General features: G+C 53.6%; 224 protein-coding genes, 2 tRNA genes, 1 other RNA gene, 4 pseudogenes and 1 riboswitch (1 of these 232 running past the window's edge). Of the genes and pseudogenes, 126 read left to right on the forward strand and 105 right to left on the reverse strand.

Features of this window, described 5'->3' with window-relative positions; all coding sequences use genetic code 11:
* Positions 1-177 precede the first annotated feature (177 nt).
* The gene (ubiT, locus tag OGX80_RS13280) at positions 178-702 is read left to right on the forward strand and encodes a ubiquinone anaerobic biosynthesis accessory factor UbiT (protein ID WP_024130981.1); all 525 of its coding nucleotides are present in this window, start codon (positions 178-180) and stop codon (positions 700-702) included.
* Positions 696-1199: a GNAT family N-acetyltransferase gene (locus OGX80_RS13285; RefSeq protein WP_012135286.1), complete on the forward strand. Its 504-nt coding sequence runs from the start codon at positions 696-698 to the stop codon at positions 1197-1199. The genes ubiT and OGX80_RS13285 overlap by 7 nt, the downstream gene beginning before the upstream one ends.
* Here OGX80_RS13285 and OGX80_RS13290 read toward each other — a convergent pair.
* Positions 1186-1488 carry a GIY-YIG nuclease family protein gene (locus OGX80_RS13290; protein WP_024130980.1) on the reverse strand — a complete coding sequence of 101 codons (303 nt, stop codon included), beginning with the start codon at positions 1486-1488 and terminating at the stop codon, positions 1186-1188. The two genes, OGX80_RS13285 and OGX80_RS13290, sit on opposite strands and share 14 nt — an antisense overlap.
* 52 nt (positions 1489-1540) lie before the next feature.
* Here OGX80_RS13290 and OGX80_RS13295 point away from each other — a divergent pair, with 52 nt between their 5' ends.
* The 3 genes from OGX80_RS13295 to OGX80_RS13305 all read left to right on the forward strand — a co-directional run bounded on the left by OGX80_RS13295 (position 1541) and on the right by OGX80_RS13305 (position 3877).
* Positions 1541-1981, forward strand: a complete 441-nt coding sequence (locus tag OGX80_RS13295; RefSeq protein ID WP_012135284.1) for a YhbP family protein — start codon at positions 1541-1543, stop codon at positions 1979-1981.
* Between the two features lie 32 nt (positions 1982-2013).
* Positions 2014-2649, forward strand: coding sequence for an NAD(P)H-binding protein (locus tag OGX80_RS13300; protein ID WP_058668149.1), 636 nt, complete (start codon positions 2014-2016; stop codon positions 2647-2649).
* A gap of 190 nt (positions 2650-2839) precedes the next feature.
* The gene (locus OGX80_RS13305; protein WP_115181070.1) at positions 2840-3877 is read left to right on the forward strand and encodes a permease; all 1038 of its coding nucleotides are present in this window, start codon (positions 2840-2842) and stop codon (positions 3875-3877) included.
* Between the two features lie 178 nt (positions 3878-4055).
* On the opposite strand, the gene dolP is transcribed toward OGX80_RS13305, so the two are convergent.
* From dolP to OGX80_RS13325, 4 genes are read right to left on the reverse strand one after another with little or no spacing between them, the layout of a single operon-like run.
* Positions 4056-4631 (reverse strand): division/outer membrane stress-associated lipid-binding lipoprotein, encoded by a 576-nt coding sequence (gene dolP, locus OGX80_RS13310; RefSeq protein WP_012135280.1) that lies wholly within the window; start codon positions 4629-4631, stop codon positions 4056-4058.
* 9 nt (positions 4632-4640) lie between these two features.
* Positions 4641-5231, reverse strand: coding sequence for a DnaA initiator-associating protein DiaA (gene diaA / locus OGX80_RS13315; protein WP_012135279.1), 591 nt, complete (start codon positions 5229-5231; stop codon positions 4641-4643).
* A 20-nt stretch (positions 5232-5251) separates the two neighbouring features.
* The gene (locus OGX80_RS13320; RefSeq protein ID WP_047461029.1) at positions 5252-5647 is read right to left on the reverse strand and encodes a YraN family protein; all 396 of its coding nucleotides are present in this window, start codon (positions 5645-5647) and stop codon (positions 5252-5254) included.
* Positions 5605-7650 carry a penicillin-binding protein activator gene (locus tag OGX80_RS13325; RefSeq protein ID WP_115181071.1) on the reverse strand — a complete coding sequence of 682 codons (2046 nt, stop codon included), beginning with the start codon at positions 7648-7650 and terminating at the stop codon, positions 5605-5607. Before OGX80_RS13325 ends, OGX80_RS13320 begins: the two co-directional genes overlap by 43 nt.
* A 62-nt stretch (positions 7651-7712) precedes the next feature.
* On the opposite strand from OGX80_RS13325, the gene rsmI reads away from it, so the two are divergent.
* The gene (rsmI, locus tag OGX80_RS13330; protein WP_115181072.1) at positions 7713-8576 is read left to right on the forward strand and encodes a 16S rRNA (cytidine(1402)-2'-O)-methyltransferase; all 864 of its coding nucleotides are present in this window, start codon (positions 7713-7715) and stop codon (positions 8574-8576) included.
* 96 nt (positions 8577-8672) lie between these two features.
* Here rsmI and OGX80_RS13335 read toward each other — a convergent pair whose 3' ends face one another.
* The 10 genes from OGX80_RS13335 to kbaZ all read right to left on the reverse strand — a co-directional run bounded on the left by OGX80_RS13335 (position 8673) and on the right by kbaZ (position 18905).
* Positions 8673-9845 (reverse strand): MalY/PatB family protein, encoded by a 1173-nt coding sequence (locus OGX80_RS13335; RefSeq protein ID WP_115181073.1) that lies wholly within the window; start codon positions 9843-9845, stop codon positions 8673-8675.
* A gap of 12 nt (positions 9846-9857) precedes the next feature.
* Positions 9858-11426, reverse strand: a complete 1569-nt coding sequence (gene malX / locus OGX80_RS13340; RefSeq protein WP_115181074.1) for a maltose/glucose-specific PTS transporter subunit IIBC — start codon at positions 11424-11426, stop codon at positions 9858-9860.
* Between the two features lie 121 nt (positions 11427-11547).
* Positions 11548-12420, reverse strand: coding sequence for a tagatose-bisphosphate aldolase subunit KbaY (gene kbaY / locus OGX80_RS13345; RefSeq protein WP_115181075.1), 873 nt, complete (start codon positions 12418-12420; stop codon positions 11548-11550).
* Between the two features lie 12 nt (positions 12421-12432).
* The gene (locus OGX80_RS13350; RefSeq protein WP_115181076.1) at positions 12433-13578 is read right to left on the reverse strand and encodes an AgaS family sugar isomerase; all 1146 of its coding nucleotides are present in this window, start codon (positions 13576-13578) and stop codon (positions 12433-12435) included.
* A 299-nt stretch (positions 13579-13877) separates the two neighbouring features.
* Positions 13878-15011 (reverse strand): N-acetylglucosamine-6-phosphate deacetylase, encoded by a 1134-nt coding sequence (gene nagA, locus OGX80_RS13355; protein ID WP_115181077.1) that lies wholly within the window; start codon positions 15009-15011, stop codon positions 13878-13880.
* A complete protein-coding gene (gene agaF / locus OGX80_RS13360) occupies positions 15008-15442 on the reverse strand; it encodes a PTS galactosamine/N-acetylgalactosamine transporter subunit IIA (RefSeq protein ID WP_049008851.1) in 435 nt (144 codons plus the stop codon). The genes nagA and agaF overlap by 4 nt, the downstream gene beginning before the upstream one ends.
* A gap of 17 nt (positions 15443-15459) precedes the next feature.
* Positions 15460-16338 (reverse strand): PTS N-acetylgalactosamine transporter subunit IID, encoded by an 879-nt coding sequence (gene agaE / locus OGX80_RS13365; RefSeq protein ID WP_049008850.1) that lies wholly within the window; start codon positions 16336-16338, stop codon positions 15460-15462.
* Positions 16328-17107 carry a PTS N-acetylgalactosamine transporter subunit IIC gene (gene agaW, locus OGX80_RS13370; RefSeq protein ID WP_115181078.1) on the reverse strand — a complete coding sequence of 260 codons (780 nt, stop codon included), beginning with the start codon at positions 17105-17107 and terminating at the stop codon, positions 16328-16330. The genes agaE and agaW overlap by 11 nt, the downstream gene beginning before the upstream one ends.
* Positions 17108-17117: 10 nt before the next feature.
* Entirely contained in the window at positions 17118-17591 is a 474-nt protein-coding gene (gene agaV / locus OGX80_RS13375) for a PTS N-acetylgalactosamine transporter subunit IIB (RefSeq protein ID WP_012135267.1), read from the reverse strand.
* 18 nt (positions 17592-17609) lie between these two features.
* On the reverse strand, positions 17610-18905 hold the full coding sequence (gene kbaZ / locus OGX80_RS13380) for a tagatose-bisphosphate aldolase subunit KbaZ (protein ID WP_115181079.1): 1296 nt from the start codon (positions 18903-18905) through the stop codon (positions 17610-17612).
* A 249-nt stretch (positions 18906-19154) separates the two neighbouring features.
* Here kbaZ and OGX80_RS13385 point away from each other — a divergent pair, with 249 nt between their 5' ends.
* Positions 19155-19964 (forward strand): DeoR family transcriptional regulator, encoded by an 810-nt coding sequence (locus OGX80_RS13385; RefSeq protein ID WP_012135265.1) that lies wholly within the window; start codon positions 19155-19157, stop codon positions 19962-19964.
* A 59-nt stretch (positions 19965-20023) separates the two neighbouring features.
* Here the strand turns inward: OGX80_RS13385 and garD are convergent, their stop codons facing one another.
* Positions 20024-21595, reverse strand: a complete 1572-nt coding sequence (gene garD / locus OGX80_RS13390) for a galactarate dehydratase (RefSeq protein WP_012135264.1) — start codon at positions 21593-21595, stop codon at positions 20024-20026.
* Between the two features lie 409 nt (positions 21596-22004).
* Here garD and garL point away from each other — a divergent pair, with 409 nt between their 5' ends.
* The 14 genes and pseudogenes from garL to OGX80_RS22420 all read left to right on the forward strand — a co-directional run.
* The gene (gene garL, locus OGX80_RS13395; protein WP_024130976.1) at positions 22005-22775 is read left to right on the forward strand and encodes a 2-dehydro-3-deoxyglucarate aldolase; all 771 of its coding nucleotides are present in this window, start codon (positions 22005-22007) and stop codon (positions 22773-22775) included.
* 28 nt (positions 22776-22803) lie between these two features.
* Entirely contained in the window at positions 22804-23694 is an 891-nt protein-coding gene (garR, locus tag OGX80_RS13400; protein WP_012135258.1) for a 2-hydroxy-3-oxopropionate reductase, read from the forward strand.
* A gap of 96 nt (positions 23695-23790) precedes the next feature.
* Positions 23791-24936, forward strand: coding sequence for a glycerate 2-kinase (gene garK, locus OGX80_RS13405; protein ID WP_047461065.1), 1146 nt, complete (start codon positions 23791-23793; stop codon positions 24934-24936).
* A 32-nt stretch (positions 24937-24968) separates the two neighbouring features.
* Positions 24969-25347: RNase P RNA component class A (gene rnpB / locus OGX80_RS13410), an RNA gene on the forward strand.
* 795 nt (positions 25348-26142) lie between these two features.
* Positions 26143-27081 (forward strand): transcriptional regulator TdcA, encoded by a 939-nt coding sequence (gene tdcA / locus OGX80_RS13415; RefSeq protein ID WP_047461068.1) that lies wholly within the window; start codon positions 26143-26145, stop codon positions 27079-27081.
* A 103-nt stretch (positions 27082-27184) separates the two neighbouring features.
* Entirely contained in the window at positions 27185-28174 is a 990-nt protein-coding gene (gene tdcB / locus OGX80_RS13420; RefSeq protein ID WP_012135254.1) for a bifunctional threonine ammonia-lyase/L-serine ammonia-lyase TdcB, read from the forward strand.
* A gap of 34 nt (positions 28175-28208) precedes the next feature.
* The gene (tdcC, locus tag OGX80_RS13425) at positions 28209-29540 is read left to right on the forward strand and encodes a threonine/serine transporter TdcC (protein WP_012135253.1); all 1332 of its coding nucleotides are present in this window, start codon (positions 28209-28211) and stop codon (positions 29538-29540) included.
* Positions 29541-29571: 31 nt separating this feature from the next.
* A complete protein-coding gene (gene tdcD, locus OGX80_RS13430) occupies positions 29572-30780 on the forward strand; it encodes a propionate kinase (protein WP_024130974.1) in 1209 nt (402 codons plus the stop codon).
* 32 nt (positions 30781-30812) lie between these two features.
* Positions 30813-33107 (forward strand): formate C-acetyltransferase, encoded by a 2295-nt coding sequence (gene pflB, locus OGX80_RS13435; protein WP_058668139.1) that lies wholly within the window; start codon positions 30813-30815, stop codon positions 33105-33107.
* A gap of 13 nt (positions 33108-33120) precedes the next feature.
* The gene (locus OGX80_RS13440) at positions 33121-33516 is read left to right on the forward strand and encodes an enamine/imine deaminase (protein WP_012135250.1); all 396 of its coding nucleotides are present in this window, start codon (positions 33121-33123) and stop codon (positions 33514-33516) included.
* Between the two features lie 100 nt (positions 33517-33616).
* Positions 33617-34981 carry an L-serine ammonia-lyase gene (gene tdcG, locus OGX80_RS13445; RefSeq protein WP_115181080.1) on the forward strand — a complete coding sequence of 455 codons (1365 nt, stop codon included), beginning with the start codon at positions 33617-33619 and terminating at the stop codon, positions 34979-34981.
* Between the two features lie 380 nt (positions 34982-35361).
* Positions 35362-36693, forward strand: a complete 1332-nt coding sequence (locus tag OGX80_RS13450) for an SLC5/6 family protein (protein WP_024130973.1) — start codon at positions 35362-35364, stop codon at positions 36691-36693.
* Between the two features lie 25 nt (positions 36694-36718).
* Entirely contained in the window at positions 36719-38029 is a 1311-nt protein-coding gene (locus tag OGX80_RS13455) for an L-cysteine desulfidase family protein (RefSeq protein ID WP_286471248.1), read from the forward strand.
* Between the two features lie 76 nt (positions 38030-38105).
* Positions 38106-38288 (forward strand): annotated as a pseudogene (locus OGX80_RS22420) (hypothetical protein); the annotation flags it as partial.
* A gap of 57 nt (positions 38289-38345) precedes the next feature.
* Here OGX80_RS22420 and OGX80_RS13460 read toward each other — a convergent pair.
* Complete coding sequence (locus tag OGX80_RS13460; protein WP_047463896.1) at positions 38346-38510, reverse strand: protein YhaL; 165 nt, start codon at positions 38508-38510, stop codon at positions 38346-38348.
* A 26-nt stretch (positions 38511-38536) separates the two neighbouring features.
* Positions 38537-39238: a pirin family protein gene (locus OGX80_RS13465; RefSeq protein WP_047461083.1), complete on the reverse strand. Its 702-nt coding sequence runs from the start codon at positions 39236-39238 to the stop codon at positions 38537-38539.
* Between the two features lie 104 nt (positions 39239-39342).
* Between OGX80_RS13465 and yhaJ the strand changes: the two genes are divergently transcribed.
* Positions 39343-40239, forward strand: coding sequence for a DNA-binding transcriptional regulator YhaJ (gene yhaJ / locus OGX80_RS13470; protein ID WP_071257776.1), 897 nt, complete (start codon positions 39343-39345; stop codon positions 40237-40239).
* An 89-nt stretch (positions 40240-40328) separates the two neighbouring features.
* Here yhaJ and OGX80_RS13475 read toward each other — a convergent pair whose 3' ends face one another.
* From OGX80_RS13475 to OGX80_RS13525, 11 genes and pseudogenes are all read right to left on the reverse strand, one after another.
* Positions 40329-40694: a DUF805 domain-containing protein gene (locus OGX80_RS13475; RefSeq protein ID WP_012135242.1), complete on the reverse strand. Its 366-nt coding sequence runs from the start codon at positions 40692-40694 to the stop codon at positions 40329-40331.
* Positions 40695-40850: 156 nt separating this feature from the next.
* The gene (locus tag OGX80_RS13480) at positions 40851-41846 is read right to left on the reverse strand and encodes a glutathione S-transferase family protein (RefSeq protein ID WP_049010352.1); all 996 of its coding nucleotides are present in this window, start codon (positions 41844-41846) and stop codon (positions 40851-40853) included.
* A gap of 68 nt (positions 41847-41914) precedes the next feature.
* A complete protein-coding gene (locus OGX80_RS13485) occupies positions 41915-42307 on the reverse strand; it encodes a DoxX family protein (protein WP_012135240.1) in 393 nt (130 codons plus the stop codon).
* Between the two features lie 277 nt (positions 42308-42584).
* Complete coding sequence (locus tag OGX80_RS13490) at positions 42585-42884, reverse strand: YqjK-like family protein (protein WP_012135239.1); 300 nt, start codon at positions 42882-42884, stop codon at positions 42585-42587.
* A pseudogene (locus OGX80_RS13495) lies at positions 42874-43279 on the reverse strand (phage holin family protein). The gene OGX80_RS13490 and the pseudogene OGX80_RS13495 overlap by 11 nt, the downstream one beginning before the upstream one ends.
* A 2-nt stretch (positions 43280-43281) precedes the next feature.
* Complete coding sequence (locus tag OGX80_RS13500) at positions 43282-43587, reverse strand: ElaB/YgaM/YqjD family protein (protein ID WP_012135237.1); 306 nt, start codon at positions 43585-43587, stop codon at positions 43282-43284.
* A gap of 41 nt (positions 43588-43628) precedes the next feature.
* Positions 43629-43997 (reverse strand): DUF1090 domain-containing protein, encoded by a 369-nt coding sequence (locus OGX80_RS13505; protein ID WP_049010354.1) that lies wholly within the window; start codon positions 43995-43997, stop codon positions 43629-43631.
* Between the two features lie 147 nt (positions 43998-44144).
* On the reverse strand, positions 44145-44528 hold the full coding sequence (gene mzrA / locus OGX80_RS13510) for an EnvZ/OmpR regulon moderator MzrA (protein ID WP_047461090.1): 384 nt from the start codon (positions 44526-44528) through the stop codon (positions 44145-44147).
* Positions 44529-44531: 3 nt separating this feature from the next.
* The gene (gene yqjA / locus OGX80_RS13515; RefSeq protein WP_012135234.1) at positions 44532-45194 is read right to left on the reverse strand and encodes a DedA family general envelope maintenance protein YqjA; all 663 of its coding nucleotides are present in this window, start codon (positions 45192-45194) and stop codon (positions 44532-44534) included.
* Between the two features lie 349 nt (positions 45195-45543).
* Positions 45544-46320 (reverse strand): transcriptional regulator ExuR, encoded by a 777-nt coding sequence (gene exuR, locus OGX80_RS13520; protein WP_012135233.1) that lies wholly within the window; start codon positions 46318-46320, stop codon positions 45544-45546.
* A gap of 142 nt (positions 46321-46462) precedes the next feature.
* Positions 46463-47764, reverse strand: coding sequence for an MFS transporter (locus tag OGX80_RS13525; protein WP_024130972.1), 1302 nt, complete (start codon positions 47762-47764; stop codon positions 46463-46465).
* Between the two features lie 472 nt (positions 47765-48236).
* Here OGX80_RS13525 and uxaC point away from each other — a divergent pair, with 472 nt between their 5' ends.
* The gene (uxaC, locus tag OGX80_RS13530; RefSeq protein ID WP_115181082.1) at positions 48237-49649 is read left to right on the forward strand and encodes a glucuronate isomerase; all 1413 of its coding nucleotides are present in this window, start codon (positions 48237-48239) and stop codon (positions 49647-49649) included.
* 14 nt (positions 49650-49663) lie between these two features.
* Entirely contained in the window at positions 49664-51151 is a 1488-nt protein-coding gene (locus OGX80_RS13535) for a UxaA family hydrolase (protein ID WP_012135230.1), read from the forward strand.
* A gap of 184 nt (positions 51152-51335) precedes the next feature.
* Here OGX80_RS13535 and sstT read toward each other — a convergent pair whose 3' ends face one another.
* From sstT to OGX80_RS13555, 4 genes are all read right to left on the reverse strand, one after another.
* Complete coding sequence (sstT, locus tag OGX80_RS13540) at positions 51336-52580, reverse strand: serine/threonine transporter SstT (protein ID WP_047461096.1); 1245 nt, start codon at positions 52578-52580, stop codon at positions 51336-51338.
* Between the two features lie 254 nt (positions 52581-52834).
* Positions 52835-53803, reverse strand: coding sequence for a TerC family protein (locus OGX80_RS13545; RefSeq protein ID WP_012135228.1), 969 nt, complete (start codon positions 53801-53803; stop codon positions 52835-52837).
* 324 nt (positions 53804-54127) lie between these two features.
* Positions 54128-55114 carry a Gfo/Idh/MocA family protein gene (locus OGX80_RS13550; protein ID WP_012135227.1) on the reverse strand — a complete coding sequence of 329 codons (987 nt, stop codon included), beginning with the start codon at positions 55112-55114 and terminating at the stop codon, positions 54128-54130.
* Between the two features lie 69 nt (positions 55115-55183).
* Positions 55184-55687, reverse strand: coding sequence for a M48 metallopeptidase family protein (locus OGX80_RS13555; protein WP_012135226.1), 504 nt, complete (start codon positions 55685-55687; stop codon positions 55184-55186).
* Between the two features lie 86 nt (positions 55688-55773).
* Here OGX80_RS13555 and rlmG point away from each other — a divergent pair, with 86 nt between their 5' ends.
* On the forward strand, positions 55774-56910 hold the full coding sequence (gene rlmG / locus OGX80_RS13560; protein ID WP_115181083.1) for a 23S rRNA (guanine(1835)-N(2))-methyltransferase RlmG: 1137 nt from the start codon (positions 55774-55776) through the stop codon (positions 56908-56910).
* 91 nt (positions 56911-57001) lie between these two features.
* Here the strand turns inward: rlmG and OGX80_RS13565 are convergent, their stop codons facing one another.
* A complete protein-coding gene (locus tag OGX80_RS13565) occupies positions 57002-59020 on the reverse strand; it encodes an NADPH-dependent 2,4-dienoyl-CoA reductase (protein WP_115181084.1) in 2019 nt (672 codons plus the stop codon).
* A gap of 89 nt (positions 59021-59109) precedes the next feature.
* On the opposite strand from OGX80_RS13565, the gene OGX80_RS13570 reads away from it, so the two are divergent.
* The gene (locus OGX80_RS13570) at positions 59110-59274 is read left to right on the forward strand and encodes a hypothetical protein (protein WP_160117713.1); all 165 of its coding nucleotides are present in this window, start codon (positions 59110-59112) and stop codon (positions 59272-59274) included.
* Positions 59275-59372: 98 nt separating this feature from the next.
* On the opposite strand, the gene ygjK is transcribed toward OGX80_RS13570, so the two are convergent.
* From ygjK to ebgR, 6 genes are all read right to left on the reverse strand, one after another.
* A complete protein-coding gene (ygjK, locus tag OGX80_RS13575) occupies positions 59373-61724 on the reverse strand; it encodes an alpha-glucosidase (protein ID WP_115182304.1) in 2352 nt (783 codons plus the stop codon).
* 16 nt (positions 61725-61740) lie between these two features.
* Positions 61741-62796, reverse strand: coding sequence for a protein YgjJ (gene ygjJ, locus OGX80_RS13580; RefSeq protein ID WP_369701091.1), 1056 nt, complete (start codon positions 62794-62796; stop codon positions 61741-61743).
* Between the two features lie 88 nt (positions 62797-62884).
* Positions 62885-64318, reverse strand: coding sequence for an amino acid permease (locus OGX80_RS13585; RefSeq protein WP_115181086.1), 1434 nt, complete (start codon positions 64316-64318; stop codon positions 62885-62887).
* A gap of 67 nt (positions 64319-64385) precedes the next feature.
* Entirely contained in the window at positions 64386-64835 is a 450-nt protein-coding gene (locus tag OGX80_RS13590) for a beta-galactosidase subunit beta (RefSeq protein ID WP_115181087.1), read from the reverse strand.
* Complete coding sequence (gene ebgA, locus OGX80_RS13595) at positions 64832-67924, reverse strand: beta-galactosidase subunit alpha (protein ID WP_115181088.1); 3093 nt, start codon at positions 67922-67924, stop codon at positions 64832-64834. Before ebgA ends, OGX80_RS13590 begins: the two co-directional genes overlap by 4 nt.
* 207 nt (positions 67925-68131) lie before the next feature.
* Positions 68132-69115, reverse strand: a complete 984-nt coding sequence (gene ebgR / locus OGX80_RS13600; RefSeq protein WP_049009429.1) for a transcriptional regulator EbgR — start codon at positions 69113-69115, stop codon at positions 68132-68134.
* 215 nt (positions 69116-69330) lie between these two features.
* On the opposite strand from ebgR, the gene OGX80_RS13605 reads away from it, so the two are divergent.
* Positions 69331-69663, forward strand: coding sequence for a tRNA-binding protein (locus OGX80_RS13605; RefSeq protein WP_049009430.1), 333 nt, complete (start codon positions 69331-69333; stop codon positions 69661-69663).
* Positions 69664-69877: 214 nt separating this feature from the next.
* On the opposite strand, the gene ygjG is transcribed toward OGX80_RS13605, so the two are convergent.
* Entirely contained in the window at positions 69878-71257 is a 1380-nt protein-coding gene (gene ygjG / locus OGX80_RS13610) for a putrescine aminotransferase (RefSeq protein WP_199972210.1), read from the reverse strand.
* A gap of 431 nt (positions 71258-71688) precedes the next feature.
* On the opposite strand from ygjG, the gene OGX80_RS13615 reads away from it, so the two are divergent.
* Together OGX80_RS13615 and OGX80_RS13620 are read left to right on the forward strand one after the other, a co-directional pair.
* The gene (locus OGX80_RS13615; protein ID WP_049010696.1) at positions 71689-73209 is read left to right on the forward strand and encodes a methyl-accepting chemotaxis protein; all 1521 of its coding nucleotides are present in this window, start codon (positions 71689-71691) and stop codon (positions 73207-73209) included.
* Positions 73210-73536: 327 nt separating this feature from the next.
* Positions 73537-75102 (forward strand): methyl-accepting chemotaxis protein, encoded by a 1566-nt coding sequence (locus tag OGX80_RS13620; RefSeq protein ID WP_115181090.1) that lies wholly within the window; start codon positions 73537-73539, stop codon positions 75100-75102.
* Here the strand turns inward: OGX80_RS13620 and OGX80_RS13625 are convergent.
* Positions 75099-75659 (reverse strand): PadR family transcriptional regulator, encoded by a 561-nt coding sequence (locus OGX80_RS13625; protein ID WP_110493781.1) that lies wholly within the window; start codon positions 75657-75659, stop codon positions 75099-75101. The two genes, OGX80_RS13620 and OGX80_RS13625, sit on opposite strands and share 4 nt — an antisense overlap.
* 239 nt (positions 75660-75898) lie before the next feature.
* Between OGX80_RS13625 and OGX80_RS13630 the strand changes: the two genes are divergently transcribed.
* Positions 75899-76675, forward strand: coding sequence for a siderophore-interacting protein (locus tag OGX80_RS13630; protein WP_115591150.1), 777 nt, complete (start codon positions 75899-75901; stop codon positions 76673-76675).
* A 59-nt stretch (positions 76676-76734) separates the two neighbouring features.
* Here the strand turns inward: OGX80_RS13630 and OGX80_RS13635 are convergent, their stop codons facing one another.
* Complete coding sequence (locus OGX80_RS13635; protein WP_115181091.1) at positions 76735-78393, reverse strand: glycerone kinase; 1659 nt, start codon at positions 78391-78393, stop codon at positions 76735-76737.
* Positions 78394-78987: 594 nt separating this feature from the next.
* Between OGX80_RS13635 and OGX80_RS13640 the strand changes: the two genes are divergently transcribed.
* Both OGX80_RS13640 and dhaR read left to right on the forward strand, forming a co-directional pair.
* The gene (locus tag OGX80_RS13640) at positions 78988-80085 is read left to right on the forward strand and encodes a glycerol dehydrogenase (protein WP_024130968.1); all 1098 of its coding nucleotides are present in this window, start codon (positions 78988-78990) and stop codon (positions 80083-80085) included.
* A gap of 105 nt (positions 80086-80190) precedes the next feature.
* Positions 80191-82116, forward strand: coding sequence for a dihydroxyacetone kinase operon transcriptional regulator DhaR (dhaR, locus tag OGX80_RS13645; RefSeq protein ID WP_012135209.1), 1926 nt, complete (start codon positions 80191-80193; stop codon positions 82114-82116).
* A gap of 54 nt (positions 82117-82170) precedes the next feature.
* On the opposite strand, the pseudogene OGX80_RS13650 reads toward dhaR, so the two are convergent.
* Positions 82171-82268, reverse strand: a pseudogene (locus OGX80_RS13650) (hypothetical protein); the annotation flags it as partial.
* Positions 82269-82832: 564 nt separating this feature from the next.
* Here OGX80_RS13650 and OGX80_RS13655 point away from each other — a divergent pair.
* Positions 82833-83156 carry a DUF1889 family protein gene (locus tag OGX80_RS13655; RefSeq protein ID WP_115181093.1) on the forward strand — a complete coding sequence of 108 codons (324 nt, stop codon included), beginning with the start codon at positions 82833-82835 and terminating at the stop codon, positions 83154-83156.
* A 321-nt stretch (positions 83157-83477) separates the two neighbouring features.
* Here OGX80_RS13655 and OGX80_RS13660 read toward each other — a convergent pair whose 3' ends face one another.
* From OGX80_RS13660 to OGX80_RS13670, 3 genes are read right to left on the reverse strand one after another with little or no spacing between them, the layout of a single operon-like run.
* Complete coding sequence (locus OGX80_RS13660) at positions 83478-84281, reverse strand: HNH endonuclease (protein WP_286471254.1); 804 nt, start codon at positions 84279-84281, stop codon at positions 83478-83480.
* A 10-nt stretch (positions 84282-84291) separates the two neighbouring features.
* A complete protein-coding gene (locus tag OGX80_RS13665; protein WP_286471255.1) occupies positions 84292-85314 on the reverse strand; it encodes a phage integrase in 1023 nt (340 codons plus the stop codon).
* A complete protein-coding gene (locus OGX80_RS13670; RefSeq protein WP_286471256.1) occupies positions 85314-85904 on the reverse strand; it encodes a phage repressor protein CI in 591 nt (196 codons plus the stop codon). The genes OGX80_RS13665 and OGX80_RS13670 overlap by 1 nt, the downstream gene beginning before the upstream one ends.
* A gap of 117 nt (positions 85905-86021) precedes the next feature.
* On the opposite strand from OGX80_RS13670, the gene OGX80_RS13675 reads away from it, so the two are divergent.
* The 10 genes from OGX80_RS13675 (at position 86022) to OGX80_RS13720 (ending at position 92101) form a co-directional block, all read left to right on the forward strand.
* A complete protein-coding gene (locus OGX80_RS13675; RefSeq protein WP_029883530.1) occupies positions 86022-86285 on the forward strand; it encodes a hypothetical protein in 264 nt (87 codons plus the stop codon).
* Positions 86286-86315: 30 nt separating this feature from the next.
* Positions 86316-86825: a phage regulatory CII family protein gene (locus OGX80_RS13680; RefSeq protein WP_286471258.1), complete on the forward strand. Its 510-nt coding sequence runs from the start codon at positions 86316-86318 to the stop codon at positions 86823-86825.
* A 7-nt stretch (positions 86826-86832) separates the two neighbouring features.
* A complete protein-coding gene (locus OGX80_RS13685) occupies positions 86833-87033 on the forward strand; it encodes a phage filamentation protein Fil family protein (protein ID WP_286471259.1) in 201 nt (66 codons plus the stop codon).
* A complete protein-coding gene (locus OGX80_RS13690; protein ID WP_029883532.1) occupies positions 86997-87335 on the forward strand; it encodes a DUF5347 domain-containing protein in 339 nt (112 codons plus the stop codon). Before OGX80_RS13685 ends, OGX80_RS13690 begins: the two co-directional genes overlap by 37 nt.
* 67 nt (positions 87336-87402) lie before the next feature.
* Positions 87403-87630 (forward strand): DUF2732 domain-containing protein, encoded by a 228-nt coding sequence (locus OGX80_RS13695; protein WP_096217812.1) that lies wholly within the window; start codon positions 87403-87405, stop codon positions 87628-87630.
* Positions 87630-87851: a TraR/DksA family transcriptional regulator gene (locus OGX80_RS13700; RefSeq protein WP_286471260.1), complete on the forward strand. Its 222-nt coding sequence runs from the start codon at positions 87630-87632 to the stop codon at positions 87849-87851. The genes OGX80_RS13695 and OGX80_RS13700 overlap by 1 nt, the downstream gene beginning before the upstream one ends.
* 94 nt (positions 87852-87945) lie before the next feature.
* On the forward strand, positions 87946-90069 hold the full coding sequence (locus tag OGX80_RS13705; RefSeq protein WP_286471337.1) for a replication endonuclease: 2124 nt from the start codon (positions 87946-87948) through the stop codon (positions 90067-90069).
* Between the two features lie 118 nt (positions 90070-90187).
* Positions 90188-90628 carry a DinI family protein gene (locus OGX80_RS13710; RefSeq protein WP_286471261.1) on the forward strand — a complete coding sequence of 147 codons (441 nt, stop codon included), beginning with the start codon at positions 90188-90190 and terminating at the stop codon, positions 90626-90628.
* A gap of 82 nt (positions 90629-90710) precedes the next feature.
* The gene (locus OGX80_RS13715; protein ID WP_286471262.1) at positions 90711-91442 is read left to right on the forward strand and encodes a hypothetical protein; all 732 of its coding nucleotides are present in this window, start codon (positions 90711-90713) and stop codon (positions 91440-91442) included.
* 110 nt (positions 91443-91552) lie between these two features.
* Positions 91553-92101, forward strand: a complete 549-nt coding sequence (locus OGX80_RS13720) for a hypothetical protein (RefSeq protein WP_286471263.1) — start codon at positions 91553-91555, stop codon at positions 92099-92101.
* A 328-nt stretch (positions 92102-92429) separates the two neighbouring features.
* Here the strand turns inward: OGX80_RS13720 and OGX80_RS13725 are convergent, their stop codons facing one another.
* Together OGX80_RS13725 and OGX80_RS13730 are read right to left on the reverse strand one after the other, a co-directional pair.
* Positions 92430-93455, reverse strand: a complete 1026-nt coding sequence (locus tag OGX80_RS13725; protein WP_286471264.1) for a phage portal protein — start codon at positions 93453-93455, stop codon at positions 92430-92432.
* A gap of 1 nt (position 93456) precedes the next feature.
* Positions 93457-95226, reverse strand: coding sequence for a terminase ATPase subunit family protein (locus tag OGX80_RS13730; protein WP_286471267.1), 1770 nt, complete (start codon positions 95224-95226; stop codon positions 93457-93459).
* A 165-nt stretch (positions 95227-95391) separates the two neighbouring features.
* On the opposite strand from OGX80_RS13730, the gene OGX80_RS13735 reads away from it, so the two are divergent.
* The 26 genes from OGX80_RS13735 to OGX80_RS13860 all read left to right on the forward strand — a co-directional run bounded on the left by OGX80_RS13735 (position 95392) and on the right by OGX80_RS13860 (position 114169).
* Positions 95392-96246, forward strand: a complete 855-nt coding sequence (locus OGX80_RS13735) for a GPO family capsid scaffolding protein (RefSeq protein ID WP_248067851.1) — start codon at positions 95392-95394, stop codon at positions 96244-96246.
* 55 nt (positions 96247-96301) lie between these two features.
* On the forward strand, positions 96302-97369 hold the full coding sequence (locus tag OGX80_RS13740; protein WP_286471270.1) for a phage major capsid protein, P2 family: 1068 nt from the start codon (positions 96302-96304) through the stop codon (positions 97367-97369).
* A 3-nt stretch (positions 97370-97372) separates the two neighbouring features.
* The gene (locus tag OGX80_RS13745) at positions 97373-98128 is read left to right on the forward strand and encodes a phage terminase small subunit (RefSeq protein ID WP_286471271.1); all 756 of its coding nucleotides are present in this window, start codon (positions 97373-97375) and stop codon (positions 98126-98128) included.
* 99 nt (positions 98129-98227) lie between these two features.
* Positions 98228-98734, forward strand: a complete 507-nt coding sequence (locus OGX80_RS13750) for a head completion/stabilization protein (protein ID WP_286471273.1) — start codon at positions 98228-98230, stop codon at positions 98732-98734.
* Positions 98734-98937 (forward strand): tail protein X, encoded by a 204-nt coding sequence (locus tag OGX80_RS13755; protein ID WP_017382979.1) that lies wholly within the window; start codon positions 98734-98736, stop codon positions 98935-98937. Before OGX80_RS13750 ends, OGX80_RS13755 begins: the two co-directional genes overlap by 1 nt.
* Entirely contained in the window at positions 98928-99149 is a 222-nt protein-coding gene (locus OGX80_RS13760; RefSeq protein WP_014170137.1) for a phage holin family protein, read from the forward strand. The genes OGX80_RS13755 and OGX80_RS13760 overlap by 10 nt, the downstream gene beginning before the upstream one ends.
* Positions 99133-99642: a lysozyme gene (locus OGX80_RS13765; protein WP_286471275.1), complete on the forward strand. Its 510-nt coding sequence runs from the start codon at positions 99133-99135 to the stop codon at positions 99640-99642. Before OGX80_RS13760 ends, OGX80_RS13765 begins: the two co-directional genes overlap by 17 nt.
* Positions 99639-100064 (forward strand): Rz-like lysis system protein LysB, encoded by a 426-nt coding sequence (lysB, locus tag OGX80_RS13770; RefSeq protein ID WP_286471276.1) that lies wholly within the window; start codon positions 99639-99641, stop codon positions 100062-100064. Before OGX80_RS13765 ends, lysB begins: the two co-directional genes overlap by 4 nt.
* Positions 99952-100197, forward strand: a complete 246-nt coding sequence (gene lysC / locus OGX80_RS13775) for an Rz1-like lysis system protein LysC (protein WP_072253209.1) — start codon at positions 99952-99954, stop codon at positions 100195-100197. The genes lysB and lysC overlap by 113 nt, the downstream gene beginning before the upstream one ends.
* Entirely contained in the window at positions 100160-100627 is a 468-nt protein-coding gene (locus OGX80_RS13780) for a phage tail protein (protein ID WP_286471277.1), read from the forward strand. The genes lysC and OGX80_RS13780 overlap by 38 nt, the downstream gene beginning before the upstream one ends.
* Positions 100620-101078, forward strand: coding sequence for a phage virion morphogenesis protein (locus tag OGX80_RS13785; protein ID WP_286471278.1), 459 nt, complete (start codon positions 100620-100622; stop codon positions 101076-101078). The genes OGX80_RS13780 and OGX80_RS13785 overlap by 8 nt, the downstream gene beginning before the upstream one ends.
* Before the next feature lie 57 nt (positions 101079-101135).
* On the forward strand, positions 101136-102479 hold the full coding sequence (locus OGX80_RS13790; protein ID WP_286471279.1) for a DUF4062 domain-containing protein: 1344 nt from the start codon (positions 101136-101138) through the stop codon (positions 102477-102479).
* Positions 102480-102555: 76 nt separating this feature from the next.
* Positions 102556-103197, forward strand: coding sequence for a phage baseplate assembly protein V (locus tag OGX80_RS13795; RefSeq protein WP_286471280.1), 642 nt, complete (start codon positions 102556-102558; stop codon positions 103195-103197).
* Positions 103194-103544 carry a GPW/gp25 family protein gene (locus OGX80_RS13800; protein WP_286471281.1) on the forward strand — a complete coding sequence of 117 codons (351 nt, stop codon included), beginning with the start codon at positions 103194-103196 and terminating at the stop codon, positions 103542-103544. The genes OGX80_RS13795 and OGX80_RS13800 overlap by 4 nt, the downstream gene beginning before the upstream one ends.
* Positions 103545-103549: 5 nt before the next feature.
* Positions 103550-104458 carry a baseplate assembly protein gene (locus OGX80_RS13805; protein WP_286471283.1) on the forward strand — a complete coding sequence of 303 codons (909 nt, stop codon included), beginning with the start codon at positions 103550-103552 and terminating at the stop codon, positions 104456-104458.
* Positions 104451-104981: a phage tail protein I gene (locus OGX80_RS13810; RefSeq protein ID WP_029883553.1), complete on the forward strand. Its 531-nt coding sequence runs from the start codon at positions 104451-104453 to the stop codon at positions 104979-104981. The genes OGX80_RS13805 and OGX80_RS13810 overlap by 8 nt, the downstream gene beginning before the upstream one ends.
* 11 nt (positions 104982-104992) lie before the next feature.
* Positions 104993-107014 (forward strand): phage tail-collar fiber domain-containing protein, encoded by a 2022-nt coding sequence (locus OGX80_RS13815; protein ID WP_286471285.1) that lies wholly within the window; start codon positions 104993-104995, stop codon positions 107012-107014.
* A gap of 1 nt (position 107015) precedes the next feature.
* Positions 107016-107438, forward strand: coding sequence for a tail fiber assembly protein (locus tag OGX80_RS13820; protein ID WP_286471287.1), 423 nt, complete (start codon positions 107016-107018; stop codon positions 107436-107438).
* A gap of 122 nt (positions 107439-107560) precedes the next feature.
* A complete protein-coding gene (locus OGX80_RS13825) occupies positions 107561-108754 on the forward strand; it encodes a phage tail sheath protein (RefSeq protein WP_286471288.1) in 1194 nt (397 codons plus the stop codon).
* Between the two features lie 12 nt (positions 108755-108766).
* Positions 108767-109285, forward strand: a complete 519-nt coding sequence (locus OGX80_RS13830; protein WP_286471289.1) for a phage major tail tube protein — start codon at positions 108767-108769, stop codon at positions 109283-109285.
* Positions 109286-109341: 56 nt separating this feature from the next.
* Positions 109342-109650 (forward strand): phage tail assembly protein, encoded by a 309-nt coding sequence (locus OGX80_RS13835; protein WP_286471291.1) that lies wholly within the window; start codon positions 109342-109344, stop codon positions 109648-109650.
* Complete coding sequence (locus tag OGX80_RS13840) at positions 109647-109805, forward strand: GpE family phage tail protein (protein WP_310817351.1); 159 nt, start codon at positions 109647-109649, stop codon at positions 109803-109805. Before OGX80_RS13835 ends, OGX80_RS13840 begins: the two co-directional genes overlap by 4 nt.
* A complete protein-coding gene (locus tag OGX80_RS13845) occupies positions 109795-112242 on the forward strand; it encodes a phage tail tape measure protein (protein WP_286471292.1) in 2448 nt (815 codons plus the stop codon). The genes OGX80_RS13840 and OGX80_RS13845 overlap by 11 nt, the downstream gene beginning before the upstream one ends.
* 12 nt (positions 112243-112254) lie before the next feature.
* Positions 112255-112719: a phage tail protein gene (locus OGX80_RS13850; protein ID WP_029883057.1), complete on the forward strand. Its 465-nt coding sequence runs from the start codon at positions 112255-112257 to the stop codon at positions 112717-112719.
* Positions 112716-113888 carry a phage late control D family protein gene (locus OGX80_RS13855; protein WP_286471294.1) on the forward strand — a complete coding sequence of 391 codons (1173 nt, stop codon included), beginning with the start codon at positions 112716-112718 and terminating at the stop codon, positions 113886-113888. Before OGX80_RS13850 ends, OGX80_RS13855 begins: the two co-directional genes overlap by 4 nt.
* A gap of 62 nt (positions 113889-113950) precedes the next feature.
* On the forward strand, positions 113951-114169 hold the full coding sequence (locus tag OGX80_RS13860; RefSeq protein ID WP_032618577.1) for a DNA-binding transcriptional regulator: 219 nt from the start codon (positions 113951-113953) through the stop codon (positions 114167-114169).
* Between the two features lie 144 nt (positions 114170-114313).
* On the opposite strand, the gene OGX80_RS13865 is transcribed toward OGX80_RS13860, so the two are convergent.
* Positions 114314-114389, reverse strand: a tRNA-Ile gene (locus tag OGX80_RS13865).
* A gap of 125 nt (positions 114390-114514) precedes the next feature.
* Between OGX80_RS13865 and mug the strand changes: the two genes are divergently transcribed.
* Complete coding sequence (gene mug / locus OGX80_RS13870; RefSeq protein WP_047461125.1) at positions 114515-115021, forward strand: G/U mismatch-specific DNA glycosylase; 507 nt, start codon at positions 114515-114517, stop codon at positions 115019-115021.
* A gap of 50 nt (positions 115022-115071) precedes the next feature.
* On the opposite strand, the gene rpoD is transcribed toward mug, so the two are convergent.
* From rpoD to rpsU, 3 genes are all read right to left on the reverse strand, one after another.
* Positions 115072-116946: an RNA polymerase sigma factor RpoD gene (gene rpoD, locus OGX80_RS13875; RefSeq protein WP_256372597.1), complete on the reverse strand. Its 1875-nt coding sequence runs from the start codon at positions 116944-116946 to the stop codon at positions 115072-115074.
* 200 nt (positions 116947-117146) lie between these two features.
* On the reverse strand, positions 117147-118892 hold the full coding sequence (dnaG, locus tag OGX80_RS13880; protein ID WP_012135203.1) for a DNA primase: 1746 nt from the start codon (positions 118890-118892) through the stop codon (positions 117147-117149).
* 164 nt (positions 118893-119056) lie between these two features.
* Positions 119057-119272 (reverse strand): 30S ribosomal protein S21, encoded by a 216-nt coding sequence (gene rpsU, locus OGX80_RS13885; RefSeq protein WP_001144069.1) that lies wholly within the window; start codon positions 119270-119272, stop codon positions 119057-119059.
* Positions 119273-119509: 237 nt separating this feature from the next.
* Between rpsU and tsaD the strand changes: the two genes are divergently transcribed.
* Positions 119510-120523 (forward strand): tRNA (adenosine(37)-N6)-threonylcarbamoyltransferase complex transferase subunit TsaD, encoded by a 1014-nt coding sequence (gene tsaD / locus OGX80_RS13890; protein WP_047461129.1) that lies wholly within the window; start codon positions 119510-119512, stop codon positions 120521-120523.
* Between the two features lie 86 nt (positions 120524-120609).
* Here tsaD and ureG read toward each other — a convergent pair whose 3' ends face one another.
* From ureG to ttdA, 10 genes are all read right to left on the reverse strand, one after another.
* On the reverse strand, positions 120610-121227 hold the full coding sequence (gene ureG, locus OGX80_RS13895) for an urease accessory protein UreG (RefSeq protein WP_114848347.1): 618 nt from the start codon (positions 121225-121227) through the stop codon (positions 120610-120612).
* Between the two features lie 9 nt (positions 121228-121236).
* Positions 121237-121911 (reverse strand): urease accessory protein UreF, encoded by a 675-nt coding sequence (locus OGX80_RS13900; RefSeq protein WP_115181094.1) that lies wholly within the window; start codon positions 121909-121911, stop codon positions 121237-121239.
* Positions 121911-122369, reverse strand: a complete 459-nt coding sequence (ureE, locus tag OGX80_RS13905) for an urease accessory protein UreE (RefSeq protein WP_012135197.1) — start codon at positions 122367-122369, stop codon at positions 121911-121913. Before ureE ends, OGX80_RS13900 begins: the two co-directional genes overlap by 1 nt.
* A 9-nt stretch (positions 122370-122378) precedes the next feature.
* The gene (gene ureC, locus OGX80_RS13910) at positions 122379-124082 is read right to left on the reverse strand and encodes an urease subunit alpha (protein ID WP_047461135.1); all 1704 of its coding nucleotides are present in this window, start codon (positions 124080-124082) and stop codon (positions 122379-122381) included.
* Positions 124075-124395: an urease subunit beta gene (locus OGX80_RS13915; protein WP_012135195.1), complete on the reverse strand. Its 321-nt coding sequence runs from the start codon at positions 124393-124395 to the stop codon at positions 124075-124077. Before OGX80_RS13915 ends, ureC begins: the two co-directional genes overlap by 8 nt.
* Positions 124396-124405: 10 nt before the next feature.
* A complete protein-coding gene (locus OGX80_RS13920; protein ID WP_042289336.1) occupies positions 124406-124708 on the reverse strand; it encodes an urease subunit gamma in 303 nt (100 codons plus the stop codon).
* A gap of 10 nt (positions 124709-124718) precedes the next feature.
* A complete protein-coding gene (locus OGX80_RS13925) occupies positions 124719-125543 on the reverse strand; it encodes an urease accessory protein UreD (protein ID WP_200029912.1) in 825 nt (274 codons plus the stop codon).
* 123 nt (positions 125544-125666) lie between these two features.
* Positions 125667-127130, reverse strand: a complete 1464-nt coding sequence (locus tag OGX80_RS13930) for an anion permease (protein WP_233644158.1) — start codon at positions 127128-127130, stop codon at positions 125667-125669.
* A 48-nt stretch (positions 127131-127178) separates the two neighbouring features.
* Positions 127179-127784 carry a L(+)-tartrate dehydratase subunit beta gene (ttdB, locus tag OGX80_RS13935; protein WP_012135191.1) on the reverse strand — a complete coding sequence of 202 codons (606 nt, stop codon included), beginning with the start codon at positions 127782-127784 and terminating at the stop codon, positions 127179-127181.
* On the reverse strand, positions 127781-128692 hold the full coding sequence (gene ttdA / locus OGX80_RS13940; RefSeq protein WP_012135190.1) for a L(+)-tartrate dehydratase subunit alpha: 912 nt from the start codon (positions 128690-128692) through the stop codon (positions 127781-127783). Before ttdA ends, ttdB begins: the two co-directional genes overlap by 4 nt.
* A gap of 210 nt (positions 128693-128902) precedes the next feature.
* Between ttdA and ttdR the strand changes: the two genes are divergently transcribed.
* Complete coding sequence (gene ttdR, locus OGX80_RS13945; RefSeq protein ID WP_115181097.1) at positions 128903-129838, forward strand: L-tartrate utilization transcriptional activator TtdR; 936 nt, start codon at positions 128903-128905, stop codon at positions 129836-129838.
* Between the two features lie 103 nt (positions 129839-129941).
* Here the strand turns inward: ttdR and plsY are convergent, their stop codons facing one another.
* Complete coding sequence (plsY, locus tag OGX80_RS13950) at positions 129942-130559, reverse strand: glycerol-3-phosphate 1-O-acyltransferase PlsY (RefSeq protein ID WP_012135188.1); 618 nt, start codon at positions 130557-130559, stop codon at positions 129942-129944.
* Positions 130560-130665: 106 nt separating this feature from the next.
* On the opposite strand from plsY, the gene folB reads away from it, so the two are divergent.
* On the forward strand, positions 130666-131034 hold the full coding sequence (folB, locus tag OGX80_RS13955) for a bifunctional dihydroneopterin aldolase/7,8-dihydroneopterin epimerase (protein WP_012135187.1): 369 nt from the start codon (positions 130666-130668) through the stop codon (positions 131032-131034).
* Positions 131035-131124: 90 nt separating this feature from the next.
* Positions 131125-131943 carry an undecaprenyl-diphosphate phosphatase gene (gene bacA, locus OGX80_RS13960; protein WP_012135186.1) on the forward strand — a complete coding sequence of 273 codons (819 nt, stop codon included), beginning with the start codon at positions 131125-131127 and terminating at the stop codon, positions 131941-131943.
* Positions 131944-132034: 91 nt separating this feature from the next.
* On the opposite strand, the pseudogene OGX80_RS22425 reads toward bacA, so the two are convergent.
* From OGX80_RS22425 to OGX80_RS13970, 3 genes and pseudogenes are all read right to left on the reverse strand, one after another.
* A pseudogene (locus tag OGX80_RS22425) lies at positions 132035-132148 on the reverse strand (hypothetical protein); the annotation flags it as partial.
* Entirely contained in the window at positions 132144-133385 is a 1242-nt protein-coding gene (locus OGX80_RS13965; RefSeq protein ID WP_058668122.1) for a multifunctional CCA addition/repair protein, read from the reverse strand. The pseudogene OGX80_RS22425 and the gene OGX80_RS13965, both read right to left, overlap by 5 nt.
* Positions 133386-133449: 64 nt before the next feature.
* Entirely contained in the window at positions 133450-134070 is a 621-nt protein-coding gene (locus OGX80_RS13970) for a TIGR04211 family SH3 domain-containing protein (RefSeq protein WP_012135182.1), read from the reverse strand.
* Between the two features lie 241 nt (positions 134071-134311).
* On the opposite strand from OGX80_RS13970, the gene OGX80_RS13975 reads away from it, so the two are divergent.
* The 4 genes from OGX80_RS13975 to glgS all read left to right on the forward strand — a co-directional run bounded on the left by OGX80_RS13975 (position 134312) and on the right by glgS (position 140652).
* Complete coding sequence (locus OGX80_RS13975; protein WP_058668121.1) at positions 134312-135613, forward strand: CYTH domain-containing protein; 1302 nt, start codon at positions 134312-134314, stop codon at positions 135611-135613.
* 321 nt (positions 135614-135934) lie between these two features.
* Complete coding sequence (gene glnE, locus OGX80_RS13980) at positions 135935-138775, forward strand: bifunctional [glutamate--ammonia ligase]-adenylyl-L-tyrosine phosphorylase/[glutamate--ammonia-ligase] adenylyltransferase (protein WP_286471296.1); 2841 nt, start codon at positions 135935-135937, stop codon at positions 138773-138775.
* 59 nt (positions 138776-138834) lie between these two features.
* On the forward strand, positions 138835-140268 hold the full coding sequence (hldE, locus tag OGX80_RS13985) for a bifunctional D-glycero-beta-D-manno-heptose-7-phosphate kinase/D-glycero-beta-D-manno-heptose 1-phosphate adenylyltransferase HldE (RefSeq protein WP_012135177.1): 1434 nt from the start codon (positions 138835-138837) through the stop codon (positions 140266-140268).
* 174 nt (positions 140269-140442) lie between these two features.
* Positions 140443-140652, forward strand: coding sequence for a cell surface composition regulator GlgS (gene glgS, locus OGX80_RS13990; protein WP_012135175.1), 210 nt, complete (start codon positions 140443-140445; stop codon positions 140650-140652).
* Between the two features lie 34 nt (positions 140653-140686).
* Here the strand turns inward: glgS and ubiK are convergent, their stop codons facing one another.
* Complete coding sequence (gene ubiK / locus OGX80_RS13995; RefSeq protein WP_024130961.1) at positions 140687-140983, reverse strand: ubiquinone biosynthesis accessory factor UbiK; 297 nt, start codon at positions 140981-140983, stop codon at positions 140687-140689.
* Between the two features lie 132 nt (positions 140984-141115).
* A riboswitch (FMN riboswitch) is annotated at positions 141116-141321 on the forward strand.
* A 105-nt stretch (positions 141322-141426) separates the two neighbouring features.
* On the opposite strand from ubiK, the gene ribB reads away from it, so the two are divergent.
* Together ribB and OGX80_RS14005 are read left to right on the forward strand one after the other, a co-directional pair.
* On the forward strand, positions 141427-142080 hold the full coding sequence (ribB, locus tag OGX80_RS14000) for a 3,4-dihydroxy-2-butanone-4-phosphate synthase (protein ID WP_104868175.1): 654 nt from the start codon (positions 141427-141429) through the stop codon (positions 142078-142080).
* Between the two features lie 293 nt (positions 142081-142373).
* A complete protein-coding gene (locus tag OGX80_RS14005) occupies positions 142374-142550 on the forward strand; it encodes a hypothetical protein (protein ID WP_012135172.1) in 177 nt (58 codons plus the stop codon).
* Between the two features lie 19 nt (positions 142551-142569).
* Here OGX80_RS14005 and zupT read toward each other — a convergent pair whose 3' ends face one another.
* The gene (zupT, locus tag OGX80_RS14010) at positions 142570-143343 is read right to left on the reverse strand and encodes a zinc transporter ZupT (RefSeq protein ID WP_024130960.1); all 774 of its coding nucleotides are present in this window, start codon (positions 143341-143343) and stop codon (positions 142570-142572) included.
* A 141-nt stretch (positions 143344-143484) separates the two neighbouring features.
* On the opposite strand from zupT, the gene ygiD reads away from it, so the two are divergent.
* Complete coding sequence (gene ygiD / locus OGX80_RS14015; RefSeq protein ID WP_115181099.1) at positions 143485-144273, forward strand: 4,5-DOPA-extradiol-dioxygenase; 789 nt, start codon at positions 143485-143487, stop codon at positions 144271-144273.
* An 85-nt stretch (positions 144274-144358) separates the two neighbouring features.
* Here ygiD and OGX80_RS14020 read toward each other — a convergent pair whose 3' ends face one another.
* From OGX80_RS14020 to tolC, 3 genes are all read right to left on the reverse strand, one after another.
* Complete coding sequence (locus tag OGX80_RS14020; protein ID WP_012135169.1) at positions 144359-145519, reverse strand: glutathionylspermidine synthase family protein; 1161 nt, start codon at positions 145517-145519, stop codon at positions 144359-144361.
* 5 nt (positions 145520-145524) lie between these two features.
* The gene (locus tag OGX80_RS14025) at positions 145525-146193 is read right to left on the reverse strand and encodes a DUF1190 family protein (RefSeq protein ID WP_012135168.1); all 669 of its coding nucleotides are present in this window, start codon (positions 146191-146193) and stop codon (positions 145525-145527) included.
* A gap of 215 nt (positions 146194-146408) precedes the next feature.
* Positions 146409-147878, reverse strand: a complete 1470-nt coding sequence (gene tolC, locus OGX80_RS14030; RefSeq protein ID WP_012135166.1) for an outer membrane channel protein TolC — start codon at positions 147876-147878, stop codon at positions 146409-146411.
* 199 nt (positions 147879-148077) lie between these two features.
* On the opposite strand from tolC, the gene nudF reads away from it, so the two are divergent.
* The 5 genes from nudF to parE are packed head-to-tail and all read left to right on the forward strand — an operon-like array spanning position 148078 to position 152483.
* Positions 148078-148710 (forward strand): ADP-ribose diphosphatase, encoded by a 633-nt coding sequence (gene nudF / locus OGX80_RS14035; RefSeq protein WP_286471297.1) that lies wholly within the window; start codon positions 148078-148080, stop codon positions 148708-148710.
* Complete coding sequence (locus tag OGX80_RS14040; RefSeq protein ID WP_012135164.1) at positions 148707-149129, forward strand: DUF1249 family protein; 423 nt, start codon at positions 148707-148709, stop codon at positions 149127-149129. Before nudF ends, OGX80_RS14040 begins: the two co-directional genes overlap by 4 nt.
* 24 nt (positions 149130-149153) lie before the next feature.
* On the forward strand, positions 149154-149981 hold the full coding sequence (gene cpdA / locus OGX80_RS14045; RefSeq protein WP_012135163.1) for a 3',5'-cyclic-AMP phosphodiesterase: 828 nt from the start codon (positions 149154-149156) through the stop codon (positions 149979-149981).
* Positions 149981-150562, forward strand: coding sequence for an esterase YqiA (gene yqiA / locus OGX80_RS14050; protein ID WP_012135162.1), 582 nt, complete (start codon positions 149981-149983; stop codon positions 150560-150562). Before cpdA ends, yqiA begins: the two co-directional genes overlap by 1 nt.
* A gap of 28 nt (positions 150563-150590) precedes the next feature.
* Positions 150591-152483: a DNA topoisomerase IV subunit B gene (gene parE / locus OGX80_RS14055; protein WP_012135161.1), complete on the forward strand. Its 1893-nt coding sequence runs from the start codon at positions 150591-150593 to the stop codon at positions 152481-152483.
* A 75-nt stretch (positions 152484-152558) separates the two neighbouring features.
* Here parE and OGX80_RS14060 read toward each other — a convergent pair whose 3' ends face one another.
* On the reverse strand, positions 152559-153410 hold the full coding sequence (locus OGX80_RS14060) for a helix-turn-helix transcriptional regulator (protein ID WP_049009948.1): 852 nt from the start codon (positions 153408-153410) through the stop codon (positions 152559-152561).
* 165 nt (positions 153411-153575) lie between these two features.
* Here OGX80_RS14060 and OGX80_RS14065 point away from each other — a divergent pair, with 165 nt between their 5' ends.
* The 3 genes from OGX80_RS14065 to OGX80_RS14075 are packed head-to-tail and all read left to right on the forward strand — an operon-like array spanning position 153576 to position 157922.
* On the forward strand, positions 153576-155396 hold the full coding sequence (locus OGX80_RS14065; RefSeq protein WP_115181100.1) for a DUF2264 domain-containing protein: 1821 nt from the start codon (positions 153576-153578) through the stop codon (positions 155394-155396).
* A gap of 32 nt (positions 155397-155428) precedes the next feature.
* Positions 155429-156697, forward strand: a complete 1269-nt coding sequence (locus OGX80_RS14070) for an oligosaccharide MFS transporter (protein WP_115181101.1) — start codon at positions 155429-155431, stop codon at positions 156695-156697.
* A 34-nt stretch (positions 156698-156731) separates the two neighbouring features.
* A complete protein-coding gene (locus OGX80_RS14075; protein WP_115181102.1) occupies positions 156732-157922 on the forward strand; it encodes a glycoside hydrolase family 88 protein in 1191 nt (396 codons plus the stop codon).
* Between the two features lie 115 nt (positions 157923-158037).
* On the opposite strand, the gene OGX80_RS14080 is transcribed toward OGX80_RS14075, so the two are convergent.
* From OGX80_RS14080 to qseB, 4 genes are all read right to left on the reverse strand, one after another.
* Positions 158038-158352, reverse strand: a complete 315-nt coding sequence (locus tag OGX80_RS14080) for a putative quinol monooxygenase (protein ID WP_012135156.1) — start codon at positions 158350-158352, stop codon at positions 158038-158040.
* Between the two features lie 30 nt (positions 158353-158382).
* A complete protein-coding gene (locus tag OGX80_RS14085) occupies positions 158383-158964 on the reverse strand; it encodes an NAD(P)H-dependent oxidoreductase (protein ID WP_047461170.1) in 582 nt (193 codons plus the stop codon).
* A gap of 109 nt (positions 158965-159073) precedes the next feature.
* Positions 159074-160423, reverse strand: coding sequence for a quorum sensing histidine kinase QseC (qseC, locus tag OGX80_RS14090; RefSeq protein ID WP_115181103.1), 1350 nt, complete (start codon positions 160421-160423; stop codon positions 159074-159076).
* Positions 160420-161079: a quorum sensing response regulator transcription factor QseB gene (qseB, locus tag OGX80_RS14095; RefSeq protein WP_012135153.1), complete on the reverse strand. Its 660-nt coding sequence runs from the start codon at positions 161077-161079 to the stop codon at positions 160420-160422. Before qseB ends, qseC begins: the two co-directional genes overlap by 4 nt.
* 153 nt (positions 161080-161232) lie before the next feature.
* Here qseB and OGX80_RS14100 point away from each other — a divergent pair, with 153 nt between their 5' ends.
* The 5 genes from OGX80_RS14100 to OGX80_RS14120 all read left to right on the forward strand — a co-directional run bounded on the left by OGX80_RS14100 (position 161233) and on the right by OGX80_RS14120 (position 168752).
* Complete coding sequence (locus OGX80_RS14100; RefSeq protein ID WP_012135152.1) at positions 161233-161625, forward strand: YgiW/YdeI family stress tolerance OB fold protein; 393 nt, start codon at positions 161233-161235, stop codon at positions 161623-161625.
* 131 nt (positions 161626-161756) lie between these two features.
* Positions 161757-164015 carry a DNA topoisomerase IV subunit A gene (parC, locus tag OGX80_RS14105; protein ID WP_012135151.1) on the forward strand — a complete coding sequence of 753 codons (2259 nt, stop codon included), beginning with the start codon at positions 161757-161759 and terminating at the stop codon, positions 164013-164015.
* A 240-nt stretch (positions 164016-164255) separates the two neighbouring features.
* The gene (plsC, locus tag OGX80_RS14110) at positions 164256-164993 is read left to right on the forward strand and encodes a 1-acylglycerol-3-phosphate O-acyltransferase (RefSeq protein ID WP_047461176.1); all 738 of its coding nucleotides are present in this window, start codon (positions 164256-164258) and stop codon (positions 164991-164993) included.
* Positions 164994-165063: 70 nt separating this feature from the next.
* The gene (ftsP, locus tag OGX80_RS14115; RefSeq protein WP_012135149.1) at positions 165064-166476 is read left to right on the forward strand and encodes a cell division protein FtsP; all 1413 of its coding nucleotides are present in this window, start codon (positions 165064-165066) and stop codon (positions 166474-166476) included.
* Between the two features lie 104 nt (positions 166477-166580).
* Positions 166581-168752: a YgiQ family radical SAM protein gene (locus OGX80_RS14120; protein ID WP_047461183.1), complete on the forward strand. Its 2172-nt coding sequence runs from the start codon at positions 166581-166583 to the stop codon at positions 168750-168752.
* Between the two features lie 57 nt (positions 168753-168809).
* Here OGX80_RS14120 and OGX80_RS14125 read toward each other — a convergent pair whose 3' ends face one another.
* The 3 genes from OGX80_RS14125 to yqhD all read right to left on the reverse strand — a co-directional run bounded on the left by OGX80_RS14125 (position 168810) and on the right by yqhD (position 171478).
* Positions 168810-169271, reverse strand: a complete 462-nt coding sequence (locus tag OGX80_RS14125; protein ID WP_012135147.1) for an HIT family protein — start codon at positions 169269-169271, stop codon at positions 168810-168812.
* A gap of 112 nt (positions 169272-169383) precedes the next feature.
* Positions 169384-170211, reverse strand: a complete 828-nt coding sequence (gene dkgA, locus OGX80_RS14130; protein ID WP_012135146.1) for a 2,5-didehydrogluconate reductase DkgA — start codon at positions 170209-170211, stop codon at positions 169384-169386.
* A 103-nt stretch (positions 170212-170314) separates the two neighbouring features.
* On the reverse strand, positions 170315-171478 hold the full coding sequence (gene yqhD, locus OGX80_RS14135) for an alcohol dehydrogenase (protein ID WP_012135145.1): 1164 nt from the start codon (positions 171476-171478) through the stop codon (positions 170315-170317).
* 193 nt (positions 171479-171671) lie between these two features.
* On the opposite strand from yqhD, the gene OGX80_RS14140 reads away from it, so the two are divergent.
* Positions 171672-172571 (forward strand): AraC family transcriptional regulator, encoded by a 900-nt coding sequence (locus OGX80_RS14140; protein WP_137675730.1) that lies wholly within the window; start codon positions 171672-171674, stop codon positions 172569-172571.
* Between the two features lie 47 nt (positions 172572-172618).
* Here the strand turns inward: OGX80_RS14140 and yghB are convergent, their stop codons facing one another.
* Both yghB and metC read right to left on the reverse strand, forming a co-directional pair.
* Positions 172619-173278, reverse strand: a complete 660-nt coding sequence (yghB, locus tag OGX80_RS14145; RefSeq protein WP_012135142.1) for a DedA family general envelope maintenance protein YghB — start codon at positions 173276-173278, stop codon at positions 172619-172621.
* Between the two features lie 131 nt (positions 173279-173409).
* Positions 173410-174597 (reverse strand): cystathionine beta-lyase, encoded by a 1188-nt coding sequence (gene metC / locus OGX80_RS14150; protein WP_024130955.1) that lies wholly within the window; start codon positions 174595-174597, stop codon positions 173410-173412.
* 251 nt (positions 174598-174848) lie between these two features.
* Between metC and exbB the strand changes: the two genes are divergently transcribed.
* Together exbB and exbD are read left to right on the forward strand one after the other, a co-directional pair.
* Positions 174849-175583, forward strand: a complete 735-nt coding sequence (gene exbB / locus OGX80_RS14155; RefSeq protein WP_024130953.1) for a tol-pal system-associated acyl-CoA thioesterase — start codon at positions 174849-174851, stop codon at positions 175581-175583.
* Positions 175584-175589: 6 nt separating this feature from the next.
* Entirely contained in the window at positions 175590-176015 is a 426-nt protein-coding gene (gene exbD / locus OGX80_RS14160; RefSeq protein WP_012135139.1) for a TonB system transport protein ExbD, read from the forward strand.
* A gap of 130 nt (positions 176016-176145) precedes the next feature.
* Here the strand turns inward: exbD and OGX80_RS14165 are convergent, their stop codons facing one another.
* Positions 176146-176568: a hypothetical protein gene (locus OGX80_RS14165; RefSeq protein WP_047461188.1), complete on the reverse strand. Its 423-nt coding sequence runs from the start codon at positions 176566-176568 to the stop codon at positions 176146-176148.
* Between the two features lies 1 nt (position 176569).
* Positions 176570-176974: a hypothetical protein gene (locus tag OGX80_RS14170; RefSeq protein WP_012135137.1), complete on the reverse strand. Its 405-nt coding sequence runs from the start codon at positions 176972-176974 to the stop codon at positions 176570-176572.
* Positions 176975-177077: 103 nt separating this feature from the next.
* Between OGX80_RS14170 and OGX80_RS14175 the strand changes: the two genes are divergently transcribed.
* Positions 177078-177581, forward strand: coding sequence for an ESA_00282 family adhesion-associated protein (locus tag OGX80_RS14175; RefSeq protein ID WP_012135136.1), 504 nt, complete (start codon positions 177078-177080; stop codon positions 177579-177581).
* A gap of 63 nt (positions 177582-177644) precedes the next feature.
* On the opposite strand, the gene OGX80_RS14180 is transcribed toward OGX80_RS14175, so the two are convergent.
* Positions 177645-178685, reverse strand: coding sequence for an aldo/keto reductase (locus OGX80_RS14180; protein WP_012135135.1), 1041 nt, complete (start codon positions 178683-178685; stop codon positions 177645-177647).
* Positions 178686-178841: 156 nt separating this feature from the next.
* Here OGX80_RS14180 and yghX point away from each other — a divergent pair, with 156 nt between their 5' ends.
* The 13 genes from yghX to OGX80_RS14245 all read left to right on the forward strand — a co-directional run bounded on the left by yghX (position 178842) and on the right by OGX80_RS14245 (position 190513).
* The gene (gene yghX, locus OGX80_RS14185) at positions 178842-179729 is read left to right on the forward strand and encodes a YghX family hydrolase (RefSeq protein ID WP_049009963.1); all 888 of its coding nucleotides are present in this window, start codon (positions 178842-178844) and stop codon (positions 179727-179729) included.
* A 216-nt stretch (positions 179730-179945) separates the two neighbouring features.
* Positions 179946-181586: a methyl-accepting chemotaxis protein gene (locus OGX80_RS14190; RefSeq protein WP_115181104.1), complete on the forward strand. Its 1641-nt coding sequence runs from the start codon at positions 179946-179948 to the stop codon at positions 181584-181586.
* Positions 181587-181669: 83 nt separating this feature from the next.
* Entirely contained in the window at positions 181670-181957 is a 288-nt protein-coding gene (locus OGX80_RS14195; RefSeq protein ID WP_012135131.1) for a DUF2623 family protein, read from the forward strand.
* 187 nt (positions 181958-182144) lie between these two features.
* Positions 182145-183263 (forward strand): hydrogenase 2 small subunit, encoded by a 1119-nt coding sequence (gene hybO, locus OGX80_RS14200; RefSeq protein WP_012135130.1) that lies wholly within the window; start codon positions 182145-182147, stop codon positions 183261-183263.
* 2 nt (positions 183264-183265) lie between these two features.
* On the forward strand, positions 183266-184252 hold the full coding sequence (gene hybA, locus OGX80_RS14205) for a hydrogenase 2 operon protein HybA (protein ID WP_024130950.1): 987 nt from the start codon (positions 183266-183268) through the stop codon (positions 184250-184252).
* Positions 184242-185420 (forward strand): Ni/Fe-hydrogenase cytochrome b subunit, encoded by a 1179-nt coding sequence (hybB, locus tag OGX80_RS14210; protein ID WP_012135128.1) that lies wholly within the window; start codon positions 184242-184244, stop codon positions 185418-185420. The genes hybA and hybB overlap by 11 nt, the downstream gene beginning before the upstream one ends.
* Positions 185417-187120: a hydrogenase 2 large subunit gene (gene hybC / locus OGX80_RS14215; RefSeq protein ID WP_104868184.1), complete on the forward strand. Its 1704-nt coding sequence runs from the start codon at positions 185417-185419 to the stop codon at positions 187118-187120. Before hybB ends, hybC begins: the two co-directional genes overlap by 4 nt.
* On the forward strand, positions 187120-187614 hold the full coding sequence (locus tag OGX80_RS14220; RefSeq protein WP_047461208.1) for a HyaD/HybD family hydrogenase maturation endopeptidase: 495 nt from the start codon (positions 187120-187122) through the stop codon (positions 187612-187614). Before hybC ends, OGX80_RS14220 begins: the two co-directional genes overlap by 1 nt.
* Entirely contained in the window at positions 187607-188098 is a 492-nt protein-coding gene (gene hybE, locus OGX80_RS14225; protein WP_012135125.1) for a hydrogenase-2 assembly chaperone, read from the forward strand. The genes OGX80_RS14220 and hybE overlap by 8 nt, the downstream gene beginning before the upstream one ends.
* Positions 188091-188432, forward strand: a complete 342-nt coding sequence (gene hypA, locus OGX80_RS14230; RefSeq protein WP_012135124.1) for a hydrogenase maturation nickel metallochaperone HypA — start codon at positions 188091-188093, stop codon at positions 188430-188432. Before hybE ends, hypA begins: the two co-directional genes overlap by 8 nt.
* A 17-nt stretch (positions 188433-188449) precedes the next feature.
* Positions 188450-188698 carry a hydrogenase maturation factor HybG gene (hybG, locus tag OGX80_RS14235; RefSeq protein WP_012135123.1) on the forward strand — a complete coding sequence of 83 codons (249 nt, stop codon included), beginning with the start codon at positions 188450-188452 and terminating at the stop codon, positions 188696-188698.
* Positions 188699-188777: 79 nt separating this feature from the next.
* Positions 188778-189830 carry an ABC transporter substrate-binding protein gene (locus OGX80_RS14240; protein ID WP_049011490.1) on the forward strand — a complete coding sequence of 351 codons (1053 nt, stop codon included), beginning with the start codon at positions 188778-188780 and terminating at the stop codon, positions 189828-189830.
* A complete protein-coding gene (locus tag OGX80_RS14245) occupies positions 189830-190513 on the forward strand; it encodes a molybdate ABC transporter substrate-binding protein (RefSeq protein ID WP_115181105.1) in 684 nt (227 codons plus the stop codon). Before OGX80_RS14240 ends, OGX80_RS14245 begins: the two co-directional genes overlap by 1 nt.
* 97 nt (positions 190514-190610) lie before the next feature.
* Here OGX80_RS14245 and yghU read toward each other — a convergent pair whose 3' ends face one another.
* The gene (gene yghU, locus OGX80_RS14250) at positions 190611-191480 is read right to left on the reverse strand and encodes a glutathione-dependent disulfide-bond oxidoreductase (protein ID WP_115181106.1); all 870 of its coding nucleotides are present in this window, start codon (positions 191478-191480) and stop codon (positions 190611-190613) included.
* 221 nt (positions 191481-191701) lie between these two features.
* Between yghU and OGX80_RS14255 the strand changes: the two genes are divergently transcribed.
* The 3 genes from OGX80_RS14255 (at position 191702) to OGX80_RS14265 (ending at position 197244) form a co-directional block, all read left to right on the forward strand.
* Positions 191702-194002, forward strand: coding sequence for an FdhF/YdeP family oxidoreductase (locus OGX80_RS14255; protein ID WP_115181107.1), 2301 nt, complete (start codon positions 191702-191704; stop codon positions 194000-194002).
* 141 nt (positions 194003-194143) lie between these two features.
* A complete protein-coding gene (gene gss, locus OGX80_RS14260; RefSeq protein WP_012135118.1) occupies positions 194144-196006 on the forward strand; it encodes a bifunctional glutathionylspermidine amidase/synthase in 1863 nt (620 codons plus the stop codon).
* 182 nt (positions 196007-196188) lie between these two features.
* Positions 196189-197244 carry an NAD(P)-dependent alcohol dehydrogenase gene (locus OGX80_RS14265; RefSeq protein ID WP_012135116.1) on the forward strand — a complete coding sequence of 352 codons (1056 nt, stop codon included), beginning with the start codon at positions 196189-196191 and terminating at the stop codon, positions 197242-197244.
* Between the two features lie 51 nt (positions 197245-197295).
* Here the strand turns inward: OGX80_RS14265 and OGX80_RS14270 are convergent, their stop codons facing one another.
* Complete coding sequence (locus OGX80_RS14270; protein ID WP_233644157.1) at positions 197296-198273, reverse strand: AraC family transcriptional regulator; 978 nt, start codon at positions 198271-198273, stop codon at positions 197296-197298.
* Between the two features lie 107 nt (positions 198274-198380).
* Positions 198381-199211 (reverse strand): alpha/beta fold hydrolase, encoded by an 831-nt coding sequence (locus OGX80_RS14275; protein ID WP_012135114.1) that lies wholly within the window; start codon positions 199209-199211, stop codon positions 198381-198383.
* A gap of 188 nt (positions 199212-199399) precedes the next feature.
* On the opposite strand from OGX80_RS14275, the gene OGX80_RS14280 reads away from it, so the two are divergent.
* Positions 199400-199825, forward strand: a complete 426-nt coding sequence (locus tag OGX80_RS14280; protein WP_047461225.1) for a MerR family transcriptional regulator — start codon at positions 199400-199402, stop codon at positions 199823-199825.
* A 54-nt stretch (positions 199826-199879) separates the two neighbouring features.
* Here the strand turns inward: OGX80_RS14280 and OGX80_RS14285 are convergent, their stop codons facing one another.
* The 7 genes from OGX80_RS14285 to evgA form a co-directional block, all read right to left on the reverse strand.
* The gene (locus OGX80_RS14285) at positions 199880-200920 is read right to left on the reverse strand and encodes a fimbrial protein (protein WP_227657976.1); all 1041 of its coding nucleotides are present in this window, start codon (positions 200918-200920) and stop codon (positions 199880-199882) included.
* Complete coding sequence (locus OGX80_RS14290; protein WP_115181109.1) at positions 200911-203412, reverse strand: fimbria/pilus outer membrane usher protein; 2502 nt, start codon at positions 203410-203412, stop codon at positions 200911-200913. Before OGX80_RS14290 ends, OGX80_RS14285 begins: the two co-directional genes overlap by 10 nt.
* Positions 203413-203423: 11 nt before the next feature.
* Positions 203424-204101: a fimbrial biogenesis chaperone gene (locus OGX80_RS14295; RefSeq protein WP_115181110.1), complete on the reverse strand. Its 678-nt coding sequence runs from the start codon at positions 204099-204101 to the stop codon at positions 203424-203426.
* 46 nt (positions 204102-204147) lie between these two features.
* Entirely contained in the window at positions 204148-204666 is a 519-nt protein-coding gene (locus OGX80_RS14300; RefSeq protein WP_012135109.1) for a fimbrial protein, read from the reverse strand.
* A gap of 72 nt (positions 204667-204738) precedes the next feature.
* On the reverse strand, positions 204739-205311 hold the full coding sequence (locus OGX80_RS14305; protein WP_012135108.1) for a helix-turn-helix transcriptional regulator: 573 nt from the start codon (positions 205309-205311) through the stop codon (positions 204739-204741).
* 456 nt (positions 205312-205767) lie between these two features.
* Positions 205768-208950: a response regulator gene (locus OGX80_RS14310; RefSeq protein WP_115181112.1), complete on the reverse strand. Its 3183-nt coding sequence runs from the start codon at positions 208948-208950 to the stop codon at positions 205768-205770.
* A complete protein-coding gene (evgA, locus tag OGX80_RS14315) occupies positions 208950-209573 on the reverse strand; it encodes an acid-sensing system DNA-binding response regulator EvgA (protein ID WP_369701093.1) in 624 nt (207 codons plus the stop codon). Before evgA ends, OGX80_RS14310 begins: the two co-directional genes overlap by 1 nt.
* A 566-nt stretch (positions 209574-210139) precedes the next feature.
* Here evgA and OGX80_RS14320 point away from each other — a divergent pair.
* The 6 genes from OGX80_RS14320 (at position 210140) to OGX80_RS14345 (ending at position 217201) form a co-directional block, all read left to right on the forward strand.
* Positions 210140-210793: a DUF3313 domain-containing protein gene (locus OGX80_RS14320; protein ID WP_233644156.1), complete on the forward strand. Its 654-nt coding sequence runs from the start codon at positions 210140-210142 to the stop codon at positions 210791-210793.
* Between the two features lie 155 nt (positions 210794-210948).
* Positions 210949-211305, forward strand: coding sequence for a DUF3302 domain-containing protein (locus tag OGX80_RS14325; protein ID WP_114848329.1), 357 nt, complete (start codon positions 210949-210951; stop codon positions 211303-211305).
* 2 nt (positions 211306-211307) lie between these two features.
* On the forward strand, positions 211308-212444 hold the full coding sequence (locus OGX80_RS14330; RefSeq protein ID WP_115181114.1) for an HlyD family secretion protein: 1137 nt from the start codon (positions 211308-211310) through the stop codon (positions 212442-212444).
* Positions 212445-212634: 190 nt separating this feature from the next.
* Entirely contained in the window at positions 212635-213489 is an 855-nt protein-coding gene (locus OGX80_RS14335) for a helix-turn-helix domain-containing protein (RefSeq protein ID WP_181899075.1), read from the forward strand.
* A gap of 422 nt (positions 213490-213911) precedes the next feature.
* Positions 213912-216644: an autotransporter outer membrane beta-barrel domain-containing protein gene (locus OGX80_RS14340; protein WP_286471301.1), complete on the forward strand. Its 2733-nt coding sequence runs from the start codon at positions 213912-213914 to the stop codon at positions 216642-216644.
* 62 nt (positions 216645-216706) lie between these two features.
* Positions 216707-217201, forward strand: a complete 495-nt coding sequence (locus OGX80_RS14345) for a helix-turn-helix transcriptional regulator (RefSeq protein WP_123907424.1) — start codon at positions 216707-216709, stop codon at positions 217199-217201.
* 134 nt (positions 217202-217335) lie between these two features.
* On the opposite strand, the gene OGX80_RS14350 is transcribed toward OGX80_RS14345, so the two are convergent.
* Both OGX80_RS14350 and OGX80_RS14355 read right to left on the reverse strand, forming a co-directional pair.
* Positions 217336-217411, reverse strand: a tRNA-Phe gene (locus OGX80_RS14350).
* A 105-nt stretch (positions 217412-217516) separates the two neighbouring features.
* Positions 217517-218224, reverse strand: a complete 708-nt coding sequence (locus tag OGX80_RS14355) for a DUF554 domain-containing protein (RefSeq protein WP_012135082.1) — start codon at positions 218222-218224, stop codon at positions 217517-217519.
* Between the two features lie 427 nt (positions 218225-218651).
* Between OGX80_RS14355 and OGX80_RS14360 the strand changes: the two genes are divergently transcribed.
* Positions 218652-220787 carry an ornithine decarboxylase gene (locus OGX80_RS14360; protein ID WP_115182310.1) on the forward strand — a complete coding sequence of 712 codons (2136 nt, stop codon included), beginning with the start codon at positions 218652-218654 and terminating at the stop codon, positions 220785-220787.
* 72 nt (positions 220788-220859) lie between these two features.
* On the opposite strand, the gene OGX80_RS14365 is transcribed toward OGX80_RS14360, so the two are convergent.
* From OGX80_RS14365 to mutY, 4 genes are all read right to left on the reverse strand, one after another.
* Complete coding sequence (locus OGX80_RS14365; protein WP_115181167.1) at positions 220860-222116, reverse strand: nucleoside permease; 1257 nt, start codon at positions 222114-222116, stop codon at positions 220860-220862.
* 211 nt (positions 222117-222327) lie between these two features.
* Entirely contained in the window at positions 222328-223410 is a 1083-nt protein-coding gene (gene mltC, locus OGX80_RS14370; protein ID WP_065422798.1) for a membrane-bound lytic murein transglycosylase MltC, read from the reverse strand.
* 97 nt (positions 223411-223507) lie between these two features.
* Positions 223508-223783 carry an oxidative damage protection protein gene (locus OGX80_RS14375; RefSeq protein ID WP_012135077.1) on the reverse strand — a complete coding sequence of 92 codons (276 nt, stop codon included), beginning with the start codon at positions 223781-223783 and terminating at the stop codon, positions 223508-223510.
* Positions 223784-223811: 28 nt separating this feature from the next.
* Entirely contained in the window at positions 223812-224864 is a 1053-nt protein-coding gene (gene mutY, locus OGX80_RS14380) for an A/G-specific adenine glycosylase (RefSeq protein ID WP_115182311.1), read from the reverse strand.
* 161 nt (positions 224865-225025) lie between these two features.
* Here mutY and trmB point away from each other — a divergent pair, with 161 nt between their 5' ends.
* The 4 genes from trmB (at position 225026) to ansB (ending at position 228072) form a co-directional block, all read left to right on the forward strand.
* Entirely contained in the window at positions 225026-225745 is a 720-nt protein-coding gene (trmB, locus tag OGX80_RS14385) for a tRNA (guanosine(46)-N7)-methyltransferase TrmB (protein ID WP_115181168.1), read from the forward strand.
* On the forward strand, positions 225745-226071 hold the full coding sequence (locus OGX80_RS14390; protein WP_012135074.1) for a YggL family protein: 327 nt from the start codon (positions 225745-225747) through the stop codon (positions 226069-226071). Before trmB ends, OGX80_RS14390 begins: the two co-directional genes overlap by 1 nt.
* Before the next feature lie 52 nt (positions 226072-226123).
* Positions 226124-226843 (forward strand): YggN family protein, encoded by a 720-nt coding sequence (locus tag OGX80_RS14395; protein ID WP_012135073.1) that lies wholly within the window; start codon positions 226124-226126, stop codon positions 226841-226843.
* Positions 226844-227025: 182 nt separating this feature from the next.
* The gene (ansB, locus tag OGX80_RS14400) at positions 227026-228072 is read left to right on the forward strand and encodes an L-asparaginase 2 (protein ID WP_049010789.1); all 1047 of its coding nucleotides are present in this window, start codon (positions 227026-227028) and stop codon (positions 228070-228072) included.
* Positions 228073-228190: 118 nt separating this feature from the next.
* Here ansB and hemW read toward each other — a convergent pair whose 3' ends face one another.
* The 4 genes in view from hemW to OGX80_RS14420 are tightly spaced (at most 7 nt apart) and all read right to left on the reverse strand, a layout consistent with a single transcriptional unit that may run on beyond the window.
* Complete coding sequence (gene hemW / locus OGX80_RS14405) at positions 228191-229327, reverse strand: radical SAM family heme chaperone HemW (RefSeq protein WP_115181169.1); 1137 nt, start codon at positions 229325-229327, stop codon at positions 228191-228193.
* A complete protein-coding gene (locus OGX80_RS14410; protein ID WP_012135070.1) occupies positions 229320-229913 on the reverse strand; it encodes an XTP/dITP diphosphatase in 594 nt (197 codons plus the stop codon). Before OGX80_RS14410 ends, hemW begins: the two co-directional genes overlap by 8 nt.
* A 7-nt stretch (positions 229914-229920) precedes the next feature.
* Positions 229921-230211 carry a DUF167 family protein YggU gene (gene yggU, locus OGX80_RS14415; protein WP_012135069.1) on the reverse strand — a complete coding sequence of 97 codons (291 nt, stop codon included), beginning with the start codon at positions 230209-230211 and terminating at the stop codon, positions 229921-229923.
* Positions 230208-230686: the 3' portion of a YggT family protein gene (locus tag OGX80_RS14420; protein ID WP_012135068.1), read on the reverse strand. It continues 88 nt past the right edge of the window; 479 of the gene's 567 nt are visible here — the last part of the coding sequence; its start codon lies beyond the right edge, outside the window; the stop codon is at positions 230208-230210. The genes yggU and OGX80_RS14420 overlap by 4 nt, the downstream gene beginning before the upstream one ends.

Genomic DNA, 230686 nt, shown 5'->3' on the forward strand with positions numbered 1-230686 from the left:
ACGAAGAGAGATTTTAGTTAACCTTGCTGCGACAATTTTTGATTTAAGGCAGTTAAAGGCGTATTGGTTACACCTATAACTGGGTAACAATTTCGTATCGAATTGTTGATTTACGCCGCTATGTCGTTTATCTGATATGGCAAAATAACGGGATTATTGAAACAGGGAGTAAAGCTCGTGTTGGATAAACTGCGTTCACGCTTAGTACATTTTGGCCCGTCTCTGATGAGTGTTCCGGTTAAACTGACGCCCTTTGCGCTGAAGCGCCAGGTTCTGGAACAGGTTCTGAGCTGGCAATTTCGTCAGGCGCTGGCAGATGGGGAGCTTGAGTTCCTCGAAGGCCGTTGGTTAAGTATTACGGTGCGTGATATTAACCTCAGATGGTACACCTCTGTTGAGAACGGCAAACTGATTGTCAGTCAGAACGCTGAGGCCGACGTGAGCTTTAGCGCCGATGCCAGCGACTTGTTGATGATTGCGGCGCGTAAGCAGGACCCTGATACGCTCTTCTTCCAGCGTCGTCTGGTCATTGAAGGCGATACAGAGTTAGGGCTGTATGTGAAAAACCTGATGGACGCCATCGAACTGGAGCAGATGCCGAAAGCGTTACGCATTATGCTGCTGCAACTGGCGGATTTTGTTGAGGCGGGTATGAAAACCTCGCCAGAAACCAAACAGACCTCGGTAGGTGAACCATGCTGATTCGAGTTGAAATTCCCATTGACGCGCCCGGTATCGACGCTTTGCTGCGCCGCACGTTCGAAAGCGATGCGGAAGCGAAGCTGGTGCATGACCTGCGCGAAGATGGCTTCCTGACGCTGGGTCTGGTCGCCACTGACGACGAAGGTCAGGTGGTTGGCTATGTGGCGTTTAGTCCGGTCGATGTACAGGGTGAAGACCTGCAATGGGTGGGAATGGCGCCGTTGGCGGTAGATGAAAACTACCGTGGACAAGGGCTTGCGCGCCAACTGGTCTACGAAGGACTGGATTCACTCAACGAGTTTGGCTATGCGGCGGTCGTCACGCTGGGCGAGCCGGCATTGTACAGCCGTTTCGGTTTTGAACTGGCGGCGCATTACGATCTTCATTGCCGCTGGCCGGGCACCGAAAGCGCTTTCCAGGTACACCGCCTGGCGGAAGACGCGCTGGACGGCGTGACGGGCCTGGTGGAATACCACGACCATTTCAATCGCTTTTAAGCGTTGGGGTTTGCAGGCTGGCCAGTAACGCCTCAAACCCTTCACCTTCTGTCACGAGGCGCTCCTTCTGGCGCTTTGTGAGTCTCTTGATGCGATACTCCATGCGCAGGGCAAGCGAGCGTTCGCCGACCTGCGCCGAAAACGCCAGGGTGAGTTCCCCTTTTCCGCGCAACGCTTTTGCGCCTTTACCACTTTGATGCTGCTTATAGCGGCGCGCCACATCGGTCGTAATCCCGGTGTAGAGGGCATTGTCTGCGGTGCGGATCAGATACAGATACCAGGGTGTCATCATGACCATTAGCGTGTTAATTTTCAGATGCCCAGTATAAGAGAGAATAACGATGGAAACACTCACCGCGATAAGCCGCTGGCTGGCAAAGCAGCATGTGGTCACCTGGTGCGTTCAGCATGAGGGCGAACTCTGGTGCGCAAACGCGTTTTATCTGTTTGATGCGCAAAAGGTCGCGTTTTATGTACTCACGGAAGAGAAAACGCGCCATGCGCAGATGTCCGGCCCGCGCGCGCCCGTTGCCGGAACGGTCAACGGTCAGCCGAAAACGGTGGCGCGGATTCGCGGAATACAGTTTAAAGGGGAGATCCGCAAGCTTGAGGGAGAGGAAAGCGATGCGGCGCGTCAGGCCTATCTCCGCCGCTTTCCTGTCGCCAGAATGTTGCCAGCGCCAGTATGGGAAATCCGCCTGGATGAAATCAAATTCACTGACAACACGTTGGGATTTGGCAAAAAAATGCACTGGCTACGCAGCCCGATCCGTAGCCTATAGTTAGATGAATGGTTGAGGTTATGGAGTGCGCGATGACTCAGGTGTTAATTACAGGGGCGACGGGGCTGGTGGGAGGACACCTCCTGCGGATGTTGCTTAATGAACCCCGGATTCATTCGATAGCCGCGCCCACACGCCGCCCTCTGGCGGATATGGTCGGCGTTTATAATCCTCACGATCCTCAACTGACCGATGCGCTGGCGCAGGTGACCGATCCGGTGGACATTGTTTTTTGCTGTCTGGGAACGACTCGCCGTGAGGCCGGAAGCAAAGAGGCGTTTATTCATGCGGATTATACGCTGGTGGTGGATACCGCGCTGACGGGGCGGCGGCTGGGCGCCCGACATATGCTGGTCGTGAGCGCAATGGGCGCAAATGCGCGATCGCCGTTTTTCTATAACCGGGTCAAAGGTGAAATGGAAGAGGCGTTAATCGCCCAGCAATGGCCGCGCCTGACGATTGCGCGTCCCTCCATGTTGCTTGGCGACAGAGCTAAACACCGGATGAATGAAACGCTGTTTGCGCCGCTGTTCCGGCTGCTGCCGGGAAACTGGAAATCCATCGACGCCAGAGATGTGGCGCGTGCGATGCTGGAGGAGGCTCTGGCGCCGGAGCAAGAAGGCGTTACCATCCTGACCTCATCCCGGTTGCGGGAAAGGGCGTTATAGCATCTGTTCACTGCCGGATGGTGGCTAACGCCTTATCTGGCCTGGGATTTCGTGGCGTTCTCCAGGCCGGATAAGCGCGAGCGCCACCGGGCATTTTGTCCCCATCCAATAAAAAACGACGTTTCCAAACATTTCCCAAAGGCGTAGTATTCACGGGCTTAATTATCTCAATAACTTCCTGGGGAATGCTATGGCTGGTCAGTCTTCATCTCAGGCGGTGACGCCATTTCAATGGTGGAAACCCGCACTCTTCTTTCTCGTCGTTATCGTTGGCCTCTGGTATGTGAAATGGCAGCCTTATTACGGCAAAGCCTTCACGGCTGCGGAAACGCACAGTATCGGTAAATCTATTCTGGCGCAGGCGGATGCGAACCCGTGGCGAGCGGCCTGGGACTACGCGATGATCTATTTTATCGCGGTCTGGAAGGCGGCGGTGCTGGGGGTGATCCTCGGTTCGCTGATTCAGGTGTTGATCCCGCGCGACTGGCTGCTGCGTACGCTGGGGCAGCCGCGTTTTCGCGGCACGCTGTTTGGCACCCTGTTCTCGTTGCCAGGCATGATGTGTACCTGCTGCGCCGCGCCGGTAGCGGCGGGAATGCGTCGCCAGCAGGTTTCTATGGGCGGCGCGCTGGCGTTCTGGATGGGTAATCCGTTACTGAATCCGGCAACGCTGGTGTTTATGGGCTTTGTGCTCGGCTGGCATTTTGCGGCTATTCGTCTGGTTGCCGGGCTGGCGATGGTGCTGGTGGTGGCGACGCTGGTGCAGAAATGGGTGAAAGAGTCGCCGCAGGTAGACATTCCTCAGGAGATCACCGTATCTGAACCGCAGGGCGGATTCTTTGCTCGCTGGGGAAAAGCATTGTGGGCGCTGTTCTGGAGTACGATCCCGGTTTATATCCTGGCGGTACTGGTATTAGGCGCGGCGCGCGTCTGGCTGTTCCCGCATGCCGATGGCGCAGTTGATAATACGCTGATGTGGGTTATTGCGATGGCCGTCGCGGGATGCCTGTTTGTGATCCCTACCGCCGCAGAGATTCCGATTGTACAAACGATGATGCTGGCAGGAATGGGAACCGCGCCTGCTCTGGCGCTGCTGATGACCTTGCCGGCGGTGAGTCTGCCGTCGCTGATTATGCTGCGTAAAGCCTTCCCGGCAAAAGCGTTGTGGCTTACAGGCGTACTGGTGGCGATTTCAGGGGTGATAGTGGGAAGTATTGCGCTGGTGTGAAGTGGCAATGCCGGGGGCGCTTCGCTTGCCCGGCCTACGTAAGTGCTTCTCTGTAGGCCGGATAAGGCGAAGCCGCCATCCGGCTCAATGCCCGGTGGCGCTGGCGCTTACCGGGCCTACAAATGGTACTTCCCGTAGGCCGGATAAGGCGCAGCCGCCATCCGGCTAAAACGGCGGGTTATTTGATAAACGTAAAGGCGGTGGTGACGCGTTTCACACCGCTGACCCGGCTGGCGATGTCCGCAGCGGCTTTTGATTCACGCTCGGTGACCAGACCCAACAGGAAAACTTCGCCATTTTCGGTCGTCACTTTTACGTTGGACGATTTCACCTGATCGCTGGTCAACAGCTGCGAACGCACTTTGGTGGTGATCCAGGTATCGTTCGAAGCTGTACCAAGACCAATCGGCTGGCCCTGACGGATTTCGTTATACACTTCCGTCGCCCCATCGACACCCATCGCAATCTGTTTTGCCCGCGAGGAGAGTTCGCTATTCGGCGACTGACCCACCAGTAATACCTTGCCCTGATACGCCGTTACGTTGATGCGCGCTTCTTTCTTGATTTGTTCGTCTTTCGACAGCGCGCTGTTTACGCGCAGCTCCAGGGTTCCGTCATCCACCTGGGTGCCAACGCTACGTGGATCGGTTGCGGCTTTCGTACCCACAGCGGCGGTTCCAACCACCGCGGCAGCGACGCAACCTTGCAACAGCAACGCAGAAATAAGGACTGCGAGTGGCGAAAATGCCTTCATATGTACTCCTTAATCATCCTGGTGAGGGAAAAGCGTGTTGTCGATCAAATCGCACAAGCAGTTTACCGTCAGCATATGCATTTCCTGAATGCGCGCGCTGTGGTGCGAGGGAATACGGATTTCAACATCCTGCGGCCCTAATAACCCGGCCAGCTCGCCCCCGTCATAGCCTGTCAACGCCACAATGGTCATATCCCGAGTGACGGCGGCCTCAACGGCCTTAACGATATCGCGACTGTTGCCACGCGTAGAAATCGCCAATAAAACATCACCGGCATGGCCCAGCGCACGGACCTGTTTTGCATAGATTTCATCATGCAGGCGATCGTTGGCAATCGCTGTTAAGACCACATTATCGGTATTAAGTGCAATAGCGGGTAAACTGGGACGTTCTGTTTCAAAACGGTTGATCATGCTGGCAGCAAAATGCTGTGCGTTGGCGGCGGAAGTACCATTACCACAACAGAGAATTTTGTTGCCGTTGAGCAGGGAGTGAACCAGCGTCATGGCGGCACGGGAAATTGCATCCGGGAGAGCTTCTGCCGCAGCAATTTGCGTTTGAATGCTTTCTGTAAAGCAGACTTTAATTCTATCGAGCACGCTAATCCTTAAATCTTCAATTATGAGCGGTCGTTAAAGGCATCCTTAAACCACTCAACATCATTTCCGGTGAAGGCTAACACATCGAACCGGCAATCCACAGTATCAAAACTCCCATTGTGGCGAGCAAGCCACAAGCGGGCGGTCTGTAATAATTTGTGTTGTTTGCTCCAGGTCACACTGGCGGCCGCGCCGCCAAACTGTGCCGAGCGGCGATAACGAACCTCAACAAAGACCGTGGTTTTTCCGTCACGCATTATCAGATCGATTTCGCCGCCGCGCTCACGCACGTTGGCGGCAACAAAACGCAGTCCCTTGCTCTCCAGCCAGCGGCGTGCGGCAGCTTCCCACACGTCGCCGGTCTGTTTACTCGTTAACTGGCGGGGACGATTTGCCCTTGCTGGTATTTGAGCCATGATAACTTCCTGTTAATCACGCAATCCTGTGTGGCGGTTAACGCCCCGGTATTACCGTTAATTTCAAAACCCGGCACCTGGCGCATCTGCGAGAAGTGGTTCGCCAGCGACCACGCGTCTACGCCCATCGCGTACATACGGGCAAGGGAGTAGTCGTTGCGTACGGCGCCGAGCGCCTGCTGCATTAACGGCATGTTGCTACCGGCCAGCATAGGGATCTCGCTGTACTGCAAGCCTTCCATTTCCAGACGGAAGTCGGGGCCGGAAGTGCCCTGCGCGCTGCGCGAGCTGGCGTACAGCGTTGCGCCGCTTTGGCTGCCGTTACGCATGGCGATCATGGGTTTAATAAACCCGATCTCTTCCGGCGTCGCCAGAATGTAGACCGCGTCAACGCGACCGCCGCCGCCAGTGATCTGCGCGTCTGTCAGCGGTGCTGGAATCGTCAGGCCGCCAATGGTGACGCCCGGCTGTGAGGGCTGGCTGGCGGCGACAGGGCTGCCCGTCAGGGCAATGCCGGAGCCGCCGTTGACGCCCATTCTCAGCTCAGCGGTAGAACCGAATTTCTGCTGCAACACCGTGCCGCCGCCCAGCTTCTGCCACTCCTGAGCGAAAGCGTTCGCCACGCGATCGCCCAGCCCGCTGCGTGGAATCAGCAACAGCGGATTTTGTTTGCCCTGGTCGTGAATATGATGCGCCGCGTCGCGGGCTTCATCTTCAGGTGAGAGGGCAAAGTAGCAAATATTGGCGTGGTTCTGCACCTTCTCAGGCTGATTAAGCGCCAGGACATTCAGCGGCGTATTGCTTTTGATCAGCTCTTCAACGTTATTTTTCAGCAGCGGCCCGACAACAATGCTGGCGCCATCCTGCTGAACCTGCGTGAGGATCTGATCCAGCGGTTGAGAGGTGGTGTCGTAGATTTTCAGTTCAGCGGAAGGGTTGGCCGGCGCGCTCGCCGTAGCGGTCTGCGCCGGGGCGCTTACCGGTTGTTCGGCAGGCTGCGTTTGTTCGTCGCCGGTTAAATCGTTCACCGCCGCCTGGGAAGGGCTGGCGACGCCGTCAGCGGCTTGCGGCTGGGCAGGTTCTGCTGGCGCTGTCGGTTCCGCGACAGGCGCAGCGGCAGGCTGCGCATCCACCGGTTGCGTCCCCAGATTTTTCGCCGCTTCAAAACCTTGCTGAATGGTGCGGCCAAAAATGGCGGCCTGGCCGTTCAGCGGCAGCAGCAGGGCGATTTTGCTGGTGGAAGCCGGTTTAAAGCTTTGCACATTGACCAGTTGCGTGGGCAGCAGTTTAGCCCCTGGATTTTGCGGGTAGCGTTTTTGCCAGTCGGCAATCCCAGCTTTCATCATGTCCGGGTCGTTACGGTTATCGAACCAGACACGCTGTAAATCCAGCCAGCCTTGCAGGACGTTTTCATCGGCGTTAATGACCAGCGCCTGAGCCTGTTCCTGGGTCATAGAGGAGAGCGCTTGCCAGGTGGCATCCATGTTCTTCTGCTTGTCTTTTGCAGACAGCAGCGGCTCCTGGGCGATTAACGCGCGCAGCAGTGAAAGAGAAGGGCGGCCCTGGCTGGCATCAATTTTCGCCTGCCAGTAACGCGCCTGTTGGTTCTGATCCAAATCAGCCGGAGTGAGTTTTTCCAGCAGCGCCTGTGCGCCGGCGATATCTTTCTGCGCCAGTTTGATCTCAACCGCCAGCAGCGACTGTTCGCGACGCTGCGCATCGTTCAGGTTTTGCGGCAACTGGTTGAATAATTCGATGGCATGCTGGCTTTTGCCTTCTTTCAGCAGTGCACGAATGGCGAGTAATTGCCAGTTGGTCTTGCTATCATCTGAACTTTGCTGCATTTGTTGCAGATAAAAGCCGGAATCAGCTTGTGCCGTGCCCTGCATATGGGCAGCACTTTGATCCGGCGCCTGGGTGCCACAGCCCGCGAAAATCAATGCTGCCAGAATGACAGGCAGCGCGCGCGCGGCTTTCAAACGAGAAAATGTTGAGGGTACCATACTGTATCCAGTGATATTTTTTACGCAATGCTCAATATTAAATCGGCAATACGGACGACACAATGAAACAAAACGAATCGGCGGATAATTCTCAGGGCCAACTCTATATTGTACCTACTCCTATCGGGAATTTGGCTGATATTACCCAACGAGCGCTAGAAGTTTTGCAAGCCGTTGATTTAATTGCCGCTGAAGACACTCGTCATACTGGACTATTGTTACAACACTTCGCGATTAACGCCCGTTTGTTCGCTTTACATGACCACAATGAGCAGCAAAAAGCCGAGACGCTGGTGGCGAAGCTAAAAGAGGGGCAGAACATTGCGCTGGTTTCTGATGCCGGAACGCCATTGATCAATGACCCGGGTTACCATCTGGTGCGCACCTGTCGTGAAGCCGGCATCCGTGTGGTTCCGTTGCCGGGGCCGTGCGCCGCGATTGCCGCGCTGAGCGCCGCCGGGTTGCCGTCCGATCGTTTTTGCTATGAAGGTTTTCTGCCCGCGAAATCGAAAGGCCGCCGTGATACGCTGAAAGCGATTGAAGCAGAACCACGGACGCTGATTTTTTATGAGTCCACACACCGTTTGCTGGACAGCCTGGAGGATATGGTCGCCGTGTGGGGAGAATCTCGCTACGTGGTGCTGGCGCGTGAGCTGACCAAAACCTGGGAGACCATTTACGGCGCGCCGGTCGGCGAACTGCTGGCATGGGTGAAAGAGGACGAAAACCGCCGCAAGGGGGAAATGGTACTGATTGTCGAGGGGCACAAAGCCCAGGACGATGCGCTTCCCGCCGACGCGCTGCGAACGCTGGCGTTGTTACAGGCGGAACTGCCGCTGAAAAAGGCCGCCGCTCTTGCCGCCGAAATCCACGGCGTGAAAAAGAACGCGCTGTATAAGTATGCGCTGGAGCAGCAGGGGGAGTAAGTGTGAAAGTCGGGCGGCCGCCATTTACTGCCCTGGCTGGCCGCATCAGAGGAAAAACAGTGTTACCCGGTGGGGATAACACTGTTTGTACAAGGATTAGTAATGCTTCAGCATCCTGTCGATGGCGTGTTCCAGCCAATAGCGCTGGGTGCCGAAGTTAATCCGTAAATAGTTTTCACCGTTTTGCACGTAGTGGCTGCCATCTTCGATCACCACTCCTGCCTGCTGAGCAAAGTGCTGTGTCAGTTGCGTTGCGCTGCGCTCATCCGCACTCACGTCAATCCATGCGAGATATGACGATTCCGGTGTCATCATTTTCCAGTCGGGAAAGTGGGTCTTAATGGCGTCAGCCAGATATACGGCGTTGCCGCGCAGATATCCATTCAGCGCATCCAGCCATGCAAGCCCCTGCTGATAGGCAAGAATGATTCCCCAGACACCGAAGATATTCGGCGAGGTGATGGAGTTCTTCTCAAGCTGCTGGCGAAAACGCTGCCTCAGCGTCTCATTCGGGATGATGGAATAAGAGGTTTTTAGCCCGCCTAAGTTGAAAGCTTTGTTGGGCGAGGTCAGGACAATAACGTTATCCAGTGCGGCGCACCCCGATGACAAGCAACTGACGAACTTACCATCAAGAATGTGCTCGGCATGGACTTCGTCAACGACCAGGATCACGCCATAGCGTTTGCATAAATCAGAGACCAGACGGATCTCATCCGCACGCCAGATCCTTCCTGAAGGGTTATGCGGCGAACAGAAGAACCATAGCTTTGGACGATGCGTTTTAAGCTGGTCTTCGATCAATTCAACATCAAGATGATAGCGGTTCTCCTCCACGCGAAGCGGGCTGGCGAGAACATGCACATTCTGCCGCTGCGCCGCCATCGCAAAAGGGTCATAGACCGGCGTATTCATCATCACGCTATCGCCCGGTTGGCAGAATACCTGAACCGTGTAGTGCAGTGTAGAAACGGTGCCGTAGGTCAGCGTGATCCAGTCACGCTGAACATTTACCTGATGGCGCTCATGCTGGAAGGTAATGACCGCGTCATAAAACGCATCGAAACAGTAGGTGTAGCCAAATGTTCCGTGCTGGACGATACGCTGGAAGCCGTCAATCACCGCAGGAGGTGAGGTGAAATCCATGTCCGCAATCCATAGCGGAATAAAGTCTTTTGGTACGGCACCAAACCGCGAGCAGACAAACGGATGATCCCACTTGCGGCATTTATCACTTTGACGCTCGATGATACTGTCGAAATCGAACATTCCAGACTCCTGTTAGATTAAGGCTTCAATGCCTGTTTTCACGCTTTGCACCTGTGGCCCAATAATGACCTGAACGCTATGCGCATCCAGTACAACGACGGAGAGCGCCCCGGCGTTTTTTAATGTTTGTTGATCCACTTTGGACATATCTTTCACCACCAGGCGTAAACGGGTAATACAGTTATCTAGAGAATCGATATTTTCTTTCCCACCCAGCGCATTCAAAATAACACCGTGATCATATTTTGATTTGCCGCGTGCTTTGGTATTTGCTGCAACAGCCTGGGCTGCATCATCTGAAGAGTCCTCACGGCCAGGTGTTTTAATATCATGCTTAAGAATGTACCAGCGGAAAACAAAGAAGTAGATCCCAAACCAAACGATACCAACCGGGAATAATAAATACCATTTCGTTGATGTTCCTTGCATCACACCGAAAATTAACAAATCCAGAATGCCGCCGTCCGTATTACCAATGGTGACACCAAGAATTGCCATGACCATCAAAGCCAACCCAGACATTACAATATGGAAGACATACAGCGCTGGGGCAATAAAGAGAAATAAAAATTCAATAGGCTCGGAGATACCAGTGATAACCGAAACTAAAACACCGGAAAGTAACAGTCCTTTAATCACCGGGCGGTTTTCGGGTTTGGCCGTTCTGTAGATAGCATATGCTACGGCAGGCAAACCAAAAATAAATGTCGGCATAAAGCCCTGAGATAAGAAGGCCGTTACATGTGGGCTGAAGGGAAGGCCAGCTTTCAGCTCGGCATAAAAAATATTGAGCGCCCCGGCGACTTCATGGCTGTTAACGAACTCCGTTCCGCCAGCCGGGGTGAAACGCACCATAGCCAGGATATGATGAAGGCCGAAAGGCTTGAGCAGCAGCACGCCTACACCGTATAAGAATGGGCCAAATACGCTGGTGCTCTGAATGATATGCCCGATACCGGCAATACCCATCGCGACGTAGGTCCAGAGTAATGGAATCGCTAACCCCACCAGAGACATTGTCAGCGAGGTGATAATAGGGACGAAACGAATGCCGCTAAAGAAAGCGAAAGCGTCATGCAAGACGGTATCCTGGAAACGCTCGTGCAGGAAATAGGTGATAACGCCAGCGATGATGCCGCCCAGCACGCCCATCTCTAATGTCTGAATGCCTAATACGATGGATTGCCCGACCTGTTTCATTGTCGCGGCATCCGCAATCTGGTGTGTCGCGGTCAGGTAATAATTGATACTCATATTCATCAGCATATAGCCGACAAAACCTGAAAAAGCGCCAACGGCTTTATTCCGTTTAGCCATTCCCATTGGAATAGCAATAGCAAACATGACAGGTAAATAAGTAAAAGCAAATCCACCTACCATTGCAATAAAACCAAAAGTTAATTGGGTAAGTTCTCCTCCCAGGAATGGAAAGCTTTTTATTGTCGACGGACTAGTAATTGAACTGCCTACACCTAATAATAACCCCATAAATGCAAGCAGCGATACGGGGAACATAAATGTTTTACCTAGGCTTTGAAAAAATTCCCATAACCTCGATTTAAAGGACTTTTCCTGTGTCATGTAGAGTACTCCATGATTTTCATCAGTATAATATGAAGGTCATGAGGAATTAATCATGACCTTTTGAAATTGCGAAGTAAGTTGTTTTTATATGTTTATTGATTCAATTCGAAAACAAAGATTAACAATGCGAAGGTTGCAGTAACTTTTTGTAGGATCCGCAAACCGTTATTTTACTTCTGACCACTTCTTTCATCGCATCCATGCCCACGCGCATGTAATAACGCGGATCGTTACCCTGCGGGTTTTCCGCAAACCACTTCTTGACTGCATCGGCAAAGGCAATTTTCAGTTCGGTGGCGACGTTAACCTTGCATACGCCCAGTTCAATGGTGCGGCGGACGTATTCATCAGGTACATCGCTTGCGCCGTGCAGCACCAGTGGGATATCAACCACTTCGCGAATCTCAGCCAGACGCTGGAAATCGATTTTAGGACGTTTGGTGTAAAGGCCGTGTGCAGTACCGATTGCCACAGCGAGGCTGTCGACACCGGTGAGTTCGACAAAGCGTTTCGCTTCCTGCGGATCGGTCAGGAAGGCGCTTTCCGCATCGACGCTCATGTCGTCTTCCACGCCGCCCAGACGTCCCAGTTCAGCTTCCACGCTGCAATCGCGCGCGTGACAGAAATCCACCACCGATTTCACCAGCTTCACGTTTTCTTCAAACGGGAAGTGGCTACCGTCGATCATGGCGCTGCGTACGCCTGCATTGACCTTGCGGCGGATATCTTCCAACGACTCATGGTGATCGAGATGCAGCGCCAGCGGTATGTCATAGCTGTTGGAGTAAGCGCTGCATAGCGCGTAGATCTCTTCCAGCGCAATGTGCTTAAAGGTGCCAGGCGTACCGGCGAGGATCACGGGGGATTGCATTTCACTGCAAACTTCGAGAATCGCCTGGATCGTTTCGGCGTTATGGATGTTGAATGCAGGGACAGCGTAACCTTTCGTCTGGGCATCTTGCAGGAGGTACTTGGTGGAAATAATGCTCATGATGCGATCCTCTTAGGCATTCCAGGGATGGATAACAACACCTTGCACCACACGGTTAACCGTGCCGCTGGCGGATGGGGTGTCCGGGGTGTTTCCGACGCTGATGGATTGCATGAGTGCGAACACCTGCGCGTAGATCAGGAAGCAGAAAGCCAGTTCTGTATCAATAAAAGCGCGCGATGGCGGCAGCAGGATATGTGGGCCTGCGTCGATGACAGGATCGCTTTCAGCGGCGATTGCGACGACGCGCAGTGCCTGTTGATCGCGGCGCAGTTCCGCTAACAGATCGAGATCGTACTGACGGGTGTAGGGATGGCTGGAGATAAACACCACGACCAGCGTTTCGTTATCAACCAGCGATTTCGGGCCGTGACGGAAACCCGTCGGCGAGTCGTAAAATGCAGCCAGCTTACCGGCTGTCAGCTCCAGAACTTTGAGCGCAGATTCACGCGCAGCGCCCTGTAACCCGCCGCTACCGAGGTAAACGATCCGTTTCCAGGGCTCATTGCCAAAAACGCCTTTGCTGAAATCACCGAGCGAGGTGAGGATCGTCTGGCAGCGATCCGCAACATCGCGGAAGGTCTGGTTGTTGATCATATCGGGTGCGAACACCGCCAGACAGCTCGCCATCATGGTGGTGATGCTGCTGGTCATCGCAAAGCCGCGATCGTGCGTTTCAGCAGGCATCAACAATGCGAAGGCGTTATCGCTGTCGACGGCATTTTGATACAGATTTCCGGCTTCATTGCAGGTGATCGAAAGGTGATAGCACTCAGGCACAAACTGATTTGCCAGCTCAACGGCGGCAACGCTTTCCGGGCTGTTGCCGGAGCGGGCGAAGGAGACCAGCAGTAACGGATGTGCGGGCGTCAGGTAATCCATTGGATTTGTGACGAGGTCAGTGGTGGGTACGGCCGTGATGTTTTTCCCGGTGTGGCGTGAAAGCCAGGGGGCGATGATATCGCCGATAAACGCGGAAGTGCCTGCGCCGGTCAGTATGATCCGCAGATCGTTTTTGCACAGCAATGGCGTCAGGAAACGATCAATGGCCGATCGAATACTGCTGATGTTATTGAGTGAGCGGATCCAACTGGCCGGTTGTTGACGGATCTCTTCTTCCGTCCAGGTGCCGGTAACGGAGGTGCGAGTTTCTGGCATAACATAGTCCTTAGTCTTGTGAACTCCACTCAGCCGTTGGTATTGTGCCTTTGACTTTCGTTTCGTTTCACTTGTTCTGCTGTTCAGTTAAATAAAATCTATAGAAAAGAAATCGAAAGTTCAATAATGCAAAGTGAAATAAAACGAAAAATGTGATCGATGAAACGAAGGATGTGGTTATCTCATTGATATATAACGTGTTGGCTTTAACTTACGTTATCTAAGGATTTCCTTAGCGAAAGAAAAAGAAAGGCCTCATGACGTTACGTCTAAGGCCAATATGACAGAGAATGAAAGGTCTACAAGGCGAAGGGCTGCCCCTGAATCCAGACACGCTGGAGATGCAGGCCATTGTCCAGCGCGATGAGGCTGGCGCATTTGCCTGGCTCGATCGATCCCAACTGGCGATCGATGCCAAGCAGGCGTGCAGGATGCAGTGAGGCCATATGGATAGCTTCTTCTGGCGTCGCGCCAGCGTGTTTGACCATATTTCGCACGGCGGTATCAATCGAGAGCGTACTGCCCGCCAGCCCACCGGACGCGGTGCGTACAATGCCGCCACGCATTTCGACGTCGTAGCCGCAAATATCATATTGCCCGTCAGGCATACCTGCTGCGCGCATCGCATCGGTGATTAATACAACCCGCGTTTTCGCGTAGCCACAGCACAGACGCAGTGCCGCAGGATGGACATGATGCCCGTCGGCGATAAGCTCCAGCCACGCACGCGTATCGGTTAACCCGGCGCCCACCATTCCAGGTTCCCGATGGTGTAATCCGCTCATACCGTTAAAACAATGCACCAGCCCGTCTGCACCGGCATCAAATGCGGCGCAGGTCTGTTCGTACGTTGCCGCGCTATGGCCTAACATGACGCGTACGCCGCGTTGTTTGAGATGTTGAATCGCTTGCAGTGCGCCAGGTTTTTCCGGCGCCAGCGCGACGATGCGCAAGGTGTTCTGTGAGACGGCTATCAGGTCGTCCAGCTCGGCAAGATCCAATTCACGAAACAGTTCAGGCGGATGAGCCCCTTTGTTCTGCGGCGTGAACCAGGGGCCTTCCAGATAACTACCCAGCACCTGCGCGCCGGGGCCGCCGGACTGACAGCGTCGGGCAATACGTTCCAGCGCATTGCGGATAGCATCCAACGGTGCAGTGACCGTCGTGGGAAGCCAACCTCCCACGCCTTCGCGCGCTTTATGCAACGCCAGTTTATCGAGCGTCTCCGGCGCGTCGTCCATGACATCCAGACCTGCGCCACCGTGAACATGCGTATCAATATATGCCGGGCACAGTAGCTCTGCATCACGCACTGTGATTCCTGGGGGAACGGGCTCTATTGCCGCAATAACGCCTTTCTCGATACGGAGTTGGTGATCATCAAGCCAGCCCTGCTCGGTCAACACGCGTCGGGCGCGCAGCAACTGGCTCATATCCCTTCCTCTATGGCGTTTTCTTCGCGACAGCGCCCCAGCTCATCCACCAGACTGGTCAGGCCGCGATGCCCGCACTCCAGCGCCTGCTGGCGAAAGGCTTCGCTGGTTAATCCTTCGCGTTCCAGCACCATCTCCAGAAGGAGCTGTAAATTCGTGCCGGTGATCACTTCCCGTCCCGGTTTCTGTAACGCCAGTGTTGATGCCACCCGAAAAGGCGTACCGCCCAACAGGTCAGTCAGAAACACGATATCCTCCCGGTCGTCCAGTTCATCAACGGCCTGCTCAAGCTGTGAGGTGAGCAGCGCGGTCGTTGATGCTTCCGGGAAGTCGATGGCGATAAATTGCGACTGCTCGCCAAGGATCTGCTTCATCGCTTTTTCCATCCCGCTGGCAAATCCGCCGTGCCCCGTCAAAATAATGCCTAACATCTCAAACCTCTTTGTCTTTACAGGAAGTGACAGAATTTACCGACTACACCCAGAACGACGGTGATACCAATAAGGCGTAACGGGCTCCAGCCGCGGCGTACCAGCCAGAACATGGTCAGGGTATAGACCAGCGGTAAAAACGCGGGCATGAGCTTATCGATAACATCGGCCTGTAATTTAACAACCGCATCACCGGCCTTGATTTCAAGCGTGGTGTTCAGACGAACATAGGTTGCCACCAGCGCGCCAATCACCGTCATCCCAACGATAGACGCCGCATGACCCACTTTCCGGGTGTTCGCTTTGATAAGCGGAATGGCCGCGACCCCCATCCGATAAGCATAGTGCGCCAGGCCAAAACGCAGGCCGAGGTGAACCACATTGAACAGAACAATAAAGACGACGGCGCCGAGGATAGAACCTTGCAGTGCGAGACTGGCCCCAATACCGCCGCAAATGGGCAGCAATGTCAGCCAGAACATCGCATCGCCAATTCCGCCGAGCGGGGCGCCAACGGCAATTTTGGTACTCTGAATGCTGTTCACATCCTGCTTGGAGCGCTCCATAGCGAGGATAATGCCGATCACAAACGTCACCAGAAATGGATGGGTGTTGAAGAAACCCATATGGCCCTTCATTGCACGCGCCAGATCGCGTTTGTTGGTATGGATCTTTTTCAGGGCGGGCAGTAAACCGTACAGCCAGCCAGATGCCTGCATACGCTCGTAGTTAAAGGAAGCCTGCAACAACATGGAACGCCAGGCCACGCGGTTGATATCCTTTTTCGTCAGTTCAGCGCCGATACTCTGGTCTTCATAGACGTTTTCGTTTACGCCGGACAGCAGCGTCTCGTCAGTGTCGGAGACGTTTGGTAGCGTGGTTTGATTAGATGCCATCTTCGAATTCCTCTTTCTGTGCCGCAGGTTGAGTCGGTTCAGGAGATTTACGCAGCAGGTCAATCAATGCCATTGCGAGAGCCGCAGCGGCGATGGCCAGCACCGGAAGTTTGAGCCAGGCTGCGGCAACGAAACCGATGATGAAATAGGGGATATAGACATTTTTCATCATGATTTTCAGCAGTACGGCGAAACCGATAGCAGGCATAATGCCGCCTGCGACGCCAAGCCCGTCAATCAGACGTTCCGGTAGCACATCAATGGCGGTTTTCGCATGTTCCGCCCCAAAGTAAATCGGCAGGAAGGCGCAGAGGAAGTAGAAGATGCCTAACGCCAGCAGCGCCAGATAGTTGACTCGTTCAATGCCGCGGGCGTCAGCGTTAGCCGCCATACGGTCGCAGCGGGACATTACGCCAGACATCACTGAGAACAGGAAGGTAATCCCCATTTGTACGGCGACGGCAAACGGTACGGCGACACCCACGGCGACATCGGGTTTCACGCCGGTCGTAATCGCAAACGTCGTTCCCACGATCGTGCCGATAATCACGTTTGGCGGCTGTGCGCCAGCTAAAGGCGCCAAGCCCATCCACACCAGTTCCAGCGTACCACCCGTCAAAATACCGGTATGCAGATCGCCCAGAATCAGGCCGACCAGCGGCCCAAGCACCACCGGACGGTGCATATGCGTTAACCCGTTGAACATATCCAGGCCTGCGATAAAGGCGAGAATACCCAACGCAAAAGCCTGCAACAGACTGATTTCCATTGTGAATCCCTCAGAGTAGTTTAAAGAGATCCAAAGCGGGTTCTGTCGGAACTCCCTGTACGAAGCATTCGACACCGGCGGTTTTCAGGCCATTAAATGCCGTAATATCGTTAGCATCGACAGAAACCGTTTTGGCAATTTGTTGTTTGCCATTGGCATAGTGCATATTGCCTACATTGATACGTGTTACGGGAACGCCGCCCTCCACCAGCTTGAGGAAATCCGCTGGCGACTTGCAGACCAGCAGAATTTTCTGTCGATCGGCAGCGCGATGGATATTGTCGATCACTTTTTGCAGCGGCCAGAAACGTACGGCGATCCCCTCCGCCAGCACCATCTCCATCAGGTTTTGCTGTACCGGGTCTTCAGCCACTTCGTCATTGGCGACCAGTACCAGATTTGCCCCCGCAAACCCAACCCACTGCACGCCGACCTGGCCGTGGATTAAACGTTCGTCAATTCGACTCAATACAATGTTTGGCATAGCGTTTCCTCTTCGTTGTTATGCGTTTTGGGATGTAACGCCCTGGCAGGCGGCGTGGTACTGCTGTAGTACGTCCTGAATGTGGCTGATAATGAGCTCTCGCGGCGTTGCGTTGAGATCCCCTTCGCGCACTCTGGCGTACTGTAGCGGCAAATACTGGCTGATGAGCGGCAGTGGAATAGGGTCATCCGCCAGGTTGCGAACCAGCCGTGCAAACGCCTCATCAATCTGCTGATCCGGCCAGTAATAGCGAACGCGATCGGAATAACTATAACCACGCGCCAGGCGGCGTGCGTTGCCGTCGCCGTGGTAGTGACTCTGCCAGTATTCCGGGCGATCGAGCATCACGCTTTCCAGCACATGGCGCAGACCAGAGCTGGTTTTGGCGGGTAACAGCTCTTCTTCAATTGCGGCCAGCGAGAATAACGCTTCGCGCAGGGCAAAGGTGAGGGCCGGGCCGACTTTCAGAATCGCAAAGTGATCTTTCACCAACTGGCGCAGCGACTGTGGCGTCTGGTAATCCGTGGAGTGCGCTTCAAACACCAGCGTGTCATACGCTTCTACCATTGCACTCAACGCGATGGCTTTTTGCGTTTGGTAATCAATGATATGCGTATGGTCGAACTCAACGCCCGGTTGTACAACCAGCCCGATGATGCGAGGCCAAATGGCGCTTAGTCCCTGTTTCTCAAATGCATGACGATGCGCTTCCAGCGTGGCTCGCGCCGCGTCAGGTGTTGTTACTTCCAGTTCAGTCAATGTCTCATGCGCGCCGCCGGGAACCGGAACTTCAGTACCGATCACGTAAACCAGATCGGATTCGCCAAAATGCTCACGGCAGGTTTCTTCTGCGATCTTCGCCAGTCGCGCGGCGCGCTCAGCAACGATCTCATCGGTTAACGGTATCGGATCGTTGGCGCAGGACATGCTGCAATCGAGATGGATCTTTTTAAACCCGGCTGCCACGTAGCTCTTTATTAAATCATCCGCATTTGCCATCGCCTGGGCGGCAGGCAGATTTTGCCAACGGTTGGGGCCGAGGTGATCGCCGCCCAGAATCAACTGTGATTGTGGAAAATTAAGTGAGTCGGCCAGCTGGTAAACAAAGCCGCGAAAATCGGCGGGCGTCATGCCGGTATAACCCCCGAACTGGTCAACCTGGTTAGATGTGGCTTCAATCAGCAGTGGGGTATGGTTTGCATGGGCATAACGTATAGCGGCTTCCAGCACCAGTGGATGCGCAGAACAAACGGCATAAATCCCATTTGTGTTCCCTCGTTTATGCTGCTCCACCATTTCTGTTAGATGTTTCACTTTCCTCTCCAGGTTGAATGCTTAAGACAAGTGTCTTTCATTTTGTTTCATCTGATACTGGTGCAAGACGCTATAAAAATAAAACGAAAGATATCGGTTTTCGGATCTGTTTCACAAAAGAAACATAATGAAAGGTTTCAGCGATGCGTCGTCTTATGGCTTGCAGGTATGGGGGCTTGCATTCCAGTAAAAGAAAGGCGTTAATAGAAAAATCGAAATGAAACGAAAGATTTGATTAAAGGATTTTTTATGAGCAGTACTGATTCTTCTGCGGATAAGCGCATTACCGCTACCAGTGAAAGGCGGGAGCAAATTATCCAGCGGTTGCGACAGCAGGGAAGCGTACAGGTTAACGATCTTTCCGTCTTATTCGGCGTCTCCACCGTGACCATCCGTAACGATCTGGCTTTTCTCGAAAAACAGGGGATTGCCGTGCGTGCGTATGGCGGCGCGTTAATTTGCGACAGCAATACTCCGGGTATTGAGCCTTCGGTGGAAGATAAAAGTTCACTCAATACCGCTGTAAAGCGCAGTATCGCCCAGGCGGCGGTTTCGCTGATTAAACCCGGACACCGGGTGATCCTTGACTCAGGCACCACGACATATGAAATCGCGCGCATGATGCGCCAGCATACGGATATCATCGCCATGACCAATGGCATGAATGTCGCCAATGCATTGCTGGAAGCTGAGGGAGTGGAACTGCTGATGACTGGTGGGCATCTGCGCCGCCAGTCGCAGTCATTTTATGGTGACCAGGCAGAGCAGTCGCTACAGAATTACCATTTCGATATGTTGTTTCTGGGGGTCGATGCCATTGATTTAGAGCGTGGCGTCAGCACGCACAATGAAGATGAAGCCAGACTTAACCGCCGGATGTGTGAAGTGGCCGAGCGCATCATTGTCGTCACGGACTCCACGAAGTTTAACCGCTCCAGTCTGCATAAGATCATTGATACGCAGCGTATTCATACCATCATTGTGGATGAAGGTATTCCTGTCGACAGTCTGGAAGGTTTACGCAAGAGTGGTATTGAAGTGATTCTGGTGAACGCGTAATTCAGTTATCTGTAAAAGGCCGGATGGCGATGCGATCCCCATCCGGCCTTTTTTCGTCATCAGGTCACTGGCGCGGGGTTAAACACGGCCAGCTGGTTATGCAGCCCCCATTGGTCTGAGAAGGTTTTCTTACGACCGCTCGCGACGTCCAGAATAAAGTGGAACAGCTTCCAGCCCACGTCCTCAATGCTCTCTTCCCCTGTGGCAATGGTGCCCGCGTTGATGTCCATCAAATCAAACCAGCGATTCGCCAGCTCTGTGCGGGTCGCCATTTTGATTACCGGAACCGCCATCAGGCCATATGGCGTTCCGCGACCGGTTGTGAACACCTGCACGGTGATCCCGGAAGCGACCTGCTGCGTGCCGCAGACAAAATCACTGGCGGGCGTGGCGGCGTAAATTAAACCGCGTTTTGTCGGTCGCTGACCGGGGGACAGCACTTCCACAATTGCGCTCTGCCCGGATTTTGCGATAGAGCCCAACGCTTTTTCCACCACGTTCGCGAGACCACCTTTTTTGTTGCCCGGCGACGGGTTGGCGCTGCGGTCGGTTTTCCCCATATCAAGATAATTATCGTACCAGGCCATCTCTTCCAGCAGGCGTTTGCCGACCTCTTCGTTAATCGCGCGTGGCGTGAGAAGGTGGATCGCATCACGGACTTCGGTGACTTCCGAGAACATCACCGTCGCGCCGCAACGCACTAACAGATCCGAGGCGTAACCCACCGCCGGGTTGGCCGTCACACCGGAAAACGCATCGCTGCCGCCGCACTGCATTCCGACCACCAGTTCGGAAGCCGGGCAGGTTTCACGCTGGCGCTGGTTGAGCTTCGCCAGGTGGCGTTCGGCCACCTGCAAAATATCCTCGACCATTGACTTAAAGCCGACGTGCTGCTCATCCTGCAAACGCACAATACTGGCGCTGTCCACCGGAATCCCTTTCACATCTTCCGTGCCTTCCAGCAGACGTTCCGGCTGAAGTTTTTCACAGCCAAGGCCGATGACCATAACTTCGCCGCCGAAGTTCGGGTTCAACGAGATGTTATGAATGGTGCGGATAGGCACCACGGCCGCTGGCGCGTTGATCGCCACGCCGCAGCCGTACAAGTGGTTCAGACCGACAACGCCGTCTACATTCGGGTATCCGGGCAGCAGGTCACGCTCAATGATCTTCACGACATAATCCACGACGCCCGCCACGCAGTGTACGCTGGTGGTGATGCCGAGCAGATTTTTGGTGCCGACGCTGCCATCCGCGTTGCGGTAGCCTTCAAACGTGTAGCCTTCCAGCGGCGGCAGCGGTTCCGGCACTTTCGTCGCCAGCGGCAGGGTGTGTAACGGCGGCGCTTTCGGTAGCTCAACCAGCGACTCATCTATCCAGCTGCCGCGTGCGATGTCGCGAACGGCATAGCCGATCACCTCGCCATAACGCACGATTTCGCCGTGGGCAGGAATCGCCTCCAGCGCCACTTTATGCCCCTGAGGAATATGTTCAACCAACGCCAGACCGTCCGGGAAACGCGTTCCGGCTTGCAGACCATTGTCATTAACAATAATTGCCACGTTATCGGTGTCATGCACTTTAATATAAAACGCGGTTGGCGATTCTTGTCTAATTTCGATATCGGCCATTGTCCAGTATTCTCCAGCCAGGTGGTGATAATAAATGTGTTAAAGAGAACAACTGCTTTTTATTGTCGGAATTAAAAATACGTTGCTGCTAAATAAAGAATGCCAGGAGTTTTTGTTTAAAAATGTGATCGCGATCGGCCATTATTCCCGATGGTACGGGCGCTGGGCGAGTAATGTACAAATCTGTGCATCACCGCCCATGACGTTGTGCAAATGCTCAAAATATTATTCATTGTGAATATTAAAATTGAGCAATACAACAATGTTTAGCGGCGTAAGTATGATTATACTGATTCACGACTTTCATTATCCGCTATCGATAAAATATCAGCGTAATTCCTTAGATGAGCAAATCGAAATATCTCCCGGAATTGCGGAAATAAATAATGATTCATCCAGGGTATAAATGATGAGTAACGATATCTTCCCGAACAAATTTAAAGCTGCGCTGGCAGCGCAACGCATTCAAATCGGCTGTTGGTCCGCGCTGGCAAACCCCATCAGTACGGAAGTGTTAGGGCTGGCAGGTTTTGACTGGCTGGTGCTGGATGGCGAACATGCGCCGAACGATATCTCAACTTTTATTCCACAACTGATGGCGTTGAAAGGCAGCGCCAGCGCGCCGGTAGTACGGGTGCCGACGAACGAGCCGGTCATCATTAAACGTCTGCTGGATATCGGTTTCTATAACTTCCTGATCCCGTTTGTCGAGACGGAAGAAGAAGCCGTTCGCGCCGTGGCCTCGACGCGTTATCCGCCGGAAGGCATCCGTGGGGTCTCCGTTTCCCATCGCGCCAATATGTTTGGCACCGTGCCGGATTACTTTGCCCAGTCAAATAAGAACATCACCATTCTGGTGCAGATCGAAAGCCAGCAGGGGGTGGATAACGTTGATGCTATCGCGGCCACTGAAGGCGTTGACGGTATTTTTGTCGGCCCAAGCGATCTGGCTGCGGCGTTAGGTCATCTTGGTAACGCCTCTCACCCGGAAGTACAGAAAACCATTCAGCATATCTTTGCCCGCGCCAAAGCCCACGGTAAACCGTGCGGCATTCTGGCGCCGGTCGAAGCCGACGCGCGCCGTTATCTGGAATGGGGCGCGACGTTCGTTGCCGTAGGGAGCGATTTGGGCGTGTTCCGCTCCGCCACGCAAAAGCTGGCTGACGCCTTTAAGAAATAACCACCACTGAAACAAAAGAGAGAAGATTATGACGATGAAAGTAGGTTTCATTGGCCTGGGCATCATGGGTAAACCAATGAGCAAAAACCTCCTCAAAGCCGGTTACTCGCTGGTGGTTTCTGACCGTAACCCTGACGCGATTGCCGAAGTTATTGCCGCAGGCGCAGAAACCGCAACCACGGCAAAAGCCGTTGCCGAACAGTGCGATGTGATTATCACCATGCTGCCGAACTCGCCGCATGTGAAAGAAGTGGCGCTGGGCGAAGGCGGCATTATTGAAGGCGCGAAGCCAGGCACCGTTTTGATCGATATGAGCTCTATCGCTCCGCTGGCAAGCCGTGAAATCAGCGACGCGCTGAAAGCAAAAGGTATCGATATGCTGGATGCGCCGGTAAGCGGCGGCGAGCCGAAAGCGATCGACGGCACGCTGTCGGTGATGGTTGGCGGCGATAAAGCGATTTTCGATAAATATTACGATCTGCTAAAAGCAATGGCCGGTTCCGTGGTGCATACCGGTGATATCGGCGCGGGCAACGTGACCAAACTGGCTAACCAGGTGATTGTCGCGCTGAACATCGCAGCCATGTCTGAAGCGCTGACGCTGGCGACCAAAGCGGGGGTGAACCCGGATCTGGTGTATCAGGCGATTCGCGGCGGTCTGGCGGGTAGCACCGTGCTGGATGCGAAAGCGCCGATGGTGATGGAACGGAACTTCAAACCGGGCTTTCGCATCGATCTGCATATTAAAGATCTGGCGAATGCGCTGGACACCTCTCATGGCGTAGGCGCGCAACTGCCGCTGACCGCCGCCGTGATGGAAATGATGCAGGCGCTACGTGCCGATGGTCTGGGCACGGCCGACCATAGCGCCCTGGCCTGCTACTACGAAAAACTGGCGAAAGTGGAAATCGCTCGCTAATGACGTCATGCCCGGTCGCGCGCGGCGGTCCGGGCCTATGACCCTGGCCGGATAAGTGAAATGCCATCCGGCGTTGTGCAGTAACAGGCTACAACTATGAAAATCGTAATCGCCCCAGACTCTTATAAAGAAAGCCTTTCTGCCGCTGAAGTTGCGCAGGCGATAGAAAAAGGATTCCGGGAAATTTTTCCCGATGCGCAGTATGTTTCTATCCCGGTCGCTGACGGCGGAGAGGGAACGGTCGAAGCCATGATTGCCGCCACGCATGGAACGCAGTATACCGCTTTTGTGACGGGGCCGCTGGGGGAGACCGTCATGGCCAACTGGGGCATGTCCGGGGACGGCAGCACCGCGTTTATTGAAATGGCGGCGGCCAGCGGGCTGGCGTTAGTTCCGCCAGAAAAGCGTAATCCGTTGATTACTACGTCGCGCGGCACCGGAGAGCTGATCCTGCATGCGCTGGAGCACGGCGCCAGAAGCATTATCATCGGCATTGGCGGCAGCGCGACCAATGACGGCGGCGCGGGCATGGTGCAGGCGCTGGGCGCCCGATTAACGGATGCGAACGGTACTGAAATTGGGAACGGCGGCGGCAGCCTGAACAGCCTGAATTCGATTGATGTCTCTGGTCTCGATCCGCGTTTAAAAACGTGTGCTATCCGGGTGGCCTGCGATGTGACCAATCCACTGACGGGCGAAAATGGCGCGTCGCGAATCTTTGGGCCGCAGAAAGGCGCGACCGAAAAGCTCATTCATGAACTGGATGGCAATCTTGCTCATTATGCCGACATGATTAAAAAGTCGCTGCGCGTGGATGTGGAAAATGTCCCCGGCGCGGGCGCGGCTGGCGGGATGGGGGCGGCCTTAATGGCTTTCCTCGGCGCAGAGTTGCGCAGCGGCATTGAGATAGTCACCACGGCGCTCAATCTGGAAGAACACATCCACGACTGCGCGTTAGTCGTCACCGGCGAAGGGCGTATCGACAGCCAGAGTATTCACGGCAAAGTACCGATAGGCGTCGCCAGTGTGGCGAAAAAGTATCATAAGCCAGTGATTGGGATCGCGGGGAGTCTGACGCATGATGTGGGAGTGGTGCATCAGCATGGCATTGATGCCGTGTTCAGCGTGCTTACCCGCATTGGCACGCTGGATGAAGCCTTTCGCGGCGCGTTTGATAATATCTACCGCGCCTCGCGAAACATCGCCGCAACGCTGGCGATAGGAATGCGTAGTGCAGGGTGACAATGGCGTGCAAACCCTCTATACTGCGCGCCGAAGCTGACCAGACAGTCGCCGCTTCGTCGTCGTCCCTTTCGGGGGAGACGGGCGGAGGGGAGGAAAGTCCGGGCTCCATAGGGCAGGGTGCCAGGTAACGCCTGGGGGGCGCAAGCCCACGACCAGTGCAACAGAGAGCAAACCGCCGATGGCCCGCGCAAGCGGGATCAGGTAAGGGTGAAAGGGTGCGGTAAGAGCGCACCGCGCGGCTGGTAACAGTTCGCGGCACGGTAAACTCCACCCGGAGCAAGGCCAAATAGGGGTTCATAAGGTACGGCCCGTACTGAACCCGGGTAGGCTGCTTGAGCCAGTGAGCGATTGCTGGCCTAGATGAATGACTGTCCACGACAGAACCCGGCTTATCGGTCAGTTTCACCTCTTCATGTAAAAACCCGCTTCGGCGGGTTTTTACTTTCATAGCGTTTGGGTTTCCCGGTACTGCCTGATGGCGCTGCGCTTATCAGGCCTGTGGCAGAGCGCTTTGGTAGGCCGGATAAGACGCGTGAGCGTCGCCATCCGGCGGATTCCCCGCAGAAGGTGCCCGATCGCGCTGCGTAACATAATCTCCCCGCCAAAAGATATTTCTTGTTCTGTGACCACTAACACAAAACGCTGTGTGGTGATTTTTTAACCGGATAAAAGATTGGCAGTTGATCGCTATCACAAAATTACGCGCTACAAAAATTGACAATCACAGTGTTAATATATTGTTGGTAATGATAATGGCGTGTATTAAATGAATTAAATATTCGTGTGTGTAATGTTTTTTTACAAACAAATAAGAAGAAAAAATGTGATATGCCACAATCTTTAATCCCAATAAGGGCGTAATTGTACTTATTTTTGATTAATTGTCCGTTAAATTTAAACGTAAATCTGCGTGTTAATTATGCGATAATTGATTGAATTATCGTCTTTCCCGAATTTGTAAAATAGCGAATGAAACGCATATGTTATCGCCATAAAATATTGTTATCCCCTCATGATTTTTTGACAAAAATCATGATAAAGTGCAGTCGTGTTCTTTCAACTTGTTGATAATAAATGGTTTATTTTTTAAAAAATAAGCTTACAAAATGTAAGGTCAGTTAATTTGTGAGTAGTCGCACATAACCATGTAACCTTTATTTGGTACACTTCATGCCGTCAACAAAGTAATTAGTGCAGGTCGATATGAATACTATTCTTCTCCCTAAAACACAGCACTTGGTGGTCTTTCAGGAAGTCATTAGAAGTGGTTCTATCGGTTCTGCCGCAAAAGAGTTAGGGTTAACTCAGCCTGCTGTAAGTAAAATTATCAATGATGTTGAGGCCTATTTTGGCGTTGAGTTAATCGTTCGCAAAAATACCGGTGTCACGTTAACCAGCGCAGGTCAGGTGCTGCTTACCTGGTCTGAATCCATCACCCGTGAAATGAAAAACATGGTGAACGAGATGAACAGCATGACCTGCAACACGGTGGTCGACGTTTCGTTTGGTTTTCCTTCGTTGATTGGCTTTACCTTTATGTCTGACATGATTCATAAATTTAAAGAGGTGTTCCCAAAAGCGCAGGTGTCGATGTATGAAGCGCAGCTCTCCTCGTTCCTGCCCGCGATTCGCGACGGACGCCTGGATTTCGCTATCGGCACGCTCAGTGATGAGATGAAACTACAGGATCTACACGTGGAACCGCTTTTTGAGTCAGAGTTTGTCCTGGTGGCCAGTAAGTCCCGAACATGCACCGGCATCACCACACTGGAATCGTTGCAGAACGAACAGTGGGTGTTGCCACAAACGAATATGGGCTACTACAGCGAACTCCTCACCACGTTACAAAGAAATGGCATCAGCAGTGAAAACATCGTTAAAACAGATTCCGTTGTCACTATTTATAATCTTGTTCTCAATGCTGATTTTCTGACCGTCATTCCCTGCGATATGACATCTCCATTCGGTTCAAACCAGTTTATTACGATTCCAGTAGAGGAAGATTTACCGGTCGCGCGTTATGCCGCGATCTGGTCTAAAAACTATCGGATTAAAAAAGCAGCATCGGTTTTGGTGGAATTAGCCAAAGAATATTCATCTTATAATGGTTGCAGACGAAAGCAATTAATAGAAATTAAGTAACGGATTAAATTTAATTTAATCAAAAACTGATGCCATCTGTCTGAATATCGGACGTTGGTACTGACTATTTATTTTACCTTAATACCCAGGTTAAGAGGTTATAATGCATATTACATACGATCTCCCGGTTGCGATTGAAGATATCCTCGAAGCGAAAAAAAGACTTGCGGGGAAAATTTATAAAACAGGTATGCCGCGCTCTAACTATTTCAGCGAGCGCTGCAAAGGCGAAATATTCCTTAAGTTCGAAAATATGCAACGCACGGGCTCTTTTAAAATCCGCGGTGCGTTTAACAAACTCAGTTCATTAACGGAAGAAGAAAAACGTAAAGGCGTGGTGGCTTGCTCTGCCGGTAACCATGCGCAAGGGGTGTCTCTCTCCTGCGCGATGCTCGGTATCGACGGCAAAGTCGTGATGCCGAAAGGCGCGCCGAAGTCCAAAGTGGCGGCCACCTGCGACTACTCCGCTGAAGTGGTGCTGCACGGTGACAACTTCAACGATACCATCGCCAAAGTGAGCGAAATTGTTGAGACTGAAGGCCGCATTTTTATTCCACCTTATGACGATCCGAAAGTGATTGCCGGGCAGGGAACGATTGGCCTGGAAATTATGGAAGATCTGTATGATGTCGATAACGTCATTGTACCAATTGGCGGCGGCGGTCTGATTGCCGGTGTCGCGATTGCTATTAAATCCATTAACCCGACAATTAAAGTTATTGGCGTACAGTCCGAAAACGTACACGGCATGGCGGCATCTTATCATGCAGGAGAAATAACCACTCACCGAACGACCGGCACCCTGGCGGATGGTTGTGATGTTTCTCGCCCGGGTAATTTAACGTATGAGATTGTTCGTGAATTAGTGGATGACATTGTCCTGGTCAGCGAAGATGAAATTCGTAACAGCATGATTGCATTAATTCAGCGCAATAAAGTCGTCACTGAAGGCGCTGGCGCACTGGCATGTGCCGCATTATTAAGCGGGAAATTAGATAGCTATATCCAGAACAGAAAAACGGTCAGCATTATTTCTGGCGGCAATATCGATCTTTCTCGTGTATCGCAAATTACGGGCTTAGTTGACGCTTAAACCCGGCTATTAATCTTTTCGTTGAGGATAGGATATGAGTACTACTGATAGCATTGTATCCAGCCAGACAAAACAGTCGTCCTGGCGTAAATCGGACACCACATGGACACTGGGGTTATTTGGTACTGCCATCGGCGCCGGGGTGTTGTTCTTCCCTATTCGCGCAGGGTTTGGCGGGCTGATCCCGATTCTTTTGATGCTGGTGTTGGCCTACCCCATCGCGTTTTACTGCCACCGTGCGCTGGCGCGCCTGTGTCTTTCCGGTTCTAACCCTTCCGGCAACATCACAGAAACGGTAGAAGAGCACTTTGGTAAAACAGGCGGCGTGGTCATCACGTTCCTGTACTTCTTCGCTATCTGTCCGTTGCTGTGGATTTATGGCGTAACCATTACCAACACCTTTATGACCTTCTGGGAAAACCAGTTGCAGATGCCGGCGCTTAACCGTGGCTTTGTGGCGCTGTTCCTGCTGCTGCTGATGGCTTTCGTTATCTGGTTTGGTAAAGACCTGATGGTTAAAGTGATGAGCTACCTGGTATGGCCGTTCATTGCCAGCCTGGTGCTGATCTCTCTGTCGCTGATCCCTTACTGGAACTCTGCGGTTATCGATCAGGTGGATCTCAGTAATATCGCGTTAACCGGGCATGACGGCATTCTGGTTACCGTGTGGCTGGGTATCTCCATCATGGTGTTCTCCTTTAACTTCTCGCCTATCGTCTCTTCTTTCGTGGTTTCCAAACGTGAAGAGTATGAGAAAGACTTTGGTCGTGAATTTACCGAGCGTAAATGTTCACAGATCATCTCCCGCGCCAGCATGCTGATGGTGGCCGTGGTGATGTTCTTCGCCTTCAGCTGCCTGTTCACGCTCTCTCCGGCCAACATGGCGGATGCGAAAGCGCAGAACATTCCGGTGCTCTCATATCTGGCGAACCACTTTGCGTCGCTGTCTGGCACTAAATCAACGTTTGCTACGGTTCTGGAGTACGGGGCTTCCATCATCGCACTGGTCGCTATCTTCAAATCATTCTTCGGTCACTATCTGGGCACGCTGGAAGGCCTGAACGGTCTGGTGCTGAAGTTTGGTTACAAAGGCGATAAAACCAAAGTTTCACTGGGCAAACTCAACACCATCAGCATGATCTTCATCATGGGTTCCACTTGGGTTGTGGCATACGCCAACCCGAACATCCTGGACCTGATTGAAGCAATGGGTGCGCCGATCATTGCCTCGCTGCTCTGCCTGTTGCCGATGTACGCCATCCGTAAAGCGCCGTCACTGGCGAAATACCGTGGTCGTCTGGATAACGTGTTTGTGACCGTGATTGGTCTGCTGACCATCCTGAATATCGTGTACAAACTGTTCTAATCCTTTAGCTCAGGATGAGCGGAGTAGTGAAATGAATGAATTTCCGGTAGTTCTGGTGATTAACTGTGGATCGTCTTCCATTAAGTTTTCAGTACTGGATGCAACCCATTGCGATGTGTTAATGGCAGGAATTGCGGACGGTATTAATTCTGAAGATGCGTTTTTATCCGTAAATGGAGGAGAGCCAGCTAAGCTGGCTCACCACAGCTACGAAGGCGCATTAAAGGCGATTGCGTTTGAACTGGAAAAACGTAATTTAATCGACAGCGTGGCCTTAATTGGCCACCGTATTGCCCACGGCGGAAATATCTTTACGGCATCAGCCATTATTACGGATGAAGTTATCGAGAATATCCGCCGGGTTTCTCCTTTAGCGCCGTTACATAATTACGCCAATTTAAGCGGAATTGAATCGGCGCAGCATCTTTTCCCGGGCGTACAGCAGGTGGCGGTATTTGATACCAGCTTCCATCAAACGATGGCGCCTGAAGCGTATTTGTACGGCTTGCCGTGGAAATATTTTGAGGAGTTGGGCGTCCGGCGCTATGGCTTTCATGGCACCTCGCACCGCTATGTCTCGCAACGTGCGCATGACCTTCTTGCGCTACAGGAAGAGGACTCGGGTCTGGTTGTCGCGCATCTGGGCAATGGCGCTTCTATCTGTGCCGTTCGTAACGGTCAAAGCGTCGATACCTCTATGGGGATGACCCCGCTGGAAGGGCTGATGATGGGCACCCGCAGCGGCGATGTGGACTTCGGCGCGATGGCGTGGATTGCCAGCGAAACCAACCAGACGCTGGGCGATATGGAACGCGTGGTGAATAAAGAGTCTGGTTTGCTGGGGATTTCCGGTCTGTCATCTGACTTACGTGTATTGGAAAAAGCCTGGCATGAAGGGCATGAACGTGCGCAACTGGCGATTAAAACCTTTGTGCACCGTATTGCCCGCCACATTGCCGGGCATGCCGCATCGTTACACCGTCTGGACGGTATTATTTTTACCGGGGGGATTGGCGAAAACTCCGTGTTAATTCGCCGTCTGGTCATTGAACATTTGGCTGTTCTGGGCGTGAAATTAGATCACGAGATGAATAGCCTGCCTAATTCTCACGGTGAAAGAATTATCTCCAGCAAAGACACCAACGTTATTTGTGCCGTCATTCCAACGAATGAAGAAAAGATGATTGCCCTCGACGCTATTCATTTAGGCAAAGTTAACGCACCTGTGGAATTTGCATAATTTATTGTTGTTCTGTAGAGAGACTATTTTTCATGAAGGTAAATATCGATACCAGCGATATGCTGTATGCCGAAGCCTGGCTTGGCTTTAAAGGTACGGACTGGAAAGAAGAAATTAATGTCCGTGATTTTATTCAGCACAACTATACACCCTATGAGGGAGATGAATCCTTCCTCGCGGAAGCCACGCCTGCGACTACCGCATTGTGGGAAAAAGTTATGGCGGGTATTCGTATTGAAAACTCGACGCATGCGCCAGTCGATTTCGATACCAATATTGCGACCACCATTACTGCCCATGACGCGGGTTATATTGAGCAGGAGCTGGAAAAAATCGTCGGTTTGCAAACCGATAAGCCACTCAAGCGCGCGCTGCATCCGTTTGGCGGCATCAACATGATCAAAAGCTCATTCCAGGCGTATGGTCGTGAAATGGATGCTGATTTTGAATATCAGTTTACCGAGCTGCGTAAAACCCATAACCAGGGTGTATTCGACGCGTATTCGCCGGATATGCTGCGCTGCCGTAAATCCGGGGTGCTGACCGGCTTACCGGATGGCTACGGCCGTGGGCGCATTATCGGCGACTATCGCCGCGTTGCGCTGTACGGTATCCGTTATCTGGTGCGCGAGCGTGAATTGCAGTTTGCCGATCTCCAGTCAAATCTGGAGTGGGGGCAGAACCTTGAAGCGACGATTCGCCTGCGTGAAGAACTGGCCGAACACCGCCGTGCGCTGCTGCAAATGCAGGAAATGGCCGCCAAATACGGTTGCGATATCTCCCGTCCGGCGCGTAACGCGCAGGAAGCCGTCCAGTGGCTTTACTTCGCCTATCTGGCAGCGGTGAAATCGCAGAACGGCGGCGCAATGTCGCTGGGCCGTACCGCGTCGTTCCTCGACATCTACATTGAGCGAGACTTCAAAGCCGGGATCTTAACGGAAGAACAGGCGCAGGAACTGATCGACCACTTCATCATGAAGATCCGCATGGTGCGCTTCCTGCGCACGCCGGAATTTGACACGCTGTTCTCCGGCGACCCGATTTGGGCAACCGAAGTGATCGGCGGTATGGGGCTGGATGGCCGCACGCTGGTGACCAAAAACTCCTTCCGCTATCTGCATACCCTGCACACGATGGGGCCTGCGCCAGAGCCGAACCTGACCGTGCTGTGGTCAGAAGCGCTGCCGGTCGCTTTTAAAAAGTATGCGGCACAGGTGTCGATCGTCACTTCATCTTTGCAGTATGAAAATGACGATCTGATGCGCGCTGACTTTGACAGCGATGATTACGCCATTGCCTGCTGCGTCAGCCCAATGGTCATCGGTAAGCAGATGCAGTTCTTCGGCGCCCGCGCCAACCTCGCTAAAACGCTGCTGTATGCAATCAACGGCGGTGTGGATGAGAAGCTGAAAATCCAGGTCGGGCCGAAAACGGCGCCATTAATGGATGAAGTACTGGATTACGACACGGTGATGGAGAGCCTTGACCACTTCATGGACTGGCTGGCGGTGCAGTACATCAGCGCGCTGAATATCATCCACTACATGCACGACAAGTACAGCTACGAAGCGTCGCTGATGGCGCTGCACGATCGTGACGTTTATCGCACGATGGCATGCGGCATCGCGGGGCTGTCCGTGGCGACGGATTCGCTGTCCGCCATCAAGTACGCGAAGGTGAAACCGGTGCGTGACCATAACGGGCTGGCAGTCGATTTTGTCATCGAAGGCGAATATCCGCAGTACGGCAACAACGACGAGCGCGTGGACAGCATTGCCTGCGATCTGGTTGAACGCTTTATGAAGAAAATTAAAGTGTTGCCAACCTACCGCAACGCGGTGCCGACGCAGTCCATTCTGACCATCACCTCGAACGTGGTGTACGGCCAGAAAACCGGGAACACGCCGGATGGACGTCGTGGCGGTACGCCGTTCGCGCCGGGTGCGAACCCGATGCACGGCCGTGACCGTAAAGGCGCTGTCGCTTCGCTGACTTCCGTCGCGAAACTGCCGTTCACCTATGCCAAAGACGGGATTTCCTACACCTTCTCCATTGTGCCTGCGGCGTTGGGCAAAGATGACGGCGTGCGGAAAACCAATCTGGTCGGCCTGCTGGACGGATACTTCCATCATGAAGCGCATGTGGAAGGCGGCCAGCACCTGAACGTTAACGTGATGAACCGTGAAATGCTGCTGGACGCCATCGAGCACCCGGAAAGCTATCCGAACCTGACGATCCGCGTGTCCGGCTACGCCGTGCGCTTTAATGCGCTCACCCGCGAGCAACAGCAGGATGTGATTTCACGTACCTTTACCCAGGCGATATAACGCCGGAGGCGCTATGAGAAAGATTATTGCCACCCAACATGCACCGGGGGCCATCGGCCCCTACGTACAGGGTGTGGATTTGGGCAGTATGGTGCTGACCTCAGGTCAGATCCCGGTATGCCCGCAAACGGGCGAGGTCGCGGAAAATGTCGTCGATCAGGCGCGTCAGAGCCTGGAAAACGTCAAAGCGATTGTGGAAGCTGCGGGCCTGAAAGTGGGCGATATCGTGAAGACCACTGTGTTCATTACCGATCTGAACGATTTCACCACCATCAACGAGGTGTATCAGCAGTTCTTTGATGAGCATCAGGCGACTTACCCTACGCGCAGCTGTGTGCAGGTCGCCCGTTTGCCGAAGGATGTGAAGCTGGAGATTGAAGCTATCGCGGTGCGTGGCGATACGCTGTAACCCCCTGCGGGGCGATCGTCAGGATCGCCCCGATCCCAAAAACGAGTGTGAAACTATTTGATGTCTGGTCTCCACTGAACGGCAATCCGAGGTTCTGGATATGATTAGCGCATTCGATATTTTTAAGATTGGCATTGGACCTTCCAGCTCCCATACCGTAGGGCCGATGAATGCAGGAAAATGTTTTATCGATCAACTGACCAGCAAGGGTGATTTACTTCGCACGACGCGTATTACGGTTGATCTGTATGGATCGTTATCGCTGACCGGGAAAGGTCATGCGACGGATACCGCCATCATGATGGGGCTGGCAGGTAACAGCCCGCAAAACGTGAATATCGACGCGATTCCCACCTTTATTGAAGACGTAACGCGCAGCGGACGCCTGCCGGTGGCCGAGGGAGCGCACGTTGTTGATTTCCCGGTAGCAGACAGCATTCTCTTTCACGCCGAAACGCTACCGCGCCATGAAAACGGGATGCGTATTACGGCATGGAACGGGCAAGAGACGCTGTTGAGCAAAACTTATTACTCCATCGGCGGCGGGTTTATCGTCGAAGAGGAGCGTTTCGGGCAGGCGCATGATGTCGAAACGCCTGTGCCTTATGATTTTCACTCGGCCAGCGAACTGCTGAAACTGTGTGAGCGAAACGGGCTTTCGGTCTCTGGCCTGATGATGCAAAACGAGCTGGCGCTGCGCAGCAAAGAGGAGATTGACGCCGGATTCGCGCGCATCTGGGATGTGATGTACGCCGGGATTGAACGCGGCATGAACACCGAGGGCGTACTGCCGGGGCCGCTGAATGTGCCGCGTCGCGCGGTTGCGTTAAGGCGTTTGCTGGTCTCCAGCGACAGCCTCTCCAGCGACCCGATGAACGTTATCGACTGGATCAACATGTTTGCGCTGGCCGTCAGTGAAGAGAACGCGGCAGGAGGGCGGGTCGTAACGGCGCCAACTAACGGCGCATGCGGCATTATTCCTGCTGTACTGGCCTATTACGATAAGTTCCGCCGTCCGGTGAATGCCAACTCGATTGCCCGCTATCTGCTGGCTGCGGGCGCGATTGGCGCGCTGTATAAGATGAATGCGTCTATCTCCGGTGCGGAAGTGGGCTGTCAGGGTGAAGTTGGCGTCGCCTGCTCGATGGCGGCGGCAGGGCTGACGGAACTGCTGGGCGGTAGTCCATCGCAGGTTTGCATTGCGGCGGAAATCGCGATGGAGCACAACCTGGGATTGACCTGCGATCCGGTGGCCGGGCAGGTGCAAATTCCTTGCATTGAACGTAACGCGATTAATGCGGTAAAAGCGGTGAATGCGGCGCGAATGGCGCTGCGGCGGACGTCTGAGCCACGGGTGTCGCTCGATAAAGTGATCGAGACGATGTATGAAACCGGCAAGGATATGAACGATAAGTACCGCGAGACTTCGCGCGGTGGGCTGGCGATTAAGGTCGTTTGTACCTGAGGTGAATAGCCGTGCCTGATGGCGCTGCGCTTATCAGGCCTACGGTTTACGTACGTTTGCAGGCCGGAGAAGGCGCAAGCGCCGCCATCCGGCAATGAATTAATCAACATGGCATGATAAAAAGGTGCACTTTAGTGCACCTTTTTTGTTGTGATCTGCTTCAAAAATAGAAATTCAATTCTTTATTTTGCCGTAAAAGAGAAAATATTTCTTAACTTTTAGAAATTACAGGGGTTTGTTTGTGAAGTTTTTCTCTGATCCTGCGCGTATGATTCCCTCACTACTCCAATAACTCGCCTGCGCACGACGTACCGCGTATCGCCTTGATGCGGCACGGAAAAATAATAAAAAACTCTACCTACATATTAAGCGAGAACGTAATGGAAACGGCAACGAATAACAGCGTAATACTCGACGCATCAGCTCCGGCGCGCCGGGCAGGGATGACCGAAAGCGAATGGCGCGAAGCCATTAAATTCGACAGCACCGACACGGGCTGGGTCATCATGAGTATTGGTATGGCGATCGGCGCGGGGATTGTTTTTCTCCCGGTGCAGGTCGGTTTAATGGGGCTGTGGGTCTTTTTACTCTCCTCTATTATCGGCTATCCCGCGATGTATCTGTTCCAGCGCCTGTTCATCAACACGCTGGCGGAGTCCCCGGAATGTAAAGACTACCCGAGCGTCATCAGCGGCTATCTGGGGAAAAACTGGGGCATCCTGTTAGGCGCACTCTACTTTGTGATGCTGGTGATCTGGATGTTTGTCTACTCCACCGCCATCACTAACGACAGCGCCTCTTATCTGCACACCTTTGGCGTCACGGAAGGTTTGCTCTCCGACAGCCCGTTTTATGGACTGGTGCTGATTTGCATTCTGGTGGCGATCTCGTCACGCGGTGAGCAGCTTCTGTTCAAGATTTCGACCGGCATGGTGCTGACTAAACTGCTGGTGGTCGCGGCGCTCGGCGTCTCAATGATCGGGATGTGGCATTTGTACAACATTGGCGCGCTGCCGCCGATGGCGCTGTTGATTAAAAACGCCATCATCACCTTGCCGTTTACGCTGACCTCCATCCTGTTTATCCAGACCTTGAGTCCGATGGTGATCTCTTATCGTTCACGCGAAAAATCCATTGAGGTCGCACGGCATAAAGCGCTGCGCGCCATGAACATCGCGTTCGGCATTCTGTTTGTTACCGTCTTTTTCTACGCGGTCTCTTTCACCCTGGCGATGGGGCATGACGAAGCGGTCAAAGCCTACGAGCAGAACATCTCTGCACTGGCGATCGCCGCGCAGTTTATTAGCGGCGCGGGTGCGGGCTGGGTGAAAGTGGTCAGCGTGATCCTGAATATCTTTGCCGTTATGACCGCGTTCTTCGGCGTTTACTTAGGCTTTCGCGAAGCGACTCAGGGAATTGTGATGAACCTGCTGCGCCGCAGAATGCCTGTCGAGAAGATTAACGAACGCTTCGTGCAGCGCGGCATTATGGTTTTCGCCATCTTACTGGCCTGGAGCGCCATTGTGCTGAATGCGCCGGTGCTGAGTTTTACCTCTATCTGTAGCCCGATCTTCGGCATGGTGGGATGTTTGATCCCGGCCTGGCTGGTCTACAAAGTTCCTGCACTGCACAAATACAAGGGCGCGTCTCTGTATCTGATTATCGTCACGGGTTTGCTGCTGTGCGTTTCTCCGTTCCTGGCATTTGCTTGATCTTCCTGAAAGTAAGGTTGTTGTTATGTTTGAGTCTACAGAAAATCCGTTATGGCAGCGTTTTATCCTCGCAGTACAGGAAGAGGTAAAACCGGCACTGGGATGTACGGAACCTGTCTCTCTGGCGCTGGCGGCGGCGGTTGCCGCGGCTGAACTTGACGGCGAAGTTGAACGCGTTGACGCGTGGGTCTCGCCGAACCTGATGAAGAATGGCCTGGGCGTCACCGTGCCGGGCACCGGGATGGTTGGGCTTCCCATTGCGGCAGCGCTGGGGGCGCTTGGCGGCGATGCCAGCGCGGGGCTGGAAGTGTTGAAAAACGCCTCTTCGGGGGCGATTGCGGATGCGAAAGCGATGCTGGCTGCCGGGAAGGTGTCGGTGATGTTGCAGGAGCCATGCGACGACATCCTCTTCTCACGCGCTAAAGTGTACAGCGGCGATGCGTGGGCCTGCGTAACGATCGTCGGCGGGCACACCAATATCGTGCGCATTGAAACTCACACTGGGGTGATCTTTACGCAGACCGAAAGCGTGCAGGGGGAGGCGCAAGAATCGCCGCTGTCGGTCTTATCAAAGACCTCGCTGGAAGAGATTCTGGCGTTTGTGAATGCGGTGCCGTTTGCGACAATCCGCTTTATTCTGGAGGCCGCCAGACTGAACGGCGCGCTGTCGCAGGAAGGATTGCGCGGCACCTGGGGGCTGCATATCGGGGCGACGTTGCAAAAGCAGTGCGCACGCGGTCTGCTGGCGGACGATCTGTCAACGGCGATCCTGATTCGCACCAGCGCAGCTTCGGATGCGCGGATGGGCGGCGCGACGCTGCCAGCCATGAGTAACTCCGGCTCCGGCAATCAGGGGATCACCGCGACGGTTCCCGTAATGGTGGTGGCGGAGCATGTGGGGGCGGATGACGAACGTCTGGCGCGCGCCCTGATGCTCTCGCACCTGAGCGCGATCTACATTCACCATCAGCTTCCACGCCTGTCAGCGCTCTGTGCGGCGACCACGGCGGCAATGGGGGCGGCGGCAGGAATGGCGTGGCTGATGGATGGCCGCTATAACACGATTGCGATGGCGATCAGCAGTATGATCGGCGACGTGAGCGGGATGATATGCGACGGCGCATCGAATAGCTGTGCGATGAAGGTATCGACCAGCGCGTCTGCGGCCTGGAAAGCGGTGTTAATGGCGCTGGATGATACGGTGGTAACCGGCAACGAAGGGATTGTGGCGCATAACGTCGAGCAATCTATTTCGAATTTATGCGCGTTGGCCTGTCATGCAATGCAGCAAACCGACCGTCAGGTTATCGAAATTATGGCCAGTAAGGCGCATTAACCCTGTGGCGCGGGTTTGCCTGATGGCGCTGCGCTTATCAGGCCTACGGTAACTTGCGTTCGTAGGCCGGATAAGGCGTTTACGCCGCCATCCGGCATTACGTTTGTCGATAATCAGAAGCCGCCTTTTCAGTTTGCCTGATGGCGCTGCGCTTATCAGGCCTACGGTAACTTGCGTTTGTAGGCCGGATAAGGCGTTTACGCCGCCATCCGGCATTGCGTTTATCGGTAATCAGAAGCCGCCTTTTCAGTTTGCCTGATAAGGCGTTTACGCCGCCATCCGGCATTACGTTTATCGATAATCAGAAGCCGCCTTTTCAGGCGGCTTCATCTTCTTCCGCTAACCGGATCTCTGCATCCGCGACGATAGCTTCCAGTTCGGTTAGCATCTCCTCGTAGCCAAATTTCCCGGGCGCGTTTGCCGCATCCTGTGCTGCGGGTTGGGTTACGGATTGATGCTTTTTAGCCGATTTTTTGCTCACAGTCATAACTCCCTTATTTTTTCTGACTACACAGGCAAATCTATCAGTAAAGCGCGCAATGGCGTGTCGGCAACTAACGTTATGTTAGCTTCATCACGAATAAATGCGCCGTCGCCGCAGGTAAGCGCTTCGCGCTCCTCGTTATGCGTTACCGCATGAAACGTACCGTGAATCGACTGCAAATAGGCGCGTGGGCCATGCAGTTGAAAGCTCAGCGACTCGCCTTTTTTCAGCTCAATATGGTGCACCCAGACCTGCTGGCGTAATTGCAGGCTGTCCTGTTCTCCATCCGGGGAGGCGAGGAGTTGCTGTTTGCTCGCAGTTAGCGTGGTTTTCTGTACCAACGGGTTTTCCCGCTCAGGACAGGCGTCCAGCCACAGCTGCATCCTGGTAAGCGACTTATCTTTGCTGAGGTTATGCTCGCTATAGCTAATGCCCGGCTGCGTGGCGAGCAGCAGGGCTTCGCCCGCTTTCGCCTGGACATGATTGCCTTCGCTGTCGCGATATTCCGCTTCGCCTTCCAGAATCAGGTTTAAAATATCCACCTTCGGGTAGGTGCGCGGCTGGAAGGAGGCGCCCGGCGCCAGCACTTCCTGGTTGAGTACGCGCAGGGAGGCATAGCCCAGCAGTTTAGGGTCGAAGTAGTGTCCAAAGGAGAAGGTATAACGGGCCTGCAACCATCCGTAGTCTGCCTGTCCGCACTGTTTGGCTGTTCGGGTAGTAATCATAATTCTTGACCTCTCTTTACTTCCTTTTATGTTAAGGGGCTGGACGCTGCATTGTTAGCCAGATATTCTGCCCGGTATGTTCAAATTTCCTGAATGAGAACGATATGGCCAAAGAAAGGGCGTTAACACTGGAAGCGTTACGCGTCATGGACGCAATAGATCGACGCGGGAGCTTCGCGGCGGCGGCAGATGAGTTAGGTCGCGTACCATCCGCGCTCAGCTACACCATGCAAAAACTGGAAGAGGAGCTGGATGTGGTGCTGTTTGACCGTTCCGGCCATCGGACAAAATTCACCAACGTGGGGCGTATGCTGCTGGAACGCGGGCGCGTATTGCTGGAAGCGGCAGACAAGCTGACCACCGATGCCGAAGCGCTGGCGCGCGGTTGGGAAACGCACCTGACGCTGGTGACAGAAGCGCTGGTGCCGACCTCAGCCTTCTTCCCGCTGATTGACCGACTGGCCGCGAAAGCCAACACCCAGCTTTCGGTGATCACGGAAGTGCTGGCGGGCGCCTGGGAACGTCTGGAGCAGGGGCGGGCCGATATTGTGATTGCACCGGATATGCATTTCCGCTCGTCGTCAGAAATTAACTCCCGCAAGCTGTATACGCTGATGAACGTCTACGTGGCGGCGCCGGACCATCCGATTCATCTGGAGCCGGAGCCGCTGTCTGAAGTGACCCGCGTGAAATATCGTGGTGTGGCGGTGGCGGATACCGCCCGCGAGCGACCGGTATTGACCGTGCAGCTGCTGGACAAACAGCCGCGTCTGACGGTGAGTACCATTGAAGACAAACGTCAGGCCTTGCTGGCCGGGCTGGGCGTCGCGACCATGCCGTATCCGCTGGTCGAACAGGATATTGCACAAGGAAGACTGCGGGTCGTCAGCCCGGAATCGACCAGCGAAATTGATATTATTATGGCCTGGCGACGCGACAGCATGGGCGAGGCGAAAGCCTGGTGCCTGCGGGAAATCCCGAAACTGTTTGCCAGTAGATAAGAGCGCAAGCCCGGTTTAGCCGGATGGCGGTGCAGGCGCTCGCGTAGGCCTGATAAGCGCAGCGCCATCAGGCATCTACCGGCTTCACTTCAGGGCAGAATTTTAGGGTCCTGCCCGAAGCGGTTTTCGCCTGGCGTACCGTTCTGGCAGTTAAAGAGGATGATGACCAGCCAGCCAATAACAGGGATGAGGAGCAGTAACAGCCACCATGCGGAACGATCGGTATCATGCAACCGACGGAACTGTACTGCCCACCACGGTAAGAAAATCAGAATGCCATAAATGGTTGTCAGCACGCCTTCGCCCCCGGCGCGTTGCCAGCCGAACATCTTGTCCAGCACGCCCAGCACGAACGTAAAAATGACGTTGACCAGAATAAACATCCAGTACTCTTTACGACGCGCGCGGCCGCCAAAGCCGATATAGTTCTTCAATACTTTTAAATACCAGTCCATTTTCGCCTCAACATACGGTCAATCACTTGTTTTTAAATAAGAATAGCCGTGAATGGAATGGTGGTAAATATTCGAATGATTAATGTTTAATGCATCGGGCGGGTAAGGCGAGTTAGCGCCGCCACCAGACTGTTTCCTGGTGGCGGCGTAAGGGGATTATCCCGCTTTTGCAAAGCGGACGTCGCGTCCGTGAGGCTCATTGAGATCCTGCAACGGGCCGATGGAGATAATCCCCGTCGGGTTGATGGTTTTGTGGCTACGGAAGTAGTGGTTACGGATATGGTCGAAGTTGACGGTTTCCGCAATGCCGGGCATCTGCCAGATATCGCGCAGGAAACCATAAAGGTTCAGGTAATCGCTGATGCGGTATTTGTCGCACTTGAAGTGCGTAACGTAAACCTGGTCAAAACGCACCAGCGTGGTCCACAGGCGAATGTCCGCCTCGGTTAACTGGTCGCCGGTCAGGTAACGGTGCTGCCCCAGAATTTGCTCCAGACGCGCCAGTGACTCGAACACTTTCTCTACGGCTTCATCATAGGCCTGCTGGCTGGTGGCAAACCCGGCTTTGTACACGCCGTTGTTGACGTTGTCATAAATCCAGCTATTGAGCTCGTCAATTTTTCCGCGCAGGGCTGTCGGGTAGTAATCTCCGGCTTTGGCGCCCAGCGCATCGAATGCGGTATTGAACATGCGAATGATTTCCGCCGATTCATTACTGACGATGGTGTGATTCTTTTTATCCCACAATACCGGTACGGTGACGCGACCGCTGTAGTGCGGATCGGCATGCAGATAGAGTTGATACAGAAACTCGTGTTGATACAGCGTATCACCGGTTGCCGCCGGGAAATTATCATCAAACGTCCAGCCATTCTCCAGCATCAGCGGATTCACAACAGAAACGGAGATAAACGGTTCCAGCCCCTTGAGCTTACGCAGGATCAGCGTGCGATGCGCCCACGGGCAGGCAAGTGAAACATACAGGTGATAGCGATCTTTTTCGGCGGCAAAGCCCCCTTCGCCAGTCGGGCCCGGCGCGCCATCAGCGGTGAGCCAGTTACGGAAAGCCGATACAGAACGTTGAAATTTCCCCCCCGTAGACTTGGTGTCATACCAGGTGTCATGCCATACGCCGTCAATCAGTTGTCCCATTTTCTCTCTCCTCCAGATAGCAAAAACGAGGAGAATATCCCCTCGTTTTTTGATTCAGTATAGCGTGCTTACCACTTTTTATTCAGGACGCGGTCGATGCTGAATGCGCCCGGCCCTGTGATGGCCAGCAGCAGGAAACCGCCTGCGATGGTCAGGTTTTTCATGAACATCAGTGAGTTCACGCCTTCCGCAAAGTTGCTGTGGAAGATGAACGCGGTCAGCAGGGTAAAGCCTGCGGTAAACAGCGCCGTTGTACGGGTCAGGAAACCGAACAGAATCGCCAGACCGCCGCCAAACTCAAGCAGGATAGTCAGCGGTAACAGGAACCCCGGAACACCCATCGCTTCCATGTATTGTTGGGTACCCGCATAACCGGTGATTTTTCCCCAACCTGCGGTGATAAACAGAATGGGCATCAGAATGCGCGCTACCAGTACACCAACATCTTCTAATTTTTTCATTTTACTCTCCAGGGAACCACTCAGGCTGCTGATTTCATTTTTTGTGCAATCACGCGGAATGTCGCGTCGTTGCGGTTGATGGAGAGAATCATAAACGTGACATGTAACAATTGTTAGCAAGGAAAACTGTCAATAATTTTCAAAAATTTTGAGTGACAGGGCACAGATTGCCGAATGGCGGTGTAAACACCTTATTGGATTAACAGCAATACGTAGGCCCGATAAGCGTAGCGCCATCGGGCGTTATGCCGGATGGCGAGGAGGAAGGGGGCAGGGATCAGCCGCGCAGCTGCTGTTTTCGGATCGTGCTTTTGACCAGCCGCCAGGCGCTCCAGATGCCAAAACCGCGTTTTGCCCAGCGCACCAGCAGATTCGGGTGGCGAATTGTCCAGATAGCCATAACGCTGCTGCCGACCAGCGCCCAGGAACGCAGGCTGATCAGCGTGTTCCAGCCGCGATCCCAGCTGTCCGTCGCTTCCAGCCAGTCGCGACGACCGGCTGAAAGGTCCAGCCTTTGCTGCTGGATTTGGCTGAGCAGCAACGCCTTACGCTTTTGACGTTCGACTTTACTGCTCACGGCTTATCATCCTCCAGAATTTGCCGGTCGTTAGCCAGTTCATGACGCGTATGGCGTAACAGCGTTGACTGGCGGGCTTTGTGTAACGTCCAGAGTCCGCCGATCAGCGCCAGAACCAGCAACACAACGGTGGTGGCGATCATCGCATTGAGGCGATACTGAGGGTCAACCGCCCAGATGATAAGCACCATCAGGCTCATCAGACCGAACGCCGCGAAAAGCATGGTCAGCCCCAGCATCAGCAGAAGCTGAAAGAGATTCGCTTTTTCCTCTTCCAGTTCCACAACCGCCAGTCGCAGTCGGGTTTCTACCATCTCAACAAGGATAGTGACAATCCGCTGCCCGATGCCCAGAACGCTTTTGCCTGGCCCCTGCGCGTGATGAGAATCCGCCATAATTAACGACGCGTCAGCAGTACGCCCAGCACCACACCAACGGCTGCGCCAATGCCGACGCCCGTCCACGGGTTCTCGCGTACATAGTCGTCAGCGCGTGCTGCGGCTTCGCGAGTTTGTTTGGCAATCGCATCGCCGGTTTCGCCCAGACGGTTGCGGCTTTCTTTCAGCGCGCGCTCGGCTTTGCTACGAATCTTACTCAACTCTTCTTTCGACTTATCGCCAGAGGAGCTAAGCACCTCTTCGAGCGTATCAGCCAGGGATTTCAACTCAGCGCGCAGATGTTCCGTAGTGTTATCTTTCGACATAGTTTTCTCCAGGTGAGTGAGTCGTTAACGTTTGATTTGACTTAGTAGTCGCGTGCCTCAAGCTTTTTCAGGTCATCCTGAGCTTCAGCCAGCTTGCGTTCACGTTTCGCAATTTTATCCGCATCGCCTTTTTGTTTTGCTTCGACCAGATCACGCTGACGTTCAGCAATCTCATCTTTTTGTTTTGCGATCTTTTTCTGATGGTCAGCACGCAGTTTACTGTCGGTGCAGTTTGCTCTGAGTTCGCTGAGCGCTTTATTCAAACCATTAATGCGGTTCTGGTTGTTGTGCTTTTCGGCGTAGCTAATTTCCTTCTGTATATCCTGCTCTTTTTCCTGACAGAGGGTATTGGCATAGCTGCCTGCACTGAGCGTGAAAAGGGTAATAGCGAAAGCGATGCGGTATTTCATTCTTGAACCTTCCATTGTGATTCGAACCCGTTACCGGGGGACGATGATCCAGGTCATAACACGGCGGACAATAAGTCCGCCTTATTAATCATAGTCAGTAAACGGCGAAATCACCAAAGTGGGTGATATGATTCGGATTCCTGGACATTAACCGAAGCGATGTGGGTTATCCCGTAAGCGGGTCAACCACTGTACGGCCTGGCTGTCGCCGTTCTGTTGGGCGATGATATAGCCATGCGGCAACGTTCTGTCCAGCACGGCCTTAGCCGCCGCGCTTTGCGCGCTGGAGTCAAACGTAATAAGCAGCGCGTCATTTTGTGGCGTGATGCTTTTGAAGCGAATGCCGTTAGCGTCCAGATGATGCCAGATGGAAAAGCCGTCCGGCATACTGACGCCCTGATGGATGGCGCGAATGGCCAGCGTGGATTCCTGCTGGCGAATGGTCGACCAGACGAGAAAAAGCACGCTCATCAGCACGAGAAAAGAGGTTGTCCAGGCCAGTTGTCGAAGCGTTATGCGTGGTTTCACCATACTCTATCCCCGATTTCCGTATTTCTTTTTCCAGAGCACCACCAGCGAACCCGCCAGCCCAAAGACCAGCAGCACCACCGGCAGCAGCATCAGACATGACATCAGTTGGTCTTCATACTTCAGGAATACAGGCGTTTTGCCCAGCAAGTAACCCAGCGAGGTCAGGATCAGGACCCACAACAACCCGCTCATCCAGTTAAAGAATTGAAAGCGCGCGTTATTAAGGCCGGACAGACCCGCGATAGTGGGTAACAAGGTACGAACGAAAGCGATAAAACGGCCAATTAACAGCGCGGACAGGCCATGTTTATGGAACAAATGATGGGCGCGCTGATGATAATGCGCGGGCAGATGCGACAGCCAGTTTTGTACAATACGCGTGTTGCCCAGCCATCGCCCCTGAATATAACTGACCCAGCAGCCCAGGCTGGCGGCTACGGTTAACAGCAGGAGCGTTTGCGGAAACCCCATTGCGCCTTTGGCGATAAGTACGCCAACCAGCACCAGCAAACTGTCACCAGGTAAAAAGGCGGCAGGAAGCAACCCATTTTCCAGGAACAAAATCATAAATAGTACGAAATAAAGCATGCCAATCATGGAAGGGTTGGCGAGTGTTTCAAAATCCTGAGCCCACAGGGCATTCAGTAATTGAGTCAGTAGTTCCATTCAGTATTCCTGGAGAATCGGTTAACGTCACGCCGGTTTTTTGAGTTTGCAATACCGCAACATTATTCATTTTTTACTTGGGTTGCGGACGGGCGCAAAATCGCGGCCTGAACCATTCCTTGTTAAGTTGTGAAGTAAGCAAGCACTAACACACAAAAATTCAAAATGCATCTAATTGTAACAAAGGTCGACGTAGTCCGTTATAGAAATCGCACGTCGTTAAAATATGATTTTGCTTATCACAAAGGTGGGTGGCGAGAGGATTTACACAGGCTGACACTTTATATCTTACGCTTACTGAGCGGCGTCGCAGACAGGCGCCCTGATGCGCCTGCCAGCGTAAGATTGTCTATTTTGCCCCGTTAGCGGCGGTGTCCAGATGAACAACGGGATTTTCAGCAAAAAGATAGCGGTCGGCGTTAAATTCGAAATCGTCGCTGGTTTCGTTAAACAGCATCTGTTTGGTGTTCTCCAGATGCTGCCACATTGCCAGTTTCGCGGCATGAGGATCTTTGCGAATCAGCGCCTTGAGAATATGGTCATGATCGTCGCACCAGTTATCGACGGTGCGTGAATCAATATGATCGTGCAGTTTTTTCCAGTACGGGTTATGTACGCGCTGAGTCCACATTTTTTCGACAATGGCGGCCAGCGCGGTATTTTGCGTCGCCAGCGCGACCTGCACATGGAACTGGAGATCCCATTCGGAGTCGCGGAAACATTTTTCGTTACGCGCTTTCTCCTGGATTTCCATCAGCTTCATGATGTCCTGTTTCGTCACCTGCGTGGCGGCAAACTCGGCAATATTGCTTTCTATCAACTGGCGCGCCTGGAGAAGTTCGAACGGGCCATAATTGGCGAACTCAAGGTTTTCATCCGGGGCGACATAATATTTCGGTTGATTTGAAATGACGTGGATGCCGGAACCTTTGCGGACTTCTACGTAGCCTTCGACCTCCAGCATGATAATCGCTTCACGAACCACCGTACGGCTGACGTTTTTCTCATCGGCAATAAAGCGTTCGGCAGGGAGTTTATCGCCCACAAGGTAGACGCCCTGTTCGATGCGCTCTTTCAGGTCAGCAGCAAGTTGTTGATACAAACGTCGTGGTTCGGTGATTTCCATATGCGCTCCAGGCATAAGACGGCAGACTATATTTGTTATACCACTTTTGCGAGGCTGGCTCCACTTGTACCGTTGAAAAAGCCGCCTGTTTAACAGGCGGCTTTGGATGAGTAAACCTTGTTGGATAATGGCTCAGGTCAGGTCAACTTTGCGTTGCGGGGCGATTGACCTGCGACCCTGGCCCCGCCTCGCTGGCCGGTTTGTTTTGCAGCACCGTCCAGATAACCAGCGCGCCGAGCAGGTCGAACACCGCCAGTACCGCGAACAGTGGGCTGAAGCCGATGGTGTCAGCCAGCGCGCCGACCACCAGAGCAAACAATGTGCTCGCCAGCCAGGCGGACATCCCGGTCAGGCCATTCGCGGTTGCCACTTCATTACGGCCGAAGACGTCAGAAGAGAGCGTAATCAGCGCGCCGGACAGCGCCTGGTGAGCGAAACCGCCGATGCAAAGCAGCATGATGGCGATATACGGGCTGGTGAACAGGCCGATCATGCCTGGGCCAATCATCAGCAGCGCGCCCAGGGTAACGACCATTTTACGGGAGACGATCAGGTTTACGCCGAACCAGCGCTGGAACAGCGGCGGCAGATAACCGCCGATGATGCAGCCTAAGTCGGCAAACAGCATGGGCATCCAGGCAAACATGGCGATCTCTTTCAGGTTAAAGCCGTACACTTTAAACATGAACAGCGGGATCCAGGCGTTGAAGGTTCCCCATGCCGGTTCCGCCAGGAAACGTGGCAGGGCGATACCCCAGAACTGGCGGTTACGCAGGATCTGCGCGAGAGACATTTTCTTCGCAGTATTGTCTTTGTGCTGCGCTTCCTGACCGCCAATGATGTAGTCGCGTTCTGCATCCGTCAGCTTTTTCTGATCGCGCGGGTGTTTATAGAACACCAGCCAGGCCATTGCCCAGATGAAGCTCAGCACGCCGGAAATAATAAACGCCATCTGCCAGCTATGCATCACGATAGCCCAGACGACCAGCGGAGGCGCAATCATCGCGCCGATGGAAGAGCCGACGTTAAAGTAGCCGACCGCAATGGAGCGTTCTTTTGCCGGGAACCATTCAGAGCTGGCTTTCAGGCCCGCCGGGATCATCGCGGCTTCAGCAGCGCCGACCGCGCCGCGCGCCAGCGCCAGGCCGCCCCAGCTTCCAGCCAGTGCGGTTGCGCCGCAGAATACGGCCCACAGAACGGCGAACATGGCGTAACCCACCTTCGTACCGAGAACATCCAGTACGTAACCGGCTACGGGTTGCATGACAGTGTAAGCAGCAGAATAGGCTGCGATGATATAGGAATACTGTTGTGTGGAGATGTGTAACTCTTCCATCAGCGTTGGCGCAGCCGCCGCCACAGTGTTACGCGTCAGATAGCCCAGCACGGTGCCTAATGTCACCAGTGCAATCATATACCAACGTAACCCTTTAATTTTACGCATGTAAAACCTCATCGTTTTGTTATTTCCGCAACAATCGCGGTTATCTTCCTGCGCTGAGCGGGGAAGTTATTGACGACGGGATAACCGAAAAAAAGCCGGTACGCCCCGAACGTTGCCATGAGTCATCGTGCTAATTCGGTTTCCGTACCGGTCAATTCGATGTCTTAACCATCGATAACTTTGCATTCCGTCGGCTTATGTATCGCGACGGCCAGAAAGATAACTTGTCATACAACTTCAAAAGGTGAGTGACATCACAAATGCAGGATTCTTAGTGTGGTCATTATTTCGATTTAGAAATACCAGCAATGGCGCGGCCTGGAGCGCTGTTTACTCTTTTAGGGGTAATTTATTTGTTGGTTTTTATTGATCCAACTCACGAAAATATCTTCAGGGTCTGGAAATTGGTGTGATAACTTTGACAGCATCAAAACATAAGCAATCTGACGCACTCGTTGAGAGGAAGACGATAATGACCCCGTTTATGACTGAAGATTTTCTGCTGGATACCGAGTTTGCCCGCCGTCTGTACCATGATTACGCAAAAGATCAGCCCATCTTCGACTACCATTGCCACCTGCCGCCGCAGCAGATCGCGGAAAACTACCGTTTTAACAACCTGTATGATATCTGGCTGAAAGGCGACCACTATAAATGGCGAGCGATGCGCACCAACGGCGTTGCTGAGCGTCTGTGTACGGGCGATGCGTCCGATCGTGAGAAGTTCGACGCCTGGGCCGCCACGGTGCCGCACACGATCGGCAACCCGTTATATCACTGGACGCACCTTGAACTGCGTCGCCCATTTGGTATTACAGGTAAGCTGCTGTCGCCTGCGACGGCAGATGAGATCTGGGATCGTTGCAATGAATTGCTGGCGCAGGATGCATTCTCCGCGCGGGGAATCATGCAGCAGATGAATGTAAAAATGGTCGGCACCACCGACGATCCTGTTGATTCGCTGGAGCACCACGCCACGATCGCGAAAGACAGCGCGTTCACCGTTAAAGTGCTGCCGAGCTGGCGCCCTGATAAAGCGTTCAACATTGAGCAGGCAACCTTTGGCGATTACATGACGAAGCTGGGCGAAGTATCGGATACCGATATTCGCCGCTTCACCGATCTGCAAGCCGCGCTGACTCAGCGTCTGGATCATTTTGCCGCCCACGGCTGTAAGGTTTCTGACCACGCGCTTGACGTCGTTATGTTTGCTGAAGCCAGCGAAGCTGAACTGGACAGCATTCTGGTGCGCCGTCTGGCGGGCGAGACCCTGAGCGAGCATGAGGTCGCGCAGTTCAAAACGGCTGTACTGGTGTGGCTGGGCGCGGAATATGCGCGTCGCGGTTGGGTGCAGCAGTACCACATCGGCGCGCTGCGTAATAACAACCAGCGCCAGTTCAAACTGCTGGGGCCGGATGTCGGCTTCGATTCCATCAACGATCGTCCGCTGGCGGAAGAGCTGTCAAAATTGCTGAGCAAGCAGAATGAAGAAAATCTGCTACCGAAAACTATCCTGTACTGTCTGAACCCGCGCGATAACGAAGTGCTGGGCACCATGATCGGCAACTTCCAGGGCGAAGGGATGCCGGGCAAGATGCAGTTTGGTTCCGGCTGGTGGTTCAACGATCAGAAAGACGGGATGGAGCGTCAGATGACGCAACTGGCGCAGCTTGGCCTGCTGAGCCGCTTCGTCGGTATGCTGACCGACAGCCGCAGCTTCCTGTCTTATACCCGTCACGAATATTTCCGTCGCATCCTGTGCCAGATGATAGGCCGCTGGGTTAATGCGGGCGAAGCACCGGCGGATATCCAGTTGCTGGGTGAAATGGTACGAAACATCTGCTTCAACAATGCGCGCGACTATTTCGCCATTGAACTGAACTAAGGTCTGGGGTTGATATGCAATACATCAGGATCCATACGCTGGATAACGTTGCGGTAGCGTTGGCCGATTTAACGCAGGGCGCTGAGGTCAGCGTCGATAACCATACCGTGACGCTACGCCAGGATGTCGTACGCGGTCATAAGTTTGCCTTACGCGATATTGCGCAGGGGGAGAACGTCATCAAATATGGCCTGCCTATCGGCCATACGTTGGTGGACGTCGCGGCGGGTGAGCATATTCATGCCCACAATACCCGGACTAACCTCAGCGATTTGGATGAGTACAGCTATCAACCCGATTTTCAGGCCCCTGAAGTACAACCGGCGGATCGCGATGTACAGATTTACCGCCGTGCCAACGGAGACGTCGGTGTGCGCAATGAGCTGTGGATTCTGCCGACCGTCGGCTGTGTCAACGGCATTGCGCGGCAGATCCAGAACCGTTTCCTGAAAGAGACTTTTGATGCCGAAGGAACTGACGGTGTTTTCCTCTTCAGCCACACCTACGGCTGCTCTCAACTTGGCGACGATCACATCAACACCCGCACCATGCTGCAAAACATGGTGCGTCACCCGAATGCGGGGGCGGTGCTGGTGATTGGACTGGGTTGCGAAAACAATCAGGTGGATGCCTTTCGCGAGACGCTGGGCGAGTTCGACCCTGAACGCGTTCATTTTATGACCTGCCAACAGCAGGACGATGAAGTGGAGGCGGGCGTTGAGCATCTTCATCAGTTGTATAACGTGATGCGCCATGACAAACGCGTGCCGGGCAAACTGAGCGAACTTAAGTTTGGTCTGGAATGCGGCGGTTCAGATGGGTTGTCCGGTATTACCGCGAACCCGATGCTGGGGCGCTTCTCCGACTATGTTATCGCCAACGGCGGGACGACGGTGCTGACGGAAGTGCCGGAAATGTTCGGTGCAGAACAGCTGTTGATGAGCCATTGCCGCGATGAAGAGACGTTTGAAAAACTGGTGACAATGGTCAATGACTTCAAGCAATACTTTATCGCTCACGACCAGCCGATTTATGAGAATCCGTCGCCGGGTAACAAGGCGGGCGGGATTACGACGCTGGAAGACAAGTCTCTGGGGTGCACGCAGAAGGCGGGTTCCAGCCAGGTTGTGGATGTGCTGCGCTACGGTGAACGCCTGAAAACACGCGGTCTGAATCTGTTAAGCGCGCCAGGCAACGATGCGGTCGCCACTAGCGCGCTGGCGGGCGCGGGTTGCCACATGGTGCTGTTCAGTACCGGCCGCGGTACGCCATATGGCGGGTTTGTCCCGACGGTGAAGATTGCTACCAACAGCGAACTGGCGGCGAAGAAGAAGCACTGGATCGATTTTGACGCCGGGCAGTTGATTCACGGTAAGGCGATGCCGCAGTTGTTGAATGAATTTGTGGATACGATTGTGGCGTTTGCCAACGGCAAGCAGACCTGCAATGAGCGCAATGATTTCCGCGAGCTGGCGATTTTCAAAAGCGGTGTAACGCTGTAAAAAAATGCCGGATGGCGACGTAAACGTCTTATCCGGCCTGCGAGTGGGAGTCGTTGTAGGCCTGATAAGCGCAGCGCCATCAGGCAATGAAAAATGCCGGATGGCGACGTAAACGTCTTATCCGGCCTACGAGTGGGAGTCGTTGTAGGCCTGATACGCATAGCGCCATCAGGCTTGTGGTTATTTAGCTACGCAGCGCGCTTTTCGCTAAACGCGCGTCTTCCGCCTGACATACTGCGGCGGTAAACATAACGTCGGTAGAGGAGTTGATTGCGGTCTCGCAGGAGTCCTGCAACACGCCGATAATGAAGCCAACCGCAACCACCTGCATGGCGATTTCGTTCGGAATACCGAACATGTTGCACGCCAGCGGGATCAGCAACAGTGAACCGCCCGCCACGCCAGAAGCGCCGCATGCGCACAGCGATGCCACCACGCTCAGCAGCAGCGCCGTCGGCAGATCAACCGGAATACCCAGCGTATACACCGCCGCCAGCGTCAGCACGGTAATCGTGATTGCCGCACCGGCCATATTGACGGTTGCTCCCAGCGGGATGGAAACAGAATAGGTATCTCTGTCCAGATTCAGTTTTTCGCACAGCGACATATTCACCGGAATATTTGCAGCGGAGCTACGGGTAAAGAAGGCGGTCACGCCGCTTTCACGCAGGCAAGTGAGAACCAGCGGATACGGGTTGCGGCGGATCTGTAAAAAGACCAGCAGCGGGTTGATGACCAGCGCCACAATCGCCATACAGCCAATCAGCACCAGTAACAGTTGCGCATAGCCCCACAGCGCTGAGAAGCCCGTAGTGGCGAGCGTTGAGGCGACCAGGCCAAAGATACCGATCGGCGCGAAGCGAATCACCAGTTTCACAATAAAGGTGACGGCGTCGGACAGATCGTTCACCAGATTTTTGGTGGTTTGATTACTGTGGCGCAGCGCAAAGCCCAGGCCGATAGCCCACACCAGAATACCGATGTAGTTGGCGTTGATCAGCGCATGGATCGGGTTCGCAACGATGCTCATCAGCAGCCCGTGTATCACCTGGACAATGCCGCTCGGCGGCGTGATATCCGTGGCGCCAGTCGTCAGTTGCAGCGTGGACGGAAAGAGGAAGCTCACCACAACCGCCGTCAGCGCGGCTGAAAATGTGCCGAGCAGATACATCCACAAAATCGGGCGAATATTGGTTTTCTGACCGTGTTGATGATTGGCGATAGACGCCATCACCAGCGTCAGTACCAGAACCGGCGCGACAGCTTTCAGCGCACCAACGAACAGGGTGCCCAGCAGACCCGTTGCCTCTGCGGCAGGTTTTGAAACTAAAGCCAGTAAAATTCCCAGTACAAGCCCAATTAAAATTTGTTTAACCAGGCTCCCTTGAACCAAACGCTGGAGTAGCCCCGATGAACGTTGCGTAGTCATTTCATGATCCTTTCAGTGTGATGTTGTTCATCCTTTGCACGCTCTGTTGGCGCATCTTTCAGGATGTAACAAAGTGTTTGCCTGAGTGAGTATAAGGAAAGATGGGGATTGGGAAAGCGTAAAATGCTGGAATTTACGTACTACGTCATATTTTTTAACTAAACATTTACATGTTATCGGGTAGTGCTGCGTGTACTCAACCCACGACCGTGGTTTTTGTAAGCCCGGCAGACATGGCGCTGCCGGGCAGGGTCTTACTGTAGCTGCTGCTTTTTATCGTTCTGGCGATTTACCCACGCGTTAACAATCAGCGTGATCACCAGAATACTGAACACCACGCCCAGCGAGATGGCGATCGGAATGTGGTAGAAATCGACGATCAGCATCTTAATACCGATAAAGACCAGAATGACGGCCAGACCATATTTGAGCATCGAGAAACGCTCCGCTACCCCTGCCAGCAGGAAGTACATGGCGCGCAGACCCAGGATCGCAAACAGGTTGGAGGTCAGGACGATGAACGGGTCGGTAGTCACGGCAAAGATGGCCGGAATGCTATCGACGGCGAAAATCACATCGCTCAGTTCCACCAGAATCAGGACCAGCATCAGCGGCGTCACGAACAGCAAGCCATTCTTACGCACAAAGAAATGCTCGTTTTCGATGGTATCGGTCATGCGAAGGTGGCTACGCAGCCAGCGAACCAGCGGTTTGTCGCCGATGCCGGATTCGTCCTCTTTCACCAGCGCCATCTTCACGCCCGTAAACAGCAGGAAAGCGCCGAACAGGTACAGTATCCAGTCGAACTGGGCGATCAGCCAGCTACCGGCGAAAATCATAATCGTACGCAGAACAATGGCGCCAAGTACGCCATACACCAGAACCCGGCGTTGCAGGGCAGGCGGAACAGAGAAGTAGCTGAACAGCATCAGCCAGACAAAGACGTTATCAACGGCCAGCGATTTTTCGATCAGATAACCGGTGAGAAACGCCAGCGCCTGCGGATCGGCCACCGCCCGGCCCTGGGTCTCCGCCAGATACCACCAGAAGGCGGCGTTGAACAGCAATGAAAGTGTCACCCAGACCAGAGACCAGGCCGCCGCCTGCTTCATGGACATCGTATGTACGCCACGACGCCCCTGCAACAGAAGGTCGATAGCCAGCATAATCACCACAACGACAGCGAATCCGCCCCATAACAACGGTGTGCCGACAGTATTCATAGAATTTCCTTACACATAAAAAAACGGCCAACGTCGAAAGACGTCAGCCGCTGCTTTTTATATGCATAGACCTCGCCTTCCGGCAAGGTCTCACTTACAACAAGAAAGTGATATGTACTCACTCCACGGGTGATGGCGAATCGGCTTCGTCATCAATCAAAGACATGAAGGCACATCACTTTCTTATTGCCCGGCGACCGGATGTGGTTTTTCACACATCGTAATGACGATCGACCGACAATGAAGTTACTCCCCTTTGCACGTAACAAAATATGACAGGCCATACGATCAGTCAATGGCCTGTTACATCTGTTTTACATTGTTTTACGCTGTGGCGTCATCCGCGGGGAAGACGACGCCCGTCTGCCGACGGATCTCCGTGAGCAGTTTGGCCGTGATACGGCTGACGGTCAGCTCGGGATGGTTCACCTCGTTAGTCTCGACCAGGTGTGCAAAGCGTTCCGCCTCATACAGCATCGTATTGATATGCTGAGGAACGGATAAATCCTGCGTTTTTCCGCCGCGTGGAATGAAGCACACTTTCTGACATTCCGAAATTTTCTCGATGACCAGAGAACCGGCTTCGCCCTGGATTTCGCTGGGTAGTACGGAGTCACTCACTTTGGAATGCTGTAGGGTGACGCTGAAGTCGCCGTAATCCAGCACCGCCACGCCATGCGCATCGACACCGCTTTCCAGCAGACTGGCGGACGCCTGAACGTTTTGCGGTTCTCCCCAGAGCGCAACCGCTGACGCCAGACAGTAAAAACCGATATCCATAATGGAGCCATTCGAGAAGGCCGGATTAAAGGTATTGGGGTTTTCGCCGTCCAGATAGCGCTGGTAGCGCGAGGAATACTGGCAGTAGTTGATAAGGGCTTTGCGCATTCTTCCTGCTTTCGGCAGCGACTGCTGTAGCAACTGGAAATTAGGCAGGCTGGCGGTTTTAAAGGCTTCGAACAGGACGACCTGATTTTCACGCGCGCACGCGATGGCGGCGTCGACTTCGGCCAGATTCGAGGCCAGCGGCTTCTCGCAGATCACATGCTTTTTGTGGCTTAAAAAGAGCTGAGTCTGGGGGAAATGCAGCGAGTTCGGGCTGGCGATATACACCGCATCAATGGCGTCGCTTTGCGCCATTGCTTCAAGCGAAGTGAATAAATGCTCGACGGGATAATCATTGGCGAAGGTTTGCGCCTGTTCGAGGCGACGGGAATAGACTGCGGTTAACTTATATTTGCCGGTTTCATGGGCGGCATCGACAAACTGGCGGGTGATCCAGTTTGTGCCAATAACAGCGAAACGTATCATAAACGCCTTCAGGCTCCATAAAGGGATTCTTTCGTCAATTTAGCATGCCTTTATGACAAAGCCAGTGCGCTACTGCTCAGATTGCTTTAACGAAAGATGCGTTAACCACAGGCGGGTATCAAACTCAAGCTGGTGATACTGCGGCTCCATATGACAGCACAGTTGATAAAACGCTTTGTTGTGCTCTTTCTCTTTCAGATGCGCCAGTTCGTGAACCACGATCATTCGCAGAAAAGGTTCCGGCGCATTGCGAAACACGGTAGCGACGCGGATCTCGGCTTTCGCCTTCAGCTTGCCGCCCTGTACGCGTGAAACGGCGGTATGCAGCCCCAGCGCATTTTTCAGCACATGGATCTTGTTGTCATACATCACTTTGTTGATCGGCGGGGCGTTACGCAGAAACTGGCTTTTCAGATCCTGGGTATACTGCCAGAGCGCTTTATCGGTCGCAAAATCATGCGTTCCCGGATAGCGTTTTTCCAGCACGGCGCCCAGACGCTGTTCAGCAATGAGCGTGCGTACCTGAGACAGTAAATTCTCCGGGTAGCCGTGGAGATAAGTAAGTTGACCCATCAAAGCCCCAAATTAAATCTAAAAAAAGAGTATACTCACGCACCCTTTCAGGGATAACAGCGAAATTTTACCATTCAGGAGGGCCGATGAGCCACGTAGACAACGGTTTCCGTTCACTGACACTGAAACGTTTCCCGGAAACGGATGACGTTAACCCGCTTCAGGCGTGGGAAGCGGCGGATGAATATCTGCTGCAACAGTTAGACGACACGGAAATCAGCGGCCCGCTGCTGATCCTGAATGATGCCTTTGGCGCATTAAGCTGCGCGCTGGCTGAGCATACACCATACAGCATCGGCGACTCGTATTTAAGCGAGCTGGCGACGCGCGAAAATTTACGCCACAACGATATCGCCGAATCCAGCGTGAAGTTTCTCGACAGCACCACCGCGTACCCGCCGGCGCCGGGCGTCGTGTTGATTAAGGTGCCGAAAACGCTGGCGCTGCTGGAGCAACAATTGCGCGCGTTGCGCCAGGTCGTGACTCCGCAGACCCGTATTATTGCGGGAGCAAAGGCGCGTGACATTCATACCTCCACGCTGGAACTGTTCGAAAAAGTGCTCGGCCCCACGACCACGACGCTGGCCTGGAAAAAGGCGCGCCTGATCAACTGTACCTTCAGTAAGCCTGAACTGGCGGATGCGCCGCAGACGCTGAGCTGGAAACTGGACGGCACCGACTGGACTATCCACAATCATGCGAACGTTTTCTCGCGTACCGGCCTGGATATCGGCGCGCGCTTCTTTATGCAGCATTTACCGGAAAATCTGGAAGGGGAGATCGTCGATCTCGGCTGCGGCAATGGCGTGATTGGCCTGACGCTGCTGGCGAAGAACCCTCAGGCGAGCGTCGTGTTTGTCGATGAATCGCCGATGGCGGTCGCGTCCAGCCGTTTGAATGTGGAAACCAATATGCCGGAAGCGTTGGATCGCTGCGAGTTTATGATTAACAACGCTTTGTCCGGCGTGGAACCTTTCCGCTTTAACGCCGTGCTGTGCAACCCGCCGTTCCATCAGAAACATGCGCTGACGGATAACGTTGCCTGGGAAATGTTCCACCATGCACGCCGTTGCCTGAAGATCAACGGCGAGCTGTACATTGTGGCGAACCGTCACCTGGATTATTTCCACAAGCTGAAGAAGATTTTCGGTAACTGCACCACCATCGCCACCAATAACAAATTTGTGGTGTTGAAAGCGGTCAAAACCGGTCGCCGCCGCTAATAGCGTGTGCCGGATGACGGCTAACGCCTTATCCGGCCTACAACGTGCTACCCCGTAGGCCTGATAAGCGTAGCGCCATCAGGCAATGCCCTTAAATCGCCAGCGCTAATTTTGTTCCCTGCGCAATTGCCCGCCGCGCATCCAGCTCCATCGCCACGTCGCATCCGCCAATCAGGTGTACCGTTTTCCCTGACGCGCGCAGCGGCGCCGCCAGTTCGCGCCGTGGCTCCTGCCCCGCGCAGATCACGACATGATCGACGTTCAGAAGCTGCGGTTCGCCGTTGATCAATACGTGCAATCCGTCATCGTCGATCTTCTGATAACTGACCGCCGGGATCATTTTTACGCCGCGGGACAACAGCGTTGCGCGATGGATCCAGCCGGTGGTTTTCCCCAGCCCCTGACCGGGTTTACTGGCTTTACGCTGTAGCATCACAATCTGACGTGGGCTGCGAGACAGATGCGGCCCTTCCGGGCGTAACCCGCCGGGCTGTTGCAGGCTGGTGTCGATCCCCCATTCCACGCAGAACTCGGCAATGCTCTGGCTGCTGGGATCGCCTGGCTGGCTGAGGTACATCGCAGTATCAAAACCAATCCCGCCGCAGCCGATAATCGCGACACGTTTCCCGACGGGAGTTTTATCGCGCAGCACCTCAAGATAGGTCAGCACTTTCGGGTGATCGATGCCCTCGATCGACGGTTTACGCGGCTCGATCCCGCAAGCGAGGATCGCTTCATCAAACGGTTGCAGATCGTCTGCGGTGACAAACCGGTTGAGCTTCAGCGTCACGCCGGTCACTTCGATCATCCGACGGTAATAGCGCAGCGTTTCATAAAATTCTTCTTTGCCGGGGATCTGTTTAGCGATGTTGAACTGCCCGCCGATCTCGGCCAGGGCATCAAACAGCGTAACGTCGTGCCCGCGCGCTGCCGCGTTAATGGCAAATGCGAGACCCGCCGGGCCTGCGCCGACGACGGCCAGGCTTTTCTTATGTTCAGCCGGAACTATCGGCATTTTGGTTTCGTGACAGGCGCGTGGATTCACCAGGCAAGAGGTGACTTTACCCACGAAGATCTGATCCAGACAGGCCTGGTTGCAGCCGATACAGGTGTTGATCTCATCCGCCCGCCCTGATTGCGCTTTCGACAGCAGCTCGGCATCCGCCAGGAACGGGCGCGCCATCGACACCATATCCGCATCGCCGCGCGCCAGAATATCGTCTGCTACTTGCGGATCGTTGATCCGGTTGGTCGTGACCAGCGGAACGGTGACGTGACCTTTCAGTTTGCGCGTTACCCAGCTAAAGGCGCCGCGCGGAACCGGCGTGGCGATCGTCGGGATACGCGCTTCGTGCCAGCCAATACCGGTGTTGATGATCGTCGCGCCAGCCGCTTCAATGGCCTGCGCCAGCTGTACGGTTTCGTCGAACGTCCCGCCGTTTTCCACCAGGTCGAGCATCGACAGGCGGTAGATAATGATAAAATCGCTGCCCACGCGCTGGCGTACTGCCCGTACCACTTCCACCGCGAAGCGCATACGCCTGGCGTAATCGCCGCCCCATTCATCGTCGCGCTGGTTCGTGCGCACGGTAAGAAATTCGTTGATCAGATAGCCTTCCGAACCCATCACCTCGACGCCGTCGTAACCCGCTTCCCGCGCCAGCTGGGCGCAGTGGGCGAAATCGTCAATCAGTTGCAGGATTTCATCGTGCGTGAGTTCGTGCGGCGTAAAACGGTTGATGGGCGCCTGGATCGCCGAAGGGGCGACCAGATGCGGCTGATAGCTATAGCGTCCGGTATGCAGGATCTGCAACGCAATTTTCCCGCCTTCTTCATGAACGGCGTCCGTGATCACGCGGTGGTGCGGCAGCTGGCTGGCGTCATTTAACGTGGCGCCGCCTTCCATTCCCACCCCGGACAGTGCAGGGGCAATCCCCCCGGTGACGATCAGCGCGACGCCATGCCGCGCACGTTCGGCGTAGAAAGCCGCCAGCCGTTCGGCGCCATCGGGGTATTCCTCCAGCCCGGTATGCATCGAACCCATTAGCACACGGTTTTTAAGCCGGGTAAAGCCCAGATCGAGCGGGGCGAAAAGCGACGGATAGCTCATAAGTGTGTCCAGTATGTAAAATTATTGTTATGTGGTCGGATGAGTTAATAATTTAGCCGTCGCGGCGTAAAAGGGAAAAGGGGAATGCGATGATTGTGATGGGATTCAAAAAAGGAGCGGGGCCAGAGAACGAATTTGCCGGATGGCGACGCTGGCGCGTCTTATCCGGCCTACAGGTGTGCGGGTTGTGTGAACATTGCCGGATGGCGACGCTGGCGCGTCTTATCCGGCCTACAGGTGTGCGGGTTGTGTGAACATTGCCGGATGGCGATGCTGGCGCGTCTTATCCGGCCTACGGATCGGATTCCTGTAGGCCGGATAAGCGTAGCGCCATCCGGCATCGCATTTCGGATTACAGTTTCCTGAAGAAGTCGTTATACAGCATATACAGGTGCGCGGCGCTCCAGGAGAAGTTCGGCGCGCCCTGCTGTGCGCCGGTCAACGGGTTGTAGTTTTCCTGAATCGGCCCGTCGGCGGTCAGCCCTTTCGCATGCCTGAAGAAAGTATCCGCCAGCTTCAGCGCATCATCACGATAGCCGTAACGCGCCATGCCTTTTAATCCGAACCAGAACTGATCCACCCATACGCGTCCGCGCCAGTAAATATCCGCGCCGAACGCCGGATTAGTCAGCGCGGCGGTGCCGAGCGGTACGAAAGTGTTGAACTCTTTCGGGTCAAGCATCACCTTCACAACCGCATCGGCGTGAGCCTGCGTCGCAGCGCCGTTAAACAATGGCGACCAGCCTTCCGGCCCCTTGCCACGCTCAACGATCGGTTTCCCCGCACAGCCGTTTGCCAGCGGCTTTTCTTCAATCCGCAGATCATAGAAGAAGTGTGTTGTCGGATCGAACATGCAGGTGTTGATGTAATCCGCGAGCTTCTGCGCCAACTGGCGATAGTGCTGCGCCTCGTTCGGCTTATTGAGGAGGGTCGCCATTTCCGCCAGATAGTGGTTGTCGCTGTACATGTAGCTCGCCTGATCGACTGACTCCTGTCGCAGCGAATAGCCCAGCAGCATGCCGTCCTGGCGACGGTTTTCCGCAAATTTCACCGTCCAGTCGCTGCGTTTGCCGCCGTTTGCGACATATTTATCCAGCTGCGCTTTATCAATAAAACCGAACACTGCGGCGTCATCACGCCCGGACTCCCAGGAGGCGGCGACCTGCGCCGGAATTTCCAGGCTGTCGTACTGGCCTTCGCTGATGATGCGGGCATAGTTTCTCAGCCCGGATAACGTCTCTTCCTTGTCGCCCTGTTTTACCGTAAACAGCATTTCGCCGGTGTCGGTATTGTGGGCTTTGTCGCGGGTTGCGCCATATTCCGGGACGCCATTGCCGTTGTGATCGCGGTTACGCAGCCACCAGTCATGGTATGCCACCAGTTTCGGGTACATCTCTTCAAGCCAGGCTTTGTCTTTGGTGACGTTGTAGACCTCCATCACTGACCACGCCGCGAGGCTTGGCTTGGTGTTGCGCTCGTTCCAGTTGCCGCCATCGCCGCCGCGTTCCGGGCTGAGATTCCAGGCGATCAGATCGGGAACGAAACCCGCATCCTGTGGGCGAAGCGGATCGTCGGGTTGAATCTGCCAGGAGAAGACGGCGCGAATATTCTCTTTAGCGATTTCCGGGTTGAAATGCGCCATCGCAAAGGCCTGCTTCCAGGTGTCCCACGGCCAGGTCTGATTACCGGAAAACCAGCGGCCAGTGACCGATGGCGTCACGGTATGGTGTTTGATCGCGCCGCCTGGCGAGCGCCAGTTGCCGTTCAGCGTTTCAATGGCTTTAACCGCAACCCGCGTTTGTTCTGGCGTGGCGTCCGGGTTGGTTAAGCCTTTTTGCAGATAGCCCTCCCAGCGTTTTTGTGATGCGTTGAGATAGTCTGTCGGGCGAGCCAGAATGTCGCGGATCTGCGCCTGCTCGTTATCCACTTCCTGCGCGGTGAGCAGATGCGACCAGGTGGTATAAAACGTGGTGGAACCGTTGATGTGCGCCTTGCTGGTAAAGCGGTGGCCGTTGACCTTCGTGTCTGTTGGCAGGGATTTATGTATCTGATATTCAGATTCGCCGGAAGTGAGCAGATCCCAGGTGGAACGCACTTTGCCGAAGGTGACTTTCAGACCATCACGGGTGGCGATGATTTTTCGCTGATAGTCCGGGTATTCTCCATCAATGGTTTTATCGGAGATCGCTTTTCCCTCTTTCGCTTCCAGTTTTTCCAGTAACTCGCCGTCCCACACCAGATCCAGCGGCGTCTTGCTGGTGATTTTCGTTTCCAGCAGGGCGGTGCGCGAACTGGCGAAGCGCAGCGTCATCTCAACCTGCACGTCCTTTGAGGATAATTTTTGGATCAGCGCGCCGGGAATGCTGTAAGCCTCAAGCGCAAAGTCAACCTGTTGGCCGTTTTGATACACCGACAGACGGTCAAAATGGGTGGCCATAAAGTTGATGTACTCTTCCGTCAGCAGTGCAACGCCGGGAAAGCCGCCCATCGTAGCCTTGCTGTCTGGCAGCAGATATCCATGCCACGCGCCAAGATCGAAAAACGGATTAAAACGCTGGTGATCATCGTAATCGTAATCATGCATATAGCCCGGCGCGCCGGTGCGGTTAATGACATTTTTATAATCGTCCGCAGTGGCGGCATGTGCGGAGAGGCTTATCAGCAAAGCGCAGGTCAGCGGCGTCAGGGCCGTCGTGATTTTCATGGTGTTCATGTCCTTATTACCAGTAGAAATATTGCATCAGGAAAATCTGGTCGCTGGGATCGCCAGATGCGTTTTGCATATAGAACCGGCTGTCGAAGGCGGTGGCGAAACGCCCGCCGCCGTATTCGTACCAGACGCCAAACTGCATAAAAGAGGTGGTTTCGTCTGCGGCATGATCTGGCCGGTGCTTGGCATAGCTGTAGGCCGTAGAGAGATAAACGCCTTTTAGCGCTTCGTACATGGCGCTGACCATAAAGCCGGTTTCGCTGCCCGGCACGTCCAGACCGTCGGCGCGACCAGTGTGGTGCCAGGCGCGGGCGGCCAGGTTGGGAGAGAGAACGCCGGTCAGAAACAGTTGCCCGGTGCCGTCGGTAACTTCCAGACCGTTCATCCAGGTGACGCCTTCGACAAGATCGTACTGGATATAACCGTTGATCATCGCCGGATAGGTGTATTTATCGTCATAGCGATCGTATTTGCCGAAATGGAGCCAGGCTTTCCCCTCATCGTGATGCCCGGCTGGCGTGGCGGTGACGCTATAACGGAAGGCGCCGCTCAGATTCTGCACCTTAATCGCGGTCATGATGTCACGGGTATTGGGGATGACGTAGCCCAGATCCGGCGTAAAATCGCCCCACCATTGCAGGTCATCCAGCGAGGAATCCTGACGCAGGCTCAGCATCAGTTCCGTGCCGTCATCAGTACGATAACCGCCATAAAAACGGTTGATTCCGCCTTCGAACCCGCCCCAGCTATGATCGGGAACCCAGGCGTTACCCTGATGGTCGGCCTGCACCGTCCAGCCTTCGCCGTAAATCAGGCCAAACCATGAGCCGTATTTCATCTCCAGGCCGCCTTCAATATAGGTGCCGTCACTGTATTTATGTTTATCCTGTCCCTCTAAATCCATATATCCCCCCAACCCCATCTCGCCGTAAAAACGAAAGGAGGGAGAGGTGACGGCTGGCGTTTTTGTGTCGTCATGTTCTGCCGGATGAACGTCTTCCGCAGCCAGGGGAAAAACACAGAGGAAGGGCAGGGCAATTATTGCCCTGCGAATATTTTTCATCATTTTCATGCTTCTGTCCTAAGCCAAAATAAATATTTTTTATTGTTATAGCCAATGTGAAAATGGTTCTTATAGTTATAAAATCAATCTGTTAATTAATGTTTGATGCGGGTGCGGCTTCAATATCCTGTTCTTCTTTTGTGAGTCCTTTAATGTATCGGCTGTATTTCCACCAGGCGAATCCGAGGAAAATAACAATACCGCCCACGTTATAGAAAACAATGGTCATAATATTGCCGCCGGTTGGGAAAGTGGAGGCAATAAATCCGATGGTAAATATAACAATTAACATCGACACGACGATAATACCGGTTCTTTGCGATCCCATACGGAAGTCTCGCGGTAAGTGCTCCAGTTTTGCCCGCAGATTCAGGTAGGCCAGCATAATAAACAACGGAGGCAGCATGGAGGCCGCTGCGGTCATATTAATGATGGTGTTCATTAATTCCTGAACGGTATTCGAGCCGAGCATTGGGATAATCATCAACGGAATGACAATCAGGAACTGAATCCAGGCGGCGCGGGCGGGGACGCCGTTTTCATTCAGTTCAACGGTTTTTTTGCCAAAAATCCCTGCGGGAATTTCAGAGAAGAAAATTTTAACCGGCGTTGCAGTCCACATCAGCAGGGAACCGAACATCGCAGTAAAAGAAACCAGACCGACAAAGCGGTTTATCAACAGTTCGGGCAGACCAAACCAGGCTGCCAGACCGTGGAAGACCTGTACTGAACCGCCGGTAAATTTCAGCTCTTTACTGCTTACGAATACGTTGATCAGTACCGACGAAATGGAATAAAGCACGCCGATGAAAATCCCGGCCAGGATGATCACTTTTACAAATGATTTTGATCCGCCTTTTACGTCGTTAACATACACCGCAACGGATTCCGCGCCGCCTGCGGCCATAAAGATCCAGGTCGTAATACCGAGGAATGCCCAGTTAAAGTTTGGGATCATCGCCTCCACGGTGATCGGATCGGCAGGCTGAACGCCGCCCACCAGCGCCGTACCGGCCAGTAAAATATAGGAAAGCGTCAACAGGAGCATCAGCGTGGAGGTGACGGAGGTGATTGGCCCCAGCATTTTCGCCCCGTTGGTGGAAACCCAGGTTGAGAAGGCGAACAGCACCATACTCAATACGGTTGTTACGACCGGCGTCAGAATATATTCGTAGCCCAGGAACGCATAAGAGGCATAGGCAATTACGCGCGGGAGCAGCGAGGTGAAAAAGAACAAATTAACGAACCAATAGGTGTAGGCGGTAATAAATGCCCAGCGTCCGCCGAGGGAGCTTTTTACCCAAGCATAAACGCCAGCTTCAGAGTTTTTATTTAATGAAACGAATTCTGCAATAATTAAACAGAAGGGGATAAAGTAGAAAATCGTTGCCAGGAAAAACATCGGCGCCGATGCCAGCCCCAGCTCAATATTATTATTGATAACGTTATTAAAACTGTAAACGGCGGCAAAGGTAAGCGAGAGTAAGCCGAACTTGCCGATTGTATTACGTTTGGTATCAGACATAACACATCTCCGATTCCTGATTTTTGTAGGGTAGTCAGCGGCACATCACAGGTGCCGCCCGTTATTTTTATTTGTTATGAAAATAACAATCTTCAATGGTCACTTTGAGTACGACTTTTTTTACAGCGTGATTACAGATAAAACGGTAGGCTTCATGGTTGTCGCAAATCACCATCTGTCCTTCGTGAACCTCTACGGTGTTTCCGCAACCTTTCAGATATTCGCGATCGGTTTCATCGCGATAATATTCAACGACCTGCAACGTATCTTTGGCGGCATATTCAATTTTTTGTTGCCCTTGCAGGTAGTAATGCACTTCAACGTAACGGCGATGCCCGGTAAACAGCGCATCGGCGGCAGAGTCGGTTTCCACGCGATACGTCAGAGAATCCCCGATGGAGTGAGCGACGCCGGGCTGAATGTTGTCGATATTTTCAATCGCTTCAATGCAGCGCTGCCATTTTCGACCAGAGGCGTAGACCTGCCGGAACTGTTCTAAGTTATCGAGGAGCCTCATTTTTCATTCTCGCTATGCAAATTTGTGGAAAAGAAGTCCGTGCCGAAGGCATGGCCGGCAATAGCCTGGGCGGTCGCTTCGCCGCCGGACACCGGCAGCAACGTAAAGCCATAACGGAATGACCGGAACCAGACGCGCCAGGAATCGAGCACTTCGCTTCCCCAGGAGTTGGAACCCAGCCCAAGCAACTGATGATCCAGATTCAGAGTGATGTCGTCGCAGCGCTGCAACTCATTGCAGTGCTGCGCGGCAAAGAGGTTTTCTGGCGTGTAATGCCAGGCGCTGAAGTTGATGGGGCGTTGCGGCACCACCAGCAGACCGTTGCCGTGGCGGTTGGTTAGCGTCGCCCAGCGTACATGCTGGCGATTACCGTTGTTCTGCGGGAACGGGTAATTCTCAAACATGTCATCCACGGTGGAGCGCCAGATGTCGATGATGTTGGCCTGCTGACTGTCGGCATAGTTTTCTCCCGGGCCGCGACCATACCAGGCAACCTGATCGAAGGCGCCATTGATTCCCATCGTGAAGCCAATACACGGAATAATGTGCGGATATTCGCCGTAGGGTTCGCCGGAAAGCGCGACGTTTACCTGACCATCCATCGCAATGCGCCAGCGATACGTACAGCGCATGCCGAAATCAAATACCGGCGGAGCAATAAGGGTGTGGCTGGTAATCAGCACCGCATCTTCCGTTTGCTCGACGGTAAACGCCCGCAGATGCTCCTGCATGATGTGCAGATGGTTTGGTTGCCAGAGTCCCTCGAACTCCTGCTTGTGGTTATCAATCGTCGGCTTAAAGAAATTGATTTTTGGCGCGCGGGTCAGCAGCGCTTCACCATTAACGTTCCAGGCGGTTGGCTTCCCGTTCAGTTTTGAGAACGTCAGATGGAAGTTGTAGCCGCGCACGGTGCAGCTCAGACGATCGTCTTCCAGCGTCAACGCGTGCGCGTTTGGCTGGCTAAACGGTACAGGAGGCGCCGTTCTGGCCTTCAGCGGGAACTGACAGGTGGCGATATGATGCCCTGCGTCGCTGTAGAGTGTGGGGGAGTCTTTGGTCACGGTGATGTTAAGAAACGTTTCTCGCCCATCCAGCGCTGGCAACGTGCAGTGCAGTAACGCCTCGCTATTCGGCGCGACGTCGCGCAGTTTGATCTGCTGCGTGGAGAGCGTCTCCCCTTCGGCACGAACGTCAATATGCAGGGTATAGTCGTCAAGGGAGGTGAACCACAGTTTGTTTTCTACTTTCAGTTCGCCACGTTCCAGATCCTGCGCGTGGATTTTTACAGGTGCAATGACCTGCTTGTACTCCTTCAGACCCGGGCCCGGCGTCTGGTCAGGGTAAATCAGACCATCAAGGCAGAAGTTGTAGTTATTCGGGTAGTCGCCGTAATCGCCGCCAAATTTGTACCACACGTTGCCATCGTCGTCTTTCGCCTGAATACCGTGATCGCACCATTCCCAGACGTAGTGCCCCTGAATGCAGTCGTGCTGGTAAAAGACATTCTGATATTCGGTTAGTCCGCCGGGGCCGTTGCCCATCGCGTGGGCGTATTCGCAGATGATGCGCGGCTTCGGATGCGGGTACTCACCAAACTCGTTCATTAGCGGCACGCGGGTATACATGGTGGAGATGATATCCACCACTTCTGCGTCGCGGTCTTCTTCGTAGTGAATCAGGCGCGTGTCATCCAGCGCTTTGGCGGCGTGGTACATCGCGCGAATATTACAGCCGTACCCGGATTCGTTGCCCAGCGACCAGATGATGATAGAAGGGTGGTTTTTCTGCGCATGGATATGGCGCACGATGCGCTCGACGTAGACCGTTTCCCACGCCGGGTCGTCGGTGATGCGGCTGATATCGCCGATGTTAGCGAATCCGTGTGACTCGACGTCGGTTTCCGCCATCACAAACAGGCCGTAGATATCGCAAAGCTCGTAGAAACGTGGATCGTTAGGGTAGTGCGCGGTTCGTACCGAGTTGATGTTGTGCTGTTTCATTAACCGCAGATCTTTTTCAACGCGATCCATGCCGACAGCCCGACCTTTAAGATGATCGTTATCGTGGCGGTTGACGCCGTGCAGCATCACGTAGCGGTTGTTGATGTAAAACAGCCCGTCGCGAACCTGAATATCGCGAAAGCCCACGCGTTGCGGCACTACTTCAAGAGTATTGCCGTTGGCGTCTTTCAGGGTCATCACCAGATGGTAGAGATACGGCGACTCAGAGGACCACTGGTGCGGAGTGCGAACGCCAACAGCAAAGTCGGTGCTGATGCGCTGGTCAATGGTCAGTGCGTTGATGGTGCCTGCGTGTACAACATCCTCACCGTCAAACAGCGCATACTCCAGAGAAGCGATTGCCGGGTCGGCGGTCAGGTTTTCCAGAACCAGCTGGCAGGAGAGGGTGGCATTGCGATAATCGTCGTCAAAATCGGTGCGAACGGTGAAGTCCTGAATGTGGACGGTGTGTTTACCAACCAGATAAACGTCGCGGAAGATGCCCGCCGACCACCACATATCCTGGTCTTCAACATAGGTGGAATCTGCCCACTGCATCACGCGAACGCATAACAGGTTGTCGCCCGTCTTCGCGACTGCGCTGATGTCGAACTCTGCCGTCAGGCGGCTGCCTTTGCTGAATCCCACATAATGGCCGTTCACATAAACTTCGAAATACGTTTCGACGCCGTCGAATTTAATCAGCGTTTGCTTTCCTTGCCAGCCTTCGCTCAGCGTGAAAATGCGTTGATAAGCGCCGGTGGGGTTATCGCTGGGGACGTACGGCACATCGATCGGAAACGGGAAGCCTTCGTCGGTATATTGCAGCTTGCCGTGGCCTTCCATTTGCCACATCCCCGGAACGGTAATTGTTCCCCAGTCACGCATATACTCTGAGGTAAAGGCTTCCGGCACCTGAAGCGGGTGGTCGAAGAACTGAAAGTTCCACTGACCGCTTAGCGGCAAAAAATAGCTGCTGGTTTCGCGGGCGAATGTGCGAGCCTGGGCTATTGAGTCATAAGAAAAAAAGTAGGCGCGTGGCGCCAGTCTGTTTTCGTGGGTCAGCTGAATGTTTTCCCAGCGATTCATAATGCCTCCCTGTGGAGCGAAGTCGGAACCCTTCAAGGCGATGGTAAGTGTGCGTTATGGGAAATGATTTTAGTAAAATATTTACTAAAATGTAGTGGGTAAAATGATTTACTTTAACTGGATCACGAAAATAAGCAGTGAGAAGAAAAACGGCGAAAAGCGGAATGCGCCCGGCTATCAGGAAAACCGGGCGGTGGAAAAGGGGAGTTAGCGGCTGGTGCCGCGCAGTTTAAGTTTACTGGGAACGAAGACCAGCAGCGGCAGTGCACGCCCGTCACGGGCTTTTTCGTACACCAGATTTACGCCCTGGCTGCCCATCATTTCGGAATGAATGCGCACCGTGGAAAGCGGTGGGAAGGTGAATCGCGCCGTCGGAATGTCATTCACGCTTATCAGGGAGATGTCGCGCGGGATCTCAAGGCCATGCTCATGGATTGCGCGTAACACGCCAATGGCTATCGAGTCGGAGGCGACAAACAGCGCGCGCGGATAATCCGCTTTAGCCAGCATTTGTTTCGCCAGTTCGTAACCTGATGAACTGGAAAAACCACCGCGCCAGATATCGTCTTCACGCACGACCTGCTTCAGGCGGCCATATTCGACAAACGCGGCTTCGCGGATATCGGCTTTGCCGGGCTCATCCTCCCCGCCAATAAAACCGATACGGGTTGCGCCCTGAGCAATGAAAAAGTCGATGATCTCTTTGCTGATGCGGGACAAATCGATATCGACGGCATCGTATTCACTGCCTGATTCGTGAAAGTCGATAAAGCAGATATTGTCAGTCAGCGCGGCGGCGGCGTCGCGTAAGGCGGCTGAGGGCTTGCCGACAATGAGAATGCCGGTGATGTTTTTAAGATCCGGCAACCCGCTGTGTTCGTAGCAGTTGGTCAGTTCAATCCCCAGTTTTTCACACTGTGTCTCAATCCCGTGGCGGATTGCCAGATAGTAGGGATCGTTAATTTCCAGCTCTTGCTGATAACTGTAGATGGCAAGGATGTGTTGCAGGCTGACCGTACTATTCTGGCTCTTACGGGCGCTGCTGGTTTTGTACTCCAGTTTTTCCGCGATTTCCAGAATGCGGTGTTTGGTCTCTTCTTTGACATTCAGCGTGGGGTCGTCGTTTAAGACCCGCGACACTGTCGCCAGGGATACGCCAGCTTCAATTGCGATATCTTTAAGTGTTGCCATGATTACCTTTTCCGACTTTCCCCTGAGTAGCCTTTTCATTGTAAAGGAAGTGCTTATCTATGCATCTGTTTTCAGTAAATAAAGCGCGTTTATTTGACGTGCCAGGGGTAAATTTCAGCTTAAAGAGTGTGATAAACGCAGCATTTCCCCTTTTTTAAGAACAGTGCCTGGAAAAATTATTGCTATAATTTAGTAAATTTTTACTAGGGGGGAAGATGGAGACGGTGGCCTTTGCGGATTTTGCCCGACTGGAGCTGCGTGTTGGAAAGATTGTGCAGGTAAAGCGTCATGATAATGCCGATAAGCTTTACATTGTGCAGGTGGATGTGGGCGAGCGTACGCTGCAAACGGTAACCAGCCTCGTACCTTATTACCGAGAGGATGCGCTGATGGGGAAAACGGTGGTGGTACTGTGCAATCTGCAAAAAGCCAAAATGCGTGGTGAAACGTCAGAGTGCATGTTGCTGTGCGCCGAAACCGATGACGGCAGTGAAAGCGTATTGCTGACGCCGGAACGCGTAATGCCTGCGGGCGTGCGGGTTGTGTGAACATTGCCGGATGGCGGGCGTGCGGGTTGTGTGAACATTGCCGGATGGCGACGCTGGCGCGTCTTATCCGGCCTACAGGCTGACGCCGGAACGCGTAATGCCTGCGGGTGTGCGGGTTGTGTGAACTTGCCGGATGGCGACGCTGGCGCATCTTATCCGGCCTACGGATCGGATTCCTGTAGGCCGGATAAGCGTAGCGCCATCCGGCGGTGTGTTATGTTTCCTCCACGCTCACCCGTAACGCCGCCAGAGCCTTGCGGGTCGCCTTTAACACCTGCTCACACTGCTCAATTGTTAATGTCAGCGGTGGTTCGATGCGAATCGTTTTCGAATTGTTGAGCGTCCCGGCAACCAGTACCCGCTGGCGGAACATCTCGCTGGCGAAGTTGTAGCCGATTTCGTTGTCAACAAACTCAATCGCCATCAACATCCCTTTTCCGCGAGCGTCCTGCACCAGGTCAGGGTATTCCCTGGCAAGCTGGAGGAAGCCGTCCAGCAACATATCGCCTTTCTGCTCCGCCTGTGCCGGTAGATTCTGCTCCAGCAACACGTTAATGGTCGCTAATGCGGCCGCACAGGCCAGCGGGTTGCCGCCAAAGGTTGTGGTGTGCAGGAACGGATTATCGAACAGAACGGAGAACACCTCTTCGGTAGCGATGGTTGCCCCAACCGGCATCACGCCGCCGCCTAACGCTTTTGCCAGACATAAAATGTCAGGCTGCACGTTTTCATGTTCACAGGCGAACATCTTACCGGTGCGCCCCATGCCGGTCTGGACTTCATCCAGAATCATCAGGGCGCCAAACTCATCGCAGAGTTTACGCACGGCGGTCAGATAGCCCTGCGGCGGCAGGATCACGCCGCCCTCGCCCTGGATTGGTTCCAGAATGACGGCTGCCACATCGTCGCCGGTTTTTTTACACTCGCTAAGCGCAGTACGCATGCCCTCAATGTTGCCAAACGGTACATGGCGGAAGCCCGGCAGCAGCGGCATAAACGGCTTGCGGAACGTGGATTTCGCCGTGGCGGAAAGCGACCCCAGCGATTTACCGTGAAACGCGCCGCTGGTAGCGATAAAGGTAAACTTACCGCGCGGCGACTGATACGCTTTCGCCAGTTTCAGCGCCGCTTCCACCGATTCGGTGCCGCTGTTGCTGAAAAAACTGTACTTCAGTTTTCCAGGCGTGAGCGCTGCGAGCGTTTTAGCCAGCATGGCCCGGAGCGGGTCCAGTAACTCCTGGCTGTGCAGAGGTTGTTTTGCGAGTTGATTCTGTACGGCGGATACGACAACTGGATTACGGTGCCCCACGTTGAAAATGCCAAAACCACCCAGACAATCAATAAATTCCTGTCCCTGGGTGTCGACAAGCGTATTCAGACTTCCCGCTTGCCACTCTACGGCTCCGTAATCCCCGCCAGCGGTCACAGATTTTCGATACTCTAAAAACCCCGGATTAACATGCTCTTTGAAGTAATCAATCACCTCTCGGTTCAGTGCTTTCATTTCCTCATGATCAAGCGTTCGCTTTTCAATGAGATTCAGTGCGTGTGCGCTACAGGCCAGGGCCGATGCGCTGGAAGGTAACCTGTTCAAAATATGCTCCCGGAACTCGCGTATCACATGATACTGAGTTAAGTATTGCAGGGATTGCGCCATATCGGCGCGGATCATGAAAATCGGGATAAACACCAGGGAAAATATCAAGTGTGCAATATTTAATCTCATTCATTAACAATTGGTGATATTTTGCGCAGTGCGTGTGTGGGGAAGCGGGGGCTGACCAGCGGGCAGTCGCACCAGAACGGTGCGGGCGGTGTGCGTATATGGGGCGGAAGTTATAGCGGAACTGAATAGTTACTCAATGAAAGTATTTTAAATCAATGAATTAGAAAACATACAAATATTACGGTTTAAACGCAAATTGCGATCTAAATCAAATTTAACAACTAAAGATAAATCAATTATCGCCGAAATAACATCTGACAGAAAAGTTAACATTCAAGTAACCTGCACAGGACGCAACCATGTCTTCTCATCCCTACGTCAGCCAGCATAATTATCCGCTGGATGATGATACAACCCTGATGTCCACAACTGACCTGCAAAGCTATATCACCCATGCAAATGATACCTTCGTTCAGGTAAGCGGCTTTACGCTGAATGAACTGCTTACGCAACCGCATAATCTGGTACGCCACCCGGACATGCCGAAAGCCGCGTTTGCGGATATGTGGTACACCCTCAGGCAGGGTGAGCCGTGGAGCGGCATCGTGAAAAACCGACGGAAGAATGGCGATCACTACTGGGTGCGGGCGAATGCGGTGCCGATGGTGCGGGAAGGGCGCGTGACCGGCTATATGTCGATTCGTACCCGCGCGACAGACGAAGAGATTGCGGCCGTTGAGCCTTTGTATAAGGCGCTGAATGAAGGCCGCAGCAACAAACGTATCCACAAAGGACTGGTGGTGCGTAAAGGCTGGCTGGGGAAACTGCCGGCAATCCCCATTCGCTGGCGTGTACGCAGCGTTATGGCGCTAACGGGCGTGGTGCTGATGGCGGCGATGGCGCAAATGGGCGTTGCGTGGCCAGCGCTATTCGTGAACGCCCTGCTGATGCTGGCGGGAACGGCGGTGTTTGAATGGCAGATTGTGCGTCCGATCGAAAATGTCGCCCGGCAGGCGTTGAAAGTCGCAACGGGCGAGCGTAACAGCGTATCGCATCTTAACCGTAGTGACGAACTGGGGCTGATGTTGCGCGCGGTAGGCCAGCTTGGGCTTATGTGCCGCTGGCTGATTAATGACGTCTCAAGCCAGGTTTCCAGCGTCAGAAACGGCAGCGAGACGCTAGCGAAAGGCAATGACGATCTGAATAAACACACCCGCCAGACGGTGGAGAATGTGCAGCAGACGGTGACGACTATGAACCAGATGGCGGAGTCCGTGAAGAAAAATTCCACCACCGCGTCCGCCGCCGATAAATTATCCAGCGCGGCCAGCAGTGCGGCGACGCAGGGCGGAGAGGCGATGGAAACCGTCATTAAAACGATGGATGACATCGCTGACAGCACGCAGCAGATTGGCACAATCACTACGCTGATTAACGATATTGCTTTCCAGACGAATATCCTGGCGCTGAACGCGGCGGTTGAAGCAGCGCGAGCGGGCGAGCAGGGTAAAGGATTTGCCGTTGTCGCCGGGGAGGTTCGCCATCTTGCCAGCCGAAGCGCCAGCGCGGCGAATGATATTCGTAAGCTCATTGACGCCAGCGCAAGCCGGGTACAGTCCGGCTCCGAACAGGTGCATGCGGCAGGACGCACGATGGATGATATTGTGGCTCAGGTGCAAAACGTCACTCAGCTTATTGCGCAAATCAGCCACTCGACGCTGGAACAGGCGGACGGACTCTCCAGCCTGACCCGTGCCGTGGATGAGTTAAACCATATCACGCAGAAAAATGCCGAGCTGGTGGAGGAGAGCGCTCAGGTTTCAGCGATGGTTAAACATCGCGCCAGCCGTCTGGAAGACGCGGTAACGGTTCTGCATTAAATCAAATTCCCTTTATTTCTGCCGACAAACGCTTATCGAAGCCGATAAGCGTTTTGTCATAATATTGGGCTAACAATGTTAAGCACATATTAAATATTTACCATTTCGAGCTATTTCCTTATTTAAACCCGCTGCGTTATTTTGTGTGATTCTTCATTTTCCCGAACCTGAAAAATGAATTGTACAACGATCGGTCTGCCGATATTCATCGTTGAAAACTATTTACTGTAATAACTTGAAATAAAAAACGATCAATATCATAAAGTTAGCACAACCGTAACCGATAACGAACCCTGTATAGAGGAAAAACAATCTCCAGGGGGAAATATGCTTTTGCATAACATGAAGATCCGCTCGAAATTATTTATTGCGTTTGGTTTGTTTATTGTACTGATGATCGTGAGTTCTGGCCTTTCGTTGTTCAGCCTGGATCGAACGAATACCAGTATGCAGAACATCATTACTCACGATTATCCCACAACGGTGAAAGCCAACCTGCTGATCGATAATTTTCAGGATTTCGTTAGCATGCAGCAACTGATGCTGCTGGATGAAGAAGGACGCTGGAGCCAGGAGTCGCAAAAGCAGCTGGATGCGATTAGCCAGCGCATTACGGTATTGCTCGATGAACTGTCCGCCAGCAGTCAGGACGAGGCCTCAAAGGCCATTATCGCCGGAATTCGCGATGTGCGTCAGCAGTATCTGGCCTCCCGGTTCCGTATTTTGCAGGAAATTCAGAACCATAATCGTCCGGCGGCGATACAGGAAATGATGACGACCACCGTCAACATACAGCAGGCGTATAAAGCCAAAGTACAGGAGCTGATCGCTATTGAAGATACGCTGATGCGCAACGCGGGCGCGTCGGTTGACCAGGATTTTCGCACCAACCGGGCACAGCTGATTCTCCTGGCGCTTATCAGCATTGCCGCCGGAGTGATAATGGGATGGTACATCGTGCGTTCCATTACCCGGCCGCTTAATGACGCCGTGCAGTTTGCCGGGGCGATTGCGGAGGGGGATTTGACCCGCACGATTCATATCGCGCAGAAGGATGAAACCGGCGTGCTGTTGCAGGCGCTGATGGAGATGAAAAACCGTCTGCTGGTGATCGTGCAGGAAGTTCAGAACGGCTCTGAAAATATCTCCAGCGCGGCGGCGCAAATTGTCGCGGGCAACCAGGATCTGGCGGCGCGTACTGAAGAACAGGCCAGTTCTGTTGAGCAAACGGCGGCCTCTATGGAGCAGATTACCGCCACTGTCAAAAATACGGCGGACCACACCAGCGAAGCGACTCATCTTTCTGCCGATGCGGCCAGCGTGGTGAAAAATAACGGTGAGATGATGCGTCAGGTCACGCAAAAAATGCGCGTGATAAATGAGACCTCTAACCGCATGTCCGACATTATCAACCTGATTGATTCTATTGCCTTCCAGACCAACATTCTGGCGCTTAACGCCGCCGTGGAAGCCGCTCGCGCCGGGGAACACGGGCGTGGCTTCGCGGTCGTGGCGGGGGAAGTTCGTCAACTGGCGCAAAAAAGCGCGTCGTCGGCCAGTGAGATCCGCCACCTGATCGAAGACTCTACCAGCCAGACGCAGGAGGGGATGCAACTGGTGGAAAAAGCCAGTGCGTTGATTAATGGTATGGTGGATAACGTTGAAGAGATGGATGTGATTCTGCGTGAAATCGGTCAGGCCAGTCGCGAACAAACCGATGGGATTTCGCAAATCAACAGCGCGATTGGGCTGATTGACGCCACCACGCAACAGAACTCGTGTCTGGTTGAGGAGTCCGTTGCGGCAGCGGCGTCGCTGAATGAGCAGGCCCGGCACTTAAAAGAGATCGTGAAAGTGTTCCGCATCCGTGCGGAGGACGTACCGCCTGCTTAATCCAGTTGGCTGATTTCCAGCGCCGCGCGATCGATAACGCCGATGATCTGCTTAAGCTGCGCGTCGCTGATCCCGCCCTGATTTACCCGCAGATCCAACACGGCTTTGAAGTTGTCCAGCGCCCGTTTCATCTGCGGGTTCTTACGCAGTTCAAAGCCGACGCAGCGCGCTTTCACGCGTTCGTGGATGTGCTCCAGGTGTTCACGGTTCTCTTCCAGCCACCGTTGCCCCAGCTCTGTAATGGTGATCTGCTTACGCCCGCCGTCCTCTTCTTTGATAGTGATAAATTCCTGATCCTGAAGAAAATCCAGCGTTGGGTAAATCACGCCTGGGCTCGGGGTGTAGTTGCCCAGCGTCAGGTTCTCGATGGCTTTAATCAATTCGTAACCGTGGCTGGCCTCGCGGGTCAAAATTTCCAGAATCACCAGGCGTAGTTCGCCGTGGCCAAAAAAGCGCTGGCGACGTCCGCCGCCGCCGCCCCGGCCATGACGGTGCTCGCAGCCATGTTCATGGCCGTGGTGATGTTCTCTCTCGCAACCTTCATGATGATGTCGCATGATGTACTCCTGTTTTATTTAGATATATCTAATTTATATCTAAAATTTGTAATCTTGCAAGTCGATCGATTTTTATTTTGTTTAATTTATTGATTTTAAAGTAATTAAAATTATTTTGTATCGTGAGATATATCGAAAGTTACTGTATCAAAAAAGTGCTTGCAATCTTCATAACTAACAATCATTATCATTTAAAATTTAATTTAGATATATCGTATTATCTGCATGAAGGCGAAAAAATGATAAATACATCCTCACGCTACCCACAGCGCGTTCGTAACGAACTGCGTTTTCGTGAACTTACCATTCTGCGCGTCGAGCGTATTAGCGCCGGTTTTCAGCGCATTGTTCTTGGCGGTGAAGCGCTGGAAGGCTTTAGCTCGCGCGGCTTTGACGATCACACCAAAGTGTTTTTCCCTGAACCGGGCAGCCTGTTCGTTCCTCCGACGGTGACGGACGAAGGGATTGTCTGGGGAGAGGGCGTACGTCCTGCTTCCCGCGATTACACGCCTTTATATGATGAAGAGCGGCACGAGCTGGCGCTGGATTTCTTTATTCACGACGGCGGCGTGGCGAGCACATGGGCAGTAAACGCTCGCGAAGGCGACACGCTCACCATCGGTGGGCCGCGTGGATCGCTGGTGGTGCCGGAAGACTATGCATATCAGGTTTATGTCTGCGATGAGTCAGGGATGCCAGCGCTGCGCCGCCGCCTGGAAGCGCTCGAACGCTTGTCCGTTCGCCCGCATGTTACGGCGCTGGTCAGCGTACAGGATGCCGCGTATCAGGATTATCTGGCGCATCTTGATGGCTTTGCCATTGAATGGGTGGTCGGACACGATGAACAGGCGATTGATGAGCGACTGGCGCAATTAACGGTGCCGGAGGCGGATTATTTCATCTGGATCACGGGTGAAGGGAAAGTGGTTAAGCATCTGAGCCGTCGCTTTGAGACGGAACAGTTTGATCCGCAACGGGTGCGCGCCGCAGCATACTGGCATCGTAAGCCGGCTTAATCATTCCTTACAGGTGGAAGTTTAACCGGGCCACTGCGGGCCCGGTTTTCTGCTGACTATCAGGCGTTGTGACTTTCCGCCAGCGCTTTAAACACCATTGCCACGGCGTGTGCGCCAGGGTCCATATTGCCAAGCAGGCTTTCGCTGCTGAGGTAGGATGCGCGTCCGGCGTTGGCTTTGCTGGACTGACAGGTACGTTCTGCGCCATTTTGCGCGGCGGAAAAGGCCGCGTGCAGATCCTGTGGCTGCGCAAGCAGCGATGTCAGGGCCGGCTGTAAAGCGTCGATCATGGTACGATCGCCTTCATCCGCGCCACCGTAATACTTCATCTGCGCCAGACCGGTATTCAGCGCTTCCGCCACACTGGCGCCTTGCTCCAGTTTCTGCCCCGCAGCGGTAAAGAAAATGGACATCAGCACACCGCTGGAGCCGCCCATGACGACGGTCAGGCGTTCGCCAATGAGTGCGAACAGCGTGGCGAGATGGTCGAGCGGCAACTGCTGGCGGTGTAGCAGGCCCGCGATTTCACGCGCGCCTGCCGCAAAGGTTGAGCCGGTATCGCCGTCGCCGACTTTGGCATCCAGCGCGTTAAGATCCATTTCCAGATCGGACAGCGTGCGGGTGATTTGCTCAACAATCCCGGCAACTAACGCGTTCTCTGAAGGCTGAAACTCTACCCGCGCGCTTTGCAGTGAGGATGGCATAATGGTTATCTCACGCGGCGGCGCCGGCGTTTGCCAACTGCTGGTTTCCACCCCGGAGAGCAACGCTTTTTCGATACTTTCCTCCAGCACCATTGCCGTCAGTGAAAAACCTTTCATATCCAGCGCAGTCACCAGCGAAGCCGGGCCGATAAGCCAGTCGATGCGTTTATGCAGCGGGCTGCGCGCCAGTTCACGCGTGATGATGGCCATTTCCGCGACGGAGACGCCGCCAAGGTTATTGACCATCACCGCCAGACGACCGGTCTCAGGCAGGGCGGAGAGGAGTTTGTCGGCCATCAGGCTCACAATCTGCGCGCTGTTTTGGGTATCAATGACTGATGCGCCGGGTTCACCGTGGATCCCCATGCCCAGCTCAGACTGATTAGGATGATGGCGTGGCGCGTTCTCCGTCTCCTGCGGCAGATGGCAACTGGAAATCGCAACGCCAAGACTCACGGTATTGTTGGCGGCGTACTGCGCTTCACGCAAGACGGTCGCCAGGTTGTAGCCGCGTTCGGCAAAATAGCCGGCGACTTTATGAACCAGAATGGTGCCCGCGATACCGCGCGGGTGCTTATTGTCTGGCAGCGAAATGTCATCCCCGACAATCAGCATTTCAACGTTGTAGCCCAGACGGCGCGCTTTCTCTGCCGCAAGGCCGAAGTTCAGACGATCGCCGGTATAGTTTTTTACGATTAACAGGCAGCCGGCGTCGCCAGTGACCGCCTGAATAGCGGTCAGCACTGCATCGACGCTGGGGGAGGCAAACAGATCGCCGCAGACGGCAGCGGTTAACATGCCTTTCCCGATGAAGCCAACGTGGGCAGGTTCGTGCCCGGAGCCGCCGCCGGAAATCACCGCGACGTTGTTACGGTTCAGATCGCGGCGAACCACGACACGAATCGCCGGATCGCTCTCCAGGCGCACCAGATTGTTCCACGGGCTGGAGATAATCGTTCCTTCAATGACGTCGTTGACGAGATAGGGTCGCTGGTTAAAAAAGAATTGAGTCATAACGGTTCCTGGAGAGTGGGAAAAACAGACCCCCGGCTGCACATTATGGTTGCGGAGGCGCTCATCATCGGGACGCTGCGGGGCAGGTCGGCGATGAGGAGATTCTGGCTGAGTTCATGAAGAAAAAAATTTGAGGAAAATGAGTTTCATTACGAAACGAAATTATTCTTTTATGTTCCGTAATGAAACGTTTTCTGATGGAAAAAAGCCAAAATGCGAGCCGGAGCGCGCCTTTTTCCCGCTCATTCACGCAGAAAAGTTGGCCGGACAGAAAAATATTTTCCTGTCTTGTCGGCAATCGACGGCGAAAACCACGCATGATTCCCCTTTTTTCAGAGGCATTATGAGAAGGCTGAACGGATCGGGATCGCAATCCTGCCGTTTTTTAGGGTTTATTGTTCCACTATGAAACGTGATGAATTTTTCTGTGTTCCATTTCAGAACAAAAAGAGGAAAGATTTTTTTGGCGATGCCTCGTCCTACAGTGATTGCATCGCTCCGGTATCGCTCCGTTTTCGCCATTAACACAGGGCCAAACAGAATAACGCCAGGGCTCACCATGTAAATACATGCACTTATTTGAGGATGACAGGAATGCTAAAAGTTATTCAATCTCCAGCCAAATATCTCCAGGGACCTGATGCTTCTGTCTTATTCGGTCAATATGCCAAAGACCTGGCGGACAGCTTTTTCGTGATTGCAGATGACTTCGTCATGAAGCTGGCGGGAGAGAAGGTGCTGAATGGCCTGAATAGCCACGAAATCCGTTGCCACGCAGAACGTTTCAATGGCGAATGCAGCCATGTTGAAATCAACCGTCTGATGGCCATTTTGAAACAAAAAGGCTGCCGTGGCGTGGTGGGGATCGGCGGCGGGAAAACGCTTGATACGGCAAAAGCCATTGGCTACTACCAGAAACTGCCGGTCGTTATTATTCCGACTATTGCGTCCACTGATGCCCCGACCAGCGCATTGTCGGTTATCTATACCGAAGCGGGCGAGTTTGAAGAGTATCTGATCTACCCGAAAAACCCGGATATGGTGGTGATGGACACGGCAATCATCGCCAAAGCGCCGGTGCGTTTACTGGTGTCCGGGATGGGGGATGCGCTTTCCACCTGGTTTGAAGCGAAAGCCTGCTATGACGCCAGAGCGACGAGCATGGCGGGCGGGCAGTCTACGGCGGCGGCCTTGAGCCTGGCGCGCCTGTGTTATGATACATTGCTCGCAGAAGGTGAAAAAGCGCGTCTGGCGGCTCAGGCTGGCGTTGTGACTGATGCGCTGGAACGTATCGTTGAAGCCAACACCTATCTCAGCGGCATTGGCTTTGAGAGCAGCGGTCTGGCCGGGGCGCATGCGATTCACAACGGTTTCACTATTCTGGAAGAGTGCCACCATTTGTATCACGGCGAAAAAGTCGCGTTTGGCACGCTGGCGCAACTGGTATTACAGAACAGCCCGATGGAAGAGATCGAAACCGTTCTGGGGTTCTGCGAGAAAGTGGGGCTGCCGATTACCCTCGCGCAGATGGGCGTGAAAGACGGCATTGAAGGGAAAATTCAGGCGGTGGCGAAAGCGACCTGCGCGGAAGGCGAAACCATCCACAATATGCCGTTTGAGGTGACGCCGGACAGCGTTTATGCCGCGATTCTGACGGCGGATCTGTTAGGCCAGCAGTGGCTGGCGCGTTAATCCGCCTTTAGTTACGTTCTCTTCCCGAGATGAAAAGGCAGTTTCTCCTCCCCTCTGACCGTTCCGGCCGGAGGGGTTGTCTATGGTAAAACAGCGGAAAAGGATATGACGGCTCAGACGCAGGACATCGGGAAGGAAGTATCTTCCGTCATCGCTCAGTCATGGCATCGTTGCAGCAAGTTTATGCAGCGAGAAACCTGGCAGACGCCGCACCAGGCGCAAGGGCTGACCTTTGAATCGATTTGCCGACGCAAAACGGCGTTGCTGACGATAGGCCAGGCTGCGCTGGAAGATGCCTGGGAGTTCATGGATGGACGACCTTGCGCGCTGTTTATCCTGGATGAATCCGCCTGTATCTTAAACCGCTGCGGCGATCCCGGGACGCTGGAGAAACTGGCGGAACTGGGCTTTCTCGACGGCAGCTACTGTGCGGAAAGCATCATCGGCAGCTGTGCGCTGTCGCTGGCGACCATGCCGGGGCAACCAACCAAAACGGCCGGAGAGCAGCATTTTAAACAGGCGCTGCACCCGTGGTCATTCTGCTCAACCCCGGTATTTGATAATCACGGCCGCCTGTTTGGCTCCATTTCGCTCTGCTGTCTGGTGGAGCACCAGTCAGTCTCTGATTTATCGCTGACGCTGGCGATCGCCCGTGAAGTGGGAAATTCACTGTTAACTGATAGCCTGTTGGCCGAGTCTAATCGTCATCTGAATCAGATGTACGGGCTGCTGGAAAGCATGGACGATGGCGTTATGGCGTGGAACGAGCAGGGCGTGTTGCAGTTTCTCAACGCGCGGGCGGCCACGATGCTGCATCTGGATACGCAGGCCAGCCAGGGGAAAAACATCCATGATCTGGTCAATTTGCCTGCCTTGCTGCGTCGCGCCATTAAACACGCCCGCGGGTTGAGCCATGTCGAAGTGACTTTTGAAAGTCAGCATCAGTTTGTTGATGCCGTCATTACCCTGAAACCGATAGTTGAGGAGCAGGGCAACAGCTTTATTCTGCTGCTGCACCCGGTGGAGCAAATGCGCCAGTTGATGACCAGTCAACTGGGGAAAGTGAGCCATACCTTTGAACAGATGTCGACGGACGATCCAGAAACGCGTCGGTTGATCCACTTTGGTCGCCAGGCGGCAAGGGGGAGCTTCCCGGTTCTGCTGTGTGGTGAAGAAGGAGTGGGCAAAGAGCTTCTCAGCCAGGCTATCCACAACGAAAGCGAACGCGCGAGCGGGCCTTATATCGCCGTAAACTGCCAGCTCTATGCCAATAGCGTACTGGGGCAGGATTTTATGGGCAGTGCGCCAACCGATGATGAAAATGGTCGTCTGAGCCGCCTTGAACTGGCGAGCGGTGGCACGCTGTTTCTGGAAAAAATTGAATATCTGGCGCCGGAGTTGCAGTCTGCGCTGCTGCAAGTGATCAAGCAGGGCGTGTTAACCCGCCTTGACGCGCGACGTCTGATCCCGGTGGATGTGAAAGTGATCGCGACGACCACGGTTGATCTGGCGAATCTGGTCGAGCAGAACCGCTTTAGCCGTCAGCTTTACTATGCCCTGCATTCGTTTGAAATTATTATTCCTCCGCTACGCGCGCGGCGTAACAGCATCCCTTCGCTGGTCTATAACCGGCTGAACGGCCTGAAAAAACGCTTTTCAACCAGCCTGAAGGTGGATGATGATGCGCTGGCGCAACTGGTGGCCTATTCCTGGCCGGGCAATGACTTCGAGCTGAACAGCGTCATCGAAAACATCGCTATCAGCAGCGATAACGGCCACATCCGCCTGAGTAATCTGCCGGAATATCTGTTTTCTGAACGCCCCGGCGTGGATACGACATCATCGCTGTTACCCGCCAGCCTGACGTTTACGGCTATCGAGAAAGAGGCGATTATCCATGCCGCCCGCGTCACCAGCGGACGGGTGCAGGAAATGTCTCATTTGCTGAACATTGGCCGCACTACGCTGTGGCGTAAGATGAAGCAGTACGACATCGACGCCAGCCAGTTCAAGCGCAAGCATCACGACTAGACCGGCTTTCGCCGGGTGCTCCCGGCGATATCCGCGAATTTTTCCGGGTTACAGCCCGCCCAACAGTTTGCAGCGTTCGCCCACAACCGAAATGGCATTGGGGCCGAAAAGTTCACATTTGGCACCAGATAATCAAACATACGATAGCTCATAATAAGACCTTCCAGGGTTCGGATGAGCATTCAGAGAAACAGCGCAACGCAGTTTCTGCCAATAACATATCCTGCTACGACGTACAGGGCTGAGGCCGCGATGAATTATCGCGCGGCGGTAAATGTTTTATTTCGTGTTCTTTATTTTGTCGCTCTCAGGTATTAAGTCAACAGGATAAAAATTGCTCAATTGATAACGTAATTATCTTCCGAACGTATTTTTTGATTAATGTCATTCGACATGATCACACTTTTCTCTACAGACCATTATTTGTGTTTCATACTGAAACTCATATTTTTAGAGGCGTATCAAACTGGAGCGTAATTAATTTTGTTTTTTCTCTCGGTGAACCCGGCACTGACCGCCTCCTCACCAGGCGTCTAATCCCCCACACTTGCTGCGCTTGTTGTCTCCATCCTTGCGGGCTATCTGGTTGATCTGTGGAGAGGAAGACGGATGGTGTTGTGACTCACCTCGAAACCTGGTTGAAAGAAAAGGATAAATTTAATGATTTCTTTGATATTAAGTTCAATCCAGGGGCATATTAGAGAGGTGTTTTTCAGATGGTTAATTTTAAGGATAAAAGTATGCCAGCAGTCATTGATAAAGCCTTAGATTTCATTAACGGTATGAATACATCCGCTTCAGTTCCACACCCAATGGATGAAAGTACAGCCAAGGGGATTTTAAAATATTTGAACGAGTTGGGGGTTCCGGCGAGAGCAGCAGATGTGGCAGCCCGAGGCGATCGGGAAGGGTGGAATGCCGGGTTTACGGAAAAATTGGTCGGGTGGGCTGAAAAAATTGCGTCAGGAGAACGGGTGCTTATTAAAAACCCTGAATATTTTTCTTTATATATGCGAGAGCAGCTTCGGGCACTGGTATAAGCTGAGCGCGCGCAAAAAGATCTATCTGCCCCGATGCTCTCGCCTTCAATTCGGGAGCATCTATTCCGGTCGCCCAGAAAAACAAAAGGACCTGCGATTTCTCGCAAGTCCTTGATATCTGGTGGCCCCTGCTGGACTTGAACCAGCGACCAAGCGATTATGAGTTCGTACAGTAACAACCGAAAATCAATAGTTTGCATTATTTATCATTGACATAGGTTGTCACTGTTTGCCATCTGTTACCCATTATCCGCCATTTCTACCGCCACTTTATCGCCATATTCTTAGCCTTGATACGATGCAGTTGAGGCAGTTCTTTATTTACCAGCAAAAGAAAAATCCAAATCCCCCAGGTGGCGAAATGTTAGGAACTGAGGCTGAGTTTATCATTCCCCATCCACCGAATCCGAAGCCCTGTGAAATGTTGTTCCTTCCGGTCATCATCGTTTCCCCATTACATTTTGTTAACAATGAGCCATCACTTTCCACTATAAATCCATCTTGATGTTCATCTAAGAACATCCCTCTCAATACTTCCACTTTGGTATCTGACAGATTCAAATCCAATAAAATTCTCCCCAACCCAGCTCGGATTTTTATATTATCCCCTTCATATTCGTAATCCCATGCCGATGTTGATACTACCAATTCTCCTCGCCTGACTGACAGTAGAACTCGGCCCATTTCATCAGTAATGTCGATTGATACAGTAAGCCATCCTTCATCACTATGAATAGTAAAAAAGCTATATCCATTCACCCATACAGGACAATGTTCTCCTTTGCCATCAGGATACCAACCAGTAACTTTATTAGAGCCAAGGAAAGTGAGAAGTTCCTTTGATGGTTCAACTTTAAAGCCTGAGGTAAGATTTCTGTTTTTATTGAAAGGATTGAGCTTGGCTTCACGAATGCGTTCAGGTGATAATTTTTTTGTTGTTTTCGCTGAGTGGTGGTTGGGGCATAAAAGCACTAAATTATCAGCCGTATGCTCTCTAACTTCAGCATATTCCTCAATGTGGTCATACTGAAAAAAAGGCATTCCACATATGGCGCAACCAAACCCGCATTGCTTTCTAACTTCTCTTTTGATTTCAGCTGGTATAGATGGTCTATTTTCTGACATGAGCTATTCCTTATAAATCAATCGTGTGAGTTGAGTTTGATACAGCCAATGGATTTAGTTTGACAGCATCTTCAAGATGATCAGGAGCAAAGTGCGCATATCGCATCGTCATTTTAATATCGGTATGACCGAGGACACGTTGTAAGACCAGAATATTACCACCATTCATCATAAAGTGGCTCGCGAAGGTGTGACGCAGAACGTGAGTCAGTTGCCCTGCCGGTAATTCGATACCTGTTCTCTCAAGAGCAGACCTAAACGCGCCATAACAATCACTAAATAGCCGACCTGCGCGGTCATCTGGTAGGGTGTTAAATAGCTCCTTGCTAATAGGAACGGTGCGGTTTTTTTTGCCCTTCGTGTTGATATAAGTGATTTTGAATTTTGTGAGCTGACTTTTTTTCAATTGTTCGGCTTCAGACCAACGTGCGCCAGTCGCGAGGCAAATTTTGACCACGTTGACCAAATCCCGATTTTCATGGCGCTGGCATTCAGCAAGCAGCACGGCGATCTGTTCTTGATTTAGCCAGGCCATTTCCATTTCTTCTGTGCGGAAAGGGCGCATATTTTTTAACGGGTTTTCTCCTTTCCATTCGCCCAGCCGATTAAGCTCATTGAACACTGCGCGAAAGTAGGCCAGCTCTAGATTAAGTGTCCGAGCTGATACCTCTTTAACCCTATTTGAACGGGCATATTCACCCTTGAGCCTCTTTTCCCGGTAACGGGAAAACATCTGAGCATCGAAATCGCGTGCGAGCGGTTCGCCCATACATTCAAAAGCATGATGCATCGCTAACTGGCGCTTGAGACCATCTTTCAGGGTAATACCATGGGCGCTATACCATGAGTCAATTAGGTCTTTTAAAGTGCGTCTGTCTTCCTTTTCTTCCTGCCACGGGTTTTGAACTGTGTACTGTTCGAACGCCAGCGCCTCGCCTTTGGTGGCGAATTTCTTTCTGATGCGTTTGCCTTTTGCCCCGTTCGGATAAAGCTCGCAAATCCACCCGCCGGCAGGATTTTTACGGACAGTCATCAATTAACCTCGCTGTAAACACCCACCACACGACCAATTGTTTTTATCTCATCAATTCCGCATTCAAACGGCACTTTTCCACCGGCTACATGTAATTTTTTACCGGGAAGAATAGTTAGTTCACGTAAGCTGGCTGCGCCTTCAATATCAACTAACCAAAGTCCATCAGATAAAGAGGACTCTTTCTCAATTACGTATGTGCGGTTATCGCTTTTGACTGAAATCCCTTTTTTTAGTGGTTTAGTAAAAAGCTTCAGGTCTAACGAAAGGCTACCAATACTGGTAGTCTCGCCTTCACTCAATTCGAATAGAGGAAGCTCTACGGAATGCTGAGGCTCATCATCTGATAGGTTTTTATCTCCCTCACCAGTCATTAACCATTTAAGGCTAACGCCGGTTTCTAGGGCGCAATGCACCGCAAAATCATACGACATATTGCCTCGCGTATAGCGATTCTGTAAGGAACTGGCGGCAATCTTGAAGTGATTAGCGAGTTGAATTTTTTGAGTAAATCCGTAGACCTCGCAAATTCTATTTAGTAACGCCTCGTTATTAAAATTGGCATTAATCATTAAAATTGGCATTCCCATGTTGCGCGATACCAAAATTAATATTAGTATCGCTATGAATGGTGGCAGTGAGTGGCAAACGTCGGCAAAAACTATGCGCACACTGTCAAGAAACTATCAATTTAGGGATCATGCAATATGGCTTCTGAAATCGCAATCATCAAAATCCCCGCACCTATTGTCAGCCTGCAGCAGTTTGCAGAGTTAGAGGGTGTATCTGAGCGTACCGCATATCGCTGGACAACCGGCGACAACCCTCGCGTGCCAATCGAGCAACGCGTGATCCGTAAAGGCTGCAAAAAAGCGGGTGGCCCGATTCGCATCTATTACGCACGCTGGAAAGAAGAGCAAATGCGTAAAGCGTTGGGGCATTCGCGTTTTCAACTCGTCATTGGTGCTTAGTTCACTTTATGTGAATTTTAAGGATGAGACATGTTTGATTTTCAGATTTCCAAACATCCCCACTATGACGATGCGTGTCGTGCTTTCGCTCAACGTTACAACATGGCGAAGCTGGCCGAACGTGCGGGAATGAATGTTCAGACGTTACGTAACAAACTCAACCCGGAACAGCCTCACCAGCTCACCCCGCCGGAGTTGTGGCTGCTGACAGACCTGACCGAAGACTCAACCCTCGTTGATGGTTTTCTGGCGCAGATTCACTGTCTGCCATGCGTGCCGGTTAACGAGCTGGCAAAAGATAAATTGCAGTCTTATGTCATGCGCGCAATGCGTGAGCTCGGCGAGCTTGCGAACGGTGCAGTATCTGAGGAGCGTCTGACCTCTGCGCGTAAACACACCATGATTGAAAGCGTTAACTCTGGTATTCGCATGTTGTCTTTGTCGGCACTGGCGCTGCATGCACGTCTACAGACTAATCCGGCGATGACGAGCGTGGTCGATACCATGAGCGGCATTGGCGCATCATTCGGTCTGATTTGAGGTGCTCATGCTGAATAATGAACCATCATTCGCGTCTCTGCTCGTTAAGCAAAGCCCCGGCATGCACTACGGGCACGGCTGGATCGCAGGTAAGGACGGCAAGCGCTGGCACCCGAGCTGCTCACAGGCTGATTTACTGGCTGGCCTCTCTACTCAAAAGCAGGGGGAATCATGGCTATCGAAGCTGTATCCGCGACTGTTCCGCTAAAAGCGGGTCAACGTCTGGCCGGTCTCAATCATGTGGCTGAATTGCGCGCGAGATATTGGGGTGATAGCTGGAAAGAGGTTGAACGTTTTGTCGATGATATGCGCGATAAACGCGATCCACAATTTGAAGAAAATACTCGGGCGCTGGCCGCTATTTTCTTTCTGGCAAAAATACCGGCGGCTCGTCATGAGCTCGAATTAAGTGAGCTGACTACTGACGAGAAAAAAGCATTGATTACAGCGATGAATCATTTTCGTGCAGTGGTGAGCTTATTTCCAAAACGGCTAACCATGCCGAATTAATCCAAACAGAAATTTAATGGCGTAAACCCGCCGGGCTTCTTATTGCCCGAAATCAGGAGAGTCACTTATGCGTATAACCGAAACCCGTTGTTTTAACACTGATAGTGATGCGCTGGCCGTATTGCTGACCGATGCCAAAACAGAAGAGCGCAAAGACCGCGCTCTTGCTGTTTCCATCCGCCTTGAGGCACTGGCTATCCATATCACCAAAGAGGGGATGAGCGGCACCGAAGCCGCAGAGCTGCTGCGCCGTGAGGCTACCCGCTATGAGAATGAATCACAGGAGTTGCACTGATGGCCGATGCAATGGATTTAGCACAACAGCGCGAGCAGGAATACCGCGAGCGCCACATCAGTAACGCGCGCAGCCGTATCACCGCGCCATCTTGTTTCCTTTGTGAAGCATGTGAAGCACCAATCCCGGAGGCTCGTCGTGCTGCAATTCCGGGCGTGGTCTTTTGTGTGACCTGTCAGGAAATCTCAGAACTGAAATATAAACATTATCGGGGGGTATGAATTGGCGGTTCAATTCGCTTATCCGTGGAATAATCCACGGTCGGCAATAGCCAGCCCATACCTTACCTATGACCAACAGCATCGCCGCGACCGTATGTTCGCGGCTTTGCTGCATGCGCGAAAGGTGCTTTCACTGCAGCCAGAATGCGTGCGTTTTGATGTTTATCGCACCGCTGCGGTGCTGGATCAAAATCAGGGTAGTCAACGAGCCAATGCCTTTTTAATCAGCTTCTGCAAAAAGGCATTGCCACGTCTTGAACTGGTCGCAAAAAAATACGAGTGCGTGGGTATCGACAGTAAGGTATCAGCCGCTGTTTTCGGTGGTCATTTCGATACTGATATCATGCAATATCTGGCGTCACGCATGGTCAATATGGTTGCCAGATACAACCGCCTCCCTGATATGTCGCGTGCCGACATTGACCTACTGGCCGCTGATATCGCTAATTTCATTCGCGCTGAACTGGCTGACAATGATGACGACGGGGTTAGCGAGCTTAGAACGCTGTATACCTGGTATATGCGCGCCGGTTTTATTTCAATGCAATTTAACGTTACCCCGCCGCATTGGGAGCGCGTGACAAAAAAGTATGTCGGTCAGGATGAGATCGCACCGGCAGTAATGCGCATGTTTAATGAGGTTTGGTGGCGTGGCCGTCTGCGACGCATTGCGGCGTCATGGCGCGAACATCTGCAAATTGCAGTCGGCAACGTCAGCAAGAAACGGCACGCCTACGCGAGTAAAAACTGCATGACCGATTGGCGTGAGCAAAAGCGCCGCACGCGTGAATTTCTCAAGGGGCTGGATCTCGAAGACGAAGACGGCAACCGCATCAGCTTGATAGAAAAATACGACGGTTCTGTCGCTAACCCTGCGATACGCCGCTGCGAGCTGATGACCCGCATCCGTGGGTTTGAAAATATCTGCAATGAGCTCGGTTATGTCGGGGAGTTTTACACCCTGACCGCGCCGTCTAAATATCACGCCACCACTAAAGCAGGCTACCGTAACAGCAAATGGAACGGAGCCAGCCCGTCGGACACACAAAGTTATCTCACCGGACTTTGGGCGCGCATTCGCGCCAAACTGCACCGGGAAGAAATCCGCATTTTCGGCATCCGTGTTGCCGAGCCTCATCACGACGGGACGCCTCACTGGCACATGCTTATGTTTATGTTGCCGGAAGACGTTGAGCGCGTGCGGCTCATCATTCGTGATTATGCGTGGGATGAAGACCACCACGAATTGAGTAGCGACAAAGCCAAAAAGGCGCGCTTTCATGCCGAAGCCATCGACCCGGAAAAGGGCAGCGCTACCGGCTATGTTGCTAAATACATTTCAAAAAACATCGATGGCTATGCTCTCGATGGTGAAACCGATGACGAAAGCGGTGAGCTGCTGAAAGAGACAGCGCCCGCCGTTTCAGCATGGGCGGCGCGCTGGCACATCCGTCAGTTTCAGTTTATCGGCGGTGCGCCGGTGACGGTCTACCGTGAGTTGCGTCGTCTCGCTGATACAGAGACTGCGCACGGTCTGAGTGTTGAGTTTGCTGCCGTCCATGATGCCGCCGACGCCGGTGATTGGGCTGGTTACGTTAATGCGCAGGGTGGTCCGTTTGTCCGTCGCGATGATTTACAGGTGCGCACGCTGTATGAGCCGCGCCCCGAGTTTAACCAGTATGGTGAGGAAACCGTGTGCATTCGTGGCGTCTACGACTCTGCTCTCGGCGCTGGCACCCCGATTTTAACCCGGTTAACGCAGTGGAAAATTGTGCCGAAGCGTGCCGTTGATTTGGCCGTTGACGTTAAGGGCGCTCCTGCGCCCTCTCGGAGTTCTGTCAATAACTGTACGGGAAGCGAAAGCGATCCACCGATACTGGATTTATCAAAACCGCTCTGTAGGCGTGAAAGGCGAGAACTGACGAACAGACTCAGGAAGCAAAAGCCATCAATGCGGCGAAAATTCATCCACGGAACGGATGAGCAAAACGCAGCTATAGCGAAAATTATCGACGAGATACACCTGACAACCGGCATCACTATCAGCCGGGGCGAAGCCCTGCACCTGATGGCAGGTGGTAAAAGCTGCTTTAACGGAAAATGGTTGCACGGAACGGTCAAAGGAGAGGTGTTTTCCGCAGCCCCTTCACATCAGGCGCAAGCCCGTAAAATCCTCAGGCGCGTTGCGGCTTTAGCTGAAATGGCAACGAAAGTTTAACCGTTAATATTCATCCATATCATGTACATACAGTGTGTTTGGTTGCGATTTTTCACTTCCCAAATTTTGCCAATACGTGCTACTGTATGTTTATACAGTATCTCGTAGGGGAGGTTGTGTGGATAGAGAACTAAACGAGCACGTTATGATTGAGCGGGTCGAAATGATTGCGCGCCTGACGGCCGAGGGTGCTTGTCAGGAAAGAGATCGTGAAATTGCATTGAATCTAATTGCGGAAATAGCAAGAGGCAACCTAATGAAAAATAATAATTTTTCTGTTGTTTTTTCCGAGCCGCCAGTTGATGAGATCCTTGCAAAGGAGGGCAAAGTGAAAGTAAATATCACGTTGGATAAAGACCAAAAAATAGGACAGCCGGTAATTGAGGCTTTTCAATGCGAATTGACTAGGCGAATACAGTCTGTCTTCCCCTCAACGCGCGTTACGGTTAAAAAGGGCTCCATGACCGGTGTCGAGCTGATGGGGTTCGATAAGGATTCAGATCGCGAAGCGCTGGATAGTATTCTTCAGGAAGTATGGGAAGATGAGAGCTGGCGTTAACCCTTGAAAAATGTGCACCCATAGACCCCATGTTTGATAGTATGGGGTTGTTTTGTATGGGGATTACACAAAAAGGAAAATCATGGATACCGTAATAGCATTTTTATCTCTGGCTCTCTTTATTGCTTTTATCGTGGGGTTAATCAAGCCGTCGCTGGTTCGAATGCCGAACCGTAAGCGATCCAGTGCGGTTTATCTCGGTGGCTGTCTGGCGCTGGGTGTTATTGGCTCAATCTTATGGCCGACTGAAAAAAGTCAGCCTGTGGCAAAAACTGAGGTACCGGCGGTTAAAGCGGAACCGGCTATGTCAACGTTTGAGTTCGCAGATAAAACCCTTAAAGAATATCGCAACGAAACAAAAGAAACCCGGCAGGACATCGTTAAAGAATATGTTGCCTTCAAAAGTGTACCGGCCAGTTCTACTGATGATTTTTATGCCTGTATGAGTGAGTACACTTTTACTAAAGATGATGCGTTAAAGCTCGGTGATGTGCTGGGGTGGTGTTTTAACGACTTTGAAAGGGATCCAAAATCTCTAAGTAATAAAATTAACCTTGACGCATTTCAGGGTAATTTTAGCGGTTGGGATGGTTCTTATCGCCCGTTAGAGAAGCTGATAAAAGCCAGCATGAATGATGATTCCTCTTATAAACATGTTTCAACGGTCTACCATCTGATTTTGAATAAAAACCCGCATGCAGTTGTAAAAACCACATTTCGTGGCACTAATGCTTATGGTGGTGTGGTCAAACAGACCGTAGCGGCACGCGTCAACGTGCGAACTGGTGAGGTCGATTCAATACTCGAAAATTAAATAATATAGTGACAAACGCCGCCGGTTCTGAAACTCGCTTTCAGTGCAGGCGGGGTTGAACAACGAGCCCTGCGAGGCGTTAGATACATACAATCGAAAGAGGATGGATTATGTCAAAGTTTACAGAGTTATGCAGTGCATATGCTGATTTTCGGAACAAACTTTCTGATACTCGATTTGCTGCATTTAACTTTTCTGGTCACGTGATTAAAAATTATTTAGATTATCTTGGGATTGATAATGAAGAGGCATATAGATTAATCCCGTTAGATAAAGATGAACAACCAAATGCAAAATACACCCCCGCTGGGGCTACTCATTTAGGGGATGATGGGTTCTGGCATTTAGGGTTTATATTGACCGTCTATAAAGACTCTAATACTTACCCGCAGTCGCCTTTCCAAATAGATTTCAAATTCAGAAAAAATGATGATGACTCATATACATTTGGTGTTGATAGCATAGGTTTTACAACAAAAATAATCTCTCTCAGTAACCCAAATGAATTCACACCTGTATTTGATAAAATTCAAGAGTGCATTCTTGATCATTTTAAAGAATTTGAAGACTTTCTTGTCGGTAAGCATGACAAGATGTCATCCATAGGATTCATTCAAGAAGGAATTTTTGCGAAAATTAATAGCGAGAAAAATGAGTAAAGAGTATGCAAGTAAATGACGCATGCCCTAGGTGCATTTTTTTGCATGACTCAGTCGTGCCAGTTTTGAGCGTACTCTGTCAGAGCTGGCGCGGATCCAGAGTGGTCATGCACCTGCATTAAAAGCGACCCGTTAAGCGCGCAGGCGAGGCGGGGATAGCACTGCGCGCCAGACGTGGTGACAGGATTTATTTTGCGCGTCTGTGCGCGTCGTGGTGGCGCGCTGCTGAGTGCGGTCGGTTAATGAGGTGCTGGCGTGGTAGCGTCGCGTGTACGGCGTCTGGCTGGCTCTGAGAGGATGCCGCCCGGAGGCGGCATTCTGGCGGGGGTTACTCTGTCTCGATGCTGTAATCTTTAAAGCGGATCACTTCCATTCCGAGCCAGTCATTTATCTCTTTGAAACGCTCCTGCAGCGGCGTCAGCTCGTTACGCACAAATACCCGCGCCACTTTCTCAATATCACCCATTGAGCCGATGTTCTCAGGCTTGCCGCCCATGAGCTGGAACGGCACGCGGTGCGCATCGAGCAGGTCGGCGGCGCTCACCTTCTTGATGTTAAAAAAATCATCCTTTGTGGCGACTTCACTCAGTGGCACGATCTTGATGCCGTCTGGTTTCCCGTTCGGGGCGTAGAAAAACAGGTTTTTGAAATTCCCGAGTCCTTTCGAGTCGCGCATTGCAGAGCGAAGCGCCTCGACGTCGGTGCTGCTTTGCGCCGCGTCGGTCACGTACATGATGTAACCCGCGTGCGCGCCGTTCTGGTAATACTTGCGGCGGAACAGCGTGGCGGATTCATTGAGCCAGGCGGAATTGAGCGCGCTCAGGTATTCCGGCATCCCGTAGAGCTCCTGATTTATATCGGGCTCAAGCAAATGAAACACCGAGCCGGGGGCGAACTGGTGCGGGTTGGTAAAACTCGACACGTACCAGTAAACCCCCTCCTCGACACCACGGCGGGTGTATTTGGCCGGGGAGGTTTCCAGTTTAAAGAGCTGGCCGGTCACACTCATGCGCTTTTCAAGGTAGCCGTTGGCAAACACCAGATAATCAAGCACAAGGCGGCTGAAGTCCTGACGCGACAGCAACGGGTGAGGGATAAAGGTGCTGGTCAGAATGTTGCGCTTTACGTAAATCGGGGAGCTGTGGTGTACGGCGGCGCGCAGGCTTTTTGCCAGCCCCGAGAAGTTGACCGGTGGCTCGTACCATTTGCCGTTATTGATGCATTCGACATAGTCGAGAATGTCGCGGCGATCCAGAACGGGCGACGGCTCACCAAAGGTGAACGCCTCCATTTTCTGCGGCGCGCTGGCGGTCATGCTGGTCTGTTTTGGCTGTTTCTTTTGGCGTTTTTTCATCTTAGTTAATATCCAGAATGGAGGCTGATTGCATACCGCTACCGGCGGAAAGCGGCTCGTTTAACAGGGCGTGCATGGTCGCCCACGCGATATCCGCGTGGCTGGCCTCTTCACTGCGGCTGGCTTCATAAGTGGCGCTGCGGCCGCTGCTGGTCATGGTTTTGCGGATAGCCATAAATGACTGCGTGATGTCGGTCGCACCGGCGTCATATTCCAGACACCCGCGTCGGATGGTGTCTTTGGCTTTCAGCACCATTGCGGTTTTCATTTCCGGCGTGTAGCGGATGGCGCGCGCCGCCGGGAAGAATGAGCGCACGAGCTGGTAAACACCCTGGCCGATGCCGGTCGCATCGATGCCGATATAGTCAACGGTGTATTTCTCGGTCAGCGCCCGGATGGCCTCGGCCTGCGCGGCAAAGTCCATGCCTTTCCACTGGTGACGCTCAAGGATGCGGAACTTGCCACCGGCAACCAGCGGCGGAGCCAGTACCGCACAGCCTGCGCTGTCGCCGGTATGTGACGGGTCATAGCCAATCCAGACGGGACGCCAGTTAAACGGACGGTCAGCGAACGGCTCGAAGTCCTCCCATTCTTCCATCGCATCGACCATGCAGCGCTGCAGCTCCTCGAATGGGAATACTGAGGCCTTATCGTCGACGAACTCGCACATAAACAGGTTACGGAAGTCATCCGCGCTGTTTTCCTGTCTGAGCTGGTCGAGGTTAAACAGGGTGCAGCCACCGGCGAGCGCGTCCTCAATGGTGACAATCTGCCGCCACTGACCGTCCCCGCATAACATGCCACCGGCCAGCGCCTGATGACTGATATCGATGTCGACACGTTCGTCGCGGTTACTGCGGCCACGGTTAAACAGCTCGCCTGACCAGAACGGGTAAGCGCCGTGCGCCAGCGTGGACGGCGTCGAAAAATAGGTGGTGCGCAGGTGCGACTGCGAGGCCATGCCCGAGGCGACTTTACGCAGCTTCTGGAAATTGGGTATCCAGAAAATTTCGTCGACGTACAGGTCGCCGTTGTGGCTCTGCGCGGTGTTGGAATTGGTCCCGAGAAAAATCAGCTCAGCGCCGTTGTTGCCGATGACAATCGGGTCACCTGACAGGTCAACGTCGACCAGACGCGCAAAGGCGATAATGTATTTACGGAAAACGTAAGCCTGCGTTTTACTGGCTGATAAAAATATCTGATTCTGTCCGGTCTTAAGGGCGCGCAGGAGTGACTCGCGAGCAAAATAGAACGTTGCGCCAATCTGGCGCGATTTCAGGATGTGACGGATACGATGCTCTAAACCGGCTTTGTGCCACCTGAGCTGATAATCAAACGACTGGTCGAAGAAAATCTCTTCCAGCTTTTCGATGGCTTCCTCGCTGAAATAGTTTCGTTTCGGCTTTTTGCGATCCCCTTTATTGCGGCTGGCGATATTGGGGTTTAAATCCACCTCGTTTCCGGTCTGGCCGTAGCGGTTAACGCGCGCGAGCCGCTCCATCTGGCGCGACAGAAAATCAGCGACTTTGAAGTCATGCGCGGTCAGGTCTGGCTTTGCGTAGAGCTGAATAAGCCGCGCCTCTAACGTCGATTCCACGCGGTTAATAGGGGCGGTTTCTTCCCATCCATCGCGCTGTTTCCAGCTCTGCACGGTCGGGCGCTTGAGCTGCAGCATGTCGCAGATTTGCGGCACGGCGAACCCCTGCCAGTACAACAGCCGCGCCTGTCGTCTCGGGTCATTGAGCAGTGAAAGGTCAGTTGAAATGGTCATGCTTACCTCGTTTTGATGTTACGAGGCAAGGCTAAGGAAATGACCGCGCTTAATCGCTAAACCCCTGTTGTGTCAGGGGTTGCACTTCCGTAACAAGTGGCTGATGAGGGGCTGAGTCGGGAAACTAACCCCGACCCGAAAACCCAACATCAGGACACCTGAACAATGGCAAAGAAAGTTTCTAAATGGTTTCGCATCGGTGTCGAGGGTGACACCTGCGACGGCCGAATCATCAGCGGTAACGATATTCATGAAATGGCCGAATCGTTTGACCCTCGCGTCTACGGTTGCCGCATTAACCTTGAGCATATTCGCGGTCTCTTTCCAGACGGTGACTTCAAGCGATTAGGCGATGTGGTTGAGCTGAAAGCGGAGAAAATTGACGACGATTCTGCGCTTAACGGCAAATGGGCGTTGTTCGCGAAAATCACTCCGACCGATGACCTTGTAGCGATGAATAAAGCCTCGCAGAAGGTCTACACCTCCATGGAAATTCAACCGAATTTTGCCAATACCGGCAAATGCTACCTTGTTGGCCTCGCGGTCACTGATGACCCGGCAAGCCTCGGCACTGAATACCTCGAATTCTGCCGCAATGCTAAGCACAACCCGCTGCAGCGCTTTAAGGCCAACCCTGAAAACGTCTTTTCCGCCGCCACGCTGGCCGAGCTGGAATTTGAAGACGTTCCCGACACGCTGCTCAACAGCCTGACCGACAAGGTCAAAGCCATTTTCGGTCGTAAGCAGGCCAGCGATGACGCGCGTTTCGCCGATGTACATGAGGCGGTGACCACCGTCACTGAGCTGGTGCAAACCAACCTCAACGCTACCGACCAGCGTGTCACCGAGCTGGAGACCGCTTTTGCACAGCTTAAGCAGGACGTGACCAGCAAAGTCGATGAAAACGCGCAGGCGTTTACCTCCCTGAAAAGCACCCTCGATAACACCGAAAGCCAGCGCCAGCCGCGCCGTGAGCTTTCAAAAGGCGGTACGGGCGACGAGTTGCTGACCAACTGCTGATAGCGCGCCGGGCGCGTTGCCCGGCCTGATACCTATTACCCGAACAGGAAAAACCATGCGTAAAGATACCCGCTTCAAATTCAATGCCTACCTGTCCCGCGTCGCGGAGCTGAACGGCGTTTCCACCGATGACGTGGCGAAGAAATTCACCGTCGAGCCGTCGGTCACGCAAACCCTGATGACCACCCTGCAGATGTCATCCGCGTTTCTGACCAAAATCAACATCGTGCCGGTCGACGAGCTGAAAGGCGAAAAAGTCGGGGTCGGCGTTAACGGTACGATTGCCAGCACTGCCGACACCGCCGGTGATGATGAGCGTAAGACCGCAGACTTTACTGCGCTGGAGTCCAATAAATACGAGTGCGCGCAGATTAACTTTGACTTCCATATCCGCTACAAACAGCTCGACCTGTGGGCGCGATTCCAGGACTTCCAGACCCGTATCCGTGACGCCATCATCAAGCGTCAGTCGCTCGATTTCATCATGGCCGGTTTTAACGGTATTAAGCGCGCCGACACGTCAGACCGCGTAAAAAACCCGATGTTGCAGGACGTGGCGACCGGCTGGCTGCAGAAGTACCGCAATGAAGCGCCAGCACGCGTGATGTCGAAAATCACCGCTGAGGACGGCACAGTCATTTCAGAGGTGATCCGCGTGGGTAAAAATGGCGACTATGCCAACCTCGACGCGCTGGTCATGGATGCCACCGGCAACCTGATTGACGAGATTTATCAGGATGATCCGGAACTGGTTGTCATCACTGGCCGTAAGCTGATGGCGGATAAATATTTCCCTATCGTCAACAAAGAGCAGGAAAACACCGAGTCTCTGGCTGCTGACATCATCATCAGCCAGAAACGCATCGGCAACCTGCCAGCCGTGCGCGTTCCGTATTTCCCGGCAGATGCGCTGATGGTCACGCGTCTCGACAACCTGTCGATTTACTTCATGGATGACGCACACCGCCGCGCCATTATTGAAGAACCGAAAAAAGACCGCGTCGAAAACTACGAGTCAATGAATATCGACTACGTGGTCGAGGCTTACGCCGCCGGTTGCCTGATTGAAAACATCAAGCTCGGTGACTTCACTCCACCTGCAGCACCGGAAAGCGGAGAGTAAGCCATGACGAGTCCCGCAGCGCGTCACATGATGCGGGTCTCGGCCTCTGAAACAGCGCGGCGGGCTGCTGTCCCGCTGCGCAATGCAACTGCCTATGAGCAGATGCTCGTTAAGCTGGCCGCAGACAACCGCACGCTGAAACAAATCCGCTCCAATGAGCGCAAGGCAGACAAAAAGCGCGAGCTGCTGCCGTTCTATCTGCCGTGGGTCGCTGGCGTCCTCGAAAACGGTAAAGGGGCGCAGGATGACATCGTCATGACGGTCATGCTCTGGCGTCTCGATGCTGACGATATCGCCGGGGCGCTGGAAATTGCCCGTTATGCGATGACCTATGGCCTGACGATGCCGACCGGACGACGTCCGACGCCTTACCTGCTGGCCGAAGAGGTCGCGCTTGCCGCGCAACGCCTGCGCAGTGCCAGACAGCCGGTCGAACTGGCGAACCTGCTCGACACCCTCGCGCTGACTGAACGCGCGGATATGCCCGACATCGTGCGTGCAAAACTGCACAAAATCACCGGCTACGTGCTGCGTGATACGGAGCAACTGCCCGAGGCGCTGGCGCACCTGCAGCGTGCGATCCAGTTAGAGAGCACCATCGGCGTTCGAAAAGACATTGAGCAGTTAGAGCGTCAGCTCAGGCCAAAACCTGAACCGGCACCGAAAACCAAAACGACTAAACCGCGCACGCGCAAACCTGCTGCCAAACCGGCGGCACGGCGCGGGCGTCCACCAAAGACGGCAAAAGCCGCTGGTTAACCGAGCGCTCCCCGAGCCGGGCGGCACGCCGTTCAATGCGGGTATCCATTACCCTGACTGCGAGCGGCGTCCACCGCCCACCCATTACCCGAGGTTGTCATGACGACGCTGATTATTGAGCAAAACAAAGAGCCGCAGGATGTGCCGGGCGTGGTGATACCGCCACCGGGCGTGAGCGAGCCGGTAATCAAAAACACCCCGTTTTTTCCCGACGTGGATCCGAAGCGCGTGCGGGAGGAAATGCGGTTAGAGCAGACCATTTCCCCCGTGCGCCTGCGCCGGGCAATTAAAACCGCCATCGCGGAGACGAATGCGGAGCTGAGCGACTGGCGCGAGCGTCAGCTTGAGGCTGGTCACGCCACGCTGGCGGATGTCCCGACTGACAGCCTCGACGGCGAAAGTGTGCGCGTTTTCCACTACTTCAACGCCGTGTGTGCCATGACGACCGCCACGCTTTACGAGCGTTTTCGCGGCGTGGATGCGACCGCAAAAGGCGACAAAAAGGCCGACAGCATCGACAGCACTATCGATGAAATGTGGCGGGATATGCGCTGGTCTGTGGCGCGCATCCAGGACAAAGCGCGCTGCATAGTGGGGCAAATCTGATGAAAGCGTATGCGCTACAGGGCGACACCCTCGATGCGATTTGTGTGCGGTACTACGGGCGCACCGAGGGCGTGGTCGAAACCGTCTTAGAAGCGAATCCCGGCCTGTCTGAGCTCGGCGTCATTCTGCCGCACGGCACGGCAATTGAACTGCCCGAGACCGACAGCGCGGCCAGAACCGAAACGGTGAATCTATGGGACTGAGTATGGAGAAAATCACCACGTTTATCGCCTACTGGCTGGCCGTTGCGCTGGCATATCTCGGCGCAATATCGCCCGAAAAGATGGCGCTTTATGTGGGCGGCGGATGCGCCATCTTTACCGCGCTGACCAATTACTGGTTTAAGCGCAAAACGTACCTCTATCTGACGTCACTCGGACTCGATAAGGGGGCTATCCGTGAAATCAATCGTTAAACGTTGCAGTGTGGCCGCAGTGCTGGCGCTGGCGGCGCTGATGCCTGACTTTCGACTGCTTAACACCTCGCCCGAGGGGCTGGCGATGATTGCCGACCTCGAAGGTTGTCGCCTGACGCCTTACCAGTGCAGCGCGGGAGTGTGGACGTCAGGCATCGGCCACACTGCAGGTGTCGTCCCGAAAGGGGAAATCACCGAGCGTCAGGCGGCGGCGAACCTTGTCGCGGATGTGATGAACGTCGAGAAACGTCTCGCGGTCTGCGCGCCGGTGGAAATGCCGCAGCACGTTTACGACGCGCTGGTCAGCTTCTCATTCAACGTGGGAACCGGCGCGGCCTGCCGCTCAACGCTGGTCTCGTACATCAAGCGTCATCAATGGTGGCAGGCGTGCGACCAGCTCACCCGCTGGGTTTACGTGAATGGCGAAGTAAACAAAGGGCTGGAAAATCGCCGCGCGCGTGAGCGTGCTTATTGTCTCAGGGGGATTCAATGAAAGTGATGTTGTTTTTACTGGTCGCGCTGATGGCGATTGTGCTCTGGCAGCGTCATGAAAACGGCAACCTGACGCGCTCTTTTGAACGGGCGAACAGGGTCGCGACCGAACAAAAAAACGTGATTGGCATGCTGAAAAATCAGTTATCCGTTTCGCAGGGCATTGCCCGGAGAAATGAAACCGCGCAGGTCAGTTTACGCGGGGAACTGCTGGCCGCCGGTGCGATGGCCGTGCGTCGTGAAGAAACCATTACAAGGCTGATAAATGAGAATGAAACGTTACGCCGCTGGTACAGCGATAAGCTGCCTGATGTTGTGCGTCGGCTGCACACCCGCGCCGGTTGCGCCTCCGCCGGTCATTGTTTACAGCGCGTGTCCGAAGGTGAGTTATTGCCCGATGCCGGGCAGCGACCCGGCCACTAATGGCGACCTGAGTGCCGATATTCGCAGGCTTGAGCACGCGCTCGCCGCCTGCGCGCTGCAGGTTGAAACCGTCAAAGACTGTCAGGATAAACTCGATGAAGAAAGCACACAGCCTGCGCGAAGCGCTGATTAAAGCCGTCCCGCAGTTAGAAACAAACCCCGAAATGATGCGCATCTTTGCTGATGAGGGGAATATCGATGCGCGGCTCGCGGCCTCGCTGTCGCACGAGAAAATTTACACCCTGAATGTGATCGTGTGTGACTTTGTGGGCGACCCTGACCTGATTTTCGTGCCGGTGGCCGCGTGGCTCAGGGAAAACCAGCCGGATATCTGCACGCTCGATGACGGCCACAAAAAGGGCTACCGTTTCCTGATGGATTTAAACGACGGGGACAGCGTCGATATCAGCATCAGCCTGCAGCTCACCGAGCGCACCCTCATCAAAGAGGAAAACGGCGCGCTGCATGTCAGCTATGCCCCTGAGCCTCCGCTGCCTGAGCCCGTCACCCGGCCAAAAGAGCTCTATATCAACGGCGAACTGGTGAGCAAATGGGATGAATGAATTTAAGCCCTTTGACGACAGGCTCAATGGTCTGATTGCTGCCCTGTCACCGGCAGGGCGTCGGAAGCTTGCCGGTGAAATTGCAAAGCAACTGCGAACTACACAACAGCAACGTATCAAAGAGCAAAAAGCCCCGGACGGCTCACCGTATCAGGCACGAAAGCGCCAGCCACTGAGAGCCAAAAAGGGTCGAATTAAACGGGCGATGTTTCAGAAACTGCGCACTAACCGGTACATGAAAGCCAGTGGCGGTGAAAACAGTGCAGTGGTGGAATTTGCCGGTAAAGTGCAACGCATCGCCCGAGTTCATCAGTACGGGTTAAAAGACCGGCCGAACCCGAATGTTAAACCTGTACAATATGCTGAGCGTCAGTTGCTCGGAATGAATATCCATGACATCAAGGTTATTGAGGAGTTGATCTACGACACCTTAGGCAAAGGCATAAAATAAAAATGGACTTAACTGATGTGTTTCGGTTATTTTTTATTAAAAATAAGCGAGGTCTTTATGGACGAGAAGAAATATCAGGTGTTCGTTAGTTCAACTTATACGGATTTATTTGCCGCTCGAAAGAAGATTATCGAGACTGTGTTGAGCCTGTATCACTTTCCTGTTGGCATGGAGATGTTTAGTGCTGACGATTCGGAACAGTGGGATATCATTAAGGAAACCATAGAGGCCAGCGATTACTATGTAATTATTATTGGTCAGAAATATGGTTCAATTGCTAAATCAGGAATAAGCTATACAGAAATGGAGTATGATTATGCAAAAGAGCTAGGGATTCCTGTATTGGCTTTTATTCGTAATCCAAGTGTAGGAACAACTCCAGAAGAGCGAGAACACGATTTTTCTAAAATGCAACTTTTAGAAACTTTTATTCAAAAAGCAAAAGCTAATAAAATGTGTGATTTTTGGGATTCAATCGATGATTTAGCAACTAAGGTTGCAATTGCATTGCCGAAAATTATGCGAAGAACACCTCGCGTAGGGTGGGTTCGCGGTAATGAGATGATGTCTAAAGAGATCTCCATGGAGTTAGCTGAGCTTTCAACAGAAAACAGGAAGTTGAGAGAAAAAGTTAGAATGTATGAAAGCCAATTGTCTGCTGATGCTCCTTCATTAAAATTAACTATGATTGAAAGTGATCTGACCTTCAATCTTGCCAGTATGAATGACGAACCATATCCAGAGCCATTAACCAAAGCAGATATACCTGAAAAGTACGCTAGGTTTATAACCGAAGCGCAATTGCAAGATTATAATAATAAGCTGCCAACTATTGAACAAGTTAATAGTTATAATAAAAAATTATTCTTGCATAAGTGCTATTTGGAGCAGTCTTTAAAAGTTGTTCCAGAAATTGAAAATATAGGTAAGGTTGTTGCCACTGATATTTATGTGCATATTGAACTGCCCGATTTCTTGGTTGCGCTGAATACGCGTAATGAGAGTATATTTACTACGCCGCCTAAACTCGAAAAACCCGAATCACCAATGGAGAGTTTGGAAAGAAGAAATTTTTCTCTTAACGCTCTGGCTGCAATTAGAGATCCATCACAAAGGAAATTATTCAAAGATTTTGATTTGCCGGGTTTGGCTTTTCCGAATGAAAAAATTGAGCGTTATGTTAAAAATATCACTCCATTAAATGCGTCTAGTTGGATTGATTATGATAAAGGGAAGGTTATTCTTAGAGCTAAGAAATTAATTCAGAGTCTGTCTGTTGTTTTCGATGAGGTAACGTTAATTCCTATAAAAAGCGGAGAGGGGGAGATCTATTTTAAAATCATTTGCGAAGAGCTTAAGGAGCCAATAGTTTTAAGTCGCCGCGTTACTGTCTACAGGTAAAATTTCAAAAGTTGTGCTGTAGCCTGTAGAACCCCCCTCGGTTGCCGCTGGCCTTACCCGGCGGCATCCTTACCCCATGAATACTTTAAATTCACTGCAGGAAATCGCACGCGCGATCCGCAATCTTATCCGCACCGGCATCGTGACCGACGTCGACCTCGACGAGGGGCTGTGTCGCGTCCAGACCGGCGGCATCGAAACCACCTGGCTTAACTGGCTCACCTGTCGTGCCGGTCGCTCACGCGTATGGTGGGCTCCGTCCGTTGGCGAGCAGGTGTTATTGCTGGCCATCGGCGGTGAGCTCGACACGGCCTTTGTGCTGCCGGGCATTTTCTCTGACGACAATCCCGCGCCGTCAGCGTCACCTGATGCGCTTCATGTGTCCTTTCCTGACGGGGCGGTCATCGAGTACGAACCCAAAAACGGCGCGCTCACAGTGTCAGGTATCAAAACTGCCGACGTTACCGCGTCAGATACCATCACGGCCACCGTGCCGGTGGTGCTGGTGAAAGCCTCGACCCGCATCACGCTCGATACACCTGAGGTGGTATGCACCAACAAGCTGACGACCGGCACACTCGAAGTGCAGAAAGGCGGGAAGATGACCGGAAACATTGAGCACACCGGCGGGAAACTGACCTCAAACGGCGTGCAGGTGGATGACCACGCACACGGCAACGTACAAAGCGGCGGAAGCTGGACTAAGGGGACGCAATGACAGTGCGTTATCTGGGTATGAACAGACAGACCGGCTTCAGTATCTCTGAGATTGAGCATATCAGGCAAAGCGTGCGCGACATTCTGGTCACACCGATTGGCTCGCGCGTCATGCGCCGTGAATACGGCTCGCTTCTGTCGGCGCTGATTGACCTGCCGCAGACACCGGCGCTGCGCCTGCAGATTATGGCCGCATGCTATTCCGCAATCCAGAAGTGGGAGCCGCGCGTCAGCCTGACGACTATCACCTTTGAACGGTCAGAGACTGACGGCGGGCTGTATGTCGACATTACCGGCACGCGCTCGGTGAACGGCCAGTCCTTTTCCTTCACCATTCCACTGAGTTAAATGCTATGGCAATTGTTGACCTGAACCAGCTCGCCGCGCCCGATGTCGTTGATGTGCTGGATTATGAGACCATCCTCGCAGAGCGTAAGGCGACGCTCGTCTCGCTTTATCCTGAGGAACAGCAGGAGGCCGTCGCGCGCACGCTGACGCTTGAATCAGAGCCGATTGTCAAACTGCTGGAGGAAAACGCCTACCGGGAAGTTATCTGGCGACAGCGCGTTAACGAGTCCGCGCGCGCGGTCATGCTGGCCTACGCCGCCAGTGCAGACCTCGACCAGATAGGCGGAAATTACAACGTCGAGCGCCTTGTCATCACCCCTGCAGACGACACGACGTTTCCGCCGACGCTAGCCGTTATGGAGTCGGACACCGACTACCGTTTGCGCATTCAACAGGCTTTTGAGGGGCTGAGTACCGCAGGCTCAACCGGCTCATATCAGTTTCATGGCCGCAGCGCCGACGGGCGGGTGGCGGATATTTCCGTCATCAGTCCTGAGCCAGCGTGCGTGACCGTGTCCGTGCTGTCGCGCGAAAATAACGGCGTGGCCTCTGACGAGCTGCTCGCCATCGTGCGTAACGCGCTGAACGATGAGGACGTCCGGCCGGTTGCCGACCGTGTGACCGTACAGTCAGCGAAAATCGTCGACTATAAAATCATCGCATCGCTTTACCTGTACCCCGGTCCTGAAAGTGAGCCGGTGCTCAGTGCGGCAAAAGCAAAGCTGCAGGCGTATATCAGCGCGCAGCACCGGCTCGGGCGTGATATCCGCAAATCAGCCATTTATGCTGCCCTCCACGTCGAGGGCGTGCAGCGCGTCGAGCTGGCCGCGCCAGTGGCCGATATCGTGCTCGATGAGACTCAGGCGTCATGGTGCAGTGAGTACAGTGTGACTATCGGGGGCAACGATGAGTAATACCCGACTGTTGCCGGTGGGCTCCTCACCGCTTGAGGTGGCGGCGGCGCGCGCCTGCGCTGAGATTGAAAATACTCCCGTTCCCCTGCGCCGACTCTGGAGCCCTGACGACTGCCCGGCAAACCTGCTGCCGTGGCTGGCGTGGGCGTTTTCCGTTGACAGATGGGATGAGAAATGGCCGGAGGAGACTAAGAGGGATGTGATCCGTAATGCGTGGTACATCCACGCGCACAAGGGAACGATAGGTGCGGTGCGCCGCGTGGTCGAGCCGCTCGGCTACCTGATAAACGTGACTGAGTGGTGGGAAACCAGTGACCCGCCCGGCACGTTTCGACTCGATATCGGTGTGCTGGAGACCGGTATCACTGAGGAAATGTATTACGAAATGGAGCGGCTTATTGCTGATGCAAAGCCAGCCAGCCGCCATCTTATCGGCCTCAATATTATTCAGGACATACCCGGCCATATGTACACCGGAGCCCTGACTTATGACGGCGACATCATCACGGTTTACCCAGGGTAAGTGAGAACAAAATGACAGTGAAATACAAAACGGTCATCACCAAAGCCGGTGCCATCAAGCTGGCTGCGGCGACCATCCCCGGCGGGAAAAAGGTAAATTTTACGGCGATGGCCGTCGGTGACGGCGGTGGCACACTGCCAACTCCTGACCCAAACCAGACAAAGCTCGTCAAAGAGGTCTGGCGTCACGCACTGAACAAAATCAGCCAGGACAGGAAAAATAAAAATTACGTCGTGGCGGAGCTGCTTATCCCGCCTGAGACCGGCGGTTTCTGGATGCGCGAGCTCGGGCTCTATGATGACGCTGGTACGCTGATTGCGGTCGGCAACATGGCCGAAAGCTACAAGCCCGCGCTGGCAGAGGGGTCAGGGCGCGCGCAGACCGTGCGCATGGTCATCATGGTGAGCGACATCGAGTCAGTCGAGCTGACCATCGATACTTCAACGGTGGTGGCAACGCAGGACTACGTCGACGACAAACTCGCGGAGCATGAACAGTCCCGCCGCCATCCTGACGCCACGCTCACCGCAAAAGGTTTCACACAGCTAAGCAGTGCGACAGACAGCACGTCTGAGACCGTCGCAGCGACGCCGAAAGCGGTTAAAGCGGCGTATGACCTTGCGAAAGGTAAATACACAGCTCAGGACGCCACCACGGCGCAAAAGGGTATCGTCCAGCTCAGTAGTGCGACCGACAGCGCGTCTGAGACCGTCGCAGCAACGCCGAAAGCGGTTAAGGCGGCATATGACCTTGCGAAAGGAAAGTACACGGCTCAGGACGCCACCACGGCGCAAAAAGGTATTGTCAGGCTAAGCAGTGCTACCGACAGTGTATCGGAGCTGCTCGCAGCGACGCCAAAAGCCGTCAAAACAGCATATGACCTTGCTGATACAGCAAACAAAGCGGCTAAACTGGCTGACGATAATGCTGACACACGGTTACTCAAGACAAGTAATCTTTCGGATATCCCTGATAAAGCGAAAGCCCGTTCTGCTCTGGAGCTGAAAACAGCAGCAACCAGGGAGGTCACGACATCTGCCTACGATACAACGGCAGACAGGGTAACAAAGGTTGGTGATTATGGTCAGGGAACAGTTAACGGGCTGGCGTCGCTAAAATCCATATTTGACATTACCTGCACAGGTAAACATTCAGCTCTCGGTATTGGTGCTGGAGCTTCAGCGACACAGGGTATGCCTGCAAATTCTGGTAATACGCGCTTTTCAGTAGAAGTAGACAGTATTTATACCAATCAATACTGGGTCACTCTTCGCAGTTATACGCAAACTTATACTGGGATAGTAAATACTGAGAATAAAACAGCATCATGGACGCAGTATTACACCGAGTCGAATAAACCTGCGGCTTCAGATGTCGACGCTGTTTCTGCTTCGCAGGGAGGGGTATTTCAGAAACAAGTACAATTCAGTCAGGGATTACGGCTGGCGAACGCGGACTACCTTGCCGGGATTGATTACGGTTCGGATTCCGCTTCGTTTAGTGGGGCAAACTTATTGCTGAAAAGCTGGTATGGCATCGGTTTTTACAGCAATTATCCGAGCACGGGTGAGCTTGGTGTGATGGGGTATGTGAATGTCCGTATTGGTCGTCTGGAAATGAAAGAACAAATCATTCCGGGCAACTATGGGAACTTTGACAATCGTTACTATACGCAAGCAGTTGCGGATGGCAGATTCCAGCCTAAAGGTAACTACACCCCGGCAGGACAGGCCTATACCAAGGCTGAAAGTGATGGCCGTTTTAACCTGAAAAATACAGCAAGTAAAAACTCCAATGGATGGCATAAGGATTCCAGCACAGGAATAATTATCCAGTTCGGTAGCGGCGGTTATACAAATGGAGGCCGGATCACGTTCCCTACTGCATTTCCCAATGCCTGTCTCTCGGTAACCGGAAATGATACAGGGTCAGGAATTGTCAAGGTATCTCTTGGGGCGCGAAATACCACCGGTTTCACAATGTATTCTGAACAAAGCAACGTTTCTCTTAACTGGATAGCGATAGGTTACTGATATGGCGATTTTCTTTAGCCCTTCGAATATGGGTTTTTATGATGATGTTATGAAAGCTGACTACGAGACTGCTAATTCATGGCCTGCTGATCTCACTCCAGTTTCTGAAAGATGGTATCAGAGCCTAATTAAGGGGCAGTCTGAAGGAAAAGTAATCACTCTGAATGAGTATGGTTATCCCGTTCTTTCCGACCCGGAACCACCGACGCAAGAACAGCTGGTTAGGGAAGCTGAGAGCAAAAAACTGAAGCTGATGCAGGCCGCAGGGGATGCCATTGCGCCACTGCAAGATGCTGAAGAGCTCGGAATTGCCACAGAGGCTGATACAGCATTACTCATCCGCTGGAAGCGTTACCGGGTGATGTTAAACCGCCTCGATACGAGCTCAGCACCCTCGATAGAATGGCCTGAACGTCCCGCCTGACCTGAGCCCTCCCCCGGAGGGCTTTCTGTTTGTTGTCTCATCCTCCTGCAAACGCTGTTTTATCGCGCTTGTAGAGTGCATAACTGAAAATAGTCGCACCCCCTAACCACGGAGTTAAACAGATGGGCGACTATCATCACGGCGTCGAGGTCATCGAGATTAACGATGGCACGCGCACCATTTCCACCGTCTCGACGGCCATCATCGGCATGGTCTGCACGGCCAGCGATGCAGACGACAAGACATTTCCCCTAAACGAGCCGGTACTGATTACCAGTGTGCAAACTGCGATCGGTAAAGCCGGTAAACAGGGCACGCTGTCAAAATCCCTGCAGGCCATCGCCGACCAGTGCAAACCGGTCATTGTGGTGGTACGCGTTGCCGAAGGTATCGATGACCCGGAAGAGCCGGAAGCGGCGCAGAAAGAAACCATTTCGAACATCATCGGCACGACCGACGAAAACGGCAAATACACCGGGCTGAAAGCGCTGTTAACGGCGAAAACAGTCACCGGCGTTAAGCCGCGCATTCTCGGCGTGCCGGGGCTGGATTCTCTGGAGGTGGCGACCGCGCTTGCGTCGACCTGTCAGAGCCTGCGCGCGTTTGGTTATATCAGCGCGTGGGGCTGCAAGACCATTTCCGAAGCCATTGCCTACCGCGAGAATTTCAGCCAGCGCGAGCTGATGGTCATTCACCCTGATTTTCTGGCATGGGACACCACGGCGAACGAAACTGATATCGCATGGGCGACCGCTCGCGCATTAGGGCTGCGCGCCAAAATCGACCAGGAGACCGGCTGGCACAAAACGCTCTCTAACGTCGGCGTGAATGGCGTCACCGGTGTCAGCGCCTCGGTCTCATGGGATTTGCAGGAAAAGGCCACTGACGCGAATCTGTTAAATCAGGCCGGTGTCACCACGCTGATTCGTAACGACGGCTTTAAATTTTGGGGCAACCGCACATGCTCGGATGACCCGCTTTTCCTGTTTGAAAACTACACCCGCACGGCGCAGGTGCTGGCCGACACGATGGCGGAGGCGCACGCGTGGGCGATGGATAAGCCCGTTTCGGCAACGCTCATCCGCGACATCGTCGCCGGTATCAATGCCAAATTCCGCGAGCTGAAAAATAACGGCTACATCGTTGACGGCTCCTGCTGGTACGACCCGGAGTCAAACACCGTGGAAACCCTGAAAGCGGGGAAACTGTATATCGATTATGACTACACCCCCGTCCCGCCGCTGGAAAACCTGACCCTGCGCCAGCGCATCACCGATACCTATCTGGCAGACCTGTCAGACTCGGTCAACAGCTAAGGAGCTCAGAGCATGGCGTTACCACGCAAACTCAAATACCTGAATATGTTTAACGACGGTCTCAGCTACATGGGCGTCGTTGAATCCGTCACCCTGCCAAAGCTGACCCGCAAGCTGGAGAAATACCGCGGCGGCGGGATGCCGGGCTCGGTGTCGATTGACCTCGGGCTCGATGACGATGCGCTGTCGCTTGAGTGGACGCTGGGCGGTCTGCCTGACGTCGAGCTGTGGGCGCAGTACGCGTCACCGGGCGCAGATAGCGTGCCGTTGCGTTTCACAGGCTCATTCCAGCGCGATGACACCGGCGCTATTTCCGCCGTTGAGGTGGTCATGCGAGGCCGTCACAAAGAGTACGACGGCGGCGAGAACAAGCAGGGCGAAAGCGGCACGACCAAAATCGCGACCGAGTGCTCGTACTACCAGCTCACGATCGGCGGCAAAGAAGTCATCGAGATTGACGTCATCAACATGGTGATGAAAGTCGACGGCGTCGACCGTCTCGCAGAGCATCGCCGGGCGATTGGCCTGTAACCCCTTAACCGGTCAGTGATGCTGACCGGTCACTTAACTTTGACGAGAGAAACATCATGGAAAACATCAACGAAACCGCCATCACCGAAACCGAAAACCCGAATATTGTGATCCTCGATAATCCCGTCATGCGCGGTGAGCAAAAAATCGAACAGGTGACGCTGACCAAACCCAACGCCGGAACCCTGCGCGGTGTCAGTCTGGCCGCGCTGGCAAATTCTGACGTCGACGCGCTGATTAAAGTGCTGCCGCGCATGACGTACCCGGCGCTGACCGAGCCCGAGGTCATGCGTCTGGAAGCGTCAGACCTGATTTTGTTCGCCGGTAAGGTGGTCGGTTTTTTGTCGCCATCTTCGGCTCGCTGACCTTCCCGGAAAACCTTACGGTCGATGACCTGATGGCGGATATCGCGGTGATATTTCACTGGCCGCCATCAGAGCTCTATTCACTGAGCGTGACCGAGCTCATCACATGGCGCGAAAAGGCGCTACAGCGAAGCGGACACCACCATGAGCAATAACGTCAGGATTGAGGTACTGCTGAACGCAGTAGACCGGGCAAGCCGACCGCTTAAAGCTATCCAGACTGCCAGTAAATCCCTTGCCGGCGACATCCGCAATTCTCAAAACAGCCTGCGCGATCTGAATGCGCAGGCGTCCAGAATTGACGGATTCAGGAAAGCGAGCGCACAGCTTGCCGTGACTGGTCAGTCGCTTGATAAAGCGAAACAAGAGGCTGCAGCACTGGCCGTCCAGTTTAAAAACACAGAAAACCCGACTAAAGCGCAGGCGCGCGCGATGGAGGCGGCAAAGAAATCCGCCGCTGACCTGCAGCTCAAATATAACGGGCTCAGGCAGTCGGTACAGCGCCAGCGCACCGAGCTCGCACAGGCCGGGATAAACACCCGCACGCTGTCGGCAGACGAGCGACGCCTGAAAACCAGTATCAGCGAGACAACCGCACAGCTTAACCGGCAGCGTGAGGCGCTGGCGCGTGTCAGTGCGCAGCAGGCGAAACTAAGCCAGGTGAAAGAGCGATACAAATCAGGCAAGGAGCTTGCGGGAAATATGGCCGCTGCAGGTGCTGCCGGTGTTGGTATCGCTACTGCAGGAACGATGGCCGGGGTGAAATTGCTGATGCCTGGCTATTCGTTTGCACAGAAAAACTCAGAGCTGCAGGCGGTGCTCGGTGTAGAGAAACTGTCACCCGAAATGGAGGCGCTGCGCAAACAGGCGCGCCAACTCGGTGACAATACCGCCGCGTCTGCAGACGATGCGGCGAGCGCTCAAATTATCATTGCGAAAAGCGGCGGGGATGCCGAGGCCATTCAGGCGGCGACGCCGGTCACACTGAATATGGCGCTTTCGAATCAGCGCTCAATGGAGGAAAACGCCGCCCTGCTGACGGGGATGAAATCAGCGTTTCAGCTTTCCAACGACCAGATCGCACACATCGGTGATGTTCTCTCAATGACGATGAACAAAACCGCTGCCGACTTTGACGGGCTGAGTGATGCGCTGACCTATGCCGCGCCGGTGGCGAAAAATGCCGGTGTCAGTATCGAGCAGACCGCCGCAATGGTCGGCGCATTGCACGATGCCAAAATTACCGGCTCGATGGCGGGAACGGGTAGCCGTGCAATCCTGAGCCGCCTGCAGGCACCGACCGGTAAAGCGTATGAAGCAATCAAAGAGCTCGGTGTCAAAACCTCTGACGACAAAGGAAACACGCGCCCGATATTTTCCATCCTAAAGGAAATGCAGCGCAGTTTTGAGAAAAACAATCTCGGTACCAGCCAGCGCGGCGAGTACATGAAAACCATCTTCGGTGAAGAGGCGAGTTCGGCGGCAGCGGTGCTGATGACCGCAGCGTCGACCGGCAAGCTCGACAAACTCACCGCGGCGTTTAAAGCCTCGGACGGGAAAACTGAGGAGCTGGTCAAAATCATGCAGGACAACCTCGGCGGCGACTTTAAAGAGTTTCAGTCCGCTTATGAGGCCGTGGGTACAGACCTGTTTGACCAGCAGGAGGGCGCACTGCGCAAACTCACGCAGACGGCCACACGATATGTTTTAAAACTCGATGGCTGGATCACACGCAATAAATCACTCGCGACCACTATCGGTGTTATTGCCGGTGGCGCACTGGCATTGATTGGCATTATCGGCGGAATTGGTCTGGTGGCGTGGCCGGTGGTGATGGGTATCAACGCGATTATCGCCGCAGCGGGTGTGCTGGGAACAGTTTTTACAGTTACAGGCGGCGCGATAGCGACAGCACTCGGGGCAATCAGTCTGCCGGTGGTAGCGGTCGCCGGTGCGGTGGTGGCTGGGGCGCTCCTGATACGCAAATACTGGGAGCCAATAAGCGCATTCTTTTCGGGCGTGGTGGAGGGACTTAAAGCGGCCTTTGCGCCGGTGGCGGAAATTTTCGCACCGCTCGCACCGGTATTCGATTCTTTCATGGATAAATTGCGCGGGGTCTGGCAGTGGTTTAAAGACCTGATCGCGCCGGTTAAGGCCACGCAGGATACTCTCGACAGTTGTAAAAATGCGGGTGTGATGTTCGGTAAAGTGCTGGCCGACGCACTGATGTTACCGCTCAAAAGTTTCAATAAATTGCGCAGCGGCGTTGACTGGTTACTGGAAAAGCTCGGTGTTATCAATAAAGAGTCGAGCGACCTTGACCAGAAGGCAGCAAAAGCCAGCGCCGCAACGGGCTCGCAAAACGAGCCATACATCAGACCAAACGCGGCTTACGGTGGTTTTCATTGGTATCAGCCAGTTCCAGCTCCCGCCGGGAAGACTTACGTCGACCAGAGCAAGCCTGAATATAACATTCACCTGAATGGTGGTATCGCGCCGGGTAGCGACCTCGACCGCCAGCTCCGCGAGGCTGTCGATAAACTCGACCGAGAAAACCGTGCGCGTCAGCGCTCAAGTATGCGTCATGACTGAGGGGGATAAAGCATGTTAATGGTGTTAGGTTTATTTGTATTTGAACGCCGCACTCTGCCGCATCAGTCGATGCAGTATTCGAAGGACTACCGCTGGGCGTCAAATGACCGCATCGGAAAACCACCGGCTTATCAGTATCTCGGGGAGGGCGAAACATCACGCACGCTTTCAGGCGTGCTGTACCCCGAAATCACCGGCGGACGTCTGTCACTGACAGCCATTGAGCTGATGGCCGATGAGGGCAGAGCGTGGCCGCTCATTGACGGTACGGGCATGATCCACGGCATGTATGTCATCGATAAAGTGACCCATACACACACCGAATTATTCAACGACGGCGCGGCAAGAAAAATCGAGTTTAGCCTTTCGCTGAAACGGGTCGATGAGTCGCTCGCGGCCATTTATGGCGACCTGAAAACGCAGGCTGACAATCTGGTGACGTCTGCCGGTAACTGGCTGGGAGGGCTGGCGGGGTGATTACAGGTATGAATATTCAGGCCGGGGCAAAGATAGCCCCGGCGTTTATGCTCAAGCAGGATAACGAAGATATTACGCAGGATTTTAGCGACCGGTTAATCAGCCTGACCATGACGGACAATCGCGGATTCGAGGCCGACCAGCTCGATATCGAGCTCGATGATACCGACGGGCAAATCGCACTGCCCCCGCGCGGCGCAACGTTAACGCTGTGGCTGGGCTGGCAGGGTAGCGGCCTGATAAAAAAAGGCACTTTCACGGTCGATGAAATCGAGCACCGGGGTGCGCCTGATACGCTGACCATCCGGGGGCGCAGCGCTGATTTTCGCGGGTCGCTGAACTCCCGCAGGGAACAGTCATGGCACGACACCACGCTCGGCGTCATTGTTGAGACCATCGCGGCGCGCAATAAGCTGGAGGCCAGCGTGGCCGACACGCTGAAAGCGATCCCCGTTCCCCACATTGACCAGACTCAGGAATCCGACGCGGTGTTTCTGTCCCGCCTGGCTGACCGCAACGGTGCGTCAGTATCGGTGAAAGCGGGGAAACTGCTATTCCTGAAAGCCGGGAGCGGTAAGACGGCCAGTGGGAAATCCATTCCACTGATGACTCTTGAGCGCGGCGATGGCGATCATCATCAGTTTGCCATCGCTGACCGCGAAGCCTACACGGGCGTTACGGCGAAATGGCTTCACACCAAAGACCCGAAGCCACAGAAGCAGAAGGTGAAACTTAAGCGCAAGCCCAAAGAGCAGCACCTTCGAGCGCTGCAGCACCCGAAAGCGACCAAAGCCCCGGCAAAGACTAAAGCCAAAAAAGAGCAGGAAACGCGCGAGGGTGAGTACATGGCCGGTGAGGCTGACAACGTGCTGGAATTGACGACGATTTACGCCACAAAGGCGCAGGCCATGCGAGCCGCTCAGGCAAAGTGGGACAAGCTGCAGCGCGGGGTTGCGGAGTTCTCAATCTCGCTGGCGATTGGCCGTGCTGATTTATTTCCTGAAATGCCGGTGGCGGTAAAAGGCTTTAAGCGCATCATAGACGAACAGGCTTGGATAATCAGCCGGGTGGTGCATAACCTTAACGGGAGCGGCTACACGACGGGCTTAGAGCTTGAGGTTAAGGTTTCGGATTTGGAATACACAACGGAGGAGATGGTCGAGGGGTGAGCTTCCAAAATGGTGAATTATTGGGTATCATTTATTCATAAAAGGTGAATTGAGGGTGTTGAATGTTCCATTGTCCGAAGTGTAAACATGCGGCTCATGCTCGCACAAGTCGATATCTGAGTGAAAACACCAAAGAACGGTATCATCAATGCACAAACATAAATTGCAGTTGTACCTTTGTGACAATGGAATCCGTGGAGAGATTTATTGTTACACCTGAATGCGTAAATCCAGCGCCTCCGCATCCGCTGCCTACAGGTCAGCGTCAGTTATGGATGTAAAAGAACCCGCTTAGAGCGGGTTTTTTTACATCACGAGGGTCATAATTCCAGACATCAACCGCCATTTCATCGCCACTACAAATTGAGCCAACAAAAAAGCCACTCATGTGAGTGGCTTAATTATATGATTCTAAAGCTAAAATTTGGTGGCCCCTGCTGGACTTGAACCAGCGACCAAGCGATTATGAGTCGCCTGCTCTAACCACTGAGCTAAGGGGCCGTGGCGGTGGATTATAAAGTAACTCCGTGTTGCAATCCAGCCATAACCGTACGGATGCTGTTTTTATAAACAACGTATTTTCAATCCGTTATACTTTCAGCCTGATGTATCGTTCAGGAGTTAATATGGTTAAGGACATACTGGCGCGGGAGCTGAGAGTGGTATTTTGCGGCATCAATCCCGGCCTCTCTTCTGCGGGGACAGGGTTCCCGTTCGCGCATCCTGCCAACCGTTTCTGGAAGGTAATCCACCTTGCCGGATTTACCGGGCGTCAACTGAAACCGGAAGAGGCGCAGCATCTGCTGGATTTCCGCTGTGGCGTTACCAAATTTGTCGACAGACCTACCGTGCAGGCGAACGAAGTTAAGCTTCAGGAGATGCGTAGCGGCGGCCATAAGCTCATTGAGAAGATTGAGCACTATCAACCTGCGGCGTTGGCGATTCTGGGCAAGCAGGCGTTTGAGCAGGGATTTAGCCAGCGCGGCGCGCAGTGGGGAAAACAGACGATGACCATTGGCGATACGCAGATCTGGGTGTTGCCGAATCCCAGCGGCTTAAATCGCATCAGGACGGAAAAACTGGTGGAGGCGTATCGGGAACTTGATGAATCGCTGGTGGTTCACGGGCTGTAAGCGGTAAAAAAACGCCACCTTGCGGTGGCGTTGATGCTTATGCGGCGAGATTAATCGTCCAGGAAGCTACGCAGCACTTCAGAACGGCTCGGGTGACGCAGTTTACGCAGCGCCTTCGCTTCGATCTGACGGATACGTTCGCGGGTAACGTCAAACTGTTTACCCACTTCTTCCAGCGTATGGTCGGTGTTCATATCGATACCGAAACGCATACGCAGCACTTTTGCTTCACGCGCCGTCAGGCCAGCCAGCACGTCGTGCGTTGCGGCACGCAGGCTCTCGGTGGTGGCAGAGTCCAGCGGCAGCTCGAGGGTGGTATCCTCGATGAAATCCCCCAGATGCGAATCTTCATCGTCGCCGATCGGCGTTTCCATGGAGATAGGCTCTTTGGCGATCTTCAGCACTTTACGGATCTTGTCTTCCGGCATCAGCATGCGCTCGGCCAGCTCTTCTGGCGTCGGCTCGCGACCCATTTCTTGCAGCATCTGGCGGGAGATACGGTTGAGTTTGTTGATGGTCTCAATCATATGCACCGGAATACGGATGGTGCGCGCCTGATCCGCGATAGAGCGGGTGATCGCCTGACGAATCCACCAGGTGGCATAGGTGGAGAATTTGTAACCACGACGGTATTCGAACTTGTCTACCGCTTTCATCAGACCGATGTTGCCTTCCTGAATCAGATCCAGGAATTGCAGACCACGGTTGGTGTATTTTTTGGCGATAGAGATAACCAGACGCAAGTTCGCTTCAACCATCTCTTTCTTCGCACGGCGGGCTTTCGCTTCGCCGATGGACATGCGACGGTTGATGTCTTTTACCTGCTCGATGGTCAGGCCGGTTTCTTCTTCAATCTGTTGCAGTTTTTGCAGGCTGCGCTGAACGTCTTCAGTGACATCGTGCAGCTTTTCGGACCACGGCTTGTTCATCGCAATGGCGGCATTGAACCAGGTTTCGCTGGTTTCGTTGCCGGTGAACAGGGTGATGAAGTTTTTCTTCGGCATTTTGCACTGCTCAACGCAGAGCTTCATGATCAGGCGTTCTTGCGTGCGAACGCGATCCATCATGACGCGCATGCTGTTCACCAGGTAGTCGAACTGCTTCGGCACCAGGCGGAACTGCTTAAACACTTCAGACAGCTTCAGAATTTCGGTCTGCGCATCGGCGTGGCTGCGACCTTTCGCTTTGATGGTGTCACGGGTGACTTCGTACTGCGTACGCAGCTCTGCGAATTTTTCGCGCGCCAGTTCCGGGTCGATGCTGTTGTCGTCATCGCTGCTGTCGTCGTCTTCTTCTTCGTCTTCATCATCGTCGTCGTCCATCTCTTCCTGAGAGAGTTCAGAACCGACGTGCGTGGCGGTAGGCGCCATATCTTCTTCAGCGTTCGGGTCAACAAAGCCGGTGATCAGATCTGACAGGCGAGCTTCTTCGGCTTCAACGCGATCGTACTGTTCAAGCAGATAAGTAATCGCTTCCGGGTATTCGGCAACGGAGCATTGAACCTGGTTGATCCCGTCTTCAATACGTTTAGCGATGTCGATTTCGCCTTCACGGGTTAACAGTTCAACCGTACCCATCTCACGCATGTACATGCGTACCGGGTCAGTGGTACGACCGATTTCAGATTCAACACTGGATAAAACTTGAGCAGCAGCTTCTTCCGCGTCTTCGTCGGTGTTGTTGGTGTTTTCAGCAAGCAGCAGATCATCGGCATCCGGTGCTTCTTCCATCACCTGAATACCCATGTCGTTGATCATTTGGATGATGTCTTCGATTTGATCTGAATCGACGATATCTTCCGGCAGATGGTCATTGACCTCGGCATAGGTCAGATAGCCTTGCTCCTTACCACGGGTGACAAGAAGCTTCAGCTGTGACTGCGGGTTTTGCTCCATAAGACGGTATCCACACTTATTTCGTTTGATTGGTGTCGGCGGTGTATCTGCCAACCTTTAAAGCGAGGGCGTACTTATATTTTTGCCGCTGCCTCTCAGTGCGGCTGTCGGGGGCTTCCCGATCGCTATTCGGCACTTAAGCCGTTAAATACGTCATCCTTCAAGTTGTCTCTGCGTTAGCTGCGTTCTCTTGCTGCCTTAATACAACTTGAATGGTTTTGTCTATCAATTCATTTTTTGGCCAGTTCCTGGTTCAGCGTCCAGAGTTCCCGGCGTTCTTCGTTGCTTAAACCGTGTGTGCGATCGCGAGCAATCAACTCTTCCTGGCGCAGCTTAAGCATCGAATCAAACATATGGTTGAGTGAGTCGGTGAAGGTTTTTTCAGCAATGTCCTTATCAGCTATATCGTCCCACATCGACAATTTTTCAAGGGTCGCAGCACTATTTGTGCCGCGATAATGTTCTAAAAGTTGGCCGGTGGTCAGACCTGGTTGAGACAAACAAGTGTTGACCAGTTCTTCAAATAAGCCAAGCCCGGGCAGCTTTTTTTGATCCAGGCCGCCTAGCGGTGGTACTAACGGCGCCAAATCCGGGTTTTGTACCAGTAACCCTATAAGTATACGCATGGTCGTGCGTTTTAGCTGCGGAGCAGGGCGTACCGTGCCACTTTCTGCCTGTTTTGGCATTAAGCGGTCAAGCTGGCTATCGTCAAAGATGCCTAATTTCAGCCCCAGCATCTGTCGTAGCTGGATCCTGTGCGTATCTCCGGGAACCTGGTTAATCAGCGGCAGCGCCAGCGCGGCAAGCTGCGTACTTCCATCCGGCGTACTCAAATCAACCTGCGGCAAGAGGCTATTGAAGAGAAACAGAGAGAGCGGCAGAGCCTGCTCCATCCGTGCTTCGAATGCTTCTTTGCCCTCTTTACGCACCAGCGTATCCGGGTCTTCGCCATCAGGCAGGAACATAAAGCGCAACTGCCGTCCGTCGGTGATATAGGGCATTGCCGTTTCAAGCGCTCGCCATGCCGCATCGCGTCCGGCCCGATCGCCGTCATAACAGCAAATCACATTGTTAGTCGCCCGGAATAACATGTGGATATGGTCGGCTGTTGTCGATGTCCCCAACGATGCCACGGCGTAGTTAATGTCGTACTGCGCCAGCGCGACAACGTCCATATAGCCTTCAACAACAAGCAGTCGCTGCGGTTCAGCGTTATGTTGCTGAGCTTCATAAAGGCCATACAGCTGTCGACCTTTATGGAAAATATCGGTTTCCGGGGAGTTCAGGTATTTCGGCGTATCGTTACCGAGTACGCGACCACCAAAACCAATCACCCGTCCTCGTTTATCGCGAATCGGGAACATCACCCGATTACGGAAACGGTCGTAGGTTCTGCCCTGGTCATTGTTGACCAGCATTCCGGCATCCAGTAACAGCGCTCTGTTGTCGCTATTATTACCGAAACGTTTTAATGCGTTATCCCAGCCTGGCGGAGCGAAACCAATCGCGAAGCGTTGAACGATTTCAGCGCTAAGGCCGCGTTTTTGCAAATATTGGCGCGCAGGCTCTGCTGTGGGGTGGGCGAGCGACTGTTGATAAAACGCATTCAGCCCGTCCATTAACTGATAGAGGTTTTGCCGTTGATGGCGCTCTATCTGGCTAAGACCTGTCCCTGCTTCGTAGGGAATTTCCAGGTTGTGCATTGCAGCCAGTTCTTCGACGGTTTCCACGAAATCGAGCTTGTCGTAGTTCATGAGGAAATCGATCGCGTTGCCGTGCGCGCCGCAGCCAAAGCAGTGGTAAAACTGTTTTTCACCGTTCACGGTGAAAGAGGGGGTTTTTTCGTTATGGAACGGACAGCACGCGTGAAAATTCTTGCCCTGCTTTTTCAGCTTCACCCGCGCATCGATCAGATCGATGATGTCGGTGCGTGCCAGCAGGTCATTGATAAATACGCGTGGGATTCGTCCAGCCATATGCCCCTTTTATACACTTCACCCTTCAGGCGCCGCTTTGCCGCATCCTGAATGATTTTGTATATATGCCAATGCATAAACGAAAATAAGCCGCGCATTCCTTTCGGAAGCACGGCCTTACAACTACAACTCGGTCTGAATCGAGAGCTTACGCCCTCAACGCATTAGTACAGACGAGTGCGGCGTGCGTTTTCGCGAGCCAGTTTCTTCGCGTGACGTTTCACTGCTGAAGCTTTAGCGCGCTTACGTTCGGTAGTCGGTTTTTCATAGAACTCACGACGACGAACTTCCGCCAGAACACCTGCTTTCTCACAGGAACGCTTGAAGCGACGCAGAGCTACGTCGAACGGCTCGTTTTCACGTACTTTAATTACCGGCATGTGCCTCTCACCTTTGATTAAATCGGTTTGCCGCTGGCATCAGCGCCAGCTTATTTCAAAATGGTGCGGAATTTTACTGCAATTGCTGCTGCTTTGTAAAGCACCGACGCCTTTTTTGAAAGGGACTTTTATAAGGGTGAGGAGTATACACGAGGCTGTCGCCAGGGGCGAACAAAGTTTTACATCAACCCGCATTGGCCCTACACTGCGCGGTATCAGAGTGAGGTAAAACAAGTCATGCGTGTACTGGGTATTGAGACATCCTGCGATGAAACCGGCATCGCTATTTACGACGACGAAAAAGGTCTGTTAGCCAACCAATTGTATAGTCAGGTGAAATTGCACGCTGACTACGGCGGCGTAGTGCCTGAACTGGCCTCGCGCGACCACGTACGCAAGACCGTGCCGCTGATCCAGGCGGCGTTGAAAGAGTCGGGTCTGACGGCGAAAGAGATTGATGCCGTGGCCTATACCGCAGGGCCGGGTCTGGTGGGGGCGCTGCTGGTCGGCGCGACCGTTGGCCGTTCGCTGGCGTTTGCCTGGAATGTTCCGGCGATTCCGGTACACCATATGGAAGGGCACCTGCTGGCGCCGATGCTGGAAGACAATCCGCCGGAATTTCCGTTCGTGGCGCTGCTGGTCTCCGGCGGTCATACCCAACTTATCAGCGTGACCGGGATTGGTCAGTATGCGCTGTTAGGCGAATCCATTGACGATGCGGCCGGTGAAGCGTTTGATAAAACCGCCAAACTGCTGGGACTGGATTACCCTGGCGGCCCGATGCTGTCGAAAATGGCGGCGCAGGGCACCGCAGGGCGTTTTGTCTTTCCGCGTCCGATGACCGACCGTCCTGGGCTGGATTTCAGCTTCTCCGGGCTGAAAACGTTCGCCGCAAACACGATCCGCAGCAACGGTGATGATGAACAGACCCGCGCCGATATTGCCCGTGCGTTTGAAGATGCGGTGGTGGATACGCTGATGATCAAGTGTAAGCGAGCGCTGGATCAGACCGGCTTTAAGCGTCTGGTGATGGCGGGCGGGGTGAGCGCCAACCGCACGCTGCGTGCGAAGCTGGCGGAAATGATGCAAAAACGGCGTGGCGAAGTGTTCTACGCGCGGCCAGAGTTTTGCACCGATAACGGCGCGATGATCGCCTACGCCGGTATGGTGCGCTTCAAGGCGGGCGCAACGGCGGATTTAGGCGTGAGCGTGCGTCCTCGCTGGCCGCTGGCGGAGCTGCCTGCGGCGTGATTTTTTGCCCGGTGGCGGCTTCGCTTACCGGGCTTACAATACCGTAGACCGGGTCAGGCGAAGCCGCCTCCCGGCGATAAAAAACGCTACACCCGCAACATCCCTTTATCTTCCAGAAACGCAATAATCGTCGCCAGGCCGTCACCGGCTTTCAGGTTGGTAAACGCCCACGGCCGATCCCCGCGCATACGCATTGTATCGCGCGCCATCACCTCCAGCGACGCGCCCACATACGGCGCCAGATCCGTTTTGTTGATCACCAGAAAATCGGATTTGGTAATCCCCGGCCCGCCTTTACGCGGGATCTTCTCGCCTTCGGCCACGTCGATCACATAGATCGTCAGATCGGCCAGCTCCGGGCTGAAGGTGGCGCTCAGGTTATCGCCGCCGCTCTCGACAAAGATCAGATCCAGGTTGCCGAATGTCTCGCTTAATGCTTCCACCGCCGCCAGGTTCATTGAGGCGTCTTCGCGAATGGCGGTATGCGGACAACCGCCGGTTTCCACGCCGACAATCCTTTCCGGCGCCAGCGCGCCCGCTTCGGTAAGAATGCGCTGATCCTCTTTGGTATAAATATCGTTAGTCACCACCGCCAGTTGATAGGTATCGCGCATCGCTTTGCATAACGCTTCCAGCAGGGCGGTTTTACCGGAACCCACCGGACCGCCCACGCCGACGCGCAGGGGATGTTTATAGTTGTTCATCGTGTCTCCTCAGGAGCGAAATAATCGGCAATATTGTGTTTCGTGACGGGCAGAAGCGATGGCGGACAGCGGCGTGGATGAGCCCAGATCCGCATCCGGGCGAGCCAGCGCCTGCGCCATACCCTGCGCGTAATGGTCGCAAAGCGAAAGAATGAGCTGCTGCGCCGCCTGTTGTCCGAAGGGCACCAGCTTCACCCCCGCCATCACCGCGCTTTCTAACCAGCTGTAGCCGAGGCTTAACGCCAGATCCGTCAGCGGGATGCGCCAGCGCACGCCCAGCCACGCCATACCGCAGAGCTGGCTGTCGGCAAAAAGCGGACGCCACGTCTGCGGGCAGTCCGGCACCCAGTCCACCACCAGGCGTGTAAACGCCGCCCCCCGGCTGCGCTCTTCTTCGCGCAGTTCCCGGGTTTCCCGACAGGCCAGCAGATATGCGCTCCAGCGGCGAGCGGCGGTAACGTCATTCCGTTCACAGGCGTGGTATAACCGGGCGAAAATCGGCAGGTCGACGGTAAAAAAGTTCTGCTCCAGCTGTTGCGTTTGCCAGTGCGCAAAGTCTTCCGCGTTTTTCACCCAGCCGATCTCCACCGCCCACTCCAGCCCCTGAGACCAGGTAAACGATCCCACCGGTAAACTGCTGCTGGCGAGCTGCATCAGGCGCAGCCGTTGTCTGGCGTCAGTCATCAGTGGGCGTGGCCGTGGTGATGGCCGTGAGATTCGCTGGCATATGCCCCCGCCTCCGGTTCAAAGGGCAGATGCGCGAAAGTCACCTCTAAGCTGAACTGGCGCAGCATGTCGTCCAGTACGTGATCGTGGTGATAGCGCAGCTCGTCAGGCAGAATTTGCAGCGGAACGTGGCGGTTGCCCAGGTGGTAGCAGGCTTTGGCGAGCAGGAACGGATCGGCGCAGCGCACGACCGAAACGGCTTCGTTTGCGGCGATGATCTCCACCACCTCTGCGCCATCTTCCGTACTCAGGCGATCGCCGCCGCGTAACAGCAAACCGCGCGGCAGCAGTAAACCGGCTTCGCGTCCGTCGCCCAGCACTACCTTCGCCCGGCTTTTGACGCGGACATCAATGGGGAGCGTCAGCGTTGCCGTGACGGCGGCGGGCGTTTCAATACGTTGCGTCAGATACAGCATATCGTCTCCTCAAAATAAAAAATAACGCTGGGCCATCGGCAACACGTCTGCCGGTTCGCTGGTGATCGGCTCACCGTCAATGCGCACCTCGTAAGTCTGGGCGTCAACGGTGATGTTGGGTTGCAGGCTGTTGTGGATCATGTCGGCTTTTTTTACCGTCCGGCAGCCTTTCACGACGGCGGTGGCGCTGCGTAAGTTGAGCTGCTGCGCAATGCCGTTTTCAACCGCAGCCTGAGAAAGAAAGGTCAGGCGACAGTGATGACGCGCCGCGCCAAGCGCGCCAAACATCGGCCGGTAATGCACCGGTTGCGGTGTGGGAATCGAGGCGTTGATATCACCCATCGGCGCGCAGACAATCATCCCGCCTTTGATGAGTGTTGCGGGTTTTACGCCAAAAAAGGCCGGAGACCAGAGCACCAGATCCGCCAGCTTTCCGGCCTCAACAGAACCGACCTCATGGGCGATGCCGTGGGTTAGCGCCGGGTTTATCGTGTACTTGGCGATGTAGCGTTTTACGCGCTGGTTGTCGTTATCGCCCGTCTCCTCCGCTAACGGGCCGCGTTGTACTTTCATCCGGTGCGCCACCTGCCAGGTTCGCAGAATGACTTCGCCCACTCGTCCCATTGCCTGGGAATCCGACGAGGTCAGGGAAAAGGCGCCGAGATCGTGCAGCACATCTTCGGCGGCGATGGTTTCCCGACGAATACGCGACTCGGCAAACGCCACATCTTCGGCGATATCCGGGTCGAGATGGTGGCAGACCATCAGCATATCGAGGTGTTCGTCAATGGTGTTGACGGTATAAGGCAGCGTCGGGTTGGTGGAGGAGGGGAGAATATGGGGATGCGCGCAGGCGGTGATAATATCCGGGGCGTGACCGCCTCCCGCCCCTTCGGTATGAAAGGTATGGATCGTGCGATCGCCAATTGCCGCCAGCGTGTCCTCGACGAAACCGGACTCGTTTAACGTGTCGCTGTGCAGCGCGACCTGAATATCCATCTCTTCAGCCACGGTCAGCGCACAGTCGATCGCCGCAGGCGTCGCGCCCCAGTCCTCGTGGATCTTCAGGCCGATCGCGCCGGCGGCAATCTGCTCACGCAGCGCGTCCGGGTTCGAGCCATTCCCTTTGCCGAGAAAACCGATATTCACCGGCAGGCTGTCCGCCGCCTGCAACATGCGGGCGATGTACCACGGGCCAGGCGTGCAGGTGGTGGCATTGGTGCCCGCTGCCGGGCCGGTGCCGCCGCCAATCATGGTCGTCACGCCAGAGACCAGCGCCTCTTCCGCCTGCTGCGGGCAGATCCAGTGAATATGCGTGTCCACGCCGCCTGCGGTAACGATCTTTCCTTCACCGGCGATCGCCTCCGTGCCGACGCCAATTGGGATCGTCACATTGGGCTGAATATCCGGGTTACCGGCTTTGCCGATGGCGAAGATCCTGCCGTCTTTGATGCCGATGTCCGCCTTGACGATCCCCCAGTGATCGACGATCAGCGCGTTGGTGATCACCAGATCCACACACGCGCGAGCACGCATCTGCCCCTGGCCCATACCGTCGCGGATCACTTTGCCGCCGCCGAATTTCACCTCTTCGCCGTAGGTCGTGAGATCGTTTTCGACTTCGATCCACAGTTCGGTATCCGCCAGACGCACCCGGTCGCCGGTCGTCGGGCCAAACATGTCGGCGTAAGCCTGCCGGGAAATCTCAGTCATTGTCTGCCTCCAGAGAGCCCATTACTTCGCCGCGAAAACCAAAAATACGCTGTGCCCCGGCGACGCGCACCAGTTCGACCTCGCGTTTTTGCCCCGGCTCAAAACGCACTGCCGTGCCTGCGGGGATGTTCAGGCGAAAACCGCGTGCGGCTTGCCTGTCAAAGCGTAATGCGGGGTTGACCTCGTAAAAGTGATAGTGTGATCCGACCTGAACCGGGCGATCGCCATGATTCTCAACCACGATCGTGCAGGTTTCTCTGCCTGTATTGATCGCGATGTTTCCCGTGGAGATCCTGTATTCGCCTGGAATCATGGTTCCTCCTTTATACGATCGGGTTATGAACGGTGACCAGTTTCGAGCCGTCTGGAAAGGTGGCTTCAACCTGAATATCCGGGATCATTTCCGGCACGCCCTCCATCACCTGATCGCGGGTCAACACATGGCGACCGTCTTCCATCAGTGACGCCACGCTTTTGCCGTCGCGGGCGCCTTCCATAATGAAAGCGCTGATCAGCGCCACCGATTCCGGGTAGTTCAGCTTCAGTCCACGCGCCAGACGACGCTCCGCCACCAGCGCGGCGGTAAAGAGCAACAGCTTGTCTTTTTCTCTGGGAGTCAGTTCCATAGTGATTCTCTTATGTCTGCCAGATACGGGGCAGGAGTGGCGGTTTTTGGGTCAGTTGTGGTCGTAAGGATTGCCAGACGGCGCGCATAACGCGCTGGATAAGCAGGTTGTCGTGCCCGAGAAAGCGCAGGGCCAGCAGTGAATCAATCAGCGTCGCGCCAGCGTAGTCGCCGAGGGGGGCAATTTGCTCGCGTACGCCGTCCAGCATCTTTTCCGTGGCGGGATAACAGAGCAGCGTACCGCTCCAGGGATGTCTGGCGACGGTGTGCAGGTTTCCTCCCTCAAGATGCAGCCTTTCTATTAATAGCGGCGTACCGTCCCGCCATACTTCCAGGCGGTTGCGCAGCGTGCCGTGGCTGAAGGTCTCCTGCATCACCGGTCGCCCCAGACAGAGCAGATCCCAGGCCAGCAGCCGGCTCTCTTGCGCCAGATGAAAGACCGACTGGATGTTAGCGTTCGCGCCGGGAAAAAGGATCGTATCCTGCGGCAGCCACTCCAGCGTGGCCTGCGGGGCGAGATAAAAATCCTGCCGCAGCTGCGCCTGAGGGCCGCGACTGCGGTAAAACTTCCCTGCGCCAGGCTGGGTGATTAACGCATGGCTGTCTGTTGCAAGCGTGGCGGAAATCGTGAGTTCATCGCCCCCGACAATGCCGCCCGGCGGATGAAGCAAATAGAGGTGGCAAACGTCGTCTTCCGGGTAAAACGGACGCTGTACCGTCAGCGGGCCGACGTGTCGCGCCGAAGTGAGCACTGTTTTATGCGCGGCGCGGGTAAACCGCAGATCCAGTTCGGCCTGCCAGCCCCGTGTGAGAGTCTTGTGCGCAACGGTGTCCAGAGCGTTTCCCTTATCAGCGTGAGGGGAGGTGCATACAAAAAAGTATGCCTCAGCGCATCGGGAAAACGGTCATACGAGAAGCTTATGGAAAAAAGAGGCGGCGTCATGCCGCCCCAACGAGGTTTACAGCAAAACGAGAGGCATCCAGACAAGGCCGGTCATTACCAGCAGAACCAGGAAGATCAGGCCAAAAATAGCGCCCAACCGCCAGTAATCCACCGTCGGCAGATAACCGCTACCGTAGTAGATGGGGCTTGGGCCGGTCGCATAGGGGGTGAGAATGCTGCCCAGACCAATGGCGGCGCCGACCATCAGGCAAAACACCGGTAAGGGGATGTCCGGCATCGCCAGCGCAGCGGCAATCATCATCGGCGCCAGCGCGGAGGTATAAGCGGTGGCGCTGGCAAAAAAGTAGCGTAACAGATAAAACACCACGATGAGCGCGACCATCACCATCATCGGCGAATAGCCGCTTAGCCCGTTTGCCAGCAGTTTGCCAAACCAGGTGATAAAGCCGGTATTGTTCAGTCCGGTGGCGAGCGTAATCAGCGAGGCCAGCCAGAAGAAAACGTTCCATGCCGCTTTATTGCTGACGATGTCATCCCAGGAGATGATGCGTAATACCAGCATCAATGCCACCACGCTATAACCGACCATCGCGGCATCAATGTAATCGCTGCCGAAGATCCACAGCACCAGCGCGCCGACCATCAGCACCAGCATCTTTTTCTCGCGCGAGCAGAGCGGGCCCATCTCCTTTAGCTCTGCTTCCGCCCAGCGCGGCACCTGGTCGCCCGACTTCAGTACTGGCGGATACAGCACGTAGGCCAGCCACGGAACCAGCAATACCAGCAGAATGCTTAGTGGCAGCATTCCTGAGAACCAGTCGCCCCAGCTTAGCGCCGTATGGGATGCGCTTTTCATCAGGCCAATCAGCAACAGGTTAGGCGCCATCGCCGTCAGGAAAATGGCGCTGGTAACGCAGTCGGCGGTGATGCCCATCCACATAATATACGAGCCAATGGAGCGGGAACTGGCGTCGTTAGGCTGCGAGTTATAGAGCGGCGGCAGGTTGCGGATAATCGGGTAGATGATCCCGGCGCCGCGCGCGGAGTTAGACGGCGTGACCGGGGCGAGGATCAGCTCGGAAAACATCACCGCATAGCCAAGAAACAGCGTGCGATGGCCCATCTTCTTCACCAGCATCAGCGCAATTCGCCGACCGAGACCGGTTTTTTCATAGCCGGTGCCAAACATAAAGGCGGCGAAAATCAGCCAGATAACCGAGTTAGAAAAACCAGACACCGCCCACGAGAGGGCTTTGGCGGTAAATTTAAAACCATCCTGCGCGAGCTGATCGGGACTGAACAGCAGCCACGGCGACAGAACGGCAATGATCGAAATCCCGATCATCGCCACGACCGCGCCCGGTACAGGTTCCAGAATGAGTCCCACAATGACGCCGGTAAAGACCGCAAAATAGAGCCAGGTGTGGCTCTCAAGACCGGTGGGGACGGGCAAAACAGCAATAATGGCGATGACCACCAGTGGAGCCAGGTATCGCCACCAACCAGATAAAGGTGCCATTGTCGTATCCCTGAGAAAAGGGAGAGGCGTAGCGCCTCTCCTGAAGGGTTATTTGATGTAGTGCACGTACTCGCAGATCTCGTCAACGATGGGACCGCGACGCTCGGCGAACTGTTTTTTGTTGTCGGCGATCAGGTTGTTGCCGTGGGTATCGATAGAAACAATCAGCGGCCCGAACTCTTTCACCCGGCAAACCCACAGCGATTCCGGCATGCCGAGTTCCGTCCAGTGCACCTCTTCTATCTCTTCGACCTGGGTCGCCGCCAGCACCGCGCAGCCAGCCGGGAAGATGACATGCAGCGCTTTGAATTTCTGGCAGCCTTCTTCGGTCAGCGGCCCCATCCCGCCTTTTCCGACCACCAGCTTCACGCCGGTCTGCTCAATGAACTCTTTTTCAAAGGCTTCCATACGCATGCTGGTGGTCGGGCCGACGGAGACCATCTCCCATTTATCACCGTTTTTACGCACAATCGGCCCGGCGTGGAAAATCGCTTTGCCATTGAGATCGTAAGGAATAGGGCGCTTGAGTTCGATCAGGCGGCGGTGACAAACGTCGCGACAGGTCACCAGCGTTCCGGTCAGGTAGATCACATCGCCAACGCGGATATCTTCCAGGTCTTCGGCTTTGATCGGGGTAGTGAGGATCTTTTTCATAACGCGCTCCGGGTGTGGGACAGGTTTTCGAAGGAGAGGTCAGAATGAACCAGCAGCGTACCGCGACGGTGCGCCCAGCAGCCGGTGGAGACAGCCACGCCAATGGTTGACGGATGACGGGCGGCGGATTCGATGTGTACGCCCATCACCGAGCTGTTGCCGGTCAGCCCTTGTGGGCCGATTCCCAGGCGGTTTAGCCCTTCTTCCAGCCGCAGCTCAAGCTCTGCTGCCTTTGGATTCGGATGACGGGTGCCTATCGGGCGCAGAATCGCTTTGCGGGAAAGCACGGCGGCGGTTTCGACGGAGGTTGCGATGCCCACGCCGACCAGTACCGGTGGACAGGCATTGACCGCCAGCGTGGAGATGTTTTCAAAGACGAATTTCACCACGCCTTCGTAGCCTTCGGAAGGCATCAGCACTTTGGAACGCCCCGGCAGCGTGCAACCGCCGCCCGCCATATAAACTTCAATTTCCGCATCGTCGCCATCGGGAATAATCTCCCAGGTGACCCACGGCACGCCGCTGCCGGTGTTTTTGCCGGTATTCACTTCGTCGAAAATTTCGACCGCGTTATGGCGTAGCGGCGCTTTTACGGTGGCGTCTTCCACGGCCTGCTTAAGAATACTTTGCAGCTCGCCCAGCAGCGGGAAGCGGGAACCGACCTTCACGAAGAACATAATTTCGCCCGTGTCCTGGCAGGCCGGGCGGTTCAGGTCGATTGCTTTCTGCATGTTATCGAACATCGTGTGGTAGATAATGTTTCCCATCGATGAGGTTTCGGCATCACGCAGCTGTTTTAATTTATCGACGACGTCATCGGGCATTCGGGTGGAGATCATGGCGGTAAAATTAGCGACAATATCCGTCAACGTAGTAACCGCATTTTGGTTATTTTGATTGCTCATCATATCAACTCCAGTTCTTTTATTAATCTGGAAATAAATTCTCTGGAGTAAACTACCACTAAATGTGTGGTTTTATATTTTTTGTCACTGTGTATATGCAATTAACAGTTCGTGAATCACACCACAGAAAGGTGATGAAAATTGAGCAAAGGCAGGGTTTAACGACGTTAAGAGATTTACACTGCGCGTATTAAAATCACGGATAACCGACAGATGCTGAACAACTATCCCTTAGCCAAAGACCTACAGGTTTTGGTTGAAATTGTCCATACGGGAAGCTTTAGCGCGGCAGCGGCGGCGCTGGGGCAAACGCCCGCGTTCGTGACGAAACGGATTCAGATTCTTGAGACAACCCTTGCCACCACGCTGCTGAACCGCTCGGCAAGAGGTGTTGCGCTGACGGAAAGCGGGCAACGCTGCTATGAACATGCGCTGAAGCTCCTCACGCACTATCAGCGGCTGGTGGATGAGGTGACGCAAATTAAAACGCGCCCGGAGGGAATGATTCGCATTGGCTGTAGTTTTGGTTTTGGCCGCAGTTATATTGCACCTGCCATTACCGACCTGATGCGCAATTATCCTGAATTACAGGTTCACTTTGAACTCTTCGATCGGCAAATTGATTTGGTACAGGATAATATCGATCTGGATATTCGGATTAACGATGAAATTCCTGATTATTATATTGCGCATTTGTTAACAAAAAATAAAAGAATATTATGCGCGTCTCCCGAATATCTCCAGAAATATCCTGAGCCGAAAACCTTACAAGAATTAAGCGGTCATGATTGTCTGGTGACAAAAGAACGTGATATGACCCACGGCATATGGGAACTGGGGAACGGGCAAGAGAAAAAATCAGTGAAAGTAACCGGACACCTCTCTTCCAATAGCGGTGAAATTGTTTTGCAGTGGGCGCTGGAGGGCAAAGGGATCATGCTGCGTTCAGAGTGGGATGTGCAGCCGTTTCTGGCGAGCGGTAAACTGGTGAGGGTATTGCCGGAGTATGCGCAGAGCGCCAATATCTGGGCGGTCTATCAGGAACCGCTGTACCGCAGCGTAAAGTTACGGGTATGTGTGGAGTTTCTGGCGGCATGGTGCCAGAAGCGACTCGGCAAGCCAGACGAGGGATATCAGGTGGCGTGGTGAAGCTATCTGTAGGCCGGATAAGACGCTTTGCGTCGCCATCCGGCGATGCGTATGTGCCCGATGGCGGCTTCGCCTTACCCGGCCTACGGCGTGGTGTAAAAAGCTACTGCGGATCTTTCTCGCGCTTCTTCTTGAGTTTCGTCCAGATCTTCGTCTCCTGACGACGCCACAGGCGCTGGATGTTGTCATGGTGGCGCAGCAAAATCAGGCAAGACAGCATAGAGACCGGGAAGGTGAACTGGGGTTTAAACCACCACACGTAGAATGGCGCAATCAGCGCGCTGACGATCGCGCCCAATGACGAGTAACCGCTCAGTAAGACGGTCAGCAGCCAGGTACCCGCCATCACGCCAGTTAAGTCCCAGCCGATGGGCGCGATCGCGCCGAATGCGGTCGCGACGCCTTTTCCGCCTTTGAAGCCAAAAAAGACCGGCCAGATGTGCCCCAGACAGGCGGCGATGGCAATCAGGCCCAACCAGAAAGGGGTTACACCTAATGCATAAGCGCCCCAGACGGGCAGCATGCCTTTGAGGACGTCGAAAATCAGTACCGCTACGGCTGCTCCCTTGCCCCCTATGCGTAACACATTGGTCGCGCCAGGGTTACCGGAGCCACTCTGACGCGGGTCGGGTAAACCTGCAATGCGGCAGACCAGAATGGCACTGGAAATTGAGCCGCAGAGGTACGCGAAGAGGATCATTCCAGGCGCGATTGCACTCATAAGCTGTTCCGTTTTGAAAATGTCGTGTTAAACGCTACTTCTGTGGATAATACGCATATTTCGCCGGAAGTGGTATCCGGGTTAGCCAAAAAGCAGGCAGGTCGTGATGGATATTGTATTTATAGAGCAACTTTCGGTAATCACCACTATCGGTGTTTACGACTGGGAGCAAACTATCGAACAGAAACTGGTGTTCGATATCGAAATGGCGTGGGACAACCGTAAGTCAGCCAGAAGCGACGACGTTGCGGATTGTCTGAGCTATGCCGACATTGCCGATACGGTAGTCAGCCATGTGGAGGGCGGCCGTTTTGCGTTAGTCGAACGCGTAGCGGAAGAGGTGGCGGATCTGCTGCTCAGCCGCTTTAACTCTCCGTGGGTACGCATCAAGCTCAGTAAGCCCGGCGCCGTAGCGCGTGCGGCGAATGTTGGCGTTATCATTGAGCGTGGCAATAATCTGAAAGAAAATAATTAACTTCATAGTTTTTAAACCAAACGGCGATATATGGGTCTTAAAGCTGGAGTCATAACTGCTGTTCGTTTTTTTTGATTTAGGGGTTTATTGATGAGCGATATACACTCGCTGCTGGTGGCGGCAATTTTGGGTGTGGTCGAAGGATTGACGGAGTTTTTGCCCGTCTCCAGCACGGGCCATATGATCATTGTCGGTCACCTGTTGGGTTTTGAAGGCGATACGGCAGAGACGTTTGAGGTGGTAATTCAGCTGGGATCGATCCTGGCGGTGGTGGTGATGTTCTGGCGGCGTTTGTTCGGCCTGATCGGCATTCACTTTGGCAAACAACCGCATGAAGGCACCGGAAAAGGGCGCCTGACGTTAGGGCATATTGTGCTGGGGATGATCCCGGCCGTGGTGCTGGGCCTGGTGTTCCATGACACCATTAAGTCTTTGTTTAATCCCGTCAACGTGATGTATGCGCTGGTCGTGGGCGGTCTGCTGCTGATTGCCGCGGAATGCCTGAAGCCGAAAGAGCCGCGCGCGCCGGGCCTGGACGATATGACGTATCGTCAGGCGTTTATGATTGGCTGCTTCCAGTGTCTGGCGCTGTGGCCGGGCTTTTCCCGTTCCGGCGCGACCATTTCCGGTGGGATGTTGATGGGGGTGAGTCGCTATGCCGCATCGGAATTCTCATTCCTGCTGGCTGTTCCGATGATGATGGGCGCGACGGCGTTGGATCTCTACAAGAGCTGGTCGTTCCTGACGGTGGAAGATATCCCCATGTTCGCCGTGGGATTTGTGACTGCGTTCATTGTGGCGCTGATCGCTATCAAAACCTTCCTGCAATTGATTAAGCGTATTTCGTTTATTCCGTTTGCGATTTACCGCTTTATCGTGGCTGCTGCGGTCTACGTTGTTTTCTTCTGATAACGCTTGATGCCGGATGGCGGCGTAAATGCCTTATCCGGCCTACGGTTCGATTTTGTTGCCGGATGGCGGCGCAAATGCCTTATCCGGCCTACGGTTCGATTTTAATGCCGGATGGCGGCGTAAATGCCTTATCCGGCTTACGGTTGGATTTTGTTGGCCGGATAAGCGGAGCGCCATCCGGCAACAAAACGGTGAGCTTACGCCTCGGGTTTCGGGCAACGCCGTTCCTTCCAGTTAGCCACCGCTGCAATTCGCCGTCTGGTGAGTTCTTCGCGGATCTCCGCGCCTTTAAAGCCTGCCTCCACCACCTCTTTTGTCGGCACCGCCTGCGCGACCTGCCACGCTTCGCGCAGCCAGCGGCCTTGCGGATAGTCAGACGCCTCAAAACCGGTACGACCGCGCACGTCGGCCTCGCTGGTCAGGGCGATTTGCTCTACGCGCTGCGGCTTACGCCAGGCGTCAATCGAATCGAACAGCTTCACGATCGTTTTCGGCTGCAAAATCGGGAAGGTATGGATGAGATCGTGGAATTCCGCCACCAGTTTGGCTAAATCCCGAATCTCATTCGGCACACGCAGACGCTGGCATAACTGCTCGACCAGCTTTACGCCTGCCGGGCCGTGGCCATGATGGCGCGGCCAGAGCGCTTTGGGCGTCAACCCCTTGCCAAGATCGTGACAGAGCGTGGCGAAACGCACATCAACGTTCGGGCTGAGCATGGCGGCCATTGATAACGTCATTAATGTGTGGATGCCGGTATCGATTTCCGGGTGCCACTTTGCCGGAGCCGGAACGCCAAACAGCGCGTCCACTTCCGGGAACAGAACGCGTAGCGCGCCGCAGTCGCGCAGCACCTGAAAGAAAACCTGCGGATTGCGCGTGGTTAAGGCGTTCTCGGTCTCCTTCCATACGCGCTCCGGCGTGAGGTGTTCCAGTTCGCCTGCGGCGGTCATGTCGCGCATCAACGCCAGGGTTTCATCAGCGATGCGAAAACTGAGATGCGCGTAGCGGGCGGCAAAACGCGCCACGCGCAACACGCGCAGCGGATCTTCGCTAAAGGCGGGGGAAACATGGCGCAGCAGGCGATTGTCCAGATCGCGACGCCCCTGATAGGGATCGACGATATGGCCGTCGTCATCCTGCGCGAGGGCATTAATGGTGAGGTCGCGACGTTGCAGGTCTTCTTCCAGCGTCACGTCCGGCGCGGCATAGCAGGTAAAGCCGGTATAGCCTGAACCGGATTTACGCTCGGTGCGCGCCAGCGCATACTCTTCACGCGTTTGCGGATGAAGAAACACGGGAAAATCGCGGCCTACCTGCTGGTAGCCCGCGTCAAGCATCTCCTGCGGCGTGGCGCCAACCACCACCCAATCTTTATCTTTGACCGGTAGCCCTAACAACGCATCCCGAACAGCACCACCGACCAGATAAATCTTCACGCCACTTTCCCTTCCTGAAAAAAATCATCCCTTAATCATATGTCAGTGCGGCAGAGAAGGCGATTTAGTTCATCCAGCGGTCTTTGCGTTTACGGCTTGGGATCATGTGCGGGAGAACCAGACCGAGCAGCAGGCCGAGCCCCAGCACGCCGCCGCCATACATGAACCACTGCATAATGATGGTGCGCTGCTTGTCATCAAGTTGCAGATTGGCGGCGCTGACTTTCTTCTGCGCCACGATCAGCTCGTTTTTCAGCTTCTGGTTTTCTTCTTTCAACCCGTTAATCACGCTGTCGCTCTGCGACACTTTTTGCTGCATGTCGGCCGTGCGCTGATTCCAGGTGGTATCAATATTGTTCAGCTTATCGGTCAGCGTCTTAACCTGATTTTCCAGATCCGGTACGCGGATACGCAGGCTGGGCGAGCTGTTCAGCTCTTTCATCGGGATCCAGGCAGTACGACCTGTACTGTCTTTCACCTGAGCGTAATTCGTGTTGGCGTCAGTCTGTAATAATGTCACTTCCTCGCCGGCATTCACCGTACCCACGAGGCGATAATTATCTCCCGGACCGCTGCGGACCCAGGTATTCAGTTCGTCAGAGACATAGCGCTTCTCTTCTGCGTGGGAGACGGCAGTGGCGCTAAGTGCAAGTAAAGTTAATCCAATCAGGCGTAATTTTGGCATCAGGCTGTCGTTTTTGTCATAAAAAGTGGAACGATAGTAGTGGCATCAGTGTCTCTACGCAAAGCATTCGACATCAATCGGAATCATCTGTGTCATCTTTGCCACTGTTTTAAACTTTTACGCCCGTCAAATTGCTCGTTGCATGGCAATTTGGCGCAAAATACTATCTACTGACAAAAAAGAACGCGTTAAGTTCGCCGTCATTCTTCCCATATGTGACATAACCCATAAGTACAAGGCAATGGCTCAGGAAATCGAATTAAAGTTTATCGTTAATCACGACGCTGTAGACGCGTTGCGTGACCATCTGCAAACACTCGGCGGCGAGCACCATGCGCCCAGCCAGTTACAGAACATTTACTACGAAACGCCGGACAAGTGGTTGCGTGGACATGATATGGGTCTGCGCATCCGTGGCGAGAATGGTCGTTATGAAATGACCATGAAAATCGCCGGTCGGGTTACGGGGGGCCTACATCAACGGCCGGAATACAATGTTGCGCTGAGCGAGCCGACGTTGGATCTCGCACTGCTCCCGCAGGAGGTCTGGCCGAACGGCGAGCTGCCTGCGGATCTCGCTTCACGCGTGCAGCCGCTGTTTAGCACCGATTTTTACCGTGAGAAATGGCTGGTGGACGTTGACGGCAGCCGTATTGAAATCGCGCTCGATCTTGGCGAAGTGAAGGCTGGAGAATGTGCCGAGCCAATTTGCGAGCTGGAGCTGGAACTGTTAAGTGGCGAGACCCGTGCGGTGTTGAAACTGGCAAACCAACTGGTGTCGCAAGCGGGTCTGCGTCAGGGCAGCCTGAGCAAGGCCGCACGGGGATATCATCTGGCGCAGGGGAATGCTCCGCGTGGGATCAGACCTACTGCGGTGCTGAAAGCGCCAGCCAAAGCCAGCATTGAGCAGGGGCTGGAAGCGGCGCTGGAGCTGGCATTGTCGCAATGGCAGTACCATGAAGAGCTGTGGGTGCGTGGAAATGACGCCGCCAAAGCGGATGTACTGGCGGCGATGGGGCTGGTTCGCCATGCGCTGATGCTGTTTGGCGGCATTGTACCGCGTAAAGCAAGCGCTCACTTACGCGATTTGCTGACGCAGTCGGAAGCGACCCTTGTCTCTGAGGTTTCAGCCATTACGGCTATCTATAGCACGCAAACGGCGATGGCTAAACTGGCGCTGACCGAATGGCTGGTCACCAAAGCCTGGCAACCGTTCCTCGACGCCAAAGCGCAGGCGAAAATGGCCGATTCTTTCAAACGCTTTGCCGATATTCACCTGTCGCGCCATGCGGCGGAGCTGAAAGCGACTTTCGGGCAGCCGTTGGGCGATCGGTATCGCGATCAGCTTCCGCGCCTGACCCGCGATATCGACAGCATTTTGCTGCTGGCAGGTTATTACGACGCGAATGCGGTACAGGCCTGGCTGGAGAACTGGCAGGGCCTGCGCCACGCGATTGTGACAGGGCAGCGCATTGAAGTTGAACACTTCCGCAATGAGGCGATCTTCCAGGAGCCGTTCTGGCTGCATAGCGGAAAACGATAACCAGTAACGCCTGATGGCGATGCTGCGCATCTTATCAGGCCTACGGGCACAGGTTTTGTAGGTCGGATAAGGCGTTACGCCGCCATCCGGCAATGTCAGACGCCTGATGGTGATGCTGCGCATCTTATCAGGCCTACGGCGCACAGGTTTTGTAGGCCGGATAAGGCGTTACGCCGCCATCCGGCAATGTCAGACGCTTGATGGCGATGCTGCGCATCTTATCAGGCCTACGGGCGCAGGTTTTGTAGGCCGGATAAGGCGTTACGCCGCCATCCGGCAACACTCATCGGGATTAGTTAGCCATCTGAGGACACACCTTAAATGAAGCCGCTTTCTTCACCGTTACAGCAGCACTGGCAGACCGTGGTTGAGCGGTTACCAGAAATTCTGGCTGAAGCCACGCTTAGCGTTCAGGCGAAGTCAGTACTTACATTTAGTGACTTTGTGCAGGACAGCGTGATTGCGCATCCCGAATGGCTGACTGAGCTGGAAAGCGCGCCGCCGCAGGCCGATGAGTGGCGGCATTATGCCGCGTGGCTACAGGACGCGTTGGCGCAGGTGACTGATGAAGCGGCGCTGATGCGTGAGCTTCGCGTATTCCGTCGCCGCATCATGGTACGTATCGCCTGGGCGCAGGCGCTGTCGCTGGTGGAAGAAGAAAACATTCTGCAGCAGCTAAGCCAACTGGCGGAAACGTTGATCGTCGCCGCGCGCGACTGGTTGTATGACGCCTGCTGTCGCGAATGGGGTACGCCCTGCAACCATGATGGCATACCTCAACCGTTGCTGATTCTGGGGATGGGAAAACTGGGCGGCGGCGAGCTGAATTTCTCCTCGGATATCGATCTGATCTTCGCCTGGCCGGAGCACGGTTCCACCCGGGGAGGTCGGCGCGAGCTGGATAACGCGCAGTTCTTTACCCGCATGGGGCAGCGTTTGATCAAAGTGCTGGACCAGCCGACGATGGACGGCTTTGTGTACCGGGTGGATATGCGTCTGCGCCCGTTTGGCGACAGTGGCCCGCTGGTGCTGAGTTTTGCCGCGCTGGAAGATTATTACCAGGAACAAGGGCGCGACTGGGAGCGTTATGCGATGGTCAAAGCGCGCATTATGGGCGCTGCCGACAGTGCGTATGTCGATGAACTGCGCGCCATGTTGCGACCTTTCGTGTTCCGCCGCTATATCGATTTCAGCGTGATCCAGTCCCTGCGTAATATGAAAGGGATGATTGCCCGTGAAGTGCGTCGTCGCGGTCTGAAAGACAATATTAAGCTTGGCGCCGGCGGTATTCGTGAAATTGAGTTTATCGTGCAGGTGTTCCAGTTGATTCGCGGCGGACGGGAACCCTCGCTGCAATCGCGCTCGTTGCTGCCGACGCTGAGCGCGATTGATGCGCTGCACCTGTTGCCAGAAAATGACGCCGGACAGTTACGCGCGGCCTATCTCTTCCTGCGCCGTCTGGAAAACCTGCTGCAAAGCATCAATGATGAGCAGACCCAGACGCTGCCGGGCGATGAACTGAACCGGGCGCGTCTGGCCTGGGGAATGCGCACGGATGACTGGTCGCAGCTCACCGACAGTCTGGCGGCGCACATGGCTAACGTGCGTCGGGTATTTAACGAACTGATTGGCGATGACGAAACCGATACTCAGGAAGATACGCTGTCGGAACACTGGCGCGAACTGTGGCAGGATGCGCTACAGGAAGATGATACCACGCCGGTGCTGGCGCATCTGTCCGACGACGATCGCGGACGCGTGCTGGCGTTAATCGCCGACTTTCGTAAAGAGCTGGATAAGCGCACCATTGGCCCGCGCGGGCGGCAGGTGCTCGACCATCTGATGCCGCATCTGCTTAGCGACGTGTGCTCGCGCGAAGATGCCTCTGTGCCGCTGTCGCGTATTACGCCTCTGCTGGTGGGGATCGTTACGCGTACCACCTACCTTGAATTACTGAGCGAATTTCCCGGCGCGCTGAAGCACCTGATTTCGCTGTGCGCCGCTTCGCCGATGGTGGCGAGCCAGCTGGCGCGTTATCCGCTGTTGCTCGATGAACTACTGGACCCGAATACGCTGTATCAGCCAACGGCGACCGACGCTTATCGCGATGAGTTACGCCAGTATTTGCTGCGTGTGCCGGAAGATGACGAAGAGCAGCAGCTGGAAGCGCTGCGCCAGTTTAAACAAACACAACTGTTGCGCATTGCGGCGGCGGATATCGCCGGTACGCTGCCGGTGATGAAGGTCAGCGATCACCTGACCTGGCTGGCGGAGGCCATTATCGACGCCGTTGTCCAGCAGGCGTGGGGGCAAATGGTGGCGCGCTATGGGCAGCCGACGCACCTTGCTGAGCGCACCGGACGCGGGTTTGCGGTGGTGGGTTATGGCAAGCTGGGCGGCTGGGAACTGGGCTACAGCTCCGATCTTGATCTGATCTTCCTGCACGATTGCCCAATGGACGTGATGACCGACGGCGAGCGTGAAATCGACGGCCGCCAGTTCTACTTACGCCTGGCGCAGCGCATTATGCACCTGTTCAGCACCCGCACCTCTTCCGGTATCTTGTATGAAGTGGACGCGCGGCTGCGCCCGTCCGGCGCGGCGGGAATGCTGGTCACGTCGGCGGAAGCCTTTGCCGATTATCAGAAAAACGAAGCCTGGACATGGGAGCATCAGGCGCTGGTGCGCGCCCGTGTGGTTTATGGCGACCCGCAACTGACCTCGCAGTTTGACGCCGTGCGTCGCGATATCATGACCCTCGCCCGCGAAGGCAAAACGTTGCAGACCGAGGTGCGCGAAATGCGCGAGAAAATGCGCGCGCATCTGGGCAACAAGCATCGCGATCGTTTTGATATCAAAGCCGACGAAGGCGGGATCACCGATATTGAATTTATTACCCAATATCTGGTGCTGCGCTATGCGCATGAAAAGCCGAAGCTGACGCGCTGGTCCGATAACGTGCGCATTCTGGAACTGCTGGCGCAAAACGACATTATGGACGAACAGGAAGCGCATGCGCTGACGCAGGCCTATACCACGCTGCGCGATGAGCTTCATCACCTTGCGCTACAGGAGCTTCCGGGGCATGTGGCGCAAGAGTGCTTCAGCAAGGAACGCGCGCTGGTGCGGGCAAGATGGCAGAAGTGGCTGGTTGCCGGGTGAAGTGTGCTATTATCGCGCGCAAATTTTAAGACCCTCAGAGAATCTCTCAGGAGACAGGAATGAAAGTAACGCTGCCAGAGTTTGAACGTGCAGGAGTCATGGTTGTTGGTGATGTGATGCTGGATCGCTACTGGTACGGGCCGACCAGCCGTATTTCCCCCGAAGCGCCGGTGCCCGTTGTCAAAGTGGACACCATTGAAGAACGTCCGGGCGGCGCGGCGAACGTGGCGATGAACATCGCTTCTCTGGGCGCAAATTCGCGTCTGGTGGGTCTGACCGGTATTGACGATGCGGCGCGCGCGCTGAGCAAAACGCTGGCGGATGTGAACGTAAAATGCGACTTCGTTTCTGTGCCTACGCATCCGACGATTACCAAACTGCGTGTACTTTCCCGTAACCAGCAGCTGATTCGCCTGGATTTTGAAGAAGGCTTTGAAGGCGTCGATCCGCTGCCATTGCACGAGCGTATTAACCAGGCGCTGGGCTCAATTGGCGCGCTGGTGTTGTCTGATTACGCCAAAGGCGCGTTGGCCAGCGTTCAGCAGATGATTCAGCTTGCGCGTAAAGCGGGCGTTCCGGTGCTGATCGACCCGAAAGGCACCGATTTCGAACGTTATCGCGGCGCCACGCTGTTGACGCCGAACCTGTCCGAGTTCGAAGCGGTGGCGGGTAAATGTAAAAGTGAAGAAGAGATTGTCGAACGCGGCATGAAGCTGATTGCCGATTTCGAATTTTCTGCGCTGCTGGTGACCCGTTCCGAGCAGGGAATGACGCTGCTGCAACCGGGTAAAGCGCCGCTGCATATGCCGACCCAGGCGCAGGAAGTGTATGACGTTACCGGTGCCGGGGATACGGTGATCGGCGTACTGGCGGCCACATTAGCGGCGGGGAACTCCCTGGAAGAGGCCTGCTATTTTGCGAACGCGGCAGCAGGTGTTGTCGTCGGTAAACTGGGAACATCAACCGTTTCGCCAATCGAACTGGAAAATGCGGTGCGCGGTCGTGCGGACACCGGCTTCGGCGTGATGACGGAAGCCGAGCTGAAACAGGCCGTGGCCAGCGCGCGTAAACGCGGCGAGAAAGTGGTCATGACCAACGGCGTTTTCGACATTCTGCACGCCGGACATGTGTCTTACCTGGCGAACGCCCGCAAGCTGGGCGATCGCCTGATCGTCGCGGTGAACAGCGATGCCTCCACCAAACGTCTGAAAGGCGAAACTCGCCCTGTGAATCCGCTGGAACAGCGAATGATCGTGCTGGGTGCGCTGGAGTCCGTTGACTGGGTGGTTTCTTTCGACGAGGACACCCCGCAGCGGCTGATTGCAGGCGTGCTGCCGGATCTGCTGGTGAAAGGCGGTGACTATAAGCCAGAAGAGATTGCCGGTAGCGAAGAAGTCTGGGCCAACGGCGGCGAAGTGCTGGTGCTTAACTTCGAAGACGGTTGTTCGACCACCAATATCATCAAGAAAATCCAGAAAGACAGCGATAAATAACCGCTGAACAGACGGCCCGATACGCACAGCGCCATCGGGCATCTGGCTTGTTCCCAAAGTGTGATGTCAGGCAACTGATATGCGCACTTTTTGCACAACCGTTCAACACATATAAGAGAATACTGAAATTAGAAAAAGCATATGGCCTTAACAGATATTTGATAACTGGAGGGTATGCTGATGAACGACAAGAACGTATATTCGTTAAACAATTTTGATTTTCTGGCGCGCAGTTTCGCCAGGATGCAGGCTGAGGGCCATCCTGTTGATATCCAGGCCGTTACCGGAAATATGGATGAGGCGCACCGCAGCTGGTTTTGCAAACGCTATGCGCTTTACTGCCAACAGGCGACACAGGCTAAGAAGCTAGAACTCGAACACTGAAAATATCAACGGGCCTTACGGCCCGTTGTGGTTTTTACTCTTGCGGATCGACAGGCGGGATGGCGGGCGCAGGTTTAACATCTACAGGTTTCTCACGCGCTTCCAGCTCGCTGAGGCGTTGCTCCAGCAGCGCCAGCTTTTCGCGGGTGCGCAGTAAGACCTGAGTCTGCACGTCAAACTCTTCACGGCTCACCAGATCGAGACGCGTCAGCTGCGATTGCAGCGTCTGACGGATTTTCTTCTCGATATCTTCCCCGAACTCCCGAACCCCTTTCGGCATCGACTCGTGAACCTGACGAGCGAGTTGCTCAATTTTTTTCGGGTCAATCATTGTGGTTTCCCTGAACTGGTAAGTGTCAGAACACATTGTAGTGCGATATGCAGGCGTCATAAACCAGAATTGTGTGTCGTTTAGCGGAGTAAAGGCGTTGATGAAGGTAATCAATAGCGTTATAGTTAACTCGCTTATTCTCAGGGCGGGGCGAAATTCCCCACCGGCGGTAAATCAGCGTATGTCCAAAAGATTTCGCGTTGCGGCAATGCAGCAGCGGCGTGAAAGATGAAGGACTGGTTGAAAGCCCGCGAGCGCTTCAGGTGCAAACCTGAAGGTCAGCAGATCCGGTGTAATTCCGGGGCCGACGGTTAAAGTCCGGATGGGAGAGAGTAACGATCCAGTCGGGCATGGGCCCGCTCACGTTATTTTTTTGCCGCTTGTCGGTACTCCTAAGACTGCCCTGATTCTGGTAACCATAATTTTAATGAGGTTTTTTTACCATGAATCAGACGCTACTTTCCTCTTTTGGTACGCCTTTTGAACGTGTGGAACATGCGCTATCCGCGCTGCGTGAAGGACGCGGTGTGATGGTGCTTGACGATGAAGATCGCGAAAACGAAGGCGATATGATTTTCCCGGCCGAGACCATGACCGTTGAGCAGATGGCGCTGACCATTCGCCACGGCAGCGGCATTGTTTGTCTGTGCATCACTGAAGATCGTCGCAAGCAGCTCGATCTGCCGATGATGGTGGAGAACAATACCAGCGCCTACGGCACCGGTTTTACCGTGACCATTGAAGCCGCAAAAGGCGTGACTACCGGCGTTTCTGCCGCAGACCGCGTAACGACCGTTCGCGCAGCCATTGCCGATGGCGCGAAACCTGCCGATCTGCACCGTCCAGGCCACGTTTTCCCGCTGCGCGCGCAGCCGGGCGGCGTTCTGACCCGTGGCGGCCATACTGAAGCTACCATCGATCTGGTGATGCTGGCCGGGTTCAAACCTGCTGGCGTACTGTGCGAGCTGACGAATGACGATGGCACAATGGCGCGCGCGCCGGAATGCATCGCGTTTGCCGGTAAACACAACATGGCAGTAGTGACGATCGAAGATCTGGTGGCTTACCGCCAGGCGCACGAGCGTAAAGCCAGCTAATTCTGTAGGCCTGATAAGCGAAGCGCCATCAGGCGATGAGATGATAATAAAAACCGAAGCCGGTTCGCAGGCTTCGGTTTTTTGTGTTTACAGAGGTCATTAATCCCGCCGTTTATCCCTTATATTTTGCTTTTTTAAACATCCCATCTGTTAATAAAAGCCCAACCTTTTTCTCTATGATCAAAATCATATTCTCGATTTCATACTGTGCCAGTATATAGGGCTACCTCAATATAGGTAGAAAAGGTTTTAACGCTAATTGTTTGGTAATATTAGATTTTAAGGGTAAAAGGATGTTTATCGCCTGGTATTGGCTCGTCTTAATTTTTCTGGTGATCGTAGGGTATTTTTGCCATATGAAACGCTATTGTAAGGCGTTTCGGCAGGACAGAGATGCGCTGCTGGAAATCCGCAATAAATTACTTCGTCGCGATGATGAAGAACGCGTTATGACCAAAGAGCAGGAATAAGCGCTTCCTGCTGCCTCTGTTATCCGATTCCCATCGCCTGAAGCACGACAAGACTCAACCCCATCACCGACATTCCACACAGTACGCCGTAGCTGGGATTATTATTAGGGTCGATCTCTTTTGCCAGCGGCATCAGCTCATCAACGGATAGTGCCACCATAATTCCCGCGACGGCGGCCATGATGGACGCCATAACGACCGGTGAGATCAGGCTGCCCAGAATAAGCCACGCCATCACACCGCCAAGAATTTCCGCCATCCCGGAGATACCGGCCCAGAAAATTGCTGTCCGTTTTGAACCGGTTGCGGCATAGACTGGCCCGGCGACCGCTAATCCTTCAGGAATATTGTGCAAGGCGACCGCCAGGGCAATGCCAAAACCCAATTCGAGGTTGCTGCTGGCGGTGACGAAGGTGGCGATACCTTCCGGGAAGTTGTGCAGGCTGATGCCCAGCGTCAGCAGGATGGCGGTGCGTTTTATCGAGCCGGGGAGAGGACGCGCGGTTTTTTGCACTAAATCTTGTGGGTGGGCGTGGGGAAGCAGCCTGTCGAGACCGAAATAACCCAGCAAGCCGATAATAAACATGCCGTAACCCAGCACTGGAGACATGCCATCTGCCGCCAGCGCGGCTGGCAGCATCTCCATCAGCGAGATCAACAGCATAATGCCTGCGGCGAATCCCAGTGAAAACGCCAGCACGCGGTTGGACGGTTTTTGCCCCAGCACGCCAAGAAACGCGCCAATAAAGGTGGCGGCGCCCGCCAGTAAGGTCAGAATTAAAGGTACTGACATCGACAACTCCTTATGATTCAACTGTCCGAACCTGACCTTCAAAATAACTGATGATCTTCATCATGGTTATCTGAGTTCTTCATCCATCGAAAAAGCGTATTGTGATGATATCAAAATGACTCCCTCAGTAAGGATATCATCATGTCTTCAACACGTATGCCAGCATTGTTTTTAGGTCACGGTAGCCCGATGAACGTTCTGGAAGATAATGTGTATACCCGCGCCTGGCGGCATCTGGGGGATACATTGCCGCGTCCAAAAGCGATTGTCGTTGTTTCGGCGCACTGGTTCACGCGAGGGACGGGCGTGACGGCGATGGAAGCGCCAAAGACGATCCATGATTTTGGCGGCTTTCCTCAGGCATTGTATGACACGCACTATCCTGCGCCCGGTTCGCCGGAACTGGCGCAACATCTGGTTGAGTTGCTGTCGCCGACGCCGGTCGCGCTGGATAAAGAGGCGTGGGGCTTTGATCACGGCTCCTGGGGCGTGTTGATCAAGATGTACCCGAATGCGGATATCCCGATGGTGCAGTTGAGCATCGACAGCACCAAACCGGCGGCCTGGCATTTTGAAACAGGGCGCAAACTGGCGGCGTTGCGGGACGAAGGCATTATGCTGGTCGCCAGTGGCAACGTGGTGCATAACCTGCGCACGGCGCGCTGGCATGGCGAGAATACGCCCTACCCGTGGGCAACGTCATTCAATGAGTATGTGAAAGCGAATCTGACATGGCAGGGGCCGGTAGAACAGCATCCGCTGGTTAATTACCTCGATCATGAAGGAGGAGCGCTGTCGAACCCAACGCCGGATCACTATCTGCCGCTGCTGTATGTGTTAGGCGCATGGGATGGCAAAGAGCCGGTGACGATCCCGGTTGACGGCATCGAGATGGGCAGCCTGAGTATGCTGTCGGTACAGGTGGGATGATTAATGCCCGATGGCGCTACGCTTATCGGGCCTACGGCACGAACTGTAGGCCGGGTAAGGCGGAGCCGCCACCCGGCACATGAAACTATTCGACAAAGATATGCGGGTAGAAGCGGGACAGATCCTGGGTGATCAACGCTCGGTCTTCGCGAATACCGATCCCGGCGGGTTGATCGTTGATCAACCAGCTGCCAATCAGCATATAGCTGTCGCCAAACTTCGGCAGCGGGCAGAACTGCTGCACAATCATGCCTTCTTCACCGTAAGGGCCTTCCACCGCTTCGATCGTTTTCCCGTTTTCAATGATGGAGACGTTAGCGCCTTCACGTGAGAAGATCGGTTTGACGACGAATTTTTCCATTTGCGGATAGTCATCTTCCGCAAAATAAGCCGGCAGCAGGTTAGGGTGATCCGGGAACATTTCCCATAACATTGGGAGCAGCGCTTTATTGGAGATAATGCTCTTCCAGGCCGGTTCCAGCCAGCGAACGCCAGCATCTTCCAGCTTGGTGGAGAACATTTCACGCAGCATAAATTCCCACGGATAGAGCTTAAACAGGTTGGCAATCACCTGATCCTGCAAGTCCGAAAACTGACCTTTTTCACCCAGGCCGATATCTTCAATGTAGAGGAACTCGGTGGCGATTTCAGCTTCGGCGGCGCAGTCCTGTAGATACTGGATTGTCCCGCGATCTTCCACGGTGTCGCGACAGCAGGTGAGGTGCAGCAGTTGGAAGCCATACTGCTCACGCAGCTCGGCGAAGCGTTCGATCAGCTTTTCTTGCAGACTGTTAAACTGATCGCTGCCTTCCGGCAGGTTGCCCGCATTGAGCTGGTCTTCCAGCCAGATCCACTGGAAAAACGCGGCCTCATACAGTGAGGTCGGCGTATCGGCATTATTTTCTAAAAGTTTAGGCTCACCCGTGCCATCCCACGCCAGATCGAGGCGGGAATAGAGTGACGGCTGCTGCGTTTGCCAGGACTGACGTACAAAGCCCCAGGTATGCTTAGGAATGCGAAACTTCGTCATCAGCTCATCGCTGGCGATCACTTTCTCCACGACCTTAAGGCACATCTGGTGCAGTTCAGCGGTGACGTCTTCCAGCTTCTCAACCTGGTCGAGCGTCAGCTTGTAGTACGCGTCTTCACACCAGTACGGTTCCCCGTACATCGTGTGAAAATTAAAACCGTATTCGGTGGCTTTCTCGCGCCAGTCCGGGCGCTCAGTAATACTGATTCTTTCCATGCGTCTTAGCCGCCCATCGAACGATTCGAGGTGCCGGTGGCGCTACGCTGCATTGTGCTTTGTTTTGCCACTGACTCGCCAAAACCACCACGGGTAACGGTTGTGGTTGTGGCGGGCTTCGGCGCCATCGCGGTTTTCGGTACAGTCATGGTACGGCCAGGCTGTGCGGCGCCGTAGTTCTTGCCGCTGGCGTCGGTGTATTTACCGTAGGCCGGGCTGGCCGGGTTTTTTGAACTGAACAGTGGTTGCTGAGCAAAGCCCGCGCCGCCGCCCATCATTCGGCCCATCATGTAGCCCGCCATCAGCGGCATCCAGAAGCTGCCGCTGGATTGCGCCTGCGCCTGATTTTCCGGCGCCATGCCAGCCTGAGCCGGCGCCTGCTGGCACTGGCCTTCGCCGAATTCAGCCACGCAGTCTTCACGCGTCGCGTATTTCGGCGCGGTACGTTCCGCTTCTTTCAGGGCATTGTTGAATGCGGTCGTACATTCAGCGTTTTTGCCCGGATTCGCCGCCGAGCAGTCGTCGGCGTTTTGATACAGCGAAACCGTTTCGTCGCTTTTTTCACAACCGGCCAGCATAAAGACAGCGGTAACCGCCAGAGCAACCGGAGTAAGATGACGTGCGCTCCAGCTTTTGCGGAACGAGGCGTGATGTATAGATTTTGTCCGTTTCATTTTTGTCTTCCAGGACCCAGTGGTAAACACAATAAATAATGCTCAGGATAGTGGATGGCTGGTCGAAATTGAAGCGAGAAGAGGCGAGAATGCGGCAGAATGGCGGGATCTTTACGTTGCCTTACGTTCAGACAAGGTTTAGCGCCCGGTGGCGCGACGCTTACCCTGCCTGCGATCAGGTAGGCTCAATAAGCGAAGCGCCATCGGGCAATTCATCAGTTACGGAACGGGTTGTTACCGTTGCTGCTGGTGGAACGTGCTGAAGCAGGCTGAACCGTACTGGCATTATAGCCATCCGCCGCCGCATCCTGCTGCGGGGTTTCCGGCGCGACGTTGTCCGGGGATGTCGAGATCGGTTTACCCAGCGCATTGTTCAGCGCCACCAGATCCTGCTCGTTCAACGTACCGAGAGCATTCTTGATGTTCAGTTGGTTAATCAGATAGTTATAACGCGCATTCGCCAGTTGTTGCTTCGCTTCATACAGCGCGGTGGTGGCATCCAGCACGTCAACAATGGTACGCGTACCCACGGAATAACCGGCTTCGTTTGCATCCAAAGAGCTTTGCGCGGAAACAACGGCCTGTTTGTAAGCGTTAATGCTGCTGATAGAAGCATTAATGTTGTTGAAGGAAGAGCGCACGGTCTGCACGACGCTGCGGTGCGCGCTTTCCAGCTGTTCGCTCGCGCCAACAAAGTTGTACTGCGCCTGTTTCACCTGAGAGTTGACCATCCCACCCTGATACAGCGGCAGCGAGAAACTCAGGCCAATTTTGTTCTGGCCCATATTGCTGTCGTCATACTGCGTGCTGTTATGGGTTTTAGAGCCGCTATAAGAGGTGTCAGACACGCCGGTAGAAGCGGTTAAATCCAGCGTTGGCAGATGGCCGTCCTGCGCCTGGCGGATTTGCTCGCGCGCCAGATCCTGGCTCAGACGCGCCTGCAACAGCGTCAGGTTACGGTTTTCGGCCTCTTTCAGCAGCGCGTTAACGGCCTGCGGCTTATCGGTTTTAAAGTTCGTGACATTCAGCGAAGCCAGTTCCGGGTAGTAGTTACCGGTGACCTGGCGCAGTTCTTCTACGGCGTTATCCAGATTGTTGCGGGCGGTGACTTCGTTCGCCAGCACGGTATCGTATTGTGCACGGGCGTTTTGCACGTCAGTGATAGCGACCAGGCCGACGTTAAAACGCTGGGTGGTTTGATCTAACTGACGATAAACGGCTTCTTTCTGCGCCTGCGTATAAGAGAGAACGTCTATGGCGTTCAGGACTTTAAAGTAGGCGCTCGCCGTATTGAGGATCAGCGTTTGCTGATCGGTCTGGAACGTGACGTCCTGGATACCTGCGGATTTTTCCTGCAACGTCAGCGCGCGCCATTTTGACATATCAAAAAGGGTCTGGGTTAATTGCAGAGAGGCGCTGGTGGCGTTGGAGTTGATGCCATTCGCATCACGATAGCCGTTGCTGTAGGTGTAATCGGCACCTAAACCCAGTTGCGGCAGTAAAGGACTACGCGCTTCGTTAATTTTTTCGAATGCAGCATCGCGATCGGCGGCGGATTTACGCAATTCCGGGTTGCTCAGGCGTGCTTGCTGATAAACTTGCATCAGGTTCTCTGCCTGGCTCAGTGTGCTGAACCCCGTCAGGCTCAGGCCGATAAGGATGGGGAGCAATTTCTTCATTTGCATTCCTTGTTGTGAAGCAGTATTTAGCGCTGATCAAATTGTAAAAATAATTGCTGATTCTAGCAGAATCCGCCACTGCAAAAAGTTGGCGTTACGTGCCATCCGGCGTTAATTTGCACCAATTTATCACAAGGTCGCTGAAACGGCAGTCAAACGCCCTTGAAATTCACATTTTAATCACTATTGGTACCAGGACAGCACAATGCATAAACCAGACAACTCGCCAATGACTTTCTCCAAAAACGATGTAGAAATTATTGCACGAGAAACGCTATATCGCGGTTTTTTTTCACTGGATCTCTATCGTTTCCGCCACCGCCTGTTCAACGGTGAAATGAGCGATGAAGTGAAACGCGAAATTTTTGAGCGCGGCCACGCCGCAGTGTTGCTACCCTTTGACCCTGAGCGCGACGAAATTGTACTGGTCGAACAGATTCGTATCGCGGCGTATGACACCAGCGAAACGCCGTGGTTGCTGGAAATGGTCGCCGGGATGATCGAAGAGGGCGAAACCGTTGAGGAGGTCGCTCGTCGCGAAGCAATGGAAGAGGCCGGACTTGAGGTCAAACGGACGAAACCAGTCATGAGTTACCTGGCAAGCCCCGGCGGCACCAGCGAGCGTCTTTCTATTTTAGTGGGTGAAGTGGATGCCACGACCGCGAACGGGATTCATGGTCTGGCCGATGAAAACGAAGATATTCGTGTTCATGTGGTAAGTCGGGAGCAGGCTTACCAGTGGGTAGAAGAGGGGAAAATCGACAACGCGGCTTCTGTCATCGCTTTGCAATGGCTGCAACTGCACTATCAAGAGTTAAAACACGAGTGGAAAAAATGAAGCGTTACACACCTGACTTCCCTGAAATGATGCGCCTGTGCGAAACTAATTTTTCGCAATTGCGCCGCCTGTTGCCGCGCAATGACGCACCCGGCGAAACAGTAAGCTATCAGGTGGCCAACGCGCAATATCGGTTAACGATCGTTGAATCGACCCGATACACTACGCTTGTTGCGATCGAGCAGACGGCGCCAGCCATTACGTACTGGAGCCTGCCGTCACTTACGGTGCGCCTGTACCATGACGCGATGGTGGCCGAAGTGTGTTCAAGTCAGCAGATCTTTCGCTTCAAAGCGCGGTATGATTATCCAAATAAAAAGTTGCATCAACGCGACGAAAAGCATCAAATTAATCAGTTTCTGGCCGACTGGCTGCGTTACTGTTTAGCACATGGAGCGATGGCGATTCCGGTTTATTAGCGTCGTGAAACCTAAGGACACCATTTGGAAAGCCTGTTAACCCTTCCTCTGGCTGGTGAGGCCAGAGTCAGGATCTTACAAATTACCGATACTCACCTGTTTGCCGAAAAACATGAAACGCTGCTGGGCGTGAATACCTGGGAAAGTTACCAGGCGGTGCTGGATGCGATTCATGCCGGGCAGCACGAATACGATCTGATCGTGGCGACAGGTGATTTAGCGCAGGATCAAACGGCTGCGGCCTATCAGCACTTTGCTGAAGGTATCGCAAGCTTTCGCGCGCCTTGCGTTTGGTTGCCGGGTAACCATGACTTTCAGCCCGCGATGTACAGCGCGTTGCAGGAAGCGGGGATCTCCCCGGCCAAACGCGTGTTTATCGGCGATCAATGGCAAATCTTGCTGCTGGATAGCCAGGTTTTTGGCGTACCGCATGGTGAATTGAGCGACTTTCAGCTTGAATGGCTGGAGCGCAAACTTGCCGATGCGCCGGAGCGCCACACCTTGCTGCTTCTGCATCACCATCCATTGCCTTCGGGATGCAGCTGGCTGGATCAGCACAGCCTGCGTAACGCGGCCGAACTGGACAGCGTGCTGGCGAACTATCCACGCGTCAAATACCTGCTGTGCGGTCATATTCATCAGGAGCTGGATCTTGACTGGAATGGCCGCCGCCTGCTGGCGACGCCGTCCACCTGCGTCCAGTTCAAGCCACACTGCGCGAACTTCACGCTGGACACGATAGGGCCAGGCTGGCGGACGCTGGAACTGTACGCCGAGGGTTCTCTGGAAACGCAAGTGCATCGTCTGCCGGGGACTCAATTCCGACCCGATACCGCTTCGGAAGGATACTGATGTCTACGCTTCTTTATCTGCATGGGTTTAATAGCTCTCCGCGTTCGGCAAAGGCATGTCAGCTTAAAAGCTGGCTGGCGGAGCGCCACCCTCATGTTGAGATGATCGTGCCGCAACTGCCGCCGTATCCTGCCGATGCGGCAGAGTTGCTGGAATCTATCGTGCTTGAACACGGTGGAGCGCCGCTCGGCGTCGTTGGATCGTCGCTGGGCGGCTATTACGCCACCTGGCTGTCGCAGTGTTTTATGTTGCCTGCGGTGGTGGTGAACCCGGCGGTGCGGCCGTTTGAACTGTTGACCGACTACCTCGGTCAGAACGAGAACCCCTACACCGGGCAGCAATATGTGCTAGAGTCTCGCCATATTTACGATCTTAAAGTCATGCAGATTGACCCGCTGGAAGCGCCGGATTTGATCTGGCTGCTGCAACAGACGGGGGATGAAGTGTTGGACTACCGCCAGGCGGTGGCGTATTACGCCTCCTGCCGCCAGACCGTTATCGAGGGCGGAAACCATGCATTCACGGGCTTCGAAGATTATTTCAACCAGATTGTCGATTTCCTTGGACTGCACAGTTTCTGACAATCAATTCGAATTGCTAATTTAAATCATGACGCAAACTTATAACGCTGATGCCATTGAGGTACTCACTGGGCTTGAGCCGGTACGCCGCCGCCCGGGGATGTACACCGATACAACCCGCCCGAACCATCTTGGGCAGGAAGTGATTGATAACAGTGTGGATGAAGCACTGGCGGGTCACGCAAAACGCGTGGATGTGATTTTACATGCCGATCAGTCACTGGAAGTGATTGATGACGGCCGTGGGATGCCGGTGGATATCCACCCGGAAGAGGGCGTTCCGGCGGTTGAACTGATCCTCTGCCGACTGCATGCGGGCGGTAAGTTCTCCAACAAGAACTACCAGTTCTCCGGCGGTCTGCACGGGGTGGGGATTTCCGTTGTCAACGCCTTGTCAAAACGCGTGGAAGTCACCGTGCGTCGTGATGCTCAGGTCTATAGCATCGCCTTTGAAAACGGCGAGAAAGTGCAGGATCTTCAGGTTGTCGGGACATGCGGTAAACGTAATACCGGCACCAGCGTTCACTTCTGGCCGGATGAAACCTTTTTCGACAGCCCGCGTTTTTCCGTCTCTCGCTTAACCCATATCCTGAAAGCGAAAGCGGTGCTGTGCCCTGGCGTTGAAATCACCTTTAAAGATGAGGTCAACAATAGCGAGCAGCGCTGGTGCTATCAGGATGGCCTGAACGACTATCTGGGCGAAGCGGTTAACGGCCTGCCGACCCTTCCTGAAAAACCGTTTATCGGTAATTTTGCCGGTGATACGGAAGCCGTAGACTGGGCGCTGCTGTGGCTGCCGGAAGGCGGCGAGCTGCTCACCGAAAGCTACGTTAACCTGATTCCGACGATGCAGGGCGGCACCCATGTAAACGGGCTGCGCCAGGGTCTGCTGGACGCGATGCGTGAATTCTGCGAATACCGCAATATTCTGCCGCGCGGCGTGAAGCTGTCTGCGGAAGATATCTGGGATCGCTGCGCTTACGTGCTCTCGGTGAAGATGCAGGACCCGCAGTTCGCCGGGCAGACCAAAGAGCGTCTCTCTTCGCGCCAGTGTGCGGCGTTTGTGTCGGGTGTGGTGAAAGACGCCTTCAGCCTGTGGCTGAATCAGAACGTTCAGTCTGCGGAGCTGCTGGCGGAGATGGCCATTTCCAGCGCCCAGCGTCGACTGCGCGCGGCGAAGAAAGTAGTGCGCAAAAAGCTGACCAGCGGCCCGGCGCTGCCGGGTAAACTGGCGGACTGTACCGCGCAGGATCTCAATCGTACCGAACTGTTCCTCGTGGAAGGGGACTCGGCGGGCGGTTCCGCCAAGCAGGCGCGCGATCGTGAATATCAGGCGATCATGCCGCTGAAAGGTAAGATCCTCAACACCTGGGAAGTCTCTTCCGATGAAGTGCTGGCATCGCAGGAAGTACACGATATTTCTGTGGCGATCGGCATCGATCCAGACAGCGACGATCTGAGCCAGCTGCGTTACGGCAAGATCTGTATCCTGGCGGATGCGGACTCCGATGGTCTGCACATCGCCACGCTGCTCTGCGCCCTGTTTGTGAAGCACTTCCGCACGCTGGTGAAGCACGGGCACGTCTACGTCGCGCTGCCGCCGTTGTACCGTATCGATCTCGGCAAAGAGGTCTACTATGCGCTGACGGAAGAAGAGAAAGCGGGCGTGCTGGAACAGTTGAAGCGTAAGAAAGGCAAGCCGAACGTGCAGCGCTTTAAAGGTCTGGGTGAAATGAACCCGATGCAGCTGCGTGAAACCACGCTCGATCCGAACACCCGTCGCCTGGTGCAGCTCACTATCAGCGACGAAGACGATCAGCGTACCAACGCCATGATGGATATGCTGCTGGCGAAGAAACGCTCCGAAGACCGCCGCAACTGGTTGCAGGAAAAAGGCGATATGGCGGATCTCGACGCGTAATCGACCATTGAATGCCTTATCCGGCCTACGCTCGCATTGTGCCCGTAGGCCGGATAAGCGAAGCGTCATCCGGCGTTACTGTCTATGCCGCTTGCGATACTGCAACGGCGTTTCGCCAATCCCTTTGCCAAAGGCGCTAATAAAGTACGTCACGTCTGAAAACCCCACCTGTCGGGCAATCTCCCGCACACTCTCCTCGCTGTGTAACAACGCTTCGCAGGCTTTGCGTAACCGAAGGGTATTGAGATAATTGAGGATGCTTTCACCGGTTTCAAAATGAAAGCGCCGGGAAATGTAGCTTTTTGATTTTCCAGACTCTTCTGCCAGCTCGCTGAGGCTGAATTTACGGGTGTAATTCTCATCCAGCCAGAACATCACCTGGCTTGCTATTCCGGTGCCAATCTCCGTCATATTGACGTTATCTTCGGGCAACAGGCTAAATAAACTCAATAACAGGCAGGAAATCTGTTCGGCGTTAAGCGGCTTGAGCGCTGCCATTTTCTCGTAACGGCTGAAGAGAAAATCAACGTGCGGGTGAATATCCGCCACATCGAATACTCTGGCCTCGCCGCCACGTATGGTCAGACTTTGCAGACGCTGTTGATTAAGCGGAAAATCGCGCAGCACTTTCAGTACCGCATGCTGATCGAGGTGAATAATGGTTCGGCGGTAGTGGTCTTGCGCCTGCTCATCCACCATGATTTTATGCAGGGTAAAGGGCGGGAAAAAGAACAATCGACCTGGCCGCATGGTGTATTGCTGGTGATCGACGATCACTACGCCAAATCCTTCCTCCACATACAGCACCTCCAGACACTGATGCCAGTGGTGATAGCGAACCGAGTTAGCAAATAATCGACTAAATGACGCAATGGCGTCATTGAGCGCGATCAGTTCCAGATGTTCCTGAGATGAGGGTGCATTCATAGTGCAACAGATTTAAATTTTTGCCGCTGAATTCTGGTTTATAAACCTTGTTTTTAAATTTTTTCAATCACTGTTTTATTTTAATTCTATTGGTGTGATTGAGATAACATTTCCGCTTGTCGGCGATTCACTATCCTTTAGCCACTTAATTCAGAGGGGCAGAGTATGTGGTTGGCAACTGAAGAAAAATCAAATCCATTGTCATTCCGTGAAGACGTAATCAGCGCCGTCACAACGATGCTGAGCGCGCTGGATAAACAGTTTCCCGCAGGGGCGGCGCAGTTTTCACTGGGTGACACCTGCGCGCACTACAGTGTGGATATCGCCTGCATGGAAGGGCTCTCCAGAGCGTTATGGGGTCTGTTTCCTCTGATGGCTGGCGGCGCTGAGGTGCCGTTTGCTGATAAGTATATTCAGGCGATTAAACTCGGCACCAATCCACTCAGTCCGCACTACTGGGGCGATACCGACCCTTACGATCAGCGCCTGGTCGAGATGGCCGCCTACGGCCTCGGCCTGGCGTTGCTGCAAACGCGTTTAACCGACCAGTTCAGCGAAACGGAACTGGCGAATCTTCATCGCTGGCTAAACCAGATCACCGACGCGCAAATGCCGGACAGCAACTGGAACTACTTTGCGATTATCGTCCAGTTGGGTTTCAAACGTGCTGGGCTGCCGTTCGATCAGGCAGCGATCGACCGCCGTTTTACGATGATGGAAGCGTACTACCTGGGTGACGGCTGGTATGCCGATGGCCCCGGTCGCCCAAAAGATTACTACATCTCGATGGCTTTCCATTTTTACGGACTGCTGTACGCCACGCTGAACCCGGAAGATGCTGCCCGTGCCGCCACCCTGCGCGAACGCGCTCGCCTGTTTGCCGCTGATTTTATCTACATGTCGGCAGCAGATGGCGCATCCGTACCGTTTGGCCGCAGTCTGACCTATCGCTTTGCGATGGTCGCGTTCTGGAGCGCGGCGGCGTTTGCTGAGCTGGATGTCTTCTCGCCGGGCGTGATTAAAGGGGTGATCCTGCGGCATCTGCGCTGGTGGCAGCAGCAGCCGATCGTCGATCGTGACGGCATTCTGACGCTGGGGTTTGCTTATCCGAACCTGGCGATGTGTGAAGATTACAACTCGCCGGGCTCCCCTTACTGGGCGCTGAAGGTCTTTTTGATCCTCGCCTTGCCGGACGATCACGCCTTCTGGCAGGCCGAAGAACTCCCGCTGCCGCAATGCGCAGAAAAACACGTTATTCCCCATGCCGCACAAATTTTGCAGCACAGTGAGAATTCAGACCATGTCACGATGCTGACTTCGGGCCAGCTTGAACTGAATAACTACGTTAACACCGAAGCGAAATACACGAAGTTTGCCTACTCCAGCCGTTTTGGTTTCACCATTGAACGCGGACGCTATGGCCTTAAACATGCGGCGTGCGACTCCATGCTGCTGCTGGCGGATGGCGACAACTATTTCCGTGGCCGCCGTCGCTGCGACGAAGTGCGGGTCGATGAGAATTTTATTTTTTCCCGCTGGTCTCCGTGGCATGACGTCACTGTCGAGACCTGGCTGGCGCCCTTCGGCGAGTGGCATCTTCGCCTGCACCGCATCCACAGCGCGCGAACGTTGCAAACCGTGGAAGGCGGCTTTGCGGTGATGAAAGCGGCGCATCAGCTCAGTGAGCGCGGATGCTACCTGGCGGCAGAGAACGGATGCAGCACGATCGTCGATCTGTCGCCCGCGCTGGCCCGCCAGCCGGACAGCATTATTACGCCGCCGAACAGCAGCATTATGTTTGCACAATGCGCCGCGATTCCACTGCTTACCGCAGAAATTGCACAGGGCGAAAGCTGGCTGTGTTGCGCGGTTTCTGCTTCCAGGCAACAGAAAAAATATACGGCAATTCCGCAACTGCAAATAAACGATAACCAGGTGGTTATTCGCGAACCAGAAAGCGCACGCCAGTTATCGTTCTTTTTATAAAACTCTGGCCCCTACACGTTGGCGAGGATGGTATGAAAAATTGTTCAACAAATAACAGAACTGAATATTATAAAATCAGTAGCTTTATATTCCTCTATTTCTTTACCTGGTCTGCCAGTATTGGTTTACTGGCCATCTGGCTGGGGCAGAAAGCACAGCTAAGCGGCACGGTTATTGGTACGGTGTTTGCAGTAAACGGTATTTTTGCGGTCATTCTGAAGCCCATTTATGGCTACATTCTCGATAAAATCGGCATGAGCAAATACCTGCTCTATTTTGTTGTGATGATGTCGGCACTAATGGCGCCATTCTTTATTTATGTTTATCAGCCATTATTGCTTTCAAACACCATGCTGGGCATTGTTATCGGCGCGATTTACCTGAGCTTTGCCTGGTATGCTGGCGTGGCGGCTTGTGAATCCTACTCTGACCGCTTCAGCCGTCTTAACGGCATGGAGTTTGGCCAAATACGCATGTGGGGCTCGCTGGGGTGGGCGGTGGCGTCGTCGTTTTCCGGCCTGCTGTTTAACCTCTCTCCGGCGTATAACTTCATTATGGGCAGCGTGGCGTCGGTGGTGATGCTGGTGGTACTGCTGAGTCTGAAAGTGAATGTGAATGCGGCAAACGCAGCGGACGTGCTGACAAAAGAGAAAATCGTCCCGGCGGATGTCTACGCGCTGTTGCGCAGCCGTAAGTTCTGGGCGTTCTGTCTGTATGTCTCCGGCGTGGCGTGGATGATGTTTATCGCAGAGCAGCAGTTCTCCCGCTACTTTGTCACCTTCTTCTCTGACGTTCATGAAGGCAACGCGGTGTTTGGCTATCTGGGAACCGTGCAGTCGGGAATGGAATTTGTCATGTATATGGTGGTTCCATTATTTGTTAACGCGATCGGCGCTAAACGCGGTTTGTTGATTGTGGGGGCGCTGGTTGGCGCGCGTCTGATTATTTCCGGGCTGTGTGATTCACACCTGCTCATCTCCGTACTGAAGCCGCTGTATGGTCTGGAAATCTGTCTGCTGTTGGTTTCGGTCTTTAAATACATTGCTGAACACTTTGATAAACGCGTCAATGCGACCATGTATTTATTGGGCTATCAGGCGATGCTGTATGTCGGCAATGTGGTGATCTCTTCACCTGCCGGATTAATGTATGACCGAATTGGTTTTGAGAAAACGTATATCATCATGGGGATTATTGCGCTGACCTTTACGCTTATTTCGGCATTTACCTTATCGGCATGTCAGAGTAAATCTCGCCATCGTACCGCTATTGAGATCGCCGAAAATAATACGGCGCATTAAATTTCATTGGGTTTAATTTAGAAGGAACCGAAATATGTTAAATCATATCGTTGAGGAAACGTTGCGCGCATTTCCTGGCAGCCCGGTTGACGCCGGAACTTTTCAGGATGAAATGATCGGCGCGCGTGAACACGTCCTCGAACTGATTAGCCGTCATTTAACGGAATTCGGTGAAAAATTTCCTGCCGAAACCTGCGTTAAAGGTTATTACCCGTTAACTGACAACGTTGAGTGGACCACCAGCTTCTGGACCGGGCAACTGTGGCTGGCGTGGGAGATGAGCGGCGAGGCGAAATATCGTGAACTGGCAGAAAAACATGTGCGTTCTTTTGGCCTGCGTATTGCCGGACGCCACGACACCAACACCCACGATCTGGGGTTCCTTTATACCCTGTCCTGCGTCGCAGCCTGGCGACTGACGGGCAACCGTGATGCGCGTGGTTTTTCGCTGATGGCGGCGGAAGCGCTACTGGAGCGTTTCCATGAAAAGGCGCAGATTATCCAGGCGTGGGGCGATCTTAACGATCCCGAACAGGCCGGGCGGATGATCATCGACTGCAACATGAACCTGCCGCTGCTGTATTGGGCGAGCGAGCAGACGGGCGATCCGCGTTTTGCCGAGGCGGCAAAAGCCCATGTGGCGCAGGCCGCGAAATACCTGATTCGTGAAGATGCGTCCACCTTCCATACTTACTACATGGATGTGAAAACCGGCGCGCCGCGTTACGGCAACACCCAGCAGGGTTATGCGGATGATTCATGTTGGTCGCGCGGTCAGGCGTGGGGGATTTATGGCTTCCTGCTGAGCTATATCTACACGGGCGACAAAGAGATGGTGGCGCTGTCGAAAAAGCTGGCGAACTATTTCCTTAATCGCCTGCCGGAAGACGCGGTCTGCCATTGGGATCTGGCGCTGGTGGGGACAGATGCGCTGCGTGACGCCTCGTCGGCGGCGATTGCCGTGTGCGGCCTGCTGGAGTTGATCAAACACCTGCCCGTGACCGATCCGGATCGTGAGCGTTATCAGCAGTGGGCGATGGGAATCATGTCATCGCTAACGAAGGGCTATCTGATGGCGAAAAATGAGAAGGGGAACGGGCTGTTGAAACATTCGGTGTACCACCTTTCGAGCAACAAAGGGGTCGATGAGTGTGCTAGCTGGGGGGATTATTTCTACGTGGAAGCGTTAACGCGTTTTACCCAGTGCTGGAAGCTGTACTGGTAACCATATTGCCAGGAATTGCCCGGTGGCACTGCGCTTACCGGGCCTACATTCAGGGAATGCGCTGTCGTGCTGTAGGCCGGATAAGCGAAGCGCCATCCGGCATTTAGCGCAAAACTTAAACGCCTGACTCCAGAATACGGATACTTGTTTCCAGCACGTCGCCTTTAACGGCTTCGGCGTAGGCTTTCATATGCGGGGTTTGCAAATGCGCTTCGAGATGCGCAACGCTTTCCCACTGTTCAACCATCACGATTGAGTCAGGTGCGGTCGTCTGAAAGGCCACGCCCGCAGCGTGATCGACCATCGGCGCGTAGCCGTGGCAACCCTCTTCTTTCAGCACGGTCGGAATGATTTTGGCAAACTGATCCAGTACCGCCTGACGGTGATGTTGACCTGGACGGGTACGGATTTCAGCAATGACAGTAAGCATGGTTAACTCCTTCTAATTCCAGGCTACTAGTTAACCAAAAATCTCGCTCAGATGCTTGCGATATTCTGCGATATAACGCGGGACATCCGGCATTTTGATGACGTCATTGGTGATAAAGGTCGGCAGCGCTTCCATTCCGAGGAACTGATTGGCCTTGTGGAACGGCAGGTATACGCCATCCACGCCAACGCCGTGGAAGAACTGATCGTTGTCGGTGAAGGCCTCCATCGGTGCGTTCCAGGTCAGAGAGAGCATGTATTTTTTCCCCTGAATCAGACCGCCGGAACCGTATTTTTTTGACGCGTCCGAACGGGTGCGGCCATCGCTGGCGTACAGCGTACCGTGGCCTTCGGTAAAGACGTCATCCATGTATTTTTTCACGGTCCACGGCGCGCCCATCCACCAGCCAGGCATCTGCCAGATAACCACGTCAGCCCAGACGAAGTGCTGTACTTCGGCTTTGACATCGTAATCACTTTCAGCGCGGACGATTTTGACATCATGCCCGAGGTCGCGCAGAAGGCCATCCGCCACTTCGGTCAGGGTGTCGTTCAACTGACCATTGGAGTGCGCAAATTTTTTCGCCCCGTTGATAATCAGAATGTTGCTCATTATTTGTCCTCTCAGGAATGCGTTTGAAACAGATTTTACGCAGATGAGCGGCCCGGCGAAATGAGCAAAATGTGCAAAGTCTTTTGCTCATTGCGCAATAATCTTGCGATCACCAGGTTACTACGGCTTCAAAGCCTCCTTCCGGCGCATTGCCAAACGAGACGCTCATCCCATGCAGCGAGGCGATGCGGCGGACAATCGACAAACCCAGACCACTGCCGGTGACGCTCTGACCTGGCGGGCGATAGAATCGTTCGCCGATACGCGCCAGCACCGCCGGCGAAACGCCGGGGCCATTATCCCGGACGGTAAAATACCGGGCATTCAGCGTCACGTTCACCACGCTGCCCTGTGGGCTGTAACGAATGGCGTTATCCAGCAAATTGCGCACCAGCAGGCTGAGCAGCAGCGGTTGGCCCGTGCGCGTGACGTTGTGGGCGTTAACGTGCAGACGCACGTCAATATGCGCCTGCTGGGCCGGTTGCCAGATATCCATCACGGCGGATTGCAGTAGCGCCTCCAGCGAGACTTCCGCGACATCTTGCAGGTTATCGAGCGAGTCGAGCCGTGAAAGGGTTAAGAGCTGATCCACCAGGCGCGTGGCGCGCTCAATCCCCGTATGCAGTTGTATGAGCGCTTTTTGACGCGCCTGCTGGTCGTCGTCCGAGAGCTGCGCCACCTCGGTTTGTACTTTCAGCGCAGTGAGCGGGCTGCGTAACTCATGCGCCGCGTCCGACGTGAATTGCCGTTCGCGCACCATCATCGAATGCGTACGGGCAAATAACTGGTTGAGCGCGCCGACTAACGGACGAACCTCACTCGGCACACCCTTATCGTCAAGCGGCTCTTCCGATTCCGGGGAGCGCAAACGCAGCGCCTGGGCGAGCTTTTTCAGCGGCCTGAGCTCCCGGCTAAGCAGCACAATCAGGATGAGCAGCATCAGCGGAAGCGCGATCAGCCACGGCGTTAGCTGCGCGGTGACAATCGCCAGCGCCATATCCTCGCGGTACTCCAGCTCCTGAGCGACGACGATACGGTACTTGCCATCCGCAGAGGTCAGCCAGACAAAACGCCATTTATCATCATCGCCATTCAGGTATCCGTCATCAAAACCTTCCCGACGGTAGCTGTAGGGAATATCCCGACCATTATCGCCATCGTTCAGCACCATTCTGCCGTCGGCGGTATACACCGCAAAGGCCAGCACATCGTCATCGACATGACCATGCTTCAATTTTTTCGGCGTCTGCGCCATCCGTTCAGGCGCCGAGATTTCGTTGACATCCAGAGTAATAAGGCGCTTCGCAAACAGCATGAGCTGGGTATCAAACAGCTCGTCGACGTTGTCGGTCGTCTGTTTCCAGGCCACGAAGCTGGAGGCCACCCAGGTGATGGCGGCCAGTATCAGAAAAATAAGCGTGAGCCTGACGCGCAGGCTGAGACGTTGTGTGAGTTTCATGGGTTGCCCAGGGTGTAGCCGATCCCGTGTACGGTGCGGATAAAATCACTGCCCAGCTTACGGCGTAAGTGATGAACATGTACCTCAATGGTATTGCTGGAGACATCTTCGTCCCAGGTATACAGCTTCTCTTCGATGAGCTTACGCGGCAACACGCGCCCGACGTTGCGCATCAGCAGCTCCAGCAGGGCAAACTCTTTCGGCTTCAGGGGCAGCGGATCGCCTGCCAGCGTCGCGACCAGATTACCGGGATTGAGCGTAACCTGGCCGTGGCGCAGTTCGTTGCTCACCTGGCCGTTAGCGCGGCGTAACAGCGCCTCCAGGCGGGCGGCGACTTCAATCAGCGCGAAAGGTTTGCACAGATAGTCGTCCGCTCCCAGACGTAGCCCCTCCACGCGTTCCGCCAGCGCATCGCGCGCCGTCAGAATCAGTACGGGTTCGCGTTTTCCCTGTTCACGCCATTCGCGCAGGATATCCCGCCCGTCCATCCCCGGTAGCGTAAGGTCGAGGATCACCGCATCATAAGGCGCGCTGTAGAGCGCTTCTTTACCCTGACGACCTTCGGTGAACCAGTCGACGCTGAACCCCATTTTGCTTAAACCCGCCTTGATGCCGTCGCCAATCAGCGCGTCATCTTCTACCAGTAAAATACGCATATGTTCATCCCTGCGGTGACTCTTTCTCTCGCCAGTAAACCCTGTCGTGGCGCGCGTTGTACAGAAAAAAAAGTATCTTTTTTTGCCTTAAGAAGTTGTTAAGGATTACCTTATTTAATTGAGACGAAACAGCGTAAAAAGGGAGAGAGAGTCATGAAAAAATTGGCTGCAATGGTTGCCGTAATGGCGTTGTGTTCCGCTCCGGTTCTGGCGGCTCAGCAAGGTGGATTTTCTGGCCCGACGGCGACGCAAAGTCAGGGCGGCGGGTTTGTTGGCCCGAACGGGAGTAATACGACCGTAGAAAGCGCGAAATCAATGCGTGATGACGCCTGGGTCACCCTGCGCGGTAACATCGTTGAGCGTATCTCCGACGATCTGTATCTGTTCAAGGATGCCACCGGGACGGTGAATGTCGATATCGACCACAAACGCTGGAACGGCGTTACCGTAACGCCGCAGGACCTGGTTGAAATCCAGGGCGAAGTGGATAAAGACTGGAATTCCGTTGAAATCGACGTGAAGCAAATCACCAAAGTCGCCAAATAAACCCCATCAGGGCCGCACTCGCGGCCCTTTTTCTTTGTGACTCAACGCGCCAGATAAGGTAGTATCTGCGGCAATATTGCCTGACGGATACTGGGTTATTGTTCAGGCTAACAGTTGAGGAACCACGATTAATGAGCGATATGGCAGAGCGCCTTGCGCTGCATGAATTCACGGAAAACGCCTATCTGAACTACTCCATGTACGTCATCATGGACAGGGCGTTGCCGTTTATTGGTGACGGACTGAAGCCGGTTCAGCGTCGCATCGTGTACGCGATGTCTGAACTGGGGCTGAATGCCAGCGCCAAATTTAAAAAATCCGCCCGTACCGTCGGCGACGTGCTGGGTAAATACCATCCGCACGGCGACAGCGCCTGTTATGAAGCGATGGTGCTGATGGCGCAGCCGTTCTCTTACCGTTACCCGCTGGTTGACGGGCAGGGGAACTGGGGCGCGCCGGACGATCCGAAATCCTTCGCGGCGATGCGTTATACCGAATCCCGTCTGTCGAAATACGCGGAAGTCCTGCTGAGCGAACTCGGTCAGGGGACGGCGGACTGGGTGCCGAACTTTGACGGCACCCTGCAAGAGCCGAAGATGCTGCCTGCGCGTCTGCCCAATATTCTGCTCAACGGCACCACCGGCATCGCCGTTGGGATGGCGACAGACATTCCGCCGCATAACCTGCGCGAAGTGGCGAAAGCCGCGATCACCCTGATTGAGCAGCCGAAAACAACGCTTGAGCAGGTGCTGGATATCGTGCAGGGGCCGGACTACCCGACTGAAGCGGAAATCATCACCTCCCGTGCGGAAATCCGTAAGATTTACGAAAATGGTCGCGGCTCCGTGCGTATGCGCGCGGTATGGAAAAAAGAAGATGGCGCGGTGGTGATTACCGCGCTGCCGCACCAGGTGTCCGGCGCTCGCGTACTGGAGCAGATCGCTGCCCAGATGCGGAACAAAAAGCTGCCGATGGTTGACGATCTGCGCGACGAGTCCGATCACGAAAACCCGACTCGTCTGGTGATCGTGCCGCGTTCCAACCGCGTGGATATGGAGCAGGTGATGAACCACCTGTTTGCGACCACGGACCTGGAAAAGAGCTACCGCATCAACCTGAACATGATCGGTCTGGACGGTCGCCCGGCGGTGAAAAACCTGCTGGAGATCCTGACCGAATGGCTGGCGTTCCGTCGCGATACCGTACGCCGCCGCCTGAACTATCGTCTGGAGAAAGTCCTCAAGCGCCTGCATATTCTGGAAGGTTTGCTGGTGGCGTTTCTCAATATCGACGAAGTGATTGAGATAATCCGCCATGAGGATGAACCGAAACCGGCGCTGATGTCGCGTTTTGGCATCACGGAAACTCAGGCCGAAGCCATCCTCGAACTGAAACTGCGCCATCTCGCCAAACTGGAAGAGATGAAGATTCGCGGCGAACAGGATGAGCTGGCGAAAGAACGCGATCAATTGCAGGGCATTCTGGCCTCCGAGCGCAAAATGAACACCCTGCTGAAGAAAGAGTTGCAGGCGGATTCAGACGCGTATGGCGACGATCGCCGCTCCCCACTGCGCGAGCGTGAAGAAGCTAAAGCGATGAGCGAGCATGACATGCTGCCGTCTGAACCGGTGACGATCGTGCTGTCGCAGATGGGCTGGGTGCGTAGCGCCAAAGGCCATGATATTGACGCGCAGGGTCTGAACTATAAATCGGGCGACAGCTGGAAAGCCTCGGCGAAAGGCAAGAGCAACCAGCCGGTGGTGTTTATCGACACGACCGGGCGCAGCTACGCCATCGACCCGATTACGCTGCCGTCGGCGCGTGGTCAGGGCGAGCCGTTGACCGGTAAGCTGACGCTGCCGCCGGGCGCGACCGTAGAGCATATGCTGATGGAAGGGGATGAGCAGAAACTGCTGATGGCCTCGGACGCAGGCTATGGTTTCGTCTGTACCTTTAACGATCTGGTGGCCCGCAACCGCGCGGGTAAAGCGCTGATCACGTTGCCGGAAAACGCGCACGTTATGCCGCCGGTGGTGATTGAAGATGAAACCGATATGCTGCTGGCGATCACCGCCGCCGGGCGTATGTTGATGTTCCCGGTCAGCGATCTGCCGCAGTTGTCGAAGGGGAAAGGGAACAAGATCATCAACATTCCGTCTGCGGAAGCGGCCAGAGGCGACGATACGCTGGCCCAGCTCTACGTTCTGCCGCCGCAAAGCACGCTCACGATTCATGTCGGCAAGCGCAAAATCAAACTGCGCCCTGAAGAGCTGCAAAAAGTGACCGGCGAGCGCGGTCGTCGCGGTACGCTGATGCGCGGTTTGCAGCGCATCGATCGTATTGAGATTGACTCGCCACGACGCGCCCGCGACGGCGACAGCGAAGAATAAGGCGATTTTAAGCGCCATCAGGCCATCTCATTGTGCCGGATGGCAGCGTAAACGCCTTGTCCGGCCTGCGGTTTTAACGATGCTGTCAGGCCGGATTAACAATAAAATTTCCCGTAAAACCGTTGTTTATTCGCGCATTGCGATTAACAATACGCTTTTCCAGAGAGCCGCTCTTAACAAAGCCCTAACCTGATATCAGGTGACGTAGAATGCGACGCTCTTAGGCCTTCAGAGGTTGTTATGCTATATATCTTTCGTCTAATCATTACCGTTATTTACTGCATTCTTGTCTGCATTTTCGGTTCGATCTACTGCCTTTTCAGCCCGCGTAACCCGAAGCACGTCGCGACGTTTGGCCATATGTTTGGCCGTCTGGCGCCGCTTTATGGCCTGAAGGTGGAGTGCCGTAAGCCTGCTGATGCCGAAAGCTATGGCAACGCTATCTATATCGCTAACCATCAGAACAACTACGATATGGTGACGGCAGCAAACATTGTGCAACCGCCTACGGTGACGGTCGGCAAAAAGAGCCTGGTCTGGATCCCGTTTTTTGGCCAGCTGTACTGGTTAACCGGTAACTTGTTGATTGACCGAAATAATCGTGCCAAAGCGCACGGCACAATCGCGGAAGTGGTGAGCCATTTTAAAAAGCGCCGTATCTCTATCTGGATGTTCCCGGAAGGAACGCGCAGCCGTGGCCGTGGCCTGTTGCCGTTTAAAACCGGCGCCTTTCATGCCGCTATCGCCGCCGGTGTTCCGGTGATTCCGGTGTGTGTTTCCAATACATCGAATAAAATTAAGCTTAACCGACTGAATAACGGTCTGGTGATTGTAGAGATGCTGCCGCCGGTGGACATCAGCCAGTTTGGTAAGGATCAGGTTCGTGAACTGGCGGCGCATTGCCGCTCGTTGATGGAACAAAAAATTGCAGAACTCGATCAGGAAATTGCAGAGCGCGAAGCGACCGGCAAAGTCTGAATCAGTGTGATCGCGTTTTTGTGGGAAACGACTTCCTGCGCACTCTTTGTCTGTTTTAAATGGAGCTTATATGTCACTCAGTCGGCGTCAGTTCATTCAGGCTTCGGGGATCGCACTGTGTGCCGGTGCCGTTCCGCTGAAGGCTAATGCAGCCGGTCAGCAGCAGCCTCTGCCCGTTCCGCCGCTGCTGGAGTCCCGTCGCGGGCAGCCGTTGTTTATGACGTTGCAGCGCGCGCACTGGTCCTTTACGCAGGGTACGCGCGCGCCCGTCTGGGGGATTAACGGGCGTTACCTGGGGCCGACGATTCGCGTCTGGAAAGGGGATGACGTTAAGCTCATCTACAGCAACCGTCTGACTGAAAATGTCTCCATGACCGTCAGCGGATTGCAGGTGCCGGGGCCGCTGATGGGCGGCCCTGCGCGGATGATGTCGCCCAACGCTGACTGGGCGCCGGTATTGCCGATTCGTCAGAACGCCGCCGTGCTGTGGTATCACGCCAATACGCCAAACCGTACCGCGCAGCAGGTCTATAACGGCCTTGCCGGGATGTGGCTGATCGAGGATGAGGTCAGCAAATCGCTGCCGATCCCCAATCATTACGGCGTGGATGATTTCCCGATCATTATCCAGGATAAGCGGCTGGATAATTTCGGCACGCCGGAGTACAGCGAACCGGGCAGCGGCGGGTTTGTTGGCGATACGCTGCTGGTCAACGGCGCACAGAGTCCTTACGTGGAGGTTTCCCGCGGCTGGGTTCGCCTGCGCTTGCTGAATGCGTCGAACTCTCGCCGTTACCAGTTGCAAATGAGCGACGGTCGCGCGCTGCATGTTATTTCTGGCGATCAGGGACTTTTACCCGCGCCGGTGTCCGTTAAACAACTGTCGCTGGCGCCCGGTGAACGCCGGGAAATTCTGGTCGATATGACCAATGGCGATGAGGTGTCGATCACCTGCGGGGAAGCGGCCAGTATTGTCGATCGCATCCGTGGCTTCTTTGAACCTTCCAGCATTCTGGTCTCTACGCTGGTGCTGACCTTACGGCCAACCGGGCTACTGCCGCTGGTGACTGACAGCCTGCCGATGCGTTTATTGCCCACGGAGATTGTCAGCGGCGCGCCGATTCGCAGCCGGGATATCAGCCTCGGGGACGATCCCGGCATCAATGGGCAATTGTGGGACGTCAACCGCATTGATATCACCGCCCAGCAAGGTTCCTGGGAGCGCTGGACCGTTCGCGCCGATATGCCGCAGCCCTTCCATATTGAGGGTGTCTCTTTCCTGATCCGCAACGTCAATGGCGCCATGCCGTTCCCGGAAGATCGGGGCTGGAAAGATACGGTATGGGTGGACGGACAGGTGGAATTGCTGGTTTATTACGGACAGCCATCCTGGGCGCACTTCCCGTTCTACTTCAACAGCCAGACGCTGGAAATGGCCGACCGGGGGTCTATCGGACAAATGCTGGTGAACCCGGCGCCGTAAATCTTCCCTCGCCCGCAAGGGCGAGAAGTGAATACCTTTCTCTTTCGTTCCGGCATATAATCCCCGGCCTTTGATTATTTTTTTACCATTTTTTTGGAAGCATTATGAGCGCAATATCCCTGATCCAGCCAGACAGAGATCTTTTCTCCTGGCCTCAATACTGGGCGGCCTGTTTTGGTCCCGCGCCTTTTTTGCCGATGTCACGCGACGAAATGGATCAACTTGGCTGGGATAGCTGCGACATTATTCTGGTTACCGGTGATGCGTATGTCGATCATCCGAGCTTTGGGATGGCGATTTGCGGTCGTATGCTGGAAGCGCAGGGTTTCCGTGTCGGCATCATTGCCCAGCCGGACTGGAACAGCAAAGATGATTTTATGCGTCTGGGGAAACCGAATCTGTTTTTCGGCGTCACAGCGGGCAACATGGACTCGATGATCAACCGTTATACCGCCGATCGCCGACTGCGCCATGACGACGCCTATACGCCGGATAACGTGGCGGGCAAGCGCCCGGATCGTGCGACGCTGGTCTATACCCAGCGCTGTAAAGAGGCCTGGAAAGACGTGCCGGTGATCCTTGGCGGTATTGAAGCCAGCCTGCGTCGTACCGCGCACTATGATTACTGGTCTGATACCGTACGCCGCTCGGTGCTGGTGGATGCGAAAGCCGATATGCTGATGTTCGGCAACGGCGAGCGCCCGCTGGTTGAAGTTGCGCACCGCCTGGCAATGGGGGAGCCGATCGGCCAGATCCGCGATGTGCGTAACACCGCGATTATTGTTAAAGAAGCCCTGCCGGGCTGGAGTGGGGTTGATTCCACGCGTCTGGATACGCCGGGGAAAATTGATCCGATCCCCCATCCGTATGGCGAAGATCTGCCGTGCGCGGATAACAAACCGGTTGCGCCGAAAAAGCAGGAAGCCAAAGCCGTGACCGTTCAGCCGCCGCGTCCGAAGCCGTGGGAGAAAACCTACGTGCTGCTGCCGTCCTTTGAGAAGGTGAAGGGCGATAAGGTATTGTATGCGCACGCGTCGCGTATTCTGCATCACGAAACCAACCCTGGCTGCGCGCGTGCGCTGATGCAAAAGCATGGCGATCGCTATATCTGGATCAACCCGCCCGCCATTCCGCTCTCTACCGAAGAGATGGACAGCGTTTTTGCGCTGCCGTATAAGCGCGTGCCGCATCCGGCATACGGTGACAGCCGCATTCCGGCTTACGAAATGATCCGCTTCTCGATTAACATCATGCGCGGGTGTTTCGGCGGCTGCTCGTTCTGCTCGATTACCGAACACGAAGGCCGCATTATTCAGAGCCGTTCAGAAGATTCGATCATCAATGAGATCGAAGCGATCCGCGATACCGTCCCGGGCTTTACCGGCGTGATTTCCGATCTCGGCGGGCCGACGGCCAACATGTATATGCTGCGCTGTAAGTCGCCGCGCGCGGAACAAACCTGCCGCCGCCTGTCGTGCGTGTACCCGGATATCTGCTCGCATATGGATACCAACCATGAGCCGACGATCAACCTCTATCGCCGCGCCCGCGATCTGAAAGGCATCAAGAAGATCCTGATCGCCTCCGGCGTGCGTTACGACATTGCTGTTGAAGATCCGCGTTATATCAAAGAGCTGGCGAGCCATCATGTGGGCGGCTATCTGAAGATTGCGCCGGAGCATACCGAAGAAGGGCCGCTGTCGAAGATGATGAAGCCGGGCATGGGCAGCTATGATCGCTTCAAAGAACTGTTCGACCTTTACTCAAAACAGGCCGGGAAAGAGCAGTACCTGATCCCGTATTTTATCTCTGCGCACCCCGGTACGCGGGACGAAGATATGGTGAATCTGGCGCTGTGGTTGAAACGCCATCGCTTCCGTCTGGATCAGGTGCAGAACTTCTATCCGTCGCCGCTGGCGAACTCAACGACCATGTATTACACCGGGAAAAACCCGCTGGGTAAAATTGGCTATAAGAGTGAAGACGTAGTGGTGCCGAGAGGCGACAAACAGCGTCGTCTGCATAAAGCGCTGCTGCGTTACCACGATCCGGCGAACTGGCCGCTGATTCGCCAGGCGCTGGAAGAGATGGGGAAAAAGCATCTGATTGGCAGTCGTCGCGAGTGTCTGGTTCCGGCGCCTACGCTGGACGAGATGCGTGAAGCCCGTCGTCAGAACCGCAACACGCGCCCGGCGTTGACTAAGCATACGCCAGTGGCGCATCAGCGTCAGACGCCTGCGGGCAATAAAAAACGCAGCAAGGTAGCCGGACGTTAAACCCGTTAGCTGTTTGCCGGATAAGGTGCCTGCACCGCTATCCGGCAAACGGACGGATTACGCGTTCGCTTCACGAATTCTGGCGGCCAGCGCCGCCAGTTTTTCGTCATCCGCCCGCTCGTGGTCATGCGATGACAAATAGCCTTCGTACTGTTCAAAGAATTTCGCCTGCCGCGATTCAATAGGCTTCCATTCGCTCAGGTTAGCGGTGCCGTGCATCGGGCTGAGCTTGCTGTGCACATGATCCACGCCAAATCCTTCAAAAAACATTCCCGTACGTCCCACATCCGGGAAGGCGTTATCCAGCTTTTTCGCCACTTTTTGGGTGGCAAGCATCAGATCGGCCAGCGCCTGCGGCGGCAAGTCGAACGCATAGCTGGGATAATGCTTCTTCGGGATCACCACCGTAAAACCGTCGGTGTTCGGGAAGATGGAGAGGAAGGCCAGATGATGCTCGTCTTCCCAGATCTTATGGCAGGGGGCTTTACCCTCAACGATTTGGCAAAAAATACAGCTCATTCCTTTTCTCCGTTGCTGAGTTCACAATTCGCGTCGTACCGACTCAACACTTTCTACCAAACCCGCCTGGTAGTCAAAAAGCCCGACAGAAATGTCGGGCCGGAAAGGAAGGTTAGCCGCCGAACTGATCCGGGTCCGGCCCCAGGCGTTTACCCTGGTCAAGTTTGGCCACTTCGCTTAATTCGTCTTTGTCGAGACGGAAATCCCAGACGTCGAAGTTTTCCGCAATACGTGAAGGGGTGACGGATTTAGGGATCACCACCAGCCCGTTATCCAGATGCCAGCGGATCACAATTTGCGCCGGAGATTTACCGTACTTATCCGCCAGATCGCGAATGATTTTCTGATCGAAAACGCCTGCGCCGCCTTGCGCCAGCGGGCTCCAGGACTCGGTCTGGATCTTGTGCGTCGCATTCCAGGCATGCAGCTGACGCTGTTGCATCAGCGGATGCAATTCGATCTGGTTGATCACCGGTGTAACGCCGGTTTCATCGATCAGACGCTGGAGGTGGTTTACCTGGAAGTTACACACGCCGATGCTTTTCACCAGCCCCTCTCTTTGCAGTTCAATCATCCCTTCCCAGGCGTCAACATAATGGTCGATAGCCGGAACGGGCCAGTGCATCAGATAGAGATCGAGGTGATCCAACTGGAGCTTATCCAGGCTTTCCTGCAAGGCTTCTCGAGGGCGTTTCTGATCGTCATTCCACAGTTTGGTGGTAATAAACAGTTCTTCCCGGTCGATACCGGCATCTTTTAACGCTTTTCCGACGCCTTCTTCATTCTTGTACGCCGCAGCGGTATCAATGGAGCGATATCCCACTTCCAGCGCCTTATGAATGGCGGAAATTGCTTCCTCGTTGCTTGCCTTCCAGACTCCCAGGCCCAGTTGTGGCATTACGTTGCCATCCTGTAGCTTGATAACGGTTGGATTAGCCATGCGTTCCTCCTTTATGCGATCTCACCGGAGCAAACTCCGGTGAGGTTGTGTGACTTAAGTCTGGACGAAATGTCCAAAAACGAAAGCCAGAGGCGAAAAAACCTTAGCGAGCCGCTTCGTAAATCCGACGGCTGACATCCAGCGTAATGTCCTGATGTTCACCCAGATTTGTGCCGCCGTGCGCTTCCAGTTTTGCCAGCAATGCCGGAATGGAACTGCCGTCCAGACCGTAATCAGACAGGCGAGTCGGTACGCCCATTTGCTCAAAGAAGCGGCGGGTGGCGGCGATGGCGGCATCAATACGCGCATCGTCGGAACCGTCGGTGATATTCCAGACTCGCTCTGCGTACTGCAACAGTTTGGCGCGTTTGGTATCGCGTTTTTCATTCCACAGCGCAGGCAGGACGATAGCCAGCGTCTGCGCGTGATCAAGGCCGTGCATCGCCGTCAGCTCATGACCCAGCATATGCGTTGCCCAGTCCTGCGGGACGCCCGCGCCGATCAAACCGTTCAGCGCCTGAGTGGCCGCCCACATCACGTTGGCGCGGACATCGTAGTTTTCCGGCTCTTTCAGCGCTTTCGGGCCTTCTTCGACAAGCGTCAGCAGGATACCTTCGGCGAAGCGATCCTGAATTTTTCCGTCAACCGGATAAGTGACATACTGCTCAACGGTGTGAACGAATGCATCCACAACGCCGTTAGCAACCTGGCGCGGCGGCAGGGTGTAGGTATAAACCGGATCGAGCACCGCAAACACGGGTTGGACGAACGGCGTCATAAAGGCCAGCTTATCGCCGGTGGTTTTACGGGAAATCACCGCCCCGGAGTTAGATTCTGAACCCGTTGCCGGCAACGTCAGCACCGATCCCATCGGTACGGCGCTTTTCACGTCGTTGCCACGGGTTTCCAGAATGCGCCACGGGTCCACGCCTTCGTCATATTGCGCCGCCGCCGCGATAAATTTAGTGCCATCCAGCACGGAACCGCCGCCGACCGCCAGCAGGAACGTCACTTTCTCATCACGTACAATGTTGACGGCGTTCATCAGCGTTTCATAAGACGGGTTTGGCTCGATGCCGCCAAATTCCAGCACGTCCAGACCTTTCAGCGCGTCATGTACCTGATCCAGTACGCCGGTCTTTTTCACGCTGCCGCCGCCGTAGGTGATCAATACGCGGGCGCCCTGAGGGATTTGATCGCGCAGATCGGCAATCGCGCCTTTACCAAACAGAATGCGGGTTGGGGTATGCAGATTAAAGTTGTTCATTGCTCGTTCCCTTATGTGGGTAAAAAAGTGGGCAGGCGAATGTCTGCCTGATGGTGAACATTGTGGTCGCCAGCCGCCTTCCTCTCAATGCTCATTCCTGCCAATGTCTTGCCCATTTCTCCAGAGTGCTGGAGAAAAAAGATAAATTTGCGCACAATCAACGCGTCGTAAACCGATGAGAAAAAAGCGCGCCATGAACCGTGAAGCCATCTGCCTGTTGCTGACAGATAAAATTAAGCAGCTGATAAACAATCAAAATAACCTGAATGACTGCCTGCCTGACGTGCGTCTGCTCTACGGCACGGAGCCGGGGTTGCGCACGCCTGTGATGTATCAGCCTGGCATCATATTTCTCTTTTCGGGGCATAAGATCGGTTATATCAATGAACGCGTATTTCAGTACGATGCCAATGAATATCTGCTGCTGACAGTACCTTTACCCTTTGAATGTGAAACTTATGCGACGCCGGAAGTACCGCTCGCGGGGATTCGTCTGAATGTTGATATCCTGCAATTGCAGGAGTTGCTGATGGACATTGGCGAGGACGATCTGTTTCAACCGTCGATGGCGGCAAGCGGGATTAACTCCGCCACGCTGTCGGATGACATTCTTTGTGCGGCGGAACGCCTGTTAGATGTGATGGAAAGGCCGCTGGATGCGCGCATTCTGGGGAAACAGATTATTCGCGAAATTCTGTATCACGTTCTGATGGGGCCGCGTGGCGGCGCGCTGCTGGCGCTGGTCAGCCGCCAGACCCATTTCAGCCTGATTAGCCGGGTGCTGAAGCGGATTGAAACCAAATACACCGAGAACCTGAACGTTGAGCAACTGGCTGCGGAAGCCAACATGAGCGTCTCGGCGTTCCATCATAATTTTAAATCCGTTACCAGTACCTCGCCGTTGCAGTACCTGAAAACCTATCGCCTGCATAAAGCGCGGATGATGATCATTCACGACGGGATGAAAGCCAGCGCCGCTGCGATGCGCGTTGGCTACGAGAGCGCGTCGCAGTTCAGTCGGGAGTTCAAACGCTATTTTGGCGTAACGCCGGGGGAGGATGCGGCACGAATGAGAATGATGCAGGGAAGCTAATCATGTGTAAGCCGGATAAGCGTAAGCGCCATCCGGCAATCAGCAAATCAGGCGCTGCAATACTTCTTCTTGATCACGACGAATAATGTGCCGATCAAACCGGCGGCCAGCAGGGCAATCGGCAGGATCATCAAAAACGTCATCACCTGATCTTCATGACGTTTCACGAATGGGATCATGCTGAGCGCGTAGCCGAAACTGGTCACCACGCCGACCCACAGCAGCCCGCTCAACCAGTTAAAAAACTGAAACCGGCGGCTGGACAACCCTGAAATCCCCGCCATTGTGGGCAGCAGGGTGCGCACAAACGCCAGAAAGCGCCCGGCAAGCAGCGCCAGCAGGCCGTGCCGGTCGAACATACAGGTCGCGCGCTGATGGTATTTAACGGGAAGCTGCGCCAGCCAGCCTTTCACCGTTTGCGTATTTCCCAGCCAGCGCCCCTGAATATAGCTCAGCCAGCAGCCGAGACTGGCGGCTGTCGTCAGAATAAGGATCGTGGGGACAAAGTCCATGACACCTTGTGCAACCAGCGCGCCTGCCAGTAAGAGCAGGCTGTCTCCGGGTAAAAAAGAGGCCGGGAGCAGGCCATTTTCTAAAAATAGCGTGGCAAACATCACAAAGTAGACAACGCTAACAACGTGTGGGTCCGCCAGCGCGGCAAAATCGTGTTGCCAGAGCGCAGCGATAATATCTTGAATGACAGCCATGGACTTTCCTGTGGAACCGCGTTTATGGGGCTATTGTACTCCTGAATTGCCCGGGATGCCTTGATCCCGGACGCAACAAATGCAGACTTTTCTGCCCGGAGTGTCTGCAATTCTGTCCATGACCGGAAACTTTACACAATACGCGTGAATCCTGCGGCTAAATCTGCAATCAGATCGTCAACATTCTCTAAACCGATGTGCAAACGGATCAGCGTGCCGGTGAAATCAACGTCGCCTTCGGGACGAATGGCGGCGATATGTTCCGGCTGGTTAGGCAGAATTAAGGATTCAAAGCCGCCCCAGGAGTAAGCCATGCTGAACAAGCTGAAATTATCCAGATAAGCGGAAAGCGCCTCATTGCTCAGCCTTTTATTCAGCACAAACGAGAACAACCCGCTGCTGCCCGTGAAATCGCGCTTCCAGAATTCGTGGCCTTTGCTGCCAGGAAGGGCGGGATGATTAACGCGGGCGACCTGAGGGTGATTCGCCAGCCACTCGGCGACTTTCAGGCTGCTTTCATGATGCTGGCGTAAGCGCACGCCCAGCGTACGTAGCCCACGGCTGGTCATATAAGCGGTATCCGCGTCCAGCATTTGCCCCATCAGATAGGCGTTTTCGCGTAATTGCTCCCAACAACGCGCATTAGACACGGCTGTGCCGACCATCGCATCCGAGTGACCAATCAGGTATTTCGTTCCTGCCTGGATGGAGATATCGATCCCGAAATCCAGCGCCTTAAACAGCACGCCCGCCGCCCAGGTGTTATCAATCATAATGACAGCGTCTGGCGCAACGCGTCTTACCGCGCCGACAATCGCCGGGATGTCATGCACTTCCATCGTGATGGAGCCGGGAGATTCGAGAAACACCACTTTCGTATTGGGCTGAATATGCTTAACGATATCCGCGCCGACCAGCGGATCAAACCAGCCGGTCGTCACGCCGAGTCTGGCGAGAACTTTGGTGCAAAAATCCTGACTGGGTTCGTAAGCGGTGTTGGTCATCAGGACGTGATCGCCCTGTTCCACAAAGGCCAGAATCGTGTTGGCGACAGCCGCCGCGCCGCAGGGGAAGAGCGCGCATCCGGCGCCGCCTTCCAGTTCGCACATGGCTTCCTGTAGCGAAAAATGGGTTAGCGTTCCGCGACGGCCATAGAAAAGCTCGCCATTGGCGCGGTTGCGGGTGGCGTGCTTTTTGGCTTCTACGGTGTCAAATACCAGCGAGGAGGCGCGCTGAATGACGCTGTTCACCGATCCCAGCGTGTATTTTTTGCTGCGTCCTGCGCTCACCAGTTTGGTTTCAAGATGTTTTTCTGCCATGTTGGAGTACCCATTTTTATACGTCTGGATGTCTAAACTATCATGAATGATGAGTGACGCATCCTGAAGAATCGGCATAAAGCAGAAAATTTTCTCAAAATGACATCTGGTGACTTTTTTACTGCGTAAGCGCAAGGAAAAGAAACCAAAGGTGCGGCACTATGTAAATAGTAATGAGAACGACTATCAATTCGACGTCGTTTTGATATTATTACGCTCAGAATTTGTGATTTGCGTCCTGGAGATACAGAGTGGGTAATAATTTGATGCAGACGGATCTCTCCGTCTGGGGTATGTATCAGCACGCCGACATCGTGGTTAAGTGCGTGATGATTGGTCTGATTCTGGCGTCAGTAGTCACCTGGGCTATCTTCTTCAGTAAGAGTCTTGAGTTCTTTACGCAGAAGCGTCGGCTCAAGCGTGAACAACAGCAGCTGGCTGAAGCGCGTTCTTTAGACCAGGCCAGCAATATTGCCTCCGCATTCGCGGCAAAAAGTTTAAGCTCACAGTTGCTCTATGAAGCGCAGAACGAGCTGGAACTGTCGGAAGGCAGTGAAGACAACGAAGGTATTAAAGAGCGTACCGGGTTCCGCCTGGAGCGTCGCGTAGCGGCGGTTGGCCGTCATATGGGACGCGGCAATGGCTACCTGGCGACCATCGGCGCCATCTCTCCGTTTGTCGGTCTGTTTGGTACGGTATGGGGCATCATGAACAGCTTCATCGGCATCGCGCAAACCCAGACCACCAACCTCGCGGTTGTCGCGCCGGGTATCGCGGAAGCGTTGCTGGCTACGGCGATCGGCCTGGTCGCGGCAATTCCTGCGGTTGTGATTTACAACATTTTCGCACGTCAGATCGGCAGCTACAAAGCGACGCTGGGCGACGTGGCGGCACAGATTCTGTTGCTGCAAAGCCGCGATCTGGATCTGAACGCGAGCGCTTCCGCTCAGCCGGTACGTACCGCGCAGAAATTACGTGTAGGATAATGTTCCATGGCAATGCGTCTTAATGAAAATCTGGACGATAACGGTGAAATGCATGAAATCAACGTGACGCCGTTTATCGACGTCATGCTGGTTCTGCTGATTATCTTTATGGTGGCCGCGCCGCTGGCAACGGTGGACGTGAAGGTGAATCTTCCTGCGTCCACCAGCACCCCGCAGCCGCGCCCGGAAAAACCGGTTTATCTGTCCGTGAAGGCCGACAACAGCATGTTTATCGGCAACGATCAGGTAACGGATGAAACCATGATCGGCGAGCTGAACGCGTTAACCGAAGGGAAGAAAGACACGACGATCTTCTTCCGTGCGGATAAAACCGTTGATTATGAAACAATGATGAAAGTGATGGATACGCTGCACCAGGCGGGTTACCTGAAAATTGGTCTCGTGGGTGAAGAGGTCGCGAAAGCGAAGTAATCGTTGTTGCTGATGGGCAGACAGACAGGCCGGGTAGGGCGCAAGCCGTACCCGGCTTTTTTATTGCCTGATGGCGCTGCGCTTACCAGGCCTGCATGATGCGGTATCGCTGGATTGCTGACTCACCAGATTACTTCGTCGTGGGAAAACGTTTTTCATTCAGCGCGACGGTGGTGATATTGGTCGTTCGGTAATCGCCATCGGATAGCTTACGGGTCAGGCGCAGGGTCGCTGTTTCTCGCGCCAGTAAGTGCTGATATGTGCTCTCCAGGCGCGCCATGATTTTATCCCGCATCTCGGGATGTTGCTCAATAATCGTATTGATAACCGAACCGTAGATCTCTTCTTTGACCTGGAGCGCATAGATTTCACGGCGATTTTGCCATTTCAGCCGCACTAACGCGGCGGGAATCGACACGATCTCCTGCGCCACCTGTTCGAGGGTCGCGTTTTTATTGGCGATAAGCGCTTTAAGATTTTGCTTTAAGATAAATTCATCGCTTTTATTATTATCTAAAGCTAAATAAACATTATTATCTTCAACGTCTTTCATATTATTTCTCTTCCAGAGAATAAAAAACGGGAGAGTTTTTCTCTCTGGTTATGAGATTAAGCCAAATTTCATTGCCGTGATCGTTTATTTTTGTTGTGGCATCTGCCAGAATTTTACTTAATGCCTGAGCATCAACATCGCCTTCCGCCTGTAGGCTATTAATAAGACGAGCAAACGTCTCAATTTTAGCTACGCGATAAAGCCGGTCTTTTAAATGACGGTCACGTTCTTCAAGTAACATGTTTTTAGATTGACCAGTCGGTGTGGCGCTAATTAAAATATCTGGCTCGTAATCGCTCAGCGTTTTCTTTCCCTGAGTCAAATTTTCACTATTTTCTACGGTCTCAGCATCGCCTGGCGAGGCAGATAAATGAAAACGAGTCGGCACAAGATGCTCGGGAAGCATGTTGGAATGTCCTTTACTATCAATAGTATATTTTTTTTATAAGGCAGGTCTCGTTGACAATAGCATGGTGTAATTTTAAAATCAAAAAAAATGGAGTCGGCATATGAACAGCATTTTTTATTCTATTATCACTCTGCTATTACTCACTGGCGGCGTGCTTTTCTTGATGCACGAATTTAATAAACAGCGCTCTGCTGAGGCGTCTAATCCAGTAAATCAAGCGGAACCCTTGTCCAAAGAGGAGGGCGAAGATCATTTTTCGTCGCTCATGAATACTATTACACCGGTATGGTACTGGCGAGTCAATCACGAATATATTGATTTTCTTCACGCAACGATAAAGCGGATGACGATGGCGGAGCTAAACGGCACGCCGGGGTTATTTGATGCGCAGCGCCGTTGCAGCGATCTCAACTCTGCGGTCTATAAATATTATGACAACATTAAAAAGCGTTGTCTGAACGGGGAAAAGGTTCCGCATTCCGATCTGGATGTACTTAACTTGCGGCAATGTTTCCGGGAATTTAGCCTGGAGGCGTATCCCTCCCTGGTTGCTCTGGTGTGGCCTGAATATCAGCGGCCGCTAATCAAACCGGAAGAGGTTTAATAAACGCGCCTGACGTTGGCCGGGTAAGGCGAAACCGCCACCCGGCGCGCGTGCCCGAAAGCGTTATTTATCCGATGAGGCTTGCCAGAGGTTCAGCTCGCCGTCCGCGACATGTTTATCGATTTGCGCTAACTCGTCAGCGCTGAATGTCAGGTTCGACAACGCCTGCACATTTTCTTCCAGCTGCTCTGGTCGACTGGCGCCGATCAGCACCGACGTCACGCGATTATCTTTCAACAGCCAGCTAAGCGCCATCTGCGCCATTGACTGGCCGCGACGTTGCGCCATCTCATTGAGTAAACGCAGGCTGTTCAGATTCGCTTCCGTCAGCATATTCTCCGTCAGACCGCGAACTTTTTTCCCTTCACGCTGCATACGTGAACCTTCCGGGATACCGTTTAAGTATTTTCCGGTTAACAATCCCTGAGCCAGCGGTGTGAACGCAATGCAACCCATGCCGTTGGCCGCCAGCGTATCCAGCAGGCCGCTTTTATCCACCCAGCGGTTGAGCAGATTGTAGGACGGCTGATGAATCAGCAGCGGGATTTTCCATTCGCGCAGCAGTTCCGCCATTCGTTGAGTTCGCTCAGGCGAATAGGAGGAGATGCCGACGTAAAGCGCCTTACCGCTTTGTACCGCCTGCGCCAGCGCGGATGCGGTCTCTTCCATCGGCGTGTTTTCATCGACACGGTGGGAATAGAAGATATCGACATAGTCCAGCCCCATCCGCTTCAGGCTCTGATCGAGGCTGGCGAGCAGGTACTTACGCGACCCGCCGGAGCCGTATGGCCCAGGCCACATGTCATAACCCGCTTTGGTGGAAATGATCAGCTCATCGCGATACGGCGCAAAATCTTCCCGCAGCAAACGGCCAAAGTTCTCTTCTGCGCTTCCCGGCGGCGGGCCGTAGTTATTGGCTAAATCAAAATGGGTGATGCCTGAATCAAAGGCTTTACGCAGCAGCGCACGCTGTGAATCCAGCGCCTGAACGTGGCCGAAACTGTGCCACAAACCCAGCGATAGCGCGGGTAAACGCAAACCGCTTTTACCGCAGTAGCGATAAAGCATCTGCTCATAACGTTCGGGGTTGGCTAACCAGGCCATGTCATCTCCTTAGAGAAAGTGAATTTCAAAACAACGTTTCTATTCTAGCGGCTCAGCGGGGTTTATCCCGTTCGTCAGGTCACATTGATGCGAAAAATTGGGCAAAAACACGTCGTTATGCTTTGCTTAAAAAAACATTAATTCAGGAGTGAAACTATGCCGCGTCTGACTGCCAAAGACTTTCCGCAGGAGTTGCTCGATTACTATGACTACTATGCACATGGAAAAATCTCTAAACGCGAGTTTCTTAACCTCGCGGCAAAGTATGCCGTCGGCGGCGTGACCGCGCTTGCGCTGTTTAATCTCCTGAAGCCGAATTACGCGCTGGCGGTGCAGGTGGAATTTATCGACCCGGACATTTTGCCGGAATACATTACGTATCCGTCACCGAACGGGCATGGCGAGGTGCGCGGCTATCTGGTGAAACCGGCGAAGGCGACGGGGAAAACGCCTGCGGTCGTGGTCGTACACGAGAACAGGGGGCTGAATCCCTATATTGAGGATGTCGCACGACGCGTGGCGAAAGCGGGTTATATTGCGCTGGCGCCTGATGGATTAAGCTCAGTAGGCGGATACCCCGGTAATGACGATAAGGGCCGGGAATTACAACAGCAGGTTGATCCCACAAAATTAATGAATGATTTCTTTGCCGCGATTGAGTTTATGCAGCGTCATCCGGCGGCCAGCGGAAAAGTGGCTATTACGGGATTCTGCTATGGCGGCGGCGTATCAAATGCGGCGGCGGTGGCCTATCCAGAACTGGCGTGCGCCGTTCCTTTTTATGGTCGTCAGGCTCCGGCGTCAGATGTACCTAAAATTAATGCGCCTTTATTATTACATTACGCCGAGTTAGATACCTCAATTAATGAAGGCTGGCCTGCCTACGAAACGGCGCTGAAGGCGAATAATAAAGTCTATGAAGCGTATATCTATCCTGGGGTGAATCATGGTTTTCATAATGATTCGACTCCCCGCTATGATAAGGCCGCAGCGGATCTGGCCTGGGCGCGCACTCTGGCTTGGTTTGAGAAATATTTACAATGAAAAACAAACGATTATTTCAGGTGCGGCATATTGCTTTGCGGCATAATAATGCCGTTATGCTTTATAAGCATTCACAGGAATAGCGTGCTGACGATGATTCGTATACTTAGTTAAGTAAAAAAACAATAAAGAAAGTATATATTCTGCATTCTCTGCCGATAACGAGGATAAGTGTCGCCTGATGGCGAATCCCTCAAGTACGGCAAGGAAATTCTTATGCGTTTGCTGCAAAACTTCACTATTCGTATTGTCATGCTGACAATATTGGGGCTCTTCTGTCTTCTTTGGTCGGGCGTTGGTTTATTCAGCGTCCATGCATTATCTAAAGTGGCGGAAGGGAATGATATCGATCGTCATATTGTGCGTCAGATGACGGTGCTAAGTCAGGGGAACGATCAGTATTTTCGTTTTGTCACGCGTTTAAGCCGTGCGATGGACGTTAAAATCGGCGGCGGTACGCCCGATTTTGTACCAGTACAGCAGGCGCTGGACAATATGAGCAAAAAGCTGGAAGAGATGAAAACGCTCTCTCCAGGGCCGATGGACCCGGAGATCGCCGCTGCGGTATTGGCAAACTGGCAGGCGTTGCTTGATAAGGGCGTCGCGCCGCAGATGCAACTGGCGCAGCAGGGTACGCTCACCGAATTCGCAGAACAGGCGAATAATGTCACCCCCGCCCTGAGTCGCGCCTTCGGCGCCAGCGCAGAACGTTTTAACAGCGCGGCCGGCACGATACTGGACAGCACCCGCGTGATGGTGGACGGCAAAACGTCGATTATCCGCACCCTGATTATCACCGCCGTTATTCTGGGAATTGTGATTCTCTTCTTTACCGACCGTTACCTGGTCACGATGTTAGTGAAACCGCTGGCGCGCATTCGCCAACAGTTCCGCCAGATTGCACAAGGCGATCTGAGCCAGCCGATTGAAGAGTTTGGCCGTAACTGTGTCGGTCGTCTGGTGCCGCTACTGAGCGCGATGCAGGATAGCCTGCGGGAAGCGGTCAGCTCGATTCGTTCAGGCAGTGACAATATCTGGCGCGGCGCGACAGAGATCTCCAGCGGCAACAACGATCTCTCTTCCCGTACGGAAGAACAGGCGGCGGCGCTGGAAGAGACAGCCGCAAGTATGGAACAGCTCACCGCGACGGTGAAATTGAATGCGGATAATGCGCGCCAGGCCAGTCAGCTTGCTGATGCCGCTTCCGCGACGGCCGGAAAAGGCGGCACGCTGGTTTCTGAAGTGGTCGAGACGATGGACGGTATTTCAGCCAGCTCCAGACAGATCGCCGAAATTACGAATGTCATCAACAGTATTGCCTTCCAGACCAATATTCTGGCGCTGAACGCCGCCGTTGAAGCCGCCAGAGCCGGTGAACAAGGGCGTGGGTTTGCGGTCGTCGCCGGTGAAGTGCGTAATCTGGCCAGCCGTAGCGCCGGGGCCGCCAAAGAGATTGAAACGCTGATCGCTGAATCCGTGCGTCGTGTCGAGCAGGGTGCGCAGCTGGTGCAGGAGACGGGCGCGACAATGGAGGCCATTCTGCGCGGAGTAACTGAAGTCACCACCATCATGAAGCAGATCGCCGCCGCTTCTGAGGAACAAAGCAAAGGGATCTCCCAGGTTGGCGTGGCGATAACCCAGATGGACAGCGTGACCCAACAAAACGCCGCGCTGGTGGAGCAAGTTTCTGCGGCAGCGGCGGCGCTGGAACGGCAAACGGAAGAGCTGCAACGCTCTGTGCAACAGTTCCGCCTTTCTCATAATGACGCGCAAATCAGCCCGGCGAAAACGGTCTCTCCAGCCAGTCCGCGTGGGGCGTCTGCCGCGGAGTCAGGCGATGAATGGGTCGCCTTCTGATCCGGTAAAAAAAAGTATGTGATACCTCTGGCGTTCGCTTAAAAAATCGCTATATAATTTGTTATATAGCGATTGGAGGTATCATGGACAATCATTTTGGTAAGGGCCTGATGGCCGGATTAAACGCAACGTGTGCCGATAGCGCGCGTAACGTGGCGGGTTTTTGTTCTGATTATAAGCGCGGATTCGTATTAGGATTTTCGCATCGCATGTTTGAAAAAACCGGCGATCGACAATTAAGCGCCTGGGAAGCGGGGATTCTGACGCGCCGTTATGGCCTGGACAAAGATATGGTGATGGACTTCTTTCGGGAGAATCAATCGAATACGACTATCCGGTTCTTTATGGCGGGTTATCGTCTCGAAAATTGATCCGAAGGGGGTATTACCCCGGTTTAATTAATTACACTATTGTCTTACTCCTTCGTTTTGTTGTTCCGTCAAAGTATCATGGTTCAATAACCATAAAGAAAGTGTGGTAAATGGCGCGCCGATCGCAATAAGTTATTTGTGAACGGTGCAAAATAGAGCCAGGTCTTTGCAACGGAATAACAATAAAATGACTGGAGATAATACTCTCATCACTTCTCACGGCGTTAATCGTCGTGATTTCATGAAGCTTTGTGCAGCACTGGCCGCAACTATGGGGCTCAGTAGCAAAGCCGCCGCAGAAATGGCCGAATCGGTTTCCCGTCCGCAGCGCCCGCCCGTCGTCTGGATCGGCGCTCAGGAATGTACGGGATGTACCGAATCGCTCCTTCGCGCGACCCACCCAACGGTAGAAAACCTCGTTCTGGAAACGATCTCTCTGGAGTACCACGAGGTCCTCTCCGCCGCCTTCGGCCATCAGGTTGAAGAGAACAAGCATAACGCTCTGGAGAAGTATAAAGGGCAGTATGTGTTGGTTGTCGATGGTTCCATCCCATTAAAAGATAACGGTATTTACTGCATGGTTGCCGGCGAGCCGATTGTGGATCACATCCGCAAGGCGGCGGAAGGCGCGGCGGCGATTATCGCGATCGGCTCCTGTTCCGCGTGGGGCGGCGTCGCTGCCGCTGGCGTGAACCCGACCGGCGCCGTCGGGTTGCAGGAAGTCCTGCCGGGCAAAACCGTTATCAATATCCCGGGCTGCCCGCCGAACCCGCATAACTTCCTGGCAACGGTTGCCCACATCATCACTTACGGTAAACCGCCGAAGCTGGATGCCAAAAACCGTCCAACCTTCGCTTATGGCCGTCTGATTCACGAACACTGCGAACGCCGCCCGCATTTTGACGCCGGTCGCTTCGCCAAAGAGTTCGGCGATGAAGGCCACCGTGAAGGCTGGTGCCTCTACCATCTGGGCTGTAAAGGGCCTGAAACCTACGGCAACTGTTCGACGTTGCAGTTCTGCGATGTCGGCGGAGTATGGCCGGTGGCGATTGGGCACCCCTGCTACGGCTGTAACGAGGAAGGCGTTGGCTTTCATAAAGGCATCCACCAACTCGCCCATGTGGAAAATCAAACCCCGCGTTCCGAGAAGCCGGATGTCAACCTGAAAGAGGGCGGCCACATTTCCGCAGGCGCCGTCGGGCTGCTTGGCGGCGTGGTTGGGCTGGTTGCCGGTGTCAGTGTGATGGCGGTACGTGAACTGGGGCGTCAGCAGAAGAAAGATAACGCTGACTCACGGGGAGAATAACCGTGAACAGACGTAACTTTATTAAAGCAGCCTCTGGCGGGGCATTGCTGCTGGGCGCGTCGCCGTCCATCAGCCATGCGGCTGCGGAAAACCGTCCGCCCATCCCGGGTTCCCTGGGGATGCTGTATGACTCGACGCTGTGCGTGGGCTGTCAGGCGTGTGTGACCAAATGCCAGGATATCAACTTCCCGGCGCGTAACCCGGAAGGGGCGCAAACCTGGTCGAATAACGACAAGCTGTCGCCTTACACCAATAACATCATTCAGGTGTGGCATAGCGGAAGTGGCGTCAATAAAGATCAGACAGAGAACGGCTACGCGTATATTAAGAAACAGTGTATGCACTGCGTTGACCCTAACTGCGTCTCCGTTTGCCCGGTATCCGCGCTGAAGAAAGACCCGAAAACCGGCATCGTTCATTACAACAAAGACGTCTGTACTGGCTGTCGCTACTGCATGGTCGCCTGCCCGTACAACGTGCCGAAATACGACTACAACAACCCGTTTGGCGCGCTGCACAAGTGTGAACTGTGCAACCAGAAGGGCGTTGAACGCCTGGACAAAGGCGGTCTGCCGGGGTGCGTTGAGGTATGTCCGGCGGGCGCGGTGATTTTTGGTACGCGAGAAGAGCTAATGGCGGAGGCGCAAAAACGCCTGGCGCTGAAGCCTGGCAGCGAATACCACTATCCGCGCCAGACGTTGCAGACTGGCGATACGTATCTGCATACCGTACCGAAGTATTACCCGCATCTGTACGGTGAAAAAGAAGGCGGCGGCACGCAGGTGCTGGTGCTGACCGGCGTTCCTTACCAGAATCTGGATCTCCCTCAACTGGCCGATCTGTCAACTGGCGCGCGTTCTGAACACATTCAACACACCCTGTATAAAGGCATGATGCTGCCACTGGCTGTGCTGGCGGGCTTAACCGTGATGGTTCGTCGTAATACGAAAAACGAGCATCACGACGGAGGAGACGATCATGAGTCATGATCCTAAACCGCTGGGCGGGAAAATAATCAGTAAACCGATCATCATCTTCGGGCCGCTTGTCGTCCTGTGCATGCTTCTCATTGTGAAACGTCTGGTCTTCGGGCTGGGATCGGTCTCCGATCTGAACGGCGGCTTCCCCTGGGGCGTGTGGATCGCTTTTGACCTGCTGATCGGCACCGGCTTCGCATGCGGCGGTTGGGCGCTGGCGTGGGCGGTGTATGTCTTCAACCGGGGGCAATACCATCCGCTGGTGCGCCCGGCGCTGCTGGCAAGCCTGTTCGGTTACTCTTTGGGCGGGCTGTCGATCACTATTGACGTTGGTCGTTACTGGAACCTGCCGTATTTCTACATCCCAGGGCACTTCAATGTGAACTCGGTGCTGTTTGAAACGGCGGTCTGTATGACCATCTACATCGGCGTGATGGCGCTGGAGTTTGCTCCCGCGCTGTTTGAACGCCTGGGCTGGAAAGTCTCGCTGAAGCGTCTGAACAAAGTGATGTTCTTTGTTATCGCCCTCGGGGCGTTGCTGCCGACCATGCACCAGTCGTCAATGGGATCGTTGATGATTGCCGCCGGTATTAAAGTACATCCGCTGTGGCAGAGCTATGAAATGCTACCGTTGTTCTCATTGTTCACCGCTTTCATCATGGGTTTCTCCATCGTTATTTTTGAAGGCTCTCTGGTGCAGAGCGGCTTAAAAGGCAACGGCCCGGATGAGAAAAGTTTGTTTATCAAGCTGACCGGTACTATCAGCGTTTTCATCGCGCTGTTCCTCGTGTGCCGTTTTGGTGAACTGATTTACCGCGACAAGCTCTCTTATGCGTTTGCCGGTGACTACTACTCCTTGCTGTTCTGGGTTGAAGTCCTGCTGATGGTCTTCCCGCTGGTGGTGCTTCGTCTGCCGAAACTGCGCGGCGACTCGCGGATGTTGTATCTGTCCGCCCTCAGTATGCTGCTGGGCTGCGCAACGTGGCGTATGTCCTACTCGCTGGTGGCGTTCAATCCCGGCGGCGGCTACCACTACTTCCCCACCTGGGAAGAACTGCTGATTTCTATTGGTTTTGTGGCTATTGAGATTTGTGCATACATCTTACTCATTCGTCTACTGCCGATACTTCCTCCATTAAAACAAAACGATCACAATCGTCATGAGGCGAGCAAAGCATGAGCCAGAGAATTACTATTGATCCGGTAACCCGTATTGAGGGTCATTTACGCATCGACTGCGAAATCGAAAACGGTGTGGTGTCAAAAGCATGGGCATCCGGCACCATGTGGCGCGGCATGGAAGAGATCGTGAAGAATCGCGATCCGCGCGATGCCTGGATGATTGTGCAGCGTATCTGTGGCGTATGCACCACGACCCACGCGATCTCTTCCGTTCGTGCGGCGGAGAGCGCGCTGAAGATTGACGTTCCGGTCAATGCGCAGTACATCCGTAACATCATTCTGGCGGCGCATACTACCCATGACCATATTGTGCACTTCTACCAGCTTTCTGCGCTGGACTGGGTGGATATCACCTCTGCGCTGAAAGCCGATCCGGAGAAAGCGTCGGCGCTGTTGAACGGCGTGTCGAGCTGGCACCTGAATAGCGCGGAAGAGTTCACGAAGGTGCAGAACAAGATCAAAGACCTCGTTGCCAGCGGCCAGTTAGGGATTTTCGCTAACGGCTACTGGGGACACCCGGCGATGAAACTGCCGCCGGAAGTGAACCTGATTGCGGTCGCGCACTATCTGCAAGCGCTGGAATGCCAGCGTGACGCCAACCGCGTGGTGGCGCTGCTGGGCGGTAAAACGCCGCACATCCAGAACCTGGCGGTGGGTGGGGTGGCGAACCCGATCAACCTCGACGGTCTCGGCGTGCTGAACCTTGAACGCCTGATGTACATCAAGTCCTTCATCGACAAGCTGAGCGACTTTGTTGAGCAGGTTTACAAGGTGGATACGGCGGTAATCGCGGCGTTCTATCCAGAATGGCTGGAGCGCGGAAAAGGCGCGGTTAACTACCTGAGCGCGCCGGAATTTCCGACCGACGGTAAAAACGGCAGCTTCCTGTTCCCTGGCGGCTATATCCAGAATGCGGATCTGTCGACGTATCGCCCGATCGCCTCGCATTCCGATGAATACCTGATTAAAGGGATTCAGGAGAGTGCGAAGCACGCCTGGTACAAAGACGAAGCGCCGCAGGAACCGTGGGAAGGGACTACCGTCCCGGAATACACCGGTTGGTCTGATGACGGTAAATACTCGTGGGTTAAGTCCCCGACCTTTTACGGCAAAACCGTTGAAGTGGGGCCGCTGGCCAATATGCTGGTTAAACTGGCGGCGGGACGCGAGTCCACGAAGGCCAAACTGAATGAAATCATCGCGATCTACCAGAAACTGACCGGTAAAACGCTGGAAGTGGCGCAACTGCACTCCACGCTGGGGCGTATCATTGGCCGCACCGTTCACTGCTGCGAATTGCAGGGTATTCTGCAAAACCAGTACAGCGCGCTGATCGCCAATATCGGGAAAGGCGACCACACCACGTTCGTTAAACCGGATATCCCGGCGACGGGTGAGTTTAAAGGGGTAGGCTTCCTTGAGGCGCCGCGCGGTATGCTTTCTCACTGGATGGTCATTAAAGACGGCATTATCAGCAACTACCAGGCGGTGGTTCCGTCCACCTGGAACTCCGGTCCGCGTAACTTTAACGATGAAGTGGGGCCGTACGAGCAGTCGCTGGTGGGGACGCCGATCGCCGATCCAGAAAAACCGCTGGAAGTGGTGCGTACCATTCACTCCTTCGACCCTTGCATGGCGTGCGCGGTGCACGTAGTGGACGCTGACGGGAACGAAGTCGTCTCAGTTAAGGTTCTGTAATGCGGATTTTAGTGTTAGGGGTCGGCAATATTTTGCTGACCGATGAAGCCATCGGGGTGCGTATCGTTGAAGCATTAGAACAGCGGTACATCCTGCCGGATTTCGTGGAGATCCTTGATGGCGGCACGGCGGGAATGGAGCTTCTCGGCGATATGGCGGACAGAGATCACCTGATCATCGCGGACGCCATTGTGTCGAGAAAGAACACGCCGGGAACCCTTATGATCCTGCGTGATGATGAGGTGCCTGCGCTGTTCACCAACAAAATCTCACCGCATCAGCTTGGCCTGGCCGACGTTCTGTCGGCCCTGCGCTTCACTGGCGAGTTTCCGAAAAAGCTGACGCTGGTCGGCGTGATCCCGGAATCGCTGGAGCCGCATATCGGCCTGACGCCAACGGTTGAAGCGATGATTGAACCTGCTCTGGCGCAGGTTCTTGCCGCGCTGCGCGAGTCAGGCGTTGAGGCTATTCCACGGGAGGCTGCGCATGTCTGAGGAGATTTCAGGGTTCCCGTCCTCTCCGAGAATGCAGGTTCAGGCGGCGTTTGAAGAGATTGCCCGACGCTCAATGCACGATCTCTCGTTTTTGCACCCGAATATGCCGGTGTATGTCTCTGACTTCACCCTGTTTGAAGGGCAGTGGACGGGCAGCGTGATCGCGCCGTGGATGCTGAGCGCGCTGATTTTCCCCGGCCCCGACCAGCTCTGGCCGGTACGCAAAGTCAGTGAAAAACTCGGATTGCGTCTGCCGTATGGCGCGATGACCTTTACCGTTGGCGAACTGGACGGGGTTTCGCAATACCTCTCCTGCTCGCTGATGTCGCCGCTCAACCACGGTATGTCGGCGCAGGAGGGGATGCGTCTGGCGGACGATTGCGCGCGGATGCTGCTGTCGCTGCCGGTCAGCGATCCCGATGCACCGCAGCTGGCAGGGCGTCGTGCTCTGCTGTTTGGACGCCGGAGCGGCGAGCATGCATGAGCTGTCCCTGTGCCAGAGCGCGGTTGAGATTATCCAGCAGCAGGCGGAACAGCATGGCGTGACGCGAGTTACCGGCGTATGGCTGGAAATTGGCGCACTCTCATGCGTTGAAGAGAGCGCCGTGCGCTTCAGCTTTGATATCGTTTGCCAGGGTACGCTCGCGCAGGGGTGTGCGTTGCACATCGACTATAAACCCGCTCAGGCGTGGTGCTGGGATTGCAGCCAGGCGGTTGAAATCACGCAGCATGACGCGCAGTGCCCACACTGTCAGGGCGATCGCCTGCGGGTGGATACCGGCGACTCGCTGAAAGTGAAAAGTATTGAAGTGGAATAACGTCCAGGTGGTTAACTATGTGTATTGGAGTCCCGGGGCAGGTTCTGTCCGTTGGTGAAGATATTCACCAGCTTGCGCAGGTTGAAGTGTGCGGCATCAAGCGTGATGTGAATATTGCCCTGATCTGCGAAGACAGCCCTGCAACGCTGGTGGGGCAGTGGGTGTTGGTGCATGTGGGATTTGCCATGAGCATCATTGATGAAGAGGAAGCCAAAGCCACATTAGACGCGCTACGCCGAATGGAGTATGACGTTACCAGCGCCTGATAATCCCTGAAGGCAATCTATCAAGCGGCCTTGCAATCGTTGTATACTAATATATATATCGATTGTGAGGACATCTCCCATGTTTAAATCCTTACGCCAGCTCTCCCTGCTGGCGTTGCTTTTTTCCCTGCCGTTTATGGCTCAGGCCGAGCGTACGTTTACCGATCAGATTGGTCGCCAGGTTACCGTCCCGGATACGGTGGATCGCGTGGTGGTACTCCAGCATCAGACGCTGAATTTGCTGGTGCAGATGAACGCCACCGACAAAATTGTTGGCGTGATGGCGAACTGGAAACAACAGCTTGGCGACGGTTATGCCCGCCTGGCGCCGGAGCTGACAACGAAAGCCGCGTTGGGTGATTTAACCCACGTTGATGCGGAAAAACTGGTCGCGCTGCATCCACAGGTGGTGTTTGTCACTAACTATGCGCCGCAGGAAATGATCGACAAAATCAGCAGCCTGGGTATTTCGGTGGTGGCGATTTCTCTGCGCCATGATGCGGCGGGCGAACAGGCTAAAATGAACCCGACAATGACGGATGAAGAGCAGGCTTACGATCAAGGGCTGCGTGAAGGGATCACGCTGATCGGCGATATCGTCAATAAACCTGACGAAGCAAAAGCGCTGATTGCCGCAACGGATGAGGGGCGCAAGATGGTGAGCGATCGCCTGAAAAACATCCCGGAAGATCAACGCGTTCGCGCCTATATGGCGAACCCGGAACTGACCACCTACGGCTCCGGTAAATATACTGGCCTGATGATGGCGCACGCGGGGGCGTTGAATGTGGCGGCATCGACCATCAAAGGCTTTAAGCAGGTCGCGATGGAACAGGTTATCGCCTGGAATCCGCAGGTGATTTTTGTTCAGGATCGCTATCCGAAAGTGGTGGATGAGATCCTGCAAAGCCCGCAGTGGCAGGTGATTGATGCGGTGAAAAATCATCGCGTCTATCTGATGCCGGACTACGCGAAGGCCTGGGGCTATCCGATGCCGGAAGCGATGGGCATTGGCGAGCTGTGGATGGCGAAAAAACTCTATCCGCAGAAATTCCAGGATATTGATATGCGCAAGGTCGCCAATGACTGGTATCAGCGTTTTTATCGCACTGACTATCAGGGCGTTGACTGATGAAAATCCTTGCCGCAGGCAGTCTGCGTGCCGTCTGGCAACCGCTAATGGCCTGTTTTCAGGCAGAGACGATCCGCTGTGATTTCGGCCCGGCGGGATTGCTGCGTGAACGGATTGAAGCCGGTGAGCCGTGCGACTTTTTCGCCTCGGCTAATGTGGCGCATCCGCAGGCGCTGCTGGCGAGCGGGCGGGCGCTGTCGGTTTCGTCCTTTGCGCTGAATCGCCTCTGCCTGACCGTGCGTGCTGACGCTATGCGGGAGGGCGACAACTGGCGGTCGTTGCTGATGCGCGAGGATCTGCGAATTGGCACATCAACGCCGGGCTGCGATCCTTCCGGTGATTACACGCAACAGCTTTTTTCGCGAATGGGAGCCGTCGGCGAGGCGATCCGCTCGCGTGCTGTGGCGCTGGTCGGCGGCCGGGATTCTTTGCCGCTTCCCGCCGGAGCGCTGGCGGCGCAATGGTTAATCGACCACGATCACACGGATGTTTTTATTGGTTATGCCAGCTATGCCCCCAGACTGCGGCAAATCAGTACCCTGCGCGTGGTTGATATTCCTGAACCGTATAATCCGATCGCTGAGTACGCGTTTGCCTGTCTGACGGCGCGCGGAAAACCGCTTGCCGAATTTCTGCTTTCCACTCCGGCAGGACTGATTCTCATGCAACATGGGTTTAATTAAACGCCGACTATCACAAACCCGTGGGCCTGATAAGCGGAGCGCCATCAGGCAATATAACGCCTGATGGCGACATTAAAATCTCATCCGGCATCACGGTTTAGCTCTGACGCTTATCTTCGGTTTGTGTGTCGAAGTCGCTGGCGTCGTGACGCTCATGAAGCTGCTCGTTGAGCGGCCCGTTGGTGCGGTTCACAATGCGCCCGCGTTTGACCGCCGGACGTTCCGCAATCTCTTTCGCCCAGCGCTGTACGTGCTTATAGCTTCCCGCATCCAGAAATTCTGCGGCGTCATACACGTTGCCGAGCACGACATTGCCAAACCACGGCCAGATAGCCATATCGGCAATGGTGTACTCATCGCCCGCCACATACGGATGACGCGCCAGCTGCTTATCCAGCACGTCCAGCAGACGCTTGGCTTCCATCGTAAAACGGTTGATCGCGTACTCTATTTTCACCGGCGCGTAGTTGTAGAAGTGACCAAAGCCGCCGCCGAGGAACGGCGCCGCCCCCTGGAGCCAGAACAACCAGTTCAGGGTTTCGGTACGTTTAGCGAGATCCTGCGGCAGGAAATAACCAAATTTTTCCGCCAGGTAGAGCAGGATTGCGCCGGACTCAAAGACACGCAGCGGCGGGTTTTGCGAGTGGTCGCGCAGCGCCGGGATTTTTGAGTTTGGGTTCACATCGACAAAACCGCTGGAGAACTGATCGCCGTCGCCAATGCGAATCAGCCAGGCGTCATACTCTGCGCCCGTCACGCCCTGCGCCAGCAACTCCTCCAGCATGATGGTCACTTTCTGGCCGTTTGGCGTTCCCAGGGAGTAGAGCTGTAGCGGATGCTTGCCGACGGGCAACGTCTTGTCGTGAGTCGGGCCAGAAACGGGACGGTTGATATTGGCGAATGCGCCGCCGCCTGCGGATTTATCCCACGTCCATACTTTCGCGGGTTGATAAGTATTCTCTGACATGTTGACCTGCCTTCTGGGTTGGTGTGTTGAAGCAGTGTAGCAGTCGGAGGCCATGCGGTTTAACAGATTGGGACATTAAGCGCCGGTTTTTTCGCTGGAAGGGGAACACAATATAACTCGTTAATTGTAGCCCGCCTGTACTCCATCAAGAGGAAATCAATATCAGACGGAAATTGTTACCGTACTCGCCATTAAAAATTGGCAGTGAATAAGCAGTAACAATGAAAAATGGTGTTCCAGGAGTAAGCGGTTATCAGGGCCCGGCGGGCGGCTGGGGAGCTGTGAAAGCGGTCTCTGCGTCGGTGTTTTCCCAAAAGGCCGTCACGCGCGATATTATCGCGATGTTCAAAATGAATCAGGTCAAAGGCTTTGACTGCCCTGGCTGCGCATGGCCTGACCCTGGCCATCGGGCGCCGATGGAACTTTGTGAGAATGGCGTCAAAGCGGTCTCCTGGGAAACCACCAGCAAGAAAGCCTCACCGGCGTTTTTCCGTCGTCATCCGGTGTCCACCTTATGGCAGTACAGTGATTACGAGCTGGAAAATATTGGCCGCCTGACGCACCCGATGAAATATGATGCCGTAACCGATACCTGGCAAGCCGTGGAATGGGACATCGCGTTTCAGGAAATCGGCGAACGCCTGCGCAGCTACGATTCCCCGGAACAGGTAGAGTTTTATACCTCCGGCAGAACCTCGAATGAAGCGGCGTTCCTGTATCAGCTGTTTGCCCGCGAATACGGCAGCAACAACTTCCCGGACTGTTCCAATATGTGCCACGGCCCGACCAGCGCAGGGCTGACGCGCGCTATTGGTCTGGGGAAAGGCACCGTTGAACTGGCGGATTTTGACCACTGCGATCTGGTGATTTGCATCGGGCATAATCCGGGAACCAACCATCCTCGTATGCTGACCACGCTGCGCGATGTGGCAAAGCGCGGCACCAAAATTATCGCTATCAATCCGCTGGCGGAGCGAGGCCTTGAACGCTTTAGCTTCCCGCAAAGCCCTAAAGAGATGCTCACCGGCCAGGCGACCGAACTCAGCAGCAGCTACTACCAGGTGAAAATGGGCGGCGATGCGTCGCTGCTCAAAGGCATGATGAAGGCGCTGATTGAAATGGATGAGGCGCGGGTGCTGCTAAACCAGCAGCCTTGCCTCGATCATGAGTTTATTGCTGCGCATACCGCCGGTTATCAGGCGCTGTATGATGACCTGCGCCAGTGCCACTGGGCGGAACTGGAAGCGGATTCAGGTCTGACGCGCAGCCAGATGGAAGATTTAGCGCACAGCTACAATAAATCGCGCGCCACCATCATTTGCTACGGCCTGGGGATCACCCAGCATAAAAACGGCACCGGGAATGTGCAGCAGCTGGTTAACCTGCTGTTGCTGAAAGGCAATATCGGAAAGCCGGGCGCGGGTATCTGCCCGTTGCGTGGGCATTCCAATGTGCAGGGCGACCGTTCGGTTGGGATTAACGAAGCGGCGTCGGACGCCTTCCTGCAACGCCTTGAAGCGCGTTTTGCCATTACCGTTCCTCGTCAACACGGCCGCGCCAGCGTGGAGAGCATTCGGGCGATAGAGCGGGGCGAGGCTAAGGCGTTAATCTGCATGGGCGGCAATCTGGCCGTGGCGATGCCGCAGCCGCAGCGGACGTTTGCGGCGATGCAAAAGCTGGATATGCAGGTGCATGTGGCAACCAAACTGAACCGCTCGCACCTGCTGCTGGCGAAGCATAACTATCTGCTGCCCGCGTTGGGCAGAACGGAGCGCGACCTTCAGGCGACGGGGATTCAGTCCGTCACCGTCGAAGATTCGATGTCGATGGTGCACGCCTCCTGCGGCTCTCTGAAACCGGCTTCGCCGTGGCTGAAATCGGAACCTGCGATTGTGGCGGGAATGGCACGCGCCACGCTTACGCGCTCGCCGGTGAACTGGGAAGAGATGGTGGAAAACTATGCTCTGATCCGCGACGCCATTGAAGCCGTTATTCCGGCGTTTCATGACTACAATGCCCGCATTGCCACGCCGGGCGGATTTCGCATGGACACGCCTGCCTCGCGCCGTGAGTGGCATACCGGGAATGGCAAAGCCAACTTTGTCGTTAGCCAGCAGCGCGCCGTTGAGCGTCAGCAGCAACCCGCTGATGCGCTGGTGCTGGCAACGCTGCGCAGCCACGATCAGTACAACACCACCATTTATGGCCTGAATGACCGTTATCGCGGTATTACTGGCCGCCGTGACGTCGTGTTTTTAAATGCGGCGGAAGCCAGGGCGCGCGGGCTGGCGCAGGGCGATGTGGTGACCATTCAGGCGCTGGACGATCATGGCCGCCCTTGTGAGGATCGCGCGATGTGCGGGCTGACGGTCGTGATCTACAACATGGCGGCAGGATCGATTGGCGCCTATCTGCCGGAAGCGAATGTGCTGTTGTCTCTGGATGCAGTCGATAGCGAAAGCCTGACGCCAGCCTATAAGAGCGTGCCGGTGGTTATCAATAAAGCATCGTTCCCGCTATGAATTTTTTGTCTCTGTGCGCCGTCTGGCCGGGTAGAGGTGTATGATGAATCGACCTCTGTCCGGTTAGTGTTATTGAGCAGGCAAGCAGAGCGAAAAATTCACGCCATACTGCTCAGGCTGTATTGTTTTGAGGTAAGGTGCATGAGCAAAGGAACGACCCGTCAGGATGCCCCGTTCGGGACATTATTGGGCTACGCCCCCGGTGGCGTAGCAATCTACTCTTCAGATTACAGCTCCCTCGACCCACGGGAATACAGCGATGATGCCGCGTTTCGCAGCTACATCGGCAACGAGTATATGGGCCATAAATGGCAGTGCGTTGAGTTCGCCCGCCGCTTTCTCTTTCTCAATTATGGGGTTGTGTTCACGGATGTCGGCATGGCGTGGGAGATCTTCTCGCTGCGTTTCCTGCGCGAAGTGGTGAACGACAACATCCTGCCGTTACAGGCGTTCCCCAATGGTTCGCCCCGCGCGCCGGTCGCTGGCGCGCTGCTTATCTGGCAAAACGGCGGCGAGTTTAAAGATACCGGCCATGTGGCGATCATTACCCAGTTGCTGGACAACAAGATCCGTATCGCCGAACAGAATGTGATCCACACGCCGCTGCCCCCAGGGCAACAGTGGACCCGCGAGCTGGATATGGTGGTGGAAAACGGCTGCTATACCCTGCGCGATACCTTTGACGACACCACGATCCTCGGCTGGATGATTCAGACCGAGGACACGCAGTACAGCCTGCCTCAACCAGACATCGCCAACGATTCACTGAAGATTCGCGGCGCGCGGCTGGAAGAGAAAGGGCAGTTTGACGGCAAATGGCTGGATGAGCGGGACCCGCTGCAAAAAGCCTATGTGCTGGCGAACGGACATGTGATTAATCAGGACCCGCATCAGTATTTCACCATTACGGAAAGCGCCGAGCAGGAGCTGATTAAAGCCACCAACGAGCTGCATCTGATGTACCTGCATGCCACCGACAAGGTGCTGAAAGACGATAACCTGCTGGCGCTGTTCGACATTCCGAAAATCCTCTGGCCGCGTTTGCGCCTCTCCTGGCAGCGTCGTCGCCACCATATGATCACCGGTCGTATGGATTTCTGTATGGATGAACGCGGCCTGAAGGTGTACGAGTACAACGCCGATTCCGCATCATGCCATACCGAAGCGGGGCTGATCCTCGAACGCTGGGCCGAAAAGGGCTACACCGGGAAGGGACATAATCCGGCGGAAGGGTTGATCAACGAACTGGCGGGCGCATGGAAACACAGCCTCGCGCGTCCTTTCGTCCACATCATGCAGGATAAGGACATTGAGGAGAACTATCACGCCCAGTTTATGCAGCAGGCGCTGCGCCAGGCCGGGTTTGAAAGCAAAATTCTCCGGGGACTGGATGCGCTGCGTTGGGATGATGCCGGTCAGCTGATTGACGGCGATGGCCGCCTGGTGAACTGCGTCTGGAAAACCTGGGCGTGGGAAACCGCAATTGAACAGGTGCGTGAAGTCAGCGAGACGGAATACGCCGCCGTGCCGATTCGTACCGGCCATCCTGAAAATGAAGTGCGGTTGATTGATGTGCTATTGCGACCGGAAGTGCTGGTGTTTGAACCGCTGTGGACGGTGATCCCCGGCAATAAGGCTATTTTGCCTATCCTGTGGTCGCTCTTCCCGCATCACCGCTATTTGCTGGATACCGATTTCACGGTTAATGACGAACTGGCGCGCACCGGTTATGCGGTGAAACCGATCGCCGGGCGCTGCGGCAGCAATATCGATCTGGTGAGCCATCAGGAAGAGTTACTCGATAAAACCAGTGGGAAATTTGCCGCGCAGAAAAACATTTACCAGCAGTTGTGGTGCCTGCCAAACGTGGCCGGGAAGTATATTCAGGTCTGCACTTTCACCGTTGGCGGCAACTATGGCGGTACGTGCCTGCGTGGCGATGATTCGCTGGTTATCAAAAAAGAAAGCGATATCGAGCCGTTAATTGTGGAAAAAGGGGAATAGCCTCTTCTGAAAAAGAGCCCGGGGCGTGATGCGCCAGCGTCCGCCCTGGCCATTCAATGCCCGGAGATTCGTGACAGACGTTCTGTCGGGAGTATCAGGCAATCATCCGGCAGGATTAGGCTCACTCTGCCATTCATCAAACCGCTACAGTTTCAGGTGGAAAACAAACAACTGGAGCTGCTATGAAAACCATCGGTTATGCTGCATTAAACGCGACTACGCCACTGGCCCCTTTTACGTTTGAACGACGTGCATTGCGTGCCAATGATGTGGCGATCGAAATCCTGTGGTCAGGCGTCTGTCACAGCGATCTGCATCAAACCCGTGACGACTGGAAAGAGTGGGGCGCGACGATTTACCCCTGTATTCCCGGACACGAAATTATTGGCCGGGTGATTGATGTCGGCAGTAAAGTGACGCGTTATCAGGTCGGGCAACAGGTGGCGGTCGGAACCCTTGTCGATAGCTGTCAGGAGTGCGATCAGTGCCGCAGGCACGAAGAGCAAATGTGCCGTGAGTTTCCGACGGTGACCTATAACGGGCGTGACCGCATCTCAGGAGACGTCACTTACGGCGGTTACTCGAAACATATCGTGGTTCGCGAGGAGTTTGTCCTGAATCTGCCGGAAGGCCTTGATCCGGCCAGAGCGGCGCCGTTGCTTTGCGCGGGCATCACCGTTTACTCGCCGCTGCGGACCTGGAACGTTGGCCCCGGCTCGCGCGTAGGGGTGATTGGCATCGGTGGCCTGGGGCACCTTGCGGTTCGTCTGGCGGCCGCTTTGGGCGCAGAGGTGACGGTTATCACCCGCAGTGAGTCAAAAGCGAAAGAGGCGCATGAGCTGGGCGCCGAACACGTTCTGCTCTCGACCTCCGCAGAGGCGATGAATAACGCGGCGTCCTCTTTTGATGTGATTATTGACACCATCCCGACGCGCCATGATGTTTCGCCCTACGTTCAGCTACTTGATGTGGAAGGGGCGCTGGTTATTGTCGGTAATCTGGGGAATATGGAAGGGTTCAGCACCTTGCCGCTGATTCTGGGGCGTCGTCGCATCACGGGTTCACCGTCTGGCGGAATTGCACAAACGCAGGAGATGCTGGATTTCTGTGCCCGTAAAGGTGTGTACCCGGAGTGTGAGATCATCGATATCCAGCAGATTAATCAGGCTTTTGAGCGTATGGAGCGGGGTGATGTGAAATACCGCTTTGTGATTGATATGGCTTCACTGTCGAACTGACGGTAAGCAACGCATATCGGATCGGCTGTTTTGCTGTCCGATATGCGTGTATCAGTGCGGTATCCCGGTTAGCGTTCCCACTTCCCGGACGCGTTCTGCGCCTTTCAGCGACTGCACTTTATCGCCGATTGGCGTGATGCCGAACAAGCGTTTGTACTCCCTGTGAAACTGACTGACGCTTTCATAACCCACTCTGATGGCCGCTGTCGAGGCATCCACATTATCTGACAACAACAGGCGTCTGGCTTCATGGAGCCGTAATTGCTTCTGATACTGCAACGGGCTCATGTTGGTCATGCGACGAAAGTGGTGATGCAGCGTCGAAACGCCCATTCCTGCAATCCCGGCCAGATCCTCCATTTTTAATGGTTGGGAATAGTGCGTGCGTAACCAGTTGATTGCGGAAGATATCCTCTGGCTGCTCGATCCCGTCAGTACGGTTTCCCGCAGCGTCATACCTGCCGGGCTGGTTAAAATACGATACAGAATTTCCCGCTGAATCAGGTTGCCGATATACCCTTTATCCTGCGGGCGTTCTGCGAGCGTGATGTAGCGCAGTATGGCGTCAAACAAAAAACGGTCGGCATGGCTGAGCGAGAGTCCTTCGCCTGCGAATCCCACGTCATTGCCGTGCTGTTCCATATCAACCAATACTTCGCGCGCAACAGATAAATCCAGTTCCAGCAACAGCGATATAAAAGGACGCTCGGCGCTGGCCTGCATCACTTCGGCGACGGTTGGCAGATTGACCGCCGTCAGAAGAAAGCGGGATTCGTTGTACACATAGGCCGTATCGCCTAACGTGACGCGCTTTTCTCCCTGGAGGATCAGCGACACGCTGGGCTGGTAAATATAAGAAAGCGGCGGCATTGGGCCGTGGAGTTCAGCAACGCTCAGACCGGGGAACGGGCAAACGACCCGCTCCTGATGTTCGGTATATGTTCTGACTTTTGCGGTAATTTCGTGGCGCAGCGATGCGGTGTCCTGCCGCAGGCGATCATCCTGTGAGTTCGGGCGGTGATCCAGCATGGTCAGACTCCTCAACATAGGTTCGTATGTTTTAAACTGGAATGCAGCCGCCCGCGACCCCTTTTTTTGCTAATTGACTTGCCAGCTCATCCGTCGTGGTTGGTATATCAGCTATTCACAAAGGCCAGCAGGTCGGCGTTGACCCGATCTGCATGCGTGGTGGGGATGCCGTGCGGGGCTCCCTTGTACGTATTCAGCGTACCGTTTTTGAGCAGCCCGGCTGAAAGTACGCCGGAATCATGGTAGGGAACGACCTGATCGTCATCGCCGTGGATAACCAGAACCGGGATAGTGATGCGCTTGAGATCTTCCGTGAAATCCGTCTGCGAGAACGCGACGATACCGTCGTAGTGCGCTTTGGCTCCCCCCATCATTCCCTGACGCCACCAGTTCCAGATGACCGCTTCAGACGGACTGGAACCCGGACGGTTGTAGCCATAGAAAGGACCCGCAGGGATATCGTAATAGAACTGCGCCCGACTGGCGGCCAGCTGCGCCTGGAAGTCGTCAAACACCGACCGGGGCGTACCCTGCGGATTGCTGTCGGTTTTTACCATCAATGGCGGAACTGCGCTGATCAGCACGGCCCTGGAGACGTTATCTTCGCCGTGACGCACGATATAGCGCACGACCTCGCCACCGCCGGTTGAATGCCCGACGTGCATTGCGCCCTGGACGCCTAAATGCTTAACGACTGCGGCAACGTCATCGGCATAATGATCCATGTCATGACCGTCCCACACCTGGCTGGAACGTCCATGACCACGCCTGTCGTGCGCGACGACCCTGAACCCCTTGTCCACGAAAAACAGCATTTGAGCATCCCAGTCGTCGCTGGAGAGCGGCCAGCCGTGGTGGAAGAAGATCACTTTTCCCTCTTTCGGTCCCCAGTCCTTATAGAAAATATCAACGCCATCGCTGGTTGTTACGTAACCCATATCGTTTCTCCGGTTCAGTAAGTTGTTAAAGGGAGAGACTTGTCTTGCACGTAGCGCCAGGACGTTGGCTCCCGGAAAAAGGAGAAACGTCAGGGTCTGCGCGCGCGTCCGGCAACGATCTTCTGTTGACCGTTTAGAGAGTATAAGTTTAAAGTTAACTTTAAGGTCAAGAGAGGTCTGTAAACGGTATGAAGATTGGTGAACTGGCAAAAGTAACGGGGCTTACGCCCTCCCGTATTCGGTTTTACGAAGCAGAAGGGCTGATCAGTCCTCCTCAGCGTCAGAGCAACGGGTATCGTAATTATTCGGCGGAGGTGGCGAATCTGCTGAAGATTATTGATAACGCTCAGCGTGCCGGTTTTTCACTTGGGCAGATCCGCTGCTTTTTACCGCAGGAGCAGAAAAAGTGGGATCACGAGGGGTTGATACAATCCCTGGAGAAGCGTATCGCGGAGATTGAACTCATGCAGAAGCAGCTTGAAGAGAGCAAGAGCGAGTTGCTGAGTCTGATCGCCAGTATTGCAAACCGGCCTGACGGGATTTCCTGTGAGGACAACATGCAGCGGCTGATAGGGCAATTGCGTAATCCTGCGACCGCCACGGAAAACCGGTAAAATAAATGGCGAGGGGACGTGGTTCAGCTTCGGTCTTGCCGCCCCCTCACTGTCTTATTGGTATGTCATGGTAAATGACAAAACGCCATTCGCTGCACCGGTCGTGATGGTGTCTCCGGTCTGGTAATAACGCGCTTTCAGCGGTACCGTGAATCCGCCGCCGGAGGATGAGGTGCCAACGGCGACATCTGAACCCAGCGCCATCGGCTGATTGTTATAAAGTAATTGGATCCCCACGCCCGTGGCGGCATTATTTCCGCCAATGGTTTTCAGCACGCCTTTGCTCGCATCAAAAATATCGCCTTCCATCTTAACGCTGACCTTTGTTCCGGCGTTACAAACCATCGGCAGATCGAAAGACTTTGTGTGTGCGTCTCCCGGCGTGGTGCCTTTGCCATTAAAGGCTTGTTTATCCACGTCCTGCATATTCACGGGGATAAACGTCGTTTGTAGATTACAGGCTGGCGTGGTAACCGTGAACGCATTGATATTGACGGAAGATTCGGGTGAATGCCACAGCAGCGCGTTATTTAACATAACCAGCGATCCCACGGTTCTTGCCGTTATGGTTCCAGACCCGGTTTCGGCTGCCGTCTTATAAAACGTCACGATAACCACGCCATCCAAATTGCTGTTCACCATCCCCGCCATATTTTCACAGAGCTTAGCGGTATTTATGTCTCCCCGTATGGTATTGCTTCCCGTAACGGTCACGATGCCTGCGGCACATTTTGTCGTTGCGGCGGACAGGGAATACCCCACGCCGCTAATGTTCGTTTTATATATCTGACGCCCGTTGAGTGACGAATCGAATGTGCCAATGGCTCTGATACCAAAAATCTGCCTGGATATAACGCCCTCAGCGGAGTCCCAACAGTTAAAGGCATTAATTGTCGGTGTAATAACCTGTGTTCCTATTATTGAGCCTACAGGGAGATCCCGCGAGATAGTTACATTCTGCGGTGAGATCGTTGTTGTTGACGTAACCGTAGTGCAGTTCCACGCCAGGGCGGTGTGTGAAAATAATCCCAGCGAGGTAAAAATTAAGCTGATTAAAATTCGATACATTTTTCTTTCTCTCCAGATCAGTGGCATTGCGCGATGACTGTTTGCGGTTTGTCAGCGATCTGCGTTATCTGATACGTTGCCTGACAACTTCCCTCGGCCCAGTTAACGATCACGGTTCCGTTTTCCGGTACGCCGTTGAGCCAGACGCGTTTGCGATCGTCAACCATTCCTTCTGGAATGTTGTCGTGATTTTTAATACGGGTCGTCGCGCCAAACGGAATCTCTTTCCCGGTGAACTGAAGCATGACCTTATAACCGGTGACGGTAGGGTAATCAGCCAGCGCCAGCGCGCCTTTGGTCGGTACAACGGTGTAGGTGTCATTCAGCACATCGGTATGCGGGTTCAGCGATGCGGTATCCAATGACAGACTGTTCTGCCGATACGGCGTGACATACGGCACCACGGCAAAACCTCTGCTGTCGGTGTAAATCCCGCTGTTATTCGCCACTTTTACATCCGCTGCGTTGTCCGCTTTCACCAGTGCCATAGTTTCGCCAAGAGGCTGCGTGGCCGAGACGCCGTAAGGATGAACCACAATGCCGCCCATCGCCCCAACCGACATCTGGCGGTTATCGCGAGAGTAGTTGTAACCAAGCTGATACTCGCCATGACGGCCTTTGTAATTGACGGAAGCGCTTCCCATCGCATCCGAGCCTTTGCTGTTGTAGCCCTGCTGCACATTCCAGCTCAGGTTTTTATCTTCCAGCGCTGAACCGGATAACCCCACCTGCGAAGTCGTATCGCCTTTTTTGTTGCTGTTCCCGGATACCGTCATCCAGCTGTCTGGCAGGAAACGTGAGAGCGGAATCTGCATCGTCAGAGAGACGATATGATCGTTTTCATTGTGCCAGGGGCCGCGTGAATAGCTGTAGTTCAGGCCGTAGTTGATATTGTTTATGCTGGTGTTGTAACCCACGTTAACGCTGCGCTCGGTGTCGCCGCCCCAGTAATCCTGTTGCCAGGCGGAGAGGTTTATATTTCCCCAGTCGCCAAGTCGCTGGTTCAGCGTCACCTGCGCCTTGCTGCGTTTGTTCCGTTCATAGCGCCAGCTGTTGCCTTCACGTATTGTGTCGCTCCCCATTCGAAAGGTATTCACATCCCCGTTCGCTTCCTGGAAATCACGAAAACCTGATGAGGAATAGCGATAGCCCATCAAACTGAATGAGGTGCCTGTCGAAGCAAAGTCTTTGGCGTATTGCGCGCGTAACGACACGCCTTCTTCTGTCTTGCCGGGCAGTTGCGTACGGGCGAAAGTGGCGTCAAAAGAGAGCGAGCCGAATTCACCGAACCCTTTTCCGATCCCCAGTGCTCCGGCCCAGTAATCTGCGGATGCCAGCGTGCCGCCATATATCGTGCTATCCCAGGGTAAACCGTAGCTCAGCGTGCCCTGTAGAAATTCCGGCTCTTTATCTTTGCTGTTTGCCGCGCGATATTTCCCTGCTGCCAGCGCATATTTGAACTGACCTTCGCGTTGCATCACCGGCACCGCGGAAAATGGCTGAATAAACTGATGCACCGATCCATCCGCCTCACGTACCGCCACTTCCAGATCGCCGCTGGCGGTGGTCGGGTACAGATCGTCAATCGCGAACGGGCCTGGCGGCACATAAGATTGCCAGATAACGTTGCCACCCTGACGAATGGTGACCTGCGCGTTGGTTTGTGCAATACCGCGTACCACGGGAGCAAAACCACGGACGCTTTCCGGCATCATGCTGTCATCTGAATAAAGCTGCGCGCCGCGAAAATTCACGCTGTCGAACACACCGGCCTGCGTATAACCATCGCCTATGCTGAACTGACTTTTCAGAGCCTTAATGTCACGCTCCAGCGATGTGCCAAGGGTGTTCCAGTGACCAGCGCCATCGTTGTTGTTATAAGTGGCGTAATGACGCAATCGCCAGGGCCCAACGTTAATACCGCTACGCAGGTTCAAATAGCTGTCGTTACTCGACTTGTCGCTGCCATGCGTGTTAGCGCCTGAGAAGTTGTAGTTCAGGAACAGCATATTCAGTCCGTCATCCCACCGCTCAGGCGATACCGACCCCCGGGGATCGCGCTGTAGATACTCCTGCGGTACAGAGAGATCCAGGCGCATCCCGTCAAACTGGAAAATAAGCTGGCTGCCGGGAAGCAGTTTGCTGAGGTGTTCAACGTTCGCGGTATCTGCCATGTGCATCCATTCAGGTTGTGCATTGCGCTTAACGCCCCATTGCACCAGATCTGCACGAGTCAACACCGGTATTAACCCACTCTTACTGTCAATAAATGAAATATCCTGTGATACCAGATAATTTCCATTTACATAGACATCAACGTGATAGACGCCAGGTACCTGCCCGTCAGCTTCATTAAAACGAGAAATATCAATATCACGCGGGATATTTCCACGGGTTTCAATAAAATCTGGAGAGAAATAATCGCCAGCCAGTACAGCAGGAGTATGCGTACACAGATAAATAAGTGTGGATAACCGAGTTAATTTAGCAAAACCCGAAACTGCATTGACATGAAACATGGCTTTGTAACCTACATTTTAAATTTATGTTCAGTCGTAATGCCTCCGAAGTCATTAATCGCACGCCACGATACTTCACCACCCGTTACCGCCGACTGAGGTAGCGATACCGTTTGAAATGGTAAAACCATTGGAGGTTTTGCTAGTTGTTTCCCATTCACCTTGATGTCGTATAGCGACACGCTATACGGCGAGGGGTTATGCACACTTAACTTTCCACCTACGCTTGAAAACGTTAGCTGCTGATACGCAAGCGAAGGGTCGCCTTTTAATCCTGCCGGACGATAAAACAGCTTCATTTTACTTTTGACCGCAATCAATAATTCATTTTTAGCATCCGGTGATGACGAAGGGATTGCTTTAATATTCAACCAGTAAACACTTTCTCTGTCCGTAGGGAGCGTGTCGCCTGATAACATAACGCGTACTGAATTCTGCGCCTGCGAATTTAATTTGAACAAAGGCGGTGTGGTGATGAATGCATTGTCACTGTCGTCGCCATTTTCACTTTTGCTTACCCATGACTGAATTAAATACGGCTTGTTATCTGGATTGTTAACGCTGATTGCCGCCTGATTGCCACTGCCGTTATAAATAAGCCGGGTGCCGCCTATTTCCACACCGCTTATTGCCGTTGCGGAGATAAACAAAAGACCAACGGCAATCTTTTTATAGATTTTCTGAAACATGAAGAGATCCTGAGTGAATTACTCAGGGCCGCGAAGGGCCCTGCTTTTACTGGTAAATAACGGTAAACGCGGTTGAAGAGTTTGCCGTACCCGCGCCAACAGCGCCGGTTGCCATATATTTGGCAAAGTAAGTCAGTGTGTTATCAACATCTTCTTCCAGCGCTACGCTGGAGGATGCGGAACCCACGGGGATCAACGTTGAGTTGTCCTGCTCATAAATCGCGACACCAACATTCGACGCTGTCTGCCCATTGCTCAGTGCTAAAATAGAAGGGTTAATCGTGTCGGTGATGCCATCAAAACGAATACTGGCGTTGGAAATGCTGGCCGGGCAGGATTTCAGCACAATATTAAAACGCTTCGCCGCCGCCGTTGCTCCGCTACCGCCTGAGAATGCGGTTGTCGCGACAGTCCCCAGGTTGACAGGCTGCGCAATCGCAGAGGTATCCACCACACAGGCCGTACCGGTGATGCTGCCAGTAAAACTAATTACGCCGTCAGCAGCATTTGCCGCCTGAAATACAGAGAGCGATAAAATCGCGGAAATCAGTGCAATCTTTTTCATATAAGATCCAGTTAGTTAAGTTAATATTTAAGAAATAATATACTGATGCTTTAAATGTTAATTAATAATGTGCTAATTCCCTCCAGTGAAATACTTATCTGACGAATGACATTGTCTGATTAACGAAATGCTGTGTTCGCAGGTGTCCTGCTTATAACTTTCTACTCGTGCGATAGTTCGGTACAAAGATATACGATTGCCGACCTGAAGTTTAAAAACCAAACTGCGCCGGTGGGCATAAAATGTCTTAACCGTCATACCTAATTGTTTACCAATCTCATTCGCATCAAGCCCTTTTTGCATACATGAGAGCACTTCGCTTTCTCGCATTGAAAGCGTGTACTTCACCCGATAAATATATCGGGAATCATTGACAAACAGGCAGGACAGAATTTCATTAAGTCGGCTTCGCTTATCAACAAACGTAATACTCCGTAGATGTTTTAATGCATAGTAGTCAAGATCATTGCTTATAAACGCAATAATCTTCCTGTCTGCAAAAAAATGCTCTTTAACCTGCAGGAGGTTTGTTGTCTCAACATCTACTATGTAGTAATTTTCATCAATCAACTCCGATGTTAACAGCGTACTGATACCGACGATAAAAAAATAATCATCAGAAAAAACGGAGTTTGACAAATCCATAAAACTTCCCTTTTTGGCATGCCCTCTTTGGTTATTTAACGCCAGAAATTCACCTCATGTTTCTTTGTGAAATTTACAGAAAATAAAATCAGATGACACCACAAAAATAATGGATTTCGAATATAATCATAAAAACGATCGTTTCTTCTATTTGTTCCCTTTCAAAAGAACAACGATCCAGTGATTGCCTTCTTTATTGAAATAAAAAACTATTTATGTGCCATAAAGATGAAATTTAACACTATCACTATTGATAGGTGTGGTTTAATGGTTTGATGTCATTTGATAGTTGAAACTTGAAATGACGGTAAAAATGGATTTTTCTTAGGAAATATCCCAGGTTTAATTAACGAAATATATTCCGTCAGAACAAGGCTAATTTTACCTGGTTAACAACGGGACAACATCAGCGGCACCTTATTTTTCTGTCAGGCGCCGCCTACGCGTGTAGGAAGGTTATGGAATGAATGTTGCGATAGCCTGATCTAATTCATCAAGTAAGGCGTCGATGCGATCAAGGTCTGTGGCAAGGTCTGCGGCGGAAATGGCGTCAGGTAGTTTGTCTTCCATCGACTGCGCTACCTTCATCAATGCCTTAACGCCCAGCAGTTGGGCAGTCCCGTTAATGCGATGAATATGGCGCTTCACGGTCAGATAATCTTCAGTATGCGCCGCTTGTCGGGCGGCGACTAAATCACGGCGGTTCTCCTGCTGCGCATCTTTTAACGCTGTAAGCATGAGCGCCCGGTTGCCTTGCGCCAGCATACCCAGCATTTCGATATCAAACATCGTATTGGCTGTCTCACACATTCCTGAAAGGAAGTGCGAGATTTGCGATAACGTAATCGGCTTGAAAATACAGGCATTCATGCCTGCCGCAAGACAGCGTTCGCGTTCATGTTCTTGCGCTGAGGCGGTCAACCCCCAGATGGTGAGGTCGCGATTAAATTTCCGTACCTGACGGGTAAGTTCAATGCCGTCCATTGCGGGCATATTGAGGTCGGTAATAAGCAAATCATAATGCTGTTGCTGAAGGTGTCGTAAGGCCTCTTCGCCGTTTTCGGCTTCATCCGCAACAATACCTGACGTTGCAAGCTGACGTTTCAGGAGCAGTCGACTGGAGGGATGATCGTCAACGATTAATACCCGCAGCGTCCCCTGAATAACGGGAGGGGGCGGGGGCGCGTCAATAGATACCGGCGTGATATCACGCGAGGTTTGCACGGGCAGGTTCAGCGTCAGGGTGGTTCCACGGTTTATTTCGCTTTGCAGCGCGATGGTTCCCCCCATTTGCGTCATCAATGCCCGGCTGATCGCTAACCCCAGGCCCGAACCGCGATGATGCTTACCCGCTTTCCCCTGACTAAAGGCGGTGAATAAACGGTTCTGTTCTTCAGTGCTAATACCCGGACCGGAGTCGCTCACCGAGAGCGCCAGCATCGCGTTGGACTTTGTCGCCGAAATCCTGACATACCCTTGCTGCGTAAATTTAACCGCGTTGCCAATGAGGTTGGTGAGTACCTGCCCCAGCAACTGGGGGTCCAGATGCATCGCCTCTTGCGGGTCCAGCCGCGAGTCATAACGCAGGTCGATCCCTTTTTGGGCCGCCAGTGCGCTAAACAGCGTCATTTTTTCTTTTATCAGAGCATCAACATTTACCCACTGCGGAACGGTGTCTAAGAGTCCTGATTCAATCTTTTCCAGATCGAGGATCTCGCCAATCAGTTTTAACAATGATCGCGAGGCCTGGGCAGCCTGATCCACCGATGCTTTATCCTCAGGGCTGAAGCGAGCGGGGGAGAGCTGTAAGAGTTCCAGAAATCCCATAATTGCACTGACCGGCGTTCGGATCTCGTGGCTCATATGGGAAAGAAACTCCCGCTTCTCTTCATTGGCTTGCTGTGCCTTGTTTCGTTCCGCCTCCAGTAAGCGTTGAGAACGCTTCCTTTGGCGGACTTTCCGCGACAGGTAAACGGCCCACAGCAAGCTGCTCACCACCAGCAACGTCGCCAGTATCGCCACCAGATAGAACGGTCTGTTATACAACTCCCAGGTATCAATTTTGACGTCCGGCAGGCGTATCCATTTACTGACGATCTGGAAAATCTCTTTTTGCGGAATATCATCCAGGGCTTTGTCCAGGATCTGCCGAAGTTCCGGTTCGGAACGGGGAACGGCAAAACTGATTGCCGCCGGCGCTTCACCGGCAATCGGGAGCCAGGCGAGCTGATCGGGATAATAATGCTCGCTCATATAGCGGGCCGTCAGCTGATTTGAAATGGCCGCGTCCACCTTTTCCGTCGCCACGAGATTCAAGGCTACGCTGGAGTTTTCCACCTCTTTCCATTGAATGCCGGGGTGTTGGGCTTTAAGCTTTGCCAGTAACGCGTGGTCGGCGCCGATCGCCACACTCATCCCCGCCCGTAGCGTGGTCTCCTGCGTATTCTCTTTTCTGACAACGGTGACGAATTGGGTGGTAATAAAGGGATGGGTAAAGGAGATCGCGTTTTCACGGCTTAAATCGTAGGTTGCGGCCTGCACAATATGCCAGTTGTTTTTCTTCATTTCAGAAACCATTTCTTCGTTCGATTTGACGACAATGGTTTCAAACTGCATACCGGTTTGCAGACCTATCAGATTCAGGATATCCCCCACCACGCCCCGCGTTTCCTGGTTACTGTCGACCATGGTGTAAGGCGCAAACCACGGGTTAATGATGACACGCAGTGTGTTATGACTTTTCAGCCACTGTTTCTCTCGGTTGGTCAGGTTAAGCGGCTCTAACAGAAAGGACAGATTGCCTTTATCGATCATTGACTGGGCTATTTGCCCATGCACATTTTCATCGATGGCGCTGAGCGTGTTATTCACAATTGTCAGCAGACGTTCCTGCGTTGGCAAAAATAAAAAGGCGCTTTTTTTCTGTGGTTCAGGCCAGTATTTCACCGTCGTCAACGCGAGGCTAAATTCCTGCGATAGCCAGGTGCTGGTTGTCAGTGAGTCGCCAACAAACCAGGCGTTTTGCCCATGCGCGACGGAACTGAGCGCTTCCTGATAGGTGGGGTAATTAATGATCTCTGCGTTAGGAAATGACTGCTGAATAAACCCCTCATCAGGATAGTGATTCACAGTAGCGACCCGGGTGCTTTGCGCACTCTGCAAGGGAACCATGACATTGGCTAACGACGTCACTAAATTTGGCCAGGAATGTACCAGCGGCTGCGAGGACAGAATGCCTTCTTCGGCGAAAGGGCGACTCTCCAGACCGGTCAATACCATATCGACTTCGCCCGCCTTCAGCGCATGAATTGCCGATTCCTGATTTTTCCAGGCCGTCACGCTGATGTGGGTGTTGAGTGAATGCTGAATCAGCGCAAGATAATCGGCATTCATCCCACGGTAACGTCCTGTAAGCGTGGTCTGCACGAGGGGCGATTGCTCTGGTTGATAAACCGCAACCTTAAGCGTTTTTTTCTGCTTCAGCCAGCGCTTGTCATCCTCACTCAGATAAACAGGAACCGGCGTAATGTAATTGTAGCCCGACAACTCCAGCTCAACGGGTAGCTCATCCTGGGCATGAACGCCACACCCGGTAATCGATAAAACAATGAGCACGAATATGGGCCATTTATTCATCATCAGGTCAGCTTATTTTGGTGGGCAAATGAGAGCAGCTCAATTAATGATTTGCAGCCTAACTTTTCCATTAACCGTGTTTTATAGGTGCTGACCGTTTTGCTGCTGATATGCATTGCATCGCCAATTTGTGAATTATCAAGACCATTAAGCATATAGCCCATCACCTTCATCTCCTGTGCCGAGAGGGATTCCAGGCGTTGTGCATCGGTTAACGCAACTGAGGGGGCTTCAAGGAAAAAAGGAAAATAGCTATAACCATTTTGCGCTGCATTAATGGCGGCCAGAATGTTTTCCATATCCTGTTTTTTACTGATGAAAGCGTTAGCGCCCACCTGAGCGCAACGTTTGCTGTAGTAACGATCGTTTTTCGCGGACACGACAATCAGCACGCCGGTGAACTGCCGTGCTCTGAGCTTTTCTACCAGTTCGACGCCATTCACTCCGGGGATCTCGACATCCACGACAACAATATCCGCAGCCGTTTTTGTTAACGCTTCCAGCGCAGTCGTCCCGTCTTCATATTCGTTGATTACAGTAATGCGCTGTTTCTCCAGCACTCCACGGATAGCCAGACGCGCGAGGGGATGATCATCCACGATAATTGCAGTGCGTAACTTACTCATATTCATCCTGAAAGTTGTCATTCTGAATACAATATATACTAACGATAATAGCCTAAACGAGACGGGAGATGGATTTATATCGTGATGACTCAGGTGGTCATTGGCTACCAGACATACTGCTGTGATCGACGGGTCGGTAGCGGACCTGGGGCTCTGCCGGGCGTTGGTGCAGCCACATCTGCAATGGATGCGCTGTCAAAAGATGAGTAGATGAATTTGATTTATCCGGCATTAAGCCGGGATATGGCTACCAGGAGATATCGGGAGTTATTATTCTCCAGCTATCAGATATTCCCTGATGTTGAAAAGTTCGATTTTACATTTTCAACTTTTTTGTATGGGAATTTGTGGTATGAAAACATCTGTGTATATGAATTTATTTCATTTAAATCAATATGATACATAATTTTAAAGGCTCAGGGCTGTGTGTCTGTATCCCAAAAAAGTAATTATGTTATGTAACTTTATATATTATTATTTATGCCTGTTTTCTATTCTTCTTTTATTTGTTCAATCAGTCTGAACCGGGAAGCACACAACACAGGATTATTTTCATGGAGGTTATAATGAGTATGAAATATGTTGCCACCACCATAGTGGTAACATCATTACTAACTGGTTGTGCAAATGACAGAGTAAAACCAGAGCAATATTCAGGGTTCCTGAAGGATTATTCATCCTTGAAACCAGCCGTTTCTACTACCGGTGTGCCAGTTATACGCTGGATCGATTCTCATGCTCATCTGGAAAATTATTCCAAAATTATTTATGAACCTGTTGTCTATTATCCTGAGCCTCGCTCATCAACTCAGGTAGGTGAAGCTGTTCTACAGGGGATTCTGGATTACACTAATCAGAGTATGAAAACAGCCGCCGCAAAGCGCTTTATGCTGGTTGATAAACCAGGCCCTGGCACCTTGATCTTCAGAGGGGCAATTACTGCTGTTGATACCAGTAATATGGGATTACAGTTTTATGAGGTAATCCCGATAGCGATGGTGCTGGCAGGAACACAGGTAATTAGCGGATACAGGACTCAGGAAACCAGACTCTACTTTGAAGGTGAATTGATTGATTCACAAAGTGGAAATGCCGTAGCTAAAGTGCTGAGAAAGGGGCAGGGTAAAGATCTTCCGAACAGTAACCAGTTACTTACAGTTGATGATTTGAAAGCGGTGATTGATAAAATGGCTTCCGATGCAGCTGTTTTTAACCTGTAATTTTGGGTTCTATTGTAGACAAGAACAGGGCTACGGCCCTGGATATTTTATTTCATTGTAGCGCCATCATAAGTACCTTAGCTATAAACTGAGAATCCATTTATTTGAAATAATGTAGTTAATTACATTTTTAAAATATAATTCAGTGAGGGTGTATGTTCCTGAACTATTTCTCTTTAGGAATGCTGTTTTTTGTATTCCTGATAATTTTTTATGGGGTCATCATGATTCATGATATTCCTTATGTTATTGCAAAAAAACGTAATCATCCTCATGCTGACGCGATCCATACAGCTGGCTGGGTTAGCTTGTTTACACTGCATATCATCTGGCCTTTTTTGTGGATCTGGGCCACGCTCTATCAACCAGAACGTGGGTGGGGCATGCAGGCGAATGCCGCTCAGTCTGAAAGAAATCCTGATATAGACGCATTAACAAAACGTATTGCAGATCTGGAGACATTGGTAAATAAAACACATAACAAAATAGATAAAGAATCACCGGAGATTTAATTGTGGATTTGCTTATTGTACTGACCTATATTGCACTGGCATGGACAGTTTTTAAATTATTCAGGATACCAGTAAATCAGTGGACACTTTCGTCAGCTGCTCTTGGCGGTATAGGGCTGGTTAGTGGGCTTATTTTATTAATGAACTATAACCATCCCTATACATTTACCGCCCAAAAAGCAGTGATTTCTGTTCCTGTGATCCCTCAGGTTACAGGAAGGGTAATTGAAGTCATTGACAAACCAAATCAACTAATTAAAAAAGGAGAAGTACTTTTTAAAATTGAGCCTGATAAATATCAGTCTCGCGTCGAGCGTTTACAGGCAGATTTAGTCACGGCCATCCATAATGTTGAGGTACTAAAGGCCCAGTTGTCTGAAGCTCAGGAAAATACCATACGAGTCTCAGTTGAACGCGACCGTCTTTATAAAGATTATCAACGCTATGTGAAGGGGAGCCAGGCTAAGGTAAATCCCTTTTCTGAAAGAGATATAGACAATGCCCGACAAAGTTATCTGTCTCAGGATGCAGTAGTAAAAGCTTCTGTTGCCGAACAGGCTCAGATTCAGAGTCAACTGGACAGTAAGGTAAATGGCGAACAGTCCCAGATTGTTAGTCTGAGAGCGCAACTTGCTGAAGCGAAATATAATCTTGCACAAACAATCGTCCGGGCCCCTGGAAATGGATACGTCACTCAGTTGTTGATTCAGCCCGGCACATATGCGTCTTCATTACCGCTTCGTCCCGTGATGGTCTTCATCCCGGAACAGAAACGACAGGTTGTAGCGCAGTTTCGTCAGAACTCATTGTTGCGTCTAAAACCTGGTGACGAAGCTGAAGTCGTGTTTAACGCCCTGCCAGGAAAAGTGTTTGAAGGGAAATTAATGAGTATTCTTCCTGTTGTGCCGGGAGGGGCTTACCAGGCCGAGGGCACACTACAGGCACTAACCGTTACACCGGCAATGGATGGGGTGATGGTAACTATTGAACTTGAACATAATGAATATATTGATGTGTTACCCGACGGTGTTTCTGCGCAGGTAGCTGCATATTCGGAACATTTCTCGCATGTTTCCGTATTGCGTAAGGTGCTTTTGCGTATGACAAGCTGGATGCATTATATTTATCTTGATCATTAATATTAATCAGTGAACGCAACCGGATGTAATTACTATGTTTGGTTGCATTGTCATCCTTGTTTTCTAACTTGAGAGATCTGTTTCTGGGCTAATGAACTCTGTTATCGGGAACCAATATAATGAAAATCAAAATGGGGATTAGTGAGCTATACTAATAATTACGCCACCTCATTGCCTGATGGGAGGTATTATGAATGTAAATTATTTAATACATGTGCATGCATTGTTGCAGTGGATCGAAGATCACCTTTCCGAAGAGTTAACGATAGAACTGCTTAGTCAAAAATCCGGGTATAGCAGTAGTTACTTACAAAAAATATTTAAAGATACTACCGGTGATTCATTATCAAAATATGTTCGTGGTCGACGAATGTTTAAGGCTGGCGTATTTCTGTGTTTTACCAGAGCCAGTGTTGGATATATTTCTGAGGTTTTAAGATTTAATTCAATAAGTGCCTTTTCACGTTCTTTTAAAAATACTTTTGGGGTTTCTCCCCAGGATTTCAGGAGAAAAGGAGTTTTAAATGTCAGTAACACGATTGCAAAGGCCGAAGTGTTTAAGATTCCATGTGAAATTAAAACTATCAGTATGATTGATAATGCCAGTATCAGATTATACGGTCAATATTTTAACTATAGTGTAGATGCTATTGATTTTGATAAACCGCACTTCAATCAGCGGAAGCGTTTTAGGAAAAAATTCTTTCAACATCTGGGATATACACCCGAGCATTATTATGCCACTTCCCAATATTCACCTTCATGGCGAAGCGAGAGAGAAGTAGATATAAAATATTTTGTTGGATTAGCAGAACAACCTGATGGTATTGCTGGACTGGAGAATGCTGAATTTTGCTTACACTCAAATAAAATAGCCTGTTTTTATGCAGAGGGAATGTTTGTTAACCCTTTCTATATAGCGTTGTCAGCTAACATGCAAAGTATGTCGGAATTATTCACCGGATGGAACTGTAATTGGGATCTGGAATGTTTTTTAACTCATAACAGATTTACTGAATATCGCTATATTATTCCTGTATCCTGATGTTAATAAACTGGCTTGATACTTTACCACAGTGCTTTGTATCTGGTTCATGCTAGCTTTACACATAAATAGACTACTTTACGAAATATCACAGGAGTAATAGGGAGGAAATTTAACAGTCATGTCCAGCATCTCCGCAATCTTTGTTGCGACCCAGAGATATCAAGGGCTTTACTGTTTTAATAAACAGCATGTTAGCTAATGGAGTTATAACTGTTCTTAATAACTAAGAAGTGAAAATGTCAAATGTTGCTGCAATTAAATCCAACAGTTGTGTGAGATTATAATATTATTGCTACAGATTATATGAGACATGTTTTCATTTATGATTTAGCTGTCGTTGCAGTAATTATCTGTAATTTTTTTTCGGATTGATGACTATCAAGCAATAGTCGTCTCTTTTGTCTGGAGTGAGAGTAATTGTGAAAAAGAAGTATCTGAGTTGTGCTGTCTCTTTTGTGTTGTCTGTAGGAGCAGAAGCTGCTCCTGTCTATTGGACAGGAAATACCAGTGACTGGTCAGATAGCCAAAACTGGGATATCGGAATATTGCCTGGCGAAAATGATGAGGTATATATAGATGGTCCTAATGGACACTTTCCAATAATTACTGATGATATCTCAGTCAGTAGTATTGATAATAACTATCACCTTGCCGTTAATGATGCGAAGCTCGTCGTCACCAACACGCTTCGCGTAGGCATTGCCGAACCGGACCTTGGAGGGGAGAGCTTGACAGGAAGACTCTCCCTTTTAAATGCAACAGTCGATGCCTCTGAAATTACAGTTGGCGGCGGGAGTACGGAATATACTGGATTTCTTAACGCAGTATCTTCAGAAATTAATACAAAAAATCTGTTAATTGGTTATCTGTATGGTAACGGTCATGGGACTCTTAGTGAGTCCAGTCTGTCGACTGAGGCGATCCTTGTGGGTGCCAATCGGGGGACCGGGCAGCTGGATATCCGAAATTCTGAGGTCAGTACCACTTATTTATATATTGGTTACACGATGGGGCAAGGGGTTGTTAATGTTGACAACTCGAGAGTCAATATTTTTGGGCTGGGGACAATAGCGATAGTCGGTGAGCGGGCAGGAGGTGATGGGGTACTTAATATTACTAATGGTGGTATTGTTACATCTTTTCGTCTTTTGTCAGGCGTCTTAGGGGGGCATGGTGAAATAAATGTTTCTGGTCAAAACTCTTCCCTGAGTACTAACTCCCTGACTCTTGCTCAATCTGGATCGGCAATAATGACTGTTTCAGATGGTGGTGAGATAAATACTACCAGTGAGTTTTTGATTGCGGATCAGCAAGGCAGTAACGGTGTGTTGAATATAGGTAACAACAGCGCCCCAGGTTACGTTAACTCCAGAGTTATTAAGTTTGGCAATGGAGCTGGTATGATCAATTTCTCACATACCAGCGATGATTATAAATTTCTTTCCCAGATTACAGGTGACGGGACGGTAAATATCTGGAGTGGTTCGACGACTTTACAGGGTGGTAATGACTACACAGGAAACACTAATCTTCATGGTGGGTATTTACGCGCTGGTAGTGATAACGCATTTAGTGCTGGTTCTGATTTTAACATCGGTAAAGATGGTGTTCTCGATCTAAATGGTTATGCTCAAACGGTGGGTACTGTCTATCACGATGGTACCATTTACATGAATGAAGCCGCTTCATCTGCTGGCACTACGTTGACTGTCGATGGTGATTATCATGGTCAGGGAGGAACTCTGGTCTTTAATTCTCAGCTGGCAGGCGATGCTTCTATTACAGATAGTATGCATATCACAGGTGATACAGACGGTAGCAGCTACGTAACAGTAAATAATCTGGGTGGGCAAGGCGCTCAAACTGTCGAAGGCATTGAGATTATTCGCGTTGATGGTAATTCAGATGGTCAATTTATCCAGCGCGGTCGTATTGTTGCCGGCGCTTATGATTATAACCTTGTTCAGGGCGGCAATGGAGGTACCAGTAATAACTGGTACCTGACCAGCAGCACAGAACCTGTGGACCCAACAGAGCCGGTTGACCCGACAGAACCTGTGGACCCAACAGAGCCGGTTGACCCGACAGAACCCGTGGACCCAACAGAGCCGGTTGATCCGACAGAACCTGTGGACCCAATAGGGCCGGTTGATCCGACAGAACCACCGTCACCACCTGTATTCCCGAATACCAGCATCTCCCGCCCGGAGGCCGGTAGTTACATGACCAACCTCGCAGCGGCAAATGAGATGTTCATGACCAGGCTTGAGGACCGTGGCGGTGACCGCATGTACACCGATCCGTTCACTGGTGAAAAGAAGCTGACCAGTATGTGGATACGTACGGAAGGGCGACACCTTGACAGCCGGGACAGCAGCGGTCAACTCAATACGGACGAGAATCGCTATGTCATCCAGATGGGCGGTGATATTGCCAGCGGCACCTACACCGGCACGGACATCTGGCGGACTGGTTTGATGGCCGGCTACGGCAGCAGCCACAGTACCACGGACTCCTCCCTGACGGGTTATCGCTCAGAAGGAAACGTCAGCGGCTACAGCGTTGGGCTATACGGAACCTGGTTCAGGAATGCAGATCAGCGTACTGGCGCGTATATCGACACATGGCTGCAATATGCGTGGTATGACAACGAAGTGCAGGGAAAAGGACTTGCGAAAGAGAAGTATGACTCGGATGGCCTGCTGGCCTCAGTTGAGGGCGGATATACATTCCATCTGTGGGGAGATAAACATAATGATGTCTTCATCCAGCCTCAGGTACAGGTGGTGTGGAGCGGGGTGACGATGGATGAGCACCGTGAAACCAACGGAACTCGAGTAGCAGGTAAGGGGGAAAATAATACGCAGTCCCGGTTGGGCGTGAAGGCCTTTATGGAACATCGCTCCGGTAAGGAGAGCGTCTGGAAACCTTACCTGGCAGCGAACTGGCTGCATAACAGTGAGAAAAGTGGGGTCAGAATGGATGACGTGACGCTGTACGACGAGGGCCGTAAGGACATTGGAGAAGCTAAGCTGGGTGTTGAAGCCAGCCTGATAGAGAAGCTGAGCGTACAGGTTGGCGTGAGTTCCCGCTTCGGCAGCGATAATTACCGTGACACGGGTGGCGGTATTAGCATGCGCTATGAGTTTTAACTTTCGTGTGCCGTATCAGTAAAGGCCCCATAGGGGGCCTTCAGCCTATAGGTTTTTTCAATATGATAACAACGCCATTAGATCAATTCGCGCTGTCAGGCTTAAATGAACTGGTTAAATCCATTATTCCTGCAACAGAACAAAGAAGAATGTTATTTGTGCAAGATATTGATTTGATCACTGCATGTTACTGCCGACAGTTATCTGATGATGTTGTGATTATACCACTTAGTTCGTGGGGAATATCTTCCTGCGGAACTATATCGTTGCAGGATAATACTTCAGATATTCGTGAGGCGTTAAAATGTACGCTACAAAGAAAATCTGATGAAACATGTCGATACTGCCAGCTCATCAGTGAATTAACATTAAGGGAACTCGGTATCATTCGGTTGATGAAATATTCTGACAGCATGCCAGGAGTTCGTCTAATGACAAGAATAAGCAGAAAAACGGTATATACCCATCAATCGAATATTAGAAAAAAGGCAGGTTTCAAAACAAGGAGCCAGTTTCTGGCATGGTGCAAAGCTGTCTCCGGGTCGCTAACAATTTGAATCGACCAATGCAAACGCTGTTGTCGCTGTCAGAGGCAACGGCGGTGTTCATGTGAACATGGGGAAGACAGTTATGAGCCAAAGGAAGAGGAATAGCAAAAACGGACCTCCGTGGAGGTCCGTTGATATGAATTTGGTGCCCGGACTCGGAATCGAACCAAGGACACGGGGATTTTCAATCCCCTGCTCTACCGACTGAGCTATCCGGGCAACGGGGCGCATTAAAACCGATTCGCTTCGTTTCGTCAACGAAATTTCTTCAAATCCATGCAGACTGCACAATCTATCACCAGATTGTTGGTATTGCACGCATTTTCAGGCAAAAAACGCGGTCCACGCGGCGGAAAGCGGCATCGCCAGGAGCAGGGCGGGGAGCATATTGACCACCGCAAACATCTTGATTCCGCAAATACGTAGACCGGTCGCCAGCAGCAGTAATCCGCCTACGGCACTGAAATCTGCCATCATCGCCGGGGTGGTGAGCGGTAAAATTAAGGCTGCGCAGGTGGCGAGCAATAGCTGGATAACCAACATGGGGGCGGAAATAACGGCGACGGCGACTCCCAGCGAGCAGGCGAAGATCATGGCCGTGAAGAAATCGAGAAACGATTTTGCGATGAGAATGCTCGGGTCGCCGGTCATGCCTTCATGCATCGCGCCGAAAATGCCGGTTCCGCTGGCGCAAAAAAGAACAATAATGGCGACATAGTTCTGAATAAAGGTGTCGTGGACGGCTTTCTTCCCCGGTTTCTTAATCAGTTGCTGCGCTTTCGTCACCGCCGTGTTGATGCCTTTTTCCAGGTAACAAAACTCGCCGATAAGCGCGCCGATGATTGTCGCCAGAACCATCACCGGAAGGTTAGCGCATTTTATGACCAGTAAAATACCGATCCCCAGCGATGCCAGCCCGAAAATAGAGGTCATTGAGACACGAATCCGTTCCGGTAAACGCTGGCTGAGAAGCGCGCCAAGCACGCCTCCAGCTAAAACGGCGCTGGCGTTAATAAAAGGCCCGATTACCACAGTCGCTCCTGCTATTTGTTTTATCTGATTGCATTATTATGCCCCGAATATCACGCATTATGCGCGTTTGTCGATGGCGCGTATGTCCGGGATTTGATCTTGCGCCCCCAGGGGAAAGGTGCCATGATTGCGCGAATTTTCTCCTGTTTGTACGGGGCTGCCTGGGATGACCATATTACCCTTACATCGCCTTCAACTTCGCCTTTCTGCGCGACGATTGCCCCTTTCTTTGATCTCCCTTCATTCTCTCACCATGCGGTGAGGGCAGCGCACGCTCACTGCGGGACAACAGTAAGATCAGAGGCTGTCTGCTTTTACTGATGTCTGGCGGTCGGAGCTGGTGACCAGTTTGACCCAACATTTCGTGGGGCAGGGTAATGTTACCTTGCCCGGGACTTCTATTCTCCCGAAACGGGTTTTTGCGCTTATGAAATCAATGAATATTGCCGCCAGTGGTGAACTGGTCTCCCGCCTGTCTACCCACCGCCATGTGGTGGCGCTGGACGGCACTGACTTTACTGATGTCGCGGCAGTCGTCATTACCGTTGCGGATAGTCGCAGCGGCATCCTGGCATTGCTTAAACGCACCGGTTTTCAGTTGCCGGTGTTTATTCTCTCTGACGATCATGTTGATGCGCCTGCCGGTGTTGAGGCGGTGATAAGCGGCAACGCGCAGGACTGGCTGGAACTGGAGTCGGCCGCCTGCCGTTATGAAGAGAATCTGCTGCCGCCGTTTTATGACACGCTGACCCAGTATGTCGATATGGGTAACAGCACCTTTGCCTGCCCGGGCCATCAGCACGGTGAGTTTTTCAGAAAGCACCCGGCCGGTCGGCATTTTTATGACTTCTTCGGCGAAAACCTCTTTCGGGCGGATATGTGCAACGCCGACGTAAAGCTGGGGGATCTGCTCATTCATGAGGGATCGGCCAAGCATGCGCAGAAGTTTGCGGCGAAAGTCTTTCATGCGGATAAAACGTATTTCGTGCTGAATGGCACCTCGGCGGCGAATAAAGTTGTGACCAACGCGCTGCTGACGCGCGGCGATCTGGTGCTGTTCGATCGTAACAACCATAAATCAAACCACCACGGGGCGTTGATTCAGGCGGGCGCCACGCCGGTCTATCTCGAAGCCGCGCGCAACCCGTTTGGTTTTATCGGTGGCATTGATGAGCACTGTTTCGACGAGGCATACCTGCGTGAGCAGATCCGTGAGGTCGCCCCGCAGAAAGCCGATCGGCCGCGCCCGTTTCGTCTGGCCGTCATTCAACTGGGGACGTATGACGGCACGATCTACAACGCCCGTCAGGTTATCGACAAAATCGGCAGTCTGTGTGATTACATCCTGTTTGACTCCGCCTGGGTCGGGTATGAGCAATTTATTCCGATGATGGCGGACGGTTCGCCGCTGCTGCTGGAGCTGAACGAAAACGATCCGGGGATTTTTGTTACGCAGTCGGTACACAAGCAGCAGGCTGGTTTCTCGCAAACCTCGCAGATTCACAAAAAGGACAACCACATTCGCGGTCAGGCGCGTTTTTGCCCGCACAAGCGCCTGAACAACGCCTTTATGCTGCATGCTTCCACCAGTCCGTTCTACCCGTTGTTTGCTGCGCTGGATGTCAATGCCAAAATCCATGAAGGGGAAAGCGGTCGCCGCCTGTGGGCAGAGTGCGTGGCGCTGGGCATCGAGGCGCGCAAGGCGATACTTGCCCGCTGCAAACTGCTTCAGCCATTCATTCCGCCGCTTGTGGACGGTAAGCCGTGGCAGGATCATCCAACGGCACTGATTGCCAGCGATCGACGCTTCTTCAGCTTTGAACCCGGGGCGAAATGGCATGGCTTTGCAGGCTATGCGGAGGATCAGTATTTTGTCGACCCGTGCAAACTGCTGCTGACCACGCCGGGCATTGATGCTGAAACCGGGCGCTATACCGACTTTGGTATCCCGGCCACCATTCTGGCGCACTATCTGCGTGAGAACGGCATCGTGCCGGAAAAATGCGATCTCAACTCGATTTTGTTCCTGCTGACGCCTGCCGAAAGCGAAGCCAAAATGGCGCAACTGGTGGCGATGCTGGCCCAGTTTGAACAACATATCGAAGACGACACGCCGCTGGCGGATGTGCTGCCGACCATCTTTAACAAATATCCGGTACGTTACCGCGACTACACCCTGCGCCAGTTATGCCAGGAGATGCACGATCTGTACGTCAGTTTTGACGTGAAAGATCTGCAAAAAGCGATGTTCCGCAAAGAGAGCCTGCCTGCGGTGGCGATGAATCCGCAGGATTCCAATAGCGCTTTTATTCGCGGCGATGTTGAGTTAGTGCGTATTCGTGACGCTGAAGGGCGTATCGCGGCAGAAGGCGCGCTGCCATATCCACCGGGTGTGCTGTGTGTCGTGCCGGGCGAAGTGTGGGGTGGGGCGGTGCAGCGCTACTTCCTGGCGCTGGAAGAGGGCGTCAATTTGCTGCCCGGTTTCTCACCGGAACTGCAAGGGGTTTACAGCGAGACTGATGCCGACGGGATTAAACGGCTGTATGGCTATGTGCTGAAATAAGTTCGCGTTATCCGGCCTACGGGGCGACTCCCTTGTAGGCCGGATAAGCATTAGCGCCATCCGGCGTAAAGATTAGTGCGCGACGGGTTGAGAGCCTGTCGGAACGCGAACGTGTTTGTATTTAAACAGCGCCACGAACGCAAAGGCCAGAACCAGAGAGTAGCCTGCGAAAATCAGCCACACGGTCTGCCAGTCGGTAATGCCGTTCAGGGTGTAGTGTTCCACCACTTTACCGCTCACGACGCCGCCAAGGATACAACCGAAGCCGTTAGTCATCATCAGGAACATGCCCTGCGCACTGGCGCGGATTTCAGGGCGTACCTCTTTTTCCACAAACACCGAACCGGAGATGTTGAAGAAGTCGAAGGCGCAGCCGTAAACAATCATCGACAGAACCAGCAGCACGGTACCGAACGGCGTTGGGTCGCCATAAGCGAACAGGCCAAAGCGCAGCATCCAGGCCACGATACTGATCAGCATGACGTTCTTAATACCGTAGCGGCTTAAGAAGAACGGAATGGTCAGGATGAACAGCGTCTCGGAAATTTGCGAAATCGACATCATGACCGAGGCATGCTGCACGATAAAGCTGCTGGCGAACAGCGGATCTTTATCAAAGCTGTGCAGGAAGGTGTTACCGAACATATTGGTAATTTGCAGCTCGGCGCCCAGCATCATGGAGAAGATAAAGAAAATCGCCATGCGTTTGTTTTTGAACAGCGCGAAAGCATCCAGCCCCAGCATTGAAGTCCAGCTCTGGTTCTTTTGCTGTCTGGCAACCGGAATGTGCGGCAGCGTAAGCGTAAACAGTACCAGAAGGACGGAAAGCGCCGCGCCGATGTACAGCTGCATATGGCTCAGTTCAAAGCCAGAGAAGCTTACGCCCCACATCGCCATAATAAAGCCGATGGTGCCCCAGATACGAATAGGCGGGAAGTCGGTGACGATGTCCATCCCTGCGGATTGCAGGCGGTAGTAGGATATGGTGTTGATCAACCCTAACGTTGGCATATAGGCCAGCGAGTTAAGCAAGATCACAAAGAACATGGCGCCTGGCGTGGTCACTTCGGCAGCCATGAACAATGTTGCAGCGCCAACGACGTGGCAAATGGCGTATACCCATTTCGCACTCAACCATTTGTCGGCCACAATCCCTAACAGCGTGGGCATAAAGACGGCGGCAATCCCCAGCGAGCTATACACAGCACCGATGGATGCACCGTCGAATTTAAGGGTGACAAACATATATGAGCCGAGGGTGGTAAGCCAGCTTCCCCACAGGCAGAACTGCAGAAAGGAGAGGACTTTCAGCTGCAGCTTAAGATTCATGTTAATTTCCTCACACCATATAGCGGATGAATGTTTTAAAAGGCACATTTGCCGTTGCAATATGATGTGATTCTATCAATGAGGAAAGGGTATTTTTTGTTACCTGTGACAAATATTTGCAAACAATTTCTAATTGCAAAGCAAAAGAGTGATGGAGTTAACACTTTTCGGCCTTCCCGCCCCAGTGCGATTGGGGGCGGGAACGGCGAGATTACTTCCGACGGTAGGATTTCTGGGTGGCATTGACCTTATACAGATAGCGACGCGATTCCGCAGAAGGATGCCGCGTGGTTAATGTCTGGTACACATCGCCCGGGGACATACTGTTGATAATGTTTGCCGCCTGAACCTTATCGTTAGAGAAAACGCGCAGCACGCTGCCTGCACCGCCGTTATAGGCGGTGATCACCGCGTAACGACGCGATGTCGGATTATCAATGCCGCCTAAATAGACATTGTTGAGCATCGCCAGATAAGCGGTGCCGGTATCAATGTTGCTGGCAGGATCGAACAGGAAACTGCGGCCTGGCGTGCCCGATTTCCCCTGTGAACGGAATACGTCCTTCCCGGCTGTGTGCTGTACTACCTGCATCAGCCCCAGCGCGTCGGAACGGCTGACCGCATACGGGTTGAAAGAGGACTCGGTTTGCATAATCGCCAGAATCAGCGACTCATCGACGCCGTATTTGCGTGAGGCCTGGCGAACCATGCCAACATATTTATGCGCACGTTTATCCAGGTGGTTCGGCACCAGATTGATCGTCACGCTGTAGATGATGCGCAGACCGTTACTGCGACTCTTAAGACGCGTTTTCAGCAGATAGTCAGCGAAGTTGGTTGCGCGTCCCTCCCAGCGAATGGGTTGCCCGGTATTATCGACCACCTGACCATACAGGAACGGCTCTCTGGAGATCTGAATATCATCGACGTCGGAGTAGAGGTCGACCGAGCCGGGATCGTCGCCCATTAACAGCGTCTTGATGATCGCGCGACGCAGGTGCGCGGCGGGCTCTGTTCCGGCAATGGTTTCGACGGTGATCGTACCGTCGTCAAAGTTGATGTGGCTGCGGGTCTGATACTGGTCAGTGTACTTCACGTAGTCCTTCGGACCCGCGATCAACACTTCCTTGAACCCCCACAGATTCTCAATGTTATGGGCAAACTGCCCCATCAGAATATCAAAACCGTTGGTATCCTTGACCCAGGCTTCGTTATAGGTATCGCCTTTTTTGGTCGAACTGGAGCAGGAGATGAGCAACGGCGCAACAAGAGCAAGCGCGAAAAATTTTTTCATCATTCCGGGAGTGCGTGTTGTGTTTGTTGTTGTATCGTTTTGCCGGATGGCGGTGCAAGCACCTTATCCGGCCTACGAGATTGCCAGCAAGAGATGCTTATTTTTTCTCTTCCGGCGTATAGCCTTCAATATGCACGTCTTTCCCTTCAAACAGGAAGTTGATCATCTCCTGCTCCAGCAGTTTGCGGTGCTCGACGTTCATCATGTTGAGTTTCTTTTCGTTGATCAGCATGGTTTGCTTATGCTGCCACTGTGCCCACGCTTCTTTAGAGATCTCGTTGTAGATGCGTTTCCCCAGTTCGCCCGGGTACAGCTGAAAATCCTGGCCTTCCGCTTCACGTTGCAGGAAAGTACAAAAAATGGTTCTGCTCATAAAAAATCCTCTTTATCGACCGGGGTGCTCAAACCGGCGCGCCGGTACGTAACTGCTGTAACAAACGCTCCACGGGGGCCGCCAGTCCGACCGACGGCGGTTGCGCTAAGTTATACCAGAGCGCGTTGCCTTCATCCATGCACTCGGTGAATGAAGACACGGGAAGCCACATAGGCACAATATCTAAGTGGAAATGGCTAAACGTGTGGCGAAAAGCATTAAGTTGACTGAGATTATCGGCCTGAATATGCCGTTGCGCCAGCCACTGACGCAAGCCATCTTCATCCTCAAACTGAGGAAAACAGTATAATCCGCCCCATAAGCCGCTCGGCGGACGCTGCGCCAGAAACACGTCGTCATTATGCTGCAACAGCAAAAAATAGCCTGTACGCTCCGGCAGCGTCTGTTTTGGCTTCTTGCCGGGGTACAGCGACCAGCTCTCGTTCGCGGCGGCAACGCAGCCATTCTGGAGCGGGCACAGCGAACATTTCGGCTTGGAGCGCGTACACACCATAGCGCCTAAATCCATCATCGCTTGGTTAAAACGCGCCACGCCGTTGGCAGGCGTAACCTGCTCGCTCAGATCCCACAGCCGTTTCTCAACCTCTTTTTTCCCCGGCCAGCCGCTGACAGCATAGCAGCGTGCCAGCACGCGTTTAACATTGCCGTCGAGAATCGGAAAATGTTTATCCAAAGAGAGCGAGAGAACCGCGCCGGCGGTGGAGCGGCCTACGCCGGGCAGGGCGGCGACCTCGTCGAACGTTTCCGGGAACCGGCCGCCGTGCAGCGTCGCCACCTGTTGCGCCGCCTTATGCAGATTGCGCGCGCGGGCGTAGTAGCCGAGGCCCGTCCACAAATGCAGAACCTCATCCAGCGGCGCGTTGGCTAAATCCGTCACCGTTGGAAAGTGCGACATAAAACGTTCGAAATAGGGGATAACTGTCGCAACCTGCGTCTGTTGCAACATCACTTCCGAGAGCCATACTTTGTAGGGCGTCTTGTCAATTTGCCAGGGCAGGGTTTTCCGCCCGTATTTATCGTACCAGCCCAAAACCTGAGCCGAAAATTGAGACGCTTGCATGGTCATCGCTTTAAAATTGCTGGGGGCAAGATTGCAGCACAGAGGCAACGAGGTGTAAACCGGAACTTTCCTGTGATCACTCTCTTCCTTTACTTGCATCCGGCAACTAACTTTGGATAATGCCCGTTTTCGGAACTCAATCACAAGCAGACTTAACTTTTATGAAGAACGACGTCATTTCACCGGAATTTGATGAAAACGGCCGCCCGTTGCGCCGAATTCGTAGCTTTGTTCGTCGCCAGGGGCGACTGACGAAAGGGCAGGAACACGCGCTGGAAAACTACTGGCCGGTGATGGGCGTTGAATTCAGCGAAGAACCGGTGGATTTCGCCACGCTGTTTGGCCGCGACACGCCGGTTACGCTTGAGATTGGTTTTGGTATGGGCGCCTCGCTGGTGGCGATGGCGAAAGCCCGCCCGGAACAAAATTTCCTCGGTATTGAAGTGCATTCGCCTGGCGTCGGCGCATGTCTGGCGTCTGCGCACGAAGAAGGCGTCGGGAACCTGCGTGTGATGTGTCATGACGCGGTTGAAGTGCTGCATAAAATGATTCCTGACAATTCTTTATCGATGGTTCAGCTCTTTTTCCCTGACCCGTGGCATAAAGCGCGTCATAATAAACGCCGTATCGTTCAGGTTCCGTTTGCCGAGCTGGTGAAAAGCAAACTGAAGCTGGGCGGTGTGTTCCATATGGCGACCGACTGGGAAGCCTATGCGGAGCATATGCTGGAAGTGATGTCCTCCATCGACGGGTACAAAAACCTGTCAGAGAGTAACGATTATGTACCGCGCCCGGAATCGCGCCCGGTAACCAAATTTGAACAACGTGGTCATCGTCTTGGCCACGGCGTATGGGACTTAATGTTCGAGAGGGTGAAATAATGGCAAAGAACCGTAGTCGTCGTCTGCGTAAAAAAATGCATATCGACGAATTCCAGGAATTAGGGTTTTCGGTTGCATGGCGTTTCCCGGAAGGCACTTCTGAAGAGCAGGTTGATAAAATTGTCGATGACTTCATCAATGACGTTATTGAGCCAAATAAACTGGCGTTTGACGGCAGCGGTTATCTGTCCTGGGAAGGGCTGATCTGCATGCAGGAAATCGGCAAATGCACCGAAGAACATCAGGCGATTGTGCGTAAGTGGCTGGAAGAACACAAACTTGAAGACGTGCGCACCAGCGAACTTTTCGACGTTTGGTGGGACTAATAAAGCATACGGGGCCAGCATTTGCTGGCCCGATTTGTCTTGAGGGAAAGTTATGATGCGCAAAACGCTGCTGGCGGCAGTTCTTTCGTTGACGGCGATGGCCGCACACGCAGATTATCAATGCAGCGTCACTCCGCGTGACGATGTGATTCTCAGCCCGCAAACGGTTCAGGTAAAAGGCGAAAACGGCAACCTGGTGATCGCGCCGGACGGCAACGTGATGTTTAACGGCAAACAGTACACCCTTAGCGCCGCGCAGCGCGAACAGGCGAAAGATTACCAGGCGGAATTGCGCAGCGCGCTGCCGTGGATCGATGAGGGCGCCAGAAGCCGCGTCGAGAAAGGCCGCGTGGCGCTGGATAAAATCATCGCGCAGGAAGTGGGCGAAAGCAGCAATATGCGTGGTCGATTGACCAAACTCGATGCGCAACTGAAAGAGCAGATGAACCGCATCATTGAGCATCGTACTGACGGCCTGACCTTCCACTACAAGGCGATTGATCAGGTGCGCGCCGACGGCCAGCAGCTGGTGAATCAGGCGATGGGCGGCATTTTGCAGGACAGCATTAACGAAATGGGCGCGAAAGCGGTGCTCAAAGGCGGCGGTAATCCGTTGCAGGGCGTGCTGGGTAGCCTCGGCGGTCTGCAAACGTCGATTCAGAACGAATGGAAGAATCAGGAAAAAGACTTCCAGCAGTTCGGCAAAGATGTGTGCAGTCGCGTTGTGACGCTGGAAGACAGCCGCAAAGCGCTGGTGAGCAGCCTGAAATAAAACTCTTGTCTATGGCACAGCGCCTGCTGTGCCGTTTTATGTTGTCATACCCCGCCGTTTTGATATCCATCTCTAAAAACCACAAACGTAAAAAGATATTTATCTGGTTAATTGGAAGACGTCACATTATTCATCTTCGACATTGGGATAATGCGTCAAATTCACGTAACTGGAGAAATAACATGGAGTTTTTCAGGAAAACGGTACTCGCCGCTCTGGTAATGGGTTGCAGCGGCGCGGCGCTGGCTTTGCCGAATGTCACTATTCTGGCGACCGGGGGAACCATTGCCGGTGGCGGTGACTCCGCGACAAAATCAAATTATACGGCGGGTAAAGTTGGCGTCGAAAGCCTGGTGGACGCGGTGCCTCAGTTAAAGGATATTGCAGTTGTAAAAGGTGAGCAGGTCGTCAATATCGGTTCGCAGGATATGAACGATGAAGTCTGGTTAACGCTGGCGAAGAAAATCAACACCGACTGCGATAACACCGATGGCTTCGTGATCACCCACGGTACTGATACGATGGAAGAGACGGCTTATTTCCTCGACCTGACCGTCAAGTGTAATAAACCGGTAGTGCTGGTCGGGGCGATGCGTCCGTCCACGTCAATGAGCGCCGACGGCCCGTTCAACCTCTATAACGCCGTGGTTACTGCGGCGGATAAAGCGTCCGCGAATCGCGGCGTACTGGTGGTGATGAACGACACTGTGCTGGACGGCCGTGACGTCACCAAGACCAATACCACCGATGTCGCCACCTTCAAGTCTGTGAATTACGGGCCGCTGGGCTACATTCACAACGGTAAAATCGATTATCAGCGTACGCCAGCGCGCAAGCACACCACTTCCACGCCGTTTGACGTTTCTAAGCTGACTGAGCTGCCGAAAGTCGGGATTATTTATAACTACGCGAATGCGTCCGATTTGCCGGCGAAAGCGCTGGTGGATGCGGGTTATGAAGGGATTGTGAGCGCGGGCGTGGGTAACGGCAACCTGTACAAAACGGTTTTCGATACGCTGGCGACTGCTGCGCATAAAGGCACGGTTGTCGTGCGTTCTTCTCGTGTACCGACTGGCGCCACCACGCAGGATGCTGAAGTCGATGACGCGAAATACGGGTTTGTCGCTTCCGGTTCGTTGAACCCGCAAAAAGCGCGCGTGCTGTTGCAACTGGCGCTGACGCAAACCAAAGATCCGCAACAGATCCAGACGATGTTTAATCAGTATTAATCGGTGAAGGTGGCTGCGCTTATCGCCCTAACCTTGTAGGCCTGATCAGCGCAGCGCCATCAGGCAATTTGCCGGATGGCGGCTCAAGGCCTTATCCGGCCTACATCTTCACCCGCCATCACTCTGCCAGAAACAGCTCCAGCAGGGAGTTTAAAAACAGCTTGCCGTGTTGGGTAATCTGCCAGTGCTGCTCGCATTCGGTGAGATACCCCTGGGCGATGGCCTCGTCGAGCTGCTCACGAATTACCGCTTCGGCAAGCCCGGTATACTGCGTAAACTCTGCCCGGGGAGCCGCTTCCAGTAACCGAAAACGGTTCATAAAGAACTCAAACGGCTTGTCGGCCTGTTCGACATCACGCTGGCTTTCCAGATAGCGCTCCTGCATATAACCGCGCGGGTGACGCGTTTTGGTGGTGCGCAGGATGCGCCCGTCCGGGAAGGTCACTTTACCGTGCGCGCCGCAGCCAATTCCGAGATAATCTCCAAAGCGCCAGTAGTTCAGGTTGTGCTGACACTGATAACCCGGCCTGGCATACGCGGAGGTTTCGTACTGCTGATAACCCGCCGCCGTCAGCAACTGGTGGCCTTGCTCGAAGATATCCCACAGCGCGTCATCGTCTGGCAATACCGGCGGGCGTGAGCCGAACAGCGTGTTAGGTTCGATAGTCAACTGATACCACGACAGATGCGGCGGATTGAGCGCGATAGCCTGGCGCAGGTCGCCCAGCGCCTCTTCCAGCGTTTGATCCGGCAGGCCGTGCATCAGGTCCAGGTTGAAGCTGCGCAGCCCCAGACTGCTCGCCAGATTCGCTGCCCGCTTCGCCTCTTCCGGGCCGTGAATGCGCCCGAGGCGTTTTAGCTTCGGTTCACTAAAACTCTGCACGCCGATGGAGATACGGTTTACCCCGGCGCGTTGGTAATCAACGAAACGGTCGGCCTCTACCGTCCCCGGATTCGCCTCCATCGTGATTTCTGCATCCGCCGCCAGCGGCAGGCGCGCCCGCACGCCGTCCAGCAGCGTTTGCATTGCCGGGCCTGAGAGCAGGCTCGGCGTACCGCCGCCAATAAAAATGGTCTTTACTTCGCGTCCCTGCGCATATGCCACGTTGGTATCGAGATCGCTCAGCAGGTGCTGAACATAATCATCGTGCGGCACTTCGCCTTTCAGCGCATGCGAGTTGAAATCGCAGTACGGGCATTTCTGCACGCACCACGGGATGTGAATATAAAGACTCAGCGGCGGCAGCTTAACCATTGCGTAAGGCGTCCAGCAGCAGCTTCAGCGCCTGCCCACGGTGGGAGATCGCGCTTTTTTCTTCACGGGTTAACTCAGCTGCCGTTTTCCCTTCCGACGGAACAAAGAAAATAGGGTCATAGCCGAAACCGCCATTGCCCGCCGCTTCGCGGGTAATCATTCCTGGCCAGCTTCCGTGGCACACCAGCGGCGTCGGGTCTTCTGCATGGCGCATGTAGACCAGCACGCAGTGGAAGCGCGCCTGGCGCTTCTCATCCGGCACCTCCCGCAGGGTATGCAGCAGTTTTTCCAGGTTACGCTGGTCGGTGGCGTCTTCGCCGGAATAACGGGCGGAGTAAATACCCGGCGCGCCGCCCAGCGCATCAACGGCCAGGCCGGAGTCGTCGGCAATGGCGGGCAGACCGGTAGCTTTTGCGGCATGACGCGCTTTCAGGATCGCATTTTCGATGAACGTCAGACCGGTCTCTTCGGCTGAATCAACGCCCAGTTCAGTTTGCGCGATGACATCAAGCCCAAAATCGCTCAACAGTGAGGCAAGCTCACGCACTTTACCGGCATTGCCGGTAGCGAGGACAACTTTTTGCATAGGATACCTAATCAGTTAACGCCGCGATTTCTGGCGGGATCTGTTGCGGATGAATGATTTTAACCTGTTTGTGGCGGCCCAGTTCGCCCTTTTCAATGACGACCTGACTTTTTGCCACGCGGAATTGTTTGCCAAGAAACTTCACCAGATGGCTGTTGGCCTGGCCATCAACCGGCGGGGCGGTAATGGCGACTTTCACTTCGTCGCCATGTAAACCCACAATACTGTCACGGCTGGCTTTCGGCTGAATATAGAGCCGTAAAATCAGACCGTCAGCGCAGGGTGTAACGGCACTCATAGCGCCATCCACAGCCCCGGCAGCAGCATATTGCCTGTCGCCTGTAAGACTTCAGCGATGCCCATGTTGATAACATACAGCAGCAGAACCAGGATCATCGGCGAGAAGTCGATGCCGCCCATCGAAGGGAGCAGACGACGAATCGGGCGCAGCAAAGGGTCCGCCAGTTGAAGCAGAACGTATTCAATCGGGCTGCGGCCCTGGCTCACCCAGCTCATGATCGCCATCACCAGCAGTACCCAGAAAATCAGCAGGCCGATGGTTTTCAGGACGATAAGTATGGCGGCGATCCAGATAATCGGCTGGAACGTCACGACCATGAAAAGCACTATCGCTTTGATAAAGCTCAGAATAAATGCCAACAGCATGGAGGCGCTATCAATCGGCCCCATTGGCGGAATAATACGACGCAGCGGCCCGATAATGGGTTGAGTCGCTTTCACCACAAACTGTGAGAAAGGGTTGTAAAAATCAC

This window comes from Citrobacter sp. CK194, assembly GCF_030333395.1.
In the GTDB taxonomy this organism is placed as follows: Bacteria; Pseudomonadota; Gammaproteobacteria; order Enterobacterales; family Enterobacteriaceae; genus Citrobacter_B; species Citrobacter_B koseri.

Bases quoted from the DNA above. Each gene is read 5' to 3' on its own strand.
- OGX80_RS13605 (WP_049009430.1), top strand. From the start codon at position 69,331: ATGGAGACGGTGGCCTTTGCGGATTTTGCCCGACTGGAGCTGCGTGTT.
- OGX80_RS13690 (WP_029883532.1), top strand. From the start codon at position 86,997: ATGGCTATCGAAGCTGTATCCGCGACTGTTCCGCTAAAAGCGGGTCAA.
- OGX80_RS13815 (WP_286471285.1), top strand. From the start codon at position 104,993: ATGACAGTGAAATACAAAACGGTCATCACCAAAGCCGGTGCCATCAAG.
- OGX80_RS13845 (WP_286471292.1), top strand. From the start codon at position 109,795: ATGAGCAATAACGTCAGGATTGAGGTACTGCTGAACGCAGTAGACCGG.
- OGX80_RS13810 (WP_029883553.1), top strand. From the start codon at position 104,451: ATGAGTAATACCCGACTGTTGCCGGTGGGCTCCTCACCGCTTGAGGTG.
- tdcD (WP_024130974.1), top strand. From the start codon at position 29,572: ATGAATGAATTTCCGGTAGTTCTGGTGATTAACTGTGGATCGTCTTCC.
- OGX80_RS13860 (WP_032618577.1), top strand. From the start codon at position 113,951: ATGTTCCATTGTCCGAAGTGTAAACATGCGGCTCATGCTCGCACAAGT.
- yghU (WP_115181106.1), bottom strand. From the start codon at position 191,480: ATGTCAGAGAATACTTATCAACCCGCGAAAGTATGGACGTGGGATAAA.
- kbaY (WP_115181075.1), bottom strand. From the start codon at position 12,420: ATGAGCATTATTTCCACCAAGTACCTCCTGCAAGATGCCCAGACGAAA.
- OGX80_RS14270 (WP_233644157.1), bottom strand. From the start codon at position 198,273: ATGCTGGATCACCGCCCGAACTCACAGGATGATCGCCTGCGGCAGGAC.
- hemW (WP_115181169.1), bottom strand. From the start codon at position 229,327: ATGGTTAAGCTGCCGCCGCTGAGTCTTTATATTCACATCCCGTGGTGC.
- OGX80_RS13320 (WP_047461029.1), bottom strand. From the start codon at position 5,647: ATGGCTCAAATACCAGCAAGGGCAAATCGTCCCCGCCAGTTAACGAGT.
- garL (WP_024130976.1), top strand. From the start codon at position 22,005: ATGAGTAACGATATCTTCCCGAACAAATTTAAAGCTGCGCTGGCAGCG.
- OGX80_RS13465 (WP_047461083.1), bottom strand. From the start codon at position 39,238: ATGATTACTACCCGAACAGCCAAACAGTGCGGACAGGCAGACTACGGA.
- glgS (WP_012135175.1), top strand. From the start codon at position 140,443: ATGCTGATGAACGACAAGAACGTATATTCGTTAAACAATTTTGATTTT.
- OGX80_RS13820 (WP_286471287.1), top strand. From the start codon at position 107,016: ATGGCGATTTTCTTTAGCCCTTCGAATATGGGTTTTTATGATGATGTT.
- OGX80_RS13555 (WP_012135226.1), bottom strand. From the start codon at position 55,687: ATGGGTCAACTTACTTATCTCCACGGCTACCCGGAGAATTTACTGTCT.
- OGX80_RS13625 (WP_110493781.1), bottom strand. From the start codon at position 75,659: ATGCGACATCATCATGAAGGTTGCGAGAGAGAACATCACCACGGCCAT.
- plsY (WP_012135188.1), bottom strand. From the start codon at position 130,559: ATGAGTGCAATCGCGCCTGGAATGATCCTCTTCGCGTACCTCTGCGGC.
- ygjK (WP_115182304.1), bottom strand. From the start codon at position 61,724: ATGAAAATCACGACGGCCCTGACGCCGCTGACCTGCGCTTTGCTGATA.
- dhaR (WP_012135209.1), top strand. From the start codon at position 80,191: ATGACGGCTCAGACGCAGGACATCGGGAAGGAAGTATCTTCCGTCATC.
- OGX80_RS13835 (WP_286471291.1), top strand. From the start codon at position 109,342: ATGGAAAACATCAACGAAACCGCCATCACCGAAACCGAAAACCCGAAT.
- rpsU (WP_001144069.1), bottom strand. From the start codon at position 119,272: ATGCCGGTAATTAAAGTACGTGAAAACGAGCCGTTCGACGTAGCTCTG.
- garR (WP_012135258.1), top strand. From the start codon at position 22,804: ATGACGATGAAAGTAGGTTTCATTGGCCTGGGCATCATGGGTAAACCA.
- OGX80_RS14070 (WP_115181101.1), top strand. From the start codon at position 155,429: ATGAAAAATTGTTCAACAAATAACAGAACTGAATATTATAAAATCAGT.
- gss (WP_012135118.1), top strand. From the start codon at position 194,144: ATGAGCAAAGGAACGACCCGTCAGGATGCCCCGTTCGGGACATTATTG.
- OGX80_RS14375 (WP_012135077.1), bottom strand. From the start codon at position 223,783: ATGAGCAGAACCATTTTTTGTACTTTCCTGCAACGTGAAGCGGAAGGC.
- tolC (WP_012135166.1), bottom strand. From the start codon at position 147,878: ATGCAAATGAAGAAATTGCTCCCCATCCTTATCGGCCTGAGCCTGACG.
- OGX80_RS13485 (WP_012135240.1), bottom strand. From the start codon at position 42,307: ATGAAAAAATTAGAAGATGTTGGTGTACTGGTAGCGCGCATTCTGATG.
- OGX80_RS14390 (WP_012135074.1), top strand. From the start codon at position 225,745: ATGGCAAAGAACCGTAGTCGTCGTCTGCGTAAAAAAATGCATATCGAC.
- OGX80_RS14285 (WP_227657976.1), bottom strand. From the start codon at position 200,920: ATGCCACTGATCTGGAGAGAAAGAAAAATGTATCGAATTTTAATCAGC.
- ebgR (WP_049009429.1), bottom strand. From the start codon at position 69,115: ATGGCAACACTTAAAGATATCGCAATTGAAGCTGGCGTATCCCTGGCG.
- zupT (WP_024130960.1), bottom strand. From the start codon at position 143,343: ATGTCAGTACCTTTAATTCTGACCTTACTGGCGGGCGCCGCCACCTTT.
- OGX80_RS13900 (WP_115181094.1), bottom strand. From the start codon at position 121,911: ATGACTGACGCCAGACAACGGCTGCGCCTGATGCAGCTCGCCAGCAGC.
- OGX80_RS14295 (WP_115181110.1), bottom strand. From the start codon at position 204,101: ATGTTTCAGAAAATCTATAAAAAGATTGCCGTTGGTCTTTTGTTTATC.
- OGX80_RS14040 (WP_012135164.1), top strand. From the start codon at position 148,707: ATGAAGCGTTACACACCTGACTTCCCTGAAATGATGCGCCTGTGCGAA.
- OGX80_RS13665 (WP_286471255.1), bottom strand. From the start codon at position 85,314: ATGACTGTCCGTAAAAATCCTGCCGGCGGGTGGATTTGCGAGCTTTAT.
- OGX80_RS14065 (WP_115181100.1), top strand. From the start codon at position 153,576: ATGTGGTTGGCAACTGAAGAAAAATCAAATCCATTGTCATTCCGTGAA.
- OGX80_RS13350 (WP_115181076.1), bottom strand. From the start codon at position 13,578: ATGCCAGAAACTCGCACCTCCGTTACCGGCACCTGGACGGAAGAAGAG.
- OGX80_RS13295 (WP_012135284.1), top strand. From the start codon at position 1,541: ATGGAAACACTCACCGCGATAAGCCGCTGGCTGGCAAAGCAGCATGTG.
- OGX80_RS13725 (WP_286471264.1), bottom strand. From the start codon at position 93,455: ATGAAAAAACGCCAAAAGAAACAGCCAAAACAGACCAGCATGACCGCC.
- garK (WP_047461065.1), top strand. From the start codon at position 23,791: ATGAAAATCGTAATCGCCCCAGACTCTTATAAAGAAAGCCTTTCTGCC.
- OGX80_RS13550 (WP_012135227.1), bottom strand. From the start codon at position 55,114: ATGATACGTTTCGCTGTTATTGGCACAAACTGGATCACCCGCCAGTTT.
- agaW (WP_115181078.1), bottom strand. From the start codon at position 17,107: ATGGAAATCAGTCTGTTGCAGGCTTTTGCGTTGGGTATTCTCGCCTTT.
- qseC (WP_115181103.1), bottom strand. From the start codon at position 160,423: ATGAAACTCACACAACGTCTCAGCCTGCGCGTCAGGCTCACGCTTATT.
- OGX80_RS14020 (WP_012135169.1), bottom strand. From the start codon at position 145,519: ATGGAAAGAATCAGTATTACTGAGCGCCCGGACTGGCGCGAGAAAGCC.
- ttdA (WP_012135190.1), bottom strand. From the start codon at position 128,692: ATGATGAGCAATCAAAATAACCAAAATGCGGTTACTACGTTGACGGAT.
- mzrA (WP_047461090.1), bottom strand. From the start codon at position 44,528: ATGGTGAAACCACGCATAACGCTTCGACAACTGGCCTGGACAACCTCT.
- OGX80_RS14060 (WP_049009948.1), bottom strand. From the start codon at position 153,410: ATGAATGCACCCTCATCTCAGGAACATCTGGAACTGATCGCGCTCAAT.
- OGX80_RS14140 (WP_137675730.1), top strand. From the start codon at position 171,672: ATGAACCGTGAAGCCATCTGCCTGTTGCTGACAGATAAAATTAAGCAG.
- OGX80_RS13565 (WP_115181084.1), bottom strand. From the start codon at position 59,020: ATGAGCTATCCGTCGCTTTTCGCCCCGCTCGATCTGGGCTTTACCCGG.
- dnaG (WP_012135203.1), bottom strand. From the start codon at position 118,892: ATGGCTGGACGAATCCCACGCGTATTTATCAATGACCTGCTGGCACGC.
- hybB (WP_012135128.1), top strand. From the start codon at position 184,242: ATGAGTCATGATCCTAAACCGCTGGGCGGGAAAATAATCAGTAAACCG.
- yqiA (WP_012135162.1), top strand. From the start codon at position 149,981: ATGTCTACGCTTCTTTATCTGCATGGGTTTAATAGCTCTCCGCGTTCG.
- ebgA (WP_115181088.1), bottom strand. From the start codon at position 67,924: ATGAATCGCTGGGAAAACATTCAGCTGACCCACGAAAACAGACTGGCG.
- OGX80_RS13660 (WP_286471254.1), bottom strand. From the start codon at position 84,281: ATGTCAGAAAATAGACCATCTATACCAGCTGAAATCAAAAGAGAAGTT.
- OGX80_RS13500 (WP_012135237.1), bottom strand. From the start codon at position 43,587: ATGTCGAAAGATAACACTACGGAACATCTGCGCGCTGAGTTGAAATCC.
- glnE (WP_286471296.1), top strand. From the start codon at position 135,935: ATGAAGCCGCTTTCTTCACCGTTACAGCAGCACTGGCAGACCGTGGTT.
- yghB (WP_012135142.1), bottom strand. From the start codon at position 173,278: ATGGCTGTCATTCAAGATATTATCGCTGCGCTCTGGCAACACGATTTT.
- yqhD (WP_012135145.1), bottom strand. From the start codon at position 171,478: ATGAACAACTTTAATCTGCATACCCCAACCCGCATTCTGTTTGGTAAA.
- OGX80_RS14280 (WP_047461225.1), top strand. From the start codon at position 199,400: ATGAAGATTGGTGAACTGGCAAAAGTAACGGGGCTTACGCCCTCCCGT.
- OGX80_RS13285 (WP_012135286.1), top strand. From the start codon at position 696: ATGCTGATTCGAGTTGAAATTCCCATTGACGCGCCCGGTATCGACGCT.
- OGX80_RS13970 (WP_012135182.1), bottom strand. From the start codon at position 134,070: ATGCCAAAATTACGCCTGATTGGATTAACTTTACTTGCACTTAGCGCC.
- hybG (WP_012135123.1), top strand. From the start codon at position 188,450: ATGTGTATTGGAGTCCCGGGGCAGGTTCTGTCCGTTGGTGAAGATATT.
- OGX80_RS14075 (WP_115181102.1), top strand. From the start codon at position 156,732: ATGTTAAATCATATCGTTGAGGAAACGTTGCGCGCATTTCCTGGCAGC.
- OGX80_RS13505 (WP_049010354.1), bottom strand. From the start codon at position 43,997: ATGAAATACCGCATCGCTTTCGCTATTACCCTTTTCACGCTCAGTGCA.
- tdcC (WP_012135253.1), top strand. From the start codon at position 28,209: ATGAGTACTACTGATAGCATTGTATCCAGCCAGACAAAACAGTCGTCC.
- OGX80_RS13655 (WP_115181093.1), top strand. From the start codon at position 82,833: ATGGTTAATTTTAAGGATAAAAGTATGCCAGCAGTCATTGATAAAGCC.
- tdcG (WP_115181080.1), top strand. From the start codon at position 33,617: ATGATTAGCGCATTCGATATTTTTAAGATTGGCATTGGACCTTCCAGC.
- ureG (WP_114848347.1), bottom strand. From the start codon at position 121,227: ATGAACAACTATAAACATCCCCTGCGCGTCGGCGTGGGCGGTCCGGTG.
- OGX80_RS13705 (WP_286471337.1), top strand. From the start codon at position 87,946: ATGTTCGCGGCTTTGCTGCATGCGCGAAAGGTGCTTTCACTGCAGCCA.
- trmB (WP_115181168.1), top strand. From the start codon at position 225,026: ATGAAGAACGACGTCATTTCACCGGAATTTGATGAAAACGGCCGCCCG.
- OGX80_RS13930 (WP_233644158.1), bottom strand. From the start codon at position 127,130: ATGGCACCTTTATCTGGTTGGTGGCGATACCTGGCTCCACTGGTGGTC.
- OGX80_RS13300 (WP_058668149.1), top strand. From the start codon at position 2,014: ATGACTCAGGTGTTAATTACAGGGGCGACGGGGCTGGTGGGAGGACAC.
- OGX80_RS13385 (WP_012135265.1), top strand. From the start codon at position 19,155: ATGAGCAGTACTGATTCTTCTGCGGATAAGCGCATTACCGCTACCAGT.
- OGX80_RS14265 (WP_012135116.1), top strand. From the start codon at position 196,189: ATGAAAACCATCGGTTATGCTGCATTAAACGCGACTACGCCACTGGCC.
- lysC (WP_072253209.1), top strand. From the start codon at position 99,952: ATGTTGTGCGTCGGCTGCACACCCGCGCCGGTTGCGCCTCCGCCGGTC.
- ansB (WP_049010789.1), top strand. From the start codon at position 227,026: ATGGAGTTTTTCAGGAAAACGGTACTCGCCGCTCTGGTAATGGGTTGC.
- hybE (WP_012135125.1), top strand. From the start codon at position 187,607: ATGTCTGAGGAGATTTCAGGGTTCCCGTCCTCTCCGAGAATGCAGGTT.
- ftsP (WP_012135149.1), top strand. From the start codon at position 165,064: ATGTCACTCAGTCGGCGTCAGTTCATTCAGGCTTCGGGGATCGCACTG.
- OGX80_RS14165 (WP_047461188.1), bottom strand. From the start codon at position 176,568: ATGAAAGACGTTGAAGATAATAATGTTTATTTAGCTTTAGATAATAAT.
- OGX80_RS13695 (WP_096217812.1), top strand. From the start codon at position 87,403: ATGCGTATAACCGAAACCCGTTGTTTTAACACTGATAGTGATGCGCTG.
- OGX80_RS13805 (WP_286471283.1), top strand. From the start codon at position 103,550: ATGGCAATTGTTGACCTGAACCAGCTCGCCGCGCCCGATGTCGTTGAT.
- OGX80_RS13785 (WP_286471278.1), top strand. From the start codon at position 100,620: ATGAATGAATTTAAGCCCTTTGACGACAGGCTCAATGGTCTGATTGCT.
- OGX80_RS14005 (WP_012135172.1), top strand. From the start codon at position 142,374: ATGTTTATCGCCTGGTATTGGCTCGTCTTAATTTTTCTGGTGATCGTA.
- mug (WP_047461125.1), top strand. From the start codon at position 114,515: ATGGTTAAGGACATACTGGCGCGGGAGCTGAGAGTGGTATTTTGCGGC.
- garD (WP_012135264.1), bottom strand. From the start codon at position 21,595: ATGGCCGATATCGAAATTAGACAAGAATCGCCAACCGCGTTTTATATT.
- parC (WP_012135151.1), top strand. From the start codon at position 161,757: ATGAGCGATATGGCAGAGCGCCTTGCGCTGCATGAATTCACGGAAAAC.
- OGX80_RS13325 (WP_115181071.1), bottom strand. From the start codon at position 7,650: ATGGTACCCTCAACATTTTCTCGTTTGAAAGCCGCGCGCGCGCTGCCT.
- bacA (WP_012135186.1), top strand. From the start codon at position 131,125: ATGAGCGATATACACTCGCTGCTGGTGGCGGCAATTTTGGGTGTGGTC.
- pflB (WP_058668139.1), top strand. From the start codon at position 30,813: ATGAAGGTAAATATCGATACCAGCGATATGCTGTATGCCGAAGCCTGG.
- OGX80_RS13450 (WP_024130973.1), top strand. From the start codon at position 35,362: ATGGAAACGGCAACGAATAACAGCGTAATACTCGACGCATCAGCTCCG.
- OGX80_RS13825 (WP_286471288.1), top strand. From the start codon at position 107,561: ATGGGCGACTATCATCACGGCGTCGAGGTCATCGAGATTAACGATGGC.
- OGX80_RS14220 (WP_047461208.1), top strand. From the start codon at position 187,120: ATGCGGATTTTAGTGTTAGGGGTCGGCAATATTTTGCTGACCGATGAA.
- OGX80_RS13635 (WP_115181091.1), bottom strand. From the start codon at position 78,393: ATGACTCAATTCTTTTTTAACCAGCGACCCTATCTCGTCAACGACGTC.
- yhaJ (WP_071257776.1), top strand. From the start codon at position 39,343: ATGGCCAAAGAAAGGGCGTTAACACTGGAAGCGTTACGCGTCATGGAC.
- yghX (WP_049009963.1), top strand. From the start codon at position 178,842: ATGCCGCGTCTGACTGCCAAAGACTTTCCGCAGGAGTTGCTCGATTAC.
- ureE (WP_012135197.1), bottom strand. From the start codon at position 122,369: ATGCTGTATCTGACGCAACGTATTGAAACGCCCGCCGCCGTCACGGCA.
- ygiD (WP_115181099.1), top strand. From the start codon at position 143,485: ATGTCTTCAACACGTATGCCAGCATTGTTTTTAGGTCACGGTAGCCCG.
- OGX80_RS13570 (WP_160117713.1), top strand. From the start codon at position 59,110: ATGATTGTGATGGGATTCAAAAAAGGAGCGGGGCCAGAGAACGAATTT.
- OGX80_RS13335 (WP_115181073.1), bottom strand. From the start codon at position 9,845: ATGTTCGATTTCGACAGTATCATCGAGCGTCAAAGTGATAAATGCCGC.
- OGX80_RS14100 (WP_012135152.1), top strand. From the start codon at position 161,233: ATGAAAAAATTGGCTGCAATGGTTGCCGTAATGGCGTTGTGTTCCGCT.
- OGX80_RS14120 (WP_047461183.1), top strand. From the start codon at position 166,581: ATGAGCGCAATATCCCTGATCCAGCCAGACAGAGATCTTTTCTCCTGG.
- OGX80_RS13740 (WP_286471270.1), top strand. From the start codon at position 96,302: ATGCGTAAAGATACCCGCTTCAAATTCAATGCCTACCTGTCCCGCGTC.
- OGX80_RS13715 (WP_286471262.1), top strand. From the start codon at position 90,711: ATGGATACCGTAATAGCATTTTTATCTCTGGCTCTCTTTATTGCTTTT.
- OGX80_RS13700 (WP_286471260.1), top strand. From the start codon at position 87,630: ATGGCCGATGCAATGGATTTAGCACAACAGCGCGAGCAGGAATACCGC.
- OGX80_RS13800 (WP_286471281.1), top strand. From the start codon at position 103,194: ATGACAGTGCGTTATCTGGGTATGAACAGACAGACCGGCTTCAGTATC.
- OGX80_RS13670 (WP_286471256.1), bottom strand. From the start codon at position 85,904: ATGGGAATGCCAATTTTAATGATTAATGCCAATTTTAATAACGAGGCG.
- OGX80_RS14080 (WP_012135156.1), bottom strand. From the start codon at position 158,352: ATGCTTACTGTCATTGCTGAAATCCGTACCCGTCCAGGTCAACATCAC.
- OGX80_RS13585 (WP_115181086.1), bottom strand. From the start codon at position 64,318: ATGTCTGATACCAAACGTAATACAATCGGCAAGTTCGGCTTACTCTCG.
- rlmG (WP_115181083.1), top strand. From the start codon at position 55,774: ATGAGCCACGTAGACAACGGTTTCCGTTCACTGACACTGAAACGTTTC.
- ureC (WP_047461135.1), bottom strand. From the start codon at position 124,082: ATGACTGAGATTTCCCGGCAGGCTTACGCCGACATGTTTGGCCCGACG.
- OGX80_RS13745 (WP_286471271.1), top strand. From the start codon at position 97,373: ATGACGAGTCCCGCAGCGCGTCACATGATGCGGGTCTCGGCCTCTGAA.
- OGX80_RS14195 (WP_012135131.1), top strand. From the start codon at position 181,670: ATGGACAATCATTTTGGTAAGGGCCTGATGGCCGGATTAAACGCAACG.
- uxaC (WP_115181082.1), top strand. From the start codon at position 48,237: ATGACCCCGTTTATGACTGAAGATTTTCTGCTGGATACCGAGTTTGCC.
- OGX80_RS13475 (WP_012135242.1), bottom strand. From the start codon at position 40,694: ATGGACTGGTATTTAAAAGTATTGAAGAACTATATCGGCTTTGGCGGC.
- hldE (WP_012135177.1), top strand. From the start codon at position 138,835: ATGAAAGTAACGCTGCCAGAGTTTGAACGTGCAGGAGTCATGGTTGTT.
- exuR (WP_012135233.1), bottom strand. From the start codon at position 46,320: ATGGAAATCACCGAACCACGACGTTTGTATCAACAACTTGCTGCTGAC.
- OGX80_RS13675 (WP_029883530.1), top strand. From the start codon at position 86,022: ATGGCTTCTGAAATCGCAATCATCAAAATCCCCGCACCTATTGTCAGC.
- exbD (WP_012135139.1), top strand. From the start codon at position 175,590: ATGGCAATGCGTCTTAATGAAAATCTGGACGATAACGGTGAAATGCAT.
- hypA (WP_012135124.1), top strand. From the start codon at position 188,091: ATGCATGAGCTGTCCCTGTGCCAGAGCGCGGTTGAGATTATCCAGCAG.
- malX (WP_115181074.1), bottom strand. From the start codon at position 11,426: ATGACACAGGAAAAGTCCTTTAAATCGAGGTTATGGGAATTTTTTCAA.
- hybC (WP_104868184.1), top strand. From the start codon at position 185,417: ATGAGCCAGAGAATTACTATTGATCCGGTAACCCGTATTGAGGGTCAT.
- OGX80_RS13480 (WP_049010352.1), bottom strand. From the start codon at position 41,846: ATGGGACAACTGATTGACGGCGTATGGCATGACACCTGGTATGACACC.
- hybO (WP_012135130.1), top strand. From the start codon at position 182,145: ATGACTGGAGATAATACTCTCATCACTTCTCACGGCGTTAATCGTCGT.
- OGX80_RS13615 (WP_049010696.1), top strand. From the start codon at position 71,689: ATGTCTTCTCATCCCTACGTCAGCCAGCATAATTATCCGCTGGATGAT.
- OGX80_RS13915 (WP_012135195.1), bottom strand. From the start codon at position 124,395: ATGATTCCAGGCGAATACAGGATCTCCACGGGAAACATCGCGATCAAT.
- tdcB (WP_012135254.1), top strand. From the start codon at position 27,185: ATGCATATTACATACGATCTCCCGGTTGCGATTGAAGATATCCTCGAA.
- OGX80_RS13440 (WP_012135250.1), top strand. From the start codon at position 33,121: ATGAGAAAGATTATTGCCACCCAACATGCACCGGGGGCCATCGGCCCC.
- rsmI (WP_115181072.1), top strand. From the start codon at position 7,713: ATGAAACAAAACGAATCGGCGGATAATTCTCAGGGCCAACTCTATATT.
- OGX80_RS14245 (WP_115181105.1), top strand. From the start codon at position 189,830: ATGAAAATCCTTGCCGCAGGCAGTCTGCGTGCCGTCTGGCAACCGCTA.
- OGX80_RS13305 (WP_115181070.1), top strand. From the start codon at position 2,840: ATGGCTGGTCAGTCTTCATCTCAGGCGGTGACGCCATTTCAATGGTGG.
- OGX80_RS13630 (WP_115591150.1), top strand. From the start codon at position 75,899: ATGATAAATACATCCTCACGCTACCCACAGCGCGTTCGTAACGAACTG.
- OGX80_RS14190 (WP_115181104.1), top strand. From the start codon at position 179,946: ATGCGTTTGCTGCAAAACTTCACTATTCGTATTGTCATGCTGACAATA.
- OGX80_RS14360 (WP_115182310.1), top strand. From the start codon at position 218,652: ATGAAATCAATGAATATTGCCGCCAGTGGTGAACTGGTCTCCCGCCTG.
- evgA (WP_369701093.1), bottom strand. From the start codon at position 209,573: ATGAGTAAGTTACGCACTGCAATTATCGTGGATGATCATCCCCTCGCG.
- agaV (WP_012135267.1), bottom strand. From the start codon at position 17,591: ATGCCAAACATTGTATTGAGTCGAATTGACGAACGTTTAATCCACGGC.
- ttdB (WP_012135191.1), bottom strand. From the start codon at position 127,784: ATGAAAAAGATCCTCACTACCCCGATCAAAGCCGAAGACCTGGAAGAT.
- OGX80_RS13525 (WP_024130972.1), bottom strand. From the start codon at position 47,764: ATGCGTAAAATTAAAGGGTTACGTTGGTATATGATTGCACTGGTGACA.
- OGX80_RS14305 (WP_012135108.1), bottom strand. From the start codon at position 205,311: ATGGATTTGTCAAACTCCGTTTTTTCTGATGATTATTTTTTTATCGTC.
- OGX80_RS13290 (WP_024130980.1), bottom strand. From the start codon at position 1,488: ATGACACCCTGGTATCTGTATCTGATCCGCACCGCAGACAATGCCCTC.
- OGX80_RS13780 (WP_286471277.1), top strand. From the start codon at position 100,160: ATGAAGAAAGCACACAGCCTGCGCGAAGCGCTGATTAAAGCCGTCCCG.
- ubiK (WP_024130961.1), bottom strand. From the start codon at position 140,983: ATGATTGACCCGAAAAAAATTGAGCAACTCGCTCGTCAGGTTCACGAG.
- parE (WP_012135161.1), top strand. From the start codon at position 150,591: ATGACGCAAACTTATAACGCTGATGCCATTGAGGTACTCACTGGGCTT.
- OGX80_RS13795 (WP_286471280.1), top strand. From the start codon at position 102,556: ATGAATACTTTAAATTCACTGCAGGAAATCGCACGCGCGATCCGCAAT.
- OGX80_RS13545 (WP_012135228.1), bottom strand. From the start codon at position 53,803: ATGAATACTGTCGGCACACCGTTGTTATGGGGCGGATTCGCTGTCGTT.
- OGX80_RS13750 (WP_286471273.1), top strand. From the start codon at position 98,228: ATGACGACGCTGATTATTGAGCAAAACAAAGAGCCGCAGGATGTGCCG.
- nudF (WP_286471297.1), top strand. From the start codon at position 148,078: ATGCATAAACCAGACAACTCGCCAATGACTTTCTCCAAAAACGATGTA.
- OGX80_RS14125 (WP_012135147.1), bottom strand. From the start codon at position 169,271: ATGAGCTGTATTTTTTGCCAAATCGTTGAGGGTAAAGCCCCCTGCCAT.
- OGX80_RS13680 (WP_286471258.1), top strand. From the start codon at position 86,316: ATGTTTGATTTTCAGATTTCCAAACATCCCCACTATGACGATGCGTGT.
- agaF (WP_049008851.1), bottom strand. From the start codon at position 15,442: ATGTTAGGCATTATTTTGACGGGGCACGGCGGATTTGCCAGCGGGATG.
- OGX80_RS14365 (WP_115181167.1), bottom strand. From the start codon at position 222,116: ATGAATCTTAAGCTGCAGCTGAAAGTCCTCTCCTTTCTGCAGTTCTGC.
- OGX80_RS13535 (WP_012135230.1), top strand. From the start codon at position 49,664: ATGCAATACATCAGGATCCATACGCTGGATAACGTTGCGGTAGCGTTG.
- lysB (WP_286471276.1), top strand. From the start codon at position 99,639: ATGAAAGTGATGTTGTTTTTACTGGTCGCGCTGATGGCGATTGTGCTC.
- OGX80_RS14085 (WP_047461170.1), bottom strand. From the start codon at position 158,964: ATGAGCAACATTCTGATTATCAACGGGGCGAAAAAATTTGCGCACTCC.
- OGX80_RS13830 (WP_286471289.1), top strand. From the start codon at position 108,767: ATGGCGTTACCACGCAAACTCAAATACCTGAATATGTTTAACGACGGT.
- OGX80_RS13640 (WP_024130968.1), top strand. From the start codon at position 78,988: ATGCTAAAAGTTATTCAATCTCCAGCCAAATATCTCCAGGGACCTGAT.
- OGX80_RS14180 (WP_012135135.1), bottom strand. From the start codon at position 178,685: ATGGCCTGGTTAGCCAACCCCGAACGTTATGAGCAGATGCTTTATCGC.
- OGX80_RS14310 (WP_115181112.1), bottom strand. From the start codon at position 208,950: ATGATGAATAAATGGCCCATATTCGTGCTCATTGTTTTATCGATTACC.
- OGX80_RS13790 (WP_286471279.1), top strand. From the start codon at position 101,136: ATGGACGAGAAGAAATATCAGGTGTTCGTTAGTTCAACTTATACGGAT.
- OGX80_RS13620 (WP_115181090.1), top strand. From the start codon at position 73,537: ATGCTTTTGCATAACATGAAGATCCGCTCGAAATTATTTATTGCGTTT.
- OGX80_RS14175 (WP_012135136.1), top strand. From the start codon at position 177,078: ATGAACAGCATTTTTTATTCTATTATCACTCTGCTATTACTCACTGGC.
- OGX80_RS14345 (WP_123907424.1), top strand. From the start codon at position 216,707: ATGATAACAACGCCATTAGATCAATTCGCGCTGTCAGGCTTAAATGAA.
- OGX80_RS13455 (WP_286471248.1), top strand. From the start codon at position 36,719: ATGTTTGAGTCTACAGAAAATCCGTTATGGCAGCGTTTTATCCTCGCA.
- folB (WP_012135187.1), top strand. From the start codon at position 130,666: ATGGATATTGTATTTATAGAGCAACTTTCGGTAATCACCACTATCGGT.
- OGX80_RS13735 (WP_248067851.1), top strand. From the start codon at position 95,392: ATGGCAAAGAAAGTTTCTAAATGGTTTCGCATCGGTGTCGAGGGTGAC.
- ribB (WP_104868175.1), top strand. From the start codon at position 141,427: ATGAATCAGACGCTACTTTCCTCTTTTGGTACGCCTTTTGAACGTGTG.
- OGX80_RS14320 (WP_233644156.1), top strand. From the start codon at position 210,140: ATGAGTATGAAATATGTTGCCACCACCATAGTGGTAACATCATTACTA.
- dolP (WP_012135280.1), bottom strand. From the start codon at position 4,631: ATGAAGGCATTTTCGCCACTCGCAGTCCTTATTTCTGCGTTGCTGTTG.
- OGX80_RS14325 (WP_114848329.1), top strand. From the start codon at position 210,949: ATGTTCCTGAACTATTTCTCTTTAGGAATGCTGTTTTTTGTATTCCTG.
- tsaD (WP_047461129.1), top strand. From the start codon at position 119,510: ATGCGTGTACTGGGTATTGAGACATCCTGCGATGAAACCGGCATCGCT.
- OGX80_RS14025 (WP_012135168.1), bottom strand. From the start codon at position 146,193: ATGAAACGGACAAAATCTATACATCACGCCTCGTTCCGCAAAAGCTGG.
- dkgA (WP_012135146.1), bottom strand. From the start codon at position 170,211: ATGGCTAATCCAACCGTTATCAAGCTACAGGATGGCAACGTAATGCCA.
- ttdR (WP_115181097.1), top strand. From the start codon at position 128,903: ATGCTGAACAACTATCCCTTAGCCAAAGACCTACAGGTTTTGGTTGAA.
- OGX80_RS13590 (WP_115181087.1), bottom strand. From the start codon at position 64,835: ATGAGGCTCCTCGATAACTTAGAACAGTTCCGGCAGGTCTACGCCTCT.
- OGX80_RS13850 (WP_029883057.1), top strand. From the start codon at position 112,255: ATGTTAATGGTGTTAGGTTTATTTGTATTTGAACGCCGCACTCTGCCG.
- OGX80_RS13975 (WP_058668121.1), top strand. From the start codon at position 134,312: ATGGCTCAGGAAATCGAATTAAAGTTTATCGTTAATCACGACGCTGTA.
- plsC (WP_047461176.1), top strand. From the start codon at position 164,256: ATGCTATATATCTTTCGTCTAATCATTACCGTTATTTACTGCATTCTT.
- OGX80_RS13685 (WP_286471259.1), top strand. From the start codon at position 86,833: ATGCTGAATAATGAACCATCATTCGCGTCTCTGCTCGTTAAGCAAAGC.
- OGX80_RS14335 (WP_181899075.1), top strand. From the start codon at position 212,635: ATGAATGTAAATTATTTAATACATGTGCATGCATTGTTGCAGTGGATC.
- mltC (WP_065422798.1), bottom strand. From the start codon at position 223,410: ATGAAAAAATTTTTCGCGCTTGCTCTTGTTGCGCCGTTGCTCATCTCC.
- OGX80_RS13760 (WP_014170137.1), top strand. From the start codon at position 98,928: ATGGGACTGAGTATGGAGAAAATCACCACGTTTATCGCCTACTGGCTG.
- yggU (WP_012135069.1), bottom strand. From the start codon at position 230,211: ATGAGTGCCGTTACACCCTGCGCTGACGGTCTGATTTTACGGCTCTAT.
- OGX80_RS14290 (WP_115181109.1), bottom strand. From the start codon at position 203,412: ATGTTTCATGTCAATGCAGTTTCGGGTTTTGCTAAATTAACTCGGTTA.
- OGX80_RS13720 (WP_286471263.1), top strand. From the start codon at position 91,553: ATGTCAAAGTTTACAGAGTTATGCAGTGCATATGCTGATTTTCGGAAC.
- ygjJ (WP_369701091.1), bottom strand. From the start codon at position 62,796: ATGATGAAAAATATTCGCAGGGCAATAATTGCCCTGCCCTTCCTCTGT.
- OGX80_RS14240 (WP_049011490.1), top strand. From the start codon at position 188,778: ATGTTTAAATCCTTACGCCAGCTCTCCCTGCTGGCGTTGCTTTTTTCC.
- OGX80_RS13755 (WP_017382979.1), top strand. From the start codon at position 98,734: ATGAAAGCGTATGCGCTACAGGGCGACACCCTCGATGCGATTTGTGTG.
- OGX80_RS14410 (WP_012135070.1), bottom strand. From the start codon at position 229,913: ATGCAAAAAGTTGTCCTCGCTACCGGCAATGCCGGTAAAGTGCGTGAG.
- sstT (WP_047461096.1), bottom strand. From the start codon at position 52,580: ATGACTACGCAACGTTCATCGGGGCTACTCCAGCGTTTGGTTCAAGGG.
- mutY (WP_115182311.1), bottom strand. From the start codon at position 224,864: ATGCAAGCGTCTCAATTTTCGGCTCAGGTTTTGGGCTGGTACGATAAA.
- tdcA (WP_047461068.1), top strand. From the start codon at position 26,143: ATGAATACTATTCTTCTCCCTAAAACACAGCACTTGGTGGTCTTTCAG.
- OGX80_RS14275 (WP_012135114.1), bottom strand. From the start codon at position 199,211: ATGGGTTACGTAACAACCAGCGATGGCGTTGATATTTTCTATAAGGAC.
- yqjA (WP_012135234.1), bottom strand. From the start codon at position 45,194: ATGGAACTACTGACTCAATTACTGAATGCCCTGTGGGCTCAGGATTTT.
- nagA (WP_115181077.1), bottom strand. From the start codon at position 15,011: ATGAGCCAGTTGCTGCGCGCCCGACGCGTGTTGACCGAGCAGGGCTGG.
- qseB (WP_012135153.1), bottom strand. From the start codon at position 161,079: ATGCGTATTTTACTGGTAGAAGATGACGCGCTGATTGGCGACGGCATC.
- OGX80_RS13730 (WP_286471267.1), bottom strand. From the start codon at position 95,226: ATGACCATTTCAACTGACCTTTCACTGCTCAATGACCCGAGACGACAG.
- OGX80_RS14170 (WP_012135137.1), bottom strand. From the start codon at position 176,974: ATGCTTCCCGAGCATCTTGTGCCGACTCGTTTTCATTTATCTGCCTCG.
- OGX80_RS14395 (WP_012135073.1), top strand. From the start codon at position 226,124: ATGATGCGCAAAACGCTGCTGGCGGCAGTTCTTTCGTTGACGGCGATG.
- OGX80_RS14300 (WP_012135109.1), bottom strand. From the start codon at position 204,666: ATGAAAAAGATTGCACTGATTTCCGCGATTTTATCGCTCTCTGTATTT.
- OGX80_RS14255 (WP_115181107.1), top strand. From the start codon at position 191,702: ATGAAAAATGGTGTTCCAGGAGTAAGCGGTTATCAGGGCCCGGCGGGC.
- OGX80_RS13920 (WP_042289336.1), bottom strand. From the start codon at position 124,708: ATGGAACTGACTCCCAGAGAAAAAGACAAGCTGTTGCTCTTTACCGCC.
- agaE (WP_049008850.1), bottom strand. From the start codon at position 16,338: ATGGCATCTAATCAAACCACGCTACCAAACGTCTCCGACACTGACGAG.
- metC (WP_024130955.1), bottom strand. From the start codon at position 174,597: ATGGCAGAAAAACATCTTGAAACCAAACTGGTGAGCGCAGGACGCAGC.